The sequence below is a fragment of the Pseudomonas sp. TTU2014-080ASC genome, assembly GCF_001446935.1.
Taxonomy (GTDB): domain Bacteria; phylum Pseudomonadota; class Gammaproteobacteria; order Pseudomonadales; family Pseudomonadaceae; genus Aquipseudomonas.
Genome location: NZ_LKKK01000016.1, coordinates 1 through 175,352, shown reverse-complemented (window position 1 = coordinate 175,352; position 175,352 = coordinate 1). Strand labels below are relative to the sequence as shown.

At 56.9% G+C, this 175,352-nt stretch carries 166 protein-coding genes, 4 pseudogenes and 1 riboswitch; of the genes and pseudogenes, 87 read left to right on the top strand and 83 right to left on the bottom strand.

Annotated elements, in window-relative coordinates:
- The 3 genes and pseudogenes from AO726_RS20565 to AO726_RS20555 all read right to left on the bottom strand — a co-directional run.
- Positions 1–428, bottom strand: a pseudogene (locus AO726_RS20565) (4-hydroxy-2-oxovalerate aldolase); the annotation flags it as partial.
- A gap of 10 nt (positions 429–438) precedes the next feature.
- A complete protein-coding gene (locus AO726_RS20560; protein WP_058069986.1) occupies positions 439–1,347 on the bottom strand; it encodes an acetaldehyde dehydrogenase (acetylating) in 909 nt (302 codons plus the stop codon).
- A 26-nt stretch (positions 1,348–1,373) separates the two neighbouring features.
- Positions 1,374–2,189 (bottom strand): fumarylacetoacetate hydrolase family protein, encoded by an 816-nt coding sequence (locus AO726_RS20555; protein ID WP_058069985.1) that lies wholly within the window; start codon positions 2,187–2,189, stop codon positions 1,374–1,376.
- Between the two features lie 184 nt (positions 2,190–2,373).
- Here AO726_RS20555 and AO726_RS20550 point away from each other — a divergent pair, with 184 nt between their 5' ends.
- Positions 2,374–3,741 carry an MFS transporter gene (locus AO726_RS20550; RefSeq protein ID WP_152987334.1) on the top strand — a complete coding sequence of 456 codons (1,368 nt, stop codon included), beginning with the start codon at positions 2,374–2,376 and terminating at the stop codon, positions 3,739–3,741.
- Positions 3,728–4,525, top strand: a complete 798-nt coding sequence (locus AO726_RS20545) for a DODA-type extradiol aromatic ring-opening family dioxygenase (protein WP_058069983.1) — start codon at positions 3,728–3,730, stop codon at positions 4,523–4,525. The genes AO726_RS20550 and AO726_RS20545 overlap by 14 nt, the downstream gene beginning before the upstream one ends.
- Here AO726_RS20545 and AO726_RS20540 read toward each other — a convergent pair.
- The 14 genes from AO726_RS20540 to AO726_RS20475 form a co-directional block, all read right to left on the bottom strand.
- A complete protein-coding gene (locus tag AO726_RS20540; protein ID WP_058069982.1) occupies positions 4,522–4,899 on the bottom strand; it encodes a nuclear transport factor 2 family protein in 378 nt (125 codons plus the stop codon). The two genes, AO726_RS20545 and AO726_RS20540, sit on opposite strands and share 4 nt — an antisense overlap.
- A gap of 12 nt (positions 4,900–4,911) precedes the next feature.
- The gene (locus AO726_RS20535) at positions 4,912–5,856 is read right to left on the bottom strand and encodes an oxidoreductase (RefSeq protein ID WP_206542524.1); all 945 of its coding nucleotides are present in this window, start codon (positions 5,854–5,856) and stop codon (positions 4,912–4,914) included.
- Between the two features lie 7 nt (positions 5,857–5,863).
- Positions 5,864–7,084 (bottom strand): MFS transporter, encoded by a 1,221-nt coding sequence (locus AO726_RS20530; RefSeq protein WP_058069980.1) that lies wholly within the window; start codon positions 7,082–7,084, stop codon positions 5,864–5,866.
- 6 nt (positions 7,085–7,090) lie between these two features.
- Positions 7,091–7,900 (bottom strand): enoyl-CoA hydratase/isomerase family protein, encoded by an 810-nt coding sequence (locus AO726_RS20525; protein WP_058069979.1) that lies wholly within the window; start codon positions 7,898–7,900, stop codon positions 7,091–7,093.
- 28 nt (positions 7,901–7,928) lie between these two features.
- Positions 7,929–8,687, bottom strand: coding sequence for an enoyl-CoA hydratase/isomerase family protein (locus AO726_RS20520; RefSeq protein ID WP_058069978.1), 759 nt, complete (start codon positions 8,685–8,687; stop codon positions 7,929–7,931).
- Positions 8,684–9,856, bottom strand: a complete 1,173-nt coding sequence (locus AO726_RS20515; protein WP_058069977.1) for an acetyl-CoA acetyltransferase — start codon at positions 9,854–9,856, stop codon at positions 8,684–8,686. Before AO726_RS20515 ends, AO726_RS20520 begins: the two co-directional genes overlap by 4 nt.
- Positions 9,853–10,233 (bottom strand): Zn-ribbon domain-containing OB-fold protein, encoded by a 381-nt coding sequence (locus AO726_RS20510; RefSeq protein WP_058069976.1) that lies wholly within the window; start codon positions 10,231–10,233, stop codon positions 9,853–9,855. Before AO726_RS20510 ends, AO726_RS20515 begins: the two co-directional genes overlap by 4 nt.
- Complete coding sequence (locus AO726_RS20505; RefSeq protein WP_058069975.1) at positions 10,226–10,678, bottom strand: MaoC/PaaZ C-terminal domain-containing protein; 453 nt, start codon at positions 10,676–10,678, stop codon at positions 10,226–10,228. Before AO726_RS20505 ends, AO726_RS20510 begins: the two co-directional genes overlap by 8 nt.
- A complete protein-coding gene (locus tag AO726_RS20500; RefSeq protein WP_058069974.1) occupies positions 10,675–11,154 on the bottom strand; it encodes an FAS1-like dehydratase domain-containing protein in 480 nt (159 codons plus the stop codon). The genes AO726_RS20505 and AO726_RS20500 overlap by 4 nt, the downstream gene beginning before the upstream one ends.
- Positions 11,155–11,164: 10 nt before the next feature.
- Complete coding sequence (locus tag AO726_RS20495; RefSeq protein ID WP_058069973.1) at positions 11,165–13,273, bottom strand: acetate--CoA ligase family protein; 2,109 nt, start codon at positions 13,271–13,273, stop codon at positions 11,165–11,167.
- 32 nt (positions 13,274–13,305) lie between these two features.
- Positions 13,306–14,064, bottom strand: a complete 759-nt coding sequence (locus tag AO726_RS20490) for an SDR family NAD(P)-dependent oxidoreductase (protein ID WP_058069972.1) — start codon at positions 14,062–14,064, stop codon at positions 13,306–13,308.
- 16 nt (positions 14,065–14,080) lie between these two features.
- Complete coding sequence (locus AO726_RS20485; protein ID WP_058069971.1) at positions 14,081–15,211, bottom strand: acyl-CoA dehydrogenase family protein; 1,131 nt, start codon at positions 15,209–15,211, stop codon at positions 14,081–14,083.
- On the bottom strand, positions 15,211–16,239 hold the full coding sequence (locus tag AO726_RS20480) for an acyl-CoA dehydrogenase family protein (RefSeq protein WP_058069970.1): 1,029 nt from the start codon (positions 16,237–16,239) through the stop codon (positions 15,211–15,213). Before AO726_RS20480 ends, AO726_RS20485 begins: the two co-directional genes overlap by 1 nt.
- 88 nt (positions 16,240–16,327) lie before the next feature.
- Positions 16,328–18,085: an FAD-binding protein gene (locus AO726_RS20475; protein WP_058069969.1), complete on the bottom strand. Its 1,758-nt coding sequence runs from the start codon at positions 18,083–18,085 to the stop codon at positions 16,328–16,330.
- 371 nt (positions 18,086–18,456) lie between these two features.
- Here AO726_RS20475 and AO726_RS20470 point away from each other — a divergent pair, with 371 nt between their 5' ends.
- The 7 genes from AO726_RS20470 to AO726_RS20440 all read left to right on the top strand — a co-directional run bounded on the left by AO726_RS20470 (position 18,457) and on the right by AO726_RS20440 (position 28,732).
- A complete protein-coding gene (locus tag AO726_RS20470; RefSeq protein ID WP_160320973.1) occupies positions 18,457–20,058 on the top strand; it encodes a DUF1302 domain-containing protein in 1,602 nt (533 codons plus the stop codon).
- A gap of 64 nt (positions 20,059–20,122) precedes the next feature.
- Entirely contained in the window at positions 20,123–21,472 is a 1,350-nt protein-coding gene (locus tag AO726_RS20465) for a DUF1329 domain-containing protein (protein WP_058069967.1), read from the top strand.
- Positions 21,473–21,706: 234 nt separating this feature from the next.
- Positions 21,707–22,822: a WD40/YVTN/BNR-like repeat-containing protein gene (locus tag AO726_RS20460; RefSeq protein WP_058069966.1), complete on the top strand. Its 1,116-nt coding sequence runs from the start codon at positions 21,707–21,709 to the stop codon at positions 22,820–22,822.
- Positions 22,823–22,878: 56 nt separating this feature from the next.
- Positions 22,879–25,347 carry an efflux RND transporter permease subunit gene (locus AO726_RS20455; RefSeq protein ID WP_058069965.1) on the top strand — a complete coding sequence of 823 codons (2,469 nt, stop codon included), beginning with the start codon at positions 22,879–22,881 and terminating at the stop codon, positions 25,345–25,347.
- 70 nt (positions 25,348–25,417) lie between these two features.
- Positions 25,418–26,194, top strand: a complete 777-nt coding sequence (locus tag AO726_RS20450; RefSeq protein ID WP_058069964.1) for an SDR family NAD(P)-dependent oxidoreductase — start codon at positions 25,418–25,420, stop codon at positions 26,192–26,194.
- Between the two features lie 10 nt (positions 26,195–26,204).
- Complete coding sequence (locus AO726_RS20445) at positions 26,205–27,434, top strand: NADH:flavin oxidoreductase (RefSeq protein ID WP_058069963.1); 1,230 nt, start codon at positions 26,205–26,207, stop codon at positions 27,432–27,434.
- Positions 27,435–27,553: 119 nt separating this feature from the next.
- Complete coding sequence (locus AO726_RS20440) at positions 27,554–28,732, top strand: helix-turn-helix transcriptional regulator (protein WP_058069962.1); 1,179 nt, start codon at positions 27,554–27,556, stop codon at positions 28,730–28,732.
- 98 nt (positions 28,733–28,830) lie between these two features.
- Here the strand turns inward: AO726_RS20440 and AO726_RS21685 are convergent, their stop codons facing one another.
- Both AO726_RS21685 and AO726_RS21680 read right to left on the bottom strand, forming a co-directional pair.
- Positions 28,831–29,571, bottom strand: coding sequence for a methyl-accepting chemotaxis protein (locus AO726_RS21685; RefSeq protein ID WP_446737438.1), 741 nt, complete (start codon positions 29,569–29,571; stop codon positions 28,831–28,833).
- 117 nt (positions 29,572–29,688) lie between these two features.
- Positions 29,689–30,528: pseudogene (locus tag AO726_RS21680) on the bottom strand (HAMP domain-containing protein); the annotation flags it as partial.
- A gap of 381 nt (positions 30,529–30,909) precedes the next feature.
- On the opposite strand from AO726_RS21680, the gene AO726_RS20430 reads away from it, so the two are divergent.
- The 8 genes from AO726_RS20430 (at position 30,910) to AO726_RS20395 (ending at position 39,565) form a co-directional block, all read left to right on the top strand.
- Positions 30,910–31,761, top strand: a complete 852-nt coding sequence (locus tag AO726_RS20430; RefSeq protein WP_058069960.1) for an alpha/beta fold hydrolase — start codon at positions 30,910–30,912, stop codon at positions 31,759–31,761.
- Positions 31,762–31,824: 63 nt separating this feature from the next.
- Positions 31,825–32,859, top strand: a complete 1,035-nt coding sequence (locus AO726_RS20425) for a ferredoxin--NADP reductase (protein ID WP_058069959.1) — start codon at positions 31,825–31,827, stop codon at positions 32,857–32,859.
- A gap of 44 nt (positions 32,860–32,903) precedes the next feature.
- Positions 32,904–33,791, top strand: a complete 888-nt coding sequence (locus AO726_RS20420) for a VOC family protein (protein WP_058069958.1) — start codon at positions 32,904–32,906, stop codon at positions 33,789–33,791.
- 90 nt (positions 33,792–33,881) lie between these two features.
- A complete protein-coding gene (locus AO726_RS20415; RefSeq protein WP_058069957.1) occupies positions 33,882–35,075 on the top strand; it encodes a flavin-dependent monooxygenase in 1,194 nt (397 codons plus the stop codon).
- Positions 35,076–35,237: 162 nt separating this feature from the next.
- Positions 35,238–35,678, top strand: coding sequence for a hypothetical protein (locus AO726_RS20410; protein ID WP_152987332.1), 441 nt, complete (start codon positions 35,238–35,240; stop codon positions 35,676–35,678).
- Between the two features lie 52 nt (positions 35,679–35,730).
- Positions 35,731–36,927 (top strand): Rieske 2Fe-2S domain-containing protein, encoded by a 1,197-nt coding sequence (locus AO726_RS20405; protein ID WP_241492156.1) that lies wholly within the window; start codon positions 35,731–35,733, stop codon positions 36,925–36,927.
- Between the two features lie 138 nt (positions 36,928–37,065).
- Positions 37,066–38,727, top strand: coding sequence for an FAD-binding protein (locus AO726_RS20400; RefSeq protein ID WP_058069955.1), 1,662 nt, complete (start codon positions 37,066–37,068; stop codon positions 38,725–38,727).
- Positions 38,728–38,812: 85 nt separating this feature from the next.
- Entirely contained in the window at positions 38,813–39,565 is a 753-nt protein-coding gene (locus AO726_RS20395; RefSeq protein ID WP_058069954.1) for a hypothetical protein, read from the top strand.
- Positions 39,566–39,878: 313 nt separating this feature from the next.
- Here AO726_RS20395 and AO726_RS20390 read toward each other — a convergent pair whose 3' ends face one another.
- Together AO726_RS20390 and AO726_RS21075 are read right to left on the bottom strand one after the other, a co-directional pair.
- Positions 39,879–40,157 (bottom strand): hypothetical protein, encoded by a 279-nt coding sequence (locus AO726_RS20390; RefSeq protein ID WP_152987331.1) that lies wholly within the window; start codon positions 40,155–40,157, stop codon positions 39,879–39,881.
- Positions 40,158–40,305: 148 nt separating this feature from the next.
- Positions 40,306–41,440: pseudogene (locus AO726_RS21075) on the bottom strand (IS3 family transposase).
- 561 nt (positions 41,441–42,001) lie between these two features.
- On the opposite strand from AO726_RS21075, the gene AO726_RS20375 reads away from it, so the two are divergent.
- Genes AO726_RS20375 through AO726_RS20360 form a run of 4 tightly spaced genes read left to right on the top strand, consistent with a single transcriptional unit; the run spans position 42,002 to position 48,311 of the window.
- Positions 42,002–43,006 (top strand): helix-turn-helix transcriptional regulator, encoded by a 1,005-nt coding sequence (locus tag AO726_RS20375; protein ID WP_058069951.1) that lies wholly within the window; start codon positions 42,002–42,004, stop codon positions 43,004–43,006.
- A 57-nt stretch (positions 43,007–43,063) separates the two neighbouring features.
- Positions 43,064–43,333, top strand: coding sequence for a hypothetical protein (locus AO726_RS20370; RefSeq protein WP_058069950.1), 270 nt, complete (start codon positions 43,064–43,066; stop codon positions 43,331–43,333).
- Between the two features lie 20 nt (positions 43,334–43,353).
- On the top strand, positions 43,354–46,608 hold the full coding sequence (locus AO726_RS20365; protein WP_058069949.1) for a DUF726 domain-containing protein: 3,255 nt from the start codon (positions 43,354–43,356) through the stop codon (positions 46,606–46,608).
- Positions 46,608–48,311: a LeoA/HP0731 family dynamin-like GTPase gene (locus tag AO726_RS20360; protein ID WP_058069948.1), complete on the top strand. Its 1,704-nt coding sequence runs from the start codon at positions 46,608–46,610 to the stop codon at positions 48,309–48,311. The genes AO726_RS20365 and AO726_RS20360 overlap by 1 nt, the downstream gene beginning before the upstream one ends.
- A gap of 46 nt (positions 48,312–48,357) precedes the next feature.
- Here AO726_RS20360 and AO726_RS20355 read toward each other — a convergent pair whose 3' ends face one another.
- The 7 genes from AO726_RS20355 to AO726_RS20320 form a co-directional block, all read right to left on the bottom strand.
- Positions 48,358–49,005 (bottom strand): HEPN domain-containing protein, encoded by a 648-nt coding sequence (locus AO726_RS20355; RefSeq protein WP_058069947.1) that lies wholly within the window; start codon positions 49,003–49,005, stop codon positions 48,358–48,360.
- Between the two features lie 410 nt (positions 49,006–49,415).
- Entirely contained in the window at positions 49,416–49,697 is a 282-nt protein-coding gene (locus AO726_RS21545; RefSeq protein ID WP_342633140.1) for an Arm DNA-binding domain-containing protein, read from the bottom strand.
- A gap of 344 nt (positions 49,698–50,041) precedes the next feature.
- Positions 50,042–50,569 (bottom strand): inorganic diphosphatase, encoded by a 528-nt coding sequence (gene ppa / locus AO726_RS20340; RefSeq protein ID WP_058069944.1) that lies wholly within the window; start codon positions 50,567–50,569, stop codon positions 50,042–50,044.
- 78 nt (positions 50,570–50,647) lie between these two features.
- Positions 50,648–51,487: a M90 family metallopeptidase gene (locus AO726_RS20335; protein ID WP_058069943.1), complete on the bottom strand. Its 840-nt coding sequence runs from the start codon at positions 51,485–51,487 to the stop codon at positions 50,648–50,650.
- Positions 51,488–51,558: 71 nt separating this feature from the next.
- On the bottom strand, positions 51,559–54,630 hold the full coding sequence (locus AO726_RS20330; RefSeq protein WP_058069942.1) for a MexW/MexI family multidrug efflux RND transporter permease subunit: 3,072 nt from the start codon (positions 54,628–54,630) through the stop codon (positions 51,559–51,561).
- Positions 54,627–55,721 carry an efflux RND transporter periplasmic adaptor subunit gene (locus tag AO726_RS20325; RefSeq protein WP_058069941.1) on the bottom strand — a complete coding sequence of 365 codons (1,095 nt, stop codon included), beginning with the start codon at positions 55,719–55,721 and terminating at the stop codon, positions 54,627–54,629. Before AO726_RS20325 ends, AO726_RS20330 begins: the two co-directional genes overlap by 4 nt.
- A complete protein-coding gene (locus AO726_RS20320; RefSeq protein WP_058069940.1) occupies positions 55,718–56,272 on the bottom strand; it encodes a DMT family transporter in 555 nt (184 codons plus the stop codon). The genes AO726_RS20325 and AO726_RS20320 overlap by 4 nt, the downstream gene beginning before the upstream one ends.
- A gap of 93 nt (positions 56,273–56,365) precedes the next feature.
- Between AO726_RS20320 and AO726_RS20315 the strand changes: the two genes are divergently transcribed.
- The gene (locus tag AO726_RS20315) at positions 56,366–57,295 is read left to right on the top strand and encodes a LysR family transcriptional regulator (RefSeq protein WP_058069939.1); all 930 of its coding nucleotides are present in this window, start codon (positions 56,366–56,368) and stop codon (positions 57,293–57,295) included.
- Here the strand turns inward: AO726_RS20315 and AO726_RS20310 are convergent.
- The 4 genes from AO726_RS20310 to eat form a co-directional block, all read right to left on the bottom strand.
- Positions 57,280–57,747, bottom strand: a complete 468-nt coding sequence (locus AO726_RS20310; protein WP_058069938.1) for a GNAT family N-acetyltransferase — start codon at positions 57,745–57,747, stop codon at positions 57,280–57,282. The two genes, AO726_RS20315 and AO726_RS20310, sit on opposite strands and share 16 nt — an antisense overlap.
- Before the next feature lie 104 nt (positions 57,748–57,851).
- The gene (gene eutC, locus AO726_RS20305; protein WP_058069937.1) at positions 57,852–58,664 is read right to left on the bottom strand and encodes an ethanolamine ammonia-lyase subunit EutC; all 813 of its coding nucleotides are present in this window, start codon (positions 58,662–58,664) and stop codon (positions 57,852–57,854) included.
- Positions 58,665–58,674: 10 nt separating this feature from the next.
- A complete protein-coding gene (locus AO726_RS20300) occupies positions 58,675–60,069 on the bottom strand; it encodes an ethanolamine ammonia-lyase subunit EutB (RefSeq protein WP_058069936.1) in 1,395 nt (464 codons plus the stop codon).
- A gap of 51 nt (positions 60,070–60,120) precedes the next feature.
- Positions 60,121–61,569 (bottom strand): ethanolamine permease, encoded by a 1,449-nt coding sequence (eat, locus tag AO726_RS20295; RefSeq protein ID WP_058069935.1) that lies wholly within the window; start codon positions 61,567–61,569, stop codon positions 60,121–60,123.
- A 309-nt stretch (positions 61,570–61,878) separates the two neighbouring features.
- Between eat and mpl the strand changes: the two genes are divergently transcribed.
- From mpl to AO726_RS20275, 3 genes are read left to right on the top strand one after another with little or no spacing between them, the layout of a single operon-like run.
- Positions 61,879–63,228, top strand: a complete 1,350-nt coding sequence (mpl, locus tag AO726_RS20285; RefSeq protein ID WP_058069933.1) for a UDP-N-acetylmuramate:L-alanyl-gamma-D-glutamyl-meso-diaminopimelate ligase — start codon at positions 61,879–61,881, stop codon at positions 63,226–63,228.
- Between the two features lie 12 nt (positions 63,229–63,240).
- Positions 63,241–63,873: a flavin prenyltransferase UbiX gene (gene ubiX, locus AO726_RS20280; protein WP_058069932.1), complete on the top strand. Its 633-nt coding sequence runs from the start codon at positions 63,241–63,243 to the stop codon at positions 63,871–63,873.
- Positions 63,866–64,165 (top strand): YceK/YidQ family lipoprotein, encoded by a 300-nt coding sequence (locus AO726_RS20275; protein ID WP_058069931.1) that lies wholly within the window; start codon positions 63,866–63,868, stop codon positions 64,163–64,165. Before ubiX ends, AO726_RS20275 begins: the two co-directional genes overlap by 8 nt.
- Positions 64,166–64,171: 6 nt before the next feature.
- On the opposite strand, the gene AO726_RS20270 is transcribed toward AO726_RS20275, so the two are convergent.
- The 6 genes from AO726_RS20270 to AO726_RS20245 all read right to left on the bottom strand — a co-directional run bounded on the left by AO726_RS20270 (position 64,172) and on the right by AO726_RS20245 (position 69,079).
- Complete coding sequence (locus tag AO726_RS20270; protein ID WP_058069930.1) at positions 64,172–64,789, bottom strand: class I SAM-dependent methyltransferase; 618 nt, start codon at positions 64,787–64,789, stop codon at positions 64,172–64,174.
- 25 nt (positions 64,790–64,814) lie between these two features.
- Positions 64,815–65,591, bottom strand: coding sequence for a hypothetical protein (locus AO726_RS20265; protein ID WP_058069929.1), 777 nt, complete (start codon positions 65,589–65,591; stop codon positions 64,815–64,817).
- Between the two features lie 78 nt (positions 65,592–65,669).
- Positions 65,670–66,014 carry a DUF5629 family protein gene (locus AO726_RS20260; protein WP_058069928.1) on the bottom strand — a complete coding sequence of 115 codons (345 nt, stop codon included), beginning with the start codon at positions 66,012–66,014 and terminating at the stop codon, positions 65,670–65,672.
- A gap of 18 nt (positions 66,015–66,032) precedes the next feature.
- Entirely contained in the window at positions 66,033–66,674 is a 642-nt protein-coding gene (locus tag AO726_RS20255) for an oxidoreductase (protein ID WP_058069927.1), read from the bottom strand.
- A 49-nt stretch (positions 66,675–66,723) separates the two neighbouring features.
- A complete protein-coding gene (locus AO726_RS20250; protein WP_446737437.1) occupies positions 66,724–68,397 on the bottom strand; it encodes a C13 family peptidase in 1,674 nt (557 codons plus the stop codon).
- A gap of 226 nt (positions 68,398–68,623) precedes the next feature.
- Entirely contained in the window at positions 68,624–69,079 is a 456-nt protein-coding gene (locus AO726_RS20245) for a MaoC family dehydratase (protein WP_058069925.1), read from the bottom strand.
- 211 nt (positions 69,080–69,290) lie between these two features.
- Between AO726_RS20245 and AO726_RS20240 the strand changes: the two genes are divergently transcribed.
- The 3 genes from AO726_RS20240 to AO726_RS20230 are packed head-to-tail and all read left to right on the top strand — an operon-like array spanning position 69,291 to position 70,961.
- The gene (locus AO726_RS20240) at positions 69,291–69,650 is read left to right on the top strand and encodes a CidA/LrgA family protein (RefSeq protein ID WP_058069924.1); all 360 of its coding nucleotides are present in this window, start codon (positions 69,291–69,293) and stop codon (positions 69,648–69,650) included.
- A complete protein-coding gene (locus tag AO726_RS20235) occupies positions 69,647–70,360 on the top strand; it encodes an LrgB family protein (RefSeq protein WP_058069923.1) in 714 nt (237 codons plus the stop codon). The genes AO726_RS20240 and AO726_RS20235 overlap by 4 nt, the downstream gene beginning before the upstream one ends.
- A 13-nt stretch (positions 70,361–70,373) precedes the next feature.
- Positions 70,374–70,961: an LON peptidase substrate-binding domain-containing protein gene (locus tag AO726_RS20230; protein WP_058069922.1), complete on the top strand. Its 588-nt coding sequence runs from the start codon at positions 70,374–70,376 to the stop codon at positions 70,959–70,961.
- Here AO726_RS20230 and AO726_RS20225 read toward each other — a convergent pair.
- Together AO726_RS20225 and AO726_RS20220 are read right to left on the bottom strand one after the other, a co-directional pair.
- Positions 70,955–72,271 carry a bifunctional DedA family/phosphatase PAP2 family protein gene (locus AO726_RS20225; RefSeq protein WP_058069921.1) on the bottom strand — a complete coding sequence of 439 codons (1,317 nt, stop codon included), beginning with the start codon at positions 72,269–72,271 and terminating at the stop codon, positions 70,955–70,957. The two genes, AO726_RS20230 and AO726_RS20225, sit on opposite strands and share 7 nt — an antisense overlap.
- A 12-nt stretch (positions 72,272–72,283) precedes the next feature.
- Complete coding sequence (locus tag AO726_RS20220) at positions 72,284–72,982, bottom strand: DNA-3-methyladenine glycosylase (RefSeq protein ID WP_058069920.1); 699 nt, start codon at positions 72,980–72,982, stop codon at positions 72,284–72,286.
- 63 nt (positions 72,983–73,045) lie between these two features.
- Here AO726_RS20220 and AO726_RS20215 point away from each other — a divergent pair, with 63 nt between their 5' ends.
- Positions 73,046–73,879: a class I SAM-dependent methyltransferase gene (locus AO726_RS20215; protein ID WP_058069919.1), complete on the top strand. Its 834-nt coding sequence runs from the start codon at positions 73,046–73,048 to the stop codon at positions 73,877–73,879.
- A gap of 34 nt (positions 73,880–73,913) precedes the next feature.
- Here AO726_RS20215 and AO726_RS21065 read toward each other — a convergent pair.
- From AO726_RS21065 to AO726_RS20175, 8 genes and pseudogenes are all read right to left on the bottom strand, one after another.
- A pseudogene (locus tag AO726_RS21065) lies at positions 73,914–74,196 on the bottom strand (alkaline phosphatase D family protein); the annotation flags it as partial.
- A 231-nt stretch (positions 74,197–74,427) separates the two neighbouring features.
- Positions 74,428–75,414 carry an MBL fold metallo-hydrolase gene (locus tag AO726_RS20205; protein ID WP_058069917.1) on the bottom strand — a complete coding sequence of 329 codons (987 nt, stop codon included), beginning with the start codon at positions 75,412–75,414 and terminating at the stop codon, positions 74,428–74,430.
- 179 nt (positions 75,415–75,593) lie between these two features.
- On the bottom strand, positions 75,594–75,953 hold the full coding sequence (locus tag AO726_RS20200) for a hypothetical protein (RefSeq protein ID WP_058069916.1): 360 nt from the start codon (positions 75,951–75,953) through the stop codon (positions 75,594–75,596).
- Between the two features lie 63 nt (positions 75,954–76,016).
- On the bottom strand, positions 76,017–76,427 hold the full coding sequence (locus AO726_RS20195; RefSeq protein ID WP_058069915.1) for a roadblock/LC7 domain-containing protein: 411 nt from the start codon (positions 76,425–76,427) through the stop codon (positions 76,017–76,019).
- Positions 76,424–76,960 carry a GTP-binding protein gene (locus AO726_RS20190; protein WP_058069914.1) on the bottom strand — a complete coding sequence of 179 codons (537 nt, stop codon included), beginning with the start codon at positions 76,958–76,960 and terminating at the stop codon, positions 76,424–76,426. Before AO726_RS20190 ends, AO726_RS20195 begins: the two co-directional genes overlap by 4 nt.
- Positions 76,957–77,598 carry a winged helix-turn-helix domain-containing protein gene (locus tag AO726_RS20185; protein ID WP_058069913.1) on the bottom strand — a complete coding sequence of 214 codons (642 nt, stop codon included), beginning with the start codon at positions 77,596–77,598 and terminating at the stop codon, positions 76,957–76,959. The genes AO726_RS20190 and AO726_RS20185 overlap by 4 nt, the downstream gene beginning before the upstream one ends.
- A gap of 143 nt (positions 77,599–77,741) precedes the next feature.
- Positions 77,742–77,828: riboswitch (cyclic di-GMP riboswitch) on the bottom strand.
- Positions 77,829–78,007: 179 nt separating this feature from the next.
- On the bottom strand, positions 78,008–78,937 hold the full coding sequence (locus tag AO726_RS20180) for an AEC family transporter (RefSeq protein WP_058069912.1): 930 nt from the start codon (positions 78,935–78,937) through the stop codon (positions 78,008–78,010).
- Between the two features lie 121 nt (positions 78,938–79,058).
- Positions 79,059–80,282, bottom strand: a complete 1,224-nt coding sequence (locus AO726_RS20175; protein WP_058069911.1) for an alpha/beta fold hydrolase — start codon at positions 80,280–80,282, stop codon at positions 79,059–79,061.
- Between the two features lie 259 nt (positions 80,283–80,541).
- On the opposite strand from AO726_RS20175, the gene AO726_RS20170 reads away from it, so the two are divergent.
- From AO726_RS20170 to lipA, 12 genes are all read left to right on the top strand, one after another.
- Positions 80,542–81,807, top strand: coding sequence for a glutamate-5-semialdehyde dehydrogenase (locus AO726_RS20170; RefSeq protein ID WP_058069910.1), 1,266 nt, complete (start codon positions 80,542–80,544; stop codon positions 81,805–81,807).
- Entirely contained in the window at positions 81,807–82,466 is a 660-nt protein-coding gene (nadD, locus tag AO726_RS20165) for a nicotinate-nucleotide adenylyltransferase (protein WP_058069909.1), read from the top strand. The genes AO726_RS20170 and nadD overlap by 1 nt, the downstream gene beginning before the upstream one ends.
- Before the next feature lie 22 nt (positions 82,467–82,488).
- The gene (rsfS, locus tag AO726_RS20160) at positions 82,489–82,866 is read left to right on the top strand and encodes a ribosome silencing factor (protein WP_058069908.1); all 378 of its coding nucleotides are present in this window, start codon (positions 82,489–82,491) and stop codon (positions 82,864–82,866) included.
- A 15-nt stretch (positions 82,867–82,881) separates the two neighbouring features.
- Positions 82,882–83,349 (top strand): 23S rRNA (pseudouridine(1915)-N(3))-methyltransferase RlmH, encoded by a 468-nt coding sequence (gene rlmH / locus AO726_RS20155; protein ID WP_058069907.1) that lies wholly within the window; start codon positions 82,882–82,884, stop codon positions 83,347–83,349.
- Positions 83,350–83,360: 11 nt separating this feature from the next.
- Positions 83,361–85,253 carry a penicillin-binding protein 2 gene (mrdA, locus tag AO726_RS20150; protein ID WP_058069906.1) on the top strand — a complete coding sequence of 631 codons (1,893 nt, stop codon included), beginning with the start codon at positions 83,361–83,363 and terminating at the stop codon, positions 85,251–85,253.
- A 38-nt stretch (positions 85,254–85,291) separates the two neighbouring features.
- Entirely contained in the window at positions 85,292–86,395 is a 1,104-nt protein-coding gene (gene rodA, locus AO726_RS20145) for a rod shape-determining protein RodA (RefSeq protein WP_177330577.1), read from the top strand.
- Between the two features lie 17 nt (positions 86,396–86,412).
- Entirely contained in the window at positions 86,413–87,420 is a 1,008-nt protein-coding gene (gene mltB, locus AO726_RS20140; protein WP_058069990.1) for a lytic murein transglycosylase B, read from the top strand.
- 3 nt (positions 87,421–87,423) lie between these two features.
- A complete protein-coding gene (locus AO726_RS20135; protein WP_058069904.1) occupies positions 87,424–88,434 on the top strand; it encodes a septal ring lytic transglycosylase RlpA family protein in 1,011 nt (336 codons plus the stop codon).
- A gap of 114 nt (positions 88,435–88,548) precedes the next feature.
- The gene (locus AO726_RS20130) at positions 88,549–89,724 is read left to right on the top strand and encodes a D-alanyl-D-alanine carboxypeptidase family protein (RefSeq protein ID WP_058069903.1); all 1,176 of its coding nucleotides are present in this window, start codon (positions 88,549–88,551) and stop codon (positions 89,722–89,724) included.
- 68 nt (positions 89,725–89,792) lie between these two features.
- Complete coding sequence (locus tag AO726_RS20125) at positions 89,793–90,071, top strand: DUF493 domain-containing protein (protein WP_058069902.1); 279 nt, start codon at positions 89,793–89,795, stop codon at positions 90,069–90,071.
- Positions 90,071–90,742, top strand: a complete 672-nt coding sequence (gene lipB, locus AO726_RS20120; protein ID WP_058069901.1) for a lipoyl(octanoyl) transferase LipB — start codon at positions 90,071–90,073, stop codon at positions 90,740–90,742. Before AO726_RS20125 ends, lipB begins: the two co-directional genes overlap by 1 nt.
- Before the next feature lie 109 nt (positions 90,743–90,851).
- Positions 90,852–91,829, top strand: coding sequence for a lipoyl synthase (gene lipA, locus AO726_RS20115; RefSeq protein ID WP_058069900.1), 978 nt, complete (start codon positions 90,852–90,854; stop codon positions 91,827–91,829).
- Positions 91,830–91,886: 57 nt separating this feature from the next.
- Here the strand turns inward: lipA and AO726_RS20110 are convergent, their stop codons facing one another.
- The 6 genes from AO726_RS20110 to leuS form a co-directional block, all read right to left on the bottom strand.
- Positions 91,887–93,203: a methyl-accepting chemotaxis protein gene (locus AO726_RS20110; RefSeq protein ID WP_058069899.1), complete on the bottom strand. Its 1,317-nt coding sequence runs from the start codon at positions 93,201–93,203 to the stop codon at positions 91,887–91,889.
- A gap of 117 nt (positions 93,204–93,320) precedes the next feature.
- The gene (locus AO726_RS20105; RefSeq protein WP_058069898.1) at positions 93,321–94,613 is read right to left on the bottom strand and encodes a lytic murein transglycosylase; all 1,293 of its coding nucleotides are present in this window, start codon (positions 94,611–94,613) and stop codon (positions 93,321–93,323) included.
- A gap of 68 nt (positions 94,614–94,681) precedes the next feature.
- The gene (gene arfA, locus AO726_RS20100; protein WP_058069897.1) at positions 94,682–94,834 is read right to left on the bottom strand and encodes an alternative ribosome rescue factor ArfA; all 153 of its coding nucleotides are present in this window, start codon (positions 94,832–94,834) and stop codon (positions 94,682–94,684) included.
- A gap of 79 nt (positions 94,835–94,913) precedes the next feature.
- Positions 94,914–95,957: a DNA polymerase III subunit delta gene (gene holA / locus AO726_RS20095; RefSeq protein WP_058069896.1), complete on the bottom strand. Its 1,044-nt coding sequence runs from the start codon at positions 95,955–95,957 to the stop codon at positions 94,914–94,916.
- A 36-nt stretch (positions 95,958–95,993) separates the two neighbouring features.
- Positions 95,994–96,605 (bottom strand): LPS-assembly lipoprotein LptE, encoded by a 612-nt coding sequence (locus tag AO726_RS20090; protein ID WP_058069895.1) that lies wholly within the window; start codon positions 96,603–96,605, stop codon positions 95,994–95,996.
- Between the two features lie 53 nt (positions 96,606–96,658).
- The gene (leuS, locus tag AO726_RS20085; protein WP_058069894.1) at positions 96,659–99,274 is read right to left on the bottom strand and encodes a leucine--tRNA ligase; all 2,616 of its coding nucleotides are present in this window, start codon (positions 99,272–99,274) and stop codon (positions 96,659–96,661) included.
- A gap of 190 nt (positions 99,275–99,464) precedes the next feature.
- On the opposite strand from leuS, the gene AO726_RS20080 reads away from it, so the two are divergent.
- Complete coding sequence (locus tag AO726_RS20080; protein WP_058069893.1) at positions 99,465–99,908, top strand: hypothetical protein; 444 nt, start codon at positions 99,465–99,467, stop codon at positions 99,906–99,908.
- Between the two features lie 57 nt (positions 99,909–99,965).
- Here the strand turns inward: AO726_RS20080 and AO726_RS20075 are convergent, their stop codons facing one another.
- The 8 genes from AO726_RS20075 to AO726_RS20040 form a co-directional block, all read right to left on the bottom strand.
- Positions 99,966–100,937 (bottom strand): peptide ABC transporter ATP-binding protein, encoded by a 972-nt coding sequence (locus AO726_RS20075; protein ID WP_058069892.1) that lies wholly within the window; start codon positions 100,935–100,937, stop codon positions 99,966–99,968.
- Positions 100,937–101,911 (bottom strand): ABC transporter ATP-binding protein, encoded by a 975-nt coding sequence (locus AO726_RS20070; RefSeq protein ID WP_058069891.1) that lies wholly within the window; start codon positions 101,909–101,911, stop codon positions 100,937–100,939. The genes AO726_RS20075 and AO726_RS20070 overlap by 1 nt, the downstream gene beginning before the upstream one ends.
- Before the next feature lie 10 nt (positions 101,912–101,921).
- Positions 101,922–102,833 carry an ABC transporter permease subunit gene (locus AO726_RS20065; RefSeq protein WP_058069890.1) on the bottom strand — a complete coding sequence of 304 codons (912 nt, stop codon included), beginning with the start codon at positions 102,831–102,833 and terminating at the stop codon, positions 101,922–101,924.
- 10 nt (positions 102,834–102,843) lie between these two features.
- On the bottom strand, positions 102,844–103,854 hold the full coding sequence (locus tag AO726_RS20060; protein WP_058069889.1) for an ABC transporter permease subunit: 1,011 nt from the start codon (positions 103,852–103,854) through the stop codon (positions 102,844–102,846).
- A gap of 82 nt (positions 103,855–103,936) precedes the next feature.
- A complete protein-coding gene (locus tag AO726_RS20055) occupies positions 103,937–105,523 on the bottom strand; it encodes an ABC transporter substrate-binding protein (protein WP_058069888.1) in 1,587 nt (528 codons plus the stop codon).
- Between the two features lie 46 nt (positions 105,524–105,569).
- On the bottom strand, positions 105,570–106,934 hold the full coding sequence (locus tag AO726_RS20050; protein WP_058069887.1) for an OprD family outer membrane porin: 1,365 nt from the start codon (positions 106,932–106,934) through the stop codon (positions 105,570–105,572).
- A 179-nt stretch (positions 106,935–107,113) separates the two neighbouring features.
- On the bottom strand, positions 107,114–108,715 hold the full coding sequence (locus AO726_RS20045) for an ABC transporter substrate-binding protein (protein WP_058069886.1): 1,602 nt from the start codon (positions 108,713–108,715) through the stop codon (positions 107,114–107,116).
- A gap of 171 nt (positions 108,716–108,886) precedes the next feature.
- The gene (locus tag AO726_RS20040; RefSeq protein ID WP_058069885.1) at positions 108,887–109,597 is read right to left on the bottom strand and encodes an SIMPL domain-containing protein; all 711 of its coding nucleotides are present in this window, start codon (positions 109,595–109,597) and stop codon (positions 108,887–108,889) included.
- A 201-nt stretch (positions 109,598–109,798) separates the two neighbouring features.
- On the opposite strand from AO726_RS20040, the gene AO726_RS20035 reads away from it, so the two are divergent.
- Both AO726_RS20035 and AO726_RS20030 read left to right on the top strand, forming a co-directional pair.
- Positions 109,799–111,052 carry an ATP-binding protein gene (locus AO726_RS20035; RefSeq protein WP_058069884.1) on the top strand — a complete coding sequence of 418 codons (1,254 nt, stop codon included), beginning with the start codon at positions 109,799–109,801 and terminating at the stop codon, positions 111,050–111,052.
- Positions 111,053–111,063: 11 nt separating this feature from the next.
- Positions 111,064–111,624, top strand: coding sequence for a response regulator transcription factor (locus AO726_RS20030; protein ID WP_058069883.1), 561 nt, complete (start codon positions 111,064–111,066; stop codon positions 111,622–111,624).
- Between the two features lie 50 nt (positions 111,625–111,674).
- Here the strand turns inward: AO726_RS20030 and AO726_RS20025 are convergent, their stop codons facing one another.
- A complete protein-coding gene (locus AO726_RS20025; RefSeq protein ID WP_058069882.1) occupies positions 111,675–112,988 on the bottom strand; it encodes a CitMHS family transporter in 1,314 nt (437 codons plus the stop codon).
- A 346-nt stretch (positions 112,989–113,334) separates the two neighbouring features.
- Between AO726_RS20025 and AO726_RS20020 the strand changes: the two genes are divergently transcribed.
- The gene (locus AO726_RS20020; RefSeq protein ID WP_058069881.1) at positions 113,335–114,276 is read left to right on the top strand and encodes an AEC family transporter; all 942 of its coding nucleotides are present in this window, start codon (positions 113,335–113,337) and stop codon (positions 114,274–114,276) included.
- Positions 114,277–114,318: 42 nt separating this feature from the next.
- Here the strand turns inward: AO726_RS20020 and AO726_RS20015 are convergent, their stop codons facing one another.
- From AO726_RS20015 to gatC, 6 genes are all read right to left on the bottom strand, one after another.
- Entirely contained in the window at positions 114,319–114,708 is a 390-nt protein-coding gene (locus AO726_RS20015; RefSeq protein ID WP_058069880.1) for a carboxymuconolactone decarboxylase family protein, read from the bottom strand.
- An 11-nt stretch (positions 114,709–114,719) separates the two neighbouring features.
- Positions 114,720–115,805, bottom strand: coding sequence for a calcium/sodium antiporter (locus AO726_RS20010; protein WP_058069879.1), 1,086 nt, complete (start codon positions 115,803–115,805; stop codon positions 114,720–114,722).
- A gap of 43 nt (positions 115,806–115,848) precedes the next feature.
- Positions 115,849–116,205, bottom strand: a complete 357-nt coding sequence (locus AO726_RS20005) for a septal ring lytic transglycosylase RlpA family protein (protein WP_058069878.1) — start codon at positions 116,203–116,205, stop codon at positions 115,849–115,851.
- Positions 116,206–116,289: 84 nt separating this feature from the next.
- The gene (gene gatB / locus AO726_RS20000) at positions 116,290–117,738 is read right to left on the bottom strand and encodes an Asp-tRNA(Asn)/Glu-tRNA(Gln) amidotransferase subunit GatB (RefSeq protein ID WP_058069877.1); all 1,449 of its coding nucleotides are present in this window, start codon (positions 117,736–117,738) and stop codon (positions 116,290–116,292) included.
- A gap of 11 nt (positions 117,739–117,749) precedes the next feature.
- Entirely contained in the window at positions 117,750–119,201 is a 1,452-nt protein-coding gene (gatA, locus tag AO726_RS19995; protein WP_058069876.1) for an Asp-tRNA(Asn)/Glu-tRNA(Gln) amidotransferase subunit GatA, read from the bottom strand.
- 14 nt (positions 119,202–119,215) lie between these two features.
- The gene (gene gatC, locus AO726_RS19990) at positions 119,216–119,503 is read right to left on the bottom strand and encodes an Asp-tRNA(Asn)/Glu-tRNA(Gln) amidotransferase subunit GatC (protein ID WP_058069875.1); all 288 of its coding nucleotides are present in this window, start codon (positions 119,501–119,503) and stop codon (positions 119,216–119,218) included.
- A gap of 238 nt (positions 119,504–119,741) precedes the next feature.
- Here gatC and mreB point away from each other — a divergent pair, with 238 nt between their 5' ends.
- The 8 genes from mreB (at position 119,742) to tldD (ending at position 130,842) form a co-directional block, all read left to right on the top strand.
- A complete protein-coding gene (mreB, locus tag AO726_RS19985; RefSeq protein ID WP_058069874.1) occupies positions 119,742–120,779 on the top strand; it encodes a rod shape-determining protein MreB in 1,038 nt (345 codons plus the stop codon).
- A 212-nt stretch (positions 120,780–120,991) separates the two neighbouring features.
- On the top strand, positions 120,992–121,945 hold the full coding sequence (gene mreC / locus AO726_RS19980) for a rod shape-determining protein MreC (RefSeq protein ID WP_058069873.1): 954 nt from the start codon (positions 120,992–120,994) through the stop codon (positions 121,943–121,945).
- Positions 121,945–122,430, top strand: coding sequence for a rod shape-determining protein MreD (gene mreD / locus AO726_RS19975; RefSeq protein WP_058069872.1), 486 nt, complete (start codon positions 121,945–121,947; stop codon positions 122,428–122,430). Before mreC ends, mreD begins: the two co-directional genes overlap by 1 nt.
- Before the next feature lie 42 nt (positions 122,431–122,472).
- Complete coding sequence (locus AO726_RS19970) at positions 122,473–123,066, top strand: Maf family protein (protein WP_058069871.1); 594 nt, start codon at positions 122,473–122,475, stop codon at positions 123,064–123,066.
- Between the two features lie 69 nt (positions 123,067–123,135).
- Positions 123,136–124,593: a ribonuclease G gene (rng, locus tag AO726_RS19965; RefSeq protein ID WP_058069870.1), complete on the top strand. Its 1,458-nt coding sequence runs from the start codon at positions 123,136–123,138 to the stop codon at positions 124,591–124,593.
- A gap of 30 nt (positions 124,594–124,623) precedes the next feature.
- On the top strand, positions 124,624–128,454 hold the full coding sequence (locus AO726_RS19960) for a YhdP family protein (protein WP_058069869.1): 3,831 nt from the start codon (positions 124,624–124,626) through the stop codon (positions 128,452–128,454).
- 79 nt (positions 128,455–128,533) lie between these two features.
- Positions 128,534–129,388 (top strand): carbon-nitrogen hydrolase family protein, encoded by an 855-nt coding sequence (locus tag AO726_RS19955; RefSeq protein ID WP_058069868.1) that lies wholly within the window; start codon positions 128,534–128,536, stop codon positions 129,386–129,388.
- On the top strand, positions 129,385–130,842 hold the full coding sequence (gene tldD / locus AO726_RS19950) for a metalloprotease TldD (RefSeq protein ID WP_058069867.1): 1,458 nt from the start codon (positions 129,385–129,387) through the stop codon (positions 130,840–130,842). The genes AO726_RS19955 and tldD overlap by 4 nt, the downstream gene beginning before the upstream one ends.
- A gap of 46 nt (positions 130,843–130,888) precedes the next feature.
- Here tldD and yjgA read toward each other — a convergent pair whose 3' ends face one another.
- Positions 130,889–131,410: a ribosome biogenesis factor YjgA gene (yjgA, locus tag AO726_RS19945; protein ID WP_058069866.1), complete on the bottom strand. Its 522-nt coding sequence runs from the start codon at positions 131,408–131,410 to the stop codon at positions 130,889–130,891.
- Between the two features lie 102 nt (positions 131,411–131,512).
- On the opposite strand from yjgA, the gene pmbA reads away from it, so the two are divergent.
- Positions 131,513–132,859, top strand: a complete 1,347-nt coding sequence (gene pmbA, locus AO726_RS19940; protein ID WP_058069865.1) for a metalloprotease PmbA — start codon at positions 131,513–131,515, stop codon at positions 132,857–132,859.
- Positions 132,860–132,928: 69 nt separating this feature from the next.
- Here pmbA and AO726_RS19935 read toward each other — a convergent pair whose 3' ends face one another.
- The 10 genes from AO726_RS19935 to AO726_RS19890 all read right to left on the bottom strand — a co-directional run bounded on the left by AO726_RS19935 (position 132,929) and on the right by AO726_RS19890 (position 140,044).
- Entirely contained in the window at positions 132,929–133,201 is a 273-nt protein-coding gene (locus AO726_RS19935; RefSeq protein WP_058069864.1) for an HPr family phosphocarrier protein, read from the bottom strand.
- 12 nt (positions 133,202–133,213) lie between these two features.
- Positions 133,214–134,071 carry an RNase adapter RapZ gene (gene rapZ / locus AO726_RS19930; RefSeq protein WP_058069863.1) on the bottom strand — a complete coding sequence of 286 codons (858 nt, stop codon included), beginning with the start codon at positions 134,069–134,071 and terminating at the stop codon, positions 133,214–133,216.
- A gap of 2 nt (positions 134,072–134,073) precedes the next feature.
- The gene (gene ptsN, locus AO726_RS19925; RefSeq protein WP_058069862.1) at positions 134,074–134,547 is read right to left on the bottom strand and encodes a PTS IIA-like nitrogen regulatory protein PtsN; all 474 of its coding nucleotides are present in this window, start codon (positions 134,545–134,547) and stop codon (positions 134,074–134,076) included.
- Between the two features lie 15 nt (positions 134,548–134,562).
- Positions 134,563–134,871 carry a ribosome hibernation-promoting factor, HPF/YfiA family gene (gene hpf / locus AO726_RS19920; protein WP_058069861.1) on the bottom strand — a complete coding sequence of 103 codons (309 nt, stop codon included), beginning with the start codon at positions 134,869–134,871 and terminating at the stop codon, positions 134,563–134,565.
- Positions 134,872–135,060: 189 nt separating this feature from the next.
- On the bottom strand, positions 135,061–136,575 hold the full coding sequence (locus AO726_RS19915; protein ID WP_058069860.1) for an RNA polymerase factor sigma-54: 1,515 nt from the start codon (positions 136,573–136,575) through the stop codon (positions 135,061–135,063).
- A 139-nt stretch (positions 136,576–136,714) separates the two neighbouring features.
- Positions 136,715–137,440 carry an LPS export ABC transporter ATP-binding protein gene (gene lptB, locus AO726_RS19910; protein WP_058069859.1) on the bottom strand — a complete coding sequence of 242 codons (726 nt, stop codon included), beginning with the start codon at positions 137,438–137,440 and terminating at the stop codon, positions 136,715–136,717.
- Positions 137,441–137,442: 2 nt separating this feature from the next.
- Entirely contained in the window at positions 137,443–137,985 is a 543-nt protein-coding gene (lptA, locus tag AO726_RS19905) for a lipopolysaccharide transport periplasmic protein LptA (protein WP_058069858.1), read from the bottom strand.
- Positions 137,972–138,538: an LPS export ABC transporter periplasmic protein LptC gene (gene lptC / locus AO726_RS19900; protein WP_058069857.1), complete on the bottom strand. Its 567-nt coding sequence runs from the start codon at positions 138,536–138,538 to the stop codon at positions 137,972–137,974. The genes lptA and lptC overlap by 14 nt, the downstream gene beginning before the upstream one ends.
- 7 nt (positions 138,539–138,545) lie before the next feature.
- Positions 138,546–139,070 (bottom strand): KdsC family phosphatase, encoded by a 525-nt coding sequence (locus tag AO726_RS19895; RefSeq protein WP_058069856.1) that lies wholly within the window; start codon positions 139,068–139,070, stop codon positions 138,546–138,548.
- Entirely contained in the window at positions 139,070–140,044 is a 975-nt protein-coding gene (locus tag AO726_RS19890) for a KpsF/GutQ family sugar-phosphate isomerase (RefSeq protein ID WP_058069855.1), read from the bottom strand. The genes AO726_RS19895 and AO726_RS19890 overlap by 1 nt, the downstream gene beginning before the upstream one ends.
- Before the next feature lie 241 nt (positions 140,045–140,285).
- On the opposite strand from AO726_RS19890, the gene AO726_RS19885 reads away from it, so the two are divergent.
- The 10 genes from AO726_RS19885 to hisC all read left to right on the top strand — a co-directional run bounded on the left by AO726_RS19885 (position 140,286) and on the right by hisC (position 148,145).
- Positions 140,286–141,095: an ATP-binding cassette domain-containing protein gene (locus AO726_RS19885; protein WP_058069854.1), complete on the top strand. Its 810-nt coding sequence runs from the start codon at positions 140,286–140,288 to the stop codon at positions 141,093–141,095.
- On the top strand, positions 141,095–141,892 hold the full coding sequence (mlaE, locus tag AO726_RS19880; protein ID WP_058069853.1) for a lipid asymmetry maintenance ABC transporter permease subunit MlaE: 798 nt from the start codon (positions 141,095–141,097) through the stop codon (positions 141,890–141,892). Before AO726_RS19885 ends, mlaE begins: the two co-directional genes overlap by 1 nt.
- The gene (gene mlaD / locus AO726_RS19875; RefSeq protein ID WP_058069852.1) at positions 141,892–142,365 is read left to right on the top strand and encodes an outer membrane lipid asymmetry maintenance protein MlaD; all 474 of its coding nucleotides are present in this window, start codon (positions 141,892–141,894) and stop codon (positions 142,363–142,365) included. Before mlaE ends, mlaD begins: the two co-directional genes overlap by 1 nt.
- Before the next feature lie 10 nt (positions 142,366–142,375).
- Positions 142,376–143,008, top strand: coding sequence for an MlaC/ttg2D family ABC transporter substrate-binding protein (locus AO726_RS19870; protein WP_058069989.1), 633 nt, complete (start codon positions 142,376–142,378; stop codon positions 143,006–143,008).
- The gene (locus AO726_RS19865) at positions 143,005–143,313 is read left to right on the top strand and encodes an STAS domain-containing protein (protein ID WP_058069851.1); all 309 of its coding nucleotides are present in this window, start codon (positions 143,005–143,007) and stop codon (positions 143,311–143,313) included. Before AO726_RS19870 ends, AO726_RS19865 begins: the two co-directional genes overlap by 4 nt.
- 125 nt (positions 143,314–143,438) lie before the next feature.
- A complete protein-coding gene (locus AO726_RS19860) occupies positions 143,439–143,678 on the top strand; it encodes a BolA family protein (protein ID WP_058069850.1) in 240 nt (79 codons plus the stop codon).
- A gap of 12 nt (positions 143,679–143,690) precedes the next feature.
- Complete coding sequence (gene murA / locus AO726_RS19855; RefSeq protein ID WP_058069849.1) at positions 143,691–144,956, top strand: UDP-N-acetylglucosamine 1-carboxyvinyltransferase; 1,266 nt, start codon at positions 143,691–143,693, stop codon at positions 144,954–144,956.
- Positions 144,957–144,960: 4 nt separating this feature from the next.
- Positions 144,961–145,596, top strand: a complete 636-nt coding sequence (hisG, locus tag AO726_RS19850; protein ID WP_058069848.1) for an ATP phosphoribosyltransferase — start codon at positions 144,961–144,963, stop codon at positions 145,594–145,596.
- Positions 145,597–145,718: 122 nt separating this feature from the next.
- Positions 145,719–147,029 (top strand): histidinol dehydrogenase, encoded by a 1,311-nt coding sequence (gene hisD / locus AO726_RS19845; protein WP_058069847.1) that lies wholly within the window; start codon positions 145,719–145,721, stop codon positions 147,027–147,029.
- A gap of 63 nt (positions 147,030–147,092) precedes the next feature.
- Entirely contained in the window at positions 147,093–148,145 is a 1,053-nt protein-coding gene (gene hisC / locus AO726_RS19840; RefSeq protein ID WP_058069846.1) for a histidinol-phosphate transaminase, read from the top strand.
- Between the two features lie 62 nt (positions 148,146–148,207).
- Here the strand turns inward: hisC and AO726_RS19835 are convergent, their stop codons facing one another.
- Together AO726_RS19835 and AO726_RS19830 are read right to left on the bottom strand one after the other, a co-directional pair.
- Positions 148,208–149,401: an acyl-CoA dehydrogenase family protein gene (locus AO726_RS19835; protein ID WP_058069845.1), complete on the bottom strand. Its 1,194-nt coding sequence runs from the start codon at positions 149,399–149,401 to the stop codon at positions 148,208–148,210.
- Positions 149,398–150,558, bottom strand: a complete 1,161-nt coding sequence (locus AO726_RS19830) for an acyl-CoA dehydrogenase family protein (protein WP_058069844.1) — start codon at positions 150,556–150,558, stop codon at positions 149,398–149,400. Before AO726_RS19830 ends, AO726_RS19835 begins: the two co-directional genes overlap by 4 nt.
- Positions 150,559–150,753: 195 nt before the next feature.
- On the opposite strand from AO726_RS19830, the gene AO726_RS19825 reads away from it, so the two are divergent.
- The 23 genes from AO726_RS19825 (at position 150,754) to AO726_RS19715 (ending at position 174,424) form a co-directional block, all read left to right on the top strand.
- Positions 150,754–151,644, top strand: coding sequence for a VOC family protein (locus AO726_RS19825; protein WP_058069843.1), 891 nt, complete (start codon positions 150,754–150,756; stop codon positions 151,642–151,644).
- A 12-nt stretch (positions 151,645–151,656) separates the two neighbouring features.
- A complete protein-coding gene (locus tag AO726_RS19820) occupies positions 151,657–152,535 on the top strand; it encodes a CoA transferase subunit A (protein ID WP_058069842.1) in 879 nt (292 codons plus the stop codon).
- A 10-nt stretch (positions 152,536–152,545) separates the two neighbouring features.
- On the top strand, positions 152,546–153,343 hold the full coding sequence (locus AO726_RS19815; RefSeq protein WP_058069841.1) for a CoA-transferase subunit beta: 798 nt from the start codon (positions 152,546–152,548) through the stop codon (positions 153,341–153,343).
- A 13-nt stretch (positions 153,344–153,356) separates the two neighbouring features.
- Positions 153,357–154,250, top strand: coding sequence for an enoyl-CoA hydratase (locus AO726_RS19810; RefSeq protein ID WP_058069840.1), 894 nt, complete (start codon positions 153,357–153,359; stop codon positions 154,248–154,250).
- Positions 154,250–155,359, top strand: coding sequence for an NAD(P)H-dependent flavin oxidoreductase (locus AO726_RS19805; protein ID WP_058069839.1), 1,110 nt, complete (start codon positions 154,250–154,252; stop codon positions 155,357–155,359). Before AO726_RS19810 ends, AO726_RS19805 begins: the two co-directional genes overlap by 1 nt.
- Positions 155,356–156,108, top strand: coding sequence for an enoyl-CoA hydratase family protein (locus AO726_RS19800; protein WP_058069838.1), 753 nt, complete (start codon positions 155,356–155,358; stop codon positions 156,106–156,108). Before AO726_RS19805 ends, AO726_RS19800 begins: the two co-directional genes overlap by 4 nt.
- Before the next feature lie 8 nt (positions 156,109–156,116).
- Positions 156,117–157,280, top strand: a complete 1,164-nt coding sequence (locus AO726_RS19795) for an acyl-CoA dehydrogenase family protein (RefSeq protein WP_058069837.1) — start codon at positions 156,117–156,119, stop codon at positions 157,278–157,280.
- A gap of 10 nt (positions 157,281–157,290) precedes the next feature.
- The gene (locus AO726_RS19790) at positions 157,291–158,340 is read left to right on the top strand and encodes an acyl-CoA dehydrogenase family protein (protein ID WP_058069836.1); all 1,050 of its coding nucleotides are present in this window, start codon (positions 157,291–157,293) and stop codon (positions 158,338–158,340) included.
- Between the two features lie 3 nt (positions 158,341–158,343).
- Positions 158,344–159,495: an acetyl-CoA C-acetyltransferase gene (locus AO726_RS19785; RefSeq protein WP_058069835.1), complete on the top strand. Its 1,152-nt coding sequence runs from the start codon at positions 158,344–158,346 to the stop codon at positions 159,493–159,495.
- Between the two features lie 58 nt (positions 159,496–159,553).
- The gene (locus AO726_RS19780; protein WP_058069834.1) at positions 159,554–160,438 is read left to right on the top strand and encodes an SDR family oxidoreductase; all 885 of its coding nucleotides are present in this window, start codon (positions 159,554–159,556) and stop codon (positions 160,436–160,438) included.
- Positions 160,439–160,466: 28 nt separating this feature from the next.
- Positions 160,467–161,339, top strand: a complete 873-nt coding sequence (locus tag AO726_RS19775; protein ID WP_058069833.1) for an SDR family NAD(P)-dependent oxidoreductase — start codon at positions 160,467–160,469, stop codon at positions 161,337–161,339.
- A gap of 24 nt (positions 161,340–161,363) precedes the next feature.
- Complete coding sequence (locus AO726_RS19770; protein ID WP_058069832.1) at positions 161,364–161,822, top strand: nuclear transport factor 2 family protein; 459 nt, start codon at positions 161,364–161,366, stop codon at positions 161,820–161,822.
- A gap of 90 nt (positions 161,823–161,912) precedes the next feature.
- Positions 161,913–162,698, top strand: coding sequence for an SDR family oxidoreductase (locus AO726_RS19765; protein ID WP_058069831.1), 786 nt, complete (start codon positions 161,913–161,915; stop codon positions 162,696–162,698).
- Between the two features lie 10 nt (positions 162,699–162,708).
- Complete coding sequence (locus AO726_RS19760; RefSeq protein ID WP_058069830.1) at positions 162,709–163,179, top strand: MaoC family dehydratase; 471 nt, start codon at positions 162,709–162,711, stop codon at positions 163,177–163,179.
- Between the two features lie 2 nt (positions 163,180–163,181).
- On the top strand, positions 163,182–164,390 hold the full coding sequence (locus tag AO726_RS19755) for an acetyl-CoA C-acyltransferase (RefSeq protein ID WP_082629200.1): 1,209 nt from the start codon (positions 163,182–163,184) through the stop codon (positions 164,388–164,390).
- A gap of 195 nt (positions 164,391–164,585) precedes the next feature.
- Entirely contained in the window at positions 164,586–164,807 is a 222-nt protein-coding gene (locus tag AO726_RS19750) for a hypothetical protein (protein WP_058069829.1), read from the top strand.
- Positions 164,808–164,875: 68 nt separating this feature from the next.
- Positions 164,876–165,847, top strand: coding sequence for a WD40/YVTN/BNR-like repeat-containing protein (locus AO726_RS19745; RefSeq protein WP_058069828.1), 972 nt, complete (start codon positions 164,876–164,878; stop codon positions 165,845–165,847).
- Between the two features lie 9 nt (positions 165,848–165,856).
- Positions 165,857–168,256 carry an efflux RND transporter permease subunit gene (locus tag AO726_RS19740; protein WP_058069827.1) on the top strand — a complete coding sequence of 800 codons (2,400 nt, stop codon included), beginning with the start codon at positions 165,857–165,859 and terminating at the stop codon, positions 168,254–168,256.
- 334 nt (positions 168,257–168,590) lie between these two features.
- Positions 168,591–169,826, top strand: a complete 1,236-nt coding sequence (locus tag AO726_RS19735) for a helix-turn-helix transcriptional regulator (protein WP_241492154.1) — start codon at positions 168,591–168,593, stop codon at positions 169,824–169,826.
- Between the two features lie 473 nt (positions 169,827–170,299).
- Complete coding sequence (locus tag AO726_RS19730; protein ID WP_058069826.1) at positions 170,300–171,679, top strand: DUF1329 domain-containing protein; 1,380 nt, start codon at positions 170,300–170,302, stop codon at positions 171,677–171,679.
- Between the two features lie 98 nt (positions 171,680–171,777).
- Positions 171,778–172,371, top strand: coding sequence for an EthD domain-containing protein (locus AO726_RS19725; RefSeq protein WP_058069825.1), 594 nt, complete (start codon positions 171,778–171,780; stop codon positions 172,369–172,371).
- 149 nt (positions 172,372–172,520) lie between these two features.
- A complete protein-coding gene (locus AO726_RS19720) occupies positions 172,521–173,564 on the top strand; it encodes a Rieske 2Fe-2S domain-containing protein (RefSeq protein WP_058069824.1) in 1,044 nt (347 codons plus the stop codon).
- Positions 173,565–173,653: 89 nt separating this feature from the next.
- Positions 173,654–174,424, top strand: a complete 771-nt coding sequence (locus AO726_RS19715; RefSeq protein WP_058069823.1) for an enoyl-CoA hydratase/isomerase family protein — start codon at positions 173,654–173,656, stop codon at positions 174,422–174,424.
- A gap of 112 nt (positions 174,425–174,536) precedes the next feature.
- Here AO726_RS19715 and dmpG read toward each other — a convergent pair.
- Positions 174,537–175,352, bottom strand: an 816-nt coding sequence (dmpG, locus tag AO726_RS19710) for a 4-hydroxy-2-oxovalerate aldolase (protein ID WP_058069822.1), incomplete at its 5' end; no start/stop codon positions are given.

Genomic DNA, 175,352 nt, shown 5'->3' with positions numbered 1-175,352 from the left:
TGCGCCATCATCAGAAATCCGACAGTATCCATGCCCAGCTTGCGGGCGAAGGTGATGTGCTGTTCAGACACATCCGCTTCGGTGCAATGCGTGGCAACACGGATGGTGTTAACCCCCAGATCGTGAGCCATTTTCAGGTGATCGACTGTGCCGATGCCGGGCAGCAGCAGGGCCGATACTTTGGCCTTTTTCATCAGCGGGATCACCGCCGAGAGGTATTCCTCGTCGGTGTGAGCCGGGAAGCCATAGTTCACTGAGCGTCCGCCCAGGCCGTCGCCATGGGTGACTTCAATCAGCGGGATACCGGCTTCATCCAGGCCAGTGGCGATTGAGCGCATTTGCTCAAGGCTGATCTGGTGACGCTTGGGGTGCATGCCGTCGCGCAGGCACATATCGTGGACGGTGATTTTCTTGCCGCGAAGATCCATGCTGCACTCCTTATGCGGTAGCGGTTTCGGTGGTTTGATTGAGCAGTGTTTCGGCGAACATTTCGGCCGTACGAGCTGCAGCGGCGGTCATGATGTCGAGGTTGCCCGCGTACTTAGGCAGGTAATCACCCAGGCCTTCAACTTCCATGAAGATCGACACACGGTTGCCGTCGAACACCGGGCCGTTGACCAAGGTATAACCCGGCACGTACTTCTGAACTTCTTTGATCATGGCGTCGATGGCCGCGCTAATACGCGCCTGATCCGGCTCGCCTTCGGTCAGGCAATGCACGGTGTCACGCATGATCAGTGGTGGCTCAGCCGGGTTAATGATGATGATGGCTTTACCCTCTTTAGCTCCGCCGACTTTTTCGATGGCGCTGGCCGTGGTGCGGGTGAACTCATCAATGTTTTTACGGGTGCCGGGGCCGACGGATTTCGATGCTGCTGTGGCGATAATTTCTGCATAGGCCACCGGCTGCACACTGGAGACCGCAGCTACCAACGGAATGGTGGCCTGGCCGCCACAGGTAACCATGTTGACGTTCATGGCCCCGGATTCGAGGTTGGCTTTGAGGTTGACCGGCGGTACACAGTACGGGCCAATCGCGGCTGGCGTCAGGTCGATCATCAGCACACCCAGCTCATTGAGCTTGCGGCTGTTTTCGGCGTGAACGTATGCGCTGGTGGCATCGAAGGCGATGCGGATGTCGTCTGCCTTTACGTGCGGAAGCAGGCCATCAACACCATCGCTGGTGGTCTTCAGACCCATTTCACGGGCACGGGCCAAGCCTTCTGAGGTGGCATCAATGCCGACCATCCAGACCGGCTCAAGGTATTCACTGCGCTGAAGTTTGTACAAGAGATCGGTGCCGATGTTGCCCGGCCCGATCAGGGCGCATTTGATTTTTTTACTCATGATGTTCTCCCTAGAAAACGCGCAGGTCAGTCAACGAAGCGCAGGGTGGAGGTGCCCAGCCCGCTAAGGCTGAGGCTGATTTCATCGCCTGGGCCTACAGGGACCAATGGAGCCAGTGCGCCGGACAGGATGATTTCGCCTTTGCGAAACGGAATGCCGAACTCGCCGAGTGTGTTGGCCAGCCACGCTACGGCAGCGCATGGATGCCCTTGTACGGCGCTGCCGAAACCATGGCCTGCAGGCTGGCCATTTTTCAGCATGTTCAGTTCAACCTTGGCCAAATCCAGATCGCGGGGGCTGATGCGTTGTTTGCCCAGAGCAAACACACCGCATGAGGCGTTATCTGCCACGGTGTCCTGAATTTTGATTTGCCAGTTGTGGATGCGTGAGTCGACGATCTCAAAGCACGGCACGACAAACTCGGTTGCCGCCAGCACGTCATCTGCTGTGATACCTGGGCCAGTCAGGTCTTCTGCGAGGATGAAGGCAATCTCGCCCTCGGCTCTTGGCTGGATCAGTTTGTGGGCGCGCATGCTCACATCGCTGCCATCTTCGACCTGCATTTTGTCGGTCAAAAAGCCAAAGTCCGGTTGGTGGACATTGAGCATGTCCTGCACGGCTTTGCTGGTGACGCCAATCTTTTTGCCAATGATCCGCTCACCTTTCTCTTGGCGCAGATTCAGCGCACGAAGAGAGATGTGGTAAGCATCTTCAATGGTGAGAGAGGGGTGGTGTGCAGTCAGCGGCTCAATGGTTGCACCGTCGCGCAGCGCTTCGTACAGACGCTGTGCTAACTGCTCATGTAATTGTTGTTGTGCGGATGCGGTTAGGGTCTCAGGCATTGCTTAATCCTCTACTCAGGCATGGCGATATCATGCGTGAGTGAGAATTTCAGGTCCTCACCCTATTGGATTATGCGGATGCGTTAAGTGGCGATGGTGTGTCGGTGAGGCTGTCTACTCTGAGTGGATGAGGTTGGTCCGTGGCGTGGCAGGTAGTCTTTGCTGACTACCTGGGAGAACGCAGTTGAAGGCACATGTGTCCACACCACCGGCTGTATCACGGCAGCAATTGCATGCCATGACCGGCGTTTATGCCGTGTTGTTGTTGCTGGGGCTTGAAACCACATTGGGCGGTGCAATTCTGCCGCAAGCTGCGCAAACGCTGAATGGCATCGAACTTTTTGGCTGGCTGGGCACCTTTCAAATGCTGGCGGCTGCCTGCATGACCCCGGTGACAGCCCGACTGGGTGATATCTGGCGGCGTAAGTGGCTGGTATTTGCATCGGTTGTGTTGCTCATTGTCGCCGGCACGATTGCCGCAGCAGCAACCTCGATGGAGGTGTTGCTGGCCTCCCGGATCATCAATGGAATCGCGATTGGGATGATGGCGGGCGCTGCATTCGCCGTGCCTGTGGATGTTTTTTCCGACCCCAGCCAACGTGTGCGCTGGCAAAGTCTCAGCGGGGTTATGTTCGCAGTATCGAGCAGTATGGGGCCAATTCTTGGGGCGTTACTGATCGAGCTTTTCGGCTGGCGTTTTGCGTTACTGGCAGTTCCTGTGGCGTGTTTGCCAGTGTTATGTGTACTGCTGTCGATGCCGGATATGCAGCCCCGGCAAGCATCGAAACAGCGTTTTGATTTACCCGGTGCGGTGTATCTGAGCCTGTTTATTGGCAGCTCGTTGTTTGGCTTGCAGTCACTGGGCAAGAGCCAGAGTGCGGCGGGCTACCTGCTCGTTGCAGTGCTCAGCCTGTATTTGTTCTGGGGCCAGCAACGTCGCGCAGAACAGCCAATTCTGGCGCTGGAGATCTTGCAAAACCTGCAAGTAAAGCTAATTGCCCTGAGTACCTTGGTGAGTGGGGCTGTGCTGTCTGTTCTGTTGTTTTACAGCCCGCTGTTGTTAACCACGCTGACCGGCATGAGTTTCCGTGACGCCGGGCTGGCCATGCTGCCGATGTTGATCGGGATGCCCACGGGCAGCGTGATTAACGGTTTTCTGTTCCGCAAACTGTCACGGCCACGGATGTTGTTCTGTGTGGGGGCTGTAACGCTTTTCTGCGGTATGGCGATATTGGTGTTCATACCCTATGGATTACCTATTTCAGGGCTGATGGCAGGCTATGCCCTGTGCGGATTGGGCCTGGGCTTTATCAACCAGAACCAAAGCGTTTTTATCCAAATCGTTACGCCAAGGCAGTTTGCCGGTGCTGCAACGGGGCTGGTTTCAACGGTTCGCAGTTACGGTGGCGCACTCGGAAGTGCGGCCCTGAGCCTGGCGTTACTCACTGCGGGCCTGCATCAAGGGCTGATCATTGGTTTGTTGATCAGCTTGGGGTGCGCGTTGTTGGTTATTCCCATCACGGTAAGGATTTTTCTGGATGAGTCTGCCTAGTTTGTTTATCCCCCACGGCGCAGGTCCGTGTTTTTTTATGCAAGGGCATCCGGGCTTTCCGGATATATGGGAGCCGCTGGGTGATTGGCTGCGTGGACTTGCAACGCAGATCGGGCAACGACCACGGGCGATTCTGGTCGTTTCTGCACATTGGCAAAGCCCGGTTTTCAGCGTTACAGCATCTGCCAAGCCAAGTTTGCTCTATGACTATTATGGGTTTCCCGCTCACACCTACTTGCTTAAGTACCCGGTTAGTGGGTCGCCGGAGCTGGCCGGCAGGGTGTGTGAACTATTGCGCGCAGGGGGCTTTGAGGCACAGCAGGACCCACAGCGCGGTCTTGATCACGGGGCTTTTATTCCCCTGATGTTGAGTTACCCGCAGGCTGATATTCCGGTGCTGCAACTGTCGTTACAGCGCCAGTTGGATGCTGCTCAACACTTGGCCGCCGGACGCTGTTTGGCTGCGCTGCGGGATGAAGGGGTGCTGATCGTTGCAAGCGGCATGTCGTTCCACAACATGCGCCCTGATCAGAACCAATTGGCTGAGCGGGCACGCGCTTTTGATGAGTGGCTCAATGAGGCAATGACCGCGGCCCCAACTGAGCGTTGGGAACGGTTATGTAATTGGCAGCAAGCGCCTTACGCACGCTTCGCGCACCCTACAGAAGAGCATCTGGTTCCGCTGATGGTGGTCTGTGGTGCGGCGTCTGAAGAGCCCGCCCAGCGAATTTATAGTGAACGCTTGGCGGGGCTTGTGGATGTCTCGGCGTTTCGCTTGGGTTAGAGCGTTTGGATATCGCTCTGGCCGAAGTACGCGCGCATTGAGGTGATCAACCCTTGCTCGTTGAAGGTCATCAAATCAATAACGCTGACCCGAATCACGTTCTCCGGGGTTTTCACCACGGCAGTAAATGCCATGGCAGCGGCGTCGGCCATGCTGGCTCTGATCGGCGCGTCGAGCTCAAGTTTGGCGCCTGATTGCAACGAGCTGGCATAAAACTCCCTGATGGCTGTGTGGCCTGTTTTGGCCGGGCTGCCGTAGGGGTCTTCGACGCTCGCGTCAGGCGCGTAGAGGGCTACGATGGCCTCCAGGTCGGCGCGGTTGAAGGCGTCGATGTAAGCGTGCAGCGCTTGCTTCATCTGGGCTTCTTTGCTCATGGTGGGTTCCTTTCAGATGCTTTGATGAGATGGGGTGGAGAGGGCGCTGTAATCGACTTGGCAAAGCCGCTCAGAGGTTTCCCAGAGCCATTGAGCAAGGGCTTGATCCTTGGCGATGGGCGCGACTCGTGCGGCTTTGGGAGCACCTTTCATCTCGCCAATTCCACCTGGGCCATAGAAACCGCCCGGCTCAACGTCTTTCAGCGTGGCCGCATACAGCAGCGGCAGGGCACCTTGATCAGCATCCTGCCCGAGCAGTGGCATCACCACTTTGAGTACCACACCGACCATGTTGTCTTTCCAGCCCAATTGGCCTTGGCGGCTACGGTTGCTGCCGATGCCCGTGCGCGCAACGCCGGGGTGAGCGGCCACACTGATCAACCTGGTGCCAGCTTCTTTGGCGCGGCGCTGCAGTTCGCGGGCGAACAGCAGATTGGCCAGTTTGGTCTGGTTATAGGCGCGCTGGGCCTCGTAGTTGTTGTTCAGCTGCAGGTCATCACGATCAATTTTGCCCTGACGGTGAACCAGGCTTGAGGTGGTAATCACGCGTGGCTCTGGGCTTGCCAGCAACAGTGGCAGCAGCAGGCTGGTGAGGGTGAAGTGGCCCAAGTGTCCGATGGCCAGGGTCAGCTCATGGCCTTCCGGGGTGCGACTGGCTTTGCTCAGGGGCTGGATGCCAGCGTTGTTGAATAACAGGTCCAAGGGTTGCTCGGTTTGCAGCAACGACTCGGCGAAGCTTCTTACCTGTTGCAGCTTGCTCAGGTCCAGGCGAGCAAAATGGGGTTGGGCAAATGGGTGTAGTTGGTTGATCCGCGCAATCGCTGCATGCCCACCTTTTTCATCAAGATCGGCAATGATGACTTTTGCTCCGGCCTGAGCCAGCGCTTTGGCAGTCTCAAAACCAATACCGCCAGCGCCTCCGGTAACCAGCGCAGTTTTACCCTTGAGATCGGGCATGCTGAGTTCATGCTTTTGCATCGTTTGAAGTCGCCTTACTTGTTGTTTTAGGAATGGCAAATGCAGTGATCAGGGCAGTGGCCAGCAACGCAGCGGTGCAGGCCAGAGCGAGATCGTATGAATAATGTTCCGCCAGATAGCCGATCAGGATGGGGCCAGTGACCATGCCCAAATCCGCCGACATCTGATAGGTCGAGATAACGGTGCCACCATGGCCGTTGGCCGCATTTCCGGCGGCCACGGCAGCCGAGGTGGTGCAGAATGCAGTGCCCAGCCCCATAAAGGCCAGGCCGATAAGATAAGCCGTCAGCGAGTGGCCGAGCTGGATGATCAGGAAGCTGAGCAGCACGCTGAACATTCCCAGCAGCAGTGTTTTCTTCACGCCCCATTTATCTGCCAACTGACCGGCTTTGGGCAGTACCAGTGTTTGCGCCAGTGCTCCAACCGTCAGACCAATACCAATCCATTTTGCTGGCTGGTTAAGCACGGTCAGCAGGAACAGCGGCAGAACTGAAACGCGCACGCCATACACGGCAAAGCCCACAGAAAAGTTACTGGCCAGGGCGGAACGATATGAGGCGAGTTTGAGTGCGTCTCTGACCCGTGTCGGGACTGCGCCGGACGCTTTATCTTTGCGCTGGGCGTGGCGTTGATTGCGCAGCAAGATCAGGGCAACCAAGCCGGCCAGCCCCGCGCCTGCGCCGTAAATAATGAACGGCAGACGCACCGACAGATCAACAAAAATGCTGCCGATGGCTGGGCCGCTGACGGTGCCGATGTAATAAGCCCCCATAAACAGGCCGGTGGCTTTACCTCGGTGGCCCGGGTCAGTGGTGCGCAGCAACAGGCTCATGGCGGAGATGCTGTACAAGACTGAGCCTACGCCACATAAACCCCGGTAAATCAGCAAGTCCTCAGCAGAGCGTGAAAACCCGGCTGCGACACTGGCTGCGGCCATAATGAACAGGCCGCTGACCAGCAGGCGGTATTCGCCCCAGCGGTTGCTCAACACGCCGCCGGGCCAGGCCATTAACAAGCGCGCCAGAGGGAAGGCGGCGATGATCAGACCGACCATCGCACTGCCAACCCCCAAGCTCTGTCCGAAGACCGGAATGGCCGGTGACTGAATACCGAAGCCCACTGCGGAGATGAAACTGATAACGCACAGGCAGCGTACTTCCAGAGAGATACCGCTTAGCCAGCCGCTACCTGTGGTTACCGGGTTCATAGTGGCTTAGCGTCCTGCAAAGGTGGCGCTGCGTTTTTCCACAAAGGCGCTGACAGCCTCTTTGTGGTCATTGCTCAGGAAGGTTGCAGCTTCCGCTTGCAGGCCGCTTTCCAGGGTCAACTGGCTGCGGTGGCGGAGGATGTTGTTGAGGGTGCGTTTAGTGCCTTGGACGGCCAGAGGCGGCAGCTTGGCAATTTTGTGTGCCATGGCATGCGCCTGCTCCTGCAACTCGCTTGCCGGCACTGCTTTCAGGGCAAGGCCAAGACGTGCAGCCTCAACACCGCCGACCCGGTCGCCGGTCATCAGGTAGTACTTGGCTGCGCCGAACGGCATCGCCAGCGGCCAAGCCAGAGCGCCGCCATCACCGGCTACAAGGCCGACTGGGACGTGGGTGTCCGCGATCTGTGCGTCTTCGGCAATCAGCAGCACATCGCACATCAGCGCCAATGTCGCGCCCAGCCCCATGGCATAGCCCTGAACCGCGCAGATCATCGGTTGTGGTACGTCGATGAAGCGTTCGATCAGGTTGGTCGCGCTGCGGGTAACCAGTTGCATCTGCTCATAAGGGGTTTGCTCGGCTTGCGGCTCTTCGTCGAATGACTTCACGTCACCGCCGACGCAAAATGCGCGGCCTGCAGCTTGCAGCACCACCGCTCGAACACTTGAGTCGTTGCGCAGGTCAGCCAGAATGGCCTCCAGCCCTTCATGCATGTCATCGCCTACCGCGTTGAGGCGGTCCGGGCGGTTGAGGGTCAGGATCAGCACATGCTCCTGACGCTCTGCCAGGATGCTGCGAAAACGTCCGTAATCAATCATGACAACTCCGGTTTAAACGTAAGGGTCATCAGCCCCGGGAAATTTTTTCGAGCATGGCTGCACGGGCTTTGGCACGGGCTGGGTCATTGACCGCCATGTTCTGTAAGGTGACTTCTGCTTCTAGTTGGTCAGCCAGACTGTTGCGGCTGGCTTGCGCCAATAAGCGTTTGGTTAGCCCGATGGCTGCGCCGGGTTTGGCGGCCAGTTGCTGGGCCAGTTCCAGGGCCCGGCCCAACAGTTCTTCCGGGGGCAACACTTCGCTGACCAGTCCCCAGTTCAAGGCCTCTTCAGCACTCAGACGCTGGTTGCTGGCCAGCCAGCGAAAGGCTTTCGAATAGCCCAGCAGGCGGCTGATAAACCAGCTGCCACCGGCATCAGGCACTAAGCCGATGTCGACGAATGCAGGAACAAATTTGGCCTGACTGGACGCCAGTTGAATGTCGGCCGCGCAGGCCAGCGAAAGCCCTGCACCCGCTGCTGCACCGTTGATGGCTGCAATAACGGGTTTATCCAACGCCGCCATCGCCAACGTGTGGGGGTTGAAGGTATGGCGCAGTGTGTTGTGGCCGATACTTTCGGGGGCTGGCGGGGAGTGCAGGTCTGCACCGGCACAAAAGCCCCGTCCGGCACCGGTCAGGACGACGGCGCGAATCTCACTGTCACTGGCTTCATGCCAGGCATCAGAGAGTGCACGGTGCATGTCAGCGTTGAAGCTGTTGAGGGCATCTGGCCGGTTAAGTGTGACCAGCAATACGTCGCCGTGACGCTCGCGCAATACGCAACTCATAGCGCTGCCTCTGAGCCGAGAATGGCTGTGACTTGGCTTGAGAACTGACCGCCATTGCCTTGAGCCAGGGCAATATCAACCCCCTTTTGCTGGCGCTCACCGGCTTCACCACGCACCTGGCGGGCTGCTTCAATCAGGGCAAAGATGCCGTACATGCCGGGGTGACAATGGGCCAGACCGCCGCCGTTGGTGTTCACCGGTAGGCTGCCACCCGGAGCGATTCGGCCATCGGCGACAAACGCGCCGCCTTCACCCTTGGCGCAAAAACCCAGGTCCTCAAGGAACATGATTGGGTTGATGGTGAAGGCATCGTAGAGCTGCAGCACGTTGACATCGGACGGCTTCACACCGGCCATGGCATAGGCCCGTGCGGAGGACTCAACCGCGCAGGTAGTGGTCAGGTCCGGCATTTGCGAAATGCTGCGGTGCGAGTGCGCCTCACCGGCTCCCAACAGGTAAACCGGCGGTTTACGCAGTTGCTTAGCGCGCTCGGCACTGGTCATCACCAGCGCGCCGCCGCCATCGGTGACCAAGCAGCAGTCACGAATGGTCAGTGGGCTGGAGATCATCTTGCTGTCCAGCACTTCACCCACTGTCAGCGGGCCTTTGCCGTAATGGAATGCCGCCGGATTCAGTTGGGCCCAGGCGCGGGCAGCAACGGCAACTTCAGCCAGTTGCTCGCGGGTGGTGCCGTACTGGTGCATGTGCCGTGCGGTAGCCAGGGCATAGCCTGAGACCGGATGGCGCGGCTTATAAGGGGCTTCGTAATTAGGGCGTTCCGGGCTGCCAGTCAGCGGTTGGCGACGATGCCCGTCGGCCCGTGGCGTGCTGCCATAGACGATCAGCGCGGTGTCACACAGGCCTGCATCAATAGCGGCTGCAGCATGGAACACGTAGGACAGAAATGAGCTGCCGCCAATCACGCCGCTGTCGCTGTAGCGTGGCCGAATGCCCATGTATTCGCCGAAGTCCAGGTTGCTCATGAAGCGCCCCATGACGCAGCTGAACAAACCGTCAACGTCTGTGCTGCGCAGGCCAGCATCTTCCAGAGCCCGGTAAGCAGCCTGGGCGGCCAGCTCAATGGCATAGCGCTGTGGCCCGACATCACCGAGGTCCGACTCTGCCACACCTACGATTGCGGCTTTGCCGCGCAGATGTTCAAAAGTCATTCTTGCACCCCTTCGCACAGATCAAATACAACGCGTGGTTCTTGCTCGGGCAGTTGTTCTACTCGGCCTTTAACACGGGCCCCAATCGAGGGTGCCTCACAGTCGGGCACGGTACTCATGATGCGGAAGCCTTCATCCAGATCGACCAGCACCAGGTTGTAGTTCTGGGTTTTGTCGTGCACGACACTGACCGAATACAGCGTGCCGCTCCCTTTACTGTCGCGAAGCTGCAAATCCAGTGCGCCGCAGAATGGGCAGCCGGGGCGGGGATAGAAAATGGCTTTGTGGCATTCGTTGCAGTGCTGATAGACCAACACGCCACGCTCAAGACCTTCCAGATAGCGCTGATAAGGCTCGGTTTCGAAAACATCAGTCATCCGATTCACCTGCTGATTGGTCGTAATGCGCGACGGCGGTTGCCTTGAGCACTTCTTGCTGTTGGCCGTTGGCTTCGCGTTGCACCAGCAACTCGCAGGTCACCACTCGGGTGCCATCGGCTGTGGTTTCAACAGACGTAACCTCACCGCTGAGCAGTAGGGTGTCTCCCGGCCAGACTTGGGCGACATAGCGCACGGCGTACTTACGCAGCGCGGTCAGACCCAGCCACTGGCTGGTGTATGTCGAGAGAATGCCGGCGGTGAGCAGGCCGTGAGCAAATACACTGGGGAAGCCTGCGCCTTGGGCGAATGTTTCGTCGTGGTGAATGGGGTTAAAGTCCCCGCCAGCCCCAGCGTAGCGGACAATGTCGGTCCGGCTGATGGGCCCAACCCGACGTTCAGGCGCGGTATCGCCCGGAGTAAACGTCTTCAAGGCAGCGCTCATGCTGAGGTCTCCCCGGCAGGTTTAGTGGCTGGCCGCGGCGGCATTTCGATGATGGTGCTGCGGGCAATTAAGGCCAGCGAATCGTGCGCGTCGTAAAAGCCCATTTCGCGGATGATGAATGTCATTTCGCCGCGGGAACCTTGCTTTTTGCTGACGTCAGCAATGCGCGTGCGCACGGTGAAGGTTTCACCGGCTACGACAGGGCGCAGGTACTCCCACTCGTTACCGCCGGCCAGCACGCGGGTCAGGTCGAGGTTGAGTGGGTTGCCGTCTTGTTGTGGCTGCCAATGCAGAGTGACGGCGCTGAACGTCGGCGGTGCCAGCAGGGAGTTGAAGCCCTGCTGTTGTGCCGCGTCCAGATCAAGGTAGAGCGGGTCGGTTGCGAAGATCGCCTTGGCGAACTCCGCAACCTTGCCTTCTTCAACCGTGAACCGAAACTCCGGGAACTGGTAGCCGATCAGGGATTGATCTGCCATGTCAGCTTCCTTAGTGAGCGACTTCAGGAGCGCCAGCCAGCACGACCAGCGCATCGGCCGCGTAGGCTTTGCCTTCATCGACCCGGATTGGGTTGATGTCGACTTCGCTGATGTTGTCGTTTTCCAGTGCCAGGTTGCCGACACCCACCATGATCGCTGCGATCTGATTCTGCTCCTCGTCGGACAGGCCGCGGCGGCCCTGAATCAGACGCCCGCCAAGCAGCTGGCCCAGTGCCTGGCGTGCAGTTTCGAGGCTGAACGGTGGGCGCAGCAGGGTGGTTTCTGCCAACTGCTCAACCAGTACACCGCCCAGGCCGACAGCAACCATCGGACCAAACACTTCGTCACGCTGCAGGCCGCAGGTCAGTTCCATGCGTGCAGGCACCATTTGCTGCACCAATACACCGTCGAGCTTGGCATTAGGTGCACGACGGGAAACCTCTTCGAGCATGGCGCGATAGGCTTCACGTACTGCCTGCTCACCTTGCAAACCGAGGCGTACACCGCCCACATCGGACTTGTGCGGCAGCTGATAAGACATGATCTTCAGCACCACTTTGCCGCCAATGCGCTCAGCGGCGGCAACTGCCTGATCTTCGCTGTGTACCCATTCTTCGGCTGTTAGCGGAATGCCGTATTCAGCAAACAGACGCTTGCCCTGGGCTTCCATCAGCACGTATTCGCCGGCAGGCAATTCCAGATGCTGACGGGCACGCGCCGCACGGTTGGCATCGGTGCTGAAGGCACCGTCAGTCAATGGGCGGCGCGTGGAGAAGCGATACAGTGCCGCCAGCGATTTGGCTACGCGCTGCGGGTCGGTATAGGTCGGCACACCGGCTTCTTTAAGTGGTTCAACCAGGTCTGTGGAGAGCACCGCCAGCGGCTTATCAGTGGACTGATAAAGCGTGACCAGATCCTTAGCTGCTTCAATTGCCCGCGCCCAGGTGACGGTGGTCATCATGTCGATTGACGGGCTATTGGCGACCAGTTGTTGCACCGCTTTGAGTGCGTCCGGGCGAATCGCTGCGGTGGTGTCGATGGGGTTGGCCACGCTGCCATAGAACGGCGTGTGCAGCACATCGAGCATTTTTTGTTGCTCGTCAGCCGGGAAGGTCGGCACATCCAGACCGCTCAGTGCGGATTCATCAGCCAGCAGTACGCCGGTGCCGCCGGAGGTGGTCATCACCGCTACGCGGTTGTTTTTAACCCGGCGACCGTCCTGGAAGATCATGCCCAGATCGAGCATTTCTTCCATGCTGTGAGCGACGATGACGCCGTACTGACGGCAAACTGCGTCGAACACATTGACTGCGCCCACGACCGAAGCTGTGTGGCTCATCGCTGCTTTGGCGGCGGCTTCTGAGCGCCCGGCTTTGAGAATGATCAGCGGTTTGTCCAGCTCCTGAGCGCGGCGTGCGGTTTCAATAAACACGTGCGGATCGCGCAGGGTTTCGCTGAACGCCAGCATGACCTTCACTTCCGGGCGCTCAACCAAATAACGCAGCACCCCGGCAATGTTCACGTCCAGCTCGTTACCGGTGCTGACGAACCAGCCCAGACGCAGGCCGGTGAGCAGGCCTTTGGTGGTCAGGTAGGAGCCAAAACCACCGCTCTGGGAAACCAGCGCGACACTGCCGCCCGGAGGCAGCGGCTCGTCCGGGGTCAAGGCAAAGTTAGCCATGACGCCGCCGCTGATGTTCAGATAACCGATGCAGTTCGGGCCGATCACCCGCACACCGCCTTCGCGGGCTTTCTGGGCCACGCGGGCTTGCAGGGCAATGCCTTCTTCGCCGGCTTCAGCAAAGCCAGATGAGAGCAGCACAACACCGCCAACACCTTTGGCAACGGCTTGTTCAATCACCGCTTCCACCGCATGGCTGGCCACAGCGATCACAACCAGATCAACGCTTTGCGGCAGTGCGCTGATGTCGGCATAGGCGGTCAGGCCCTGAACTTCAGCATCCTTGGGGTGAATGGGGAACAGAGCGCCCTGGAATGAGCGCTTGATATTGGCAAAGACCAGCCCGCCAATGCTGTACATATTGTTTGAGGCCCCAACCATGGCAATGGATTTGGGAGCCAGTAAGCGATCCAGATCAGTAACGTTATTTGTTGTCATTATTGTGATCCTTGCTTAACAGGGCGGCGCGCTTAGCGCACCAGCATGGAGCCGCCGTCGACGGACAGAACCTGACCGGTCATGTAGGATGATTCTTCACTGGCGAGATAGATAAATGTCGGGGCTATTTCGTCCGGTTCTGCTGAGCGGCGCAGCGGATGCTGCTTAAGCGCGGCAGCTTGCTGCTCGGCAAACTTCGGATCGTTCATGATGGTTTTGGTCATTTCGGTTGCCGCTGCCGGAGCCACGGCGTTGACCAGAATGTTGTGTTTGCCCAGCTCGCGCGCCGCTGTGCGGGTCATGCCGAGCATGGCGGACTTGGCCGCTGCGTAGTTGATCTGGCCGATGGAGCCGTTTTGCGCGGTGGAGGAGCTGACGAAGATGATGCGGCCCCACTTGCGCTCGATCATGTCGTGCACCACAGCCTGCAGCCAGTAGAACGAACCGTTCATGTGCACATCAATAACTTGGCTCCACTCTGCATCGGTCATTTTGTGCAGCATGGCCGGGCGAGTGATGCCGGCGTTGTTGACCAGAATATCGATCGGGCCAAATACGGATTTGACCTGAGCGGCTGCGGCGTTCACTTCTTCACGCTTGGAAATGTCGCAGCGAACAAAAGTGGCACGTCCGCCGGCGGCTTGAATCAGGGCAACGGTTTCTTCACCGCCGCTGACGTTAACGTCGATGACTGCAACCGCTGCGCCTTCTTCGGCGTAGCGCTGGGCGATGCAGCGACCGATGCCTTGGGAGGCACCGGTGATCACTGCTACACGATTCTTCAAACGCATAATTTGGTCTCCGGGCTTAGCGAGGCATGTCGAGCATGCGCGCGAGAATGTTTTTCTGAATTTGCGAGGAGCCGCCGTACACGCTCACCGGACGTGAGGTGAAGTACTCCGACAGCCAGCGCGGTGCATTGCCGTTGAGGGCGTCAGCACCCAGTACATCCAGGGCCACGTGCATGGTGTATTGCGCCGCTTTGGACCACAGCAGTTTGCCCACCGAGCCTTCCGGGCCAGGCGCACGGCCGGCCAGGCGCATGGACAATTGCTGGGCTACGTTGAGTTTCAGGGCCTGAATGTCGACGTAGGCACGGGCCAGTTTTTGCCGGGTGGCCGGGTCGTTAAGCAGGCCGCGGGCCGCCGCGATTTCTTCCAGCTCATGCAACTGACGCAGCAGGGTTGAGATCGAGCCGGTATCGGATGCACCGCGCTCGTAGGAGACGGTGGTCATGGCAATACGCCAACCGTCACCCTCATTACCGATACGGTGGCTGGCCGGAATGCGCACGTCGTCAAAGAACACTTCGGCGGTTTCAGGGTCGCCACTGTGCAGCACGATCGGTTGTACGGTGATGCCCGGTGCATTCAGCGGGGTCAGCAGGCAGGAGATGCCCTTGTGCTTGGCTACGCTGCTATCGGTACGTGCCAGCAACAGGCACCAGTCTGCGAACAGGGCGCCGCTGGTCCACATCTTCTGGCCGTTGACCACGTATTCATCGCCATCCAGCTCTGCACGGGTACGCAGTGAGGCGAGGTCGGACCCTGCGCCTGGCTCACTGAAGCCCTGGCACCACTGCACTTCACCGCTGAGCAGGGTCGGCAGGAACTGCTGCTTCTGCTCTTCGGTGCCATAGGTGAAAATTGCCCGGCCCAGGTAGTTCACCATAGCAGGCAGGCGTGGTGAGTCGGCACGGCTGGCCTCGTCATTGAGGATGGCGTCGTAGCTGGCTTCCAGGCCTTGGCCGCCATATTCCTTGGGCCAGTTCAGGCCCATGTAACCGCCGGCATACAGCGCCTGATGCCAGCTCTTTTGCAGGGCGCGCTGGCCAGGAATGTCTGTGATTTCTTTCCAGCCAGCTGGAATGTTGTGCTTGAACCATTCGCGCAGTTCGAGGCGGAATTTGGCTTCTTCGGGTGTGTCGCGGTAATCCATTAGCAGGCTCCCAGGCGGGCATCGGCAATGTGATGCAGTTGCTGTGATTCAGTGCCAAACAGGCGGGCGTTAAGCAGGGCGCGGCGGGTATAGACGTGGGCAATGTGCTCCCAGGTCTGACCAATACCGCCGTACACCTGCATGACGGTTTCAGTAACCGGAAGGGCGACCGAGGCGGCATAGGCTTTGGCGGTGCGGGCAGCCAGCAGGGCTTCATCAGCATCGAGCTGATCAATGGCCCAGGCGGCATAGCAGTTGGCGCTTTGGGCGGCCTGAATCTGTACCAGCATCTCGGCGCACAGGTGTTGGATGGCCTGGAAGCTGCCAATCAGCGCTTCGTACTGCACGCGCTCTTTGGTGTACGCCACTGCACCGGTAAAGGCACCGCTGAGGGTGCCGGCGATGTCGGCTGCAATCGTAGTCAGTGCCAGTGCGTGCCAGCGCTTAAGGCTGTCTTCGGCAATCGCGCTGCCGATGGTTTCGACTTCGCCGAGCGCGCCATTGCGGTGTTTGATGCTGCGGGTCAGGTCGGCTGCTCCGGCTGCGTCTTTGAAACCCTGGCTCAGGTTTACGCGCACCAGCGTGTTGTTTTTCAAACCCAGGGCGTAGTGAGCACGCTCACAGTCCCATGCCAGACAGTCGGCTTCATCCGGGGAGGCCAGGCGCTCAAGGTTGCGGTCCAGCAACAGCGAGTAGCGGACTTCACCTGCGCTCAGCTCGGCGATGAGTTCGTTCGGAGCCTGGGCAATTTCCAGCAGCTCGCTGCTGAGCAGGGATGAAACAAAGGGCTGTGGCACCAAGGTTTCTGCCAGGGCTTGGGCGGCGATCATGACTTCTACGCCAGAGGCCAGAGGCACATTGTCGTCACGCATACGGAGTCCGAGCAGGCCGACGTCCGTAATCATTTCCCAACCCATGGCACGGTCGACGGTAGTCAGCTCATGCGGGTTGCTGATACCGATGGATTGAGCGAGCCGTTTGGCGGTGCTTTCGAACATCTGCTGTTCATCGTTGAAGAGCGCGAGCACTGATGAGCTCCTTTTCAAAGTATGGAAATACCGTGCTCAGCGCTTTTTCAGGGCGTTGAGCACGTCAGGTCTTGCCGAAGATGCAGCGTTAAACGAGCGTCTGTTCCGGCTGGTTTTGGCTATGGGTGCTTTGGCTGTTGGCGTGCTGGGCGATGTGATTGGCCGCGCGGTAACCAAAGGTCAGCGCAGGGCCTAACGTGCCGCCAGCTCCCGGGTAGGAGTCCGCAGTTACAGCGCCTGATGTGTTGCCGATGGCGTACAGGCCGGGGATCGGTTTGCCGTCCAGATCCAGTACGTTGGCGTCTTTGTCGACTTTCAAACCGCCCTTGCTGCCAAGGTCGCCGAGGTCGACGCGAATGGCGTAGAAGGGCGCTTTCTCCAGCGCGCCCAGGCTTGGGTTGGGCTGGTGGCGCGGGTCGCAGTAGAAACGGTCGAAGCTGTAATGGCCACGTTTAAACTCCAAATCCACGCCCGTCTTGGCATAGCCATTAAAGGTGGAGATGGTCTGTTCCAACTGCTTGCTGTCGATGCCGATTTTTTGCGCCAGCTCGCTGATGCTGCCGGCGCGGTACAGGACGGTGTCCCACCACTCTGGCGGAAGGCTCGAATCCGGCATGATGGAACCAGGCATGATCCGGCCCAGAATGTTCTTTTTGCGGTAGTTGGCATCGAAGATGAACCAGCATGGTGTATTAGCGCCGCTCTGCTGGTTATCGCGGATCATTTCGTGGCCGAAGTCGTTATAGGACATGGCCTCGTTGGCAAAGCGTTTCCCGAGTCGGTTTACGCACAGGCTGTGGGCATAGCTGCGCTCAATAAACAGGGCGCTGCGCATGTTGACGTTCGGCGTGTCCGCTGCAGGAATGCGTACAGTCGGTGCCCACCATGCTTCGTGCATGAATTCGGTGGCCGCGCCGATATGTTGACCGGCTTGAATGGCCCCGCCGGTGTTGCCATGCATCGGGGTAACGCTCCACTCAACCTTGGTTGCGGTCTTCAGGTATTCATCACGAAGCTTCTGATCCTGCTCAAAACCACCGGCACCCAGAATCACGGCTTTGCTTGCGTGGATCTTGAAAGTGTTTGCGTTCTGGCTGACGACAGCCCCGGTTACCTGACCGTTTTCGACGATCAGCTGCTCAAGCGGTGTGTTCAACAGCAGTGGGATGTTGCGTTGCTGCATGCCAATGCGCAGGCCGGCGATTAACGCACTGCCCATGGTGACCCGGCGATCACGGCGGGTCTTGGCGCGCCAGCTGAGGTCGGACCAGTAGTTCCAGATCAGGGAGAAAATCTTGCGCTTCCAGCCTTTGGCGCGTGCGCCCAGCAGCTGCCCGTCGTAGTAATCCAGGGCAATGCGGCCAAACAGTTTGGCGCCCATGTCGGCTTCACGCAGCGCAAAAAAATCAGCGCCCAATACGCCTGCATCCACCGGTTCTACGAACATGGTGCGGCCGTTATCGGAAGCACCAGGCAGGTGTTGGCAGTAGTCCGAATAACCTTCTACCGGGTTGTACTTAACGCCGACGTTATTGCGCATGTACTCGACCATTTCCGGCGCTGAGTCGAGGTAGGCACGCAGTTTTTCTTCAGGCACCAAACCCTGTGTACAGGCTTTGAAATAGGTCAGGGCTTGTTCGTAGGAGTCCTGCTGAACAATGCCGGAATTGTTCGGAATCCAAATGCCGCCGCCAGACAGTGCTGAGGTGCCTCCGTAGCGATCTGTCTTTTCGATCACCAGCACTTTCAGTCCTTGGTCATGGGCGCGGATGGCCGCGAGCAAAGCTCCGGCTCCCGAGCCTACAACCAGCACTTCACAGCGTTTGTCGTCGATGACGGCATTCATCTTTTGGTCTCCGTAATTGTGCGCTTGTCAGCATGTTGTTCTGGAGCGTGGCCTGCATTGAGCGAGCAAGGCGTTGTTAATTAGGTTGCAGCGCACGAGCGGGGATGGGCATCAACCGAACGCAGTAGATTTCGCGTTTTTCTGTGGATAGTTGAGTTTTCGCATATTTATTCGTTGAGCTACTGCAAACGGTTGAGGCCAGTAGGTGGGATTGTGTTGACACTAATTTGCGGGTCGTACCACCAATGGCACGACTGCTTTGGCAACGAGACAAGCTGAACAAGAACAAAACCAGACTTGGGCTTTCGGAGCACAACATGCATCTCGAAGAAAATGCAGTTTTTAAGATTACTGATTGGCGTCGTAAGACGATGCCATTTGCACTTATGGGATTCCTGCTGAGCCCGTTGGCTCAGGCGGTACAGATCGATACAGGCAACCCTGATGTGCGCATTAACTGGACCACAGAGTTACGCCTGGGGATGGGCTGGCGTCTGGAGTCCATTGATTCGAAAATCGGTGATGACCCTACCGCACATCAGTCGGACTATTTCGCAGAACGCGGCGACATGACCAAGCGCCGCTTGGACGTGCTAAGTGAGTTCGACTTCATCTACAAAGATGACTATGGCTTTCGTGTCAGTGCCACAGGCTGGTATGACCACGCTTACCGTGATGACGAGTTGAACGGTAACCCGATGTACGCAGGAGCCTCGGCATACCCGAACAACAAAATGTCGCGCCAGGCCCGCCGTTATTACTACGGCCCGTCCGGTGAGATTCTTGATGCCTTTGTGTTTGGCCGCTTCGATATCGGCCATGTGCCGGTTCAGGTAAAAGCCGGTCAGCACTCGCTGGTGTGGGGCGTGTCGCAAGTCAACTCGGCAGATTCCATTACCTGGAGCCAGCAGCCGGGGAACCTGCAAAAAGGCGCTGAGGTGCCGGGTGCATCGCCTAAAGAACTGGCCATGCCATTGCCGCAACTGTCCTTCCAGTCGCAATTGACTGACACCCTGTCACTGTCGGGCTATTACCAGTTTGACTGGAAGCCTAACCGTCAGGCTGAGGGCGGTACGTTCCTCGGTGGGCCGGACTTCCTGTACGGCGATCAGGGACGGATTTTTGCCGGCTCGTATCCAGTCATTGGGGATATCTATGTACCGCAGGGCGACATCATCGAGCCGGATGATAAATACGGTAATGCCTACGGTCTGCAGTTGAGCATCAGCCCTGAGTGGATGGGGGGCGGTAACTTCGGTTTCGTCTATCGCCGCATGAATGAAATGCAGCCGTGGCTGGGTTTGATGTCGTTTGACCCGACTGTTCCGCTGGTTTCCTCGCGCTTCCATCAGTCCTACAACACCGGTGTTGACCTTTTTGGTGCCTTCACCAACTTCAGTTGGATGGACATCAGTTGGGGGGCTGAAATCTCCCACCGTCGTAGCACGGCTTTGGATTCGAACGCGGATCTCATCTTCAACGATGACATCACTGGCGCTAAGGGTAATACCTGGCACGGCCTGATCAATGCTCAGGTGCCAATGCCAAACCTGCCTTTGTATGACTTCGGCATCATCGTTGCTGAGGTGGCGTATACCTACCTCGACGAAGTGACGCACAACGAAGAGCGCTTCTCGAAATGTAACGACGCGTTGGATGGCCCTGGCTGCGGTACTCGCGACGCCAGCAGCTTCTCGTTGATCGTGCAGCCGACCTGGAGCCAGGTCCTGCCGGGTGTTGACCTGACCGGTAGCGCCATCCTTGCAGGCTATGGCTTGCACGGTAACTCGCCAACGCTCATGGGCTCGGCCAAGCGTGCATTTGCATGGTCTCTGGGTGTGACTGCGGACGTCAATCAGCGTTACAAAATCGGCCTTCAGTATTCCGATGCGGGTGACTCTGAGGAGCGGATTGGTGCGATGGGGCAGACCGATCGCGGGCGTATCAACCTGACATTCCAAACCAGCCTGTAAAACACTCGCCTGTTGGGTTGAGTGTTTTTGCAAAGCCTTGGGTTCGTCTACGAGGAAAATAAAAATGAAGATGAGTCAGTTAACCCTATCAATTGCACTGTCTTGTGCGCTTGCCGGACCCTGTTTGGCAGCGGTGTCAGCTGAGGAAGCAGCCCAGCTGGGTGGCGATAAGTTGACCCACGTTGGCGCTGAGCGTGCAGGCAGTGCCGATGGTACCATTCCTGAGTGGGTGAGTGGCTGGAAGGGCCCGGACATGCCGCAAGAAGGCGGGATTTATCCGGATCCGTTTGCCAGCGAAAAAGCGCTGTATTCGGTGAACGCCAGCAATATGGATCAGTATGCTGACAAGCTCTCCCCGGGTACTAAAGAGCTGTTGCAGCGTTGGTCTGACTTCCGTGTCGATGTCTATCAAAGCCACCGTATTGTTGATTTCCCTGAGTGGCTGAAGAAGGCATCTGTTGAGAACGCTACGCGGGTCAATAACAGCGAAGACGGTTCTGAGGTGGGCGGCGCCATGGGCGGTTATCCCTATCCGATCCCGAAATTCGGTGCTGAGGTCATCTGGAACCATAACCTGCGTTACTACGGCCCTCCTTACCGCTCACGCTTTGCCGGTTACATGGTGGATGGTTCGGGCAACCTGATCATGACCCATGATCTGGAAAACTACACCGAGTCGCCGTACCACGAGGCCCCGGAGAGTATTGCTCAGTACTTCCAGCGTCGTCTGAGCGTTTATCACGGCCCAGCCCGTATGGTGGGTGAGAAGTCGCTGACTTACATGAGTCTCAACTTCAAAAAAGACGGTAATAACAAGATCTGGTCTTACAGTCAGGGGCAGCGTCGAGTGCGTCTGGCACCAGACTTTGGCTACGACACGCCAATGACCAACGCCGGTGGCACCTACTTCTTTGATGAATTGGGTCTCTGGGAAGGTCAGCTGGATCGCTTTGACTTCAAACTGGTCGGCAAAAAAGAGCTGCTGGTGCCGTACAACAACTACAAGTTCCTGATGCACACCAAGGCAGAAGACGCCTACGGCAAACAGTTTGCCAATCCTGATGTGATGCGCTGGGAGCCTCATCGCGTATGGGTTGTTGAAGCAACGCTGAAGCCGGGCAAGCGTCACGCCCAGAGCAAGAAAGTCTTCTATGTGGATGAAGATAGCTGGTCAATCGTGCTGTACGAGGGTTACGACCAGGCTGGCAAGATGATGCGCAGTGCTCAGGGGCTGCTGACCTACGACTGGAATACCAAGTCGGTGCCGAACACGCCAATGGTGATTTACGACCTGGTAAAAGGCCAGTACGTAAGCTCCATGCACATGCACGGTGGTTCGGGCTACATCCGTGTTGACCGTTGGCCGAATAGCCGTCTTACACCTGACTCTATGGCAGGTGGTGGCATCCGTTAATGTGAATGCGTGAAAACCCGCTAAACAGAGAGCCCGGTCCTTGATCGGGCTCTTTGCATTTGAGCGGAAAATTATCCCCTTCAGACAGATTTGCTGCTTTCTAATCCACTTGCAGCATGCGTAAAAAACGCCATTTCCCGAAACTCAAGTCAGCGGCCAGATAGAGCGTTACCTGGCCAGCGAAGCAAGCAAGCGAACAAAAACAAAAGCAGTCTTGATCTCGCGGAGAAATTTATGCGTGCTAAGTGGAAGGCCACTGCCCGTTCTCGTATCAGCTCGCCTGGGCGTCGTTTGATTTCTGGCCTGATGCTTTCAGCAACCTTGGCTGTGTCCGGGCCTGTTCATGCTGATGAAGCCTTTATTGATCCACTGGATTTGCCTGCTGCCACTATGACGGCGGTCGAAACCAAGCCTTTACGAGCGATTGCCAATACGGGCAAGCAGCTGGTCGCTGTCGGTGAGAATGGGTTGATTGTCACCTCTTCTGATCAAGGGGCTAGCTGGAGTCAGGCTAGCGTGCCGGTCAGTATCGATTTCAATGCGGTGCACTTCTCAAATGATCAGCAGGGCTGGGCTGTAGGCCACGGCGCCTCGATTGTGCACACCCAGGACGGCGGCAAAACCTGGACTAAACAACTGGATGGTCGCGATCTGGAAAAGGTCATCACTGACTACTACCGCAGCGGCGCATCCGGGCTTGCAGAGGACCGTGCAGAGGTCTACCTGAGCGCCATTTTGGATATGACGCGCCCCGGCCCCGGCCAATTCTTTATGGGCGTCTGGTTTGATCGTGAAGGTCAGACTGGCTATGCCGTTGGCCCTTTCGGGCTGTTTATGGGCAGCCAAGATGGCGGCCGCAGCTGGCAGCCACTCAACACTCAGATTGCTAACGACGACCTGCTGCATCTAACCGCTATCGCTGAGGTGTCCGGGCAACTGGTGATCACCGGTGAGCGTGGCCACGTCTGGATCAGGGATAACAGCAGCAAGTTCTTCAATGCTCAGCAAACCGGTTACAACGGCACGCTGTTTGGGGTGACCGGCCAAGCGGGCGTGATTCTGACTTACGGGCTGCGCGGCCATGTGTTCCGCAGTACCGATGCTGGCCTGAGCTGGGCTTCAGTAAAGAACCACTTCAATACCGGCGTTGTGGCGGGGGCTGCATTGCCCAACGGCTCGATGGTCCTGATCAGTCAGTCAGCCCAAGTGGCTGCCACCGATGCGCAGGGCACCCAGTTGACCCCATTGCCCATCTCCAAGCCGAGCCTGTTCACAGGTGTGGTGGGGATAACGGACAGCCAGTTCGCATTAGTGGGGCTTAACGGCGTGACTACTCAGAGTTCCCGATAGGCACAGCTTTTGTGCGTTTTCTTGCCCCATCGGACCTGATTTAGAGGAATAACTAGATGGCCAAGCACCAAGATAACAATGCGACGCCAGTCATCGGCGATCGCAAAGATTTCAACCTGACCTCAGGTAACGCCGTTGAGCGTTTGATTTTCAACAACCGTTTGTTTTTCGTGGTGCTGTGCACCTGCCTGACCTTTGTGCTTGGCTATCAGGCGCTCGGTCTGCGGGTTAACGCCAGTTTTGAACGGATGATGCCGAGTTCTCACGAGTTCATCCGTAACTACATGGAGAACAAGCAAGACCTGGCCGCGCTGGGTAACTCGGTGCGGGTCATGGTTGAAAACCCTAACGGCACCATCTTTGATCCTGAGTACCTGCAAGTGCTGCAGGAGATCAACGACAAGATCAACTTGGCGCCAGGTGTCGACCGGGCCTGGATGCGCTCGCTGTGGATGCCGGCAGTACGCTGGAACGAAGTGACCGAAGTGGGCATGGAAGGCGGTCCGGTCATGCCCAACAGCTATGATGGTTCGGCGGCATCGCTGCAAGAGCTGCAGGTCAATGTGCTGCGCGGCAATCTGATTGGTGATCTGGTTTCGCTGGATATGCGCTCTTCGGTGATCGTGGTCCCTCTGATGGATAAAGACCCGCTCACCGGCGAGCCGTTTGACTACAACCAGTTTGCCCAATTCCTTGAGAAGGATATCCGTGGCAAGTACGAAGTCGCCGGTAGCGACGGTCAGCCCAAGGTGCGTGTGCACATCATCGGCTTTGCCAAATTGGTGGGTGACCTGATTGATGGCCTGACCCTGGTGATGGGCTTCTTTGCGGTGGCTGCTTTGATCGTGGCCTCGATCATTTACGGCTATACCCGCTGCCTGCGTAGCTCTGTGTTGCTGGTGGTTGCGTCGCTGAGCAGTGTTATCTGGCTGCTTGGCCTGATGCAGTTGCTGGACTACGACATTGATCCGTACTCCATTTTGGTTCCATTCCTGATCTTCGCCATCGGCATGTCCCATGGTGCGCAGAAGATGAATGGCATCATGCAGGATATCGGCCGCGGTACCGATCGCTATGTGGCCGCTCGCTACACCTTCAGGCGTCTGTTTGTGGCGGGCTTGACGGCATTGCTGGCCAACGTCTTCGGCTTTGCCATCCTCATGGTGATTGATATCCCGGTGATCCGTGATCTGGCCATCACCACCAGTATTGGCGTGTTCGTTCTGATCTTCACTCAGCTGATTATGGTGCCGGTGATGCTGTCTTACATCGGCGTCAGCCCGAGTGCGGCGCTGCGCAGTGTGCGCAACGAGCAAGAGCGCACCGAGCATGGGGGATTCTTCAAGCTGGTTAATGACACCCTGGTCAAATGCACCCAGCCTGGTATCAGCCATGGCTTGGTGATACTCGCGCTGATCGTGGGCTATTGCGCCTTCGATATCCGCCGCGACCTGCAAATCGGTGACTTGGATGCCGGTGCGCCTGAGCTTAGAGCTGAGTCCCGTTATAACCAGGATCTGGCGTTCTTTAACAGCAGCTTCGGCCGTTCCACTGACCAGTTCGCGGTAATTGTTAAAACCAAGCCGGGCGAGTGCTCAACCTTCGAGACGCTCACTGAAATCGACCGCTTGAGCCGGATGCTGCGGGATGTGCCGGGCGTGCAGTCTGTGGTGAGCCTGTCCTCATCGGTGCGTTTCATCAACTCCAGCTATGGCGAGGCTAATCCGAAATGGATGAGCATTCCCCGCGTATCTGAAGTGGCCGCACAGACCGCTCAGCTGGCTGTTATGCAATCGCCTGAGCTGGCCAACCTGACCTGCTCAATCAGCCCTGTGGTGGCTTACCTGGCGGATCACCGTGCGGACACCCTGCAGCGTGTGGTCACGGCGGTTGAAGCATTTGCCAGCAAGCACAACACAGAAGACCGCCAGTTCCTGCTCGCTGCAGGGCCTGCCGGTATTGAGGCGGCTACCAACCAGGTGGTGGAGTCCGCCACCCTGACCGTATTGCTGCTGCTGTACGCCTCGGTTGTGGTTCTGTGTCTGATCGCGTTCCGCAGCTGGCGTGCCGTGATTGTTGCACTGGTTCCGCTGGTGATTACCTCACTGCTGTGCGAAGCGATCATGGTGCAAATGGGCATTGGCGTTAAGGTCGCCACCCTGCCTGTGATCGCGCTTGGCGTAGGTGCCGGTGTCGATTACGCCCTGTATCTGTTGAGTGTGCAGCTGACCCTGCAACGCAAGGGGGCAACCTTAGAAGAGGCCTATTCCGGAGCATTGAGATTCACCGGCAAGGTGGTGGCGCTGGTGGGCCTGACGCTTGCTGCCGGTGTACTGACCTGGGTGTTCTCGCCGATCAAGTTCCAGGCTGACATGGGCATTCTGCTGACCTTCATGTTCCTCTGGAACATGATCGGAGCCCTGGTGCTGATCCCTGCACTGTCGCACCTGTTGTTGCGTGGACAGACCCGCCCGGTCCCTGTCCAGACCTCCTCTGCACTAGAGCCTGAACTGCAACGCTTATAAGCCATTTGCCGGCCCAGTGGCCGGCAAAACCGACCCAATCTGACTAATAAACATAAGAAGGATTACGGCAATGTCCAACGCCACTCGTTTCGCCAACAAACACATTATGGTTACCGGGGGCGGCTCTGGGATTGGCCGGGCAACCGTAATCCGTCTTGTTGCAGAAGGTGCCCATGTGCTGGCGCTGGACCTCGACCTGCCAGGTTTGCAAGAGACCCAGCGTCTGGCTCGCTTAACTGCTGCAAACGGTGGCGATGTTGATTACGTACAGTCGTCGGTAACCGATGAAGGCGCTGTTAAACAGGCCCTTGAGGCCTTTGTCGGTCGTGTTGGCAAGTTGGATGGCCTGGTCAACCTCGCTGGTGTACTGAGCTCTGAGCACACCACCGAAACCGATTTTGCCGAGTTCATGCGCATCCTTGAGATCAACCTGGGAGGCACTTTCCTGTGCTGCCGTGAAGCCCTGCCTTATTTGCTGGAGAGCAAGGGCAATATCGTCAACGCGGCCTCCACCTCAGCTTTCTTCGGGCATGCATACATGGCGGCCTATTCGGCCAGTAAAGGCGGAATCGCAGCGCTGACTCAGGCGCTGTCGCGTGAGTACCTGAACCGTGGTGTACGGGTGAATGCCATTGCACCGGGCGGTATTGCTACGCCGATGGTTGCGGCGCAGGCGCAGAGCTTCCCGAAAGGGGCTGACTTCAAACTGTACATGCATCTGTCGCGTCCAGATCGCCAGTTAGGCAAGCCGGAGGAGGTTGCAGCAGTGATCGCACTGTTGGCTTCTGATGACGGCAGCTTCATCAATGGTGAGGTTGTACGCATTGATGGCGGCACCCACGGTTAAGGAGAACGTCATGACTGAAGCCACTGCTGCATCTCCGTTCTCTCCACTGAAAATTGGCCCGCTGACTCTGAAGAACCGCTTTATTAAAGCGGGGGCTAATGAGGGGCTGACCGGGGCTGGGCTGCCGACCAAAGCACTGGTTAAACATCACCGGGAAATCGCTGCCGGCGGGGTTGCTATGACCACCGTTGCCTACGGCGCAGTTTCTGCTGAGGGGCGGACATTTACCCATCAGTTCTACATGAATAAGGATGTGGTCCGGCATCTGCGCGTGTTGACGGATGCGGTGCATGCCGAAGGCGCCGCGGCCTGTTTACAGATCACTCATGGTGGCTCCTTCACCATGCTGCGGACTGAGCAGGGTTACCCGCTTTCAGCCAGCTCCGGGTTCAACGCCTTTGGCTTTTTGCAGGGCATCCTCTGGCAAACCGCAATGCAAGAGCGGGACATGCAGCGTGTTGCCGGTGAGTTTGCGCAGGCCGCACTGCTGGCTCAGGAGGCTGGGTTTGATGCGGTCGAGATTCATATGGGCCATGGTTACCTGCTTAACCAGTTCCTCTCACCGCTGAGCAACAAACGTAAGGACCAATATGGCGGCAGTGTCGAGGCGCGTACTCGCTTCCCGGCTCAGGTTCTACGTCAGGTAAAAGACGCCGTTGGTCAGCATTTGGCGGTGACCTGCAAGATTAACCAGACCGATGCAGCCAAGGGCGGCATCGACGTGCAACAAGCTGCGGTAACAGCTGCACTGCTTGAGGCTGAAGGTGCCGACATGTTGACCTTGAGCGGTGGGCACAACATGCACAGCCCCTGGGCGCTGTTTGGTAGCCCGATGCCGATTGGCGACATGAAGGCTCATGCCAAAGGCCTTGCACGGATTGGCCCATGGGCGCTGGGGCTGCAGCAACCCAAGGATTTATCGTTCCGGGAGCTGTACTTCCTGGAGACTGCCCGCCAGATCCGTCAAAAAGTAACGATGCCTTTGGCACTTGTAGGGGGTGTTAAGTCACTTTCGGCAGCGCAGCAAGTTCTGAAAGAGGGTATAGAAGTTGTTGCTTTAGCGCGTGCATTGATCCATGACCCGCAGTTCGTCAACAAACTCCAAAGCGGTCAAATCAGTCAGTCGGCGTGTAACAGCTGCAACCGTTGTGTGATGGGAATTTATGACCCGAATGGCGTGCGCTGTGTGTTTAATCCACCCAATGATTCTGCCCTTGTTAAAGCCTTTGCCGGAGATTGACCAATCGGTTCCCGACAAGTAAAAAAGGATAGCTAAGAATAAAAATAAAAGAGGTTCAAGCAATGCGAGCTGCTAGAAGTATTAGAGCTGTGGGTCGGCCTGAGAGCACGGTCGCGTCAATGTTTCCCCTCTTCAAAGATCCAGAACAGCTACCCAAATTGCGAGATCTGACCAAGAGCTTGCACAGCGATGTTGGGACTGTGGATCAAAACCGTATGGTCCATGAGATCTACAAGGGATTGGGTACGGACCACCCTTGGAGTGACGCCGCTAAACACTTGTCTGTTTACATGGGCTCCACCACGGCGGTGATTGTAATCAGACCCTCCACCAGCAATGACTTGGGCTATCTGGTCTGCCACCCAAGTAACCCGCCGGTAGAACGAATCTACCGAGAGGAATTGTGGAAACAGGATCCGTTTCTGGATTTGCCCCTTGATCAGGTCATCACCGTTGATGAGCACTTAGGGCAAGAACAGTGGCTGAATTCTGACTTCTACCTCAACATCTTCGGTCCTTACGGCTCCCGTCATGCTCTGGGCGTAAATCTCGCCTCGGACAATGGAACCATCTGCCGCTTGCGCTTGTACCGAATGGCCTACGAACAGCCGTTTAGCGAGGAAGAAAAACAGCGCCTCAGGGATCTCTTGCCTCACTTCCGCCAAGCGCTGAGGCTAGCCAATCGCTTAGAGCTGCAAGACACCCAGAACGAGATGTATGAAGGGGCGCTTAATCGTCTGCATATCGGCACCGTTGTGTTGGATGAGAACCAGCAAGTCCTGCGCTGCAACGAAGTGGCGCGCACCCTGCTGGATGAGTCCGACGGCCTGCGCTGGTCAGATAAAAGCCTGGACACCCATTACCGCAATGAGCGTCATCTGTTTAAAGAGCTTCTGGACTCGGGCAGCCTGCAACCGCAGGTTATGTCGGTATCCCGCCCTTCGGGTAAGCGAAAGCTGGGGCTGGTTGTGCGCAGCATCCCGTTGCGTGAAGAGTCTGAGGGTAAGGGGCGTCCGGCCTGGATCATCTTTATCTGTGACCCTGAGGCGCAAACCAAAGCACCGCGTGAGGTGATGCGCAGGGTCTTCGAATTCACACCGTCGGAAGCCAACTTGGCCATGGAGCTTGCTAATGGCTTGTCTCTGGATGAGGCGGCAGAGGTTTTGGGGATTCGACGCAACACGGCTCGCACCCACTTGCGGGCTGTTTTTGCCAAGGCCGGTGTTACGCGGCAGGCAGAGTTGGTACGGCTTGTTCTCAATGGTGTGATTGGCCTGTCGATACCAAGCACTAACTGACCGATTCAGTGCTTCCTCAGCCGTGCAGGGTATTGTCTGCACGGTTTTTTTTGTTTGGCTGAGGGGCTGAAAAGCGGTGGGTAGAGGTGAGCCCGCGCTTACACCTTGAAGCGGTGGATGGCCTGATGCAAGTTGCTTGCAGCGTTGTCCAACTCTGAGGAAACGGCTGCTGCACTCTCGCTGATGCTGCAGTTTTCCTGACTCATTTGTGCGACATGCTCAACGCGTTGGGAAATCAGTTCTGTGCTCTTGTGCTGTTCCAGCATGGCCTGGGACACACTGTTGATGGACTCAGCTACTGCTCCCGCACATTGCAGAATTTCAGCCATGCGTTCTGAGGCCGTTTCAATCAGGCTGCGGCTCTGCTCAGTACTGGTTACGACCAGTTTCATGTCATCAATAGCGTTGCGTGTGGAGTGTTGGATGGCGTTGACCATCTCCCGCACTTCGGCAGCCGATGTGCTGGTGCGTAGCGCCAGTGAGCGCACTTCATCTGCAACAACTGCGAATCCTCTGCCATGGTTGCCTGCGCGTGCGGCTTCAATGGCGGCATTAAGGGCTAATAAATTGATTTGCTCAGCGATGCCGGTAATCACACTGATGATGCTTGAGATGCGTTCAGACTCCCGGCCAAGCGCCTGAATCGACTGGCTGGTGTGATTAACTTGCTGGATCGCCTTGTTGCTTTCAATACCGCTCAGTTCAATGCTGGAGACCCCTTGGTGGGCCGCATTAGCTGTTTCTTCTGCGCGCGCCAGTGCCTCTTGAGCGCTGCTGTTGATCTGGCTGACTGAAGCACTCATTTGCTCAACGGCGCTGGCGATATCGGTAGCCGCCATATTTTGCTGCTCAGCACCACCGGCCACTTGCTGCGCCATTGCGCTGGTTTGGTTGGCCGCCTGGCCTATATTGGCAGCGCCCTGAATCACCTCTTGCAGGGCATGTTGAACCCGCTCAATCAGTAGGTTGAATGAGTGCGCAGTGCTGGCCACTTCATCTTTGCCTTTATCACTTACCCTGAGTGTGAAGTCGTTGTCTGCGCCGACCTTCTCCATGTGCGAGCGCAGGTGCACTAACGGCGAGACAACACCACGAACAATTAGGATGGATATTGCGCCGAGAAGAAGAACCGCGATCACCAGTGTTGTAATGATCATGGTCAGTGTCGCGTTGGTTTCTTTTTCAGCATTGGTTCTGACCTGTTCTGCATCCGCGACGCTGAGCTGAATTAATTGCTCTAATGCCGATGAACTGGCCTGAATGGACGCGACCCAGGCTGGAGTATGGGCGACGAATGCGAGGGAATCATTCTGAACGTCGTACCAGTTATTGGCTGTTGCAAGTTTCTGGCACATTTCCGTCTGGGTCAGATTTGAGTTTTGGAAGTCCTTCCATAACTCTTGAAACGTCAGCCACAAGGCTTCGGCTTCCGCAGATTTGCTGATGCCGTCGTACTGTGAGTAAGCCTGCTCGGCAAGTTCGAGGCTCTGGGTATGACGCTGCAAAATATCGCTGAACAGCCCCTGAGCTTCAGCTATCGCATCTGACTTATCAGGAAAGTTGTCAAAGTACTCTGAGCGCCAGCTGGCACCCTCCTGCATGGCTGCAATTGAGCTGAGTCGGGCATTTTGCAGCTTCGACAGCGCGTCTACGACGGTGAGTGATTCACTGATGTTGCTCATTCCCCTTTGGGTTTTGAGCAGCCCCAACCAGCCCACGGTACCGACAAGCGTGAGGCTCAAGATGAAACACACCAATAAAAAATACAGCTTAAGACGCACAGAGAAGTTGCGCATTTAACGCCTCATTCAGATGAAGTTTCAGCAACGGCTAAGGTACTTATCAGAGGCCTGTCTTGGCCTAATCTGTATGGATCAGAATTTTAAAGTTCACCCGGACGGACGCATTCTAAGTACCGCGGCGCTGTTACTACTCAATGCCTGAGCGTTATGGGTGATGGCTGGCGAGGGAGGGGCTTGGATAGTAGCCAACTATAAAAAGTCTCGCTTCGGCGGGGCTTTTTAGTGGGTGTCTGTTAAAGCCACGCTGATTTCAGTGCGATCAAAACATTGATTGATTCAGGTCATTTTTTTACAGGATTTCTAATCCAAGCGGATCATGCACGCAGAGGTAGTGGATGGGCATAGTCGCTCCATGACAATAAAAGGAGCAAGGTTATGTCCTCGCCATCTACGCCTTCGCAAAGCCCCATTCCAGTCGGCCAATTCATTTCCCTAAGCAATGGCCATCGCGTGCATTACCACGAAACAGGACACGCCTCAGATGAGCGCCCTTCGCTGGTTTTCTTGCACGGCAGCGGTCCTGGTGCCAGTGGTTACAGCAACTTTCATTTGAACTTTCCGTTCTTTGCTGAGCAGGGCTTTCACGTTCTGACGCCTGACTACCTGGGCTATGGCTTGTCAGATAAACCGACTGATATTGCTTACACCTCGGCCATGCATGTGGATGTTCTGCATGAGCTGCTCGAGAAGAAAGGGGTTAAGCGCTGCATTCTGATCGGTAACTCGTTGGGCGGCGCTATCGCTTTCCAGTATGCGCTGACCCATCCGCAACAGGTCGCCAAGTTGGTGGTGATGGGCCCCGGCGGTGTTGAAGAGCCGGCGTTGTGGGCCGCCGGTATGAGCGGTCTGATTTGCATGGGCGCATTCATTCAGCAGCGCAAAACGGACCGTGAGTCGTTCCGTGAGTTGCTGCATCACATTGTGGCCTCTGCAGACACCATCACCGACGAGGTATTGGACTCCCGTCATCCGATCTGGCTTGAGCAGCCTATCGAAGTGTTCTCGACGATGAAGGTCGATGTCTTTGGTGATCGCCTGGCCGACCTGAAGGTGCCTGTGCTGTGCCTCTGGGGCCAGAAGGACAACTTCCTGCCTGTCCGTCATGCCCTGCAGGTGGCGGAAAAGGTCGCGGATGTTCGCGTGGTGATCTCAAGTCGCGCCGGCCACTGGTTCATGCTCGAAGAGCCTGACTTTTTCAACCGTGTGGTGATGGATTTCGTTGGCTGAAGGTTGGCTTCCGTATGCGTGCGGAAGGTTGAGCTGTACCCGAATTTTGTTAGAGAACTGGATATGTCGAAGTCTCTGTATCGCACCTTACAGATTGCACAAGTAATCGAGGAAACCCACGACAGTAAGTCTGTGGTGTTCAACGTGCCTGAGGATGCATCTGCCTTCAATTACAAGCCAGGTCAGTTTCTGACGCTGCGCATTCCCGCTTCCGGTAGTCCGGTGGCGCGCTGCTACTCCCTGGCGAGTGCACCGGGTGTGGATCAGGCCTTGAAGGTAACCATCAAACGGGTGCCCGGTGGGCTTGGCTCGAATTGGGTCTGCGACACGCTCAAGGCGGGTGACAGCATTGAAGTTCTGCCACCGGCAGGCATTTTCTGCCCGAAGTCTCTGGATGTGGATTTTGTCCTGTTTGCCGGAGGCAGCGGCATTACGCCGGTGATGTCGATTCTCAAGGCGTGCCTGCATCAGGGGACGGGGCGCGTGTTCCTGTTCTATGCCAACCGCGACGAGCAGTCGGTGATCTTCCGTGACGAGCTTAGGGCGCTGTCTCAGGCATTTCCGCAAAGGCTGACAGTGATGCATTGGCTGGAAAGCGTGCAGGGTCTGCCGAGTCAGGCTCAGCTTGAAGGCGTTGTGCGCCCTCATGTGAACGCGCAGGCGTTTGTCTGCGGCCCTGGCCCGTTTATGGACGCGGTGGAAAACGCGCTGCTGAACCTGAAGGTTGATCGCAGCCGCATTCATGTTGAGCGCTTCGTTTCCCTGAGTACTGATCCGGGTGTCGTGACTGACGCTCCCGTTGTGGATGCAAGCCAGGGCGGACACGTTGCCCTGCAGGCGCAGTTAGATGGTGAACAGCATGAGCTGAATTGGTCCGAGCAGGTTGACCTGCTGGACGCACTGCTGGCTGCCGGGGTCGATGCCCCGTTCTCCTGCCGGGAAGGCCGTTGCAGCGCCTGCATGTGCCGTGTGCACGAAGGCGAGGTGAGCATGCGGGCTAATGAGGTGCTCAGCGCCTCCGATCTGGCAGAGGGCTGGGTGCTCGCCTGTCAGGCACGACCTGTCACAGAAAAAGTCTCGGTCAGCTTCGACGGCTGATCGGGAACGCCAACTCAAACAAAAACAACACGAATAGGTGAGGCATGAGCATCAATCAGTTGGGCTATATCGTGGTCGAGTCGACCGACGTTGAAAAATGGCGTTTTTTCGGCACACAAATCATCGGTTTGGCTGAAGAGAACGGGCCCTCTGGTTCGTTGTACCTCAAGGCCGATGAGCGCCGTTACCGCATTCTGGTGGTGCCGGGTGCCCGTGATGGTCTTTACGCATCTGGCTGGGAAACTGTGTCCGAAGAGGCGTTTAACGCCAGCCGTGAGCAGGTCGCTAAATCGGGTGCTGAGATTATCGAGTCCAGCGCTGAAGAGCGCAGCCAGCGTTGCGTAACCGGCATGTTCTCTTTCGTTGATCCGTCCGGTAACCGCCAGGAAGTGATCTGGGGCCCGATCTCTGACTTCCTGCCGTTTGTTTCACCTGTCGGCGTGAAACGTTTCGTCACTGGCAACATGGGTATGGGGCACGTGGTTCTGCCGTCGATGAACTTCGACGCCTCCTACAAATTCTGGACTCAGGTTTGTGGTTTCGGTCTGTCCGACATCCTCCATGCGCCTCTGTCACCGGAATACACCGCACGCATCTATTTCATGCATTGCAACCCGCGCCAGCACAGCTTGGCTCTGGCTGAGATGCCGCAACCCAGCGGCTGCGTACACATCATGCTCGAAGTGGAGGGCTTGGATGATGTGGGGCGTGCACTCGATCGTATCGCTCAAAACAAGGTGCCGTTGGCTGCCACGCTGGGCCGTCATGTCAACGATGACATGGTCTCTTTCTACGTGTGGACGCCGGGTGGTTTTGCTCTGGAGTTTGGCTGTGGTGGCCTGGTTAAAGACTGGGAAAACGATCACAGCGTATTTGAAACAACCCGCGGCAGTCATTGGGGCCATCAGTGGAGTGCTCCGCCCGGCCACTGATTGATTTTCAGGCCAGATGGGCTTGCTCACCCGCAAGCCCAACCACTCGCTTAACGAAATTCAGAACCCACACCTGGGAGTAAACGAACAATGCAAGCTACTGAAACCAACTCAGATATTCCAACCAGCGAAGAGCTGATTGCCCGTGCCCGTGCACTCATCCCGGCGCTGCGTGAGCGCGCTGTACTGGGTGACAAGAATTGCAGTCTGGCCGAAGAGTCGATTGCTGAGATGCAGGCTGCTGGTCTGTTCCGCGTGCTGCAGCCTAAGCGTTACGGCGGCTACGAAATGAGCCCGAACGTGTTTTACGACATCGTGATGACCCTGGCCGAAGGCGATATGTCTGCCGGTTGGGTGTACTCGGTTGTGGCGGTACACGCCTGGCAGATGGCGCTGTTTGATGACCGTGCTGCGCAAGAAGTGTGGGGCAACGACACCAACGTGCGCATCTCCTCCTCGTACATGCCGACCGGTCGTGGTCGCCCTGTTGAGGGTGGTTATATCTTTAGCGGTCGCTGGGGTTACTCCAGTGGTTGTGACCACTGTGACTGGGTATTCCTCGGTGGCTTCGTTGAAGTGCCGGAAGGTCAGCCGATGGATGCACGTACCTGGCTGATCCCACGCAAAGATTACGAAATCATTGATACCTGGGACACCGCCGGCCTGCGTGGTACAGGCAGTAAAGACATCGTGATTAAGGACGTCTTTGTGCCGGAATACCGCACCCACAAAATGTTTGATGCATTTATGTGCAACAGCCCGGGCAACGCGGTTAACACTTCGGAGCTTTACCGCTTGCCGTTTGGCCAGGTCTTCAGCCGTGCCGTTTCTACTGCGGCCATCGGTGCACTGCGTGGCATGGTGGATTGCTTTATGGAAACCGCCAAAACCCGCGTCAATATCGTCGGCGTTAAGACCAGCGATGACGTGACCGCACAGGTAGCAATCGCGGAAGCGTGCAACGCAATTGATGAAATGACCCTGGTGCTCAAGCGCAACTTTGAAGCGCTGGAGGCCTACGCTGCCCGCGGCGAAACACCGCCAATTGAAGAGCGTGTGAAGTACCGCTTCCAGGCCAGCTACCCGCCAGAGCGCGTTTCTCAGTTGGCAAACCGTTTGTTCAAGGCCGCCGGCGGCGCTGGTGTTTACAACAAGAATCCCTACGGGCGCTTCTTGGCCGACATCAACGTGGGGCGTCAACACGCCGCTAACCAGTTTGCGATGTTTGCTGCTAACTGGGCGAAAGTTCAACTCGGCGTGCCGAACCAAGACTTCTTTCTCTGACCTGTACGGCGCCCTGGCAGTAGAACTGCCAGGGCGCTACTGAATGATTATTGGGGAGGATGCATGTCCGTTCAGATGTCCACAGGGGCGCAGCGTTTAAAAGTTACCCATTGCCAGGATGGGTCAGCCACTGGGCTTCTTTTCTGTTCGGTGTCTCTGAACATGAGCCAAAACCAGTGTTCAGTTTTTGAAGACCGGTTGGAAGATGTGGCAGTCAGTTTGATGCTCAACCCATGCAATGGCGTGTTCCTGGCTGATGAGGTTCAGCGGCTGATGCGTCTGGGGCTGGCCACGTGGCTTAGGCAGCAACTGTCCGAGCAGCACGTTCAGGGCATTAGCGCCAATGATGGTCAGCTTCCCCACACGGTGCATTTCAGTTTCAACGACTTGTGCGGCCAAGAGCACACGCTTGCCGTGGATGTAGAGGCTGCGTCGAGCACGGCGGAGGCCGTGGAGAGTGCTCTGCAACGCTTGTTGAGCTGGGAGCAAAGCCTGCCCAGCCACGCACCGGAATCCTGGGTCGTTGAAGAGTTGCTACTTGCTGAACACCAGCATGCGCCGCTGATGCGCTTGGGGCTTAAGCACGTTCAGGCGCTGGCATGACCACCCAATCCTTTTATCGATTCAACAATAAAAACAATTGGAGATAACCATCGTGGAAGAGCAAGTACGCATTATTGTCAGCGAAAAAATGACCCGCTACGCCCGTGGCTGGCATTGCCTGGGATTGTCCGAGTGGTTCCGTGATGGCAAACCTCACAAGGTCAAAGCGTTTGGCACTGACCTGGTGGTTTTCGAAGGTGAGACTAGCAAAAAGCTCAATGTAATCAATGCGTTTTGCCCGCACCTTGGCGGTAACCTAGCTGAAGGTGTGATTAAGGGCGATAGCATTGCCTGCCCGTTCCATGACTGGCGTTGGAACGGTGAGGGAAAATGTACTGCTATCCCTTATGCCAAGCGGGTACCGCCTCGTGCTCGGACACAAAGCTTTATTACTTGTGAAGAAAACAAGCAGTTGTTCGTGTGGCACGATCCGGAAGGCAATCCACCGCCAGCTGATGTGTTTATCCCTCATCTTGAAGGTGCATTTAGTGATAGCTGGAGTGATTGGGACTGGTCATTCCATGAGCTAAACACCACTGGCCGCGAGCTGATTGATAACATTGTTGATGTGGCTCACTTCTTTTATGTCCATGGCGAGGGCAAAGGCGGTGGCTGTTCCTACTTCAAAAACGTTTTTGAAAACCATTTCGCCACCCAGTACCTGGAAATCGGCCCGCGCCCTGAAAACCCAGGCTATGAGCGTGACCAGACCTACACCGGCGATATTCACCAACTACCGTGCTACAACCGGGGTGAAACCACCTACCACGGTCCGGCCTACCTGGTCTCCCGACTGATGTTTAAGCTGTCCGCAGAAGACTCTTGTGAGGTCATCGAAATTCTGGCGCAGTACCCGATAGACGAAGAAAACTTCGCGCTGCATATGGGCTTTATCGTTCGCGATAATCCAAATCTGCCGAAGGAGCACAATGCAGCGCGAGCCAAGGGAGTGGCTGACTTCCTGCGCCGCGGCACCCTGCAGGATGTGCACATCTGGGAGACCAAAACCAAGATCGATAATCCGCTGCTGTGCGACAGCGATGGTCCGCTGTATCAACTGCGCCGCTGGTATGAGCAGTTCTATGTTGATGTAGCAGACATCAAACCTGAGATGGTTAACCGCTTCGAGGCTGAGACCGATACGCGTCATGCATTGCCCGTTTGGGAACAACAAGCAGCCGAGAAGATCGCTCAGGAGCAGGCCCAGGCAGAGGCTGCCGGGGTAGCGATGCCCCTGTCGATGTCCTGACCCTCGTTTGACTTTAGGCCAGTCCTGTAATGGGACTGGCCTTTTAGTTAACGCACCATTCTCTGAATTTAGGCCGCTGAGATGAACCAAGAAGCAAAGACTGCATTGTCTGACAATGGTGTTTCGATAGAGCCACCCATGGTTTTAACCAATCCAGATGAACTGACATGGACGGACACGACTGATTTTGTTGTGGTTGGCTATGGAGGTGCGGGTGTCAGTGCAGCGCTTCAGGCAGCAGAGGATGGGCTGAAGGTCATCGCCATCGATAGTTTCGCAGGCGGTGGTGCAACCGCCATGAACGGTGGGATTTTCTATGCCGGAGGCGGAACTGCTGTTCAGCAGGAACTAGGCATACAAGATACGGCCGATGACATGTACAACTACCTCAAACTTGAGGTGGGAGATGTCGTAAAGCCTGAAACACTGCGGCGCTTTTGTGATGGCAGTGTCGAAGACTTCAATTGGCTGATGAAGCATGGGGTCAAATTCGGCAACACCTATTACCCGCACAAAACTTTTTACCCGCCATCAGGGTATTTCCTTTATCACTCAGACAGTGGCTTGGCCGCGACCTACGCTGCCCAGACGCCCTCTGTTCCGCGAGGGCATAAGTATTGGCACGTGGCTAATAACCAAGCGACTGGATTCGGGGTTTATTTGACTGAGCCCCTGCAGAAAAAAGCGCAGTCATTGGGCGTAACGTTCTGGCCTCGTACCGAGGCGCGCCGCCTGATTATGTCAGCAACCGGTGAGGTCCTCGGGGTTGCAGTGCTGCGGATGCCTGAGGGTTCAGCGCACACTGAGAAATATATCGAAGCACAGGAAACAGCCCGCACGCTTCTGCAAAAACTCCCAAGCTCCATGCCGGGCTTTGCCAAGTTTGAAGCAAAGGCAGAACGGTATTGGGAGCAGGCCAAACGCCTGCAAGAGGCTTATGGGCAATGGCACTTCATCCGGGCATCCAAAGGCGTGTGTTTGAGCGCCGGCGGTTTTATCTGGAACCGCAAAATGCTGCAGGCCAACGCACCTAAATATGTGTCGAACATGGCTATGGGCTCGCCCGGTGGTGATAACGGCAGCGGAATTATGCTCGGTTGGAGTGTCGGCGGCGCCACCGCCATGATGGAACGCGTCAGCAGCTGGCGCTTTATTAACCCGCCCGCGCAATGGCCTAAAGGACTGTTGGTGAATGCGCAGGGCAAGCGTTTCGTTAACGAAGAGCTCTACGGCGCAGCCATTGGCCGTGAAATGAATGAACACCATGGCGGACGTGGTTACATCATTCTGGACCGTACGCTGTACCGCCAATCGTGGAAGTCTGCGGTGTGGGAAAACCTCTTTCCCTTTATGCGCCTGCCGTTGATTCTGGCGCTGCTTCTGCAGACTAAAAAAGGCAAAACCTTGGGCGTGCTGGCGAAAAAAATCGGCGTATCCGAGGAGAATCTCAGGGCCAGCGTAAAACGCTATAACGAAAGTGCGCAGGGCTATGCGCCGGATGAATTTGGTAAGTCAGCCAAAGAGTGCCATCCGATTCTTGAAGGCCCGTTCTACGCCGTCGATGTTTCAGCCAACAGCAAGCTTTTCCCTTGCTCCGCCATGACTGTCGGCGGGCTTAGAGTCAACGAAGAAACGGGCCAGGTACTGCGAGAGGATGGCAGCAGCATTATCGGCCTCTATGCAGCAGGCCGCACTGCAATTGGTTTGCCTTCCAATCTGTATGTGAGTGGCCTTTCAGCGGCGGACTGTGTGTTCTCAGGTCGGCGTGCGGCGCGTCATGCGAGTGCAGCAGAGGTCTGAATGGCCTCGCTGACACCTGTTGATGACTGGGCGGTGTCGCGCTGACTTTTCAGGCCTCCATAACAATAAAAACAGGAAGATGACTATGCGTAATGTTCTGCTGGGAGTCGTTCTTTGGTTGTTGAGCTTTGCTGTATGGGGCAACGATAGCAGTGCACAAAAACTCAGTGAGGTGATCAGCCAAACTGATTTGCTCGGGGCCAGCGCCCTGGCGTACTTCAACACCGATCAGCGTTCCCGGGACGAGCGGAGCCTGACATCTGCCTACTCAAGTCTCTATACCCTCGAAATGTGCATGGCTCATCAGGGGCAGCCAGCTGATCAGACGCAGCCTTTGGCCCAGATAAAAGCCTTGCTGGCGCAGTTGGAAGCGTTGCCATCTGCGCAGCGCGAGCGATCCCCGGAGTTGTTGTCGGCGCTTCTGATTGAGCAAAAGAAGCTGCGCGAAGCTGCGGCTAGCGCCTTCGCCACATCCCGTGCGCAATTGAGCAATCTTACCCTGATGCTCAGCGAGCAAAGCCACGACTTGTCCCGCCTGCACCTGGATTACCAGATCCGGCACGCTCCCAAGGTGGCAGCCGCAACGCCGACGTTATCTGTCCCCGAGCGGGAGGCGTTGGTGGCCGTAATCGATCAGCGCTTTAAGGTGTTGCAAGCTGAGCTGCCCGAGCACAGCGAATTTCTGGGAAAAACGAACGCGCAATACAGGTTTGTCCGCAGCCAACTGATCAGTCCGGATAGTCGCTTGCAAACCGGTGTCGAGTTTTACCTGAGCCGTGTTGTGCTGGATCTTCAGGAACTGCTCATTCTGCAAAGCAGTGAAGGGCAGGGGATATAAGAGCGTCCAACCGTGTTTAAGGCCATTGGTGGCTCACGCCGCTCCTTCAGTTAAATACTTGCCCCCTCTTCTAGTAGCTTTAGCCGCGAACTGTAGGGGGGGATGCGCATGGTGTTTACTGCCAATGCTCATCACTAGTCAGATGGCGAGTTGCTTCACATCCCCCGCGATTCTGCTCGGATATCCAAATGCCGTTAAATCAACGGCAAAATCACTCTTCTTCAACCCAGTTTGCGTTAGTGATTATTCCTAGTAAGGCTTTTGTAACCGGTATCTTGAATGCACTCGCGTGGCCTACTTAATCGGCACTCCTTCAAGCGTTGTAACCCTCTTCAAAGTCAGGCACAGCTGTTTCTGTTTTCAGCCTTGTCACGCTGGCGTCCAATGCTGATTGAATGAATGGCATGCGGGGAACAGAGGTAACAACATTGCCCTTTAAGGGATTAGTGATTTTGATGTCATTGAGGCTGATGTGAACGACATCTCCCAAGTCATCGTAGTGTTCAATTTTTAGAATTGTGACTGTGGAGGCAGGCTCTTTAAGGCGGGTTTTATATTCCCACACCTGGCCGGGTTCATATTCGTGAGACACGGCATGGAGCGAGAACAAAGAGAACAATATTTAAAGTGAAAATCTCATGGTTGAATCATCTTTTGCCGCCAGGGCAATAATTTTCCCGTTCAGATAGTTTTGAGATGTGGTTGTTGTGGTCAACGAGTTCTGAACACTGGTTTAGTGTTTATCCGGCCAGTGATTCAGCATCCATTGGTGTCTTGTATCCGTTAAAGCTGTGTGGCCGCTTATGGTTGTAGTAGTGCGTCAGGCAAAGCAGTACATCCGCCTCAGCCTGCCCTTGGTATAGCCATGCTTTGCTCCACTCCGTCTTTAGGCTTCTGAAGAACCGTTCCATGGGCGCGTTATCCCATCAATTGCCACGACGGCTCATGCTCTGCTTCATTCTGTAGAGCCACAACATGTGCCGGAATTCGATGCTGGTGTAATGGATACCTTGGTCTGAGTGAAACATCAGTTGCTGTGGACAGCCTAGGGACTCAAAGGCCACGCACAAGGCCCGTGTTGTAAGTTGCGAATCTGGTCGATTTGAGAGCGCCTAACCTACAATGCTGCGCGCATAAAAATCCATAACAGCAGCTAGGTCGATCCAACGATTGCCCGCCCAGATGCAGGTTACGTCTCCGCAACACACTTGATTGGGCTTGCTCACCGTGAACTGCCGATCCAGTACGTTAGTTGCGATGGCGCTCTCACTATCAGCTCTGTGGTACCGATGCTTGCGGGATTGTGTACTGAACAAGCGAGTCTCTTTCATTAAGCGCCCAGCCAAAAACCGCCCCACCTGCACGCCCTGGATTCGCAGCGCTGCCAATAATGTTCTCGTCCCCGCAGAACCACGGTTTTGCAGATGAAACTTAGCGGCCAACTGAAACAGAGAATCCGCCGATGATCTACCAGACGCCACCGCGTGCAGGCGTCACAGACATCTTTGCGATTTACGCCAAATACGCGGCATAGCTCGGCTTGTGGATACCGCTCGCCCAATGCATCAATCAGGCTTACTGATCGAGGAAGTCCGACATTAAGACAGCGGTAGCCTTTTTTAGGATTTCTTTCTCCCTTTCCAAACGCCGCACCTTGGCCTCTAGGTCTTGTATGCGCTTTTGCTCGGGAGTCAGGGCCTTAGTGCGTGTGGGTGTTGTGCCGCCACGCCCTCCGCGTAACTGTTCCACCCAACGATGTAACGCTGTTGGGCCTACGCCAATCGACTTGCAGGCTCCTGGAATTGAATAGCTCTGATCCACAACTAGGCTGGCTGCTTCGAGTTTGAAATCAGTGCTGAATGATCTTCTGGTCATGTAAAAACCTCATTGTTGGGCGAAGCTTAACGCCCTATCGGGGAGTCCAGAATCATTGAGCCACAACAGAAGAAGTTCACTAATTATTGGTAGCCCATTAGTGGGCTTGTGATTGAACAGAACCCATCCATATCGATTTCCAGCAACACCCAAAGTTAAGCCTACGAGTGCATTGAGTTTTGAGCTGGATAAGCCTTGAGGCTCGCTCACATGTTCGCGACAGGATCTGACGCCGTGGCTGTGTACTATCTACTCTATCCCTCCACAAAGAGTATCCGGCGAATGCGAAAGGCTATGACCCATTGCTTCCTCCGCTTTGGCTGGCAATGGTCGTCGGCTATGTACGACGAGGGGAGTCCGCCAAAATGCAGTTCCGATCACTGCCCACATTGCCGCTCGCCTAATCTCATGACACACCAAGCAACTCGCCTGGAGGCCCTAGCTATTCGTACCCTACCTTGTGGTCGTCTATCGATGGGTGGCAAACTGCCATGAGTCCAGGTAAGTTCGCCATAATACAAGTGACGCCAAAGCCCCTCTGAAACATGACAGGAAGTAAGCATGTCAGAAGCGAAGGATACATTGCTCAGGCTCATAGCTCTGCTGCGTCTGATCCCCCGAGAGCCAGCTCGTATTGCCACTCCGATCCTGCAGGAAAAGCTCAAAGACTGTGGTTTTCCGGTCAGCCTACGAACAGTTCAACGTGACCTTGAGCGACTCTCCATCCCTTTTGCTTTGCAGTGCGACGAAAGCGTCGCGCCATTTCGTTGGAGTCTGGCACAGAAAGCACGCGTTGATCTGTCAGCCATAACCCCACCCGTGGCGCTGGCGTTGTATCTCGCGGAACGCCATCTGCAGTCACTGCTACCACAAAGCATGCTGGATCAGCTCGGCCCTGAGTTCCGCAAGGCCCACGATTGCCTCAACAGCATGGAACACAACGGTCTTGCACACTGGGCTCGTAGGGTGCGAGCACACCCCAATGGCAAGTCCTTGCAACCTGCACAGATCGCCTCGCATGTCTGGGAGCAGACCTCCACCGCTCTGCTGGAACACAAACAGCTGCAAATCAATTACCTGAGCCGTAGCAAAACTGAGCTCAAGCAGCTATTGATCCACCCCGCCGGAGTAGTTTCGCGCCACGCTATCAGCTACCTGATCGGCAGCGTTGACGGTTATGACGACCTGCGACAGTTCGCTCTGCACCGCATCCGTCAGGCTGAGTGCTTGAATGCAGCAGCCCGTGCCCATGATGACTTCGAGATCGACATTTACATCCGCCAAGAGCTCAACACCACTGCACCTATTGAGCAGGTAGAGCTGGTCGCTGATGTATCGCCGCAGATTGCCTGGTTGCTCAGCGAGACGCCATTAAGCTCGCAGCAAAGTCTGGAGCCGCTTGCCAATAGCGATTGGACGCGCCTGCGTGCCATCGTGCCGGATGATCAGGAGACACTTTGGTGGGTGTTTGGGTTAGGGGAAAACGTGAGGGTGCATGAACCCCTAACCTGGGCTCAAACAATTCGATACAGAGCTAGCAAAGTGGGGGCGCTTTATGAACAGTAAGTGTAACCGCGCAGCTAAGGCGATGTACTTAAACCTTATCAAGGAGTCAGCAGGTTCATGGGTATCGTTGTTGGCATTATAGTTTTCCTCATCTTGCTTGGTGCCGCTGCAAGTCTTATCGAGCGCGGAGCAGCATCGAGGTTATTACGCCCCTACATAGGCCTGTTCTTGATGGCCGCCCTTATCGCCGTCCTAGGCTTGGTCGTTGGTTTTCTTTTCAGCGGTTTACAGGGTTTCTTTCTAGTCACTGCCAAGATCATCGCCGTATTCGCCGCCGCTGGCTTGTGTCTGCATTTGATCACCATCGTCGCTAGGCGTTGGCTTTAACTCTAATTCAGGGAAATAAGATGTCCAATGCCTTCAACTTTCGGGCTGCCCGCGTTGGTAATCCAAGTGCGACAGAAGCCAATGTCTTCATTCACGGCTACAGCGCTGGGCATGGTGACGAGGATCAACAAATCCTACTCGAAAAAATTCCCGGCCAGCTTCGACACTACACCAATATCTTTGCGTTCTGGCCCTCGAATCACTATCTCCATTTCGACAAGTCGTCACTCTTGGGATTTGGCACTGCAGGTCTTTCGCTGATGTTAAGCGGCGGCCTAACGGCCCCTATGAGTTATTCGAGCCTTGTAGGTACTTTCACCAAAGATCGGAGGAAAAACTTTACCGACGCTCGTTCTCGGGCAGAACGAATGGGGGCCTTATTGCTTGAGCAGTTGAGTGAATACCTGCACCACAACCACCCTCAAATCGACACAGTCAACCTGATCGGCCACTCGCTCGGCGGCCGATTGGTCATCAACAGCCTGAAAACCTTTACCAAGAGGCAGCGACTAGCGATCAATGATGTATTGCTGATGGCCGCTGCCGTAGAAGTGACCCCTGACGAAGCACGACAAATGCGTGGCCTGCTCCAGGGGCGACTAATCAACGCTTACTCAAAGGCAGACCGCACCCTTCTGCTGAATTGGGGAGAGACCTGCTTGGGGCGTAACGAGGTCGAGCATTTCGAGAGCGTGGAAATGGAAGACTTCGGCCATACCCATTATTGGGAGCGGTTGCCGGATGTGCTAAACAAAACCAAGTTCAAAGCCTCGATAAAAAACTTCACAGAGCCTGAGCAAGAACCTGTCTACGCCACAACTACAGATACTTCCCAGCCAGAACAAATATTCGTAGAGCCCCTAATGACGACGCTTGATTTGAAGACTCCTAGCGACATTTACCAACACATCAACAAGGAATTGGTCTGCATCATCGATTCATTGAGCGTACAGTCTGACGATCCTGCTCTGGCCCAGGCGAAAAGCGATGCTCACTTGCTACTCACCCAACACCAAACCGCGTTGGAGAAACAACTAGCCGAACTGCAAAAGAATGCTGAGTGGAATACTTTCACCATCGCCTTCTATGGCGAAACCGGAGCGGGTAAATCGACTATCATCGAGACCTTGCGCATTCTGCTGCAGGAACCCACGAAGCTCGCTAGCCAACAGGCGTTCCGCGACCTGAAAAGCCAGTACAAGCTGAGCGAGGAAAGCCTGCAGAACCTGCAACTGATCATTACACAAACCGATTCTCAGCTCGAAGAATTAGCGAAGAAGCTGAGTGACACGCTGCAGCAATACGAACAACCACACTCGAAAGCACTAGCAGCTTTAGACCAGGCCAGCGCCCGCAGCACCGCGCTGATACAGCATCTTGGCAGCCAACTCCAGCAGCATGAGCAGCTCCACGGCAGTGCCCTTGATGCGGTCACTCAGCTCCAAGCGCTTCTCGCCGAACGCAAAAAGAACGCCTCTCTCTGGCAGAAACTGTTGAACCTGCTCCGAAAAATGCCGGAAGAAATCGAGCTAGATCAAGCTACCGCAACACTCTCGGAAGCCACCGAGGCGCGTAACAAAACGGAATTGGTCCTCCGCGCCGAAGAGCAGCAGGCTAGTAAAGAGCGTCTCGCGCTGGAGAAGCAACTGGACGAAGTCGTCGCGGCACGCGACAACGCTAGCGCAATTCTTGTCGCCCAACAGGCAGAAGCCGAGCACAAACAAAAAATCCTCGTTCAGCAACGCCAGGAACATGAAAATCAATTGGCACAGCTACTGGTTGAGCTGGAGAAACAGGCCGACGGTGAAATCATCGGTGACGGCAGAGCCGACTTCACACGTAAGACACAACGTTATGATCTCGAACTGAACGGCCAGCCTTTTGCCCTATTGGATGTGCCCGGCATCGAAGGCAAAGAAGGCTTGGTGCTCAGCGAGATAGGGCGCGCTGTACAAACCGCGCACGCGGTGTTCTACGTCACCAACCAGCCTGCCCCCCCACAAACCGGGGACCAGCAGCGCCAAGGCACGCTGGAGAAGATCAAGCAACATCTGGGTACGCAAACCGAAGTATGGACAATCTTCAACAAGAAGATCACCAACCCCAAGCAGTCCCTGATTGGCCGGCCACTAATTTCCGACGACGAAAATACCAGCCTGGCCGGGCTGAACGATAAAATGCGCGAGCAACTCGGCAAGCACTACCGAGAAGTCTTCCCGCTCACCGCACGACCAGCGTTCTTGGTTTCGACGGAACACTTCGCCCCAGGGTCGAAGAACGCCAGAGATCGCGACAAGAGCCTTACGGACTTCAGCGCTGACGAACTGCTGGAAAAATCCCGTGTGCGTGCCTTTCTGCAATTGCTCAGCGACCAGTTGCTCCAGGACGCTCAAGACAAGATCACTCGGGCAAACTTCAACAAGGCCAAGGAGACGCTCGATCACACCAGCCAAGCTCTATCTGGAGTTCAACAGGCTCTGGCCACGCTAGAAGAAGAGCTCTCCCGGGAAGGGCAAAGCGCCAAGAGCCAGTTGAACAGTAGCTTTCAGGCGCTAAAACAACGCGTGAAGTCTTGCAGCGAAACTTTGATTGACGACTTCGCCAGCACAGTGCGCAACAACATCTATGCGCGCATAGCGAAGGACATTAGCAATGATGTATTCAAGGAAGCATTGCGCAACGAACTCGAAATCCAACAAAAACACTTGGGCCAGCAACTCCCCAGTGTAATTGGCGCGGAGGTTAGCAAGTTCCAGCAAGCCGCCGAAGACATCCTCAAACGTTTCGAAGAGCATGCTACAGAGCTGACCAGCAGTTTTGAGAAACTCAGTAGCGCACAGCTCAACGAGAAGCTCAACCTCAAAATAAAAATCGACAACGGCATTAAGGTCGCTGGATTACTGGGTGGCCTTGTCGGCATCGCAGTGGCACCTTTCACCGGAGGAGCCAGCTTGTGGCTCACCGGAGTCGCTCTTTTTTCTGTGGCTGTCTCTATTGGCAAGGCCTTCTGGGGTGCCATTAGACCTGACTTCAAGAAGTCCCAGCAGCGCAAAGCTACCGAGGAGAATCTGTGCAGCGCCATCCAGCAGCTGCGTGATGCTCTACGCGGCAGTTCGCAAAAAGCCCTGAGCGAAATGCAACGTACTATTGACCAGCTCAACCTAGCACTTGAAGCACCAGCTAATCAGGCGACTGTCCAAGTGAAGGTTCTGGATAGTTCTACTGGTCGTCTGAAAACCCTATCCCGCCAGATCGAAGCCGAAGGAAAACTGTAATGGAACACACCCTCGATACTTTCAAGGCTCAGCAAGTACAGGCTCTGGAGTTACTTGCAAAGCTGCAACACTTCCTAGACTTGGGCATAGCAGCCGGTGTATCCATCGATCCATCCCTGAGAGGCAAGTTGCAAAGCGCCATCGGTAGCGTATCCGACGAAAAGCTCAAGGTAGCCCTGATTGGCGGCTTCTCCGAAGGCAAAACATCGATCGCGGCAGCCTGGATGGAGAGGCTGGACAAATCCAGCATGAAGATCAGCCACCAAGAGTCCTCCAATGAAGTGAAGGTCTACGAAGTCGGTGAAGACTTCGTCCTGATCGACACTCCCGGGCTGTTCGGCTTCAAGGAGCAGGAAAACGCCGAGACCCATGCTATCGAGAAATACAAGGACATCACCAAGAAGTACGTGAGTGAGGCTCACTTGGTGCTCTATGTGATGAACTCGACCAACCCCATCAAGGAAAGCCACCAAGATGATTTGACCTGGCTCTTCCGTACCCTGGATCTACTACCGCGCACAATTTTCGTTCTCAGCCGCTTCGACGAGGTGGCCGACGTGGAAGACGAGCAAGACTATCAAGCCAACCTGCAGATCAAGCGCGAGAATGTTACTGGACGCCTGCGCGAGCTGATCAGGCTGACCGAGCAAGAAGTGGCCAACCTGTCCATCGTCGCCGTGGCCGCCAACCCGTTCGACCTGGGCGCGGAGCACTGGCTGGCCAACGTAGAACAGTTCAAGGCGTTGTCGCATATCGCCACTCTGCAAACGGCCACTGCAGGCAAGATTCAGCAAAATGGTGGCAGTGCCGCGCTGGCCAATGAGATGCGCGCCAGCGTGATCCGAGACGTACTCAACAACCAGCTGCCTGTAGCCATCGAGAACGACCAGAGGGTGTCCCTGGAAGTCCGTAAGCTCGATGAGCTCAATGTACGCCTAACAACACAGTTGGCGTCAACTGGACAGCAAATCGAAGATGCACGCAATAACCTGCGTGAGTTCGCCACCCGCTATTTCTCTGACCTGATCCTACAAGCCAAGGGTTGTACGCTGGAAACCTTCGGCGACTTTTTCGAGCGCGAAGTCGGGGCCAACGGCATCATCGTGACCACACGACTACAGACCGAGTTCAGTCGCCAGACCCAATCCATCACTCTTGAAGTGCAGAAAATGCAGCTCGGTTTTGATAACGAGGTCAGCCACTTCAACACTACCGTTAAGTCTCTGGGCAAGCAGGGCATCAATCACGCGCTTAAAGGCAACCTGATCAACAACACTTCGATAAAGGCAACCCGCGATGGGATCGTCACCATTGCCAAGACAGTGGGAATGGATATTAGCAAATACCTTAAATTCAAACCCTGGGGAGCAGTGAACCTCGCCAAAGGCGCCAACGGTGCACTGGCCGTTATTGGTGTAGCCCTTGAAGCCTGGGATAGCTGGGAGCAGTACAAGCGCGAAGAGGCCTTCAATAAGGCCATTGTCGATATGGTCAGCAAATTCGAAAAGCAACGAGAAGACTTTCTCGCCCTCGTAAATTCCGAGCGCTTCAAGGAAGATTTCTTCCCTGACTATCTTCAACTCAATAGCCGCCGGCAAGAACTTAAAAGCAATCTGGATGAAAGCCGCACTCGCCAGCAACGCTTCCAGGCATGGCGAGCCGAAGCAGAGGCTATCGACGCTGAATTCAGGACACTGGGTTAACTCCCGTTAGGCCCTGCTGCACTAGGCAAAGGGGCCTACATGACGGCTAATCCACCACCGGATAACACGCATCTCCCCATAGCGTAACCGAGCTATCCATCATCAATTCGATGATCAGCGGCACCAGCTTGCTTAGCAGGCTGGTGCAATCGCGCATCTGTTCGCGGTTGATCGAGCCGTTCCAGGTAGCGCCGCCGTGGATAAGCTGGTTGCGCAGGGTATACAGGCGGTTGAACAGCACACCGAGCAGTGCTGGCGTATTGCAGCTGGCCAAGGCCTGCTGGGCGGCGCGCTTGCCGCTGGCGAAGCGGCTTTTCCATGTGGACTCGTCGATCTTGCCGCTCTGGTGATCCCAGAAGCTCTGAAATACATACGGGTTGTCCAACAACACGCGAATGCTGCCGGAGAACTCCTGCCACACCAATGCATCGATACGCTTGCGCTGGTCTAGAGAGCAGAGCTTTTCCAGAAAAGCCTTGAACGTCTCCTGCTCCGAGAGGCGTTGGCGCTCGTCGATCTCTGTGGCATAGGCCGCGTTGAAGGCAATCCACAGAAAGATGAAACGGCCGTCGAGATCATCTGCCTGCTCGGCGCGATCGAGCCAGCTCAACGCGCGATGCACACGTAAGCGTAGATTGGGGTGCTGGGCATCGCGCTCCTGGCGATGGCGTTGCTTGAGCGACTGGTACTGCATAGCCTTCTCCTTGAACGAGCCACGAACCCTACCAGAACAGTTCATGACTGCAATAACACGACATCATCTGTCGCGCTGTTGCTGCACAGTCACTCTACGCACAGCATAGAGGTCAAACATGCCAATACCGCCCCGTCCACTTACCACCATCTGCCAAAACTGTGGCTGGAGGTACACCAGTTTTCCAGCTAGTGATGCCCTCAAGATAAATGTCGACGTGTTCTGCTGCTGCCCCTCCTGCCAGCACACTGAGCTTGAGATTCGCTCGGCCAGCCGCACTGAAATCATGCGGGAACGGCTGAGTCAATTCTTTATCTGGCCAAGGTTCTGAACATCATGAATGGAATACTCACCTTACATACAGCCAAGATATTGCTGCTCTTAAGCCTGATCACCTGCGCAAGCGTTCATTACGGCTCCTCTGAATGGACGTCTGGTTGGGCGTGGGTGTTAGAGAGCATCTGGTGGATGCCGGTAATGGTAATGAGTTGAATATCTCCTGACGGGACTACGAGGAGGGTGGTTATGTCAGCGTCCATGCTTGCATCGGCGCTCGGCAGTACAGCTCCAAAAAGGGCATGTGCACCGCGCGCAGAAAGTGGGTCTTGCCCTGTTGCTAGGGTTTTGCGGTGGTCTGCAGCCAGTTGGCGCGCTTCGATTAATGAGACGGTGGGGTAGGGGCCTAAGCCCATTTTGCGGCTGGCGGGCTTCAAACTTGTAGCGGAAGGTCCCGCTGCATGCTTTGGCTTTAGATATTTGAAAGTTAAGGCTGTCACCGTCATTGGATTTGCCGGGTACTTCCTTTTTTGCCAGTGACTCAGCTGCTTTGCTGGTCTGCTTACCCACATCTATCCCTCAACCTTTATCTACATCCTGACCCACACCCTGGAGCTGGATTTTAGCGGGATCTATTGGGCGTCTTTGGATAGATGCTCAGCTGAAGAGCCTGTGTTTACTAAGGTTGGTGGGCGTTAATAGATTTCTTCGGGCAATAAAAAAGCCGGCTTGTGGCCGGCTTTTAGGAGGGAGTCTCTGCTTATTTTTGGTAAGCGGCGACTGCCTTAGTAATCAGGTTGCGGGCTTCGTCAGCACCTGCCCAGCCTTCAACTTTTACCCACTTGCCTTTTTCGAGGTCTTTGTAGTTCTCGAAGAAGTGCTTGATCTGCTCGATCAGCAGCGGTGGCAGGTCGGTGTATTCCTGAACGTCCTTGTACAGCACGGTCAGTTTGTCGTGCGGTACGGCAACCAGCTTGGCGTCGCCGCCAGCTTCGTCGCTCATCAGCAGTACGCCAACCGGACGGGCGCGGATTACGGAGCCTGGAGCAACCGGGTACGGGGTTACTACCAGCACGTCCAGCGGGTCGCCGTCGTCAGCCAGGGTATGCGGGATGAAACCGTAGTTGGCCGGGTAGAACATCGGAGTGGCCATGAAACGGTCTACGAACAGGCAATCGGTGTCGTGGTCGATTTCGTATTTGATCGGGGCGTGGTTGGCCGGGATCTCGATTGCAACGTAGATGTCGTTCGGCAGGTCTTTGCCAGCCGGGATCTTGCTGTAGCTCATGGGGCGACTTCCGGTGTGGGCCAAAAAAAGTGGGGCGGATTATAGGCACATTCTTAGGCTGATGCTACGGCGGAATCACTAGCCATTGGTCGCGGTTGAGCTGTCGGAAGTAGGGTTTTGGTAGTCAGCGCTGCTTTTCTGCAGGTGTTTCAGGCGCTGCAGTGGGGCTTGGCGGTAGAACAGGGCCAGCTGTTTGTAGACGAGCGGAAAGGCCTCGTGTAACTGGTCGGGGGCGCTGAAGAAGTATTCGCTGGTGACGGCAAAGAATTCCCCCGGGTCTTCTGCGGCGTAAGGATCAATCGCTGTTTCGGCATCCGGGTCGGCATCCAGCTGAGCGTTCAACTGGTCATAAGCGCTTTGCATGGCCTCAGCCCAGTCGCTGACGCGCATGTTGCTGTGTAAGGGCGGCAGGCCGTTGGCGTCGCCGTTGAGCATGTCCAGCTTATGCGCCAGTTCGTGGATGACCAGGTTGTAGCCGTCCCACTGGCCGCTCGCTTCTACACCGGGCCAGGCCATTATTACCGGGCCTTGTAGCCAGGCTTCGCCGCTGTGTTCGGCATCCCATTCATGTTCGATGCCATTGGCGTCACGGTGGCGCTGCGGGCTGATGAAGTCGTCCGGGTAGATAACGATTTCGTGAAAGCCCTGATACCAGTTCAGATCAGCTAGGTGCAGCAGCGGTAACTGCGCTTGCGCGGCCAGCAGCAAGCGGGCCGGATCATCCAGGTTGACGCCGGGCAGGGCAGTGAGGTGTTTCTCATGGAGAAACAGCACGGCCCGCTCTTGTAGTCGCTCTAATTCGTCTGCACTAAGCCCATCCAGAATCGGTAGGCGATGCAGCACCGACCGCCACAGCTCTGCACTGACAGGATTGCGGGCAAGGATGCGTCGACGCCGCCAGGCGCGGAATGACCACATGGCTCAACTCGGCTGATAAAGGTCCGGTCAACATAAAGGCCGGGCACTAGCTGGGCAAGGTCATGGTGCGTTTATTGAGTGAAGTTGGCCAGTTCACGTTCCCGCTCCGATTGCTGTGTGTGGCGATGGTCGCGGGCCAACAGGCTGTACACCGTTGGCAGTACGAAGAGGGTAAACGCTGTGCCAATCAACATGCCGCAAATGATGACCAGACTCAGCCCTTGCCGACTCTGTGCCCCGGCGCCGGAGGCGAACAGCAGTGGGGTGAGGCCGACGACCATGGCAGCGGTGGTCATCAGAATAGGTCGCAGGCGGATTTTGGCGGCATGCAGAATGGCGGCGTGGCGGTCCAGCTGGTTGTGGAGTTGGGTTTCATTGGCAAAGGCGATCATCAAAATACCGTGCTTGCTGATCAGGCCAATCAAGGTCACTAAGCCGATTTGTGTGTAGATATTCAGCGTGGTCAGGCCCAAAGCCAGCGGCAGCAACGCACCGCACATTGACAGGGGGACAGTGAGCAGAATGATCAGCGGGTCGACGAGGCTCTCGAACTGTGCGGCCAGCACCAGATAAATGACGATGATCGCAAACAGAAAGGTCAGTACCAGCGTATTGCCTTCTTGCGTGTATTGGCGGGAGTCGGCGAGCCAGTCATGGCTAAAGCCCGGTGGCAGCGATTGCATGGCCTGTTCAAGCGCTGTTACGGCTTGGCCCATGGACACACCCGGCGCGGGGATGGCTTGTAGGGTGGCTGAGTTCTGTTGGTTGAATTGGTTGAGCTTGTTAGGTTCGACGGTTTGTTCAAGGCGTACCACTGCAGACAGTGGCACTAACTCACCATTGCGAGTGCGGATACGTTGCTCGCTGAGGCTTTCAGCGTTCAGGCGCGCTTCGCGGATGCTTTGCGGGATGACGTCATAGGAGTGGCCAAGCAGTCCGAAGCGGTTGACGTAGTTTTCCCCTACCAACACAGCCAGCGACTCAGCAATCGACTGCATGCTGATGCCCAGCAGATTAGCTTTGTCGCGGTCGACTGAAATCTTCACAAGGGGTGTGTTGAACTCCAGGTCACTGTCCACCACGGCAAACAGGCCGCTGTCCCGAGCCTGTTGCTTGAGGTTTTCCATGGCATCGAACAGGCTGTTGAAGTCCAGCGGTGATTGCAGCACCAACTGTATCGGCATGCCGCCTGTAGATCCGGGTAGCGCGGGTAGTTGGAAGGCAAAGATGTTGGTGCCTTCGACAGCATTCACTTTTTGTTGCAGGTCGTTTTGGATGGAGGAGGCGTCTCGTTCACGGCCTTTCCACTCAGTCAGGTTGATGCCGCCAAAACTGTTGGCTGGGCCGTCGGTGCCGTTGATGATCCAGCGGCTGGTGGTCTCCGGCAGCGTTTGAAACACCTCATCAAGTTTCAAGGAGAAGCGCTCGCTGTACTCTAAGTTGGCGTACTGAGGCGCCTTGATGACGGTGAGAATGCTGGCCTGATCCTCCACCGGGGCGAGTTCACGCTGCGTCTTTTGATACAGCCACGGCAGGCTGATAAACACCGCGATTGCCAGCAGGCAGATCAGCAGGCGCTGGTTCAGGGTGTGCTCCAGTAAGCGGGCGTAATGGTGAGTCAGCCAGTCGAAAAAGCGGTTGGCTTGGCGGGCCACATAGCTGTCGTCATCGTGATTGAGTAACAGGGATGACATAACCGGCGACAGGGTCAGGGCGACAATGCCGGAGATGATCACGGCACCCGCCAGGCTCAGGGCGAATTCGCGGAACAGCGCGCCAGTCAGCCCGCTCATAAAGCCAATTGGGGCGTAGACCGCTGCCAGGGTTAGGGTCATGGCGATGACCGGTCCGGTCACCTCGCGGGCACCGAGCAGGGCTGCGATCACCGGTGATTTTCCTTCGCTGATAAGCCGGTGGGTGTTTTCCACCACGACGATGGCATCGTCCACCACCAGCCCGATGGCCAGCACCATTGCTAGCAGGGTGAGCAGATTGACGCTGAAGCCAAAGGCGAGCATCAGGCTGGCAGCGCCAAGCATCGACAGCGGGATTGTCACCAGCGGGATCAGCACGGTACGGAACGAGCCGAGGCAGAAGTAGATGACCAACACCACAATTACCATCGCTTCAATCAGGGTTTTTACCACCTCGTCGATAGACGCCTGAATGAAACGGGCGGTCTCGAAGGCCAGTTCGACCTTAACCCCCGGCGGCAGGTTTTTACGGATGTCTTCAAGGCGTTGTTTGATGCCGTCCACGATCACCAGCGGGTTACCGAGAGGTGCAGCAAACAGCCCGATGTGCACGGCAGGCTTGCCGTCCATGAGCGCGCTGGTCTCAGTAGAGGCAGAGCCCAGCTCCACGTTACCTACATCTTTAACCCGAACCAGACCGTTGGCGTCGCTGTGGATCACCATCTCGCGGAACTGTTCGACGCTGGTCAGATCCGTGTCGATACGGATATTCGCGATCTGATATTGGCCCTTAATTCTACCGGGCGCTGCCTGGTAGTTTTCCGCCTGAATCGCTTGTGCGACTTGTTCGGCGGTCAGGCCGCGGGCGGCAAGGCGATCAGGATCGAGCCACAGGCGCATGGCCTGCCGCTGGCCGCCGAAGACCTGAATCTTGGCGACCCCCTCAATGGATGACAGGGATGGTTCAATGGCCCGGGATAAATAATCGGTCAGTGCAGAAACCGGCAGGTCTGCGCTGGAGAAACCGACATAAGCGACGGCAGTGGTGTCGCCACTGGAGCGTTCGATAACCGGGGCGTAAGCCTGCTCCGGCAGGCGGTAACCCACCTGATTAACCTTGGCCATCACTTCGCTCAGGGCGACGTTGGAGTCTTGCCCCAATCGCAGGCGTACATTGATGGTGCTCAAGCCCAGCACGGAGCTGCTGCTCATGTAATCCACGCCCTCGACCGAGGCCAGCGACTGGGCAATGGGTTGGCTGATAAACCCCTGAATCAGATCAGCAGGCGCACCGGGGTATTCGGTGGTGACAGTGATGGTAGCGTTTTCCAGTTGCGGGTACTGGCGGATGGGCAGGCGATCCAGCGCGAGCAGACCTAGCAACAGAAGCAGGGCGTTAACCACCAGCGACAAAACCGGGCGGCGGATAAACAGATCAGTAAAGGTCATGGCCGGGGCTCAATTGCAGCTTGCGTTGGCTCCAGGGCATTGCTTGATACTGCCTCAATTGGGGTGCCATCGCTGAGTTTGATCTGCCCGGAAACCACTACTTGATCGCCGGGGTTGAGGCCCTGAGAGATCTCAATACTGTCGGCATAACTGCTGCCGGTTGTCACCAGTACACGCTGTACGTGCAAGCCCTCGCCTGCGTCGCGGACGACAAACACCACTTTGCCGTAGGCCGTTGCCGTAACCGCTGTGCGTGGAACGTTGAGGCTGGGCTGTTGTTGTGGGCGGCGCACGCGGACCTCAGCAAACATGCCAGAGCGTAGCGTTGGATGCTGATCTTCAAGAATGGCTTGCAAGCGGGTCTGACGGTTTTCATCAAGGATGGGGTCGATGCTGATGATGCGGGCCTTGAACTGTTGGCCGGGCAGGGCGCGAACCTGCAGTTCGACCTGCTGCTCCTTGCTTAACTCGGCGCTGGTGCTTTCATCCAATGAAAAGTTTACGCGCAGGTGCTGATTGTCACTGAGGCTGGTAATAGGATCGCCGGGGTAGAGGTATTGACCTAAATTCACTTGGCGAATACCGGCTTGCCCATCAAAGGGTGCGCGGATTGTTTTCTGTGCGATCACGGCGCTGATTTGTTTCAATTCAGCAGCTGCCGCATCACGGTCAGCCAAGGCCTGATCGCCTTGCTCACGGGGCGCCGCGCCACTGGGGAGTAGCTGGCGGATGCGCTTAAGGCGTTGTTCCGCGTTGCGCAGTACGGCTGTTAGACGGGCCTGTTGGGCTAGCTCGGTCTCGGTATTGAGCGTCACCAACAGCTGACCTTTTTTTACTGCCTGCCCGGAATCGAAATGCAGCTGGGCAATTCGCCCGCCTAACTCTGCTGTGACGATGACTTGCTGGCTCGCCTCAAGCGTGCCCACGCTGCTGTAGTAGTGCGGCAGAACGCTGTTTTGAGCGGTGGCTAAGGCCACTTGCACCTTGGTCTGAGCGGCCTGCTGGGGGGGCTCCTGATTGGCTTCGTAGGTAAGTGCCACCCCTGCCAATACGGCAATGCCGAGCAAGCCAATAACGAGCCCTTTTTTCATTGTGAGGACCTCTGATCGCGGCCCTCCGACAGCTCAACGTGATGAGTCGCATTGATGGCCTGAGGCGGCTCGGTGGTTCTGGGCTGAGAGCTCCACTGCACCACAAGCATGCCGAGCAGAATCAACAACACTCCGCCCACACGCCCGAGGTTGATTTCTTTAAGCGGCAGGCCCATCAAACCGAAGTGGTCAATCAGCAACGACGCCAGCATTTGCCCGGCAATGACGCACACGATAAAGCCAGTTGCCCCCAAGCGAGGTGTTAGCAGCAAGGCCGCGCTGATGTAGATCACGCCCGCCACACCGCCCAGCCAGCCCCAGAACGGCAGTTGCCCTGCCTGCCCCAGCAGCGGGGCAGGTACTCGCAAGCTCAGCAGAACCGGCAATAACACCAGCAAACTGATCAGCAATGAAACCAGCGTCGCCCACAGCGGATGGCCCAGCGTGCGGCCCAGCGCGGCATTACTGCCGGCCTGGAACGGCACCAGCGCGCCGGCTACCAGGGCTGCGCCACCCAGCAGGATGGCGGGTGTTGAGAGTGAGCCGTTCATAGGTTTGCGCTCCATGCAGGGAAGATTGGAGCTAGTCTTGGCTATCAGAAAATTGAATGGAAATTCGTAATGTGCAGATTGGGTATTCGTTAAATGAATAATCCGCGTTCAGTAGACCTGAATCTCTTGGTCACCTTGCAGGCGTTGTTGGAGGAGAGGCACATCTCCCGCGCAGCGCTGCGTCTGCACCGCAGTCAGCCAGCGGTCAGCCATGCGCTGGCCAACTTGCGTCGGCAGTTCAATGACCCCTTGCTGGTGCGTCGCTCCGGTGGGCTGGAGCTGACACCCCGCGCTGTGGAGTTGCTGCCCGCGTTGAACCGCGCGTTGAGCCATGTGGGCGATTTACTGGACGCGCCGCAGTTTGATCCCGCGCAGTCTCAGCACAGCTTTCGCCTGGCCATGTCGGATTACGGCGCGCGGGTGGTGTTGCCCGCGCTGATCCGGACGTTGCGTCAGGTGGCACCGGGGATTGATCTGCTGGTCAGTTACGGCAGCCGGGAAGCCATGCTGGCGGATGTAACAGATGGTGAGGTGGATATGGCGCTGGGCGTATTCCCCGGCAGGCTCAGTGGCCGCCTGCGTATGCAGACGTTATTCGAAGAGCGCTTCGTGTGTGTGGCAGATGCTGCAACGGTGCCGCAAGGATCAGCGCTTAGTCAGGCGGACTGGCTGGCCCGGCCCCATGTGTTGGTGGCGACGCGTTCGGCTGCGGAGAACGAGATTGAACAGGCGCTGGCTCAGGCTGGCGTGCAGCGGCGCATTGCTGTGCAGTTGCCACACTGGAGTGTGGCTAATGAGTTGATTGCCGGAACCGATCTGATCCTGACGGTTGCTGAGCGCAATCTGGCGTCGCTGGCTCAAGACACGCGTCTTACACGTTTTGAGCCACCGTTCGAAATCAGTCCGTTCGATTTTCAATTGGTCTGGCATCAGCGGCGCGAAGGTGACGCCGCCCAGCACTGGCTACGCGAGCTGATAGTGGACATCTGTCAGGCGCAGGTTGGTGATCAGCCCGCTGTGTAGTCTTCAGTAATCGGCAAGACAAAGCTCTTGAACTCGTTGTCCTCAACAAAGCCGATGGACTGATAGAGCTTGTGTGCCACCTCGTTGTTCACGCTGGAGGCCACGCGCAGCCGCACGGCGTTGGTCTCTTTGGCCATCTGTTTAGCTTGTTGGATCAGGCGGTCGGCGACCAGTTGGCGGCGGGCGTCCTGGGCGACGTAGATGTCGTTGAGAATCCATACGCGCTTGAGCGACAGCGAGGAATAGCTCGGGTAGAGCTGGCAAAAGCCAAGAATCTTGTCGTCGTCATCCGGCAGGGCCAGGTAGATGATTGATTCTTTGCGCTTGATGCGGTTTTCCAGAAATTTGCGCGAAGAGTCCGGGTAAGGGATCTGCCCGAACAGTTCGCGGTAGTCGACGAACAGGGGCGTGAGTTGGTCCAAATGCTCAAGGGTGGCTTGCACAATTCGCATTAATGATCCTCCGGCTTCTAGGGGCTTCAGCGCTAAGTGAGGTTGCCGTTTGCGGAACTACTGTACAACCCAACCAAGCGTTTGCTTTGTTATTTTTTGCAGCGCTACGTCAGCAGAAAGTTTTTGCCGCTCTGGCCGTCGTTCAGTAATGGAATCTCCGCTTCGTCTTTCAGATTGACGCCTGAGAGTTGCCGCTTACTGGCCTCGCGCAGCAAGTAAAGCAGGCGGTGGCTGGCCATGGTGTAGCTCAGACCTTCAAGACGGATGTTGGAAATGCAGTTTCGGTCAGCGTCGGTGCGGCCGACCTTGGGAGCATAGGTGAAATACAGCCCCAGGCTGTCCGGCGAGCTGAGGCCCGGACGTTCACCGATCAGCATGATCACCATGCGTGCGCCCAGGCGCTCGGCCACTTCATCGGCCGCGGCGACGCGGCCTTGTTGTACCAATGCGATGGGAGCAAGGCTCCAGCCTTCCTGCGTGGCCATCTCGCGGATGCGCTCGATCATCGGTAACGCATGGTGCTGAACCGCCAAGGCAGACAGTCCGTCCGCCACGACGATTGCCAGATCGTAGCCAGCGCTTTGTTCGGCGCCATGCCGATCCAGTAGCGTGGCGGACTCTTCATCCAGCTTGCGTCCCAGATCCGGGCGTTGCAGGTAGGTGTCGCGGTCTTTTGCGGCGCTGTGCAGCTGCAGGCTTTGCAGATTCAGCCCAGTCAGTTCTGCGCTTAACGCCGCGTGATCAAACGGCAGGTGTACGGCATCGCGGGCCTGAGCATGGGCGTATTGAAACTCAAGCAACGGACGGGTCGGCAGGCTGGTGCCGGCGCGACCAAGGGCGATGCGGGCCGGTGTCAGTTCGCGCAGCTGTTGCCAGGGGTTGGCGATGGCGACGTCGGGGGCTTTCTTGTCAGTCATCTCGGCATCCTCAGCTCAGTTGTGCCAATGCCTGGCGGAAGGCCGCTGGCAGTTGCTCAGGCAGGCGTAGGTGCTCACCGTCTCGGTTGAAAATGCCCATACGCTGCAGCCAGCTCTCGAATTCCGGCGCGGCTTGTAGGCCGAGGGTTTGCCGCACGTAAAGTGCATCGTGGAAGGAGGTGGTCTGGTAGTTGAGCATCACGTCATCGGAGCCGGGAATGCCCATGATGAAGTTGATCCCGGCCATGCCGAGCAGGCTGAGGAGCATGTCCATATCGTCCTGATCGGCTTCGGCGTGGTTGGTGTAGCAAATGTCACAGCCCATCGGCAGGCCCAGCAACTTGCCGCAGAAGTGATCTTCCAGCCCGGCGCGGATGATCTGTTTGCCGTTGTAGAGGTATTCCGGGCCGATAAAACCCACCACGGTGTTCACCAGAAACGGTTTGTAATGGCGTGCAACGGCATAGGCACGGGCCTCGCAGGTTTGCTGATCGAGGCCATGGTGGGCGTTGGCGGAAAGGGCGCTGCCCTGGCCTGTTTCGAAATACATCAGGTTATTGCCGACGGTGCCGCGCTTGAGCGACAGCCCGGCTTCGTAGCCTTCCTGAAGAATTTGCAGGTTGATACCGAAACTGGCGTTGGCCGCTTCAGTTCCGGCGATCGACTGAAACACCAAATCCAGCGGCACGCCCCGGTTAATCGCCTCAATGGAGCTGGTGACGTGGGTCAGCACGCAGGACTGGGTGGGGATTTCATAACGCTGGATGACGGCGTCGAGCATTTTCAGCATGTCGCTGATGGTGCTGATGCTGTCAGTGGCCGGGTTGATGCCGATCACCGCGTCACCGTTGCCGTAGAGCAGACCGTCGAGAATGCTGGCGGCGATGCCGGACGGGGCGTCGGTCGGGTGATTCGGTTGCAGGCGCGTGGACATGCGTCCGCGCAGGCCAACGGTGTTGCGGAAGCGGCTGACCACGCGGATTTTTTGCGCCACCAAAACCAAGTCTTGCACGCGCATGATCTTGGAGACTGCTGCGGCCATTTCCGGCGTCAGGCCGGGGGCGAGGGCGCGCAGGCTGTCTTCGTTGGCGGCATCGCTGAGCAGCCAGTTGCGAAAGTCGCCGACTGTGAGGTGGCTGACCGGGGCAAAAGCGGCAGCGTCATGGCTGTCGATAATCAGCCGGGTGACTTCGTCGCTTTCGTAAGGGATCAGCGCTTCAGTCAGAAACTGTTTAAGCGGAATTTCCGCCAGCGTCATTTGCGCGGCGACTCGTTCCCCTGCCGTGCTGGCTGCAACGCCTGCCAGATAATCCCCGGAGCGGGCCGGGCTGGCTTTATTCATCACCTCGCGAATGCTGTCAAAGCGGTAAGTCGTGCCGCCAATGCTGTGCTGGAAACTGGACATCCTTATTCTCCTTGCTGGCCGGGCATGAACAGGCATGCCCGGCGCAGTGTGTCACTTCAACGTGGCCTCGGCTTCGCTGATGGCCGTGAACTCTTCTTCCGGTGTGCCCGCGACCAGATGGTGGCGGCTGTAAAGGGCGAAGTAGGCGATCAGTACAGCGTAGATAATCACAGCACCAATCACTACGCGCGGATCAACCAGGAAGCCTGCAACCACCGCCACACACGCCAGCGCCAGGGCAATACCGGAAGTCAGAATGCCACCGGGCGTGCGGTATGGGCGATGCAGGTCCGGACGGCGCACGCGCAGGGTGATGTGCGCGGCCATCATCAGCACATAAGAGATCGTCGCGCCAAACACCGCCACCAGAATCAGCAGATCGCCCTGGCCGGTGAGTGACAGCGCAAAACCGATCAGACCGGGCACCACCAGCGCCAGAACCGGCACTTTGTTTTTGTTGGTAACCGACAGCGAGCGCGGCAAGTAGCCGGCACGGGACAGCGCGAATATCTGCCGTGAGTAGGCGTAGATGATGGAGAAGAAGCTGGCGATCAATCCGGCCAGACCGATCAGGTTGACGAAGCTGCTCATCCAGGTGGATTCGCCGTAGGCAATGGTCAGCGCTTCCACCAGCGGGTTGCCTGAGGCTTTAAGGGCTTCAGCACCGGCACCTCCGGGACCAATCAGCAGAATTAACAGGGCAAAGGCCAGCAGCACCAACATGGCACCGATCAGGCCGCGAGGCATATCGCGCTGTGGGTTTTGCGTCTCTTCTGCCGCCAGCGGCACACCTTCCACTGCAAGGAAGAACCAGATGGCATATGGGATCGCTGCCCAGATGCCGACATAGCCCATGGGCAAAAAACTGCTGGCCCCGGCGGCTGTGGTTGGGGCGATATCGAACAGATTACTCAGGGAAAAGTGCGGCAGCATGCCCAGCAAAAATACGCCAAGCGCGAGAGCGGCCACGGCGGTGATGATAAACATCAGCTTCAGCGCTTCGCCTACGCCAAAGATGTGGATGCCGATAAATACGATGTAAAAAACCAGGTAAATGGCCCAGCCGCCGATGCCAAACAACGACTCACAGTAAGCGCCGATAAACACCGCGATAGCTGCAGGGGCAATGGCGTATTCGATCAGGATGGCAGTGCCGGTAAGGAAACCGCCCAACGGGCCAAAGGCGCTGCGGGCAAAGCCGTAACCGCCGCCAGCGGTGGGAATCATCGAAGACAGTTCAGCCAGGGAAAAGCACATGCACAGGTACATCAACGCCATCAGCAAGGTGGCGAGAAACATGCCGCCCCAGCCGCCTTGGGCTAAGCCAAAGTTCCAGCCGGCGTAGTCACCTGAGATGACATAGGCCACGCCCAGGCCGATCAGCAGAACCCAGCCCGCTGCGCCTTTCTTTAATTGCCTGTGTGCGAAGTAGTCGGCATCGACGTGCTCCAATTCGGTGCCTGCGGTGTGTCCCTGTGCTCTTAATTGTTCTGTTGTCATGACCAATCCTCGTCAACCGCCAGGTGCACTGCTCAGGTGAAACCTGGCGTCAGAATATGCGGGTGGGGCGAGCGTTGGATGTGGAGCAACTGCTGTGCCAATCCGTTATGCGTGGTTGGCTTGAAAGATGACCGGAAAATGACCATGGCGTTCAGCGTGATCAGACAGTCGGACACACGTACCGCACCCTCTTCGCCGGGGCGCCGCTGTGCTAACCTGCCTGCCACTATTTGATCGGGCCATTCCCGGCCGTGAACAGTGCGCACTGCGCTGTGTCCAACGGGCTCTGGACGCTGCAAGAGGTTATCCATGCATATTCATATTCTCGGCATCTGCGGCACCTTTATGGGTTCGCTGGCGGTGCTGGCCAAGGAGTTGGGCCACCGCGTGACCGGCTCCGACGCAAACGTCTACCCGCCGATGAGCACGCAGCTTGAGGCGCAGGGCATTGAGCTGACTCAGGGCTACGACCCGGCGCAGCTGGAACCAGCACCTGATTTGGTGGTGATCGGCAACGCCATGTCTCGTGGTAACCCGGCTGTGGAATACGTGCTGAACAAAGGTCTGCCTTATGTCAGCGGTCCGCAGTGGCTGGCAGATCATGTGCTGCAAGGCCGCTGGGTAATGGCGGTAGCGGGCACTCACGGTAAAACCAGCAGCTCCAGCATGCTCGCTTGGGTGCTGGAACATGCGGGCATGGGCCCCGGCTTCCTGATTGGTGGCGTGCCGCAGAACTTCGGTATTTCTGCACGCTTGGGCAACACGCCGTTCTTTGTGGTGGAGGCGGATGAATACGACAGCGCCTTCTTCGACAAGCGCAGCAAGTTTGTCCATTACCACCCGCGCACGGCGATTCTGAACAACCTTGAGTTTGATCACGCCGACATCTTCCCTGATCTGCCAGCGATTGAGCGGCAGTTCCACCATCTGGTGCGCACTATCCCAAGTGAAGGGCTGGTGATTCACCCGACTACCGAGCCTGCGCTGAAGCGCGTGATCGAAATGGGCTGCTGGACGCCGGTGCAGACCACCGGTGAGGGCGGTCAGTGGCAGGCGCGCCTGCTCAGTGAAGACGGCTCGCGTTTTGAAGTGAGCTTCGAGGGCAAGGTCGCTGGCGTGGTGGACTGGCAACTGACTGGCCAGCACAACGTCGCCAACGCGCTGGCCGTGCTGGCTGCTGCGCGCCATGTCGGTGTGGTACCGGAATTGGGCATTCAAGCGCTGGGCCTGTTTATTAACGCCAAGCGCCGTATGGAAAAAGTCGCCGAGGTCAATGACATCACTATCTTTGATGACTTCGCTCACCACCCGACTGCCATCGCCACCACATTGGATGGCCTGCGCAAACGCATCGGCAATGCCAAACTGATTGCGATTGTGGAGCCGCGTTCTAACTCGATGAAGCTCGGCGCGCACCGCGATGGTCTGCCTGAGTCGGTGAAACTGGCCGATTCGGTGTACTGGTACGCACCGGCGAATCTGGGCTGGGATCTGGCCGCCACAGTTGCCAGCTCGCCGGTTAAAACTCAGGTCTGTGATTCATTGGAGGCCATCATCGCTGGTGTTAAGGCTGAAGCTGAGCCGGGCACGCAAGTGGTGGTGATGAGTAACGGCGGCTTTGGCGGCTTGCATGGCAAGTTGGCGGCGGCGCTGGCATAAAGGAGTAGCGGCATGAACGGTCCTGAACGCATCACATTGGCCATGACCGGCGCGTCCGGCGCGCAATACGGTCTGCGCCTGCTGGATTGCCTGGTGCAGGAGGACCGAGAGGTGCACTTCCTGATCTCCAAGGCGGCGCAATTGGTGATGGCTACCGAAACGGATGTGAGCCTGCCCAATAAGCCGCAGGCCATGCAAGCGTTTCTCAGTGAGTACACCGGCGCAGCGCCAGGGCAAATTCGTGTGTACGGAAAGGAAGACTGGATGGCCCCTGTGGCCTCCGGCTCCGGCGCTCCGGCAGCTATGGTTGTGGTGCCGTGCAGCACCGGCACCTTGTCGGCGATTGCTACTGGCGCGTGCAATAACCTGATTGAGCGCGCGGCGGATGTTGCGATCAAAGAACGCCGCCAATTGATTCTGGTGCCGCGTGAGGCGCCATTCTCCAGCATTCATCTGGAGAACATGCTCAAGCTGTCGAACATGGGCGTGACCATCCTTCCAGCAGCGCCGGGCTTCTATCACCAGCCACAGACCATTGATGACCTGATCGACTTTGTCGTCGCGCGGATTCTCAATTGCCTGGGCATCCCACAAGACATGCTGCCGCGTTGGGGCGAGCATCATCAGAACTCAACCGATGACTAAACAGGCCGCAGGCGTAGGGCTGGCGCTGGCGATGCTGAGCAGTGTCAGCGGCTGCGCCACCGTGCGCACGCTGGACGCCGCCAAAGTCGATGCACCGGTGATTTATGCCGGTACGAGGCTCGATCTGTATGCCATGCAGGGCGGTTGCTGTGCGGTGGATAAGTTTGGTGCTGAAGCACCTAAATATCCTGCCCTGGATCTGCCCGGTAGCGCCTTGCTGGATACGCTGTTGCTGCCGCTTTCGCTGGCGACAGAGTTGGGCATTGGTTTGGGTGTCAGTGGCGGGCTCTGAGGCTCTTTATGCCACTTCTGCCCAGCCTTGGTAGATATAGGCCATTGGCTTAGGGCCTTTGATATAGCGGTTGTGCAGTTCACCAATCCGGAAACCGCCAGCTTCCAGTAATGCGCTGATATCCCGGTTCAAATGGCAACCGCCAGCAAGCGGCTTCCAGACTGGCGTCAGCCGATTCTGCCAGCGCAATACCGGCAGCTCAGGTGATTTGCCGTGCTCACAAAACAGCAAGCGGCCACCGGGTTTGAGCACCCTGCGCATCTCTTTAAGGGCGGCGACGGCATCGGGAATGGTGCAGAGGGTGAAGGTGCAGACAATGCTGTCGAACGAGGCATCTTCGGCCTGAATCTGCCCCAGCTCCAGAGCAATCATCTCCACCGGAATACTGATCGCTGCAACGCGTTCTTTAGCGCGCTGTTGCATGGCCGCATTGGGATCGACACCGACAATCACATCGACTTTTGCCGGGTCGTAAAAGCTCAGGTTTAGTCCGCTACCAATGCCGATCTCCAGCACCCGGCCATGGGCTTGGGGCACGATCTGTGAGCGGGCTTTCATCACGGTGCCTACACCACAGGCGTAGTCGATCAAATACGGCAGAACGTAACGGTCGTACAGGCCCATGGGCTGGCTCCGTGTTATGGCATGGTCAGGCGTGGTCGCTCTTTTTCTGAGCAGACTCTGCGACTTCTCCGGTCACACCACTGGCAACCACGCTTGCGCCAATGACCGCTGTGTTTGGTGCTGTGCTGGTGGTGATTTGGGTGACGGTTGAGCTGATGTTGCGCGTGTAGGCTGCAATCTCCACGCCTCCGCGCATGTGTGCCGATACGGTTTGCGGCGTCAGGATAGTGCGGGTGACGGTACCGGTCACTGTTTTGAACAGGTTGCCCAGAGCTGAAACAATGGAAATGATCAGCAAGACAATGAACGGCAGTGCCAACCACATCAGGCTGAGTTTTAGTAGCCCCTCGCGGTAGGGGAGCACTTGTAGTTTGCGGCAGTAAATTACGGCAGCAAGCAGATAGATTGTGGCTAGCGCGGCGAAGGGGGCTAGGTCATCAACCTCAATCTCCAGAATGGTCCTGCACAGAAATACGCCATAAAAGATCAGGCTGAGCTTCAAGTCAGGCCAGAGGTTTTTCAGGCTGCCCAGAGTCCGTTTGAGGTTGTAGATAACAAAACCGAGCAGGATGAGCCAGCCCACAACAGGGATAAAAGCCAGTGCCAGTATGGCGAATGACAGTAGTAAGGCTTTGAAAATTCCGTGGTGCAGGTCTTTATGGAAAATGTAGTAAATGAAGTAGCCGAGCCCGACAGGCCAGACAATCAGCAACGGAAACATTGCTGTTTCGGAAGGTAGGCTAAAGCTGAGAATACCAACTGCGACCATCAAGCTTAGGTACAGGTATCCGCGCTGATTCATGCTGACTCCTGGCATTTTTTTATTGTTCGAAGGGCTGTGCTGATTTCACTCAGCTCTTGTTGATCTGACAGTTTTTTATTAGCTCTCGCCAGCGTCTTCGTCGTCTGGCTGGTCGTTGTTGTCGCCGCTGAACGCTTCGAAGCATTTGATCCGGTGCTGGGCATCAGCACCTGCTATCAGCCAGCTATCACTGTCGGCGTCGTATTGAGCGGCGAGTACTTGCGCCAGGCTGAACTTCCATTTGCGCAGGTTGCGTCCGTCCATGCATTCGATGCTCAGCAGCGGTGTTTCGCTGGCGCTGGATGAGCCTGCCGCGTGTTGTTGCAGCTGTTCTTCGTCCAGATCAAATTGCCAGGCATGTAGCTCGTCAATTTCCAGCATGTCGGTGTTGAGCAGGGCGTCGAGCAGGGTGGTTGTGGTCATAACGTGTCTTTACTTCTGTTAGCGGCCGAGACGGCGCAGTTGGTCTGATTCGATAATGCGGCAACCGGAATCGTCTTCCAGTGCCAGTCGCCACATGGCATGGGCCAGCACGTTAGCACTGATGCCGCGGTATTTACCCGGCAGCAGCCGGGACAGCGGAGCGGCCAAACGTTCGCCGAGGCGAAATTCTTTACGCGGCCCGATCAGCAGTGACGGGCGGACAATGGTCAGTTGTGGCCAGTTCTGTGCTTTGAGTGCTTGTTCCGTTTCACCTTTGATGCGGTTGTAGAAAACACCGGAGTTAGCGTCTGCGCCGATCGCACTGATGACCAGCAGATGCCGCGCGCCCAGTTCGAGGGCGCGTTGCGCAAAGGCAATTACCAAGTCGTGATCAACAGCACGAAAGGCGTCTTGTGATCCGGCTTGTTTGATCGTGGTCCCGAGGCAGCAAAAGGCTACATCAACCGGGCCGCTGAGTTGGAGCAGCAATTGCTGCAGGTCGCCGATTGGGTTTTCCAGATGCGGATGGCTGGCAAGCGGCCGGCGGCTTGGGGCCACCACGCGGGTAACGGTAGGCTCGTTGAGCAACCGGTCAAGCAGGTGCTCGCCTGTCAGGCCGCTGGCTCCGGCAATCAGGATGTGCTGGGGCGTCAGGTGCATGGCTGAATCACTCCGTCAGACGCTTGGCTGTGTTTCTTTGAGCATAGGGTCATTGAGGAGTTTCCGCCTCTTCTCCCAGCGCTTGCTCGGCCTGATACTCGCGCAGCTTGTTCCACTGGGAAATCACAGATTTGGGGGCCCAGATCTGAGGCTCGGATGGCTCAAAACCGTCGTCCTTTTCACGCTCGGCAACACTGGCTTGGGCCAGCTCAAAGGCGCGCTGAAGATCGTCGGTTTCCTGTAAGGCTTCGGCAAACAGGGCACGACCGAAGTAGGTGAAGTCGTTTTCTTCCGAGCAGCCGAAAGAGACCCGGTCGGCGCGTGCGGCGGTCATGACCAGGGTCTTTTCGTCTTTGACGGCCGGGATAAATCCGCCGGAGTAGCAGGCAGAGATCACCAGCACTTTGTAGCGGTCTTTCAATGGTTTGAGCAGATCGGCCAGTTGGTTTGCCGGTAGGTCGTTGAGTTGCAGGCGCGGTTGGTCGAGGTTGAGTTCGTGTTCGGCAGAACCATGGCTGGTGAGGTAGATGAAGACAACGTCTTCAGGCCCGGTTTTTTCTGCCAGCGCATGCAGGCTACGGCCTAGGGTGGTGCTTGTGGCCAGCGGGCGGTCGGCGAGGTGGTCGCGGTGGTTGGTCAGTCTGATCAGACCATGGGCGGCGAAACGGTCTTTGAGTAGTTTGCCTACGTAATCCGCCTCACGCATAAATACGCTCTGCTTACCGTCGCCGGCTAATGTCAGTGCGTACAGCTCAATGGCCGGAGTTGAGGCTGGCAGTGCAGCGATCTCCTGATCCAACAGGCGGCCTTGTTCGAGCAGGCCTTGCTCCAGTGGGTCAGGCAAGTTTTTGCCTTGCGCGTCTTTTACCAGGCGCCCCCGTAGCCAGGTTCCACTCTGCTGAGTGCCGTCTGCCAATGTTAGGGTGCCTGTGCCCTGATAACCACCGTAATAAAAACTGCCTTCGTACTGGCCGCCATCAGCCAGTGTCAGTTTGCCTTCGCCGTGATAGCGCCAATTGCTGAACTGGCCCTGATAGCGCTCGCCGTCTGCGCCTATGTACTCGCCCTTGCCGGTAAAGCTGCCATCGGCGAACTGGCCATTCCAGACATTACCTTCCGGGGTCTGGAAACGACCTTTACCGTGGAACTGGTGATTACGGAATTCACCGCTGTAGAGCGTGCCGTCTTGACCTTTGTAGCTGCCCAGACCGTTGAGTTGATTGTTCTTGAAGGTGCCGATGTACTGGTTGCCTTCCTTATCAGTCAGGATGCCCTGGCCGTCTGGCTCATCTTTCTTGAACTGGCCCTGAAAGCTGCCGCCGTTTTTCCATTCGAGTTTGCCCAGGCCCTGATAATGACCACGACGGAGTTCGCCGCGGTATTCGCTGTATTTGTTTTTATAGTGGCCTTCGCCGTGTGGGTCGCCTTCAAAGAAGCTGCCCTGGTAGGTGCTGCCGTCTGCATAGGTCATCAGGCCAAGCCCGTGGGGGAGGCCATCTTTAAATTCGCCGACGTAGGTCTCACCGTTGTTTTTGTGCCATTCGCCCTTGCCGTTGAACTGGCCGTCTTTAAAGGTGCCGGTGAAATAGCTGCCGTCTTTGTAGTCAAGTCGGCCCTGGCCTTGTAACAGTCCGTCGACTACTTCGCCCCGGTAGCGCCCGCCATCTGGCAGCACTGCATCTGGCGGCAGTAGCGGCTCTCCGTCGCCGCAGGCGGTCAACATGAGTGCAATGCTTAAAGGGGCCAGCGGGGCAAGGAAGCGCATAGTGGTCGTCCGGTGAGAGGTGCGGGGTAAGTATGCCTAGGATTTTCCGACGGGTGTATGAGGTTAAAGGAGGACTGGACTGAACGGCCGAAGGAGCAGTTTTTCGTGGTCGAAGCCGCTCCTGACGCTGTTCAATGACATGCGCAGGAGCAGTTTTAGCCGCGATTGGCCTGTTTTAACAGGCTCAGATGAAGCAGAGCGTGAGAGGCTCAGCAATATAGGCGGGCTTTTCCGAACCCTCGATTTCCAGTACTGCTTTGGCTTTTAGTAGCCATTGCCCGGGATTTTTTTCGGTGGCCTCGGTCAGCGTAACCACCAAGCGCACCTTTGAGTTGACCTTGACCGGCTGGATAAAACGCACGCTGTCCAGGCCGTAGTTAACGGCCATCTTCAGACCTTCAGGAACGATCATGATGCCTTCCATCAGTTTTGGCACCAGTGACAGGGAGAGGAAGCCGTGGGCGATTGTGCTGCCGAACGGGGTGAGTTTGGCTTTTTCCGGGTCGACATGGATGAACTGATGGTCGCCGGTGCACTCGGCAAACTGATTGATCCGCTCCTGATCGATAGTCAGCCAGTCGGAACGACCGAGTTCTTTACCTACGTAGCTGGCGAGTTCAGCGGTGGGTACTGATTTCATGGCTTCTCCTTAAGGACATCTTGTTTTTTATTGTTGGATCCTGAAGCGGCTAGATCACCATGCCCTCGGATTAGGGTCAAGAGCCCTGCGCGCGTGGCAGAAGCTCGGTCTGAGGTGCTAATCGGGTCCCTTAGGCCGGGCGTTTGAGGGGGGATGGGCATATAATGCGCGGGCTTATGGCTTCAATCATAAGATTCGGAGATACCCCATCATGTTGTTACGCGGCCTTACCTGGCTGGTGCTATGCCAATTAATGGGCACGGCATTAAATGCTTTGCTGTTGCCGATGCTGCCCGGGCCGATCCTCGGCATGGTGTTGCTGTTTGCATTTCTATTATTCCGGGGCGAAGTTTCCGAACCGCTGCAGCAGGCCTCCGGCAGCTTGCTGAAATACCTGCCGCTGTTGCTGGTGCCGCCTGCTGTTGGGGTGATGGCCTATGCCGAGCCGATCGCCAGAGATTTCTGGCCGCTGGTGGGGGCGCTTGGCCTGTCGCTAGTGGTGTCTCTGGTGTTTGCCGGTTGGCTGATGCAGAAACTGATCAACCGCCAAGCGCGTAAGGAGGATGTATGAGCCTTGAGTGGCAGGCCGCCTGGGATGCGGTTATTCACCATCCGCTGTTTGGGGTCGGTATCACGCTTGGGGCTTTCCAGCTGGCCGTGGCTGCCTACGAGAAGACCCGCTGGGTATTCCTGCAGCCGGTGTTGGTCTCGACACTGGTCATTATCGGCATATTGCTGGCCTGCGGCCTGACCTTTGACGAGTACAGAAACAGCGCAACCGCTCTGACGCTGTTCCTTGGCCCGGCTACAGTGGCGTTGGCTGTGCCGCTGTTTATGAACCTGAAGCGCATCCGTCAGTTGTTCTGGCCGGTGGTTATTACCCTGCTTGTGGGTGGTTTGTTCGCCACGCTGTTGGGCATAACGCTGGGCTGGCTGTTCAATATGGACCAGACGCTGTTGATGAGTCTGGCTCCTAAGTCGGTGACATCGCCAATCGCCATGCTGGTGGCTGAAGAAGTTGGCGGGATTGCGGCGCTTGCTGCGGTGTTCGTCATGCTTACCGGAATTCTCGGAGCGATTGTCGGCCCTTCACTGCTCAAATTATTTGGCGTGACTCATCCTGCGGCTATTGGTCTGTCGCTTGGCATCACATCCCATGCTGTGGGTACCTCGCGTGCCTTGCAGGAGGGTGAGGAGTGCGGTGCTTTTTCGGCGTTGGCCATGAGCCTGATGGGGATGCTGACAGCGGTTTTGATGCCGCTGGCCATTCTGCTGTGGTGACAAGGAGAACTGCGTGATATTGCCACTGTTTCCTCTCAATACCCTGCTGTTTCCGGGCTGTGCACTGGATTTGCAGATATTCGAAAAACGCTATCTGGACATGATCAGCCGCTGTATGCGCCAGGGCGAAGGCTTTGGTGTGGTGTGCATTCTGCAGGGTAGTGAGGTGGGCGAGGCGGCATCGCAGTTCTCCGCGATTGGCTGTGAAGCGCTGATTCGCGATTTTGAGCAACTGCCCAATGGCCTGCTGGGGATTCGCGTAGAAGGTGGTCGCCGCTTCCGTGTTGAGAAGGCTCAGGTGCTGCCGGATCAACTCACGATGGCTGAAGTCGAGTGGCTGGATGATGAGCCGGATCAGCCGCTGGGGCTGGAGCACGAGGATCTGGTTGCGTTGTTACGGGCGCTGACAGCGCACCCGATGGTGCAGTCATTGGGCATGAATCACGACCTTAGCGGGCAGGCCGCACTGGCCAACCAGCTTGCCTACCTTCTGCCGCTGGAGTTGCCGCATAAGGTTCAGCTGCTGGAAATGGATCGGGCTGATCAGCGTCTGCATCTGCTGCAGGATGTCTTGCAGCAGATGCAGGAAGGCACTCAGTAGCGGTACAGCATGAGGCCGGCTGAGTATTCCCAAGTGCTGATACCGCCCAACAAGGCCAGTACCGCAGGCAGGATCAGCCACCAGACTTTTGCCGGCAGCGCCTGCATTGGCGTACGCCATTGCACGATGGCGAGAGTCAGTGCGCAAATGCAGCCCGCGAGCATCGCTCCGGCGATCACATCCGTTGGCCAATGCACGCCCAGATAGACCCGTGATACGGCAATCGCCCCGGCTGGAATACTTGCCAGCAGCAGCCAGGTCAGGCGCATGCGTGGCGGTTGGTTGCGCCCGGCCAGCAGACCTAATACCAGAAATAGTGCAAATGCCGCAGAGCTGTGGCCGCTGGGGAAGCTGTAACTGCTGAGGGGCTCCAGCAGCACATCGGGCCTTGCGCGGGAGAACAGGTGTTTAAGCAGACCGTTAGCCAGCGCTGAGCCCAGCGTTGCTCCGGCCGCCAGCGCCAGTGCGCGCCATTTACGGGTGATCAGCAGAACCAGGCAGAGCAGAACTGCAGCCGCCAATTGGGTGTGGAAATCACCCAAGCGGGTGATCAGCACCATGACTTTGTCCAGGGTCGCCGTTCGCTGCTCCTGAATAACCGCCATTAGCCCCTGATCCAGTTGAGTCAGCAGTGGCCAAGTACTCATCAGCGCGATCAGCAGGACCAGGCTGGCTACTGCCGCCAGCAGGCTGGCGTGACGTTGAGCGCGCATGCTGCCCTGGATGCTCAGGCCTACGACTACCGCAACACCAGCGGCGACAGCGCCAGCTTGTGGCCAGAAGCCTTCGGGAAGGGGCAGACGCAGCGCCGCGCCGGTGGCCCAGCCCGGCAGCATGTAAGCGATGGACCAGCCAGCAGCAGCCACCAGGCTGACCAAAATAAAGCGCGGCAGCGGCATGCTCAGCATCCCGGCTACCATCGGCAGCATGGGTCGCAGCGGGCCGATATAGCGCCCTACTAGTAGGCTGGCTACGCCGTAGCGGTTGAAGTAAGCCTCAGCAGATGTCAGCCATTGAGGGTGGTCACGCAGGATCGGCAGGCGTCGGATGTCCTGATGGAAATAATGGCCGATGGCGTATGACAAGGCGTCGCCGAGCAGTCCACCCAAGTACGCGAGCAGCAGGGTTTCCCACAGACCAAGCGCGCCATTGCCGGCCAGTACGGCAACTGCAAACATCAGGATGGTGCCGGGAACAATAATCCCGGCAATTGCCAGGCATTCCACGCAGGCAATCAGAAAAATAGCCAGGCCCAGCCATTCGGGATTCGCGCCCAGCCATTGCGTCAGAGTGTCGAGCCATTGGCTCATTTTTCAGCACCTTCAGGTCAGTAATTGATAATCCTTGCCTGCGACTTGTCCGCGTCTTAATGGATTGCGGGTACAGAAGCGGGCAAAGTCAGCGTCTACAAAACGGTACGGCAGGTGTTCGTCACGGCCGCGAGGAATGCCCAGGCGCGGGCACTGCACAATGGCGGCCGGGTATTGACCGACGTCCTCGACAAATAGTTTCTCGGGATCAAAGCACTGCGCATCCCAGTCCGGCACTTTTAAGCCTAGTGCTTTGCAGAGCAATGTCTGACCGTTGCAAAGTTTTTCGACAGGCCGTATCTGTCCGTTGGCGTCCGGGTTGTTGGCCTGCATCCGGGCCAGACTTTCGGGGCCGCTGTGCTGATCCTGAAACGGATAGGCTGATTTGATCAGAACCGCATTACCGGGGCCGTTCGCGCTGAAATTAAGCGAGTCCCCACCACGGGCGTAATACATATAGATGTGCCCGCCATCCATAAACAGCGCCCGGCGCTTATGAGTAAAACCGAGTGAGGCATGGCTGCCTTTGTCTTCAAGGTAATAGGCTTCGGTTTCGATGATGCGTACGCTCAGCCAGAGATCGCCGGCCTTTTGGCGGATTACCTTGCCCAGCAGTTCGCGGGCGAGTTGGCCGGCATCGCGGTTAAAGAAGCTGTCCGGCAGTGCGCGGCCTTGTGGCCAGGGCAAACTAAGGTTGGGTTTGGCAGGCATCAGGTGGGTTGCTCATGACGCAGCGGATAGGCTGGCGGGATGCCAATAATAAGGGCGAGTACCATGTCTACGCGAGCCCGGGCCAGCAGTGCCCATATCAGCCCAAGTGCACATTTCACCGGTTATGTTTGGTATCGCCATAATCTCTCGGACCCTGCCTTCGTGACCGGATTCGGACGTTTCGCCCACACCGTTTTGCGCCCGCTCACAGCGCTGGCGCGACGTGGCTTCGGCTTGGATCTGGAACATCTGCTGTTACAACGTCATCGCTTTATTGATGAGCGTCTGCATGCAGCCATCGAACAGCAGGGCGTTACCCAGATTGTTGAAATCGCCTGCGGTCTGTCCCCGCGTGGGCGGCGCTTTGTGCAGGCGCATTCGCATATCCGTTATATCGAGGCTGATCTGCCGGATATGGCCGAGCGTAAACGTCAGCTGCTGGGCCGTACCGGCTGGTTGGGGGAGCATCAGCAGGTCTGTGCTGTGGATATTCTGGCGACAGATGGCGAGCTGGCCTTAAGCAATCTCTTTGCCCGACTGGATAAAACCCAACCTGTCGCGGTGATCACCGAAGGGTTGGTCAATTACTTTGAGTTGTCTGCGATTGAGGGTTTCTGGACGCGACTGGCTGAGCAACTCAGCCTGTTTCCGAGTGGCCGCTACCTGACAGACCTTTACCCCGATTTGCAAGACCACCCGCGCTACCGCCAGATGCGCTGGGGTGTTGATTTGGTCGGGCGTCTGACCCGCGGCAGCTATCCGCTGCATTACCGTGATGAGGTTGCAATCGAAGCAGGCTTCAAAGGCTGTGGTTTTGCTGCTGTGCAGGTGTTTGATCCGGCAGCGCAGCAGGGCGACAAGAGCGGCTTACTGCGCATGGTGGAAGCTACTGCTTAACGCCTCAGCCTGGTTGAAGGGACTTTTCGTAGACTCACAGTCTATCCAGATCGCGCAGGGTAACGCTCAGCTCACCGGTTTGCGCCTGAATATTCACCTCGGCAAAGAACTGAAACCCGGCAAGCGGTGAGGCATTTGGCGAGGAGGGGCCTTCTGGAAGATCAACTGTGGGCCAAATGTGCCATCGAGTTCGTTTGGCCCGGAAATGCCTGCGTTCAGCGGTCCTGCGACAAACTCCCAGAATGGCTCAAAATCCTGAAATGCAGCTTTTTCGGGTCGTAATAGTGGGCTGCGCAGTAGTGCACGCCGTCGGTGATCTGTGGTCGTTCTTTATGGGAGGCAATAACCGCCGGGTCCAGAGCAGGCATCAGCAGGCCAGCGACGGCGGCTTGAATGATATGGCGTCGGCCTAAGAGGAGTTTGCTCATCAGTACGTCGTGTCTTTGCTGCGCAACAGCAACCTATGCAGTTGTTGTGACATCGCTGTGACAAGACGCAGAGCAGCGGAGGTCCGCAGAACCTCCGCTGGGGAAGGGGATTAGCGTGGCTTAGCGCAGAGGGCCGTATTCAGCAGGTACCCAGGCGTAGCCATTCTGCTCGCTGCGTACATGGCCGATTCCCGGGAAGGGCAGGTGCGCACCGGCGATCCACCAGCCGTTGTCCGCTACTTTTTTCAGCAGCTCCTTGCGGGTTTTGATGGCTTGTGTGGAGTCCACATCAAACTCCATGGACACTTCTGGGTGCTGCATCTGTACGGCGTGGGAGTGAATGATGTCGCCCCACAGCAGCAGGCTTTGCTCGGCGGACTGAAGTAGGAAGGAGGTATGGCCCGGAGTGTGTCCCGGCGTAGGTACCACACTCAGACCGGGCACCAGCGCATCACCCTGCTTAAAGGTGTGGTACTTGCCAGCATCTTTATACGGCTGCACGGCTGCCTTGGCCATTTGGTAAAGGCCCTTGGCGGCTTCCGGTGCCGCTGCGGCGACTTTCTCGCTCAGCCAGAAGTCTGCATCGGCTTGGGCTGCCCACAAACTTGCGTTGGGGAAGGCGGCCTTGCCTTCGGCACTGGTTACGCCGCACAGATGATCGGGATGCATGTGGGTGACCAGGATGGTGTCCACGTCGCTGGGTTTATAACCGGCGGCTTCGATGTTCTGAACAATATTGCCCAGGGTTGGGCCAAAGCACTTGGCTGCGCCGGCATCAACCAGCACGAGGTTGTCGCGGGTGTGAACCAAGTAGGCATTTACCGCGGTCTGGAAGCCGGGGTCGGTTTTCTGAAATGAACGCGCAAGGAGTTTTTCAATCTCCTTGCCTTCCATGCCTTTGAGCAGCGAAGGGGCCAGTTCCACATAGCCGTCATACAGCGCGGTGACAGTGGCGTCACCGATAGCCAAACGGAAATAACCGGGTACCTGCTCGGTTTGCGCTGCAGGCGCGGCTAATGCAGCGGTGCTGCCCAGTGCGCTGCAGATGCCGAGTGACATAGCCAGGAACAGAGAGCGAAGCGGTTGTGTCGCAGAGGTGGCGTGCATGATGGCTCCATGTGGTCAGTCAGGCTTAAGGGATTCAGCTGAGTGAATAACCGCAAGGTGTACTGCCCACAGCGGGTGGAGTCAACGCGTTGTGGCCAAAATGGCCGCTGTACATGGGTTAGGGGAGCAGCTAAGGGCTTTGCCGGGCACGTTCCGTGTGCGCGGCAGAGTGAGCTGGATCAGAGGCTCATGTTGCCTTCGACTTCCTGAATCTTACGGCGGGCCAAGGCTAGGTTGGCCTTGTTCTTGTCCAGTACGTAATAAATGAACACGCCTTCAGAGGACGCAAGAGGCCGAATGATGTGGTACTGCTTGCCCAGGGTGATCAGCATGTCCTCGATCACATCATTGAGGTTCAGGGATTTCATGGTCTTGATTTTGGCCCGCACCACTTCCGTGTTGCCTGCCGCTGCCAGTTCCATGTCCACACCTGAGCCGGCCTCGCCCAGCAGCATGCCGCTGTTGGCGTCTACCACCGCCGATGCCAGAGCACCGTCGAGTTGCAGAAGGGCGGTGAGGGATTCTTGGATAGTTGCCATTGTTATTCTCCTTTGCGTGTTTTCGAGTTATGCATGCCGGGCTACACGAAGGCCCAGGATGTTTCAGCTAGCCTTCGACACGCGGCTGACCGCGCGCTTGGCGAGGTAGAGGACTTGCCCGAGTACTTCATTACGGGCTGCGACTAAATTCAGGATCATTGGGTAGAGTGGGTGCGGGATGTCGATGATCACGACATAGCCTTCGTCGGCCTCGACGACCACGTTCTGATACTGGCCAATCTCACTCTCCACGCCCACCATCGCCCCAAGGGCAGATATGGAGCAGGCCATGGCGGCCAGCTTGGAGACTTCCACGCCTGCCCGGGCGCGAGCCGCCACTTCAAAGCCATCAGAGGTGGCAATCACCCCAGCGCTAAGGCCGGATAGTGAGTTCATCAGTTCATCCAGTTCTGCCTGCGCCTGCTTTTGCAGGTGCTGAAACAGTTCGGGGTTTGCCGCGCTGAGTTGAGTCATGCCTGAGCTACCTGATGTTCGAGTTGTAAAAGAAGGAGGTCGAGCAAGGCCAGCACTTGGTTCTTGTCACGTACATCGGCACTGAGTACCGGACAGATCACGCCGTGATCGGCGAGGCATTTGGCATAACTATCGAGCTCGCCATAAGCCTGTGGATCCAAGCGACCAACCGCGACAACGCAGCCAGTGCGAGCAATCAGCTCGGCAAAGTTGGTCAGGTAAATGCTCAGGTCTGCCACCGGATCTGGACGGCTGTGATCCAGCAGGATGACCAGTCCCAGCGCGCCTTTGGCAAGGATTTGCCACATAAAGGAAAAACGCTGCTGGCCTGGTGTGCCGTACAGGCGCAGTTGTTCGCCGCCGGGCAGGGTCAGCTCTCCGTAATCCAGGCCGACGGTGGTTTTTTCCTTATGCAGAGTCGGGTCGTTGTTCTGCACGTCGGTGGTGACCGGCGGAATCTCGCTGATGGCGGCGATGGCGGTGGTTTTGCCAGCGCCCATCGTGCCGGTAAACAGAATCTTGTATTCGCTCATGGACTCTCCGTCTGGCCTGACGACAGGCCCAGATGGGCCCGCAAACGGGCGAAGAAGCCCTGTGGGGCACTCTCAGTACGGGGCTGTGCAGGCTTGCTCTCTGCCAACAGTAAGCCGCCGTCATGCAGGGCTTTGAGGCACTCAAGACAGGCGTCTAGGCTGATCCCGCTACGCTCGCTAAGTTCGCGGGCACTGAGGGCGCGAGCTCCGAGTAGGGTGGCCAAACGCAGGTTGCCTGGCGCGCGGCCTAGAATTTCCTGGGGCGGCCAGCAGCTCAGCTTGTAAGCGCTGTCGGGGTTAAACGCGGTGGAAGGAGTGGACTGCTCAAGCAGCCGCGCCACCTGCTCAAGGCGCTCGAAAACTTCGTTGGCGCGCAACGGCCAGTGGACGCTGAGACCATGACTGTCGGTCGGCCGATAGGCAATCTTGAGTACGGCGCGGGCGCGCTGATCCGCACTGACGTTGCTGCTGTCGGCCCCCAATATCAGCAAATCGGGCTCGCCGCTTTGCACATGCTGCCATTGATTGTGCGTACGCCCGGCCAGCAAGCCGACAATCGACTTGAACACCACCTCATCGCGCACGTTCAGGTGCGCAAAGGCGTAAGTGAAATTATCCCGCTGGTTCAGTTGAGGCATGAGTCCGCCTCCACTGTCGTACCTGTCAGCTTGGGTGGCTCACTGTGAATCAGAACCCTGTTCATCCGTTTACCCCTGCTCAAAGGGGAGGTGCCTAGGGGCTGAAATAGCGGAAAGCGCCACTGGAAGGTGGCTCATTCGGTCTAGGCAACCCCGCTGTCATGGCCTTTGAGGCTTTAGATCGGTGGCTTTGCGCCCCTGGTTTTCACACAGGTTTGCTTTTGTCTAAATCCAGCCTAGTTCGTCACCTCGGTGTGGCAAACACACTTTGGTTGGCTCCCGATCAATGGTGTGACGATGGTTCCAAAATCGCCATTTGTCCGGTGAATTCACCAGTTTGTGCTATGGGGTTCTGTAAAAGTAAGGGTGGGCATACGTGCTAGACAGCTTGCTGGCTGAAGCGGAAGTTTTAGTGCTCCATCCAGAACAGCAAGACGGTGAGCGTGGCGATGGAGAGCAGGGTGGACAGCAGAATGGTGCGGGACACGACTCCGGCCTCCCGGCCATAGTGCTCTGCCAGCATAAAGGGGCCCGTGCCGGTGGGCAGGGCACTGAGCAGGACTGCCGCCTGCGCCCACAGCAGGGGCAGGTGAAAGACCTCAAAAGCCAGATACCAAGTGAGTAGTGGCTGGGCGATCAGTTTGATCGCCACCAGCGGCCAGGCCCCGTGAGTTGTGCCTTGCTGCTTTTGCGCGAGAAACAAGCCCAGTGATATCAAAGCGCATGGAGTGGTGGCAGTAGCCAGCATGTCGAGGAGGTGCATTACGGGCTCAGCCAGCTCCAGCCCTGTTGCGGCCCAGCAGCCGCCTGCAAGTGGAGAGACCACCAGCGGGTTTTTAGCCAGGGCTTTGCTCACTGCCAATGTCGCCCGGCCGATGCTTTTCTCGTTCTGCAGGCCGACTTCAATGCACACTACTGAGATCGAAAACAGCAGACACACCACGATCAGCGAGGCGATCAGCGCCGGTTCCAGTCCATCCTGACCAAAGACCAGTAGGCATAAGGGAATGCCGATATAACCGGTGTTGGCATAAGACGCGCTGAGACCGTCAAGGCTGGCTTGGACCAAGGTGTGGCGGCGTGTGAGTCGCCAGATCAGTGTAGCGAAAAAGATCAGCAGGCAGCCAGCGGTGACACTGATTACAAAACCCGGTTGCCAGATTTCATCCCAAGTGGAGGTGGCGGTGACCTTAAACAGCAGCGCTGGCAGGCACAGCCAGACCACCATACGGTTGAGTTCGGAGGCTGCGCGTTCGCCAAGGCGATTGGTTTTTCGGCAGATGTAACCCAGCAGGATCAGGGCGAAGATCGGCAGGACAACAGCAAAAACAGTGTGCATCGTGGGCTCTGCGGTAAAACGATGGCAGAGCTTAGAGCGCCTTTAAAGCGGCGTCCAACAGTTGTTTTAGGCCCGAGATAGACGGGTTCACAGTATGGAGAACGCAATGTATCCGCTTGGTTCAGGCGCAGGCTGCCCTCGGCAGCGGGTTAAGTCGGTGGATCAACGCCTGACATGCCTGTGCGTCGCTGTGCGGGAAGACAAATGCCAGTCCGCGTGAATCCTGACGCAATGGCAGTAGCGGCAGCGGCGGCAGGTTCTCATGGTGTAGAAGCCAGCCTCGGGATTCGCTCAGCACCGGCGCATCGGTGTGCAGCAGTCCGCCGAAAAAGCCCAGTTCGTTCAGCTCAACCTGCCACTGTCCGGCATGGGCGTGGCTCAGGCGTGCGCGGCGCTGGCTGGGCTCTAGGCGGGGTTCCAGGCGTTTGTCTAACTGGCTCAGTTGCGTCTGCTTGAGCAGGTCGCACCCGGCACTGCGCTGTGGAATGCGCTGGTTGCGCATAAAGGGTTTGAACAGCGCAGAGCAGGCGCTGCGTTGTTCGAACTGAGCCAGGTGATCGGCATTGTGGATCAGTGCGCACTGCGCCTCGCGGCAGGCCGCCGCAAACTCAGCGTGCTCCCAAGGCTGGGTGAAGTGATCGTGCTCACCAGCAATAATCAGCGTTGGGCACTCGGGACGTTGGGTAAACCCCTGAAAGCTGAGTAGGCGCAGGCTATTTTGTCGGTATCGTTCTTGTTCTGTCGGGGATAAGCGCTGAACTTGTCGTAAAAGTGCTTTGCGGAAAGCCGGTGAAATACCGGTTTGTTGTAGTCGCAAGGGATTGAGCAGCGTGTTAACCGCGCCGTGGGCGAACGCCTCAGAGCGTCCTTCTGCCAGCAGGCTCAGTCCTTCGTTAAGAATCAGCCGTGCGCCGGAGCGGCCAAATGCGGTAATGCCGGACAGCAGTAGACGTTCACAGCGCTGCGGGTGGCGCGCAGCAAACAAGGCCGCCAGCACCGAACCATAGGACAGGCCAATGGGCATCAGTGTTGGCAGTTGCTGATCTTCAGCAAACGCGGCAATCAGATCGGCCAGTGCCTCTAGGCTCAGCTCCGGTGCCAATTGCAGGTTGCCGCCCTGGCTGGGCATGTCGAGCAGAATTACCGGATGATCGGCCAGCAGTTCACCGACTTCGTGGGCGAACGAGCGGAAGTTTTGGAACGCTCCGCCAATCAGCAAGATGGCTGGGCGCGTGTCGTGCGCCTGGCTGGAATAAGCCTGATAGTGCAGGCACCAGTCACCCAGACGGTGCACGCGCGGTGCTTCACTCAGTAACGCAGGGCAGTAATGGGTTTGGTAGATCATGCCGATTCACCAGCGGTCAGCCGCCTGTTGTTTTTCCGGCAAGGTAAACATTTGCCCCAATTTTGTTTACCTAACCTTTGTGGGGGCTGGGATGGTTGGTGTCACTGTTTCCCCGCTGAGCTAGCCGGGGCTTGGCGCGCTGGCGTTACCGTCGGGCGGGGTGGACGTGCTGTATACCGCCTGCCGTTCAAAGCTGGGCTTGGAAGCCTGTGACCGGTATACTCAACCACTTTTTTTAATTCCCAGATCTGCCGATACCATGACTGAGTCAGTGCTCGACTATATGACCCGCCTGGGCCAAGCGGCCCGCAGTGCCTCACGTGTGCTGGCGCGTGCCAGTACCGCTCAGAAGAACCGTGCACTTCAGGCTGCCGCTGATGCGCTGGATGCAGCTCGCAGTGAACTGGTGCAAGCCAACGAGCTGGACCTCGCTGCCGCCCGCGCGAACGGCCTGGAGCCGGCTATGGTTGATCGTCTGGCGCTGACGCCAGCGGTGATCGACTCGATGATCGAAGGCCTGCGTCAGGTTGCGACGCTGCCAGACCCAATTGGTGAAATCCGCGACATGCGTTATCTGCCATCTGGTATTCAGGTTGGCAAAATGCGTGTGCCGCTGGGCGTAATTGGCATCATTTATGAGTCCCGACCCAACGTGACCATTGATGCAGCTAGCCTGTGTCTGAAGTCCGGCAACGCCACCATCCTGCGCGGCGGCTCTGAGGCGATTCACTCCAACCAGGCCATCGCCCGTTGCATTCAGCAAGGACTTGATCAGGCCGGTTTGCCTGCGGCAGCTGTTCAGGTGGTGGAAACCACCGACCGCGCTGCAGTGGGTGCGCTGATCAGCATGCCGGAGTTTGTTGATGTGATCGTTCCGCGTGGCGGCAAAGGTCTGATCGAACGCATCAGTCGTGAAGCCAAAGTGCCGGTGATCAAGCATCTCGATGGTGTCTGCCACGTCTACATCGACGTAGCGGCTGATCTGGATAAAGCCATTCGCGTGGCCGATAACGCCAAAACCCAGCGTTACTCACCATGCAATGCCATGGAAACCCTGCTGGTCCACCGCGAAGTGGCGGACAAAGCGTTGCTGCCGCTGGCGGCTATTTACCGCGAGAAGGGCGTAGAGCTGCGCGGCGATGCGGCCACCCGCGAGCTGCTCGGCGCTGATGTGCTGGAAGCCACTGAAGATGATTGGTACGCCGAATACAACGCGCCGATCCTGTCGATCCGCATTGTTGATTCGCTGGATGCAGCTATCGAACACATCAACCGTTACGGCTCCAAGCATACCGACGCGATCATCACAGAGAACTTCTCGGATGCTCGGCGCTTCCTTACTGAAGTGGATTCGTCCTCAGTGATGGTTAACGCATCGACCCGCTTTGCGGACGGTTTTGAATATGGCTTGGGCGCTGAGATCGGTATTTCCACCGACAAACTGCACGCCCGTGGCCCGGTAGGTCTGGAAGGGCTGACCAGTGAGAAGTACGTAGTGTTCGGCGACGGACATATTCGTACCTGATGAGCACAGCAAGCCAACCCCGGCGTATCGGCCTGCTCGGAGGCACATTTGATCCTGTGCATATCGGGCATCTGCGTAGCGCCGTGGAAGTGGCTGAAACGCTGGAACTGGACGAGCTGCGCCTGATTCCAAGTGCGCGTCCGCCTCACCGGGCGACGCCGAAGGTCAGCGCGCAACAGCGTCTGGACATGGTTGCACGGGCGGTGGCTGACAGCCCCGTTCTAAGGGTGGATGACCGCGAGTTATTGCGCGAGAAACCGTCCTACACAATCGACACCCTGGAATCTGTCCGGGGTGAGCTGGCAGCAGAAGATCAGTTGTTTCTGCTGTTGGGCTGGGATGCCTTTTGTGGCTTACCCAGTTGGCATCGTTGGGAAGAGTTGCTGCAGCATTGCCACATTCTGGTTTTGCAGCGGCCCGATGCTGATACCGATGCCCCGGAAGCGCTGCGCGATTTATTGGCAGCGCGCAGTGTTGGCAGCCCGCAGGCCCTAACCGGGCCAGGCGGACAAATTGCTTTTATCTGGCAAACGCCGCTGGCGGTGTCGGCGACCCAGATTCGCACCTTGTTAGCTGAAGGGAAGTCTGCACGCTTCCTCGTGCCAGATTCGGTTCTGGCCTATATCCATGCCCACGGCCTTTACCGTGGTGCGAATTGAACATGAGACAAACGAGTTATTTATGACAAAGGCAACTGTAGCGGGCGAAGCGCTGGTCAAACTGGCCATCGACGCTCTGGAAGACATCAAGGCCCAGGACATCATCACCATTGATGTGCGCGGCAAAACCAGCATCACCGATTTCATGGTGATCGCCAGCGGTACCTCCAGCCGCCACGTTAAGTCGCTGGTCGACAACGTGCTGGAGAAGGTTAAAGAGCAGGGCGTTCGTCCTCTGGGCAGCGAAGGCTTGGATACCGGCGAATGGGCGCTGCTGGATCTGGGCGAAGTTGTGGTGCATGTAATGCTGCCGACGGCTCGCCAGTTCTACGATCTGGAGCGTCTGTGGCAGGGGGCTGAGCAGAGCCGTGCGCAATCCACTGGTGAAGGCGAGCAGTAAGAAGGACACGCCGCAGTGCGGATCAAACTGATTGCAGTCGGCTCACGCATGCCGCGCTGGGTTGAGGAAGGCTGGCAAGAGTACGCCAAGCGTATGCCTGCAGAGCTTTCCCTCGACTTGGTGGAAATCCCTCTGACCACCCGCGGCAAGAACGCGGATGTGACCCGCATGATTCGTCAGGAAGGCGAAGCCATGCTGAGCAAGGTCGGTCCTGGTGAACGCATTGTCACGTTGGAAGTCCAAGGGCGGCCGTGGAGTACCGAGCAGTTGGCGGTTGAACTGGATAAGTGGCGCCTGGATGCGCGCACGGTGAACCTGATGGTCGGCGGCCCGGAAGGGCTGGCGCCGGAAGTACAGGCCCGCAGTGAACAGCGTTGGTCACTGTCTCCGCTGACTCTGCCGCACCCGCTGGTGCGGATTTTGATCGGCGAGCAGATATATCGGGCCTGGACTGTATTGTCCGGTCATCCATACCACAAATAATCAGCCTACCGATGCCACAGCCGATTCGCCTCAAAGACCACGAAAAGGATGCCCTGCTGATACGCAAACGCGCGTTTGTCGGGGCAGGTATCGTGCTTTTGCTGACGATGGTGCTGTTGGCGCGGATGTATTACCTGCAAGTGGTGCAGTACGAATACCACACCACCCTGGCAGAAAATAACCGTATCCATGTCCAGCCGATTCCGCCGAGCCGTGGGCTGATCTTTGATCGCAATGGCGTGATTATTGCTGACAACCGACCCAGCTTCAGCCTAACTCTAACCCGTGAACGCGCCGGTGATTGGCATCAGATTCTGGATGTCATCGTTGAGGTGTTGGAGTTGGGGCCGGATGACCGTGCCCTGTTTGAGCGCCGTGTAAAACAGGGGCGCAGGCCCTTTGAACCGGTTCCCGTACTGTTTGAGCTGACTGAAGAACAGATAGCCCGCATTGCAGTGAACCAGTTCCGTCTGCCAGGCGTTGAAGTGGCGGCACAGCTGGTGCGGCATTACCCGCTGCGTGAGCACTTTGCCCACTCCGTTGGCTATGTCGGTCGCATCAACGAGAAAGAGCTGAAAGAGCTGGATGCCGTGGAGTACAGCGGCACCCACCATATTGGTAAAACCGGTATTGAGCGCTTCTACGAGGCGGAGCTTCATGGTCAGGTTGGCTATGAAGAGGTTGAAACTAACGCCCGCGGCCGGGTTCTGCGGGTGCTTAATCGCACCGAGCCGAAATCCGGCAAGGACATCACCCTGACATTGGATGTGCGCCTGCAGGAAGCCGCTGAGGCGGCACTAGGTGGGCGTCGTGGTGCCATTGTGGCCATTCAGCCGCAAACCGGTGAGGTACTGGCCATGGTCAGTCAGCCCAGTTTCGACCCCAACCCGTTTGTTACCGGTATTGGCTTTAAGGCCTACGCCGACCTGCGGGACTCCATCGACCGTCCGCTGTACAACCGCGTCTTACGCGGGCTTTATCCGCCGGGCTCGACCATTAAGGCAATGGTCGCTGTGGCGGGGTTGGATGCAGGCATCGTCACACCGCAAACCCGCGTATTTGATCCGGGTTACTTCCAACTGCCCAATAACTCCCACAAGTACCGCAACTGGAACCGTAATGGTGACGGCTGGGTGGATATGGATCTGGCCATTGCCCGTTCCAATGACACTTATTTCTACTCGCTGGCTCACAAGATGGGCATCGACCGTCTGCATGATTACATGAGCCGCTTCGGCTTTGGGCAACGGGTCGCGCTGGACATGTTTGAAGAAACCGGCGGCCTGATGCCATCCCGCGACTGGAAACGGGCTCGTTATCGTCAGGCATGGTTCCCTGGCGAAACAGTGATTCTGGGGATTGGTCAGGGCTATATGCAGGCCACGCCGTTGCAGTTGGCGCAGGCCACTGCGGTTCTTGCCACCGGCGGTAAATGGATTCGCCCGCATCTGGCTAAAGACATTCAGGGCGAGAGGCCAGTTGACCCGAACCCTATGCCGGACATTGTGCTGCGTGATCCTTCTTACTGGGACTATGCGCGCAAAGGCATGGAATCGGTTGTTCACGGCGCGCGCGGCACGGCCCGCAAAGTCGGTGATACCGCCGTCTATCGAATGGCGGGTAAGAGTGGTACGGCTCAGGTTGTTGCCATCAAGCAGGGTGAGAAGTACGACCGCAATAAGGTCGCTGAGCGCCACCGCGACCACGCGCTGTTTGTTGCGTTTGCACCCTATGACAATCCGCAGATTGCAGTTTCCGTGATGGTTGAGAACGGTGAATCGGGTTCCGGCGTCGCAGGTCCGGTTGCCAAACAGGTCATGGATGCTTGGCTTCTGGACGAAAATGGTCAGCTCAAGCCGGAGTTTGCCCCGCCGCCAGCCGTTACTGGAGTTGTCCGGCCATGAGTAATAATTTCGACCGCAATCTCTCTAACGAAGATCTGGTGCGTCGCCGCGCGACTCTGCTGCAACGCTTGCACATCGACGGCATCCTGATGCTGTTGCTGATTATTCTGGCTGTCGGCAGCCTGCTGGTGCTGTATTCGGCCAGTGGCAAGAATGTTGATCTGGTCATGAAGCAGGCCAGCTCCTTCGGTCTGGGCCTTGTCGGCATGCTTATCATTGCCCAGTTCGAGCCCCGCTTTATGGCTCGTTGGGTACCTCTGGCTTACGGTGTGGGCGTTGCCCTGCTGATAGCGGTGGATGTCATGGGACATAACGCCATGGGGGCTACGCGCTGGATCAATATTCCCGGGGTGATCCGTTTTCAGCCCTCGGAGTTTATGAAGATCATCATGCCGGCAACCATTGCCTGGTATCTATCCAGTCGCAACCTGCCACCACGTTTAAAGCACCTCTGTGTGGCTGTGGCGATGATTGTTACGCCATTTGTGCTGATTCTGATGCAGCCGGACCTAGGCACCTCTCTGCTGATTTTGGCGTCCGGTGGTTTTGTTCTGTTTATTGGCGGCTTGCAGTGGCGGTGGGTGATCGGTGCAGTCGCAGCCGTGGTGCCGATCGCAATCGGGATGTGGTTCTTTGTCATGCATCAGTATCAGAAGCAGCGGGTGCTGACCTTCCTCAATCCGGAGAGCGATCCACTGGGCAGTGGCTGGAACATTATTCAGTCCAAAGCAGCAATCGGTTCCGGCGGAGTGCTGGGCAAAGGCTGGCTGCTGGGAACGCAGTCGCATCTGGACTTTTTGCCCGAGAGTCACACCGACTTTATCATTGCGGTTTTGGCAGAAGAGTTCGGCCTGGTCGGAGTCTGTTTGTTACTACTGATTTACTTGCTGTTGATCGCCAGAGGACTGGTGATTACCGTGCAAGCACAGACGCTGTTCGGTAAGCTGCTCGCCGGAGCGCTGACCATGACGTTCTTTGTGTATGTCTTTGTCAACATTGGCATGGTGAGTGGGTTGTTGCCGGTGGTTGGGGTACCGCTACCCTTTATCAGCTACGGTGGTACATCGCTGATTACTTTGTTGGCAGGTTTTGGAATTTTGATGTCGATCCACACGCACAGGAAGTGGATGACACAGTCTTGATTGGGATTGGTGAATCAATGCAAAAAATGCGCGGTTGGATCGGACGTACAGCACCCTGGTTGATCATGGCGGGGGTGTGCGCTGCAGTTCAGCCGGTCGTTGCCGGGGACTATGAGCAGTCTCCTCTGGCATCTGAGTTCGTTGAAGAAATGACCCGGGATTATGGCTTTGCCGCTGAGCAGCTGCAGGAGCTGTTTACCAAGGTCGAACGTAAACAAGCCATTCTGGATGCTATTTCCCGTCCGGCTGAAAAAGTAAAACCCTGGAAAGACTACCGCCCGATTTTCATCACTGATGCCCGCATCAAGCGCGGTGTCGAGTTCTGGAAAAACAATGAAGCAGCACTGGCCCGGGCAGAGGCTGAGTACGGTGTGCCGGCTCAGTTCATCGTTGCCATCATCGGTGTGGAAACCATGTACGGCGGCAACACCGGCAGCTACCGGGTAATGGATGCGCTGTCGACGCTGGCCTTTGATTACCCACCGCGTGCGCCGTTCTTCCGCAAGGAGCTGCGAGAGTTCCTGCTGTTGACCCGCGAAGAGCAGGTGGACCCGATCTCCCTGACCGGCTCCTACGCTGGCGCTATGGGGCTGCCGCAATTCATGCCAAGCAGCTTCCGTGCTTATGCAGTTGATTTTGACCACGACGGCCATATCAATATTTGGAACAACCCGAATGACGCTATTGGCAGCGTGGCTAACTACTTTAAGGTCCATGGCTGGCTGCCAGGCGAAGCAGTGGCTAAAGTTGCTGCGGTTGCCGGTGAACGTGTGGATGAAGGTTTAAGCCCAGGTCTGGATCCGGTGAAGAACGTCGGGGAATTGCGTGCGTTGGGATGGAGCACAGCTGAGGCACTGAGTGACGACATGCCGGTGACGGCCTTCCGCCTTGAAGGGGCTGAAGGGGATGAGTACTGGCTGGGTCTTCCTAACTTCTTTGTCATCACCCGCTACAATCGCAGTGTTATGTATGCCATGGCGGTCAATCAGCTGGCAGAGTTGCTGGTTGAGGCTCGGGGAAACTAATTAATGAGCAAGTTGCCATTCAAACTGGCCTTGTGCGGCAGCTTGGCGCTGATTTTGGCCAGTTGCACGTCGCAGAAGCCCAAACCAGTGCAGCCGGTGCAGCAGAGTGGTGGCATTTCCGGCCCGTCCGACTTTAACCGTCCGCATAAAGATGGCGCGCCGTGGTGGGATGTGGATGTTTCCAAAATCCCGGATGCAGTGCCCATGCCGCACTACGGGCCGGTCAAGGCCAGCCCGTACACTGTGTTCGGCAAGCAGTATTATCCGATTCCTGATGCGCGCCGCTACGTCGCTATTGGCCCGGCTTCCTGGTACGGCACCAAGTTTCATGGTCAGGCAACTGCCAATGGTGAGACTTACGACTTGTACGGCATGACTGCCGCTCATAAGACCTTGCCGCTGCCCAGCTATGTGCGTGTGACCAACCTGGAAAACGGCAAGACGGCAATTTTGCGTGTAAACGACCGCGGTCCGTTCTATTCGGACCGCATCATCGACTTGTCCTTTGCCGCCGCGAAAAAACTCGGTTACGCCGAGAGCGGCACAGCCCGGGTCAAGGTCGAAGGCATCGATCCGAGTGAGTGGTGGGCTCAGCAAGGCCAGCCGGTGCCGATGGTGTTGGCAGCGCCTAAGATGGCGCAGCCTACATCGGTTGCTCAGGCAACCGCGCAGCCGATCAGCCAGCCTCTGGAAACCTATACACCGCCACCGCAACAGCATGCGGCTGCGGTCGTACCTGTGCAGATTGACTCAAAAAAAAACGCTTCACTCGGAGCGTCTGGCCTGTATCTCCAAGTGGCAGCCTTCGCCAACCCGGACGCTGCGGAGCTCTTGAAGGCCAAGCTGAGCGGGACGGTCAATGCGCCGGTATTCGTCAGCTCAGTGGTGCGCAACCAGCAGATATTGCACCGGGTGCGGATGGGGCCGGTGAGCAGCCAAAGCGAGGCTGAGCGCCTGCAGAGCAGCGTCAGGCTGGCCAATTTGGGTGAAGCCACGCTGGTTCGGCCAGATTAATGGCACTTATTTGATATCAGCTGGACTAACCAGCAAAGCGGGATGTTTGCATGAGCGTCCCGCCTCTATGACGAAGTCCAACGGATTGTTCCACCCAGAAAATCAGAGAAACGGATGAATATCACCAGTTTTGCCAAACGCATTGTTCTTTCAATTGGTCTGCTTGGCGCAGCTACCGTCTGGGCGGACCAACAAGTGGTGCCGGCTGCCCCGCAACTGGCGGCCAAATCCTATGTGTTGATGGATGCCGCCACCGGTAATGTTCTGGTCGAGAACAATGGTGATCAGCGCCTGCCGCCTGCCAGCCTGACCAAACTGATGACCGCCTACATTGCTACGTTGGAAATCCGTAAGGGCAAGATCGGCGAGCAGGATATGGTCCCAATCAGCGAACACGCCTGGCGTACAGGCGGTGCCGCTTCCGGTGGGTCCACCATGTTCCTGCCGCTGAACAGTGAGGCTAAGGTCGACGATCTGCTGCACGGCGTCATCATCCAATCTGGCAACGACGCCAGTATTGCCCTGGCCGAGTACATTGCCGGTAGCGAAGATGCCTTCGCTGACATGATGAACGAGACTGCTAAGCGTCTGGGAATGAACAACTCCCACTTTATGAATGCCACCGGTCTGCCGCACCCTGAGCACTACTCCAGTGCACACGATATGGCCATTCTGGCCCGCGCGATCATTAATGAAGACCAGGAACATTACGCGATCTACGCGCAGAAAGAGTTCGTCTGGAACAACATCAAACAAGGTAACCGCAACCTGCTGCTGTGGCGCGACAAGACTGTCGACGGCCTGAAGACCGGCCACACTGCTGAGGCTGGTTATTGTCTGGTGGCTTCGGCTGTGCGTGACGGAGCACGGATGATCACTGCTGTGTTTGGCACTGCAAGCGAATCGGCTCGCGCGGCTGAAACGCAAAAGCTGCTGACTTACGGTTTCCGTTTCTTTGAGTCCCGTACTTTCTATAAGAAGGGCGTAGAGTTGGCTCAGAGTCCTGTCTGGAAAGGCACTCAGACCCAGGTCAAAGCGGGTCTGGCTGAGGATCTGAGTCTGACACTGCCAAAAGGCCAGCTGGATAAGTTGCAGGCAACCATGGTTCTCAACCCGCAGCTCATCGCCCCGATCGCACAGGGTGATGTGATTGGTAAGGTGGAAGTGAAGCTGGGCGACGATGTGGTGCATACTGCGGACCTGATCGCTCTGGATGCAGTCGAGGAAGGCGGTTTCTTCCGTCGCCTTTGGGATGGTATTCGCCTATTCTTCTACGGACTGTTTAACTGATTGATGCTCCGGAACGCTCCTGATCAGGGGCGTTCTGCCTTGGACAGGCCAAAAGCCTGCTGATTGCCATGACTGATACTGACGTACAAGCCCCTAAAATCGAATTCCCCTGCGAGCGTTACCCAATCAAGGTGATTGGCGAGGCTGGCGAGGGTTTTGCTGATCTGATCATTGAGATCATGCACCGTCACGCCCCGGGATTTGATGAAACGACCCTGGTGAGCCGTGACAGCCGTAATGGTCGTTTTCTCTCCGTGCAGGTGTTGATCACCGCGACTGGTGTAGAGCAGCTGCAAGCTATCCATACGGATTTGCGCGCCACCGGCCGCGTCCACATGGTGCTGTGATGAGCCTGCCGCTCGGCTTTCGTGAGCTGGGCCAGGTCGACTACGAGCCAACCTGGCATGCCATGCAGCAGTTCACCAATAGCCGTGATGCCAATACGGCCGATGAAGTTTGGTTGCTGGAACACGCCCCGGTGTTTACTCAGGGGCAGGCCGGAAAGGCCGAGCATGTGCTGTTTCCCGGCGATATCCCAGTCGTGCAGGTTGATCGCGGAGGCCAGGTGACGTATCACGGGCCTGGCCAGTTGGTCGCTTACCTGTTGCTGGATGTACGCCGCAGCGCATTAGGCGTACGTGAGCTGGTGTCTCGAATTGAACTCAGCTTGATTGACCTGCTTGCCAGCTATGGTATTGAGGCTAATGCCAAGCCAGATGCACCTGGTGTTTACGTAAACGGTGCCAAGATTGCATCGCTGGGGCTACGCATTCGTGGCGGGCGCTCGTTCCATGGTCTGGCCCTGAATGTGGATATGGATTTACAGCCGTTCAAGCGTATAAATCCGTGTGGATATGCCGGTATGGCTATGACGCAAATGGCTGATCTGATCGGGACGCCGGTTGCGATGAGCGAGGTGAGTGCCCGCCTGCGTGAGCAACTCGTCAAACACCTCGGCTATGCGGAACACACAACACTGCCGGGTGAAATACCACGGCTGACAGGCGTACCTGCCTAGTTGTGCAGCAGCTTTACAGCAGTTAACGACGAATCGTGCCGTAACTCGGACGATAAGCCTGAGCCTCAAGGTGGCGTGCAGGCTGGACAATGTGAGGGTAGGTTGTTTTATGAGCAGCACAGTGCAAACCCCCGGTAAACCGGCCAAAGTGGAAGTTGGCGTAAAGCTGCGTGGCGCCGAGAAGATGGCGCGCATCCCGGTGAAGATCATCCCAACTGAAGAGTTGCCGAAAAAACCGGACTGGATTCGTGTCCGCATCCCGGTGTCGCCGGAAGTCGACCGGATCAAGCAGCTGCTGCGTAAGCACAAATTGCACAGCGTTTGTGAAGAAGCCAGCTGCCCGAACTTGGGCGAATGCTTCAGCGGTGGCACGGCTACCTTCATGATCATGGGCGACATCTGCACCCGGCGCTGCCCGTTCTGCGATGTCGGTCATGGCCGACCTAAGCCGCTGGATGTAGATGAGCCGACCAACCTGGCCATCGCCATTGCCGATCTGCGTCTTAAGTACGTGGTGATTACCTCTGTGGACCGCGACGATCTGCGCGACGGCGGTGCCCAGCACTTTGCTGACTGCCTGCGCGAAATCCGCAAGCTGTCGCCTACTGTGCAACTGGAAACGCTGGTCCCGGACTATCGTGGCCGTATGGATGTGGCCCTGGATATTACTGCCCAGGAGCCGCCGGATGTGTTCAACCACAACTTGGAAACCGTACCGCGTCTGTACAAAGCAGCACGGCCTGGATCTGACTTTGAGTGGTCGCTGGATCTGCTGCAGAAGTTCAAGCAGCGGGTTCCGCATGTTCCGACCAAATCCGGGCTGATGCTTGGCTTGGGTGAGACCGATGAAGAGGTCATCGAGGTCATGAAGCGCATGCGTGAGCACGATATCGACATGCTCACCTTGGGCCAGTATCTGCAGCCTTCGCGCAGCCACTTGCCTGTACAGCGTTTTGTACACCCGGACACGTTTGCCTGGTTCGCTGAAGAAGGCGAGAAAATGGGCTTTAAGAACGTCGCGTCCGGCCCGCTGGTGCGCTCTTCTTACCACGCCGACCAACAGGCTCACGGCAACAAGATCGGTTAAGTGTGTTGCCAGCCGAACGACCGCCTGAGGCCGGTCGTTCGGTTGAGCAGCAAGGCCTCAGGTCTTCAGTTGATTGGCAAACTGACCAACGGCTTCTACCACCTGTTGCGCCCCGTCCTGAATATCAATGATTACCTGGCCGGCTTGGCCTGCCAATTCCAGCCCTTGCGCTGCTTGCTGACGACTGCTGGCCATAGCAGTAACGGCATTTTGCGCCAGGGTTTGGTTTCGCAGAACAACGTCGACGATCTCCTCGGTGGCTTTACTGGTTCGTGCGGCAAGTTGTCTGACTTCGTCAGCCACCACAGCAAAACCACGGCCTTGTTCGCCAGCTCTGGCAGCTTCAATAGCTGCGTTTAGTGCCAGCAGGTTGGTTTGATCGGCGATACCGTTGATGGTTTTGACCATGGCGCTGATCAGTTCGGATTGCTTGCCCAGTGCTTCGATGCCCTCGGTAGCGCTCTGCACCTGTTCGGCGATGGCTTGCATAACCTCAAGTGTCTGGCTAATGACCTGAGCACCTTGCTGAGCGGTGGTATCGGTTTGTTGGGATATGTCATAAGCGACTGTTGCTGCCTCTGCAACAGCGAGCTCCTGGTTAATCTGGTCGGTGATGACCGTGGCAAATTTCACCACCTTGTATAACTCACCATGGGCGTCATAAATAGGGTTGTATGAGGCTTCCAGCCAGACTACCCGGCCCAGGCTGTCCAAGCGTTTGAAACGGTCACTGACAAACTCACCGCGCCTGAGTTGGTCCCAAAAGCTTTGGTAGTTTGGGGCGTTATATTCTTCCGGTGCGCAGAACATGCGGTGGTGTTTGCCCTGGATTTGTTCCAGGCGATAGCCCATGCCGTTAAGAAAACGCTCGTTGGCTGTCAGCACATGTCCAGAAAGGTCAAACTCGATAACCGCGGTTGAGCGCAACAGGGCCTGAATGATGCTTTCATGCTCCTGTGAGGTTTCGATCGTGCGGGTAAGGTTTACGGCGCACATGGTCATGCGCAGTAACTGACCCTGGCTGTTCTGCACCGGCTGCCAGATACAGCGTAGCCAGGCCTCATGGCCCTTGGCATCGAGTAAGCGGAAGGCTCCACACAGATGCTCTGCGTATTGGAGTGCGCGACGGAATTTCTGGTAATTAGGCTCGTTGTGGAAGGACGGCGCAAAAATATGTTCGATATCTTTGTGCAGCAGGTCGGCTTCCCTATAGCCCAGTTCGTTAAGGAAGTTCTCGTTGACCATTTGAATGCGGCCCTGAGGATCGAGCTCAAGGACCAGCATTTCAGAATAGATGGAATCGCTTACCTGACGTAGCTGGGTGTATGCCTCCCGTAGATCCGAGAGTTCCTTGTGCAATTTCCGGTTAAACATCTCAACACCCTGTTAATGAGCGCCATTGGCTAGAGTGCCAGCCACACATTGAAGCGGCTGGGGCTCTAGTCAGTATCGTACAAAAGTGCGAAATGTTTAGTTGGGGATGCTAATTGTTTACAAACGGCGTAATGCCTGGAGTAACTCGTAGCTCGGATAGCCGTCCGCAGGCAAGTTTTGTGTGTGTTGGAAAGCCCGCACAGCTTTACGCGTATTGGCGCCGATGATGCCGTCTGCAGGGCCCGTATCAAAGCCTTTTGCGGTCAGCAGTTGTTGGATTTCGATTCGTTCGCTACGGCCAAGCTGGCGGTCGCCGCGAGGCCAGGCTGCCTGAACGCCTGGTTCACCGTCCAGGGCATCCGAGAGCAGGCCGATGGCCAGTGCATAGGCGGTGGAGTTGTTGTAGCGCAGGATGACACGGAAGTTATTCAGCAGCAGGAACGCCGGGCCACGATAGCCCGCTGGTAGGAACAGCGTCGCTTGGCTTTCGTCGGTGGCGCGAATTTCACGGACCGGACGAACGCCCAGCTCACGCCATTGGGCCATGCTGCGGCGGATTTCCGGGTCGGCCAGGTCGTAGTCGAAATTTTTCGGGAGGGTGACTTCGACACCCCAGGATTCGCCATTGATCCAGCCGGACTTACTCAGGTAATGAGCGGCCGAGGCCAGTGCGTCGGGGATGGAACCCCAGAGATCGCGTCGGCCATCGCCATCAAAGTCGACGGCATGTTCGTTGAATGTGGTGGGCATAAACTGGGTTTGGCCCATGGCGCCGGCCCAAGAGCCGATCAGGGTTTTACCGTGATAGTCACCGGCCTGCATGATTTGCAGCGCGGCCAGTAACTGGCCGCGCCAGAATGCCTGGCGACGGCCTTCGAAGGCCAGAGTGGCGAGGGAACGGATGACATTGCTGTTGCCGATATTGCTGCCGAAGTTGCTCTCCATGCCCCAAATTGCAATCAGCACTTCATGGTCGACCCGATATGCAGAGCGAATCGCCTTGAGTGTTGGCCGGTGTTGAGTCTTGAGCACGCGGCCTTGGGCAACGCGGGCGACCGATACGGCTCCGTCAATGTATTCCCACACTGGGCGGGTGAATTCTGGCTGGCTGCGGTCAGCCGCAATGACTTTAGGGTCCGGGGTGATGCCTGCGAAGGTACGGTCAAACAGCTGGGCATTGATTCCAGCCGCGATCGCATCGCTGCGCAACAGAGAACGCCACTCTTCGAAGGTCAGCAAGGGGGCAGGGGCTTCGAAGGCAACAGGCGTGGTTGTGGCCGCCGGAGATGGGACAGGCGCTGTTACAGGGGCCGCATAAGTCTGTGCTGGGGCCTCTGCACAGGCGATGAGAAGCATCAGGGTGCAGGCTGTGGCGCTATGGTAAAGGCCACGGATAAGCAGGTCAGGCATGGTGATCTCGGCACATTTCGCAGGCCGTAACCTTAGCATGAAAGGTCAACCAAGGGCGTTGAGGGTTTTTACGCGGCCAATAAACAAAAAGCCTCCCAGTTTTGCTGGGAGGCTTGACGGCGGTAGCTACCTTTTCCTTTGCCGGGCTTTTCCTGACGGCTGCGGAACAGTGGCTGAGCAACAATGGATTTGGCCTTGTTATGCCGGTTTTTTTTCACCATGTCCGGTTCCTCGCTGAGTGCTTGCGGAGTTGCAAGCGGGCAAAGCATGGACCGCAGCGCAAAGAATGTCCAGTGCGGGTCAGGCCCCGGATTTCACCAGGCCGAAGCGTTGGCCGCACAGATTAAGTGTCAGCAGGCTCAGGCCGCTCCAAGGGTCGCCAGGGGCTTGGCCTTTTACTTGTGCATCGATCTGCTGTGCATCCTGCAGTAGGGCGGCCCAGCGCGGGGCTGACAGTCGTTGCAGGGCCTTGCTAACCAATGGCCGGCGTTTATCCCAGACCGGCGGGCGAGCGGAGCTGAAGGCTTTTTCCAGGGGAATACCTTGGGCGAATTGTTGAGCGATGCTGGCCAGCAGGCGGATTTCCCTGGCCAGCGCCCAGAGAATCACCGGTGGTTCGACGCCCTCGCCACGCAGCCCTTCTAGAATGCGCAGGGCGTGGGCTGCTTCACCATTTAGGGCCGCATCAATCAAGCCGAACACATCAAAACGGGCGCTATCGGCTACAGCTGCCTGGACGGTGTCAATGTCGATCTGATTGCCGTCTGCCAGCAGTTTCAGTTTTTCTATTTCCTGGGCGGCCGCCAGCAGGTTGCCTTCTACCCGCACGGCAATCATATCGACAGCTTCTGCAGTGGCCGTGAGCCCGGAAGAGGCCAAACGTTGGCGAATCCACTGAGGTAATTGAGCGACTTCAACCGGCCATATCTGAATGAACTGGCAGTCCGGACCATCGATTAGGGCTTTGGCCCATTTGGTTTTCTGCGTACTGCCGTCAAGTTTTGGCAGGTTGATCAACAGAATGGTGTCTTCGGCCGGGCGAGTGAGGTACTCGAGCAGAGCGGCAGTGCCTTTGTCGCCGGGCTTGCCATTGGGGATGCGCAGTTCCAGGATGCGTTTTTCGGCAAACAACGACAGGCTTGCACCGGCTTGCAGCAGGGTGCCCCAGTCAAAATTAGTGTCAGCATTAAACACCTGGCGTTCACTGTGCCCTTGCTGGCGCGCAGCCGTGCGAATGGCATCGGTAGCTTCCTGGCAGAGCAGGGCTTCGTCACCGCTGACAACATAGACGGGGCTCAGGTTGCCCTGAAGGTGTTTACTGAGCTGTGAAGGATTGAGCTTCATGGGAATGAAACAGGCCGCTTGCGCGGCCCATTAGGTTTACTCAATCGGGATCGGCAGTTGCAGTGGTGACTGCTGCGGCTCGGCGGCCTCGCGCTGGCGGGCGGCTTCCAGAGCTTCGGCTTCAGCTTGGGCTTTGGCATCGGCAATGCGCTGCAGTTCATCCAGTTTTTCCGGGGTGACCAAGCGCAGCTGCAGCATCAGTTGCTGAATCAACTCGCGGCGCATTTCGCTGCGCAACTGATTGGCTTCCTGATCGCCACCGGCCAGGTTGTTGCCGTCCTGGTTAAAGAAGCCGGTCGTTTCGACTTTGTCCTTCAGCAGTACTGCGTTTTTGCTGCCGCGGACTTCGTAATGGAGGGTTTTCTTCAGTTCGATTTCGGCTGCACGGGCTGCGCCGGTGAAGGTTGCTGCGCGGCGATCTTCACGTTCGTTGGTCAGCACCAAATGATAGGGAGCGCCAGGGTAAACGCGGACACCATTGTTTGTCAGGGACTGGCTCAGCTCTTTGACTGTATCGCCGTATTCGTTACGGGCGCTGACGTCAAGTTCTTTTAGTGCGAATTGGACGTCGCCGGTGCCGCGCAGCTGAAAACCGCAGGCGCTCAGCAGGGTAGCCAGGCCAATTACCAACAGATTCCGTTTGATCATTTTTATCCCCTTGGCATGTCTGACGGCGCGCCGTGAAGGCGCGCCGGGCTTTATCAGTTGGCGACGATGTTGACCAGTTTGCCTGGAACCACGATGACCTTGCGGATGCTCAGGCCTTCAGTGAAACGCAGGACGTTCTCGTTATTGCGAGCGCTGGCTTCGATCTCTTCACGGCTGGCGCTGGCTGGCACTTCGATTTGGCCGCGCAGCTTACCGTTGACCTGCACCACTAATGTCAGGCTGTCCTGCACCAGTGCTGACTCGTCTACTTTCGGCCACTGTGCATCAATGATTGCATCAGTATGGCCCAGCTCAATCCACAGCTGATGGCAGATATGCGGTGTGATCGGAGCCAGCAGAAGAACAACGGTTTCCAGGCCTTCTTGCAGCAGAGCTCGGTCTTGGGCTGTGCTTTGCGGTGCTTTTTCCAATACGTTCATCAGCGTCATTACCTGAGCAATGGCGGTGTTGAATTTATGGTGTTGGCCAATGTCATTGCTGGCTTGCTTGATAGCCAAGTGAATGGCGCGGCGTACGGCCTTCTGCTCGTCGTTGAGGCTGGCAACGTCTGTTGCCGCTGCAGAGCCCTGACTGACGTGGGCTTGAGCCAGACGCCAGACGCGACGCAAGAAGCGGTTGGCGCCCTCAATGCCGGAGTCGGACCACTCGCAGCTCATGTCGGGCGGCGAGGCGAACATCATGAACAGACGGCAGGTGTCGGCGCCGTAGGCGTCGATCATGGCCTGTGGGTCTACGCCGTTGTTCTTCGACTTGGACATCTTTTCGGTGCCGCCGATTTCAACTGGCAGGCCGTCGCTCTTCAGTTTGGCACCGATGATTTTGGCTTTAGCATCACGCTCAACTTCAACGTCAGCCGGGTTGAACCAGTCTTTGCCGCCGTTATCGAGGGTGCGGTAGTAAGTTTCTGCTACCACCATGCCTTGGGTCAGAAGGTTTTTGAACGGCTCGTTCGAGGACACCAGACCTTCGTCGCGCATCAGCTTGTGGAAGAAGCGCGCATACAGCAGGTGCAGAATGGCGTGTTCGATACCACCAATGTACTGATCAACCGGCAACCAGTGGTTGGCTGCTTGCGGGTCAACCATACCGCCTTCGTAGTTTGGCGAGGCGTAGCGGGCGAAGTACCAGGAGCTTTCCACGAAGGTGTCCATGGTGTCAGTTTCGCGCTTGGCCGCAGCACCGCATTTCGGGCAGGTGCAGTTGTAGAACTCAGGCATTTTCGCCAGTGGCGAGCCCGCACCGTCCGGCACAACATCTTCTGGTAATACGACTGGCAGCTGGTCTTCCGGGACTGGTACGTCGCCACAGCTGTCGCAGTGGATGATTGGGATCGGGCAGCCCCAGTAACGCTGGCGGCTGATACCCCAGTCGCGCAGGCGGAACTGAGTTTTGCGTGCACCGTGACCGCATGCTTCCAGGTCTGCGACGATAGCGTCGAAGGCTGCGCTGAAGTCTTTACCGTCGTACTTGCCGGAATTGATGGTGGTCAGGCCTTGCTTGTCGCCGTACCAGTCCTGCCATTGGCTGGCATCGAACTGCTGTTCAGCGTTGCCTTGGTAAACCTGAATCATCGGCAGGTTGTACTTAGTGGCGAATTCAAAGTCGCGCTCATCGTGAGCTGGAACAGCCATCACTGCGCCTTCACCGTAACCAGCCAGTACATAGTTGGCGACGAAAACCGGCAGCTTATTGCCATTGAGCGGATGGATGACGAACAGGCCGGTATCGATGCCTTTCTTCTCCATAGTCGCCATGTCGGCTTCTGCCACGGAGCCCGCTTTGCATTCTGCGATGAATGCTTGCAGTTCCGGGTTGTTGGCGGCGGCCTGGAGCGCCAGTGCGTGCTCACTGGAGACAGCCACGTAGGTGGCACCCATCAGGGTGTCCGGGCGGGTCGAGTAGACCTTCAGTTGACCTTCGCGGCCGATGCTGGCTACGTCGTAGTCAAAGACGATATCGGCACCGAAGCTTTTACCGATCCAGTTGCGCTGCATGGTTTTGACCTGCTCAGGCCAGCCATCCAGCTCATCAAGGCTGCTCAAGAGTTCATCCGCGTAGGCGGTGATCTTGAAGTAGTACATCGGAATTTCGCGTTTTTCGATCACCGCGCCTGAGCGCCAGCCGCGACCGTCGATCACCTGCTCGTTGGCCAGTACGGTCTGATCCACCGGGTCCCAGTTCACGGTGCCGTTTTTGCGGTAGATCACGCCTTTTTCAAACAGCTTAGTGAACAGCCACTGTTCCCAGCGGTAGTAATCAGGCTTGCAGGTGGTGACTTCACGAGTCCAATCGATTGCGAGGCCCAGGCTTTTCAGCTGGGTCTTCATGTACTCGATGTTTTCGTAAGTCCACTTGGCGGGAGCTACGTTGTTTTTCATCGCCGCGTTTTCTGCGGGCATGCCGAATGCGTCCCAGCCCATTGGCTGCAGGACGTTCTTGCCTTGCATGCGTTGATAGCGGGCGATTACGTCGCCGATGGTGTAGTTACGCACATGGCCCATGTGCAGCTTGCCGCTTGGGTAGGGGAACATCGACAGGCAGTAAAACGTGTCCTTGCCTGGCTGCTCGCTCACTACAAAGGAATTGTGCGCGTCCCAGTGGGACTGCGCGGCGGCTTCGATTTCACGTGGCTGATACTGTTCTTGCATGGTTACCGGCGCTGCTAATAAGGGCTTGCGGGAAACGCCGTAGCATACATGAGGGCCGCTTACTGAGGGAAACCTTGTTTGACGATCTGGGCTGTGGACGTGGCTGAGCCGTTTGTCGTGGTGCCGAACTGGGCTAACGGTCGCAACTAAACTCTATTCAGGTAGAACGTGTGTTCAGAGTGAGGTTGGGATGGGCGAGATAAAACGGCAGGGATTTGCTGATGGGCCCTATGAGCATTTGTTACAGCGCCTGAGTGTTGCGCTGGATGAAGCCATTGAAATGGAAGTCGTCACCGAACAACCGCAAATGGAATTGGAGTTACGAGGTTTAACCGGGTCGGAGCTGAGGTTGATCCAGGCCTATCTGGAACGGGATGTGGAAGGATTGAGTGGTTGGCTTTCTGCGGCCAGGGAGGCCGAGATCGATACGCCACCAGACTCTGTGGTTCGGTCAGAGTTGCAGCTGCCGCTTGCTCAGGACCAAGCGGAGTCGGTTCAGCCCCCATATGAGTCTCTGAATCTGAGCTTGTGCTGCGCTATTTGCGGGAAAAGGTGCGAGTGGCAGCGGGCGCTGGGTGTGCAGATTTGCCAGGGGTGCGGCTCGCAGATATTCCGCGCTGAGAGCCATATCTGATTCGTTGCGGGGCCGCCTCTGCGGCGAGCCCCCTCTATTGCTGTATTCCAGTTCCCCCTAATGCGTGATGTCTTCTGCGTGATGGCAGGCTATTTGGCGGTTATCCAGTTCGCGCAGGATCGGGCGTTCACTGCGGCAGCGTTCGCTGGCATGTGGGCAGCGCTGGTGGAAGGCACAACCGCTGGGCGGGGATAGCGGGTTGGGGAGCTCGCCGCTGAGCTTGAGCTTCGGCTTGTCCGGGTTCGGGTGTATCGCCGGGGTCGCCGAGAGCAGTGCTTGTGTATATGGGTGCATCGGGCGCTCATAGATCAGTTCGCTGTTACCCATTTCCACCGGTCTGCCCAGGTACATCACCAGAATCTCATCGGCCACATGGCGTACTACTGACAGGTTGTGGGAGATGAACACGTAGCCGGTGTTGAATTGTTCCTGCAGGTCCATAAACAGGTTGAGTACCTGAGCCTGAATCGAGACGTCCAGCGCAGAGGTTGGTTCGTCTGCCACCAGCACTTTCGGTTGCAGCATCATGGCCCTGGCCAGAGCGATGCGCTGGCGTTGGCCACCGGAGAACATGTGAGGGTAGCGTTGGTAATGTTCAGGGCGCAGGCCTACCTGTTGCATCATGGCCTGGACCTTTTCGCGGCGCTCGCTGCCCGACAGCGAGGTGTTAATCAGCAGCGGTTCGGCCAGTTGATCACCGATTTTCTGCCGTGGATTAAGAGAGGCATAGGGGTTCTGAAACACCATTTGCACATCGCGGCGCAATTGCTTGCGCTGGCTTTTGCTGGCCCCGGTGACCTCCTGTCCGGCGATTTGCAGGGAGCCTGAGGTGGGCTCTTCAATCAAGGTCAGGGCGCGGGCCAGGGTGGACTTGCCACAACCGGACTCGCCGACCACAGCGAGGGTTTTTCCGGGTTGTAACTCAAACGACACTCCATTGAGGGCTTGAACCTGTGCGCTGGGTTTGAACAGGCCTTGGGAGACTTCGTAGTGACGGGTCAGGTCCCGTGCGGTGAGTACGGCACTCATCAGGCCACCTCCGCAGTCAGATTAAGCGGGTGAAAACAGCGCACGGCGCCATGCGTGTGTGAGGTCAGAGTGGGTTGCTGGGCGTGACAGCGGTTGTCGGCATACGGGCAGCGTGGCGAAAGCAGGCAGCCTTGGGGGCGGTCGTAACGGCCCGGCACGATGCCGGGTAATGTCTCCAGTCGGCTTTGGCCCAAGCTGTGCTCGGGAATCGCTTTAAGCAGCGCCTCTGTATACGGATGGGTGGGGCCATTGAACAGCTGCGGTACTGAGCCAATTTCAACCGCCTGTCCGGCATACATCACACATACGCGCTGCGCGGTTTCGGCAACAACGGCTAGATCATGGGTGATCAACACCAAGGCCATGCCCTGTTCCTTCTGCAGGGCGATGAGGAGGTCCATGATCTGTGCCTGAATGGTGACATCCAGCGCTGTGGTGGGTTCGTCTGCAATCAGTAGTTTAGGCTCAGCAGCGATGGCCATGGCAATTGCTACGCGCTGGCTCATACCGCCGGATAGTTGGTGTGGATAAGCGTCGAGACGGCTGGCAGCAGCCGGAATCTCGACTTTTTCCAGCAGCTCCAGAGCACGCTGGCGTGAGGCGCGCCCTTTGAGCCCCAGATGCTGACGCAGGACCTCTTCAATTTGAAATCCCACGGTGAAGCTTGGATTCAGGGCGGTCATTGGGTCTTGAAAGACCATCGATAAGTCTTTGCCGATGATATGGCGGCGCTGTCTGCCTTTAAGGCTTTGCATGTCGGTGCCATCGAAAAACAGGCTATCGGCTGTGACGATGCCGGGGGCGTCAATCAGTCCCATCAGGGCCATCATTGTCACGGACTTGCCTGAACCCGACTCGCCAACAATGGCCAGCACTTCGCCTTTACTTACATTCAGGTCAAGGCTGTCGACCACAGGTACGGCGGTGGCTCCGCCAAAGCGCACGCTGAGATTTTTGATTTCCAGCAGATTCATGGCGGCCTCCTTACTGCGCATTTTTCAATTTGGGATCAAGTGCATCGCGTAGGCCATCTCCCATCAGGTTGATGGCCAGCACGCTCAGCAGAATGGTCAGGCCTGGCAGGCTCACGACCCACCAGGCGCGTTCGATGTAATCCCGCGCTGAGGCCAGCATGGTGCCCCATTCCGGTGTAGGCGGCTGTACGCCGAGGCCAAGAAAGCCCAGTGCGGCGGCATCGAGAATGGCTGATGAGAAGCTCAGAGTGGCCTGCACGATCAGTGGAGCCATGCAGTTGGGCAGTACGCAAATAAACATCAGGCGCGGCAGGCTGGCACCGGCCAGGCGTGAAGCGGTTACGTAATCGCGGTTTAACTCACCCATCACCGCCGCGCGGGTCAGGCGCACATACGAGGGCAACGAGACGATGGCGATGGCGAAGATGGTGTTAATCAGCCCAGGGCCGAGGATGGCGACAATGGCCACTGCCAGAAGCAATGAAGGCAGAGCCAGCATGATGTCCATCAAACGGGTGATCACCGGTCCAATCAGGCGCGGGAAGAAACCCGCGACCAGTCCGAGGAAGATGCCTGGGATCAGTGACATGACTACTGACGCCAGGCCGATCAACAGCGACAGGCGTGCGCCGTGAATCAGACGAGAGAGAAGGTCACGACCCAGCTCGTCAGTGCCGAGCAAAAACTGCATTTGGCCGCCATCCAGCCAGGCCGGAGGTGTCAGAAGGAAGTCCCGGTATTGTTCGCTTGGGTCATGCGGAGCTACCCAAGGAGCGAAGAGGGCGCAGAACACCAAAATCAGCATAAAGACCAGCCCGGCTACTGCGCCTTTATTGTGGGCAAAGGCCTGCCAGAATTCTTTGAGCGGGGACGGGTAGAGCAGCGCCTGATCGACGCCGGAGGCATGCGTAGTCGTATTCATTAGAGGCTCCTCAGCGCTGATGGCGAATGCGTGGATTGGCCAGCCCGTAAAGGATGTCCACCACGAAGTTGACCAAGATCACCAAGCAGGCGATCAGCAGGATGCCGTTCTGCACCACCGGATAATCCCGGGCACCAATGGCCTCAATCAGCCATTTACCGATACCCGGCCAGGAGAAGATGGTTTCCGTTAGCACGGCGCCAGCCAGCAGTGTGCCGACTTGCAGGCCGATCACCGTCAGCACGGGAATCAGCGCATTACGCAGGCCATGCACAAACACTACGCGGGCAGGTGACAGCCCTTTGGCGCGGGCAGTGCGCACGTAGTCTTCGCGTAGTACCTCAAGCATGGCCGAGCGGGTCATGCGTGCAATCACTGCCAGAGGGATTGTGCCCAGGACGATGGCGGGCAAAATCAGGTGATGCAGGGCATCCAGAAACGCCCCTTCTTCTTCCGATAACAGTGTGTCGATCAGCATAAAACCGGTTACCGGCTCTATGTCATACAGCAGGTCGAGCCGCCCAGATACCGGCGTCCAGCCCAAACCGACGGAGAAGAACATGATCAACAGCAGGCCCCACCAGAAAATCGGCATGGAATAGCCTGCCAGGGATATGCCCATAACGCCGTGGTCAAATAGCGAGCCCCGCTTCAGGGCTGCGATCACACCGGCGATCAAACCAATGGTCCCGGCAAACAGCAAGGCCGCCAGCGCCAGCTCCAAGGTGGCCGGGAACAGCGTGGTGAACTCGCTCCAGACCCCCTCGCGGGTGCGCAATGACTCGCCGAGGTTGCCGTGGGCAAGCTGACCAATGTAGTCGATGTACTGGGCGTAAAGCGGCTTGTTCAGGCCAAGGCGTTCCATGGCTTCGGCATGCATGACCGGGTCGACGCGACGCTCGCCCATCATGACTTCCACCGGGTCACCGGGGATCATGCGAATCAGGGCGAACGTCAATAGGGTGATGCCGAAGAAAGTGGGGATCAATAACCCCAAACGGCGAAGGATAAAACTCAGCATCTCGGCGGGTGACTCCTCATTATTCTCAACCTGCTCTACCGGGCAGGAGGCTAGCCTACACACAGTCAGATGTTGTGTGGGCTTAGTTCATTTCCGTGGTTGCGTAGTTGTGGGTACCGAGCGGATTGATGGTGTAACCGCTGATGTTTTTGCGAAGCACTACAAAGGACTTCGGGTGGACTAATGGAACCCACGGTAATTCGCGGCGGAAGACCTGTTGAGCTTGTTTGTACAGGTCCGCGCGGGTAGCAGTGTCCGTGACGATCTTGGCTTTGCGGATCAGAGAATCGAATTCCTGATTACACCAACGAGCCTGATTCTCACCGGATTCAGCTGCGGCACAGGAAAGGTTGGGGGCCAGGAAGTTGTCCGGGTCACCGTTGTCGCTGTTCCAAGCTAGGGCCACCATGTCATGTTCCCCGCCTTTAGCACGTCTGAGCAGTTCGCCCCATTCCAGCATGCGGATATTCAAAGTAATACCGGCTGCAGCCAGATCAGCCTGTAGCATCTGGGCAATCAGAACTGGGTTAGAAATGATCTCGGAGCTGCCGTTGCGGATAAATAGGTTGATCTGCAAGTTTTCGACACTGGATTCCTTGAGGAGTTGTTTCGCTTCTTCCAAGTTGTGCTGCAACGGTGTGGCGCTGTCGTCGTAGCCGAGCATTCCAGGCGGATACGGGTTGGCTGCCGGTGTCAGATCCAGCCCGCCGGCCAGGGCGTTGAGGATGGCGGGTCTGTCGATTGCCAGATTGATGGCTTTGCGAACCCGCACATCATTCAGCGGTGGGTGCTGGGTGTTGATAGCCAAATAGGAGGTTGCCAGTGCGTTGATTTCTTCAACTTTTAGGTTGCTGTCTTGACGTAGCTTGGGGATGTCCTCGGTTTTGAGGCGTTGTGCGATCTGACATTCCCCAGCTCGCAGTTTTTGTAGGCGGACGTTGGCATCCACGGCGATGGCGAAAATCAGTTGGTCAACTTTAGGCTTACCGCCGAAATAGTCTGGATTGGCCTTGAAACGAACCTGAGCGTCTTTGATATAGCGGCTAAATATGAACGGCCCCGTGCCAATCGGTTGGCTGTTGATAAGGCCGGTTTTGCCTTCAGCCAGTAATTGATCACCGTATTCTGCGGAGTAAATGGAGGTAAACCCCATGGCCATGTCGGCAAGAAAGGCGGCGTCCGGACGCGTGAGGGTGAAGCGTACCGTCATCGGGTCGAGCTTCTCGACGGACTTAATCAGGTCACCCATTGCCATGCTGTCAAAGTACGCGTAACCGCGCAGGGCGCTGTCGTACCACGGGCCGTTGCGGTCCATGGGACGTTTGAAGGTCCAGAGCACATCATCAGCATTGAATGCTCGAGTCGGCGTGAAGTAGCTGGTGCTGTGAAATTTCACATCCGGCCGCAGGTAGAAAGTGTAGGTCAGGCCGTCTTCGCTGATATCCCAATGGGTGGCCAGGGCAGGTTGTAGTTCGGATGTGCCGGGTTTGAAACGTAGCAGCGGATCAAAGATGGTTTCAGTGGTGGCATCAAAGGTTACACCGGCAATGTATTGCACTGGGTCAAAGCCTTCTGGGCTAGCTTCGGTGCATACGATCAGGCTATTGGCCTGGGCCAGGCTGACGATGGATGTCATGGCCAGGGCTGACAGTAGAGGACGCATCTTCATGGGATATCTCCGGCTGCCGACTTGTGGTCGGCAGCTTGTCAGGGTTTTAAAGCAGATTGAAAGGCAGTGTGGTTACCAGACGCAGTTCATCGGCGCTGCCGTCGACCTGGTTTTTTGAAGCTCGGTGTGACATGTACAGGAGCTTAAAAGTGGTGTCTTTAATCTGGCCGCTTTGAACCTTATACCCAACGGAGAGTGCATATTCACGATGGCGTTCGTCATCCTGCGTTTTGACCTCACTGTAGTTGCCGTAAGCACCGTTGCGGTCGCCATCGTAGTGAGTGCCGTCAATGTCCCAGCCTTTGGCATACCAGATGGCAGTTGTCAGGCCGGGAACACCGTAATAGCTCCAGTCGATGTCATAGCGGATCTGCGCGGACTTTTCGTTAGGGCCGTTGTAGTCGGAGTACAGGGAGTTGGACAGGTAGATTGCAGCGGTTTCGTGGACGTAGTCGAAGTACTCGTCGCCATCCACTTGCTGCCAAGCCAGGGTCAGTGAGTGCGCCTGGTGGCTCAGGGTGAAGCCCAGGCTCCAGATGTTGTTGTCGATGTAACCCGCTTCACGGGCACCGGTGTCGCGGGTGTTGTAGATATTGAAGGCCGTGTGCAGAGCCAGTGTTTTACGGTCTCCAAGATCATGCCCCAGGCCAAAGTAATACTGGTTCCACACGTCTTGAAAATGCGCGGTGTAGAGCGACAGCATCAGGGTGTCGGAGGCCAGATAATCGCCACCAAGGTAGCGCAGATGGTCTCCCTTGACCTGGCGGGTGCCGTATTCGGTGGTCAGAGGCTCATCGCCTGCACCGGTTCGCGGGCTGGCACGGCGGAAGTCACCGGCCTGAAGAGTGAGGTGCTCGACTTCATCACTGGTCAGTGCATAGCCAGTAAAACTGGCTGGCAGAGCCCGGTTATCGTTTGAGTTGAACACCGGGGTTTCAACCTGGAAACGCCCCGCTTTTAACTCGGTGGCTGAGGTTCGCAGGCGGACATTGGCAATGCCCATTTTGGACCACTGTTCTTCGGCTTCTCCCTCGCTGTTGGCCAGGGTGCGGTTGCCGCCTCCGGCGATACGTCCTTTGCCTTGCTCAAGGTTGATGGCGTTGAACACCGCTAGGTCCAAGCCGAAACCGATGGTGCCTTGGGTGTAGCCCGAGCTGTATTTCAAACGGGTTGACTGGACCCAGCTATAGCGATCCTGGGTGCGTTCACTGCCGTTTTCTTTGGGGATGCGGAAGCTCGTGTTGTCTTCCGCGCGTTCGTGCGAATAGAAGTTGCGGGCAATAACGTCCAGGCTCTGGCCTTCGATAAAACCCGTAGCATCGGCCTGGTGCCGGGACTCGCCCGCGTAACTGGTGTTGGCAACTGCCAGGGCCAGTGCAAGGGTCGAGTAATACCTTGTTGTTGTGTTCATTAGGCGTTCCTTTGGCTGGTATGCGAATCATCCTTGACCCACTTGCAGGCGCACGAAGTCCTGCAAAGCTGAGCTTTGCAACTGAGGCAGAGAGGTTTAAACGACTGCTGACTGCTGGTGCCGGTCTCAGCCAGCCCCTCATTGGCTGAGGGGCTGGCCTGTGTGTGCCGGTTTAATAATCAGGGCTTGATGCCGACTCCGTAGAACGAGTTCAGACCAAAAGGACTGATCTTGTAGTCGAGCACGTTTTTGCGCATCGGCTGGTAAACCGTCGAATGGGCAATGGGGGTGATTGGGACTTGTTGCTTGAGGATGTGCTGTGCCTGCTGATAAAGCCTAGTGCGTTCATCAACATCGGTTGTGCGTTTAGCTGCCTGAATCAGTTTGTCGTAGTCGGCGTAGCACCATTTTGAGAAGTTGTTGCCGTCGACCGCATCGCAACCGTACAGGGTGCCAAGCCAGTTGTCGGGGTCGCCGTTGTCACCGCTCCAGCCAATCAGCATGGCGCCGTGCTCGCCAGCTTTGGAGCGTTTGATGTATTCCCCCCACTCGTAGCTGACAATCTTGGCTTTGATGCCAACTTTGGCCCAGTCAGCCTGGAGCATTTCGGCCATCAGTTTGGCGTTGGGGTTGTAGGGGCGTTGTACCGGCATGGCCCAGAGGGTGATCTCGGTGCCTTCCTTGACACCTGCGGCCTTGAGCAGCTCCTTGGCTTTCTCCGGGTTGTACGGTGCGTCTTTGATGCTGTCATCGTATGACCACTGAGTCGGCGGCAGGCCATTCACTGCGAGCTGCCCGGCACCTTGGTAAACCGCATCTATGATGGCCTGCTTGTTTACCGCCATGTCCAGTGCTTGCCGTACCGGTAGCTGGTCAAACGGTGCACGCTGAGTGTTGTAGGCGATAAAACCCAGGTTGAAGCCTGGCTGGGTCGGAACATTCAGGTTGGAGTCTTCTTGCAGGCCTTTGATATCAGCCGGGCGGGGGAATAGTGTCACCTGGCACTCGTTGGCTTTGAGTTTCTGCACCCGGATTGAAGCGTCGGTATTGATGGCAAAAATCAGATTGTCGAGTCGCACATCTTCAGGCTTCCAGTAGTCCTTGTTGCCTTTGAAGCGAATAAAGGCATCTTTCTGGTAGCGGCCGAAGACGAATGGACCAGTGCCGATGGGCTTTTGGTTGATATCGGCGGCTTTACCTTCTTTGAGCAATTTGTCGGCGTATTCAGCTGACTGGATCGAGGCAAAGTGCATCGCCAGATTCTGGATAAAGGCCGCGTCCACGCTGTTGAGGGTGAAGCGGACGGTCATGTCGTCCAGCTTTTCCAGTTTGGCGATATTGGTGTCCATCGCCAGGTCTACGAAATAGGGAAACTCAGTGGGATAGGCTTTGCGGAAGGGATGATTCTTGTCGAGCATGCGCTGAAAGGTGAACAGCACATCATCGGCGTTGAAGTTGCGGGTGGGTTTGAAATACGCCGTGGTATGAAACTTGATGTTGGGGCGCAGGTGGAACGTGTAGGTCAGGGCGTCTTCGCTGATATCCCATTTTTCGGCAAGGCCCGGCACTGCCTGGGTGCCGCCGCGTTCGAACTCAGCCAGACGGTTGAAGATGGTTTCAGCTGAAGCGTCAAAGTCGGTGCCGGTCGTGTATTGACCTGGATCGAAGCCCGCCGGACTGCCTTCTGAGCAGTACACCAGGTTGCTTGCTGCGTGAGCGTTGGCGAAGGAAGCAATCAATCCAATTGCTATTGCGGCCCTGATAAAGGCGTTCTTATCCATGAAGACCTCATGTCTTATTGGTTTATCTTGAGGCACCCGTTTGGGGTGCAATCAGGCTAGGCATGGCCCTGAACTCAAGCAATAGACAAAAAGGTTACTACCCCGTAATAAGAACGCGGCTATATATCAGTGTCGCATTTTTGTAAGTGGTATGCTGTCAAAGTGCCTGATTTAGAGTGGCTGGATTTCGATTGTGCCGCTGGCTGATACATTCACCTGACTCGTGCCGGCCTCAACCTCAGGAACCGCATCAGCCATCATGGCTGCGCCTTTGGCCAGTGCCATGTTGGAGCGGAATACGGGTGGGTTATATCCACCGCTGTTGAGGCTCAGATTAACGATCTTGTAGTCCTTCGCACCTAGGGCCTCAGTAGCAATCTGGGCGCGTGCCTTAAAGGCTTCGATGGCGCGTTTGATCAACGCATCTTCCTGGGTTTTACGGGTGGCATCGGCGATGCTGAAGTTCATTCCAGCCATGTTCAGTGTGGTGAGCATCTCGCCCGTCAGCTTGGATAATGCAGCGAAGTCGGCACTTTCCAGGCGTAGTTCTGCTCGTTCGCGCCAGGCTGTGATTTTCCGGCCTTTGTCGTCGTACACCGGGTAGCTGTTACGGCTACCGGAACTGACAGTAATACCTTTGACGTTTCGAGCCTGATTGATGGCATCGTTCATGGTTTTGCTGATCTTTGCCGCCAGAGCGGTAGGATCACTGCCTTGGTCTTCACTGTAGAGCGTGACGTGCATCAGGTCGTGGGCAATTTCCTGGCTGACTTCTGCGCTCAGGGATATCTGGTTGTAGCGGGCTTCGTCAGCGTGGGCGACTGCTGTGAGCAAGGCGCTGGCACTGAGCAGGATGGCTGTGGCAAGACGGTTGACTGGCATTGTGAGTAATCCTATTGGTTGGACCGGGAAGTGAAATGCAACTTGTCAGAGGTTAGACGGTGTTGGCTGTAGATACGGGTTAATCCCTCTCAAACCAGCAGTTTCAGTTCTCTGCGGCTTGTTGCCGCAGATCGTCAGTTGCACCCTTGGTTATACTCGCCCCGCTCGCTGAACGAGCATTCGGAGCATTTTGGAGAATTTATGCTCGCACCTGTGCAATTGCTGTCGGCGAGCCGGCAGAACCTCTGGCGTCTGACCTTTATTCGAATTCTAGTGCTGGCCGCTCAGGCCGGGTCGGTGGGGTTGGCCTATAACTCGGGCATCCTGCCACTGCCCTGGTTTGAACTGAGCATTACGCTGGGTATTTCGCTGGTGCTGTGCTTGATCACTGCCTTGCGTTTACGCGGCCCGTGGCCTGTCACCGAGGCTGAGTATGCACTGCATCTGGCCTGCGATCTGGTTATCCACAGTCTGCTTTTATATTACTCCGGCGGTTCGACCAACCCGTTCGTCTCCTATTACCTGGTGCCGTTGACGATTGCTGCAGCAACTCTGTCTTGGATGTACACCCTGACATTGTCCGGGCTGGCCCTGGCGGGTTACACCTTGTTGCTGGTTTGGTCGCATCCACTGAACTTGCCAACCGGCTCCCGTGAAAGCCTGCTGATTTACGGCATGTGGCTGAGCTTTGCCCTGGCAGCCGGGCTGATTACCTTCTTCGTCGCCAAAATGGCAGAAGAGTTACGTCAGCAGGAAGAAATGCGTGCCGAACGCCGCGAGGAAGGTCTGCGCGATCAGCAGTTGCTGGCTGTGGCGACTCAGGCTGCGGGGGCGGCTCATGAGTTGGGCACGCCTTTGGCGACCATGAGCGTGCTGATCAAGGAATTGCGCCGCGAGCATCCTGAGCCGACGCTGCAGGAAGACCTTGCGGTGCTGCAGGAGCAGGTCAAGCTGTGCAAGGAAACCCTGCAGCAGTTGGTGCGTGCGGCGGAGGCTGATCGACGTCAAGCGGTGGTGGACCAGACCTGTGTAGAGTGGCTGGAGTCGACCCTGAACCGCTGGCATCTGATGCGGCCTGAGGCGAGCTATCGTTATCAGTGTATGGGCAAAGGGCAGCCGCCACGGCTGATGCCGCCTGCTGACTTGACCCAGGCATTGCTGAATCTGCTGAATAATGCCGCTGATGCTTGTCCGGATAATCTGGATATTCGCCTGAATTGGGATCACCAGTGGGTCACGCTGAATATTCGTGATTTCGGTGCCGGTGTGCCGCTGGCGATCGCCGAGCAACTGGGGCGGCCATTTTTTACAACCAAGGGCAAAGGTTTCGGTCTGGGCCTGTTTTTGAGTCAGGCCAGCGTCAATCGTGCTGGTGGGACGGTTAAACTGTACAACCATGAAGAAGGCGGCACGCTCACAGAGCTTAAATTGCCGCGAGCCTATAGCCGAGCATAAGGGAACTCTGTATGAGCGACGAACTCCTGTTTGACGGTGATGAGCAACCGCATTTGCTGTTGGTCGATGATGACCCGACCTTTACCCGCGTGATGGCCCGTGCCATGAGCCGTCGTGGCTTACGCGTGTCGATTGCCAGTTCAGCAGAAGAAGGCCTGGCGCTGGCGCAACAGGATGTCCCGGACTATGCCGTGGTTGACCTGAAAATGGCCGGTGACTCCGGGCTGGTGTTGTTACCCAAACTGCTGGAAGTGGACGCAGAAATGCGGGTGGTGATTCTCACCGGTTATTCCAGCATTGCCACGGCGGTTGAAGCGATCAAGCGCGGAGCTTGCAACTATTTGTGCAAGCCGGCGGATGCCGATGATGTGCTGGCGGCCTTGCTGACTCAACATGCTGATCTGGACACCTTGGTCCCGGAAAATCCGATGTCGGTGGACCGCTTGCAGTGGGAGCACATTCAGCGCGTGCTCAGTGAGCATGAAGGGAATATTTCGGCGACAGCCCGCGCGCTGGGCATGCATCGCCGGACGTTGCAGCGCAAACTGCAGAAGCGCCCGGTTCGCCGTTAATCGCGAAGGTGTTCGTTGCCTGACGCCGCAACGAACACCTTATTAAGCGCTTAGGGATGAGCTTCGCCGATCAGCGGGAAGACGCCCATCAGCAGAGCAGCCAGCATGATCGCAAGGCATATCAGAATCGCCCACTTCAGGGAGAAACGCTGATGCTCGCCGAACTCAATTTTAGCCAGGCCAACCAGCAGATAGGTTGATGGCACTAGCGGGCTGAGCAGGTGCACCGGCTGGCCGACAATCGAAGCGCGAGCCATTTCCACGGCGCTGATGCCGTAATGAGAGGCCGCTTCCGCCAGCACCGGCAGCACGCCGTAATAGAACGCATCGTTGGACATAAAGAAGGTGAACGGCATGCTCACGATGGCGGTAATGGTGGCCAGATAAGGCCCCATTGACGGCGGAATCACGCTCAGCAGGCTCTTGGACATGGCATCAACCATGCCGGTACCACTGAGAATCCCGGTAAAAATACCTGCTGCGAAGATCAACCCGACAACTGCCAGTACGTTGCCGGCATGTGCGGCGACACGCTCTTTTTGGTGCTGCAGATTGGGGTAGTTAATGATCATCGCCAGGCTGAAAAAGATCATAAACAGCACCGGTAATGGCAGCAGACCGGCAATCAGGCAGCCCATCAGGGTGAGTGTCAGTGCGCCGTTTACCCACAGTAATTTCGGGCGACGCGCCTCAGGGTATTGGGACACGCTGACGCTGTCGTAATGGGTGTTGTTTTCGGCCAGGCGGATGATGCCCAGGCGAGCTCGCTCACGCTTGCCATACCACCAGGCGATGCCAAACAAGACAATGGCACCGACCATCATTGCCGGGATCATCGGCACAAAAATTTCTGAAGGGTCGACATGCAAGGCGCTGGCCGCCCGCGCGGTTGGGCCGCCCCAGGGCGTCATGTTCATGATGCCGCCGGCAAGAATGATCAGGCCGGCCATGATGCGCGGGTCCATACCCAGGCGGCTGTACAGTGGCAGCATGGCGGCCACACAGATCATATAGGTGGTGGCACCGTCGCCATCCAGAGAGACGATCAGGGCGAGGGCAGCGGTGCCGACAGAGACCTTCAGTGGGTCACCCCGGACCAGTCGCAAAATCGCCCGAACCGCCGGGTCAAACAGGCCCGAGTCGATCATCAAAGCGAAATATAAAATGGCGAACATCAGCATGACGCCTGTGGGGGCGAGCTTGCTGATGCCGTCCAGCATCATCGGACCGATCGCGTGGGCGAAGCCGCCGAACAGGGCAAATAAAATAGGGATGATGATCAGGGCAATCAGGGCGGAAAGGCGCTTGCTCATGATCAGGTACATAAAAGTAATGACCATGGCGAAGCCAAGGAACGTCAGCATTATGGTTCTCCGAATTGCTGAAACGGGCGGCGACAGTCAGGCGAATCAAAGCCTTATGGCGGGAGGAGGCAGGGTGTCGGAGAGATTGGAGGCTCTGAGGGCACCAGGCTGGTTATAAGGCATTGCTGTCACCGTTGTTTTTGTCTTCGGCTGCCAGGGATTGACTGGCAGTTGCCGTGCCGGGTCGAGCCGGCGCGCCTGAATCTACGGAGAGAATCTTTCATCCAGCTTTCAGTCCGACTGCCGTACAAGCTTTTTGTCGGGAGCCTTCTGTCGTCTGTAAGCGCGCGAAAGCCATGCGGGCCCTGATATCATCGACGAACCCCTCTGGCCCGTGGCTTTGATCATGTTTTCGATTTTTTCCGATACCTTCGCGGTCACCGCGCCGGTGTTCGCGATGTTGTTTCTGGGTGTTCTGCTAAAGCGCTTGGGGCAGGTGGATGCAGCCTTTATCAGCACCGCAACGGCGCTGGTGTTCAATGTCAGCATGCCGGTGATGCTGTTTTTGGCGATTCTGCATGCTGATCTGAACACAGCGTTGCAGCCCAAACTGTTGGGCTATTTTCTTCTGGCGACGCTGGTCGGCTTTCTATTGGCTTGGGGGTGGGCTATCTGGCGGGTGCCTCAAGCCGATCGCGGGGTGTATGTTCAGGGCGCATTTCGTGGCAACAACGGGATTATTGGCCTGGCGCTGGCAACCAGTCTTTATGGCGACTACGGGCTGTCGCTGGGCGGTGTGCTGGGCGGGGTTGTCATACTCAGCTATAACACCCTCTCGGCACTGGTGTTGGCTGTTTACAGCCCGCAAGGAAAGGCCAATGTCTGGAGTATCAGCAAGAGCATCATTACCAATCCACTGATTCTTGGTGTGGTTACTGCTATTCCTTTTGCATACTGGAAAATTGGCTTACCAAACTGGCTGACTACCTCAGGTGAGTATCTGGCCCAGCTCACTCTTCCACTGGCATTGATCTGTATTGGTGCCAGCCTTTCACTGGCGGCTTTGCGCGAGAGCGGTGTGTTGGCGCTCAGTGCCAGCCTGATGAAGGTGCTGTGGTTGCCTGCGTTGGGCACAGCCGGAGCTTTTGCATTTGGCTTTCGCGGTGCTGAGCTCGGCATTCTCTTTCTGTTTTTCGTCAGCCCGACGGCTGCGGCCAGTTTTGTCATGGCCAAGGCTGTGGGCAGTAACTACCAGCTGGCTGCCGCGATTATTGTGTTGACCACCTTGCTGGCGGCGATATCAACCAATATTGGCCTGCTGATTCTGCAATGGGGCGGCTGGATCTGATCGCCGTATGTTCACGGCGATCAGACGGTTTAGCGTGTAGGTTTACGAGGCTGCCTGCGCTTGCTGCCAGTCCTCTATAACCTCTTGGGCAGCGCGGAAGGCATCTATGGCAGCCGGTACACCGGCGTAGACTGCGCAATGCAGCAGTGCTTCGCGGATCTCCTCCACGCTACAGCCATTATTCAGCGCACCGCGTACATGACCTTTGAGCTCCTGCGGGCACTTGAGCGCGGTCAGCGCTGCCAGTGTGATCAGGCTACGGGTTTTGCGGTCCAGCCCCTCACGGGTCCACACGCCGCCCCATGCGTGTTCGTTAACGAAATCCTGCAAGGGCTGGGTGAAAGCAGTCGCATTACCCAGCGCCCGGTCAACAAAGGCATCGCCCATCACCTCACGGCGTACCTTTAAGCCTTGTTGTTGGTTGTTACTCATGACGCGAACTCCTAATTGCGTTGTTTTCGCCAAGCACGACTGGCAATGACCACCAAACTGACGGCGGTTAGCGGCAGGACGTAGCCGAGCATTGCATGTGACAAGGTCGTGGCAAAGGCCTGTCCGGTGGTGCTGGTTACCAGATAAGCCGTGTAGGCCACGTAATACGCTAGGAACAGGAGTCCCTCCCAACGATTGATGCAGTAGCCGGCAAAGAAGATCGGTAAGCAGGCGATGGCGACAGCAATCATCACCGGAAAGTCGAAGGCCAGTGCGTTTGCAGAAACATTGATCGGCAGTGGTGAAACCAGTGAGGAAAGGCCCAACACGCACAGTAGGTTAAAAATGTTACTGCCGACGATATTGCCCACAGCGATATCGCGCTGACCTTTGATTGCGGCAATAACGGAGGTCGCCAGCTCAGGCAGAGACGTGCCGATCGCTACAACAGTGAGGCCAATGACCAGCTCTGATATGCCCAATGCGCGGGCCAGCGTTGTTGCGCCTTCTACCAGCCAGTTGGAACCCAAGACTAGCAGGACAAGTCCGACGGTAATCAGTAGAAGATGATGGGCCCAAGCATAAGGGCGGTTGGCTTCTTTCAGGCCAAATTCATCATCAAACTCGTCGTCTGCCTGTTTGCCTTCCTTGCGGCTTTGATAGATCAAAAAGGCGGTATAGCCGACTACGCAGGCAAATAGAACAGCACCATCTATTTTGCTCAGTCCGCCGTCGAAGGCCAGAGCGTATGTCAACAGGCTGGCGCCAATCATGATTGGCACATCCTGACGAATCAGTTGCCGGGAGACGAGAAGCGGGGCTACCAGGGCGGTGATCCCGAGAATGAGCAGCACGTTGGCAATGTTGCTACCGACCACATTGCCGATGGCCAGGTCACCACTGCCTTCAAAGGCTGCTTGCACGCTGACTGCTGTTTCCGGGGCACTGGTGCCAAATGCCACCACCGTCAGGCCAATGACCAGTGGCGAGATCCCCAGTTGCGCTGCCAACCTAGCCGCTCCGCGTACTAGCACTTCGGCACCCATAACCAGCAAGGTGATGCCGGCGATTAGGTAAATGAAGGTCATTGTCGTCATTCGGTTTTCCTTTACTCGGGGGGGTTGGGTCAGAGAACTGCTTTCAATTCAGGGGTTGCAGGCGTACGGGGGCAACGCCATCGTGCAACATGTCCAAGTCTTTGGCTGCCTGAAAAGAGAGGTCGATGATGCGTTTGCGCACGTGCGGGCCGCGATCATTGATGCGCACAACCACGCTTTTATTGTTGCGCAAGTTGGTCACTCGTACCTTGCTGCCAAAGGGCAGGGTTCGGTGTGCTGCGGTTAATGCGTATTGATTGAAAGGCTCGCCGCTGGCAGTTTTTTTGCCGTGGTGGCGGGAGCCGTAGTAAGAGGCCAGGCCTTCATCTGATGAGCCTGGGCCGAATGTGGAACAGGCCGTAAGGGTAAGGCTGAGCAGGGTGAGCAAGATCAGGCGCATGGAGACTCCATTGTGGCTGATGATTTGTCGCCGCACAGATAACACAACGCCGGGAAAACCCGGCGTTGTGTATAGCGCTACGGCTTAGCCTTCGAGCTTCTTCTTCAGAAGTTCGTTCACTTGTCCCGGGTTGGCCTTGCCTTTGGAGGCTTTCATGGCCTGGCCGACAAAGAAGCCGAACATCTTGCCGCGTTTGGCTTCATCGCTGGCGCGGTATTGTTCGACCTGCTCAGCGTTGGCTGCGAGGACTTCATCAAGCATGGCTTCAATCGCGCCACTGTCGGTGACTTGTTTGAGGCCTTTTTTCTCGATGATTTCGTCAGCTGTTGCACCTTCGCCAGCAGCCAGTGCTTCAAAGACCATCTTGGCGATTTTGCCGCTGATGGTGTTGTCTTTGATGCGCAGGATCATGCCGCCCAGTTGCTCGGCACTGACCGGAGACTGGTCGATATCCAGGTTGTCTTTGTTGAGCAGGCTGGACAGTTCGCCCATCACCCAGTTGGCAGCCAGCTTGGCATCGCCACACGCCTGTTGCACGGCTTCAAAGTAGTCAGCCATTTCACGGCTGGCTGCCAAAACAGTGGCATCGTAGCTGGACAGGCCAAACTGCGACTCAAAACGCTCGCGTTTCTGAACTGGCAACTCCGGCAGGCTGGCACGCACTTCGTCGAGGAAGCTCTGCTCGATCACCACGGGCAGCAGATCAGGGCAGGGGAAGTAACGGTAGTCGTTGGCTTCTTCCTTACTGCGCATGGAGCGGGTTTGGTCTTTGTTCGGGTCGTACAGGCGGGTTTCCTGCACCACTTTGCCGCCGTCTTCGATCAGCTCGATCTGGCGCTGCACTTCATAGTTAATGGCTTTCTCAATGAAGCGGAACGAGTTGACGTTCTTGATCTCGGCGCGGGTGCCGAACTCAGCTTGGCCTTTCGGGCGAACGGAGACGTTGCAGTCGCAGCGCAGCGAACCTTCAGCCATGTTGCCGTCACAGATGCCCAGATAGCGCACCAGCGCGTGGATGGCTTTAACGTAGGCTACGGCTTCTTTGGCGCTGCGGATGTCCGGCTCGGAAACGATCTCCAACAGCGGCGTACCGGCGCGGTTCAGGTCGATACCGCTCATGCCCTGGAAGTCTTCGTGCAGGGATTTGCCTGCGTCTTCCTCCAGGTGAGCACGGGTGATGCCGATGCGCTTGGTGGTACCGTCCTCAAGGGTGATGTCCAGATGGCCTTTACCAACGATGGGGTGATCCATCTGGCTGGTCTGGTAGCCCTTGGGCAGGTCCGGGTAGAAGTAGTTCTTACGGGCGAAAACGTTCTGCGGTGCGATTTCCGCATCAATCGCTAGGCCAAACTTACAGGCCATGCGTACGGCTTCGGCGTTGAGCACCGGCAGGGTGCCGGGCATGCCGAGGTCGATCAGGCTGGCCTGAGTGTTCGGCTCGGCGCCAAAAGCGATAGCGCTGCCAGAGAAAATCTTCGATTGAGTGCTGAGCTGTGCGTGGATTTCCAGCCCGATCACGGTTTCCCATTGCATATGAGTCTTCCTCAGAATCCGGTTGGGGCTTGTTTGTGCCAGTCGCTGACCGACTGATACTGATGGGCCACGTTAAGCAGGCGGGCTTCCTGGAAGTACGGCGCGAGCAGTTGCACGCCAACCGGCAAACCATCGACGAAGCCAGCTGGCATCGACAGGCCGGGAATACCGGCGAGGTTGGCGGTGATGGTGTAGATGTCTTCCAGATAGGCCGCGACCGGATCGTTGTTCTTCTCGCCCAGTTTCCACGCCAGGTTTGGCGTGGTTGGGCCGAGAATGACGTCAACTTCGTTGAACGCGCTGACAAAGTCGTTCTTGATCAGGCGACGGATCTTCTGCGCTTTCAGGTAATAGGCATCGTAGTAGCCAGCGGACAGCGCATAGGTGCCGACCATGATGCGGCGTTTAACCTCGGCGCCGAAGCCTTCGCCACGGGAGCGTTTGTACAGGTCTTCGAGGTTGACCGGGTTCTCACAGCGGTAGCCAAAGCGAACGCCGTCGAAGCGCGACAGGTTGGAGCTGGCTTCAGCAGGCGCGATCACATAATAAGCGGGGATGGCGTGCTGCATGTTCGGCAGGCTGATTTCCTTGACGGTAGCGCCGAGCTTTTTCAGCTCTTCAACAACTGCCATCACTTTGTCGGCAATGCGGCTGTCGAGGCCTGCGCCAAAGTATTCCTTCGGCAGGCCGATGCGCAGACCGCTCAGCGGTTGGCTCAGTGCTGCCAGATAGTCGTCGACCGGCTGATCAACACTGGTGGAGTCTTTGCTGTCGAAACCGGCCATAGCTTGCAGCATCAAGGCGCAATCTTCTGCGCTGCGAGCCAGTGGACCGCCCTGATCCAGGCTGGAGGCGTAAGCGATCATGCCCCAGCGCGAAACACGACCGTAGGTCGGCTTGATGCCGGTCAGGTTGGTCAGTGCAGCTGGCTGGCGAATCGAGCCGCCAGTGTCAGTGCCGGTGGCTGCTGGCAACAAGCGTGCGGCAACAGCTGCCGCGGAACCGCCGCTGGAGCCGCCAGGTACGCGGCTCAGGTCCCACGGGTTCTTCACCGGGCCAAAATGGCTGGATTCGTTGGCCGAACCCATGGCGAATTCGTCCATGTTCAGCTTGCCGAGGGTTACAGTGCCGGCTGCGGCCAGTTTCTCAACAACCGTGGCGTTATAAGGCGCTTTGAAGTTGTAGAGGATTTTTGAGGCGCAGGTGGTCAGTACATCTTGCGTGCAGAACAGGTCTTTGTGCCCGATAGGGGCACCCAACAGTGCACCGGTTTCACCGGCAGCGCGGCGGGCGTCGGCGGCTTTGGCCTGAGTCAGGGCCAGCTCCTCGGTCACACTGATAAAACTATTCAGTTGTGGATCCAGTTGCTGAATGCGAGCCAGCAGGTTGCGGGTCAGCTCTTCAGACGAAAACTGTTTCTCGGCGAGTCCGCGGGCGATCTCGGCCAGAGTCAATTGATACATGGCGTGTCTTTCCCTTACTCGATGACTTTCGGAACCAGGAACAGGCCGCTTTCAACGGCGGGAGCGATGGCCTGATAAGCGTCGCGATTGTTGCTTTCTGTTACTTGGTCGGCGCGCAGACGCTGAGTGGCTTCCAGCGGATGAGAGAGCGGCTCGATGCCATCGGTGTTGACGGCCTGCATTTGGTCGATCAGACCCAAAATGCTGTTAAGGGTGTCGGTTGTGGAGGGAATTTCCGCCTCGTTCAGCCCTAAACGAGCCAGATGGGCGATTTTCTCCACGTCGGAGCGCTCAAGCGCCATCAGAATTCTCCCTATATAGAGCGGCGCAGATAGAGGCCGCCATTGGACAAGTAAACCGTACGCCCGCTCGGATTGCAGGGAACGTATTGCGACAGGTGGCGGTCAAAGGCCGCGATGATGGCTTTATTAGCCGGTAAAGAGCGGCAATCTACCACAATGGTGCCTTGCTCAAAATCCCTGCCGTTGTTAGAGTTTGCGGCACTTTTTTACCCACGCTTTGTCTAGGGTCCCTATTCCCATGTTCAAAAAACTGCGTGGCATGTTTTCCAGTGATCTTTCCATCGACCTGGGCACTGCCAATACCCTGATTTATGTTCGTGAGCGTGGCATCGTCCTGAACGAGCCGTCCGTTGTTGCCATTCGTACCCATGGCAACCAGAAGAGCGTTGTGGCTGTAGGTACTGAAGCCAAACGCATGTTGGGCCGTACTCCCGGCAATATTTCCGCTATCCGCCCGATGAAAGACGGCGTGATCGCTGACTTCAGCGTCTGTGAAAAGATGCTGCAGTACTTCATCAACAAGGTTCATGAAAACAGCTTCCTGCAGCCGTCCCCGCGGGTGCTGATCTGTGTCCCGTGCAAATCGACTCAGGTTGAGCGCCGTGCCATTCGTGAATCCGCACTGGGCGCTGGTGCCCGTGAAGTATTTCTGATCGAAGAGCCGATGGCTGCTGCTATCGGTGCTGGCCTGCCGGTTGAAGAAGCACGTGGCTCGATGGTCGTCGATATCGGTGGTGGTACCACTGAAATCGCGCTGATCTCCCTGAACGGTGTGGTCTATGCCGAGTCCGTACGCGTCGGCGGTGACCGTTTCGACGAAGCAATCATCACTTACGTGCGCCGTAACTACGGTAGCTTGATCGGTGAGTCCACCGCTGAGCGCATCAAGCAGGAAATCGGTACCGCTTATGCCGGTGGCGAGCTGCGTGAAGTTGATGTGCGTGGCCGTAACTTGGCTGAAGGCGTACCGCGCAGCTTTACTCTGAACTCCAACGAAGTGCTGGAGGCTCTGCAGGAGTCTTTGGCAACCATCGTTCAAGCTGTGAAGAGCGCTCTGGAGCAGTCTCCGCCTGAGCTGGCATCTGATATCGCTGAGCGCGGCCTTGTTCTGACCGGCGGTGGCGCACTGCTGCGTGATCTGGACAAACTGCTGTCCCAGGAAACCGGCTTGCCGGTTATCGTCGCCGAAGACCCGCTGACCTGTGTGGCTCGTGGCGGTGGTAAGGCGCTGGAGATGATGGATCGTCACGCCATGGACCTTCTGTCCACGGAGTAAGATCCACTCCATGGTTGTGAGGCACAGGCTCATCGCTGAGCAAGGCTATAAAACTTTTATGGCCTACTGCTGCCAATGACAACCATGCACAGAGTTGTGTACAACCACTGAGCTGCAAGCCGGGCACTGATCCGCTTGCAGCTTTTTGTTGCAGCTGACGTCACGAGGATTTGCCCATTAAGCCGCTATTTGCCAAAGGACCATCGCTGAGTGTGCGTCTGTTGGTGTTCACCGTTTTATCGGTAGCGCTGATGGTGGGCGATGCGCGCTTTAATGTGGTCAAACCCCTGCGCGAGCAACTGGGGCTGATTGTTGAGCCGGTTTATGTGCTTGGGCGTCTGCCTGTCACCCTTTGGGAGGATGCAACGGCTGAGCTGACCACGCGTAGCGAGTTGGTGGCTGAAAATGAGCGGCTCAAGGCCGAGCAACTGATCATGCAGCGTCGTTTGCAAAAGCTGGCGGCACTGACAGAGCAAAACGTGCGCCTGCGTGAACTGCTAAATTCGGCGGCGCTGGTGGATGAAGAGGTGTTGGCCACCGAACTGATTGGTGTAGACCCTAACCCGTTCAGCCACCGTATCCTGATTGATAAAGGCTCCAAAGACGGTGTTGTCTTGGGCCAACCTGTGCTGGATGCACGTGGCCTGATGGGGCAGGTGGTTGAAGTGCTGCCTTATACCTCCCGCGTGCTGTTGCTGACAGACAGTACTCACAGCATTCCTATTCAGGTCAACCGCAATGGCCTGCGCGCTATCGCCACGGGCACTGGTAACCCGGAGCGGCTTGAGCTGCGTCATGTGGCTGACACTGCCGATATTAAAGAAGGCGATTTGCTGGTCAGCTCAGGCCTTGGTCAGCGCTTCCCAGCGGGCTATCCGGTGGCGGTGGTCAGCGAGGTGATTCACGATTCTGGCCAGCCTTTTGCCATTGTCCGCGCTGTGCCGACTGCCATGCTCAACCGCAGCCGCTACATGCTCTTGGTCTTTTCGGATACACGCACGCCTGAGCAGCGTGCTGTCGACTCGGCACAAGCGCAGGAAGCGCTGGATCGGGAAATACTTCAGCAAGCCGGGCAGACGCCGCAATCGAATACTCCGGCAGCGGAGACCCAGGCTGCAGAGCCTGCTTCCGCTGCACCGGCTACAACACCCGAGGCTGCGCAATAATGGCTGCTCGATCGAGTAACGTCTGGTTTATCTGGCTGACCTTGGCAGTTGCACTGCTGCTGAGTGTTTCTGTGTTGCCGACTTGGGCGGAGCCTGGTCGCCCTATGTGGCTTGCTCTTTTCCTGACTTACTGGATGCTGGCTGTGCCGCATCGGGTTGGGATGACAACAGCCTGGTGCTGCGGTCTGCTGGCTGATGTGCTGAATGGCACCTTGCTCGGGCAGAATGCTCTGGCCCTGATGTTCATCAGCTTTCTGGTATTGAGCCTGCACCAACGCTTGCGCATGTTCCCCATGTGGCAGCAGAGCATGGTGTTGTTGATCGTATTCGGCCTCGCTCAGCTGGTTCAGCTGTGGCTCAATGCTCTGGTTGGCAGTCGCCCGCCAACCGTGGAATTTGTTTTGCCTGCACTGGTTAGTTCGCTGTTGTGGCCGTGGGTCTGTGTGCTTCTACGCAGTCTGCACATCCGCCTTGGCGTCAATTAGGTTGAGGTAAAACCTTTCAACTTTCTGACAGGGAGACGTCTCATGGCGACCTTATACCTCGCCTCTGGCTCACCGCGCCGCCGTGAGTTACTCACGCAGATAGGCGTGCCTTTTCTCCCGCTAATCAGCGAGATTGATGAATCTGTTCAGCCCGGCGAGTCTGCGCAGGGCTATGTTGAGCGGTTAGCCCGGGAGAAGGCTGCGGCTGGTTTGGCGAAGCTTGATCAAGCGTCTGACGCCGTGGTGCTGGGGGCTGACACCGCTGTGGTGCTGGATGGACGAATCCTGGGTAAGCCAGCCAACCGCGAAGACGCGCTGCAGACACTAGCCGCATTGTCAGGTCGGACTCATCAGGTGGTGACGGCGGTGGCCCTGATCAACGCCCAACGGTTGGTTTCTAAAGTCGTGGTCAGTGAGGTGAGTTTCAGGGTGTTGCAGCCAGCTGAAATCGAAACCTACTGGAGCAGCGGCGAGCCACGGGACAAGGCGGGCAGTTATGCTATTCAGGGACTGGCGTCAGTATTTGTCAGTCACTTGCAAGGCAGCTATTCGGCGGTGGTAGGTTTGCCGCTATGTGAAACGGCTGCATTGCTCGGCGAGTTTGCAATTCCGTGCTGGCAAGTGGCGGGTCATTAGCCAAGAGGTTGTACATCGACGCCTAACTACGGGGCGGACGATGTCAGCTTTACTCTGAAGAGATGGGCCATGAGTGAAGAAATCCTGATCAATATCACGCCGATGGAATCACGCGTTGCCGTGGTGGAAAACGGCGTATTGCAGGAGGTGCACGTCGAACGCACGCAGAAGCGTGGCATCGTCGGCAATATCTACAAAGGTAAGGTTGTCCGGGTGTTACCGGGCATGCAGGCCGCGTTTGTTGATATCGGGCTGGAGCGTGCGGCGTTTATCCATGCCGCTGAGATATCCACCCGCGAGGGCCAGGCGGTAGAAAGTATCAGCGGGCTGGTGCACGAAGGGCAGAGCCTTGTGGTGCAGGTGACCAAAGACCCTATCGGCAGCAAAGGTGCGCGTTTGACCACGCACCTGTCGATCCCCTCGCGCTATCTGGTGTACATGCCGCGCACCAGTCATGTGGGGATCTCGCTGAAGATTGAGGACGAGGCCGAGCGTGAACGCCTCAAACAGGTGGTTGCTGACTGTATTGCTGCCGAAGGTATTGAAGAAACCGGTGGCTTTATTTTACGCACCGCAGCTGATGGCGCGCGGGCCGATGAGATTCTTGCAGATATCCGCTATCTACGCAGGCTTTGGACGCAAATCGGCACGCAAATGAAGATTGGCCCCACGCCAATGGTGATCTACGAGGATCTCAGCCTCGCTTTGCGAACTTTGCGCGATTTGGTGAATCCGAAGATCGAGAAAATTCGCGTCGATTCACGCGAGACGTTCCAGAAAATCACCCAGTTTGTGGATGAATTGATGCCGGAAATCGCAGATCGCCTTGAGCACTACCCCGGTGAACGTCCCATATTTGATCTGTATGGCGTTGAGGATGAAATCCAGAAGGCACTTGAACGTAAGGTCCCGCTCAAATCCGGTGGCTACCTGATCATTGATCAGGCTGAAGCCATGAGCACCATTGACGTCAATACCGGTGCATTTGTCGGGCATCGGACGCTTGAGGAGACGATCTTCAAGACCAATCTTGAAGCGGCGACGGCGATCGCCCGTCAGCTGCGACTGCGAAACCTTGGCGGAATCATCATCATCGACTTTATTGATATGGAAGATGAGGAGCATCAGCGCCAGGTTCTGCGTACGCTGGAGAAGCAACTCGAGCGTGATCATGCCAAGACCAACATCATCGGCATCACCGAGCTTGGGCTGGTGCAGATGACCCGCAAGCGCACCCGCGAAAGTCTGGAGCAGATTCTCTGCGAGCCGTGCAGTGCGTGTCAGGGCAGGGGAAAATTGAAGACTGCCGAAACCACCTGCTATGAGATTTTCCGTGAAATTCTGCGGGAAGCGCGGGCCTATCAGGCAGAAGGGTATCGCGTGTTGGCCAACCAGAAGGTGGTGGACCGCCTGCTGGATGAGGAGTCCGGCAATGTGGCCGACCTTGAGGCCTTTATTGGACGGACGATTAAGTTCCAGGTTGAAACCATGTATGCACAGGATCAGTACGATGTGGTTTTGCTTTAAAAAGGCGCATTGCGCCAGGCCTTTACCTGAGTGAGTGGGTTGGCGCGCGGTGTGGGTAAGCTCTTGCGTGCGGTGCTGGGGACGGGCGTCGCAGTGCTGGTTCTGGCAGCACTGTACGTCAGCTTGGGCCGCGAGCTGGTTCCGCTGGTTGCGGAATACCGGGCCGACGCAGAAATTCGTGCCCAGCAGTTGCTGGGCATGCCGCTGCGCATTGGTGAACTGGAAGGCAGTTGGCAGCGGCTTTCGCCGGTTATTAGCGTAAATCACGTAGAAATTGGCGAAGAGCAGGATGTTTTGCATCTTGATCGCGTCAGGGTTGTGCCTGATGTTCTGGCCTCTCTGCTGGAAATGAAACTGCACATTGCTCGTATCGAGTTAGACGGGCTGAATCTGGTCCTCAAGCAAGATGTGGGCGGTCAGTGGTCGCTACAGGGGCTGCCCAAGCGCAGAAATGCTGAACCGCTGGATCTGCCGAAAGTTTTCGCTCAGCTGAAGAGCATCAAACGTATCTCCCTGACCAATAGTCAGTTCAGCGTCCTGCAGCACGGGCAGGAGCCGCTGACTCTTAGCTACGCCAATTTGATGCTCACCAACGGCAACCGACAGCGTCTGGACGGGCGGTTACGTTTGCCGGATGGCCAGCCGCTGGCGTTTCAGCTGAAAACCTCACTTAACCCTGAGCGCTGGTTGGAGTCCCGGGCTGATCTCTACGTCAGCTTGCCCCAGAGCGACTGGGCCCAATGGCTGCCCAAGTCCTTACTGGGGCAGTGGCGTTTAGGGCGTGCTCAGATGGGGGGGGAGATCTGGCTGTCTGCTGCTGACGGTCACCTTACGCGTGCTGCCAGCCACTTACACGGGCAGGAGCTGAAGGCAGGTTTTGGGCAGCGCAAGCCGGTTGAGTTAAGCAGTTTAAGTCTGAATGCGTATTACGATCGTACAGAGCAAGGCAGCAGTCTGCTGCTGGATAATCTGGCCTTCAGCCAGGGCGATGTGCGCTGGGGAGATGTAGATATCAGCCTGCGCCAACAATTGGCATCGGGCGATACAGGCGAACTCTGGAAGGTCGGTATAGACCGCTTTGATCTGGCACCGCTGCAGCCTTTGGTTGTTGCCTTGGCGCCGTTGCCAGACGAGCAGGTTGAGCGAATCAAAACGCTGGCTCCACGGGGGGAGTTGCGCAATATCCAGCTGAACTACCGGCCCACTGCTGCGGGTAATGAGCGCTTCAATTTCGCGGCCAATCTCAAACGCATCAGTATTTCAGCGTCACACGGGATTCCAGCGGCAGAGAATGTCAGTGGCAGCATCGCTGGTGATCTGGGCAGTGGTGAATTGCGGGTAGATGCCCAGGATTTTGCTCTGCATCTGGACACACTGTTTCCTAAGCCCTGGCATTACCAGACGGCCAAAGGCCTGCTGACGTGGGAGTTGAATGCTGATGCCTTTACCCTCCGTTCACCATTCGTGCAGGTGGTGGGTGATGAGGGGCCGGCGGCGGCTGACTTTCTGATTCGTTTGCGCCGAGATCCTGCCCTGGAAGATTACATGGACCTGCGTGTGGGCTTGCGCAATGGTGATGCGCGCTTCACCGAGAAATATCTGCCCAGTTTGTCACCAGGGCTGAGCAAGGGGCTTGATCACTGGCTCAAAACCGCGATTCAAGGCGGGGCAGTAGATGAGGGTTTCTTCCAGTATCAAGGCTCGCTAAACAAGGGTGCAGCCCCGGAGGCGCGCAGCATCAGTCTGTTCTTCGCGGTACATGATGCGGAGCTGGCGTTTCAGCCCAACTGGCCTCCTCTGCAAAAGGGACGTGGCACAGTTTTTATTGAGGACACCGGCGTGCGTATCGCCCTGGAGTCTGGGCAGATTCTCGACAGTCAGGTTAAGCAGGCCAGCGCACAGGTGGCCTCAGCAAAACCGGGGCAAACCCCGCATTTAAAGATCTATGCCGGACTGACCAGTAGCCTGCCGGATGCGTTGAAGATTTTGCAGGAGGCACCCATCGGCACCGCATCGGTGTTTAAGGGCTGGCAAGGCGAAGGCGCGTTGGATGGGCGTTTGAATTTGGACATCCCACTGCAAAAGGGGGAGGCACCGGTTGTCGTGGTTGATTTCGCTGCTGACGATGCCCAGCTGAAAGTTCCAGAGCCTTTGCTGCAGTTTGCTCACCTTAAAGGTGCCTTCCGTTACGACACTCGGACGGGGTTGAGCGCGCCTGACATCCGTGCCCAAGTGCTGGGGCATGCTGTGCGCGCTAAGGCATTGGCTGAAGGCCGCGGTGGCAAAGCCCGCAGCCGCATTGAAGCGAATGGCCAAATTGCGCTGAATCAGCTGACCGGATGGCTTGGGCTGCAACAGTCACTGCCTTTGAGCGGGCGCATTCCCTATTACCTGAATCTCACCTTGGACGGCCCGGACAGCCAGCTGAGGGTTAATTCATCACTTAAAGGGCTGAAGGTTGAGCTGCCCGCGCCGTTTGGCAAACTGGCGGATGAAGAGCGTGCCTCTACCTGGCGCATGAGCCTGGGTGGGGCCGAGCGCCGTTACTGGTTTGACTACGCCAAAGTGGCCAGTCTTTCATTTGCGGCCAGTCCGGGGCAGTTTAATCAGGGGCGGGGTGAGTTGCGCCTGGCCGATGGCCCGGCCCGTTTGCCGGTAAGCCGAGGGCTACAGGTGCGCGGGCGGCTGTCGGAGCTGGACTGGTCGCAATGGCAGGCAGCGCTCAAACCTTATATGAAGGCCGCCGGTGCTGAACCGCTGCAACTGTTCAAGGACGCTCAGGTGCGCCTGGCGCGTTTCAACGGTTTTGGTGTGAGTCTGAATGATATTGAGGTTGGGCTGGCGCGAGGCTCAGCTAACTGGCAGCTGGATTTGGACAGTACTCAGGTCAAGGGGCGGGTCACTCTGCCAGATAATAATACTGCGGCGATTGGCATCAATCTCGATCGTCTGCGAATGCCCGCGCGCATTAAGAACGACGTTAAGTCAGTAAAAGAAGACAGTCCTGATCCGCTTGTGGGGGTAGATCCTCGCAGTATTCCCGCACTGGATGTGAAGGTGGCGGAGGTCTATCTCGGCACTGAAGCGCTTGGCAGCTGGACGCTGAAGGCTCGGCCAAGTACCAGCGGTGTGCAGTTTTCTGAGCTGGACCTGAACCTGATGGGCCTCAAGATTGGTGGCGAGGCCAGCTGGGATCTGGGTTCGCAGGGCACTCGCACGCTCTTCAAGGGGCGGGTCGGCGGCGAAGACCTCGGGAAGGTTCTGATTAACTGGGGCTTTGCTCCGAGCGCCACCAGTGAGTCGTTCCGTCTGTATGTGGAGGGCAACTGGCCCGGTTCACCGGCATGGTTCAGCCTCAAGCGTTACAGCGGCAGCCTTGATGCTTCCATGCGTAAAGGCCAGTTCTCTGAGGTCGACGGTACGGCCTCAGCTCTGCGCGTATTTGGTCTGCTTAACTTCAACTCCATCGGCCGCCGCTTGCGCCTGGATTTCTCGGATCTGCTGGACAAGGGGTTGAGTTATGACCGCTTCAAAGGTGTGTTGGCGGCCAGTAATGGCGTGTATGTCACCCGTGAGCCAATCACGCTTGAAGGGCCTTCCAGCAATTTGGAAATGAATGGCACGTTGGATTTGGTTAATGATCAGATCAACGCCAAACTGCTGGTGACCCTGCCGGTCAGTAACAACCTGCCTATCGCCGCTCTGATTGTCGGTGCCCCGGCCATTGGTGGTGCGTTGTTTGTGGTAGATAAGCTCTTGGGTGATCATGTAGCTCGTTTCGCCAGTGTTCAGTACGACGTCAAAGGCCCCTGGCAGGATCCGCAGATCACCTTTGACAAGCCCTTCGAAAAGCCGCGATAAGCGTCATGTCAGTAGGCCCGTGCAGTCTTGCGGTCTGCCGGGTAAGCTGGCGTCTGTCTTGTAATGAGATTGAACGGCTATGAGCTTTGCTGTGATTCAGATGGTCAGCCAAGATGATGTTCTCGCCAATCTGGCTGAGGCGCGCCGCTTGCTAACAGACGCTGCCGAGCAAGGCGCGAGGCTGGCGGTACTGCCGGAGAATTTTGCTGCCATGGGGCGGCGTGATCTGGCCGTGCTGGGGCGCGCTGAAGCGCTGGGCGAAGGGCCTATTTTGCCCTGGCTGGAGCAGACCGCTAAAACACTTGGCCTGTGGATTGTGGCCGGAACCCTGCCGTTGCCGCCGGATGGCCAGCCGAACGCCAAACCCAATGCGTGTTCGTTGCTGATCGATGATCAGGGGCAGCGAGTAGCCCGTTATGACAAACTGCACCTGTTTGATGTGGACGTCAGTGACAGTCATGGTCGTTACCGTGAATCGGATGATTACGCATTTGGTGCCAAGGTGGTGGTCGCCGATACGCCAGTGGGCAAGTTAGGGCTGACGGTTTGTTATGACCTGCGTTTCCCGGAGCTGTACAGCAATTTGCGCGAAGCCGGTGCTGAGCTGATCAGCATTCCGGCCGCATTTACAGCGGTCACCGGACAGGCGCATTGGCAAGTCCTGACCCGCGCCCGCGCCATCGAAACCCAGTGTTATGTGCTGGCCTGCGGTCAGGGGGGCACGCATCCGGGGGGGCGGCAGACATTTGGTCACTCGGCACTGATTGATCCATGGGGCCGAGTACTAACGGAGCTGCCAGGCGGGCCGGGAGTTTTGTTGGGGCAGCGCGATGCTGCAGAGCAGGCAGCGATCCGCCAGCGTATGCCGGTGGCCCAACACAGACGATTTTTTGCAGCAGCCGAACCTAGGCTGCCAGCTATGGAGAAGGTATGAGCACAATGTTGGTGTCCGTGAGTGAGCATCTGCTCGGCCCGGGCGGTTTGAGCATCGAGCAGTTGCCGGGCGTACTGAGCGAGTTAGCTGGTCCGGGCATTGATGCCGCAGATCTGTACTTCCAGAGTCAGGTATCGGAAACCTGGGTGCTGGAAGATGGCATCGTTAAAGAAGGTAGTTTTAACCTCGATCAGGGCGTGGGTGTACGTGCGCAATCCGGTGAAAAGACTGGTTTTGCCTATAGCAACGCCATCACCGCGGATGCACTGACTCAATCTGCCCGTGCTGCCCGTTCGATTGCCCGCTCCGGGCAGGAAGGCCGCGTGCAGGCTTTCTCAGCAGGTGTTCATGCGCCGCTGTACAGCGAAGACAACCCGCTGGATGTTCTGAGTCGGGCAGAAAAAGTTGAACTGCTAAAACGCATCGACGTGGCTACACGCGCGCTGGACCCGCGTATCAAGCAGGTTACGGTGAGTCTGGCTGGTGTTTGGGAGCGCATCTTGGTTGCGGCCAATGACGGCACGTTGGGGGCTGATGTACGTCCGCTGGTACGTTTCAATGTCAGCGTTATCGTTGAGCAGAGCGGTCGTCGTGAGCGTGGCGGACATGGCGGCGGTGGCCGTACTGATTACAGCTATTTCCTGGAAAAAACGGCGAACAACGAAGAGCGCGCAATGGGCTACGCCCGCGAAGCTCTGCGTCAGGCGTTGGTTAATCTGGAGGCCATCGCCGCCCCGGCAGGCACTATGCCGGTGGTGATGGGTGCAGGCTGGTCCGGCGTTCTGCTGCATGAAGCGGTTGGTCATGGCCTTGAGGGTGATTTCAACCGCAAGGGCAGTTCTGCTTATAGCGGCCGTGTCGGCGAGAAAGTGGCTTCGAGTCTGTGCACCATTGTTGATGACGGTACTCTCGCATCCCGTCGTGGCTCATTGAGCATGGACGATGAAGGTACCCAGACTCAGTGCACCACACTGATCGAGAACGGCGTGCTTAAAGGTTATATGCAGGACAAGCTTAATGCCCGTTTGATGGGGGTAGTCGCCACGGGTAACGGTCGCCGCGAGTCCTACGCACATCTGCCGATGCCGCGCATGACAAACACCTACATGCTTGCGGGTGAAAGCGACCCGGAAGAAATCATCCGCTCGGTGAAAAAAGGAATCTACTGCGCCAATCTTGGCGGCGGTCAGGTGGATATCACCAGCGGCAAGTTTGTGTTCTCCACCAGTGAGGCTTATCTGATCGAGGACGGCAAAATCACCGCACCGGTCAAAGGTGCAACCCTGATCGGTAACGGCCCGGAAGCCATGAGCAAGGTCTCAATGGTCGGCACTGATCTGGCGCTGGACAGCGGTGTTGGCACCTGCGGTAAGGATGGCCAGTCGGTGCCGGTGGGCGTTGGTCAGCCGACTTTGAAGATTGACGCCATTACGGTTGGCGGAACAGGCGCCTAAGGAAGGGTTTGAACCATGGGGAGCGGCGTTCCCCATGGTTGCGCAATCAACGTAAGCCGCGCTGTGTTTCATCCAGGTCGCGGATGTATTTGAAGATCTTGCGCGCAGCAGTTGGCGTTTTGTTGTGGGCAAGTTCGTGTTGGGCGTGGCGGATCAGGCCGCGCAGGTGTTGGCGGTCAGTTTCGGGGTAATCGTTGACGAAGGCTTCAAGCGTTTCGTCATTGCCCGCGATCAGACGGTCACGCCAGCGTTCCAGGTTATGGAAACGCTCGTTGTACTGACGGGTTGAGGCATCAACCTGATCGAGAATGTTGAGGATGGCTTCGGCATCCTGATCACGCATCAAGCGACCAATAAACTGGACATGACGTTTTTTGGCTGCATTGGCGGTGTGTTTGGGAGCCTCGGCGAGCGCACGACGCAGCTCGTCGGTCAGAGGCATTTTGTTGAGCAGGTCCGGTTTGACCGTTGTGAGACGCTGGCCCAGTTCCTGAAGTGCGTGCAGTTCACGCTTGATCTGGGTTTTGCTTTTCTCGCCGGAGAAGTCGTCGTCGAAATATTCAGACATGTCGGTGTTCCAGTGGATAACGCCGACATGATAGCAGCAAGTTACCAGCTGCAAGTGTCTGGCCTGAGTGCCGCACTTGGCCGCTACACGTCAGGAGTGTTTATGAGTGCAGTAGATAGCATCGGCCCACAGGCCGTGCCGCAATTGCAAGAGCAGGTTGAGCGAATTCTCGCTGAGGCGAAAAAACAGGGAGCTACAGCCTGCGAAGTAGCCGTTTCTGCGGGGCAAGGTTTGTCCACATCGGTACGTCAGGGCGAAGTTGAGACGGTTGAGTTCAACCGCGATCAGGGCTTCGGTATTACCCTTTACGTGGGACAGCGCAAAGGCTCCGCCAGCACGTCGGCCACCGGCGAAGCGGCTATCCGCGAGACTGTGGCGGCAGCGTTGGCAATTGCCAAACACGCTTCTGAAGACGAGTGCGCCGGTCTGGCAGATTCAGGTCTGATGGCCACTGAGTTTCCCGAACTGGATCTGTATCACCACTGGGATATTGCCCCGGAACGAGCCATTGAGCTGGCGTTGAGCTGCGAAGCTGCAGCCTTTGCGGCGGATAAACGCATCAGCAATGCCGATGGCACCACGCTGAATACTCACGAAGGTTGCCGCGTTTATGGCAACAGCCACGGGTTTATCGGCGGTTATGCCAGCACCCGGCACAGCCTCAGCTGCGTGATGATTGCTGAAGGTGAAGGTCAGATGCAGCGCGATTACTGGTATGACGTGAACCGTCAGGGCCAGTTGCTGGCTGATCCTGCGAGTATTGGCCGGCGTGCTGCGCAGCGTGCCGCCAGTCGCTTGGGCGCGCGTCCTGTGCCAACCTGTGAAGTGCCGGTGTTGTTTGCAGCAGAGCTTGCGACGGGATTGTTCGGCAGCTTTATCAGCGCGATTTCTGGCGGCAATCTATACCGCAAATCGTCTTTTCTCGAAGGCACGCTGGGGCAGCAACTGTTCCCGGAGTGGATGACTATCGATGAGCGCCCGCATATTCCGCGCGCCATGGCCAGTGCATCGTTCGACGGTGACGGTCTGGCGACTTACGCTAAGTCTTTCGTTGAGCAGGGCGAGCTGCGTTCCTATGTGCTGGGTACATACTCCGGTCGCAAGCTGGGCATGCCAAGCACCGCAAACTCAGGTGGCGTACACAACTTATTCGTCAGCCATGGCGATGAGGATCAGCAGGCACTGATCAAGCGTATGGGGCGCGGTCTGCTGGTCACTGAGCTAATGGGACATGGCCTGAACATGGTCACAGGGGATTATTCCCGTGGTGCGGCGGGCTATTGGATCGAAAACGGTGAAATCCAGTTCCCGGTTCAGGAGGTCACCATCGCAGGTAACTTGCGCGATATGTTCAAGCAGATTGTGGCAGTGGGCAGCGATTTGGAGCTGCGCGGCAACGTGCGTACCGGCTCGGTATTGATTGAGCGAATGACAGTCGCTGGCAGCTGAGCAATGTGAAAGAAAAAAGGGGCTGACTACGCGAGTAATCAGCCCCTTTTTAGTGAGCGGTGGCGCGACTTATTCGCCTTCATCAAAGTAGTTATTAACCAGCTCGCAGATCGCCTGAAGCGCCTCTCGCTCCTGTGCCCCTTCTGTCTGCAAGTGCAGCGTGGTGCCTTTACCAGCTGCCAACATCATTACACCCATGATGCTTTTTCCGTCGACAAGGCTTTCCGGTGTGCGGCCAACCTTGACCTGGCACGGGAAGCGTCCTGCAACGCCGACAAACTTGGCAGCCGCGCGAGCATGCAGGCCGAGCTTGTTGATGATGGTGATTTCGCAGGATGGCATCGCGGCAATTCCTTATGAGAGATCCCGGTGGCGGATCTGGACGTTTTTAAGAATCGGTTTCAGGGCTTCACCCAGGCGGTTGGCCAGGTAGACCGAACGGTGATGGCCGCCTGTGCAGCCGATGGCTATGGTGACATAGGCGCGATTGCTGGCTGCAAAGCGGGGCAGCCACTTGTTCAGGTAGCTGAAAATGTCCTGGTACATCTCTTCGACATCGACCTGAGCATCCAGATACTCAATCACCGGCTGATCCAAGCCAGAAAACTCCCGTAAATCGGGCTTCCAGTATGGGTTTGGCAGGCAACGCACATCGAACACCACATCAGCATCCACCGGCATCCCGCGCTTGAAACCAAAGGATTCAAACAGGAATGCAGTGCCAGGTTCTGGTTTGTTTAGCAGGCGAAGTTTGAGCGTATCACGCAGCTGATACAGGTTCAGGTGTGTGGTATCGATGGTCAGGTCGGCCAGATCAATGATCGGGCTGAGTAACTGGGTTTCATCGCGGATGGCTTCGGCCAGGGAGCGGGTGTCACTGGTTAGCGGGTGACGGCGGCGGGTTTCCGAGAAGCGCTTGAGCAGCGTCTCATCGTCGGCGTCAAGATAAATCACATCGCAGTTGATATGCCGCGCTCGCACCTCTTCGAGCAGTTCCGGGAAGCGTTGCAGGTGGCTGGGCAGGTTGCGCGCATCAATCGACACAGCGACCAGCGGATGCAGCAGTTCGGTATGCATCATTGCCAGCTCACCGAGATCAGGCAAAAGGCCTGCCGGCAGGTTGTCGATGCAATAAAAGCCGTTGTCCTCGAGGGCATCGAGGGCTGTACTTTTTCCCGACCCGGAACGGCCGCTGACGATGATCAGGCGCATGCTTAACCCTTGTTGATCAGGCTCTGGGCGTCGACTACTGCCTGATAGAGCGCTTCACTGGAGCCAGCATGGCGCAGGTTTGAGCGCACGTCGCTGCGGTCCAGCATGCTGGCAATCTGGCGCAGTAGCTCAAGGTGAGCGTCTGTTGCCGCTTCCGGAACCAGCAAGACGAAAAGCAAGTCGACTGGCGCACCGTCAATCGAGTCAAAGTCCACTGCCGCATCTAACCGCAGCAGCGCACTGATCGGGGAGGTGCAGCCTGCCAGTCGGCAATGAGGAATGGCGATGCCGTTGCCGAAGCCTGTGGAGCCGAGTTTTTCCCGGGCGATCAGGCTTTCGTAGATATCCTGGCCGTCGATATCGGGTAAGTCCCGGGCAACCAGATTGGCGATCTGTTCGAGGACACGCTTTTTGCTGCCTCCCGGCACGTTCACCAGGGAACGGCCGGGGGTCAGGATGGATTCAAGTTGGATCATAGGAGTAAGTCGATCTCAGCGGGCCGTGACGCCTTGCTGACGGTCGAGCTGCTTTTCCTTGTATTTAATGAGTTGTCGATCGAGTTTATCGGTCAGCAAATCAATGGCCGCGTACATGTCCTCATGTTCGGCATTGGCGACCACCTCGCCCCCTGCAATGTGCAGGGTGGCTTCAATTTTTTGTTTCAGTTTTTCGACTTCCAAGATGACCTGAACATTGGTGATCTTGTCGAAGTGGCGCTCTAATCGGCCGAGTTTCTCGGTGATGTAAGTGCGTAAAGCGTCGGTCACAACCAGCTGATGCCCACTGATGTTGACTTGCATACCACTTTCTCCTTATTGCCGTGATTGTAGGCAGGCTGGAGAGCCTGCCAGCGAAACACTGTGCTGAAGTCACTAAATGTCTGAGTCTGACAGGCTTGCAATTGCTACGGTTGAGTATGGCCGATTTAGCAAGGCTTGAAGCCTGATATTTGTTAAATAGTGTTCTGCATCATCCCCACGGAGTGTGAATCAAACCAGCCGCTTGCGTTCGCTGGAGGGTGCGATGCCAAGCGATTCGCGGTACTTGGCAACCGTCCGGCGTGCTACCTGAATTCCTTGCTCCTCCAGTAGACCAGCGATCTTGCTGTCACTCAATGGCTTCTTAGCGTTCTCGGCTGCCACTAGCTTCTTGATGATCGCCCGAATGGCGGTAGACGAGCATTCGCCACCCTCGGATGTGCTGACATGGCTGGAGAAGAAGTACTTCAGCTCGTAGATACCGCGCGGGGTGTGCATGTATTTCTGGGTCGTGACCCGGGAGATGGTCGATTCGTGCATACCGACGGCCTCTGCAATGTCATGCAGAACCAGTGGTTTCATAGCCTCGTCGCCATAGTCGAGGAAACCTCGCTGGTGTTCGACAATCTGCGTGGCCACCTTCATCAATGTTTCATTGCGGCTTTGTAGGCTCTTAATGAACCAACGTGCTTCCTGCAGCTGGTTGCGCATGAAGGTGTTGTCAGCACTGGAGTCGGCGCGTTTAACAAAACCAGCGTATTGCGGGTTGACGCGCAGGCGCGGCATGGCGTCTTGGTTCAGTTCTACCAGCCAGCGCTCGTTGTGCTTGCGCACGATCACGTCCGGGACAATGTATTCCGGCTCGCTCGATTCAATCTGTGAGCCAGGGCGCGGGTTCAGGCTTTGTATCAGCTCGATCACCAAGCGTAGCTCATCTTCTTTGAGCTTCATGCGTCGCATCAGCTGGTTGTAGTCACGGCTTCCGAGCAGGTCGAGATAGTCAGTGACCAGTCGCTTAGCTTCTTCCAGCCAAGCTGTTTTGGCCGGCAGCTGGCGCAGTTGCAGCAGCAGGCATTCGCTCAGGTCTCGGGCACCGATACCGGCAGGCTCAAACTGCTGGATGCGATGCAGAACGGCTTCGATCTCGTCCAGCTCAATATCCAGCTCTGGGTCGAAGGATTCCAGCACCTCTTCGAGGGATTCCTCGAGGTAGCCCTGATCGTTGATGCAGTCAATCAGAGTGACGGCAATCAGGCGATCGGTGTCGGACATCGGGGCTAGGTTAAGCTGCCAAAGCAGGTGACTTTGCAGGCTCTCTCCTGAGGAGGTGCGGGTGGTGAAGTCCCACTCATCATCGTCGCTTGCGCTACTTGGCAGGCTGCTGGCGCTGGTTTGGTAAATGTCTTCCCAGGCAGTGTCGACGGGTAATTCGTTGGGGATGCGTTCATTCCACTCCCCATCCTCCAGGTTATCAATGCTCTGGGATGGCTCTTGATAACTGGATTCTTGGTGGGCTGCTTCCTGCTGCTCATTGGGGGATGCGCTTTCTGCACCATCGGCCATGGGATCCGAGGTATCGAAGTCGTCGCCATCTTCCTGGCGCTCGAGCATCGGATTGGATTCCAGGGCCTCTTGAATCTCCTGCTGGAGGTCAAGGGTAGACAGTTGTAAGAGGCGGATGGCTTGCTGCAGCTGCGGCGTCATCGTCAGCTGCTGGCCCATCTTCAGGACTAGCGATGGTTTCATTGCAGACCTTATTTACCGGCGTCTGTGTGCTATCCATATTGAAGAGCACCTTAGCGGTGCCACTATGGAAGCAAATTATATGCCCGATTATAAGGCGTTTGACCAGCACTGGAAGGGGCTGGTCAGTAAAAGGCCGGTGTCAGAGGCGGAACTCGTGGCCCAGATAGACTTCTTTAACAGTCTGGTTGGCCAGAATGGCTTCGGCGTCGCCTTCGGCGATCAGCTGACCGTCGCTGACGATGTACGCGGTTTCGCAGATGTCCAAAGTTTCACGCACGTTGTGATCAGTGATCAGAACACCGATGCCCTTGGATTTGAGGTGGTGGATGATCTGTTTGATGTCACCAACCGAAATCGGGTCAACACCTGCAAAAGGTTCGTCCAGGAGGATAAATTTCGGGTTGGTGGCCAAGGCACGGGCGATTTCCACTCGGCGACGTTCACCGCCTGAGAGGCTCATGCCCAGGTTGTCGCGGATATGGGTAATGTGGAACTCCTGTAGCAGAGCTTCCAGTGCATCCCTACGACCGGCTGCATTCAGGTCCTTGCGGGTTTCCAGAATGGCCATGATGTTATCGGACACCGTCAGCTTGCGGAAAATGGAGGCTTCCTGCGGTAGATAGCCAATACCCGCACGGGCTCGGCCGTGCATCGGCTCAAAGCTGACGTCCAGATCGTCAATCATAACGCGACCCTGATCCGCTTGAACCAAGCCGACAATCATGTAGAAGCAGGTTGTCTTGCCCGCACCGTTAGGGCCCAGCAGGCCAACGATCTGGCCACTGTCGATATTCAGGCTGACATCGCGTACTACCTGGCGACCTTTGTAGCTTTTAGCTAGGTGTTGGGCTTTCAAAGTCGCCATTATTACTGGCCCTGCTGTCCGGATTTATTTTTTTTCGGCTGGATGATCATGTCGATCCGTGGGCGTGGCGAACTGACGTTGGTACCAGTGGCACGGCCAGCGTTAACAATCTGACGTTGGGTGTCGTAAACGATTTTCTCGCCTTCGAAGGTGTTGCCTTCCTGAATTACTTTAGCTTGGTCAATCAAAATGACCCTGTCGTTAGACATGAAATACTGAATAGTCAGCCCGTAAGCCTTGACGACCTCTTTATCAGCCGCTGGCTTCTGTTCGAAATACGCTGGGCGGCCTACGGAGGTGAATACGTCGAATTCACCCTGGGCATTCTGGGTCGCAGTTACGGTGTCGCCAGTTACCTTCATGGAACCTTGGGTAATGATTACATCCCCGCGATATACGGCAACGCCTTTTTTGTCATCCAGTTCTGCGCTGTTAGCCTGGACGCGGATCTCTTGATCGCGATCCGTCGGAAGAGCCAGTGCCGTCATGCAAGTCAGAGCGGCACTGAGGCTGAAAAGAATGGGGAGGGTGTTAACGAGCCTCATGCTGACCTCTTACATTGGACAGCAGGAGCATCCGGCCGTCATTCAAGTACGCTTTCATTCCAACAGCCGTTGTCACCCCGTTGGCTGTGTCGATTTTAACGGCTTGCGCAGTCTGCGCAAATTCCTTCTCGGGGAAGACAGTCAGCCTCGTGGTGGTGAGGGTGGTTGGGCGATTTTTAGCGTCGATGCGTTCGACGTGAACATTGTCGATCAGCTCGATTTCCTTGCCGCCAGGTGACACTTCACTGCGTAGGCTGCGGATCTTCCAAGGCAGTTCCTTACCTTGGTAAAGCTCCATGTATGGGTTGCTTACCAAGGTGATGTCGGTGGCCTTGATGTGCTCAACTTTATCTGCCGTCAGCTCATAGTTGAGCGTGCCATCTTCCTGAAATTCAATGGTGTAGGTATTGGTGGCATAAAAATCAATGGTTTGCTCAGCAGTACCTGCCACGGCCGGGTCGGTGTTCTTGCCGGGGCTTTTCCAGTAGCCAAACGCGCCCACCAGCAGCACAGCAATTACCAATATGGCGTAGTTTACGGCTTTGTTTTGCATGGAAGACCTATAGATAAGCGGACTGTGCCGCTTCCAATGTTCCTTGGGCTTTCATAATCAATTCGCAGAACTCCCGGGCTGCACCTTCTCCGCCACGGGCTTGGGTGGTGCCATGTGCATGCTGGCGGACAAATCCGTCTGCATTGGCAACTGCCATGCCGAGGCCTACGCGGCGGATTACTGGCAGGTCTGGCAGGTCATCGCCCAGGTAGGCGACCTGGTCGTAGTCTAATCCGAGTTCACTCAGTAGTTCATCCAGTACCACCAGCTTATCTTCACGGCCTTGATAGAGGTGCTGAATGCCTAGGTTCTTCGCGCGTCGCTCAACGACCGGAGTAGTACGGCCAGTGATGATGGCGGTGCGCACACCTGAGTTGATTAGCATCTTGATGCCGTGGCCGTCCAGGGTGTTAAAGGTTTTGAACTCACTGCCATCCACCAGGAAATAAAGCTTTCCATCAGTCAGTACGCCATCGACATCAAACACGGCGAGCTTGATGTTTTTTCCGCGCTGCAGAAGGTCGTGATTCATTACATAACTCCTGCGCGCAGCAGATCGCCAAGGTTGAAGGCGCCAATTGGCTGATTGTTCGGGTTGATCACGACCAGAGAACTGATTTTGTTCTCTTCCATGATTTTCAGGGCTTCAGCTGCGAGCATTTCCGGGCGGGCGGTCTTGCCGCCGACGGTCATGACCTCGTCGATAGTCGCCAGGCGCACGTCTACATTGCGGTCCAAGGTCCGGCGCAGGTCGCCGTCAGTGAAAATTCCGGCCAATGTGCCGTCTGATTCGGTCACAACCGTCATCCCCAGACCTTTGTGGGTCATTTCGAGCAGGGCATCGCGCAGTGAGGTGCCACGTTTGACGTTGGGCAGATCATCGCCGTGGTGCATGACATTCTCGACTTTGAGCAGCAAACGGCGACCCAAGGCTCCGCCCGGATGGGAGAAGGCGAAGTCTTCAGCAGTAAAGCCACGTGCTTCAAGCAGGGCAATGGCCAAGGCGTCGCCCAGTACCAGAGACACAGTGGTGGAGGAGGTGGGGGCCAGATTCAGTGGGCAGGCCTCCTGCGCGACGCGGGCATCAAGGTTGACTTCGGCAGCTTGGGCCAGTGGTGAGTCGGGGTTGCCGGTCATGCTGATCAGGGTAATGCCCAAGCGCTTGATCAGCGGCAGTAGTGTCACGATTTCAGCTGTGCTGCCCGAGTTAGACAGGGCTAAGACAACGTCTTCGCGGGTGATCATGCCCATATCGCCGTGACTGGCTTCAGCTGGGTGTACGAAGAATGACGGTGTGCCGGTGCTGGCCAGTGTCGCGGCAATCTTGTTGCCGATGTGGCCGGATTTGCCCATGCCAACCACGACCACGCGGCCTTTGCAGTTAAGAAGCAGCTGGCAGGCACGAACGAAATCAGCATTGATACGTTGCAACAGATCCTGAATGGCCTCGATTTCAAGGCGGATGGTGCGTTGCGCGGACTGGATCAGGTCGGTTGACTGGTTCATCGTATCTCTGAAACGTGCAGACTAAACTCAGGATTATAACGGGAATGTCTCAACTGCCCAGCATTTCCGCATCTCTGTTACAGCAGTGCACAATTGATTCATTACCTATGCAGCAAGTTCAATTGGTTGGTGATCCGGCCTCGGTGGTATAGTTTGCAGTCGTTTTGGGTCGCGCTGAACGTGGCGTGTCCTTTTATCCTCAATGCGCGTCATTGACGACAAGCTTGAACAAGGAGTCCAAATGAGCGCCGAGACCCCGTATGTAGTCGAACTGAAACAACTGAGTTTCAAGCGCGGTGAACGGGATATTTTTAAGAACATCGACATCAATATTCCGCGCGGCAAGGTTGTGGGCATTATGGGGCCCTCTGGTTGCGGTAAGACCACTTTGCTACGCCTGATCGCTGCTGAGCTGATGCCCAGCCAGGGCGAGGTTTGGGTTAATGGCGTCAATCTCCCAAGTCTTTCGCGAAGCGAGCTGTTTGATGTGCGTAAGCAGATGGGCGTGCTGTTCCAGAGCGGTGCGCTGTTTACCGATCTTGATGTGTTCGAGAATGTCGCCTTCCCGTTGCGGGTTCATACCAAGCTCCCTGAAGAGATGATCCGCGACATCGTACTGATGAAGCTGCAGGCCGTAGGGCTGCGTGGTGCGATCGATTTGCGCCCGGATGAGTTGTCAGGCGGGATGAAACGCCGAGTGGCTCTGGCGCGTGCTATTGCGCTCGATCCGCAGATTCTGATGTATGACGAACCCTTTGTGGGGCAAGACCCAATAGCAATGGGTGTTTTGGTACGCCTGATCCGTCTTCTCAATGATGCACTCGGTATCACCAGTATCGTGGTCTCCCATGATCTGGCCGAAACTGCGAGTATCGCGGATTACATCTATGTAGTCGGCAACACCCAGGTGCTGGGCCAGGGAACTCCGGACGAGCTGATGAATTCTGATAACCCACGGATTCGACAATTCATGCAGGGCCTGCCTGATGGGCCGGTGCCGTTTCATTTCTCGGCACCCGATTACGCTGCCGATCTTCTGGGGGGGAGCTGATGCGCAATGTTTCCGTGCTTGAACGGGTGCGCCTGTTCGGCCGTGCCGGAATTGATGTGGTGATGTCCCTGGGGCGCTCAGGGCTCTTTCTACTGCATGCTCTGGTTGGGCGTAGCCAGGCTGGTAATGGTTTTCAGCTGCTGGTGAAGCAGCTGCACTCAGTCGGTGTGCTGTCATTACCTATTATTGTCGTCTCAGGTGTGTTCATTGGGATGGTGCTGGCTTTGCAGGGGTTTAACATCCTCTCCAGCTACGGCTCTGAGCAGGCGGTCGGACAGATGGTGGCACTGACGCTGTTGCGTGAGCTTGGGCCAGTTGTTACCGCTTTGCTGTTCGCTGGGCGTGCTGGGTCTGCTCTGACGGCCGAAATAGGCAATATGAAATCCACTGAACAGCTATCCAGCCTCTCGATGATTGGTGTTGATCCGCTGAAATACATCGTGGCACCGCGCCTATGGGCCGGATTTATCTCGATGCCACTGCTGGCCGTGATCTTCTGCGTGGTAGGTATTTGGGGGGGCGCCATGGTCGCGGTGGACTGGCTGGGCGTCTATGAGGGGTCTTACTGGGCCAACATGCAGGCCAGTGTTTCATTTCGTGAAGACGTGCTCAATGGTGTGACTAAAAGCATTGTCTTTGCCTTTGTCGTGACTTGGATTGCTGTGTATCAGGGGTACGATTGCGAGCCAACCTCGGAAGGGATTAGTCGTGCCACCACTAAAACAGTGGTCTATGCCTCGCTTGCCGTACTTGGGCTCGACTTTATTCTGACAGCTTTGATGTTTGGAGATTTCTAATGCAAAACCGCGCGCTGGAAGTAGGTGTCGGCTTGTTCTTGCTGGCTGGCTTGCTGGCTTTGTTGCTGCTTGCCCTGAGGGTCAGTGGCCTGACAGTCGGCAGTGCAGACAATACCTATAAGGTGTATGCGTACTTCGACAACATCGCAGGCCTGACTGTCCGCTCCAAGGTGACGATGGCGGGGGTGACCATTGGTAAAGTGACTGCAATCGACCTGGATCGTGACAGCTACACTGGGCGAGTGACGATGCAGCTGGATCAGGCTGTCGATAACCTGCCGGTGGACTCAACAGCCTCGATTCTTACTGCTGGCCTATTGGGCGAAAAGTACATTGGTATCAGTGTCGGTGGGGATGAAGAGGTGCTGACTGAGGGTGGTCATATTTCGGACACCCAGTCGTCACTAGTGCTGGAAGATTTGATTGGTAAGTTCCTGCTTAACTCGGTCAACAAGGACCAGAGTGGCAAATAAGGGTATGAAAATGATCAAGATGCTGCGTAACAGTCTGCTTGTGTGCCTGGCTGTGTTTTCCGTCTCTGTGCTGGCGGCTCCGACTGCCACTGAGGTTGTTCAGCAAACTACTGACACACTCCTGGCTGATCTGAAGGCCAATAAAGAGTTGTATCGCACCGACCCTGCGGCGTTTTACGCTGCGCTGGATCGCATTCTCGGTCCGGTAGTAGACGTTGATGGTATCTCCCGTGGGGTCATGACTGTGCGCTATTCGCGTCAGGCTTCTCCTGAGCAGATGCAACGTTTTCAGGACAATTTTAAGCGCAGCCTGATGCAGTTCTATGGCAACGCCTTGCTTGAGTATGACAATCAGGATATCCGCGTTTTGCCTGCCGCAGGCCAGCAGGATCCGCAGCGCACTGCGGTGAACATGGAGATCAAAGACAGCAATGGCGTGGTCTATCCGCTGTCTTACACCATGGTCAGCCAGAACGGCACCTGGAAGATGCGTAACGTGATTATCAATGGAATCAACATTGGCAAACTGTTCCGTGATCAGTTCGCTCAGGCCATGCAATCCAACGGTAATAAGCTGGATGTGGTCATTGAAAACTGGGTGGATACCGTGGCCAAGGCGCGCCAAGGGGCGGGCCAGTCGTGAGCCAGGCTGCTATCCGCGAGACGACTTCAGGCGTAATCGAGCTTAGCGGTGTACTGGATTATCTCACTGGTCCGGCTCTGCGTAAGCAGGGTGCAGGCCTGATTAAGTCCAGCTCGGCAGCTGCATTTGTGGTGGACTGCTCTGCGGTCACCAAGTCCAGCAGTGTCGGTTTGTCGTTATTACTGGCTTTTACCCGGGACGCAAAAACCGCAGGCAAACAGTTGGTGGTACGCGGAATGCCTAAGGACATGCAGGAAATTGCAGGTGTCAGTGGTTTGTCTGACGTACTGCCCCTGCAGGCCTGAGGCAGGCATAACTGCCAGTTGGTGCAAGATGCGGGGTTCGCAGGCAAGGGGCTTTTTTGTATGATGTCGCGCTTTGCGAGCCTCGGCTCTGTTGTCGTTTAAATCTGTTCTGATCGAGGTTGAGCATGCAGGCCCTAGAAGTAAAGAGTCTCCTTGAGGCTAAACTGCCGAATACTCAGGTTGAAGTCGAAGGAGAAGGCTGCAACTTCCAGTTGAACCTGATCAGCGATGACTTGGCTGCCCTGAGCCCGGTAAAACGTCAGCAGCAGGTTTATGCCCATCTGAATGCCTGGATCGCTGATGGCAGCATTCACGCAGTGAGCATGAAATTCTTCAGCCGTGCCGATTGGGCCGCGCGCTCCTAAATCGAGAGACTCATGGATAAACTGATTATTACCGGCGGTGTTCGTCTTGACGGCGAAATCCGTATTTCCGGCGCCAAGAACTCTGCCTTGCCGATTCTGGCTGCAACGCTGCTCGGCGACGAGCCGGTGACTATTTGCAACCTGCCGCACCTGCATGACATCACCACTATGATCGAATTGTTCGGTCGTATGGGTGTTGAGCCGGTTATTGACGAAAAACTCAGCGTTGAAGTCGACGCCCGTGCGATCAAAACCTTGGTGGCGCCTTATGAGCTGGTTAAGACCATGCGCGCCTCTATTCTGGTTCTTGGCCCGATGGTTGCCCGTTTTGGTCAGGCCGAAGTCGCCCTGCCAGGTGGCTGTGCCATTGGTTCTCGTCCAGTTGATTTGCACATCCGTGGCCTCGAAGCCATGGGGGCTGTGATCGATGTTGAAGGCGGTTATATCAAGGCCAAGGCCCCTGAAGGCGGCCTGCGCGGTGCACATTTCTTCTTCGATACCGTCAGTGTGACGGGTACCGAAAACATCATGATGGCGGCCACTCTGGCTAAAGGTCGGACTGTACTGGAAAACGCTGCCCGCGAGCCTGAGGTGGTTGATCTGGCTAACTGCCTGATCGCAATGGGCGCGAAAATCTCCGGTGCCGGTACCGACACTATCACCATCGAGGGTGTTGAGCGTCTGACCGGTGCGACCTACAGCGTGATGCCTGACCGTATCGAAACAGGCACCTACTTGGTGGCTGCTGCGGTCACTGGCGGCCGTGTGAAGGTTAAAGACACCGATCCGACCTCTCTTGAGGCCGTATTGTCCAAACTGCAGGAAGCGGGTGCTGAAATTACCTGCGGTGAAGACTGGATTGAGCTGGACATGAAGGGCAAACGCCCGAAGGCTGTGAACCTGCGCACTGCGCCGTACCCAGCATTCCCAACCGATATGCAGGCTCAGTTCATTGCCCTGAACGCAGTCGCTGAAGGTACCGGTACGGTCATCGAGACCGTATTCGAAAACCGCTTTATGCACGTTCACGAAATGCTACGTATGGGGGCTCAAATCCAGGTTGAAGGTAATACCGCGATTGTCACCGGTGTGCCGAAGCTCAAAGGCGCGCCTGTGATGGCGACTGACCTGCGTGCATCTGCCAGCTTGGTGATTTCTGCTTTGGTTGCTGAGGGCGACACGCTCATCGATCGCATCTACCACATTGACCGTGGTTACGAGTGCATCGAAGAGAAGCTGCAGTTGCTGGGCGCCAAGATTCGTCGGGTACCGGGTTAAGACCATGCTGACTATTGCCCTTTCCAAAGGCCGTATTCTTGATGACACCCTGCCGCTGCTCGCAGCTGCAGGGATTGAGCCGACCGAGAATCCGGAAAAAAGCCGCAAACTGATCATCCCCACAACACTGGACGATGTTCGTTTGCTGATTGTGCGTGCCACGGATGTGCCGACTTACGTTGAACACGGGGCTGCCGATCTCGGCGTGGCGGGCAAGGATGTGCTGATGGAGTACGGTGGTCAGGGCTTGTACGAGCCACTGGACCTTCGTATTGCCCGCTGTAAGCTAATGACGGCGGGTGCTGTCGGTGCGCCGGAGCCCAAGGGGCGTTTGCGCGTAGCCACTAAGTTCGTCAACGTGGCCAAGCGTTACTATGCCGAACAGGGCCGTCAGGTCGATATCATCAAACTGTATGGTTCGATGGAGCTGGCGCCACTGGTAGGGCTTGCTGACAAGATCATTGACGTTGTCGACACCGGCAACACGCTGCGTGCCAACGGCCTGGAGGCTCAGGAGCTGATTGCTACCATCAGCTCTCGTCTGATCGTGAACAAAGCGTCGATGAAGATTCAGCACGCCCGCATTCAGGCACTCATCGACACGCTGCGTGAAGCGGTCGAGGCACGACACCCTATCTGATCCCATTACGCGGCAAAACGCCGCGTTTGCCTATCCGTGTCATAGCCAAATATCTCGGGCGTCCATGCGGTGGGCTTGATAGCCTATCGACGTCCGAGTATTAGCCAACAATGAGGCCCGCTATGACCGCTTCACTTGCAATCCGTCGACTCAATGCCGCAGACCAGGACTTTGCCCAGCATCTGGATCATCTGCTGAGCTGGGAAAGTGTGTCGGACGATGCGGTCAACCATCGCGTTCTGGAAATTATCCAGGCTGTCCGCCAGCGTGGCGATGCTGCACTTGTCGAGTTCACCAACAAATTTGATGGTTTAAACGCCAGCTCTATGGCCGATTTGATCCTGCCCCGTGAGCGTCTGGAGCTGGCGCTGACCCGCATCAGCCCGGAGCAGCGTGAAGCCCTGGAAATTGCGGCCAAACGCGTGCGTGAATACCACGAACACCAGAAACAGGACTCTTGGACTTACACCGAAGCCGACGGCACTGTGCTGGGGCAGAAAGTGACGCCGCTTGATCGTGCCGGTCTGTACGTGCCGGGTGGCAAGGCAACTTACCCGTCCTCTGTGCTGATGAATGCCATTCCAGCCAAGGTTGCTGGCGTTCAGGAAGTGGTGATGGTGGTGCCAACCCCTCGCGGTGAGATCAACGAGATCGTGCTGGCTGCTGCCTGCATCGCCGGTGTTGACCGTGTGTTCACCGTGGGTGGTGCCCAAGCGGTTGCTGCGTTGGCTTATGGCACTGAGAGCGTCCCGCCTGTGGACAAAATTGTCGGCCCAGGCAACATCTATGTGGCGACGGCCAAGCGTCACGTTTTCGGTAAGGTCGGGATCGACATGATTGCCGGCCCGTCCGAGATTCTTGTGGTCTGCGATGGCAAGACCGATCCGGACTGGATTGCTATGGACCTGTTCTCCCAGGCAGAGCACGACGAAGACGCCCAGGCGATTCTGGTCAGCCCGGATGCCGAGTTCCTTGACCGCGTTGCCGCCAGCATCACCAAGCTGCTGCCGACTCTGGAGCGTGAGGCAATTGCCCGTACCTCTATGGAAGGTCGTGGCGCGCTGATCCAAGTTGCCGACATGGCTCAGGCTGTGGAAGTGGCCAACCGTATTGCACCGGAGCACTTGGAGTTGTCGGTGGAGAACCCGCAGGAGCTGCTGCCGCTGATCCGTCACGCGGGCGCCATCTTTATGGGTCGTTACACCGCCGAAGCGTTGGGCGATTACTGTGCCGGGCCGAACCACGTGTTGCCGACTTCCGGTACTGCCCGTTATTCCTCGCCGCTGGGGGTGTATGACTTCCAGAAGCGTTCGTCGATCATTCAGTGCTCGGCAGACGGTGCATCTGAGCTGGGTAAAGTGGCGAGCGTGCTGGCCCGTGGTGAGTCGCTGACTGCCCACGCCCGCAGCGCTGAGTACCGCATTAAAGGCTAATTGTCAGTTGGGCGGCGTTTACGTCGCCCGCTAATCCCCAAGTTTCTGAGGAGTGAAGGGCAGATGAGCAAATTCTGGAGCCCCTTCGTTAAGGACCTGGTGCCGTATGTGCCGGGTGAACAACCGAAAATGACCAAGTTGGTCAAACTCAACACCAATGAAAACCCGTATGGGCCGTCGCCAAAGGCGATTGCTGCCATGCAGGCTGAGTTGAACGAAAATCTGCGTCTGTACCCGGACCCGAACAGCGACCGGCTGAAACAGGCCGTGGCAGATTATTACGGCGTGAAAACCGGCCAGGTGTTTGTCGGCAATGGTTCCGATGAGGTGCTGGCCCATGCGTTTCATGCGCTGTTTCAGCACGGCAAGCCGCTGCTGTTCCCGGATGTGACCTACAGCTTTTATCCGGTGTATTGCGGCCTGTATGGCATCGACTTCGAAGCCATTGCCTTGGACGAGCAGTTCCAGATCAACGTGGCTGATTACCAGCGCCCCAATGGCGGCATTATCTTCCCTAACCCGAATGCGCCAACTGGCCGTGCTCTGGCTCTGGATGCGATTGAGCAACTGCTCAAGGGCAACCCGGACACGGTGGTACTGGTAGATGAGGCGTACATTGATTTCGGTGGTGAGACTGCCATTGGATTGGTGGATAAGTACCCGAACCTGCTGGTGTGCCAGACATTGTCCAAGTCCCGTTCGCTGGCAGGTCTGCGTGTCGGGCTGGCCGTGGGGCACCCGGATTTGATCGAGGCGCTGGAGCGGGTTAAGAACAGCTTCAACTCCTATCCGCTGGATCGTATGGCCATTGCAGGAGCCGCGGCTGCTTTCGAAGATCGGGCGTATTTCGATGAAACCTGCAAAAAGGTGATCGAAAGCCGAGCTGTTGTGGTAACAGGGCTGGAAGAGCTGGGTTTTGAAGTGCTGCCATCAGCCGCGAACTTTGTGTTCGCTCGTCATCCACAAAAGGATGCGGCAGGGCTTCAGGCGGGTTTACGTGAGCAGGGTGTGATTGTGCGCCATTTCAAGCAGGCTCGTATTGCTCAATTCCTGCGGATCACCATCGGCACGCCGGAGCAGAATCAGGCATTGCTGGATGCGTTGAAAGGCCTTTGATGCGGTATAAAAAAACCGCTGCCGGATAACGGCAGCGGTTTTTTCTTGCCCGTTGTATGGGCTTACAGTTGCAGCTTAGGTTCGCGCGGCATACCCAGTGCTCGCTCAGCGATGATGTTGCGCTGGATTTCGTTACTGCCGCCGTAGATGGTGTCTGAGCGGGTAAACAGGAACAGCGACTGTAAGCGTGACAGCTCGTAAGGCCCGCCCTCAAGCACTTCCGCCTCTGGGCCAAGGATATCCATGGCCAGCTTGCCCAGATCCCGGTGCCAATTCGACCAAGCCAATTTGTAGATCATAGCTTCCCGACGCAGACTGCCGTCCTGACTGCCAGAAAGCATACGCAGGGAGTTATAGCGCAGCACTTTGAGCCCAGCCCAGGCTTGCGCCAGACGCTGACGAATCAGTGGATCCTGCGCACTGCCGTTGTCTTTGGCGATGCGGATGATCTCATCCAGTTCGTTCTTGAACTGCATTTGCTGGCCCAAGGTGGAAACCCCACGTTCAAACCCAAGCAACGCCATGGCCACTTTCCAGCCGTCACCGGGCTGGCCGATGATGTGGTCGGCTGGGGTGCGGGCATCTGCAAAGAAGACTTCGTTGAACTCGCTGGTTCCGGTGAGTTGCTGGATCGGTTGTACTTCAATGCCCGGTTGGTCCATGGGCACCAGCAGGAAACTAAGCCCTTGGTGACCGACACTGCCCGGTGTGGTGCGTGCTAAAACAAAGCACCACTGCGACTCGTGGGCCAATGAGGTCCAGACTTTCTGGCCATTGATCAGCCAGTTTTCCCCACTCTCATCCAGTTGTGCACGGGTTTTGACACCCGCCAAGTCAGAGCCAGCACTGGGTTCGGAATAACCCTGACACCAGAACTCTTCACCTTGCAGAATGCCGGGCAGGAAACGTTGCTGCTGTTCCTTCGTTCCCATCGCGACCAGGGTTGGGCCGATCAGGCCTTCGCCAATATGGCCCATGCGCCCAGGGCCGCCTGCGCGGGCGTACTCTTCATTGAAGATCACCTGTTGGCTGATCGACAGACCGCGCCCGCCACATTCTTTGGGCCAGCCGATGCCAATCCAGCCGCCTTTGGCCAGTTCACGCTCCCAGGCTTTACGTTCTTCGGGAAACATATGCTCGTCACCCGGCCCGCCGCGAAAGCGTAGTTGGGCGAACTCACCGCGCAGGTGATCAGCAAGCCATTGTGCGATCTCCTGGCGGAACGCTTCATCCTCAGGGCTGAATCCTATTTTCATGGGCGGGACTCCAGAATCAGGGTGGCCAGACGCTCGCGGTGCCAGGCGGGGGTTCCCAGCAACTGCTCGCTGGCTCGGGCGCGTTTGAAATAAAGGTGTGGGTCGTATTCCCAGGTGAAGCCAACACCGCCATGCAGTTGGATGGACTCCGCCGTGCACTGCATAAAGGCTTCGCTGGCTTCGCTTTTGGCCGTCGGGGCGGCGAATGCCAGTTCTGCGGCCAGTTGCAGATCGCCTTCTGCACTGAGCGCTTCTTGGGCAACACAGGCTGCGTAGTAAGAGGCGGAGCGGGCGTTCTCGATGGCTAGCATGAGGTCGGCGCAGCGGTGCTTGATGGCCTGGAAGCTGGCGATTGGGCGATTGAACTGGCGGCGTTCAGCGACATAGGCCAGCGTCAGGTCCAAAGCTTGCTGGGCACCGCCCACTTGCTCGCAGGCGAGCGCAATGGCACCGATTTGCAACACTTTATCCAGCAGCTCGGCACCGTTGCTTGCAGGGTTGAGGCACTGTTCAGAGGTCACGCTGACTTGATTCAGGGTGATCTTCGCCAGGCGTCGGGTCTGGTCCAGGGTTGGCAGCGCTACACGTTCGACACCGTGCTGGTCACTGTTGATTGCAAACAGCGCCAGTTCACCGTTGGCCTGTTGGGTGCAAACAATCAAAAGCCCAGCCTTGTCACCCTCCAGGACCGATTCAAACTGGCCATTAAGTAACCAGCCGCCATCGGTCTGTGACGCGTGTGGTTGAGTGCTTTGACGCCACTCGTTGCGCCTATGGGCGAACGCCAGTGTGGCGATGAGATTACCGCTCGCCAGTTCCGGCAGCCATTGTTCGCGCAGGGCTTCGTTACTACCCAGCAGTAAGGCTGGTGTCGCCAGGCAGGCGCTGGCCAAGAATGGTGAACAGAGCAGCCTGCGGCCCATTTGTTCAAGCAGTATTGCTTGCTCGACAAATCCCAGACCGAGCCCACCGTACTGTTCCGGAATGATCAGAGCAGGCCAATACAACTCCTGAGCAATCTGTTGCCACAGCAAGGCGTCATAACCCTGTTCGCTGCTCATGGCTGCCCGTACGGCTGCCGAGTCCGAGGCCTTGGCCAGGAAGTTGGCAGCGCTTTCTTGAATCATCAGTTGTTCGTCGTTGAACGCGAAATCCATCAGCAGGTTCCCCAAAGGCCGACACATACGGGGGCTAAGTCTGAGTGGGGGCTGTGACCGGCGAATCCTCAAAAAGGACTATTCAATGGCTTAGGCAGGGCAGGGGGGCTTTAGTCTCAACGGACGATGATGGCACCAGATGGGCTTCGCACAATGGCACTCAGTCATGAGACGACCATTAAAAGGAGCAGAGCCATGATCAAGATCCATGGGTTGAGCTATTTCGTCGCACAAATTGAAAACCTAGACGCCTGGCAGCGTTATGCCGAGGACGTGCTGGGTATGCAGGTCAGCCCTGCGCCGGGTGGCGGTCTGTACGTGAAAATGGACGAGCGCCCGTTCCGCATGCTGATTGTCGAAGGCAGTGAGAAGCGCTACCTGGCTTCAGGGTGGGAGTTGGCCAGCGAAGCGGCATTCCTGCATGCCATCGACGTCTTCAAAGAAAAAGGGATTGAGTACCAGACAGGTACCCCTGAGGAGATTGATCAGCGTGGCGTGCAAGCCATGGTCAGCGTGATCGACCCATCCGGTAATCGTCATGAGCTGAGCTGGGGACATCGCTCCGACTGCTTGCCCTTTATCTCACCGCAGGGCGTGCCGCGCTTTATCACCGGCGACATGGGGCTGGGGCATACCGTACTGCCTGCGCCGAACTTCGATGCGACTGTGGCTTTTGCGCGGGATGTGTTGGGCTTCCAGATCTCAGACATTTTCAACTTCCGTCCGGCTCCCGATGCGCCGGTCACGCGCATCTATTTTCTGCACTGTGCCAATGCCCGTCACCACAGCCTGGCGCTGGGTGAGTACCCGGTTCCAAGCGGCTGTATCCACGTGATGGTTGAGGTGGATGACATGACCGAAGTCGGTCGGGCCCATGATCGCCGCATTGCTCACGATGTGCCGCTGTCGGCCACGTTGGGTGAGCACCTGAACGACCGCATGACCTCCTTCTATATGAAGACGCCTTCCGGCTTTGATCTGGAGTACGGCTATGGAGGCCTGCAAGTGGATTGGGATCAGCACAGCGCTTTTGAATTTACCCGCGTCAGCATTTGGGGCCACGACTTCTCTGTCGGCCGCCAGTAGTAAGGAATTGCCATGAACAAGCAGATGACAACCCAAGACGCCGTAGCGTTGCTCAAAGACGGAATGACCGTCGGTTTCGGTGGCTGGGGCCCACGGCGCAAGCCTATGGCTGTGGTGCGCGAGATATTGCGCAGTGATGTCAAAGACCTGACCGTGGTCGGCTACGGTGGCCCGGAAATGGGCATGCTGTGTGCCGCTGGCAAGGTTCGCAAACTGATTTTCGGCTTTGCCACGATGGATGCGATCCCTCTGGAGCCGTGGTTCCGCAAATGCCGTCAGGCCGGGCAAATAAAGGAGCTGATGGAGCTGGATGAGGGCATGTATCAGTGGGGCCTGCGCGCAGCGGGTATGCGTCTGCCGTTTTTGCCAACCCGCTGCGGTTTGGCGACGGATGTCACCCGTCTCAACCCGGAGATCAAAACCATCACATCGCCGTATGAGGATGGTGAAGTGCTACTGGCGATGCCTGCGCTGAATCTGGATATCAGCTTCCTGCACGTCAACGAGGCTGACCGTCTGGGTAATACCCTGATTACCGGCAATGACGCTTATTTCGACCACTTGATGGCCCGCGCCTCAAAGCAGTGTGTGGTGTCGTGCGAGCGTATCAGCGAGCGCTTTGAGCTGACGGCTGAACAGGCGCGTTTCAACCTGTTTGAACGCTATCTGGTAACGGGGGTTGTGCATGCGCCGTTTGGTGCGCACCCGACTACCTGCGCCCCTGACTACGGCTGGGATCTCAGCCATATGAAGCGCTACAGCGAGTCTGCTGAGGCCGAGAACGGCTGGGCTGCCTATATGGAGGAGTTCGTCCTCTGCAGTGAGTCCGAGTATCAGGCCAAAAATGGCGGCAGTGACCGTCTCTCCACCCTTGCCCAACCGGTGTTCTGAGGAGAAAACCATGAGTGTTGCCAAAGACTTTTCTCTAGCAGAACTGATGATTGTTGCCGCCAGCGAAGCCTGGCGGGGCAATGGTGAAGTGCTGGCCTCCGGTCTGGGAATCCTGCCGCGCTTGGGTGCAGGCTTAGCCAAGATGACTCACAGCCCTGAGCTGTTGATGACCGACAGTGAATGCTTCCTGGTCGAGGAGCCGATTCCGGTCGGCCCGCGTGGCGACTACGTGCCGAAGTACTCCGGTTATATGGGCTTTGAGCGTGTCTTTGAGTGTGTGTGGGGTGGCCGTCGCCACGCCATGATCGGCCCTACTCAGATCGACCGTTTTGCCCAGAGCAACTTGTCAGTGGTTGGCGATGATTACTACCAGCCGAAGATTGCCATGCTGGGTGTGCGTGGTCTGCCGGGTAACAGCATCAACCATAAAAACTCGTTCTTTATGCCGAGCCACAGCAAGCGTTCGCTGGTGCATGAAGTCGACATGGTTTCTGGCGTCGGCTTCAACCCCGAGCGTTGGGAAAAGGGCATGGATGCTTCGCTGATGTCGGTTGGCATCGTGCTCACTGACCTGTGCGTCATGGATTTCAACGGCCCGAACAACGCCGCTCAGGTGCTGTCGCTGCATCCAGGTGTGAGCTTCGAGCAGGTTCAGGAGAACACCGGATTCGAATTGCTTAAAGCGCCGGGAATGGGCGAGACACCGCATCCGACTGAAGAGCAGTTAGCTGTGATTCGCCGCCTTGATCCCCATGACCTGCGAAGCAAGCAGTTGAAGGGCAATCCACCGGGCATTCGTCAGGCCTGATGGGGAGAACGATATGAGCGAATTTATCAAGCGTGAAGACAATAGCGTCTACGAGACCGAAAACCCGGTGCAATACAGCGTGTCGGAAGGCATTGCCACTGTCAGCTTCAGTCGGCCAGGGTTCAATAACGCGCAAAACTCGCAGATGACCTATGCCCTGGATGCCGCGTTTAAGCGCGCTATCAGCGACGATGACGTGAAAGTCATCGTGCTGCGCGGAGAAGGTAAGCATTTCTCTGCGGGGCACGACATCGGCACGCCGGGGCGCGACATCAACAAAGAGTTCGAACGCGCTCATCTGCTCTGGGATCACACCAACAAGCCCGGTGGCGAGTTCCTCTATGTACGTGAGCAGGAAGTCTATCTGGGCATGTGCCGTCGCTGGCGCGAGATGCCCAAGCCGACCATCGCCATGGTACAGGGTGCCTGTATTGCTGGCGGCCTGATGCTGGCGTGGGTGTGTGACCTGATTGTGGCCAGTGATGATGCATTCTTCCAGGACCCGGTCGTGCGCATGGGCATTCCCGGCGTGGAGTACTTCGCTCATCCCTACGAGATGAATCCACGCATTGCCAAAGAGTTCCTGATGACCGGGGATCGCATGTCGGCCACCCGCGCTTATGAGGTTGGAATGGTCAACCGCGTGGTTCCACGTGCTGAGCTGGAAGTCGCGACCTACGCGCTGGCGGCCAAGGTTGCCTTGCAACCGCGCATGGGCCTGGCGCTGACCAAACAAGCGATCAACCACGTTGAGGATCTTGCCGGTAAGCGTACCGCCATGGATGCGGTGTTTGCCTGGCATCACTTTGCTCACACTCATAACGAGTTGTTGTCTGGGGACAAACTGGGCGGCTATGACGCCAAGGCGATGGCCGCTGCCAACAAAAAATCAGCGGGAGAAGCCTGATGAGTGCATGGCTGGAAACCGAACTGACACGTCGTTTGGGCTGCCGTCACCCGGTGGTGCAAACGGCGATGGGCTGGGTGGCCGATGCCAATCTGGTGATCGGTACAACCCGTGCCGGTGGCTTTGGCTTTCTGGCTGCTGCCACGCTCAACACCGCGCAGACGCGCAGTGAGATCGAAAAAATTATTGCCGCCACGGGCAGCCGTAATTTTGGCCTGAACTTTCATATGTTTCAGGAGAACGCTGCGGATTGCGTAGACATGGCCATCGACTACGGCCTTAAAGCCGTTAGCTACGGTCGTGGGCCGGACTCGAAAACCGTACAACGCTTCAAAGATGCCGGTGTGTTGTGTATCCCGACGGTGGGTGCGGTCAAGCATGCGGTCAAGGCCGTGCAGATGGGCGCCGACATGATCACCATTCAGGGCGGCGAGGGCGGTGGTCACACCGGTGGCGTGCCCAGTTCCATCCTGTTGCCACAGGTGCTGGATGCGGTGCAAGTGCCGGTTATTGCTGCCGGTGGTTACAGCACAGGGCGGGGGCTGGCTTCGGCACTGGCTGCTGGTGCGGCTGGGGTTGCCATGGGCACGCGCTTTCTGATGAGCAAGGAGTCACCGACGCCACTTGCCACGCTTGAGCGCTACCTGAAAGTGAACGACCCGCAGCAGGTACGCGTCACCTTGGCGGTGGATGGCATGCGTCACCGCATGATTGAAAACGCCTTCATCAACCGTTTGGAAAAAGCCAGCGGCCTTGGCCGTTTGCTGATCGCCATGCGCAGTGCCTGGAGCTGGAAGCAACAAACCGGCATGTCCAGCGCGCACATGCTGAGCATCCTGTTCAAGGTACTCAAAGAGGAGCCAGAAGCGCTCTCGCAGACGCTGATGGCCTCCAACCAACCGGTACTGCTGCAGAAGTCCATGCAGGACGGCCTGCCGGATGAGGGCATTTTGCCGTCTGGGCAGGTGGCTGCCGCCATCAATGAACTCGCCAGTTGCGAGCAGATTATTCAAGAGATTGTCGAGCAGGCTGAAGCCTGTCTCAACGCGCTTTATCAAAACAATAAACAGGGCCAGCCAGAGGCTGAGCAGAGCAGGAGAGCCGTATGAGCAGCGCTTTTACTACCCGTCTGCAGGACGGTATTGCGGAGCTGGTGATCGCCAAAGCGCCGGTCAACGCACTGGACAGTCAGGAGTGGATGGGGCTTGCGGCCACCATCAACGAATTGGGTAACAACCCTGAAACCCGCGTCATCATCATTCGTGCTGAAGGCCGTGGTTTTTGCGCCGGTGTCGATATCAAAGAGTTGGATCAACACCCTGAGCGCATTGTTCTGGTTAACCGGGGCAACTATGAAACCTTCAAAGCCGTTCACCGTTGCCCGGTTCCGGTCATCGTAGCGGTGCATGGTTTTGTGCTTGGTGGCGGCATTGGCATTACCGGTGCAGCGGACATTGTGCTGGCCTCTGAATGCGCCACCTTTGCCCTGCCTGAGGTTGACCGTGGCGCAATGGGCGGTGGTGCGCATCTGCAACGCCTGTTCCCGGTGCAAAAGGTGCGCTACCTGTTCTTTACCGGCGAGAAAATTGGTGCCCGTGAGGCGGCTCAGTACGGCTTTATCGAACGCATCGTGAGCAAAGAAGAACTGCCTGAGGCTGCTCTGGAAATTGCCCGCAAGATTGCCGCGAAGAGCCCGGAGATGATCCGCATTGCCAAAGAGGCACTCAACGGTATCGAAGACGGCAACCTGGAAGACAAATACCGCTGGGAGCAGGGCTTTACGCTGCAAGCCTATACCAGTCCGGATTCGTCTGAGACGCGCCGTGCCTTTGTCGAAAAACGTGACGTGAGCTTCTGAGGCCGAGCATGCAACTGACCTATAGCGCAACACAACAAGCCTTCCGCGAAGAAGTCCGCGCCTGGTTGGCTGAGAACGTACCGGCCACTGCGTTGGCCAGTTACGACACCCGTGAAGGTTTTGAGCAGCACCGCGCCTGGGAGCGCAAGCTGTTTGATGCTCGCCTGTCGATGGTCATGTGGCCAGAGCATTTGGGCGGCCGTGGCTGTGGCCTGATCGAGTGGTTGATCTTCGAGGAAGAGTATTACGGTGCAGGCGCGCCCATGCGCGTGAACCAGAACGGCCAGCTGCTGCTGGGGCCGACCCTGATGGAGTTCGGCACAGAGCAACAGCGCCGTGACTTCCTGCCACGCACCGCGTCCAGCGAGATCATGTGGGCGCAGGCCTGGTCGGAGCCTAACGCAGGCTCGGACATGGCCGCGATCAGCTCCAAAGCCATCCGCGATGGTGACCACTATGTGCTCAACGGCCAGAAAACCTGGTCGACCCGCGCCAGCTTTGCTGACATGGCTTTCGGTTTGTTCCGTAGTGATCCGGCTTCCAGCCGCCACCATGGTCTGAGCTACCTGATGGTGCCGCTGGATACGCCGGGTGTGTCTATCCGCCCGTTCAAGGCACTCAACGGTAAAGACGCGTTTGCCGAAATTTTCTTCGATGACGTGCGCGTTCCGGTGGCCAATCGTATTGGCGATGAGGGGCAGGGCTGGCACGTGGCAATGGCCACCGCAGGGTTTGAGCGTGGTCTGCTGCTGCGTTCTCCGGCTCGCTTTCAGGCACCGGTACGTGAGCTGGTCAAACTCTACCGCAAGCATCAGGACTCGGCGGACCGCGATCCGGCGATCCGTGAAGCCGTGCTCAAGTGCTGGATGGATGCCGAGGCCTATGCCTTGGGCGCTTACAACACCGTGGGCCGCCTCAATGCGGGCGAGAAAATTGGGGCGGAAGCTTCAACCAACAAAATTGTCTGGTCCGAGCTGGATCTGCTGATCCAGGAAACCGCCATGCGCATCCTTGGCCCACGTGCGGAGCTGCGTAACGAAGCGCCGTTGCTGGGGGATGACCAGGGCTGGCTGGAGGCTTTCCTGTTTGCTCAGGCCGGGCCGATTTACGCTGGTACCAACGAGATCCAGCGCAACATCATTGCCGAGCGCATGCTCGGTCTGCCGAAGTAAGGGGCGGGCGATGAACTTCACATTTACTGAAGACCAACTGGCTTTCCGTGAAGCGATCAGCCGCTTCCTGATGACCGAAGCCGCCCCGGAAATGCTCCGTGAAATCTGGGAAACCGATGCCGGGCGCTCGCCAGACCTGCGCGCCAAAATTGCCGAGCAGGGCCTGACCGCGCTGTCTGTACCAGAAGCGTGCGGTGGCTTGGGCATGGATGATGTGGCCTGGGCTTTGATGACACAGGAGTTGGGTTACTACGCGATTCCCGACTCCATGGCGGATATGGCCTACGTCGCAGCGGGCCTGCTCAGTGCAATGCCTGCTTCGGAGCAACGTGATCAATGGTTGGGGCAGATCGCCGAAGGCAGCATCCGCGTTGCTGTGGGGCATTCGGTTAACCCACTGGTCGCTGATGCCAAGAACGCTGATCTGTTGCTGTTAAACCATGGGGATGAGATCCACGGGCTCAGTAACAGTCAGGTGGAATCCGTGGTTAATCCGAGCATTGACGCCTCGCGTCGTCTCTATGAAGTGCAGTGGCAACCGTCTGCACAAACGCTTCTGGCCAGCGGCGAGCAGGGGCGTGCTTTGCAGGCGCTGACCATGAACCGTGGTGCCTTGAGTACAGCCGGACAACTGTTGGGGCTGGCTCAACGCATGTTGGATTTGTCGGTGGATTACGTGGCCCAGCGTAAACAGTTCGGCAAGCCGATTGGCAGTTTCCAGGCGGTCAAACACCACCTGGCTGATGTCGCCACCAAAATTGAGTTCGCCAAGCCCGTTCTGTACCGCGCGGCCTATGCGTTAGCTCACGGTGAGTCGCAGGTCGATGTGCGTGTCTCCCATGCCAAGCTGGCCTGCTGCGAAGCCGCGTGGCTGGCCGCCCGCCACGGTATTCAAGTACACGGTGCCATGGGCTACACCTGGGAAGTCGACCTGCAAATGTTCATGAAGCGCGCTTGGTCACTGGACAGTGCCTGGGGTGACCGTGGGCTGCACAAAAACCGCATTGCCCACCATGTGCTGACTGCTGAAGTCGGCCCTGGCCTTACGTTCGGGGAGTAAGTCATGACCCAAGCCTATATCGTTGATGCCTTGCGCACGCCCACCGGTAAGCGCAAAGGCAGCCTTGCCCACGTTCATGCCATCGACCTGGGTGCCCATGTACTCAAGGCGCTGGTGGAGCGCAACAGTATTCCGGCCGATGAATACGATGATGTGATCTTCGGCTGCGTTGACACCATTGGCTCCCAAGCCGGTGATATCGCCCGCACCAGTTGGCTCGCCGCAGGCCTGCCACTGTGTGTGCCGGGGACTACGGTCGATCGCCAGTGCGGCTCATCCCAGCAGGCGCTGCACTTTGCCGCTCAAGCTGTAATGAGCGGGACTCAGGATGTTGTCGCGGTAGGCGGCGTGCAGACCATGACCCAGATCCCGATCTCTTCGGCGATGGTCGCCGGGCAGGCGTTGGGCTTTAGTGATCCGTTCTCCGGCAGCAAGGGTTGGCAGGCGCGTTTTGCCGATCAACCGGTGAACCAGTTCTATGCAGCTCAGCGTATTGCTGATCACTGGTCGATCAGCCGGGCCGAGATGGAAGCCTTTGCTCTGGAAAGCCATCGTCGCGCTCTGGCTGCCATCGAGGCGGGCCGCTTTGCCCGTGAGATCGTCGCTTGTGAGGGCTTGCAGGTGGATGAAACGCCACGTGCGACCTCGTTGGAAAAAATGGCCAGTCTGGAGCCGGTCGACCCTGCGTTCCCAGGCATTACGGCGGCAGTTTCCAGCCAGACCTGTGACGCTTCGGCGGCCTTGCTGGTGGTCAGTGAAGCGGCGCTCAAGCGCTACAACCTGACGCCTCGGGCGCGTATCCACACCTTGTCGGTGCGGGGCGATGACCCGATCTGGCACCTCACCGCACCTATTGAAGCCACGCGCTTTGCCCTGAAAAAAGCGGGCATGAGCATGGCTGACATTGATCGTGTGGAAATCAACGAAGCCTTTGCTTCGGTGGTGATGGCTTGGGCCAAGGAGCTGGATTACGACCCGGCGCAAACCAACGTTAATGGCGGTGCTATTGCGCTTGGCCATCCGCTGGGCGCAACCGGTGCCCGCCTGATGACCACCTTGCTGCACGAACTTGAGCGCAGTGGTGGCCGCTATGGCTTGCAGACCATGTGCGAAGGCGGCGGTCAGGCCAACGTCACCATTATCGAACGTCTTTGATAACGGCCTGCGCGTACCCGGTGCGCGCAGGGCGCAGCAATAATTCTAGGAGTAACTGATGGGTATTTTGAATGATCGCGTGGTGATTATCACCGGCGCGGGTGGCGGGCTGGGTGCGGCACACGCACGGGTGTTTGCGGCTGAAGGTGCATGTGTCATCGTCAACGACATCAACCAAGCTGCGGCTCAGGCTGTGGTGGATGACATCGTAGCCAAGGGCGGCCGTGCCGTGGTCAACACCTCAGATATCACCAACTACGCCAGCAGTGCGGAAGCGGTGCGTCAGGCGATTGAAACCTATGGCGATCTGCACGTGGTACTGAACAACGCGGGGATCAACCGCGACCGTATGTTCGCCTCCATGACTGAAGCCGACTGGGACGCCATCATGGCGGTGCACCTTAAAGGGCATTTCTGCATCACCTCCAATGCGGTGCAGTACTGGCGTGACCAGTCCAAGGCCGGTAAAGCGGTTAATGCGCGAATCATCAACACCACCTCAGGTGCCGGTTTGCAGGGCTCCATCGGCCAGTCCAACTATGCCGCTGCCAAAGCAGGCATTGCTGCGCTGACGTTGAACCAAGCTGCTGAACTGGGCCGTTATGGCATTACCGCCAATGCGGTTGCTCCGGCTGCGCGTACCGGGATGACCACAGCTGTGGAGTCGATGGCAACCCGCATGGCCAAACCGGAAGACGGCAGCTTCGACTACTGGGCCCCGGAAAACGTCTCCTCGCTGCTGGCCTGGCTGGCCAGTGAAGAGTCCTCAGGTCTGACTGGACGCATTTTTGAGTCCGAAGGCGGCAAGATTTCGATTGCCGATGGCTGGCGCAGTACGGCTGGTGTCGATAAGGGCGCTCGCTGGGAACCGGCAGAAGTGGGCCAGGCGATTGAGCAGTTACTGGCCGCTGAAGTGCCCGCACAGAAGGTGTACGGCAGCTAATTGATTCCCCCGTCGGAGCCTGACAACAATGAAAAAAACGACAGGTGTTGCCCTCGTAACAGGTGCCAGCCGTGGCGTAGGGCAGGGTATCGCTGAGGCGCTCGGCGCCACCGGCATGACCGTTTACGTCACGGGGCGCAGTGCCAAACCAGGTGCGCAATTGTTCCGGGGGGAGGCATTGCACGGCACGGTGTTTGAGACCGCCGAAGCTATTACCGCAGCAGGTGGTCATGGCATCGCCGTGGTTTGTGATCATGGCGATGATGAGCAGGTGCGCGCCTTAATGGCGCGCATAGAAGAGGAACAGGGCGGGCTGGATATTCTGGTCAACAATGCGTTGACCATTGACGATAGCCTGACCGAGCCCGGGCCTTTCTGGAGCAAACCGCTCAGCCTGGTGCGTATGCTGGATGTTGGCCTGCGTTCCTCTTACGTCGCCAGTTATTACGCAGCGCCACTGCTAATCCGGCGCAAAGGGTTAGTGGTGTTTACCTCATCGTTTGGTGCCGGGTGTTACATGCACGGCCCAGCCTATGGTGCGCAGAAAGCCGGTGGCGACAAGATGGCCAGCGACATGGCGGTGGATTTTGAGCCGCATGAGGTGACGGTTGTGTCGCTGTGGCTGGGTATGCAGCTGACCCAGCGCAGTGAGCTGGCCAGCAAGGCCCATGAAGGCACCTATGAGCAATTCCGGCAGGTGGCGGAAACGCCACACTTCAACGGGCGTTTGATCTCGGCGTTATGGCGTGATCCTGAGCGGCAGCGCTTGAGTGGACAGACGCTGGTCAGTGCAGAGCTGGCGCAGGGTTATGGCGTGCGTGATCGCGACGAGCGCCAGCCCATTTCCTGGCGTGAGCAATTGGGCGGTCCGCGGCCGTTCCATCCTGCCCGTATTGGCTGATTATCCGCATGACAAGGAACTGCTATGGACCTCTCACAACGTATTGCCAGGCTTGAAGCGCTGGAGGCTATCCGGCGCGTGAAACATTGCTATCTCAACAGTTGCGATCTGAAGGATGTGGAGCAGATTCGCAACTGCTTTGCCGACGGCGAGGTGGATATCGACTTTGGTCCGCTGGGGCGTTATCGCCATCGTGATGACTTCATCGAGATGTACAGCCGTCTGGCTTGCCAACCCAGAGTGATCGACAGCCATCACGGGGCCAACCCGGAGATTGATCTGCTTAGCGAAAGCGAGGCCCGGGGGCGCTGGGCACTGAGCTATTTCAATCTGGATGCTGAAACCGGTGCTACGCGGCGTCTCGGGGTGATCTATCACGACCGTTACCGCTGCATTGACGGGCAGTGGAAGATCGTCGCCTGTAAGTCGACCGTGATTGCAGAGGTGTGTGGTCAGCATCAGCCCGTTTCTGCTCAGGCTTGAACTGCGCCCGGTACGTCCGTTTTGACGATGTGCCGGGAGCAGCCCTGCGGTTCGATAGAAGTGTGAATTTATTTCTATCGAGGACATACCGTGAGACAAGCCCCTGCCTATGTGCCTGGCCATCAATTGTTGGCTGGCAAATCCGTTCTGATTACCGCAGCAGCCGGTGCCGGTATTGGTTTCTCTGCGGCTAAACGCTGCGCTGAGGAAGGCTGCCGTGCGCTGATGATTTCCGATATCCATCCGCGCCGTCTTGAAGAGGCCGTCGCCAGTCTCAAAGAGCAAACGGGCCTGCAAGCGATTTACGGTCAGCTGTGTAACGTCACCGTAGAGGCTGAGGTGCAGGAATTGGTGCGCGTCGCTGAAGAAAAACTCGGCGGCGTGGATGTGCTGATCAACAACGCCGGTCTCGGTGGGCAGAAGCGTGTCACCGAAATGACCGACGAAGAGTGGCTGCGGGTGATCGACATCACCCTCACCGGCACCTTCCGCATGACCCGCGCCATGCTCCCGCACATGGAAAAACGCGGCGCGGGCGCCATCGTAAACAACGCGTCGGTACTTGGCTGGCGTGCGCAGAAAGAACAGGCCCACTACGCCGCAGCTAAGGCCGGGGTGATGGCCCTGACCCGTTGCAGCGCTCTTGAGGCGGCCGAGCATGGCGTGCGGATTAATGCGGTGTCTCCGTCGATTGCCCTGCATGACTTTTTGAAGAAGGCCTCCAGCGCTGAGCTGCTGGAGCAACTGGCCAGCCGTGAAGCTTTCGGTCGTGCTGCTGAAGTGTGGGAAGTGGCCAACGTCATGGTATTCCTCGCCAGTGACTATGCCTCCTACATGGTCGGTGAAGTGCTCTCGGTCAGCTCGCAGCACGCCTAAGGAGATGGTCATGAGCACTGTATTCAAAAGTACCGAGCAAATGCTCGCATCTACAGGCATGGACCTGGGTGTCACCGACTGGGTAGTGATCGACCAGGCCCGCATCAACCTGTTCGCCGAGGCTACCGGTGATCATCAGTGGATTCATGTCGATGAAACCCGAGCCGCCGCCGGGCCCTTTGGTTGCACCGTGGCTCACGGTTTCCTGACCTTGAGCCTGGCCAACCTGTTTCTGCCGCAACTGATCATCCTGGAAAACATGCTGATGGGGGTGAACTACGGCTGCGACAAGGTGCGCTTCCCGGCACCTGTACGGGTCAACTCCCTTGTGCGGGGGCGTGGCGAGGTGATCAAGGTTGAGCAAATCGGCGAAGCCGTTCAGCAGACCGTCCGCGTCACCGTTGAGATCGAGGGCAGCGAACGCCCGGGCTGTGTGGTGGATACCGTCAGCCGTTACACCTTCAACCCTGTTTCTGAGTGAGCATGAATATGAACGAAGTCGTAATCGTTGCTACGGCGCGTACCGCCCTGGCCAAATCCTTCCGTGGTTCCTTCAATGACACTGAAGCACCGGTGCTGGGCGGCCATGTTGTGCGTGCTGTGGTTGAGCGCGCTGGTATCGAGCCAGGCGCAGTAGAAGATGTGATCATGGGGGCAGCGGTGCAGCAGGGTACCCAGGCTTACAACATCGGTCGTCTGTGCGCTTATACCGGCGGCCTGCCGGACACTGTGCCGGGCATGGCTCTGGATCGCATGTGCGCATCCGGTCTGATGACTATTGGTGTTGCTGCTAAAAGCATCATGGCGGGGGAGATGGAGATCGCCATCGCCGGTGGCGTTGAGTCGCTGTCGCTGACCCAGACTAAGCACAAGAACACTTACCGTGCGCAGTCCCAGGCGGTGCTCGAGTGCGCCCCCAGTGCCTATATCCCGATGATTGAGACGGCAGAAATTGTATCGCGCCGTTACAACGTCAGCCGTGAAGCGCAGGACGCTTACGCCCTGCAAAGCCAACAGCGCACCGCCGCTGCACAAGAAGCGGGCCTGTTTGCCGATGAGATCGTGCCGCTGGCTGCACGCAAGCTGGTATTTGATAAGGAAGGCACCGTTACAGGGCACGAAGACGTGCAAGCTGTGCGCGACGAATGCAACCGCCCGAGTACTCGCCTGGAAGACCTGCAAGCCCTTAAGCCTGTTTGGAAAGACGGCAAGTGGATTGAGCAGGGCGAATTTATTACCGCAGGTAACGCTTCGCAGTTCTCTGATGGTGCCAGTGCCTGTCTGTTGATGAGCAGTGCTGAGGCCAAACGCCGTGGATTAAAACCCCTGGGTATCTATCGCGGTATCGCCGTGGCCGGTTGCGCCCCGGAAGAGATGGGCATTGGCCCGGTTTATGCGGTACCCAAGCTGCTTAAGCGTTTTGGTCTGAGCATCAATGACGTCGATCTGTGGGAGATCAACGAAGCCTTTGCTGCTCAAGTTCTGCATTGCCGCGATGCACTGGGTATTGATAACGATCGCCTGAACGTCAACGGCGGCGCAATCGCCATTGGCCACCCGTTTGGCATGTCCGGTTCGCGCATGGTCGGTCACGCGTTGCTGGAAGGCCGTCGCCGTGGTGCGCGTTACGTGGTGGTCTCCATGTGCATCGGTGGAGGCATGGGCGCAGCTGGGCTGTTTGAGCTGTCCTGATGCCGGCCAGCAGATAATTTTTGCCCCCATTCCGCTCTGGCATGGGGGTTTTCGCCATATGTCGCTTCTACTTCATTTGGACGATGTTGCGAGGCGGTGCTGATCAGATGATCGCTTCGAACGTCTGCAAATGCATCATTCCAGGGCTCTGGATCAGGCATTTGCACAAAACAAGAACAAAAATGAGGACGCAGCATGTTAACCAACGTGCCTGTTTCGATAGCGGCCCTGCTGAGTGGCCTTTGCCGCCTGATCATCGGCTGGGTTGCCGTTTTTGGCCTCTTGCTGATGGTGCTCTCTGAGCTATCTGATCTCAACCTGATCGAGACTGCCTACAAACAGTCGCTTCGGGCAGATGCATACGCTCGTCAGACTCCGCCAATTGCTCCAGGTAATCCCTGGGCTTCAATGTGGTGAGTCGTAATAACAAGAGGATAAAAAATGCCTGTCTCTGTGCGTGCGATGAAGAGTCGTAGGGAGTTGTTATGCGCCAATTGATTGGCTATGCGATGAGCCTGTTGGTGTTGGGCACTGTGGGCTATGCCTTTGCTCCGCGCAATCCAGCACCTCTGGCTGAGACAGAGCTGCACGCCGAGAGGGTGCAGATCAACGATATGTTGACCAATAGTGGGCTTCTGGTCGCGGTGGGTGAGCGTGGCACCATCCTTAATAGCGCTGACAACGGTCTGACCTGGCAGCCTGCACAGGTGCACCCGCAGCGCTCAGTCACGCTGACGGCGGTCACGGCCGTAAGTCCGCAGGTGCTGCTGGCCGTAGGGCATGACAGCTGGGTCGTGCGCTCTGAAGACGGTGGCCGCAACTGGCACGAAGTCGCTTATGACAACGAACTGGGTGAGCCGCTTTTGGGCGCCTGGAGCCTGGATGGTGTGCATGTCACCTCATTTGGCAGTTACGGCAAATATTTCGAGTCAGCAGATGCCGGTAAAACCTGGGCCGCCCGCGAGGTTAACCCTGACGGTTACCACATCAATGGCATGGACGGCAGCGCGACAGGTTTACAGATTCTGGTGGGCGAACAAGGGCTGGTCATGCGCAGCCGTGATCAAGGCCAGAGCTGGGAAACGTTGGAGCCGTTTTATAACGGTTCACTGTTCGGCGTTGTGCGGCTGAGTGAGCAGAACTGGCTGACGTATGGCATGCGCGGCAACGTCTTTATCAGCAAAAACGCCGGGGACTCTTGGCAGCGCATCGAGCTGAACCACAGCAACCCGCTCTATGGCCATGTATTACTGCCTGAAAATGCTGGCTTGGTGTTGGTGGGGGCAGACGGAACAGTCGATCAGTTGGATGCCAACGGCACGCTGATTCAAACCGGCCGCCGTAGTGGCCTGGGGACCTTGACTTCAGTGGTCGCCCCAACGGCGCGAACGTTGTTGGTCGGTGGCCAGCACGGCGTCTTTCAGGGAGCACAAAGTGCTCTGGCAGTCGGACATTAAGGGGGCGCAATGAAAGCCAATCAAAGCAAAGTCGACCATTGGGTCGAAGTCTGTGCCGACCTGTTGATGGCCAAGCGTAAGGCGCTGCTGGTGCTGTTTATGCTGATCACTCTGGGGCTGGGCTACAGCGCCACGCAGGTCAGGCTTGATCCTGGGTTCAATAAACAGATCCCGGTTCGGCATGAATACATGCTCAACTTTCTCGATTTCAGCCGGGTTTTCACCGGTGCTAACCGCTTGCTGGTCAGCGTGAAGTGGAAAGGTGAAGGGGATATCTACAACCCGGAATACCTGGCAACGCTGCAAAAAGTGACTGACGATGTGTTCTTCATCTCAGGCGTCAGCCGCCCCAGCGTCACCTCGCTCTTTACACCCAACTCCCGCTATATCGAGATCACCGAGGAAGGTTATGTCGGTGATCTGGTTGTTCCGCCGCATTACAACGGAGCCCCTGAAGATTTGGAGTTGGTGCGTGGCAATGCCATGCGCGCGGGGATGGTCGGCAGCTTGGTGGCCAATGACCTGAAAGCCTCGATGGTCAGAGCTGACTTACAAGACACCGACCCCAAAACGGGCAAGGCTGTGTCCTATACCGATATTGCCGAGAGCCTTGAAGCGATTCGTGCCAAGTACAACAGCGACAATATCGAAATCAATGTGGTGGGCTTCGCCAAGTTAGTCGGTGATGTGGTTGAGGGGCTGGCAACGGTGATCAGCTTCTTCGTTGTTGCATTCGTGATCACGGCTGTTCTGCTTTGGCTGTATGCCCGCTCGCTCAAGCTGACCGTGGTTTCGCTGCTGGTTGCTCTGCTTCCTGTGGTGTGGCTGCTGGGCCTGCTGCCACTGATGGGCCTGGGAATCGACCCAATGTCGATTTTGGTGCCCTTCCTGATCTTCTCCATCGGTGTCAGCCATGCCGTTCAGATGACTAACGCTTGGAAACAGGATGTGCTGGCCGGTGCGGACTCCGTGACCGCTGCTCGTGGGGCGTTCTGCAAGATATTCATTCCAGGTGCTCTGGCGTTGCTGATGAATGCCTTGGGCTTTGCGGTGATTATGCTGATTGATATCCCAATCGTGCATGAACTGGGGGTGACCGCCTGCATTGGGGTGATGCTGATGATCATCACCAACAAGCTGATGTTGCCGATCATCATTTCTCACCTGAGTCTTGAGGCCAACGCCCGCAAAGGCGGTTATTCAACGGCTCACGCCAAGCACCCGCTGTGGTGGCGTTTGTCGGCACTGGCATTGCCGGGTCCAGCATTGGTGGTGTTTGCTTTGAGCTTGGTGCTGCTTGGGCTCGGTGTAGTTAAGGCCCGTCAGCTGGAAGTGGGGGATATTGGCAGTGGTGCGCCGGAGTTGCGGGCGGACTCACGCTATAACCTGGACAACGCCAGCATCATCTCCAGCTACTCAATCGGTCTGGATGTGTTGGCAGTGTTTGCCGACACCAAAGCCGGTGAAGAGGCGTGCCTGAACCCTGCCGTGATGCGGGCTGTGGAAAACTTCGATTTCCAGATGCGTAATGTTGACGGCGTTCAGTCGGTGCAGAGCGTTGCTGGTATGGGCAAGGAAGTCATCGCCGGTAATAACGAAGGCAACCCGCGCTGGGCTGCGATTCCGGGCTCGTCACGTGGATTGCAGCAGGGCTCATTTGCCTACGCGCCGGATCACGGCTTGGTAGTCGATGGCTGTTCGCGTATGCAGATCTTGGTGTTCCTGCGTGACCATGAAGGCGCCACTGTTTTCCATGTGGTGAATGAAGCCAAGCGCATCATTGAAGCCATCAACGTGCCGGAGGTCGAGTTCAAGCTGGCAGGCGGTAACGTCGGTGTGATGGCTGCTGCAAACGAGGCGGTGAAGCACGCAGAAGTGGTGATGCTGGCTGCACTGTTCGCCTCTGTCGCTTTGTTCTGCCTACTGACCTTCCGCTCCTTGCGCGCTGTGCTGTGCATCCTCATTCCTCTGGGGATTGTGGCCACGTTGTGCAATGCCCTGATGGCCTCGCTGGGTATCGGCCTTAAGGTCGCCACTTTGCCGGTCATGGCATTGGGGGTGGGGGTCGGGGTGGATTACGGTATCTACCTCTACGAGCGCATCCAGCATGAGATGGCTGACGGTAAAGACTTGCGCAACGCTTTCTATGAGGCCATGTGTCAGCGCGGCACTGCTGCGGTGTTTACAGCCATAACTATGTCGATCGGGGTTTGCACCTGGGCATTTGCACCGCTGAAGTTCCAGGCCGACATGGGGGTACTGCTGGCGTTTATGTTCCTGGTGAATGTTTTTGGTGCAATTTTCTTGCTGCCAGCGTTGGCGGCTTGGTTCAACCAAGGGCGTGCTTTAGTTGCTTTCAAACCTAAGTCTGATAGCCCTGAAATAGCTGCTTCATACAATGTCCGTTAGCTATTTCACGCACTGTGCAATGAGGTATTTCCTGCCTCATTGCATCGTGTTAAAAATACGGCAATCTACCGTCCTAGAGCGGTTTGATGTGTTTTGTGCACCGTTGTTGTGCACTGAGCATTTGGCAGGGAAGCTGAAGTCAAATCTGCCCTCATTTTGATATCACATTGAGGTGTGGGTGGGTGCTTTGCGTACGCTTACTTAAGTATTTGCTTGAGTAAGTTTGCCCCGCCAATTCGTTTATTGCCTTCACAGGCTCAGATGTATTCGCGGGGTTCACTAATAAAAATAATTTGGACGGGCCACGAGCCTGTTCCCCAGCGAGGATGAAACTGTGGGAGTTGTGACACAGCAAAACCAAGAGCTGGCAGATCCGGGCATGACTCTTGCCCAATACGACCAGATCATCAGCAGCATGTACGACGCAGTCTTGGAGACCGGGCAACTGGGGCGACTGCTCAAAAAAATCCGAGAGCTGTTTAAGGCCAATTACGTCACCCTCATCATGCGGGCCGAAGATGGTACCTATAACGTTCCGATGCTCGTCTCGGGTGACATTGCCGGCCGTGGCGATCCCGACGGTGAGGTGGTCTACCTCAGCTATGGCGATGAAACCTCGCCTTTCAACCATCACGAACCCGATAAGGTTTTTACTGTTCAGGACATCATGACTGAACAGCAGTGGGTCAGCTCGACCTATTACCTGATGTATTGCCACCCGTATGACGTATTCCACAGCCTGGGTGCCAATATCACCATGGCCGACGGTGGTCTGTTGCGCTTTCGTATCAGCCGCCCGCGCTCTGCGCCGATGTTTTCTGAGACGGATCGTGAATGGTGTCGCCTGCTACTGCCGCACTTACGCCGCTGTACTGAGATCCACACACAGTTTGATCGCAGCGAGTCTTTGGGCAGCCTCTATTCACAAGCGATTGCTCGATTGTCTGTAGCGACCATGGTGTTGGATGAAACCGGTGCCGTGCTTGAGTTGAACCCCGTTGCCCAAGCGATTCTCAACAGCTCGGACGGGCTGAAGCTTGTGGGCGGTCGTCTTGAGGCGATTTATCCAAGTGACAACCGAGAGTTGCAACGGGTGTTGCGTAATGCTGCCAGCACCGATAGCAGCAGCGGCGAAAGCATGACTGAAGCAGTGTCCATTTCACGCCCTTCCGGGCAGGTTAGTCTGGGTGTTGTGGTCGAGAGTATTCCTTCCCAAGAGCTGGTGCGTGGCAAGGGCCGCCCCTGCACGCTGGTGTATATCCGCGATGCTGCCGGCAAGTCATTGGCCAGTACCATCATGACCAAGCGGTTGTTCAACCTGACTCCCGCAGAAACCGCGCTGGCAATGGAGCTGGCCAATGGGCTGTCGCTTGAGGAAGCGGCCGAGGCACTCAACATACGTCGTAATACGGCACGTGCCCATTTGCGCTCTATTTTTTCCAAAACAGGTGTTCGCCGTCAGACAGAGTTGGTCCGGATCATGCTCAACAGTGTGGTCGCTCTGGGGGGCGTGGATGAGACGCGAGACGCGCATTGCGGGACAGGTTCACTGTCGCGTAACGCCAGTTAAAACAAAAGGCGCCCCCAGAATTTGGGGGCGTTTTTTTATGATAGTCCGAGCGGACGATGTTTCAGAGTTGCCCTCCTTACGATACTCAGTCACCACCCGATTAGGGCGGCAGCGTTAAGCGATTTTGACGGCGCTGACCCCAACGCACGTTGCGCACAGGCGAACGTGTTGGTGGGGGGGCTGAGCCCTCCGAATATGCTGATGTGCCACTGCCAGTGGTGCTTCAGAGCGTCGACTTTAATAAGGAGAACAATATATGCGACGTATCCAACCTCCAGCTCTCGATCATGATTTCAACCGTTGTGCTGTCCATGCCCAAGGCGTGTATTGGCAGGAGTTTTTGCGCAACGCATTTTGAGTCCCATTGATGTAAATCGCAGTGGGGCATGCGGTCTCACTGTCGTTTGTCAGTACTCGTTGGTGTCGTCTTTTAAACCCTAGGGTGTCGGCACTTCAGATCCAGGAGAGAGAGCATGCGTGTGGGTAAAAATATTGCGGCTTGTGTGGCCGTAACTGCTGTTCTGCAAGGGTTAAGTGGCCTAGCCATGGCTGATGCGACTCAAGACGCGGCGCGTCTGGGGCAGGATCTGACCTGTGTGGGGGCTGAAAAGGCAGGGAATGCAGATGGCAGCATTCCGCCGTTCAGTGGTAAATGGCAGGGGGTTCCACCTCACGTGGACTTCAAAGGCACAGGCTATCATCCGGTTGATCCGTATGCGGGTGAAGAACCGCTGTTCATCATCACTGCACAAAACATGAATGAGCACGCTGACTATCTCACCGATGGTATGAAGGCGCTGTTCAAGCTCTACCCGCAAACCTTTCAGATGCCAATCTATCCTTCGCACCGCGATTTCAGGCTGCGCGACAGCATCTGCGAAGCCACCCGTGCCAACGTTGGCTATGCCAAGATCGTCGATGACGGTAAAGGTGTCGTAGCTAAGACCGGCGGCACTGCGTTCCCGATGCCAACCACAGGTATCGAACTGCTGAAGAACGCCTCCTTGTTCACACTGCGTTCGTGGACCGAAGAGTACGTCTCCGACAACGCCTATGTGTTGAAAGACGGTAAGGTCAACTGGGGGCGTGTTAAGTCTCGCAATCTTGCGCCACACCTTAAGCCTGGCTACGTTGGCGACACCGTCGGCAACTCGGCGTATTACCTGAACGAAACACTGTTGCCGCAACGCGACAAAGGTGAAGTGAACACCGGGACTGAGTTCTGGAACGACAAGACTGATCCACGCCAAAGCTGGCGCTATGACCCAGGTACCCGCCGCGTGCGTCAGTCCCCAGGTTACGGTTTTGACATGGCCTTCCCGGGTACTGGCGGCACCATCACTGTGGACGAAGTGCGTTTGTTTAACGGCTCAGGTGAGCGTTATGACTGGACCATCGTCGGCAAGCAAGAACTGTACATTCCGTACAACGCTTATGGCATTCACAGCCCTGAGCTGAAGTACGAAGACATGCTGACTCCAGGCCACATCAATCCGAAAGTCATGCGCTATGAGAAACACCGCGTATGGGTACTGGAAGGCACCCTGAAGGAAGGCAACCGTCACCTGTATGGCAAGCGCCGTATGTACATCGACGAGGACACCTGGTTCCCGATTGTTGGCGACAACTACGACAACCGTGGCGAGCTGTGGCGCACCTCGATGATCAACTACTACTACGCCTATGAAATGCAAAGCCCGCAGGCGGGTGTAGGCCTGTATCACGATCTTAACGCGGGTACTTATCTGGCGTTCAACCTGATCAACGAGCAGGAAAAAGGCTACATCCTCAACGAAGGCAAGTTCACACCTCGTGACTTCGGTCCGGAGGCCGCTCGCCGCTTGGGTCGATAAGCACGCCAACGGTAAGCGCTTTACTGCAGCCGCTCTCCTTCAGGGGGCGGCTGTTTTATTTCTGCCGGTGGGTTTGGCTCCAGATAAAGGTAATCAGTATGAAATACGTCAGTCTAATCAGCCGTCGCCAGGACCTATCTCGCGAGGCCTTTCGGGACTATTACGAGCAGCGGCATGCACCGTTGGCGCTAACGTTCTTCCCGCCGCAACTGTACCAGCGCAACCACCTGAACATGCCGGACGCCGTTGTGCCGTTCGACTGTCTCAGTGAGTTTGATTACGCCGATGATTTTGACCCGCTGTCGGTGTTGCAGACGGAGGCTGGCCCTCGCCTGGCTGAAGATGAAAGCAATTTTATGGACCGCAGCAGCGTGTGCTCTGCCAAGGCTTTGCCGTTGGCCCGTCATTTGACCGAGGGGCAGGGCATGCGCGAGCGAGAACTGTGGTTGATCGCGCATGGCGATCAGGCGCAATCCGATCTGAATGAGCAATTGCTGGCGCTATTTGCACAGCTACAGGCAGATGCAGGCTGCACAAGCCCGGCGACGCTGTACAGCCTTGAACCTTACTACTGTGAGCGTTTCCCCTATGCCGCGCTGTTGATGTCTGAGAGCCCTTTGCCAGAGCCTTTTGCTGCTGCGCTAACAGGGGGCGGGGCCACCCGAATCCAGGTCGTCAGCTGCCCATCGTGAAGGTGAGAATGGCTCTTCTTTTGACTAGTCCAAGCGGAGGATGAGCGCCGCGCCCGGGTGCATGAAGATGTGTGGGTAGGATCACCCTCTTTATGTAAGGTCATTAGCCAGGGTGAGCAAATCATGGGTTTCTAAAGAGGAACAACAAGATGACGAAACTCGCTGAAATAAAGCTCGAAAATGCGCTCGAAGAATATCGCTATGCCCGTGGCTGGCACTGCCTGGGTGACGCTGCGCAATACCGTGATGGTAAGCCGCACACGCTGGATATCTTTGGCACACGCCTGGTAGCGTTCGCTGACACCGCAGGCCAGATTCATGTGTTGGATGCCTACTGCCCACATATGGGTGCAGACCTCTCCAGCGGTACTGTGGACGGTGATCGCATCGTCTGCCCATTCCACCACTGGAAATACGACGCGGGCGGTAAGTGCGTTGAAATCCCGTACTGCAAACGCATCCCGCCGAAAGCCAAAACTAAAAAGTGGCTGACCTGCGAAGAGAACAATTTGCTGTTTGTGTGGAACAACCCGGAAGGCAATCCGCCGCGTGAAGGTGTCGTTATTCCGCACTTGCCGGAAATGGACGACGATGAATGGATCCATGAATGGAACATCGACACCATGCTGATCGAAACCAACCCGCGCGAGTTGGTCGACAACCTGGTTGATGCCCACCACTTCGGCCCGGTACACGGCACACCGACGACTCATTTCTCCAATATTTTTGAGGGCCATATCGGCCATCAAATCTTCCGTGGTGATTCGGTTCGTCTGGGTGGCTCACTGAAGGCGGACTCTGCCTATTACGGCCCGGCCACTCACTTCACACGCATCAGCTCAGATTTCGGCGGCCAGGAAATCCACGCCATTTTGCTCAACAGCCATGTACCGGTTACGCCCAATAGCTTCCTGCTGCGTTTTGGTTGCATGGTTAAGCGAGTACCGGGTTACAGCGAAGAGCAGAACCATCAACTGGCGAAGAGCTACGTCGATGGCAACCGCGATTCGTTCTATCAGGACGTGGTGATCTGGAAAAACAAGATTCGCATTGATAAGCCCGTGCTGGCAGAGACCGACGGCCCGGTTTACCAACTGCGCGAGTGGTACGGCCAGTTCTTCATTGACGAGGACCAAGTGCCAGCCAGCATGGCTGAGCGCCGCGAAATCGTGACGGTTGAAGGACCGAAGTAATGTCCCCGACGTAGTCCGCGAGCTACGTTTTGCCAATGCCAGGGGTGGGAGACTGCCCCTGGCATTTTTTTACCTGTCTGGAGTGCGTAATGGCTGACACCTTTTTGATTCTTGAGCGCAGCGCAGGCATTGCCCATTTGCGCTTAAACCGACCGCAGTCTCTAAATGCCCTCAATGTTGAACTGGCTTGTCAGCTGTACGAAGCCTGCAAGACGCTGGCGGCTGATCCTGAGCTTCGTGTGCTGGTGATCAGTGGGGAAGGTCGGGCGTTTATGGCCGGTGGGGATTTGGCTGAGATGTTGCAACAGCCCGTTGCTGTGGCGCAGGGCATCATTGAGCCAATGCACGCCAGCATTCAACTGCTTAGCGAGATGCCCGCTATCGTGATTGCCAGTGTGCATGGTGCTGTTGCCGGAGCAGGCTTGAGCCTGATGATGGCCGCTGATATTGCCGTGGCCGCAGAAGGCACACGTTTTAATTTCGCTTACACCGATATCGGAGTCAGCTGTGATGGTGGGGCATCTTGGGTGTTGCCGCGTATTGTCGGGCTGCGTAAAGCATTAGAGATTGCCCTGTTGGCTGAGCCATTTGTGGCGGAACAGGCGCTTGAGCTGCAATTGATCAGCAAGGTGTTTCCGGCTGATGAGCTGGCTCAGGCCACTCAAGCGCTTGCTGAGCGCCTTGCCGGGCGTGAGCATATTGCACTGGCTAATTTGAAGAGGCTGATGCGCAGTGCGCTGGCTGCGACACAGGAAGAGCAACTGGACGCAGAGCGTGACGCGTTTGTGGATTGTGTAGCGCGTCCTGAATTCACTCAGGCCGTAGAGGGCTTCTATGCTGCCCGGGCTAAGCGCAAATAGCTTGATGGGATTGAGTGGGTTTATTCACGGCTAAAGCCGGTCCCACGGGGGAGAGTGGGCTGAAATCAAAAGGCCGCGCAATGCGCGGCCTTGGTGTTTCTGGCGTGGCTGATCAGGCGTTGGCGCGCTGCTTGGCCAGGGTCATGGCTGTATCTTCGATCATGTCTTCCTGACCACCGACCATGCCGCGGCGGCCCATCTCCACAAGGATTTCCCGTGCGGATACGCCATATTTCTTCTCGGCACGTTTGGCGAACAGCAGGAAGGAACCGTACACACCTGCGTAGCCCATGGTCAGGGCGTCGCGGTCGCTGCGGATAGGGAAGTCCATGATGGGGAAAACCCGGTCTTCAGCCACGTCCTGGATGCCAAATACCGACACTCCGGTTTCAATGCCCATGCGATCGCATACCGCGACCAGCACTTCCATTGGGGTGTTGCCGGCACCGGCGCCCAGGCCCGCACACGCTGCGTCGATGCGGGTAGCACCGGCGGCGATGGCGGCAATAGAGTTAGATACGCCCATGGACAGGTTGTGGTGGCCATGGAAGCCGATTTCAGTTTCAGGCTTCAGCGCAGCGCGAATGGCGGCTACGCGGGCGCTCACGTCATCCGGCAGCATGTAGCCAGCGGAGTCGGTGATGTACACGCAGTTGGCACCGTAGGACTCCATCAGCAGGGCTTGTTTGACCAGACCTTCCGGGCTGTTCATGTGCGCCATCATCAGAAATCCGACAGTATCCATGCCCAGCTTGCGGGCGAAGGTGATGTGCTGTTCAGACACATCCGCTTCGGTGCAATGCGTGGCAACACGGATGGTGTTAACCCCCAGATCGTGAGCCATTTTCAGGTGATCGACTGTGCCGATGCCGGGCAGCAGCAGGGCCGATACTTTGGCCTTTTTCATCAGCGGGATCACCGCCGAGAG

Excerpts from the sequence above, each read along its gene's own strand:
- AO726_RS20560 (WP_058069986.1), bottom strand. The coding sequence starts at position 1,347 with ATGAGTAAAAAAATCAAATGCGCCCTGATCGGGCCGGGCAACATCGGC.
- AO726_RS20555 (WP_058069985.1), bottom strand. The coding sequence starts at position 2,189 with ATGCCTGAGACCCTAACCGCATCCGCACAACAACAATTACATGAGCAG.
- AO726_RS20545 (WP_058069983.1), top strand. The coding sequence starts at position 3,728 with ATGAGTCTGCCTAGTTTGTTTATCCCCCACGGCGCAGGTCCGTGTTTT.
- AO726_RS20540 (WP_058069982.1), bottom strand. The coding sequence starts at position 4,899 with ATGAGCAAAGAAGCCCAGATGAAGCAAGCGCTGCACGCTTACATCGAC.
- AO726_RS20535 (WP_206542524.1), bottom strand. The coding sequence starts at position 5,856 with ATGCCCGATCTCAAGGGTAAAACTGCGCTGGTTACCGGAGGCGCTGGC.
- AO726_RS20530 (WP_058069980.1), bottom strand. The coding sequence starts at position 7,084 with ATGAACCCGGTAACCACAGGTAGCGGCTGGCTAAGCGGTATCTCTCTG.
- AO726_RS20525 (WP_058069979.1), bottom strand. The coding sequence starts at position 7,900 with ATGATTGATTACGGACGTTTTCGCAGCATCCTGGCAGAGCGTCAGGAG.
- AO726_RS20520 (WP_058069978.1), bottom strand. The coding sequence starts at position 8,687 with ATGAGTTGCGTATTGCGCGAGCGTCACGGCGACGTATTGCTGGTCACA.
- AO726_RS20515 (WP_058069977.1), bottom strand. The coding sequence starts at position 9,856 with ATGACTTTTGAACATCTGCGCGGCAAAGCCGCAATCGTAGGTGTGGCA.
- AO726_RS20510 (WP_058069976.1), bottom strand. The coding sequence starts at position 10,233 with ATGACTGATGTTTTCGAAACCGAGCCTTATCAGCGCTATCTGGAAGGT.
- AO726_RS20505 (WP_058069975.1), bottom strand. The coding sequence starts at position 10,678 with ATGAGCGCTGCCTTGAAGACGTTTACTCCGGGCGATACCGCGCCTGAA.
- AO726_RS20500 (WP_058069974.1), bottom strand. The coding sequence starts at position 11,154 with ATGGCAGATCAATCCCTGATCGGCTACCAGTTCCCGGAGTTTCGGTTC.
- AO726_RS20495 (WP_058069973.1), bottom strand. The coding sequence starts at position 13,273 with ATGACAACAAATAACGTTACTGATCTGGATCGCTTACTGGCTCCCAAA.
- AO726_RS20490 (WP_058069972.1), bottom strand. The coding sequence starts at position 14,064 with ATGCGTTTGAAGAATCGTGTAGCAGTGATCACCGGTGCCTCCCAAGGC.
- AO726_RS20485 (WP_058069971.1), bottom strand. The coding sequence starts at position 15,211 with ATGGATTACCGCGACACACCCGAAGAAGCCAAATTCCGCCTCGAACTG.
- AO726_RS20475 (WP_058069969.1), bottom strand. The coding sequence starts at position 18,085 with ATGAATGCCGTCATCGACGACAAACGCTGTGAAGTGCTGGTTGTAGGC.
- AO726_RS20470 (WP_160320973.1), top strand. The coding sequence starts at position 18,457 with ATGCCATTTGCACTTATGGGATTCCTGCTGAGCCCGTTGGCTCAGGCG.
- AO726_RS20465 (WP_058069967.1), top strand. The coding sequence starts at position 20,123 with ATGAAGATGAGTCAGTTAACCCTATCAATTGCACTGTCTTGTGCGCTT.
- AO726_RS20460 (WP_058069966.1), top strand. The coding sequence starts at position 21,707 with ATGCGTGCTAAGTGGAAGGCCACTGCCCGTTCTCGTATCAGCTCGCCT.
- AO726_RS20455 (WP_058069965.1), top strand. The coding sequence starts at position 22,879 with ATGGCCAAGCACCAAGATAACAATGCGACGCCAGTCATCGGCGATCGC.
- AO726_RS20450 (WP_058069964.1), top strand. The coding sequence starts at position 25,418 with ATGTCCAACGCCACTCGTTTCGCCAACAAACACATTATGGTTACCGGG.
- AO726_RS20445 (WP_058069963.1), top strand. The coding sequence starts at position 26,205 with ATGACTGAAGCCACTGCTGCATCTCCGTTCTCTCCACTGAAAATTGGC.
- AO726_RS20440 (WP_058069962.1), top strand. The coding sequence starts at position 27,554 with ATGTTTCCCCTCTTCAAAGATCCAGAACAGCTACCCAAATTGCGAGAT.
- AO726_RS21685 (WP_446737438.1), bottom strand. The coding sequence starts at position 29,571 with ATGGCGGCTACCGATATCGCCAGCGCCGTTGAGCAAATGAGTGCTTCA.
- AO726_RS20430 (WP_058069960.1), top strand. The coding sequence starts at position 30,910 with ATGTCCTCGCCATCTACGCCTTCGCAAAGCCCCATTCCAGTCGGCCAA.
- AO726_RS20425 (WP_058069959.1), top strand. The coding sequence starts at position 31,825 with ATGTCGAAGTCTCTGTATCGCACCTTACAGATTGCACAAGTAATCGAG.
- AO726_RS20420 (WP_058069958.1), top strand. The coding sequence starts at position 32,904 with ATGAGCATCAATCAGTTGGGCTATATCGTGGTCGAGTCGACCGACGTT.
- AO726_RS20415 (WP_058069957.1), top strand. The coding sequence starts at position 33,882 with ATGCAAGCTACTGAAACCAACTCAGATATTCCAACCAGCGAAGAGCTG.
- AO726_RS20410 (WP_152987332.1), top strand. The coding sequence starts at position 35,238 with ATGAGCCAAAACCAGTGTTCAGTTTTTGAAGACCGGTTGGAAGATGTG.
- AO726_RS20400 (WP_058069955.1), top strand. The coding sequence starts at position 37,066 with ATGGTTTTAACCAATCCAGATGAACTGACATGGACGGACACGACTGAT.
- AO726_RS20395 (WP_058069954.1), top strand. The coding sequence starts at position 38,813 with ATGCGTAATGTTCTGCTGGGAGTCGTTCTTTGGTTGTTGAGCTTTGCT.
- AO726_RS20375 (WP_058069951.1), top strand. The coding sequence starts at position 42,002 with ATGTCAGAAGCGAAGGATACATTGCTCAGGCTCATAGCTCTGCTGCGT.
- AO726_RS20370 (WP_058069950.1), top strand. The coding sequence starts at position 43,064 with ATGGGTATCGTTGTTGGCATTATAGTTTTCCTCATCTTGCTTGGTGCC.
- AO726_RS20365 (WP_058069949.1), top strand. The coding sequence starts at position 43,354 with ATGTCCAATGCCTTCAACTTTCGGGCTGCCCGCGTTGGTAATCCAAGT.
- AO726_RS20360 (WP_058069948.1), top strand. The coding sequence starts at position 46,608 with ATGGAACACACCCTCGATACTTTCAAGGCTCAGCAAGTACAGGCTCTG.
- AO726_RS20355 (WP_058069947.1), bottom strand. The coding sequence starts at position 49,005 with ATGCAGTACCAGTCGCTCAAGCAACGCCATCGCCAGGAGCGCGATGCC.
- AO726_RS21545 (WP_342633140.1), bottom strand. The coding sequence starts at position 49,697 with ATGGGCTTAGGCCCCTACCCCACCGTCTCATTAATCGAAGCGCGCCAA.
- ppa (WP_058069944.1), bottom strand. The coding sequence starts at position 50,569 with ATGAGCTACAGCAAGATCCCGGCTGGCAAAGACCTGCCGAACGACATC.
- AO726_RS20335 (WP_058069943.1), bottom strand. The coding sequence starts at position 51,487 with ATGTGGTCATTCCGCGCCTGGCGGCGTCGACGCATCCTTGCCCGCAAT.
- AO726_RS20330 (WP_058069942.1), bottom strand. The coding sequence starts at position 54,630 with ATGACCTTTACTGATCTGTTTATCCGCCGCCCGGTTTTGTCGCTGGTG.
- AO726_RS20325 (WP_058069941.1), bottom strand. The coding sequence starts at position 55,721 with ATGAAAAAAGGGCTCGTTATTGGCTTGCTCGGCATTGCCGTATTGGCA.
- AO726_RS20320 (WP_058069940.1), bottom strand. The coding sequence starts at position 56,272 with ATGAACGGCTCACTCTCAACACCCGCCATCCTGCTGGGTGGCGCAGCC.
- AO726_RS20315 (WP_058069939.1), top strand. The coding sequence starts at position 56,366 with ATGAATAATCCGCGTTCAGTAGACCTGAATCTCTTGGTCACCTTGCAG.
- AO726_RS20310 (WP_058069938.1), bottom strand. The coding sequence starts at position 57,747 with ATGCGAATTGTGCAAGCCACCCTTGAGCATTTGGACCAACTCACGCCC.
- eutC (WP_058069937.1), bottom strand. The coding sequence starts at position 58,664 with ATGACTGACAAGAAAGCCCCCGACGTCGCCATCGCCAACCCCTGGCAA.
- AO726_RS20300 (WP_058069936.1), bottom strand. The coding sequence starts at position 60,069 with ATGTCCAGTTTCCAGCACAGCATTGGCGGCACGACTTACCGCTTTGAC.
- eat (WP_058069935.1), bottom strand. The coding sequence starts at position 61,569 with ATGACAACAGAACAATTAAGAGCACAGGGACACACCGCAGGCACCGAA.
- mpl (WP_058069933.1), top strand. The coding sequence starts at position 61,879 with ATGCATATTCATATTCTCGGCATCTGCGGCACCTTTATGGGTTCGCTG.
- ubiX (WP_058069932.1), top strand. The coding sequence starts at position 63,241 with ATGAACGGTCCTGAACGCATCACATTGGCCATGACCGGCGCGTCCGGC.
- AO726_RS20275 (WP_058069931.1), top strand. The coding sequence starts at position 63,866 with ATGACTAAACAGGCCGCAGGCGTAGGGCTGGCGCTGGCGATGCTGAGC.
- AO726_RS20270 (WP_058069930.1), bottom strand. The coding sequence starts at position 64,789 with ATGGGCCTGTACGACCGTTACGTTCTGCCGTATTTGATCGACTACGCC.
- AO726_RS20265 (WP_058069929.1), bottom strand. The coding sequence starts at position 65,591 with ATGAATCAGCGCGGATACCTGTACCTAAGCTTGATGGTCGCAGTTGGT.
- AO726_RS20260 (WP_058069928.1), bottom strand. The coding sequence starts at position 66,014 with ATGACCACAACCACCCTGCTCGACGCCCTGCTCAACACCGACATGCTG.
- AO726_RS20255 (WP_058069927.1), bottom strand. The coding sequence starts at position 66,674 with ATGCACCTGACGCCCCAGCACATCCTGATTGCCGGAGCCAGCGGCCTG.
- AO726_RS20250 (WP_446737437.1), bottom strand. The coding sequence starts at position 68,397 with ATGTTGACCGCCTGCGGCGACGGAGAGCCGCTACTGCCGCCAGATGCA.
- AO726_RS20245 (WP_058069925.1), bottom strand. The coding sequence starts at position 69,079 with ATGAAATCAGTACCCACCGCTGAACTCGCCAGCTACGTAGGTAAAGAA.
- AO726_RS20240 (WP_058069924.1), top strand. The coding sequence starts at position 69,291 with ATGTTGTTACGCGGCCTTACCTGGCTGGTGCTATGCCAATTAATGGGC.
- AO726_RS20235 (WP_058069923.1), top strand. The coding sequence starts at position 69,647 with ATGAGCCTTGAGTGGCAGGCCGCCTGGGATGCGGTTATTCACCATCCG.
- AO726_RS20225 (WP_058069921.1), bottom strand. The coding sequence starts at position 72,271 with ATGAGCCAATGGCTCGACACTCTGACGCAATGGCTGGGCGCGAATCCC.
- AO726_RS20220 (WP_058069920.1), bottom strand. The coding sequence starts at position 72,982 with ATGCCTGCCAAACCCAACCTTAGTTTGCCCTGGCCACAAGGCCGCGCA.
- AO726_RS20215 (WP_058069919.1), top strand. The coding sequence starts at position 73,046 with ATGTCTACGCGAGCCCGGGCCAGCAGTGCCCATATCAGCCCAAGTGCA.
- AO726_RS20205 (WP_058069917.1), bottom strand. The coding sequence starts at position 75,414 with ATGCACGCCACCTCTGCGACACAACCGCTTCGCTCTCTGTTCCTGGCT.
- AO726_RS20200 (WP_058069916.1), bottom strand. The coding sequence starts at position 75,953 with ATGGCAACTATCCAAGAATCCCTCACCGCCCTTCTGCAACTCGACGGT.
- AO726_RS20195 (WP_058069915.1), bottom strand. The coding sequence starts at position 76,427 with ATGACTCAACTCAGCGCGGCAAACCCCGAACTGTTTCAGCACCTGCAA.
- AO726_RS20190 (WP_058069914.1), bottom strand. The coding sequence starts at position 76,960 with ATGAGCGAATACAAGATTCTGTTTACCGGCACGATGGGCGCTGGCAAA.
- AO726_RS20185 (WP_058069913.1), bottom strand. The coding sequence starts at position 77,598 with ATGCCTCAACTGAACCAGCGGGATAATTTCACTTACGCCTTTGCGCAC.
- AO726_RS20180 (WP_058069912.1), bottom strand. The coding sequence starts at position 78,937 with ATGCACACTGTTTTTGCTGTTGTCCTGCCGATCTTCGCCCTGATCCTG.
- AO726_RS20175 (WP_058069911.1), bottom strand. The coding sequence starts at position 80,282 with ATGATCTACCAAACCCATTACTGCCCTGCGTTACTGAGTGAAGCACCG.
- AO726_RS20170 (WP_058069910.1), top strand. The coding sequence starts at position 80,542 with ATGACTGAGTCAGTGCTCGACTATATGACCCGCCTGGGCCAAGCGGCC.
- nadD (WP_058069909.1), top strand. The coding sequence starts at position 81,807 with ATGAGCACAGCAAGCCAACCCCGGCGTATCGGCCTGCTCGGAGGCACA.
- rsfS (WP_058069908.1), top strand. The coding sequence starts at position 82,489 with ATGACAAAGGCAACTGTAGCGGGCGAAGCGCTGGTCAAACTGGCCATC.
- mrdA (WP_058069906.1), top strand. The coding sequence starts at position 83,361 with ATGCCACAGCCGATTCGCCTCAAAGACCACGAAAAGGATGCCCTGCTG.
- mltB (WP_058069990.1), top strand. The coding sequence starts at position 86,413 with ATGCAAAAAATGCGCGGTTGGATCGGACGTACAGCACCCTGGTTGATC.
- AO726_RS20135 (WP_058069904.1), top strand. The coding sequence starts at position 87,424 with ATGAGCAAGTTGCCATTCAAACTGGCCTTGTGCGGCAGCTTGGCGCTG.
- AO726_RS20130 (WP_058069903.1), top strand. The coding sequence starts at position 88,549 with ATGAATATCACCAGTTTTGCCAAACGCATTGTTCTTTCAATTGGTCTG.
- AO726_RS20125 (WP_058069902.1), top strand. The coding sequence starts at position 89,793 with ATGACTGATACTGACGTACAAGCCCCTAAAATCGAATTCCCCTGCGAG.
- lipB (WP_058069901.1), top strand. The coding sequence starts at position 90,071 with ATGAGCCTGCCGCTCGGCTTTCGTGAGCTGGGCCAGGTCGACTACGAG.
- lipA (WP_058069900.1), top strand. The coding sequence starts at position 90,852 with ATGAGCAGCACAGTGCAAACCCCCGGTAAACCGGCCAAAGTGGAAGTT.
- AO726_RS20110 (WP_058069899.1), bottom strand. The coding sequence starts at position 93,203 with ATGTTTAACCGGAAATTGCACAAGGAACTCTCGGATCTACGGGAGGCA.
- AO726_RS20105 (WP_058069898.1), bottom strand. The coding sequence starts at position 94,613 with ATGCCTGACCTGCTTATCCGTGGCCTTTACCATAGCGCCACAGCCTGC.
- arfA (WP_058069897.1), bottom strand. The coding sequence starts at position 94,834 with ATGGTGAAAAAAAACCGGCATAACAAGGCCAAATCCATTGTTGCTCAG.
- holA (WP_058069896.1), bottom strand. The coding sequence starts at position 95,957 with ATGAAGCTCAATCCTTCACAGCTCAGTAAACACCTTCAGGGCAACCTG.
- AO726_RS20090 (WP_058069895.1), bottom strand. The coding sequence starts at position 96,605 with ATGATCAAACGGAATCTGTTGGTAATTGGCCTGGCTACCCTGCTGAGC.
- leuS (WP_058069894.1), bottom strand. The coding sequence starts at position 99,274 with ATGCAAGAACAGTATCAGCCACGTGAAATCGAAGCCGCCGCGCAGTCC.
- AO726_RS20080 (WP_058069893.1), top strand. The coding sequence starts at position 99,465 with ATGGGCGAGATAAAACGGCAGGGATTTGCTGATGGGCCCTATGAGCAT.
- AO726_RS20075 (WP_058069892.1), bottom strand. The coding sequence starts at position 100,937 with ATGAGTGCCGTACTCACCGCACGGGACCTGACCCGTCACTACGAAGTC.
- AO726_RS20070 (WP_058069891.1), bottom strand. The coding sequence starts at position 101,911 with ATGAATCTGCTGGAAATCAAAAATCTCAGCGTGCGCTTTGGCGGAGCC.
- AO726_RS20065 (WP_058069890.1), bottom strand. The coding sequence starts at position 102,833 with ATGAATACGACTACGCATGCCTCCGGCGTCGATCAGGCGCTGCTCTAC.
- AO726_RS20060 (WP_058069889.1), bottom strand. The coding sequence starts at position 103,854 with ATGCTGAGTTTTATCCTTCGCCGTTTGGGGTTATTGATCCCCACTTTC.
- AO726_RS20055 (WP_058069888.1), bottom strand. The coding sequence starts at position 105,523 with ATGAAGATGCGTCCTCTACTGTCAGCCCTGGCCATGACATCCATCGTC.
- AO726_RS20050 (WP_058069887.1), bottom strand. The coding sequence starts at position 106,934 with ATGAACACAACAACAAGGTATTACTCGACCCTTGCACTGGCCCTGGCA.
- AO726_RS20045 (WP_058069886.1), bottom strand. The coding sequence starts at position 108,715 with ATGGATAAGAACGCCTTTATCAGGGCCGCAATAGCAATTGGATTGATT.
- AO726_RS20040 (WP_058069885.1), bottom strand. The coding sequence starts at position 109,597 with ATGCCAGTCAACCGTCTTGCCACAGCCATCCTGCTCAGTGCCAGCGCC.
- AO726_RS20035 (WP_058069884.1), top strand. The coding sequence starts at position 109,799 with ATGCTCGCACCTGTGCAATTGCTGTCGGCGAGCCGGCAGAACCTCTGG.
- AO726_RS20030 (WP_058069883.1), top strand. The coding sequence starts at position 111,064 with ATGAGCGACGAACTCCTGTTTGACGGTGATGAGCAACCGCATTTGCTG.
- AO726_RS20025 (WP_058069882.1), bottom strand. The coding sequence starts at position 112,988 with ATGCTGACGTTCCTTGGCTTCGCCATGGTCATTACTTTTATGTACCTG.
- AO726_RS20020 (WP_058069881.1), top strand. The coding sequence starts at position 113,335 with ATGTTTTCGATTTTTTCCGATACCTTCGCGGTCACCGCGCCGGTGTTC.
- AO726_RS20015 (WP_058069880.1), bottom strand. The coding sequence starts at position 114,708 with ATGAGTAACAACCAACAACAAGGCTTAAAGGTACGCCGTGAGGTGATG.
- AO726_RS20010 (WP_058069879.1), bottom strand. The coding sequence starts at position 115,805 with ATGACGACAATGACCTTCATTTACCTAATCGCCGGCATCACCTTGCTG.
- AO726_RS20005 (WP_058069878.1), bottom strand. The coding sequence starts at position 116,205 with ATGCGCCTGATCTTGCTCACCCTGCTCAGCCTTACCCTTACGGCCTGT.
- gatB (WP_058069877.1), bottom strand. The coding sequence starts at position 117,738 with ATGCAATGGGAAACCGTGATCGGGCTGGAAATCCACGCACAGCTCAGC.
- gatA (WP_058069876.1), bottom strand. The coding sequence starts at position 119,201 with ATGTATCAATTGACTCTGGCCGAGATCGCCCGCGGACTCGCCGAGAAA.
- gatC (WP_058069875.1), bottom strand. The coding sequence starts at position 119,503 with ATGGCGCTTGAGCGCTCCGACGTGGAGAAAATCGCCCATCTGGCTCGT.
- mreB (WP_058069874.1), top strand. The coding sequence starts at position 119,742 with ATGTTCAAAAAACTGCGTGGCATGTTTTCCAGTGATCTTTCCATCGAC.
- mreD (WP_058069872.1), top strand. The coding sequence starts at position 121,945 with ATGGCTGCTCGATCGAGTAACGTCTGGTTTATCTGGCTGACCTTGGCA.
- AO726_RS19970 (WP_058069871.1), top strand. The coding sequence starts at position 122,473 with ATGGCGACCTTATACCTCGCCTCTGGCTCACCGCGCCGCCGTGAGTTA.
- rng (WP_058069870.1), top strand. The coding sequence starts at position 123,136 with ATGAGTGAAGAAATCCTGATCAATATCACGCCGATGGAATCACGCGTT.
- AO726_RS19955 (WP_058069868.1), top strand. The coding sequence starts at position 128,534 with ATGAGCTTTGCTGTGATTCAGATGGTCAGCCAAGATGATGTTCTCGCC.
- tldD (WP_058069867.1), top strand. The coding sequence starts at position 129,385 with ATGAGCACAATGTTGGTGTCCGTGAGTGAGCATCTGCTCGGCCCGGGC.
- yjgA (WP_058069866.1), bottom strand. The coding sequence starts at position 131,410 with ATGTCTGAATATTTCGACGACGACTTCTCCGGCGAGAAAAGCAAAACC.
- pmbA (WP_058069865.1), top strand. The coding sequence starts at position 131,513 with ATGAGTGCAGTAGATAGCATCGGCCCACAGGCCGTGCCGCAATTGCAA.
- AO726_RS19935 (WP_058069864.1), bottom strand. The coding sequence starts at position 133,201 with ATGCCATCCTGCGAAATCACCATCATCAACAAGCTCGGCCTGCATGCT.
- rapZ (WP_058069863.1), bottom strand. The coding sequence starts at position 134,071 with ATGCGCCTGATCATCGTCAGCGGCCGTTCCGGGTCGGGAAAAAGTACA.
- ptsN (WP_058069862.1), bottom strand. The coding sequence starts at position 134,547 with ATGATCCAACTTGAATCCATCCTGACCCCCGGCCGTTCCCTGGTGAAC.
- hpf (WP_058069861.1), bottom strand. The coding sequence starts at position 134,871 with ATGCAAGTCAACATCAGTGGGCATCAGCTGGTTGTGACCGACGCTTTA.
- AO726_RS19915 (WP_058069860.1), bottom strand. The coding sequence starts at position 136,575 with ATGAAACCATCGCTAGTCCTGAAGATGGGCCAGCAGCTGACGATGACG.
- lptB (WP_058069859.1), bottom strand. The coding sequence starts at position 137,440 with ATGGCGACTTTGAAAGCCCAACACCTAGCTAAAAGCTACAAAGGTCGC.
- lptA (WP_058069858.1), bottom strand. The coding sequence starts at position 137,985 with ATGAGGCTCGTTAACACCCTCCCCATTCTTTTCAGCCTCAGTGCCGCT.
- lptC (WP_058069857.1), bottom strand. The coding sequence starts at position 138,538 with ATGCAAAACAAAGCCGTAAACTACGCCATATTGGTAATTGCTGTGCTG.
- AO726_RS19895 (WP_058069856.1), bottom strand. The coding sequence starts at position 139,070 with ATGAATCACGACCTTCTGCAGCGCGGAAAAAACATCAAGCTCGCCGTG.
- AO726_RS19890 (WP_058069855.1), bottom strand. The coding sequence starts at position 140,044 with ATGAACCAGTCAACCGACCTGATCCAGTCCGCGCAACGCACCATCCGC.
- AO726_RS19885 (WP_058069854.1), top strand. The coding sequence starts at position 140,286 with ATGAGCGCCGAGACCCCGTATGTAGTCGAACTGAAACAACTGAGTTTC.
- mlaE (WP_058069853.1), top strand. The coding sequence starts at position 141,095 with ATGCGCAATGTTTCCGTGCTTGAACGGGTGCGCCTGTTCGGCCGTGCC.
- mlaD (WP_058069852.1), top strand. The coding sequence starts at position 141,892 with ATGCAAAACCGCGCGCTGGAAGTAGGTGTCGGCTTGTTCTTGCTGGCT.
- AO726_RS19870 (WP_058069989.1), top strand. The coding sequence starts at position 142,376 with ATGATCAAGATGCTGCGTAACAGTCTGCTTGTGTGCCTGGCTGTGTTT.
- AO726_RS19860 (WP_058069850.1), top strand. The coding sequence starts at position 143,439 with ATGCAGGCCCTAGAAGTAAAGAGTCTCCTTGAGGCTAAACTGCCGAAT.
- murA (WP_058069849.1), top strand. The coding sequence starts at position 143,691 with ATGGATAAACTGATTATTACCGGCGGTGTTCGTCTTGACGGCGAAATC.
- hisG (WP_058069848.1), top strand. The coding sequence starts at position 144,961 with ATGCTGACTATTGCCCTTTCCAAAGGCCGTATTCTTGATGACACCCTG.
- hisD (WP_058069847.1), top strand. The coding sequence starts at position 145,719 with ATGACCGCTTCACTTGCAATCCGTCGACTCAATGCCGCAGACCAGGAC.
- hisC (WP_058069846.1), top strand. The coding sequence starts at position 147,093 with ATGAGCAAATTCTGGAGCCCCTTCGTTAAGGACCTGGTGCCGTATGTG.
- AO726_RS19835 (WP_058069845.1), bottom strand. The coding sequence starts at position 149,401 with ATGAAAATAGGATTCAGCCCTGAGGATGAAGCGTTCCGCCAGGAGATC.
- AO726_RS19830 (WP_058069844.1), bottom strand. The coding sequence starts at position 150,558 with ATGGATTTCGCGTTCAACGACGAACAACTGATGATTCAAGAAAGCGCT.
- AO726_RS19825 (WP_058069843.1), top strand. The coding sequence starts at position 150,754 with ATGATCAAGATCCATGGGTTGAGCTATTTCGTCGCACAAATTGAAAAC.
- AO726_RS19820 (WP_058069842.1), top strand. The coding sequence starts at position 151,657 with ATGAACAAGCAGATGACAACCCAAGACGCCGTAGCGTTGCTCAAAGAC.
- AO726_RS19815 (WP_058069841.1), top strand. The coding sequence starts at position 152,546 with ATGAGTGTTGCCAAAGACTTTTCTCTAGCAGAACTGATGATTGTTGCC.
- AO726_RS19810 (WP_058069840.1), top strand. The coding sequence starts at position 153,357 with ATGAGCGAATTTATCAAGCGTGAAGACAATAGCGTCTACGAGACCGAA.
- AO726_RS19805 (WP_058069839.1), top strand. The coding sequence starts at position 154,250 with ATGAGTGCATGGCTGGAAACCGAACTGACACGTCGTTTGGGCTGCCGT.
- AO726_RS19800 (WP_058069838.1), top strand. The coding sequence starts at position 155,356 with ATGAGCAGCGCTTTTACTACCCGTCTGCAGGACGGTATTGCGGAGCTG.
- AO726_RS19795 (WP_058069837.1), top strand. The coding sequence starts at position 156,117 with ATGCAACTGACCTATAGCGCAACACAACAAGCCTTCCGCGAAGAAGTC.
- AO726_RS19790 (WP_058069836.1), top strand. The coding sequence starts at position 157,291 with ATGAACTTCACATTTACTGAAGACCAACTGGCTTTCCGTGAAGCGATC.
- AO726_RS19785 (WP_058069835.1), top strand. The coding sequence starts at position 158,344 with ATGACCCAAGCCTATATCGTTGATGCCTTGCGCACGCCCACCGGTAAG.
- AO726_RS19780 (WP_058069834.1), top strand. The coding sequence starts at position 159,554 with ATGGGTATTTTGAATGATCGCGTGGTGATTATCACCGGCGCGGGTGGC.
- AO726_RS19775 (WP_058069833.1), top strand. The coding sequence starts at position 160,467 with ATGAAAAAAACGACAGGTGTTGCCCTCGTAACAGGTGCCAGCCGTGGC.
- AO726_RS19770 (WP_058069832.1), top strand. The coding sequence starts at position 161,364 with ATGGACCTCTCACAACGTATTGCCAGGCTTGAAGCGCTGGAGGCTATC.
- AO726_RS19760 (WP_058069830.1), top strand. The coding sequence starts at position 162,709 with ATGAGCACTGTATTCAAAAGTACCGAGCAAATGCTCGCATCTACAGGC.
- AO726_RS19755 (WP_082629200.1), top strand. The coding sequence starts at position 163,182 with ATGAATATGAACGAAGTCGTAATCGTTGCTACGGCGCGTACCGCCCTG.
- AO726_RS19750 (WP_058069829.1), top strand. The coding sequence starts at position 164,586 with ATGTTAACCAACGTGCCTGTTTCGATAGCGGCCCTGCTGAGTGGCCTT.
- AO726_RS19745 (WP_058069828.1), top strand. The coding sequence starts at position 164,876 with ATGCGCCAATTGATTGGCTATGCGATGAGCCTGTTGGTGTTGGGCACT.
- AO726_RS19740 (WP_058069827.1), top strand. The coding sequence starts at position 165,857 with ATGAAAGCCAATCAAAGCAAAGTCGACCATTGGGTCGAAGTCTGTGCC.
- AO726_RS19730 (WP_058069826.1), top strand. The coding sequence starts at position 170,300 with ATGCGTGTGGGTAAAAATATTGCGGCTTGTGTGGCCGTAACTGCTGTT.
- AO726_RS19725 (WP_058069825.1), top strand. The coding sequence starts at position 171,778 with ATGAAATACGTCAGTCTAATCAGCCGTCGCCAGGACCTATCTCGCGAG.
- AO726_RS19720 (WP_058069824.1), top strand. The coding sequence starts at position 172,521 with ATGACGAAACTCGCTGAAATAAAGCTCGAAAATGCGCTCGAAGAATAT.
- AO726_RS19715 (WP_058069823.1), top strand. The coding sequence starts at position 173,654 with ATGGCTGACACCTTTTTGATTCTTGAGCGCAGCGCAGGCATTGCCCAT.